Genomic DNA, 228300 nt, shown 5'->3' on the forward strand with positions numbered 1-228300 from the left:
GACTGCCATCGCTGGTGGTAGCGCCGGAGGCGGCGGTAGTAGTCGAACTGCCGTCGCTGGCGAGGAGGGGCGACAGCGCGGTCTTGCCATGACTGCCATCGCTGGTGGTAGCGCCGGAGGCGGCGGTAGTAGTCGAACTGCCGTCGCTGGCGAGGAGGGGCGACAGCGCGGTCTTACCATGACTGCCATCGCTGGCGGTAGCGCCGGAGGCGGCGGTAGTAATCGAACCGCCGTTGCCGGCGAGGAGATGCGAAAGCGTGGTCTTGCCATGATTGCTATCGCCGGTGGTGGCTTCGGAAGGGGCGGTGGCAGTCGAGGTGCTGCCGCCGGTGATGGTCTCGGCCGGGGCTGTGGCGGTCGAGGTGCCGCCGCTGGAGGTGGCTTCGGAAGGGGCGGTGGCGGTCGAGGTGCTGCCGCCGGTGGTGGCTTCGGAAGGAGCGGTGACAGTCGCGGTGCTATCGCCGGTGGTGGCCTCGGAAGGGACCGTCGCCGTAGAAATGGGATCGGTGGCCGCAGCTTCGGAAGGAGCAGTCCCGGCGGTGCTGAGATTGTGTTGCCGGAAAACGGCCTGCAGTTCCGGGGAGCTCTCAAGCGCGGTGTCGCCTCGCTGTGAACCCCAGGCGTACGCGTACTCGAAGGCGGGTGACGGAACCAGCTTGGCCCAGTGGTCCATCATGGTTTCCATCTGGGCGGCGGTGGGCACGACATATTTGCCACCCATGTCGGTGTTATAGTCGCCACCGCCAAACGTCTGGTAGCCTGGAATGATCTTGCTCGTCGGGATGCCCGATGCCTGAGCGGCGGCAACGAATTTATCGATCATGTTATAGTCGACCGCGCCATCCGTGCGGACAGGATAGACATCCACGCCGTAGTAATCGATACCGGTATTGGCGGGATTGTACGTGTTCGAAAAATCCGGATTCGCGGACGTCCCCAAGCTCATCATCGTGATGTAGGTCTTGGCGTCCGGCACATTGGCGTGAATCCAGTCGGATTCTGCCTTCAGATTCGCGGCGGAGGCGTAGGTGCCCCATTGGCCGGTGGGATCCGGCTCGTCGACAAGGAAGAATCCGAACAGCTTCGGATTGCCGATGAAAGGCGTGATCTTGTCGATAAAGGACGACGTCGCTCCGTCGGTTTCGTTGAGGTAGACCAAGCCCTTCATACCGTCCGGCAGCGCATTGAGTTGGTCAACAGATGAAACGTCGGCCAGATTGAATCCGGCTTGCGAAATTTCCGTGCCCGATCCACCTGACGTGTAATGCAGAGTTGTCATCCAATATTCCTTTTTCTGTTTCGACCGTGCCTACTTACAGACGGCGTATATTAGCGCCAAATCACATACCGACACCCTCTGACAGAAATATTGAGGTTTGAAGTAGGATTGAGCGTTGGAGGGGCGCTCCCTTCGAACTCGTTTCCGCAACGGTATCGACGACCAGCCAAGGATGGTTCTATTCGGGATAAGACTCGGCTAACTTGATCCGACCGTGTGGAGCTTGGCTCGAATGGCGCGGTCGAGAAGCCGTCCGACGCAGGACGGCCGGGAAATCTGAAAACCAGACCAAAAACAAAACCCGCCTAGCGGCGGGTCGTCAGTGCGAATCTGCACCGTACCCAAATTACTAGCATAGCTGCCGGCACAAAGCAAGAACAAAATGTGACACAATCGACGAAGCTGCCGATCTAGACGGCGCTTCTCCGAAATGCGAATGCGCCTCGCAGCCGGCATTGCCGCAACAGCGGTGCCGTGCAACATCGGCGGCTTGGAAGGAACCCCGGTGCTGTCTCGCCTGATCGCCGGCCTGCTGCTCGCCTGCGGATTGACCCACAGATCATGTATTCGCTTGTGCAGGCGTCGTGGGGCTACCCAGTTGCCTTTTCCGCGAGGCGACGGTTGGACTCAAACATCTTCTGCGGCATCCGCCGAAAGCTCCTGATCATGACGTTCGCGCGGAAGAGGTTGGCCGGATTGGCCGCGAGGCTGGTGCAAGGCGATATATCCCAGACACCAGGGCGCGGACGAGCGGCTTGCGTACCGGCGTCTCGATGAAGCGCCAGACGATAAAAGAGGCAAGGAGGACCCCGGCCAACACGACGAAGAATGCGGCGTTCTTGCCGACATGAGGCGCCAGCGCGTTAAGCGAAATGTAGCCGATATACTGGTGCAAAAGATACAGCGGATAAGTCAACCCTCCGAGCATCATGATAGCCTTGGATGGAGCAATCACGGAGCGGAGCAATATCGCGCCAGCGAAGACTCCGTAGACCACCATGTTGGCGGTGAAGAGAGCAGGATACGAAATGGCTGCGCCAAAGTGCTCCTGCATCCAGTTATGAGAGAACATTGCGGTCTGGCAAGACACCAGGAACGCGACGGCAAGAAACAGAAACGCAGCCGGTGAACGGCCCCTTGCAACGATGTCTTCCGCGAGGATGCCGGCGGCAAACAAAGGCGCATAGTTTGTAATGAAGAGAATGCGTATCACCGGGTTCCCAAAGAAGAACTCGTTGGTTGCCGAAATTGCGAGCCAGATGGCCGCGATGGGTATTTTCCAGCGCTGAAAGGCGCCGGCAAAGATCAGCACTGCAACCCAGCCGTAAAACAGGATCTCGAGCATGATCGACCAGTAGACGCCATCCATGGACGGCCTGCCGAAGAGGCGGGCGAACATGGAAAGATTGGCTACATAGGTTGGAACATCGGTCGGAAAACGCTGATCTTTGGCGACGACGAGAACAACAAACGTCGCGGTCATGCAGACGAGGAATCCGGGATAAAGCCGGGCGAAGCGGGCGACCGCGAATTCCTGCCAGGTTCGACCTTCGGCCGACCACGCGATGACGAAACCGCTGATCAGGAAAAACAGATTGACGCCGAGATAGCCGTAGATGGCGTAAGGTGCTGCGGCAGGATATTCCACGTCGAGATTGCCCGCGATCGCGCCGCCAAAAAGATAGTGAAAGAGCACGACCGCGAGGGCTGCAGCTAGGCGCAGCAGGTCGAGTGATGCCATGCGCGCCGGAATGGCCTTGCCTGCCGGTTCCACAGCTACCTCCCGCAGCCGTTTCAGCTTTTGACAACCATCAGCGGCCTGATCCGCAATACCAGTGCTAACGCGAAGACTGCAAACCGGCGGCAGGTCAAGCCTTTACCTTCTCAAGTACGAACAGCTGCTCGCAGGACAGGAACCGCAGGACGCTAAAAGAGCGTACCAGCTTGAGCCCCGCCGCCGCGAAATCCTGTCGTGCAACGGTGAGATTGACGGGATGAGGCGCCGACATCCTTCCGGTGATCAACTTCCGCAGCCTTAGCCGTATTCTCTGGAGGCGGGTGCCAAGGCCGTAGGATACGATCAGGCGACGGCTGGCAACGCGCGCGAGCTCAATGATAATGTCGCGCCTGAGATGTGGCGGGATAAGGTGAATGAGGCGAAGGCAGACCACCGTATCAAAGCTTTCGTCGGCGAACGGCAGCTGCGTCACGTCACATCGGATGAATCCCCGAAATCCGGATTGACCTTCATATGCTGATTTAGCCAAGGCCATCATTTCCATTGAAATGTCTGCAGCCAGCACCCGACAATTATGCTGGCCCAGCACGCCGGCCAGCTTCCCGGTTCCGCATGGGATATCGAGCACCTGAGATGGAGGCGGGCTGCACCTCTCCAGCGCCTTGGCGATGCAGCGTTGCTCCCGTCGCGCAATGACGTATGACGCAACGGTGGACAGCTTCAACCGGCCTGCATAGCCGTTCAGGTACCAGCTCGCAAAACTCGGATCTTGATATCTCTGTTTTGTCGGGAGCTCATAGGCCGCGACTGCCGCGACCTTGGCGTTGTAATTGGCAGGTATAGCCGTATTTGCCGCTGCCGTCTGATGTGGCTCGAGGTTCTCGCTCATATGCCTGCTTTCATACGATTTCTCCTGCAGATGAGATCGAAGATTTTTGTCCGACACGTTCATTGGATAGCCGACCAAGCTGCCCTATTGGCGATAGAGGGGATAAACGGCCAGTTGGCTGCGTCCATCACAGAGAAGGTTTCCAGAAGGCTGGGTGTCTCGCATCCCTCGAACGGATGAGACATGCCGAACTCATGACTGCCGCGCCCGCGCGGAAGTGTGCTGGGGAATAGGGCTACTGCACATCCCTTTCGGAGACGGAACGGTAAACGGACGGTAGGCAATCCGGAAGGATAGTCACCGAAACGCACTCCTTCCGTTCACGATTTTGGCGTCCGTCGATATCCTAACGTGACCACACCGTCATTCATACGGATGGCGCGGATTCCTGGCTCGTCGGCTAGACATCCCAGGAAGAGATGGGCGTTCGCTTCAGCAAATGGACATGACGTCACTGCCAGTAGGCTTCCCTCAGTCTGGATTGAAAGATGATCTTGGAGCTATTTGGGCCGTCCGGTGCTGGTAAGACGACGTTAGCGTCCGAGCTGGTGCACGTTTTGCGAGCTCAGGGCTACTGTGTTGTTTTGCAGACCGGTGACCGCCGACATCCGGTTAGAAGGGCCGCCTTCAAACTGGTCTCCGGCTTGCATTCAAAGTGGATCGGACAGCGTTCTCTCGGTGCAGAAGTGCTTAAGATTCTTCCACCCAAGAATGAGCTGTGGGCGGCTCGCCTGAACTGGCATCTTGAAGCTCTTCTTCAAGCTTGGCGCGCGGCAATAGCGTCCAATGACACGATCTCAATTTTTGACCAGGGTATGGTGCAATTCGTATGTTCACTGGTTTTGTTCAGCGGCGTAACGGATCGTGAAAGGGTGTCGCGCGCGCTCGAGCTTCTACCCAAACCGGATCTGCTTGTCCGATTGCAGGCGCCAAGGGAAATTCTAGAGGTCCGTCTGAAGGAACGCCGGCGTAACCTCGGTATCATTCAGAAGTTCCTCGAAGTCGATCTGCAGAGCAGTCTTGATCATATTGACCACGTTAATCTCATTGGGGAACAACTTGGATCGTTTCCCGTGCCAACAACTTGCGTCGAAAGTTTAGATTCGAACGGGCTCACAGCTGCCACAGAAATGATAGCGCGTGGAGTAATCGACAAGTTCGGCGCGGCGCGGGCGAAATTTAAAAGAGTTGAAGCTTAGAGAGATGCGGTTTTGAAGCGTCGACAAGAAGATATCCAATAATATGGAAAATCGAATTATTGAAAAGAAACCGCGCGAGTTGACATGACATGCGCTTTTCTCGCTACCAGACTGCCTTGGCGTTGACGTTAGCTGCTGTCAGCGCGATATCCATAGTTATCCACGGGGCGGTGAGTGGAGAGGACGTCGCATCGACAAAGTTCGTCGCGCCGGTAGCCATGGACCTGCCGGATTACCTGCACGCCGCGAAGGATGCGGCATTTGGCACAACTTTCACCCGAATAACCAAACCCGGAATCCTCGGCGCCGGCATCGCATGCGGGAGCAAATATTGCAGCCACCGCTATTCGAGCGCCCAGGCCTGGAATTCGGATCAGAGCCTTCTTGTCATCAGCAACGGCTGCGGCGGCTTATGCTTCCTGGATGGGCGCACCTACGCCCCGCTTTTTCGCCGTGATCGATCGACCGAATGCGAATGGCATCCTCACGATCCCGACCTGATGATCTGCGTCGGTGGTCGGAAAATCTCGACCTGGGCGCCACGCACCAATCATGAGGAGGTCCTGTTTGTTTCGACTGACAGTAGCAATCTCCAGTTCGGGCCATACAAAGGTAATCCAAGCCGTGATGGCAGCCGTATTGCCGTACGCGCGGTTCGCCGGGACGGCAAAGCGGTCGTCTTTGCCTACGATCTCAGACAGCGGCGGAAATTTCCGGAAATCGATCTCGCACAGCTTGTCGGAGCCAACGGCGCCTGCTCAATCTCGCCGCTGGGCGTCAACATCTTATGCATTCAGAACCTGAAAGACGACACTGAACAGACGCTCATCTTTTCTGTTGACGGCGTTCTGCGCCAGAAATGGACTGAGCATCATCGGCCTGGCCATGGCGACATGACCGTCGATGCCGACGGCAGCGAAATCTATGTGGGGATCAGTAAGTCCGATCCAGACATATACCAGGTGATCAAGCGAAGGCTGTCAGATGGGAAAGTCACCTCGCTCATGAGATATGGTGAAGCACAGCATGCATCGCTCAGGTCGCTGGACAGGCCCGGTTGGGTGTTCCTTACCTATTCGGGCAATCCGGACGAAGTATCGAAATATCCGGCTTGGGCGCCGTATGCGCGGGAAGTCATCGCGTTGCGCATCGACGGCAGCGGAGAGGTCCGGCGCATTGTGCAGACGAAGAACGTTCCATTCGACTACTGGAGTGAGACCCACGCCTCGCCGTCCCCGGACGGTTCACAGGTGATCTGGTCAAGCAATTGGGGAGTACCCGGCGGCCCGGTTTACGATTTCGTCGCCCGTATTGACTGGCCGGAAGGATCAGACACTGGCTCGAGAGCATTAGCCGCGAGCGGTCTTCAATAACAAAACCTTCCGGTCGCCTATGGCGATATGGCCGATCGTGCTTGCTCCATTCACGCTTTTAACGCCTCACGTTCAACTTCGCCGCCATACGGCTCCGTTCGATGTCGATTCATTCAAACGGACGACGACAGTGGCCAAGCCTGCACCTAGCGTGATTGTGCAGTTTGCAAGGCTTATGACACTTGCCGGAATCCTACGAATTACAGCGATGACGTCGGGTGACGGCTTGTATCGCCAAGGGCGCTCGCGCCGGAGCTCACTGTTGATGTCACGGCCGAGAAAGGAATAGCAGATGGATACGGATAAGCGAGCCGAAGAGAATGCCTCTTTCAACCCTGAGTTGTTAGAATGGTTGGTATGCCCAATGACCAAGGGCTCACTTGCCTGGGATTCGGATCGCGATGAACTCGTTTCGAAGAGCGCAGGACTTGCCTATCCGGTTCGCGACGGCATTCCAATCCTGCTAGCCTCGGAGGCACGGACGATCACCTCCCGCGTGGTCAAACTTCGCGCATCCAGACGATGATGGGAGCCGCGCTAAAGTAGGCGGCTTTCCGACGACAGCCAGCAATGACAGGAAAGTGTGCCGCGGAGCGCGAGCCGTTTGTCTGCGGACCACTCTGCGCTCGGCACCCGGGCAGTGCCGACCTCTTTGATGCAACGCGCGGCGACCTGAACCGGCTGGGTACGGCGGCCCGCTGCCGGGACAGGGTTTGCGTCATTTAAACAGACGAGGACAGTGGCAAGACCTGCCCCTACCGTGACCTGGGCGAGATGGGTAGCGAAACCAACACCATGAAAGCAAATTCAAGGGCCGGCCACTTCGCGCGATCGGGCTACAGCGAACGGTCAGGAGACGCAGGATGAATCCGCATCTGGTGTGTGTCGGAGGCGAGGATCATGCCCTGCGAATTCCGTTCTTGATGTCGCTGCGAGAGAAGGGATTCCGTGTTACTGCGGTGTCGAGCGGCGGTGAAGCCGCATTCCTGCGGCATGGCATTCCGCATCGCAGCTACGGTTTCGACCGATTTTCCAGCAGCAGCGGAGAATGGGCCGCCATCAGAACCATTCGAAAGCTGATGGCGGAACTCCGGCCGGACATTATCCAAAGCTTCGACACCAAGCCCAACCTGGTGACGCCACTTGCGGTGCGCGGAAGCGTTCCAGTCGTGCGCACTATCAACGGTCTGGGCTGGACGTTCTCGTCCCTGGAACCGCGCGCCCTTGCCCTGCGCCCAATCTTTTGCGGACTGCAATGGCTTTCGTCGTTATGGACGGCGGCTACGGTGTTCCAGAATCGGGACGATCAGGCATTCTTTGAACGCTACCGACTGATCGGACGCGGCAGCGGACGAGTGATCCGCAGTTCTGGAATCGACGTCGATGCGTTCGCCATGGCAAGGCATCTTGCCCCGTCGGCGATGAAAATGCGCGAAGAGCTTGGGCTCCAATCCGCCGAGATCGTAATTTTTGTCGGCCGGCTAACGCGCCAGAAAGGCATCCCGACACTCCTCAAGGCAGTCCCTCGCATCCTGTCGGAAAGGCCCAATGCCCGTTTCGTGCTTGTCGGCCCATTGGAATCCGAGGGCCCATTTGCAGTGGACAAGGCTGAGATCGATCGACATGTGCCGCATGTCATCGCCTTGGGTCCACGACGCGACGTTCCTGCCCTTCTTGGCATGGCCGATCTGTTCGCCTTTCCAACACAATACCGAGAAGGGATTCCGCGCGTCCTGCTGGAGGCAGGGCTCGCGGGATTGCCTATCGTCGCCTCGATGATGCCTGGTTGCAATGAGGTGGTCGAGGACGGATGGAACGGCCATCTCGTCCCCCCGCACGATGCGAACGGCCTTGCCTCTCGAATTATTGAGGTCCTGTCCGACCGCCGGAAAGGACGGACCATGGGCGCTCGCTCTGTCGAGCTCGTCCGGACGCAGTTCTCGCTGCCCTGGGTGGTCGAGCAATATTGCGATCTCTACGACAATGTCCTTAGTGCCAAATCCCAGGGCGGCTTCGCTCGACCGGCATCGCCGGTGTTGCTTGAAGAGCCTGCTGCAAACCGCGGATCGGGTGGAGCGCGCCGATGATCCGGGACGCGATCCTGGCCTGCGGCGTGGCCATGTCGTATGCGGCGCAGCTCTCGGTTCCGGGCTTGCCCTACGGCTATGGCGAATTGTTTCTCGCGCTTTGGATCATGCTGTCGATCGGGCGGGTGCTCGCCGGCGGTCACTTGGTAGTCAGGCCCGCCCTGATCCGTGTTGCGGGCTTCTGGCTGATCATCACGCTCGCTCTGGGTATTGGCACCATCGTTGGCTACCTGACCACGGTACTGTACCTGTCGGTGGTGATGCACGATATGGTAGCCTACCTGCTGCTGATCTGCGTCACCTGCCTGGCCGCCGCGGAGCCCGACGCGGATCGCCGTCTGCGCAGTGCTGCCTGGTGGGTGGTCGCGATTGCGAATGCATGCTTTATTGTTCAGCTGGCACTTGGATGGGGTTGGATCCACCAATCCGGCGTCGATCCCTGGTACTGGGATCGCTTCCGAGGCTGGTCCGAGAATCCCAACCAGCTCGCGCTCTATTGCGCACTCCTTGGTCCGCTCGCCTTGCATCTTGCGACGACTACAAGCAAGCCGTGGGCGAGGCTGGCCGGGCTCAGCAGCCTTATCCTGACCATCTATGTCGGAAGGCTGACGAAGAGTGATACCTATCTTTACACGACGGTCCTGGTCGGCCTGATATTTCTTGGGCTGCGGGTTCGGACATGGCTCGCAGCCGGTGACGGCAAGGTCAGCCTGTCCCGGCAAGTTACCCTCCTGCTGATGATTGGCTTCCTTCCGTTGGCCATGTCGATGACGCCTTACATCGTCACGGAGGTGGGCAGCGTCGAACAGTTCGCCTTGAGTCTTACCAAGGACAAGGGCGGCGAAGCGACCGCCGAAACCGCTGCACTTCGAATCCATCTCTGGGGAGATGCATTGGGCAAGGGCCTAACGTCAGGATCCCTGGGCCTTGGTCCTGGCCCGCATCTGGAGCGCCCGCCCATTTCCTACAGCCAATTTCTGCCCCGGCCTTTCGAGGCTCACAACACGATTCTCGATCTGTACACTCAAGGTGGTTTGGTTGCGGTCCTGGCCCTGGCCTGGATTGTCGGCGCGGCGGCTTTATGCGCATGGCGTGCGAAGCTCGATGCCCTGTTCGTGCTGGTGGTGTCGATCGTCATCTTCGGAATGCCACATCTGATCATCCGCCATCCAATCGTGTGGTTTGCGCTTACCATTTGCCTTGTTGCCGGAACGCCGCGAACGATTTCGGCAACCTCTAGCGACCTGAGGTGATGGCATGTGTGGGATTACCGGAATTCTCCTTGCACCCGATGCCGCCAACATCAAGCCGCTCAGGGCAATTGGCCAGATGACGACGGCCCTTCGTCATCGTGGGCCTGATGGCGAAGGCTTCTGGATCAATCGCGAAGCCGGCATTGCCTTCGGCCACCGACGTTTGGCTATAGTCGACCTATCGGAAGCAGGACGCCAGCCGATGCATTCGGCAAGTGGCCGATATGCCATTACCTTCAACGGCGAGATCTACAATTTCCGCGATCTGCGCCGCGAGCTTGAAGACGCTGGCCATCGGTTCCGTGGCGCCAGCGATACCGAAGTGATGCTGTGCGCAATCGAGAGCTGGGGTCTCGACACCGCACTCACGCGCTTCGCTGGCATGTTCGCATTTGGATTGTGGGATCTAAAGACCAGGACCCTCCATCTCGCCCGCGACCGAATGGGCAAGAAGCCGCTCTATGTTGCTGCAACGCGCGATGCGCTCGTTTTTGCCTCCGAGTTGAAGGCAATCCATCGTTTTCCAGGTTTCTGTCAGGAGCTCGATCTCGACGCGGCCGCGACAATGCTTTCGAAAGGATGGGTACCGGGAAACTGTTGCATCTGGCGAGGCGTGTTCAAGCTACCTCCGGGCTCGGTCCTGTCTGTGACGGCGGCGGATTTTGCCGAGGCGCGCAGCGCCGCATCCCTTTCGCAACGCGCCCGACACTGGTGGTCGCTGTCTGAAATCGCCGCGAACGGTCGACAGAATCCAATCGCCGGTACCGACGAAGAACTGACCGATGGACTCGACGATCTGCTTCGACTTGCCGTCCGGGAACGCATGATAGCCGATGTGCCGCTGGGTGCCTTTCTGTCTGGTGGCCTCGACAGCTCCACGGTTGTGGCGCTGATGCAGGCCCAATCGCCAAAACCGGTGCGCACATTCACGATCGCTTTCGGAGAAGGCGGGTTTGATGAGGCTCCCCACGCGGCGGAGGTCGCGCGGCACCTGGGCACCGATCATACTGAACTCCACCTTTCAGCAGCCGCTGCGCGTGAAGTCATTCCGGAACTGCCGCGGATCTGGGATGAGCCGTTCGCCGATGAATCGCAGATACCGACTTTGCTCGTGGCGCGGCTCGCTCGCCAGCACGTTACGGTGGCGCTATCAGGCGACGGTGGCGATGAATGCTTCGCCGGTTACGCTCGTCATTTCATGGCTGCGCGGTTGAAACGACAGCATGCGCTGCCGTCGCCGCTGCGTCACGCGCTTGCTGCAGGGGTCGGATTGCTGGCCCGTGCGGCGCGTCACGATTTCGTCGGCAAGCTGCCGCTTTCGGCGAGTGGACGGCACGCGCTGCGGAGCGACCGGCTGCATCGCCTCGCTCGGCTGCTCGCTGCGCCAGATGAGGACGAATTGCATCGACGGCTGACCGGAGCATCGACCGGGAGCCTCGCACTCCACACGCCGCCCACATCAATTCAAGGGTCCCCCCGGCTTGATGGCCTGCTGTCCCGTCTCTTGTACGACGACATGGCCGGTTACCTGCCCGACGATATATTGGTGAAGTTGGACCGCGCCAGCATGGCCAATAGCCTCGAAGGCCGGTGCCCGCTTCTCGACCATCGGGTTGTCGAATTCGCCTGGCGGCTGCCGGCACATGCGAAGGTCCGCAATGGCAAAGGCAAGTGGCTTCTTCGTCAGCTGCTTAGCCGCTATGTTCCGCAACGGCTGATCGACCGGCCGAAGCAGGGTTTCGATGTTCCCATAGCAGTCTGGCTGAGCGGCCCGTTGCGCATCTGGGCCAGCGATCTAGTCGCCGATATACGCCTCTCCGGAGATGGGATCTTCGACTTTGCGAAGGTCGAAACCTGCTGGCGCGACCATCTTGACGGAAGACAGGATCATTCTCGCGATTTGTGGCCCGCGTTGATGTTCCAGGCCTGGCGCAACGAGGCCGGGCGGTCCGCCGGGCCGGCAACGGGCATGTCCACAGCGCTCGAACTGACAGGAGTATGAGATGGAAGGTTCCATAGTCAGCCGAATTCACCTTCCGCGCGCCACTGAAATGCACGTGCCGACGCGCGAGATCAATCCGCGCATGAGGCCATTCCTGCGCGAACAGGTCGACGCGCAGACCCCCTTCCATCAACTCCTCATTACCATCGCGAGGAGAAAATGGTTCCTGCTTGCAATGGTGATTTTGGGCGGAGTGTTGGCTGGGCTTGCGGGTTTTGTGCGTCCTGTCCTGTTCGAGGCGACCGCACAGGTGATTGTCGATGCTCCTGGCAGGAACGCGGCTCCCGGAGGTGCGGATTCTGCTCAGGAGATGCTGGATGCGAGCATTGATGACCACTTAACCATGCTCTCTTCGCAGGGGCATCTGCGTCGCCTGGTGGCAGCCCTACGCGAGACAAAGATCGGCAACATTGCTGAGCAAGGTGATGTCGGAAATTCCCGCGCCGCCCCGGTAGGCGGCAACCTGCAGAACATACGCACCTTCGCAGCTGGTCTGCTAGAAAGGATTTGGCCGCAGGGCGGGCCGGAGGCGGCCGATGCAGCCGAACTCAAGGCATTGCGGAAGGGCATGAGGGTTGGACAGGAACTGAGATCAAGGGTGATCACCGTCGGCTTCACCGACGACGATCCGGCGCGAGCCGCCCTGGTGGCCAATACGTTCGTCCAAGTATACATCGACGATCTCGCACAGAAGCGCAGGGCGTCAGACAGGCTGGAACTCGCCTCGATCGTCGCCAGCCTGCCGGTCGTACAAAGCAACCTGGCGAAAGCGACCGACCGCCTGGAAAAGTATCGACTGAGCCACGGCGCGGTCGATCAAGGTGCGGCGGATAACGCTGCCAAGGAGACAGCCGAACTTAGTCAGCAGATATCCTTGTCGAAAGCGGATCTCTCAGCGACGGAATCTCGCCTTCAGCACATCGAGGCTTTGCGAGAGGGAGGAGCATCGGTGGCGGCGCTCGCCGAAGCGATCGGGTCTCCGGTATTGGCCGACATGGCGGCCCGCCAAGCCAACGACAATGCGGATGCGGGCCTTAGCACTGCGATCAACGGCGAGATCGAACAAGGCACTGCTCGCATTGCGGCGGAGGGGAACATCTACCGTGCCCAGATCGCTGCTCTGGAGGGCCGTAAGAATGTGCTCGATGCGGTGGTGGCCGACACAGCCGGCCGGCTTTCCGGCTTGCGTGCGCTCGAGCCGCAGGTCAGCATCCTGACGCAGCGATACAACCAGCTTCTCACCCAACAACAGGATCTGGTGCAGCGCATCGCAACTCCCTTGCCCGGGGTCTCGATCCTTTCAGCGGCATGGCCGCCAACGAATCCAAAAACACTGCCGCCCATCTTTCTTATTCCGCCCGGCATGATCGTGTTTGGCCTCATTGGCGGGGTCTTCGTCTTGGTCCGCAGCCGTCTCAATCAGACCTTGCGCGGCGGGGCCGAAGCTGAAGCCGCGCTCAGGGTTCCGTGCCTGGGGCTGATACCGGAAGCGCCCACGATACACGCGAAACGACTACAGCAGCTGGTTCTCGGCCAGCAAAACTGCAGCTACAGCCGAGCCGTCACTTCTCTCCTTGTCACCGTGGCTCTCAACAAAGCGAGAGGCCGTGCGTCGCACGTCATCCTCGTCACGTCCAGCGTCCGGCATGATGGCAAGACCGAGCTCGCATGGAGCCTCGCCTTGGCAGCTACCCGACTTGGGGGACGAGTGCTTTTTCTCGATCTTGACGGCACGGGCGCCCGCCTCACGAACGAGTTTCTGAACGAATTCGGTGCGTTCAAGCCGCATAAATCCTTTGGAGACTATATGAGCGACCGTTGTCCGCTGCACGACGCGGTCACGGGAATGCCTGAAATTGGAATCGACTTCATGGCACTCGCACCATCCGAGGATCTGCTGCCGCAACTGTCCATGATCGACGGGTCCCTGGTCACAGATGAGCTGCGCTCGATGTACAGCATCGTCATCATAAATGGACCGCTGGGACTTGGAGGACCTGAGGCCAGGCTACTGACGGGCTGGGCTGACGCGGTTCTTTTCGCTGTTCGCTGGGCCAGGACGCGTCGCAGCATCGCGCGTGGTGTTCTGCAGTTGCTGACGGAGGACGAGACGGCTCAGGTCCCCGTAGGCAGCGTTCTCACGCAGGTCAATCTTAGGAAACACGCCGGCTACCGGTTTGGGGACAGCGCGGATCTCTTGCTCGAGAGAACATCATGAGTGTCACATGCGGGATTCCGCGTAACGACCGCCACGGCATTCGGCCTGTCGAGCGGAAGATAATGTCGACGATCTCGCAGTCCGGAGCAGGGTCCGCGGCCAAAGGCGATCAAGGCGATGAAATGCGCGACGCCGGCGCAAAAGACATCGACGATTTCAGCGATCCGAAGCTCGCCCGCTTCCCTGCGGCCTCCGTTGCTCCAACGAATATGGTTTTGCCGCACAAGGAGGACACGGGCCGGGGTCTCGGCTATGCCAGCATCTTCGCTCTTTTGGTCTATATCGGGGGTGCGGGCTTGACCAGCTTGGCGCAGTTATTGATTGCGCGCATCGTTGGCTCCACCAGCTATGGCATCTACTCCTATGTTCTGGCCTGGACCTCGGTGCTTGCCTATCTTGCAACGCTTGGTTTCCATGTATCCTTGTTGCGTTTCGTCTCCGCCTACAGTGCCAAAGGGCGGCTTGACCTGGTACACGGCGTAATCAGGTTTGCTCTGCAGAGGTCGCTGGCGGCGGCGACACTATTCGGCATCGTTGGCGCCGCCTTGATCTTTTTCTTTTCAGATCCTTCTCACAAGGAGCTTCAAATCAGCCAGCTGCTAGGCATGGCAGCAGTGCCTTTGGTCACCGCCTACGCTTTGGGCGCAACACTTGTTCGTGCTTTCGGCGGCGGTGTCTCGGCCCTCCTGCCGGAACGCATAGTGCGCGACGGCCTCTTGTTGACGTTGCTGGGAATGGCGGGCTTATCCGGATCATGGACCCCCAACGCACCCTTGGTGATGCAGGCGGTGCTGGCAAGTTCAGCCATCACGGTCGGCCTGGTGTTCGTCATGGCGACAAAATTTCAGCCGCCTGGCTTGCGGCAGGTTCAGCCAGGCGACGAGTCGCGGGAATGGTGGTCCGCGGTTCCGCCAATGATGCTCATGGCTGGGCTCGATGTTTTCATCAGCCGGGCCGGAGTCATGGTGCTGGGCTGGACGCATCACATTCGCGAAGCAGGCATTTTCGCATTGGGATTGAACGTCGCCTTGCTTGTGAGCCTTTCCCTGGTTGCCGTCTCTACGATGTTTGCGCCGACAGCGGCTGCCCTTCATGCCCGAGGCGATCGGCTGGCTCTGCAGCAGCTGTTTTCACGGGCCGCCCTACTTTCCTCTGGTGGGGCTCTAACGATGGCCATCCCGATGCTTGCGATTATTGAACCTCTGTTGAACTGGTTCGGCGGGGATTTCAGTACCGCGGCACCCGTCGCGCGGATACTCATTCTCGGATATGTCTTTGTCGCGCTGTGCGGACCCCAGATGCTCCTCTTGATGATGACCGGAAACGAATGGGCGGCAGCCGCAACCATGATCGTCGGCGCTGCGGCCAGTATCACAGGCTGTGCCACAGGAATTGCGCTCTACGGCGCGCCGGGCGCCGCAGTGGGCCTCGCGCTTGCGTTGGCGATTTGGAATGTGGCGATGTCGATCTACATCAGCAAACGGCTGAAAATTATCCCTGGGCTGATCTTTGCGCTAACATCGTTCAGAACACACGCAGTCGAAGGCCAGCGGCGACATTGGTTCCTGCGCTGATTTGAGACCGTCGCGCCCCGATACGCGACGGCATCAGCGTTCAGGAATTTCGAGTCCAGGGTTGTGTCGGATAGAGGCTGGCGAGTGCGGCTTTGTGGCCGACGCGTTACGCGCCGAGAGGCAGATCATCGCCCGACAGGGCCCGCGGCCTACACGGTGGCCTCATTCACCAACGTCTGTTGCCGTACGCTGGCCGCGGCATCCGTTCCATGAAAGTCCCGGTACCATTCGACAAAGCGTCGCACTCCGTCCTCTAGCGGTGTTGCCGGGGCGAAGCCGACGGCCTGGCGAAGATCGCTGACGTCGGCGCGCGTCTCCAGAACGTCGCCAGGCGGCAACGGCACATCCACGCGAACTGCCCGGCTGCCAAGAGCGGTCTCGATGATCGAAATCAGCCGGTTGATCTCCTCGGGCCGGTCGTTGCCGATATTGTAGACGCGATACGGCGCGGAACTTGTGGCAGGGTCGGCGGTGCAAGGGTCCCAATTCGGATCCGGCTGCGGCGGTGTAGCAAGTGCTCGAACCACGCCCTCAGCGATATCGTCGATATAGGTGAAATCTCGCCACACGCGGCCGGCATTGGCTACTTCAATTGGTTTGCTCTCGACGATCGCGCGCGTGAACAAGTAGACGGCCATGTCGGGCCTGCCCCAAGGGCCATAAACGGTGAAGAAGCGCAGTCCGGTCACGGGCAGGCCGAACAAATGGCTGTATGAATGCGCCATGAATTCATTCGAACGCTTGGTGGCGGCGTAGAAGCTGACGGGATGATCGGCGCCGTGATTTTCGGAAAACGGTATGGTTCGATTCAAGCCGTAGACGGAGCTCGAAGAGGCGTAGACGAGATGACCGACGCCATGATGCCGGCAGCCCTCAAGGACGTTGAGAAACGCCACTATATTCGATTGCACATAGGCGTGCGGGTCAACAAGTGAATGACGCACGCCGGCCTGAGCCGCGAGATGGACAAGGTGTGAGGGGCGAACGTTTGAAAACAGCAACTGAACGCGCGCGGCATCCGCCAGATCCATTCGTACCGGCGTGAACTTCGCCTCGCTACAGAGGCGTGCAAACCGCGCTTCCTTGAGCCGCAGATCGTAATAGGGCGTGAAATTGTCGACGCCCACGACTTTGACACCAAGACGCAAAAGCCGTGAGGCCACGTGAAAACCAATGAAGCCTGCGGCGCCGGTGACGACGATCGGTCCTGTCCGTGCAAGTTTCTTCACCGCGCGGTCCGAACGGGATCGAGCGATTTCCATCTTCTCCGCTGCGGCAAGGACAGAATCGCTGCATAGATCGTTGTCCACTTGTCGCCTTTCGAAATCCGTTCGACAGTACCGAATAGCCGGTCCGGGATTGCGGCTTCCGATATTTACGCTGGCGCATCGAACCTAGTGGAGTGCGCAATGCGGTGCACGACCTGCCAAGTCATGACACACCAGCTTGCGCAGTTTGAATCCCGGGCGGCTGCCGACGTCCGGCGATTGGATCTAAGTGGCCGGCCTTACGGCAGGACCGAAATACGCCCAAGAAGGGCCACCAGTTCCGCCTGGCGTTTTGTTTCGGTCTTGGCGAACAGCGAGGCAAGCTGGGAACGGATCGTGGTGCGGCTGAGACGCCAGCTGCGAGCGATCTCCAAAGGTGCGTCGCCCTGGGCCAAGCGCAAGGCGAGGTGCGTTTCTGCGCTCGTCAAGCCAAACATTCTTTGCAGCGTCCGAGGATTTGGCCCCGACCTGTTGTCGCGATCCAGCAGCGCCACAATGCTCGTTCCGTCGGGAGCGATAACGCCGTTCTCGTTCAGTATCACCGGTCGGTCGCCCCTGCTGCGGATCACCACCCAAGACAACGAGCCCGGCAGGAATTGGCCCGGAACATTCGCGATCAGCCGCCTTAGGGCGGCCGTAAGTCCGCTCGCCGTGTCGGCCGCTTCGCCCTGGCGCTCAAGCGTGGTTTGGGCGGCTGCGTTCCACTCGACTACTTTTCTTTCGCGATTCAGCACGAGATAGCCACAGCCAATGCGATCAAGCACGCCGGTTATGGATTCCAGACTGCGGCCTTTTGGTTCGGCGAACCTTGCGTCCAATGGATCCGATGCGCGATCGGGAAGGTGACCAGAAGAGGGCCGCGTATTCCGCGCTTCAAAATCATACTTGGTCCTCGTAACAATGTACCGATTGCTCGAAGAAGCATCGACCTGTCTATCGATCAGATTCATTTTCTACCCCTAACCCAAAGTTTCACACGCCCGAAATAAGTATTCGGGATTCATGTAGTCTTCTATGTGTAGCTGGATTCTAGTCTTCTATGCGCTGACGGATAATACGTTCATCACCACCTTGAAAACTTAATATGATCCGACAGTTCTAAGGCAGCTCTTAGGCCCCGCTGCGTCCGATAAAATGCGCGCTATGATAGCGGTATGGCAATCCGGCAGTGGTACTAAGCTGTACGTTTTTTGCTCTAGTCTCGACGGGCTAGTCAGAAGGTTGTAGTCTGTGTCCATGAGCTCGCAGTCGCGCAGGTCGAATTCGAACCCGTCGGGCAGATTGCTAACTCATATTGCCTCTGCATCGGTGTTAGCTGCCACACTGATATTTGAAATAAAATCGTCAGCCTATATTGGGCAAGGCGCCAGTTTTCTGGAATTTATTCCGGCTATTATTATTATCGCCTATCTCGAAGACCGCGTACCGGCGCTCGCTGCGACCATTCTGATGGTGGCTGTCGGGCTGTGGGCACGAGGACACGATCAGATTTCAAGTGGAGATTGGGCACGCGCAATCCTGCTTCTGGTTTCGGGTGGCGTGATTGCCATGACCTTCCATCGTCTGCGGCAGGACTTGCGTGAGTTGCTGGAAGTCGCGGAGGCCAGGCTCGCTGCCGTCGAGGCGACCGAAAGCCGCTATCGTTGGGCCTTCGAACGTGCTGCCATGGGATTCGCGAACACCAACAAGAAAGGTGAGTTGCTGCAGTCCAACAGACGCCTTTGTGAGATGACCGGGTACAAGGAGGAGGAGCTTGCCCAACTGCAGCTCGATACGCTCGCCCATCCGAACGACCGGGATACCTTGGCGCAATTGCTGGCGAGGCTGGGCAATGACATTTCTTCGTTCGTTTCGGAGGTGCGTCTGTCACGAAAGGACGGTACGGCATTCTGGGCCAGGCTAACGCTTTCTTCGTCCGTGCCCGAGGGTGGCCTCTCGGAGAGCATCTTCGTGGTGGTCGACGATATTTCGGAACGACGCGCTGTTCACGAAGCGCTTCGGGCCCAGAAGGAATGGCTGGACCTCGCTCTGTCTGCTGGACGCTTGGCCACGTGGCGCATAGACCTTAAAGGCGGGATAGTCACGGGCTCGGACACGTTCTGGGACATTCTCGGCCTGGCCCAGGCCAATAGCCGCAGTTTGGAGGAGCTGTCAGCTGTCGTTCATCCGGCGGACTGGCCAAAGCTGGCGGCATCGAGAAAGGCCGCACCATCGGTCACGAATTACGATGTTGAGATACGCGTCCGCCGACCGGACGGACATATCCGCTGGGTTGCGCTGCGCGGAAGGGAGGAAAGACATGATGATGGTGGACAGCGGCTTGGAGTGGCTGCCGACCTGAGCGAGAGACGACAAACCACGCTGCTGCGCGCCGCGGCAAAGAAGCGGGAGCGCATCATGCTCGAACAGCGTCACAGATTCGGCAACGTTTTCGCGGTGATCACGGCGCTCGTGAAAATGGTCGATGTTCCCGGAAACAACGTCGCCAAATACAAGGAAATGCTGATCGACCGGATACGCGCGCTCGAGGCAACCCATCTGCTTCTTTCACGCAACGGCAGCGTATCGGGGGCGATAAACGATCTCGTTGCGCAAGAATTGCACCCATATATTGGAACACGTGCGATATCGGTCAGCGGTCCTTCCGTGGCGATGTCGGGAGGCGCCGCCGAGAGTTTTGCAATGATCGTTCACGAGCTTGCCACCAATTCCATGAAATATGGAGCGCTTGCCGATCCAAAAGGCCGGATCGACGTAAGCTGGACGTTCGCACCTGAAGAAACAGGCAGCGATATCGTGTTCGAGTGGGTGGAATCGGGGCGGCGTAGGACCTCAAGCGTAGTCCGTCATGGCTTCGGTTCCATGATAATCGGAGTGGATGGAGCGCCGCTTGTCGGTCACTCTCCCAGGCTGGAAATATCGGACCAAGGGTTGCGGTATTCGCTGCGGCTGTCACGCAAGGAAATCGGATTGTAGTGCAGTGCTCCAATCGGAAAGCAGATATCTAAAGGCGGGTCGCGCTGAGCGGCCTTTGAGATGCGCAGGGTTCCTTCCAAGAATGTCGTCGGCCCAAAGCTGCGCCGCGGCTTTGGGATATGCAGTAAAATGCATGAGGAGTCTTGGGACGCCGTTTGCACGTCCAAAAGGACGCGCGGCGCTCTAGCTGGCATGTCTCGAAAGCCAAGTCTTCAGCATAACGGCAGCCTCGGTCCGATTGCGTACCCCCAATTCACGCAGAACCGCAGCAGCGTGGATTTTCGTGGTCGCCTCTGCGATTTCCAGATCGCGCGCAATTTCCTTGTTTGAATAGCCTTCCGCCATCAGCTTGAGGACTTCCTTTTGCCTCGAAGTCAGCCTGCCAAGGTTGACGCCAGCGGTACGCCTCTGTGGGCCTTTGTCGTCGGAATGGGTATGCGCGTGGGTTGTTTGCGTCGCTCCCGGGCGTGACAGAAGTGCAGGAACATAGATGCGGCCGGAGAGGATTTCATTGACGGCCAAAACAACCTCTTCGTCCGTCTGCGATTTTACGATGTAGCCGTGAAGCCCGATCGACAGAGCCGTGAGTATTTCCGAGCGTGAATCGTTTCCGGAAACGATCGCAAATCGCGTGTCCGGATAGGCAGACAGGATCCCGCCGAGCACTTCTTGATTGAACAGGCCCGGCATATTCAGATCCAGGATCGCAAGATCCACGAACGACTGCTCTGCCAGCAAACTGAGCACCGCGTCGAAACAGGACGCTTCAAAGATCTCCACACCTGGAATGCCTGCGGTCAGTGCCAATCGCAAGCCGCGACGATACAAGCCGTGATCGTCGGCGATGACGATTCGATACATTGAACTACCCCAACGCCTATCTGAATGGATTGAACGGTAATGGCCTGAAAGTCGTGGCCATCATCTCGTCGATTCATCCAGCCGACGCTGCGGCACCCCCAACACCGCAAACGCCAGATTTCTAATATAATCTTAAATGACGGGAAACGCTCCTCTTTTTTTGCCCCTTGTGAGCGAAACCCGCCGAACGTCGTCGAACATACGTTCTGACCTTTTGGACAGCTGACAGACCGGCCGGTCGTTCAGCAGTGCTATAGGTCTAAAGATATAGAACAGCAAAACGGCTGAATTGTTACCATTCGAATGCACGACGACATCCACCCTGACGGCCACATACCATCCAGATGCAATGTCCGGATCAGGGGACAGTGGAGAAATCTCACCGGTCTTCTACGGGAAATCTCACCGGTTCTTCTGAGGGGACAAGAACGCGTTTCCCGGGTGCTGACCAGGGCAGGATAGCCGGCCCGTGACGATAGCGTTCAGGCCGAATGAACAAGGGAGGACCAGGATGAAAGCGGTTATTCAATGTGGAGGAATGGGAACACGCCTCCGCCCCTTCACTTCGGTCTTGCCGAAGCCGCTCATGCCGATCGGCGCACGGCCGGTTCTCGAGATGCTTCTGAAATGGTTGCGACGCAACGGCATTCAGGAAGTTTATATTACAACCGGATATCTCGGCCACTTGATCCGCACCGTGTGTGGAGATGGCTCGCAGTGGAACCTGAAAATTCGATATACGCAGGAGATGGAGCCGCTTGGCACCATCGGGCCACTGTCTTTGATCAGGGATGAACTGACGGAGCCATTCATCGTTCTCAATGGCGATGTCCTCACGGATCTAAGCCTTAGTCGATTTGTAGCAGCGCACCGTAAGCACACCGATCCAGTGACGATCGCAACAGCCTGTCGCCTGATCAAGATGGATTTCGGCGTCATCGACGAAGTCGACAATACCGTGCAGGTCTTTCGCGAGAAGCCGACGCTTTCGCATCTGGTCAGCATGGGAATTTACTGCATGAACCCGGATGTTCTGCAGTTTATCCCATCCGGCATACCCTTTGGGTTCGACGACCTGATGCTGCAGATGATGCAGAACGGCACAACCGTGCACGTGTACAAACATGAGGGTCTCTGGCTCGATATCGGGCGCGTCGACGATTTTCAGAACGCACAGACCATTTCCTGGGAAGACCAGTCGGCCTCGATCGAGGTCACTGCGACGGCTGCATGATGAAGTCACGAGCCCGGTTCCCACAGTTATCAGTCTAGGAGGTTGTGATGCTCTTGGTCAGTGCCCCGATCTTGGGTGTGCCGGAGAAGACTGCTTTGACCAAGGTCATCGACAGCGGCTGGCTGACCATGGGGGAGCAGGTACGAGCCTTCGAACAAGCTTTTGCCGACGTTCATGATGCGGAGGATTGCGTCGCGGTCAGTTCTTGCACCGCAGCGCTTCATCTCATTTTGCACGCACTTGGCATCGGACCGGGCGACGAGGTGCTGGTGCCATCCTTGACGTTCGTGGCGACCGCAAATGCGGTCCTCTATGTCGGTGCGACGCCGGTTTTCGTCGACATCGAGTCAGCCGACGTGCCGCTGATGTCGATCGTGGAAGCCGAAGCGAAATGCACGGCCCGCACCAAGGCAATCATTCTCGTTCATTTCGCCGGCTACCTCGCCGATCGGGAACAATGGCAGAGGCTCGCCCGTGCCCGGGGGCTGCACATCGTCGAGGACGCGGCGCATGCGCCGGGCTTGAAGGAGGTGGGGACATTTGGTGCCGCAGCCGCCTTCAGCTTCTACGGCAACAAGAACATGACCACGGCGGAAGGCGGGGCTGTGATCGCCAGGGATGCCGGTCTGCTCGAGACAATCCGCCAGGCGCGTGGACATGGGATGACCACCGGGACGCGTCAAAGGCTGAACAGCCGCACCCCTCAGTATGATGTCACCATGCTCGGATTCAACTATCGCATGGATGAATTGCGGGCTGCGATCGGACTGGTCCAGCTGCAAAATCTGCAGGAGTGGAATGAGATCAGGCGTATCCTGGTCATGCTGTATCGCCGTCTCATAGCGAAGCATTGCCCGGCCGTGACCATCCCGTTCCACGAGCCGCGGACGTCGGCCTACCACATCATGCCTATCCTTTTGCCACGTTACGCCGACAGGCAAGACGTCATCGACGCACTGCGCGGGCAAGGGATACAAACCACTATCCACTACCCGCCGGTGCACCAGATGACGCTCTATCGTGAGCTCATTCCCGGTACTCACTTACCGCGCACTGAAGATTTCGCGCAGCGCGAACTGACTGTACCGCTGCATCCGCAGATCACCGCGCCATTGGTCGAATCGGTAGTCGTCGCTCTTGCCGCGGCGGTCAATAATTGCGCTCAGACAGGAACAGCCGCATGAATGCCCTGGACCTAGCCATTCACCGGTCTAACGTCTCGAGCGCCGCCCATGGGTCTGCGAGACGAGCAATCGATCTCGTCATTGCTGCAGCCGCGGCGATCGTCTTCGCCCCGCTGATGCTGCTGATTGCCGTGGCGCTGCTGCTGGAAGGCGGGCGGCCCATCTTCTTCACACAGACCCGCGTCGGGGCCGGTGCTCGCCCATTCCGCATGTACAAGTTCCGCAAGTTCAGCGTTCAATGCGACCCCGGTGGCTTGGCTCTGACCATGGCCGATGACAGCCGCATGACGCCGATAGGACGGTTCCTCGCCGTCACCAAGTTCGACGAACTGCCACAGCTTTGGAACGTCTTCAGAGGCGAGATGGCAATCATCGGGCCACGCCCGGAGAGCCTTGCCTTCGCCGATTGTTTTCGCGGGGGCTTCGAAGACGTTTTACAATACAAGCCAGGCTTGCTGGGTCCAGCCCAGGTTCTCTTCCGGCATGAAGCCCGTTTCTATCCGCGATCGGTGGACCCGCTACTGTTCTATCGCCAGGTTCTGTTTCCTGCCAAAGCCAGGCTCGACCTTTCCTATTATCCGCAGCGCACGATCGGCTCCGATGTTGTGTGGATGGTGCGCGGCTTGCTGGCGGTGCTTGGCGTGGTTTCGCCGCCGCCGATTGGACCTTGAGAGCAGGTGGGACATCCGCGCTCTCGTGGATTTGCAAAGTCAGTGCCTCACGTCATAGGGGGAACGCTTGGGTCATGGCATACAAGGGCAGGAAAGTTCTGGTTACGGGTGCCGACGGGTTCATCGGTTCTCATCTCACCGAAGCACTCGTCCGCGGCGGCGCCGACGTCACCGCGCTGGCACTCTACAATTCCTTCGACAGCCACGGCTGGCTGGACGATTTGCCCGACACCATACGACGCCAGTTGAATCTCGTCCGCGGCGATGTTCGCGACAGCGCGTTCCTTAACCGGATCGTGCGTGGCCAGGCGGTCGTGTTTCATCTCGCCGCACTGATAGCTATCCCGTATTCGTATGCCGCTGCCCAGTCCTATGTGGAGACCAACATCCTGGGCACGGTCAACGTTCTCGAAGCGGCGCGCCAATGGGAGACGGAGCGTGTAGTGCACACTTCGACAAGCGAGGTTTACGGCACCGCGCTGACAATGCCTATCAGCGAATCCCACCCGTTGCAGGGACAGTCACCATATTCGGCATCCAAGATCGGCGCGGACATGATGGCGGAGTCCTACGCCAGATCGTTCGACATCCCCGTGGTCATCATGCGGCCCTTCAATACGTACGGCCCGCGCCAGAGTGAGCGGGCCATCGTACCGACCATTATACGCCAGGCTCTCGACAAAAAATGCCCGGCGATCATGGTGGGAGACACAAGCCCGATCCGCGATCTTACTTTCGTGGAAGACACCGCGGCGGCGTTTTTGACCGCAGGTTCGGCCGAGCTCGAATTTGGCCATGCCTACAACGCCGGAAGCCAGCGCGCTGTGACGATCTCGGACATATTGGATCTGGTGATCGAGTTGAGTGGCTGCAAGAAACCAATTCACCGCGACGAGCGCCGCCTGCGGCCGCAGAATTCCGAGGTGCGTGCCTTGCTGGCCGATTCTTCGCTCCTCGAAAGCAAGACTGGATGGCGTGCCCAGACCAGCCTGCGCGAAGGCTTGGAGCGGACCATCGGATGGTGGCAAGGGCGCCTCAGCGAAGGCCGGGTGCGACACGAAATGGGTTACATGACATGAGCTTTCGCCCGGGAGGATTGGCTCCGCTGTTGATTGCGGCCGCGGTATCGCCGGATTCGAGCCAGAAGGAGATTGTCGCCCATGGTCCTCGTTGATCGAATCCTTATTGTCGTGCTCGGCATGCTGGCTGCCATGGATACGGCTGCTGCAGCGGAACCGCGGGTCGCCTATCGACTTTCTGCCGGCGACACCGTCGAGATTGGAATTGCCTCCATCCCGGAGCGAACGCAACGTGCGGTGGTCCAGATGGACGGCACGATCGCGCTTCCCGAAGTCGGTATGGTTTCGGTGGGCGGCTTAACTCCGGCTGAACTGCAAACGCGCATGCAGACGATCTTGCCGACCAAGATATTCCACCAGCGTCTGCCTGATGGGCGGGAGCAAATGATCGTCATCAAGCCGACAGACGTGACCGCTGTGGTTGCGGAGTACAGACCGATCTATGTGACCGGCGACGTGCTCACTCCCGGACAGCAGGCCTACCGCCCGCTGATGACCGTGCGGCAGGCGATTGCGGTGTCAGGCGGTTTCAGCCTTTTGCGGTCCCGGGCAAACCAGGTTGGCCCAGATCCGGTGGATCTGCGGCGCGATTACGAGTCGCTTTGGGGGGAATATACGAGAGATTATTTTCATAGCGCCCGCATCCGCGCCGAACTTCAGGACAAACCGACTTTCGACATGCAGCCACCACAAGGATCTCCCTTGCCGGCAAGTTTTGCGTCGGCGATCGCGCAGGCTGAAGCGGAAGGGCTGAAGCTCTCGTTGGACAACTTCCAGCAAGAGCAGGGCTTTCTGGATAAAAGCGGCAAGGATGCCGCCGCACAAACCGAGACCTTGCTCAAACGCGAGCAGGCCGAAGCGGATGGGGTGAAGGCGGACGAAGACGATCTGGCGCGCGTAAGGAAAGCGTTTGAGTCCGGAAATCTCACCAACAACCGGCTCGCCGACGTTCGGCGCGCTTTGGTTCTCTCTTCCAGCCGGGCACTCGAAACGTCGGTTGAGCTTATGAGAGCACGACGTCAGCAGGACGATTTTGCCAGACAGCACGAACGCAATGACAACCAAAGAAGGATGGGTCTGCTGATCGAGTTGAAGGATACCAACGTGCGCCTTGCCGACGTTAGCGCAAGGCTTCGCGCCGCCAGCCAAAAGTTGCAGCCCACGGGAGCTGCCGCACTGCCGTTGCCGGTTGCCGGCGAAAAGGTCCAGGCCGAGGTCACGATCATTCGCAAGGTCGGCGAAGAATGGCGAAAACAGCTTGCCCAAGAAGACACCGAGGTCATGCCGGGAGACACGATCGAGGTCAGATTCAGCAGCGCTCTCGAAAATGCGGCGACCCGATAGATCGGGGCGCGTTTCGCAACCGCTTTACTGCCTGAAGGCCCTGGAAAACTGGTCGGTAAGGGGCTTCATCAAGTAGGACCAGACACTGCGCTCGTCGGTTCTTATGTGGACTTCGGCGGGCATGCCCGGTTTGAGTATTTTCTCTCCTGTCAGGCACGTCGCTTCATTCTCGACGTCGATGCGCGCCGAAAAAAAGGAAAGCTGGCGTTGCTGATCCTTGATCAGATCCGCTGAGACGCGCTTGACCGAGCCTTCGCAAGCAGGTGTGGTGCCGGCGTCGAACGCTGGAAAGCGGATCGACACCTGCTGTCCGGGATGAATCTCATCGATACGCGACGGAGGAATGGAAGCGTCGACGACAAGGTTGTCGGAATCGGGCACAATCATCATGAGCACCTCTCCTGCGCCAATCACGCCTCCTACGGTATGGACCGAGGATTCTTGTACTGTGCCCGATTGCGGGGCACGAATGTCTGTCCTGCTGAGTTCGTCTTCGGCCACCACCTTGCGCTCACTGAGCTCGGTCTGCTTGGCTTCCGTTTCGCGAAGTTCGTTGGTCACGTCGCTCCGCATTTGTTCGTCGAGCTGAAGCACCTGCAGGTCCGTTTCACTGATGTGAGCTTGTACCTCTGCTATCGCTGCGACAAGGCGTCCCGATTCGCCGCGAGCCCGGGTCTTGTCCAGGCTGACATTGCTCAACCTCTCCTTGGACACCAACTTCTTTGCGTAGAGAGATGCGACATCCGCAAGGTTCTTGGTCAGCAGATCCAGAGACTCGTCCGTTGCAGACTGCTGCGATTTGAGGCCATCGATCTGACGTTCCAGCTGCTTCGCGCGGCTTTGTAATTGTGCCTTCTGGCCAGCCAGCGCCGCAGCACGGCTTTCAAACAAGGCACGCTCGCCACTGACAAGTGCCACCACTTGCGGGTCGCCCATTTGAGCGCGAAGGTCGGGCGGGATCTGCATTTCCGGCAGACCCTGGCGCTCGGCCTCCAGTCGGGCCAGACGAATGGTGGCGCGATTGAGGTCCTCGGTGATTATCTGCAGGTTTGCTCGGGTCAATGTGTTGTCCAGCCTGACCAACACATCGCCGGCCTTCACATGATCGCCGTCCTGCGCGAAGATTCCGCCGATGGTGCCGCCGGTTTGATGCTGGACTTTTTTAATGTTGCTTTCGACCACCACGGTTGCGGGCGCAATCACCGCGCCGGCAATCTTGGTCAATCCCAACCAGAGCCCTCCGCCAAAGATCAACAGCAAGCTGGTTGCCAGGCCCAAGAGCAGATTGGCCCGGATGCCATCCGGCTCTGGCTTCGTCTCCAACGAACGGCTTTCGCCACCGGCTGCGACGTATGACGACACGGCAACAGCAGAGCGATACCTCGCATATGTCCGGCTGCACCTTTGTGCGGCGGAACGACAATGTGCTGCTAGGCTCCGGACCAGAGTACCCCAGGGTAGATTGGCTCGAATCCCATCCGGCTCCGGCTTCTCCCCGGTCGGCTGGCCTTCGCCGCCAACCGCAGCATATGACGACATGGTCACGTTAGACACTAAGCAATACCTCACGCATGCCCGCTTGCACCGTGCTGCAGCGGAACGACAATGTTTGGCTTGTCCGGGCGCGGGAAGGGCCGGATCACATTTGCCAGAACGTCTTCGCGCGAGCCGAACGAATGGAGCATCCCGTTCGACAGGACGAGTACCTGATCGATGTTGACGAGAGCGGAGGGGCGATGCGCAACGACGATCACGATACCGCCGCGCTGACGCACTGCCAGGATTGCGCCGGCCAAAGCAGCATCACCGTCTGCATCCAGATTGGAATTTGGTTCGTCAAGAACGACGAGGAATGGATCGCCGTAAAGTGCCCTGGCAAGCCCGACGAGCTGCCTCTGCCCAGCCGAAAGGGCCGCGCCGCCTTCTCCGATGCGTGTTTGAAAACCCTGCGGAAGACGCATGATCATCTTGTCCACGCCCGCAGCCTTGGCAGCTGCCAGCACGCCTTTTGCGTCGCGCTTGCCGCCGAACCTCGAAATGTTGTCGGCGATCGTCCCGTCGAACAGCTCAACGTCCTGCGGAAGGTAGCCAATATGAATGCCGAGCAGTTCTGAATTCCACTGATCGAGCGAGGCGCCGTCCAATCTTACCGTGCCACGAAGCGGCTTCCATGCCCCGACCAAAGCGCGCACGAGCGTGGTCTTGCCGGAGCCGCTCGGGCCGACGACCGCCAACCCTGCGCCTCTCGCCAAGCGGAAGCTTACATTGAAGATGGTGGGCTTCTGCAGGCTTGGTGGCGCGACGGTCAATTCCTCGACCGCAAGCTCAGCCTTCGGGCCGGGCAGTTCCATTGGCTCTTGCTGGCTATCAAAAGCATCCAGGGCTGCCGACAGTTCGGTATAGCTTTTGCGGGTTGCCAGAAACCCTCTCCAGTTTGCGATCGCCACATCGACCGGCGCCAGCGAGCGGCCCAGCAATATGGACGATGCAATGATCACGCCAGGCGAGGCCTCGCCGCCGATCACAAGATAGGCACCAAGCCCTAGCACACATGATTGCAGGGCCATTCGGAGCGTCTTCGACAGTGAGCTTGCTGCGCCGACGACGTCGGAGAGCCGTTCCTGGTTCTTCAGATAAAGATGACTGATCTCGTTCCAGCGCCGGCTAAGCGGGGCGGAAAGGCCCATCGCCTGAACAACCTCTGCGTTGCGGCGGCCGGAGTCGGCCAGAAGCCGCTGCGCTACGAGTGTCTCAGATGCACGAGCCGCAGGTTTGCGGCCGATGATCTCGGCAACCACCGTCAAAAACACAACGGCACATGCGCCGAGCGTTGCCAGCACGCCAAGCGCGGGGTGCAGCAGATAGATGACCACCATATAAAATGGTATCCAGGGAGCGTCGAATAAGACTGTCGGCCCGAGCCCGGAAAGAAAGCCACGTAGCTGGTCCAGATCACGAAGCGGGTGTACCCGGTTCGCATCCGGCCCGGCGACGAGGGGCAGGGAAAGCGAGGCTGCGAACGCTTTTTGCTGCAGATTTCTATGCAGGCGGCTGCCGATGCGGACCAACAGGCGAAGCCTCACGAAATCGAGGAGCCCATAGGCCGCGTAAAGTCCCAGCATCCCGACTGTAAATCCGACAAGAGTCGGCACGCTCTGCGAAGGCAGCACGCGGTCATAGACCTGGAGCATGTAGACGGAGCCGGTCAAGGCGAGGATATTTATCAATGCCGAGAAAATGCCTACGCCGACGAGGCCGTGCACACAGCCGAACATTGCGGAGCGGAGATCGAGCGAGCGCCCTTTGGTCGACTTCATGATGTGCGCTCGTTGACGCGAAATTGCCGCGCAATCTCGTCGATTCTTTCGATGAGGGACAAACTTTAACCTTCCGGGAAGCAGCAGCCCCGCCCCGCTGCTGAACATTACGAATTGCTTACATACGTGCCTTCTTTGATTAAAATGTAGCAAAATCGTGACGCCAGGCTGAGAATTCGGCAACTGGCTCGCCAGGCTGGGGATAACCGGGTCGGGTAAGGAGATATTCCTAATCATGACACGGCGCAGAAGCTTATGGTCATCTTTGTAGCATCAAGGCTTCAAAGCGTCTGGGGAGGGATCGGTTTTGATTTTGTCGATCGAGAGTTAAACGGTTTTGAGATACACTTCATCGGTACGCAATTGTCGGCCACCAACGCCGGCTAAATCGGGAGGCGAGTGTCGTGAGCGAAGAGATCAACGTTGCCGATGCCTACGGCAGGGGGCGCAGCACCTTCATGGGATTGCAGTTGCTGGTCTCGCCCGGTGCGCTTGTTCCTCGGCCGGAAACGGAACTGCTCGGCAAGGCCGCTCTCGATGTCCTGAGCCAACTGAACCTGCCGGTGCCTCGCGTTGTCGACATGTGCTGTGGGGCGGGCAATCTGGCGTGCGCCATCGCGCACCACGCTCCCACCGCGCGCGTGTGGGCAAGCGATCTTACCGACGGATGCGTGGAGGTCGCGCGCCGCAACGTCACCCATCTTGAAATCGAGGACCGGGTAACGGTGCTTCAGGGCGACTTGTTCAGCGCCTTCTCAGGCTTGGAGCTCGATGGCACGATCGACGTGATCGTTTGCAACCCGCCCTACATTTCGGAAAAACGGCTCGAGGGCGACCGTTCGCATCTGGTCGAGCTCGAGCCGCGTGAAGCATTCGCAGCCGGCCCCTACGGCCTGAGCATCCACATGCGGGTGCTCAAGGAGGCGCCGCGCTATTTGCGGCGCGGAGGCATCCTGCTTTTCGAGGTGGGGCTTGGCCAGGACCGGCAGGTCATGAGTTTGCTCGAGCGTTCCAAGGCCTATTCGAGTATCCGGGCAGTCACCAACCAGGCCGGTGAGGGCAGGGTGGTTGTGGGACATACGAGGGCGCAGGCGTAAGCATCGCAGCCGCGGCAGGTAGACGCGCTGTCGCGGCTAGAAACGGCCGGGAAGTTGAAACAGAGTTGCGCGAGATTTCGGCGATCAGTTTCTCTTGCGTCAGTTTCTCTTGCGCATGACGTATTGCGCAATTCCCTCGATGGAATCGAGATTCTCCGGCAGCAGCTCGCTGTCTTCGACCGTGATGCCGAAGGTCTCCTCGATGAAGCCGATAACCTCGAGCACACCCGTCGAGTCCACGATGCCCTGGTCGAGTAGCGAGGTGTCGCTCTCCAGGCTCTCGGGATCGGCTATATAGAAATTCGAAGCCAGGAAAGCGCGAATTTGTTCGCTGCAGGTATCGGTTCTATCCTTGGTAGATAACATTGATTTCGCCTCCGGTACAAAAGATGAATGCTGATCAACTTCGCCCTGGTACCGACTCATGACAGGGCCGTTTTTTTGAGCTTACCCGTGTCGGTCATCGGCAGACTGGGTACGATGACGATGGACTTCGGAACCATGAAGTTTTCCAGCCGTCTCTGGCACTCTTTCTGCAACTGCTTTTCACCGATCATGCTTCCCTGCTCCATCACGACAAATGCCTTCACTGCTTGCCCGAGCAGCTCGTCCGGAACGCCGATGACCGCGGCTTCCCGTACGCCCGCAATGTTCATCAACACGTTTTCCACCTCCTTCGGCGCTATCTTCTCTCCGCGCGATTTTATGATCTCGTCGCCGCGACCGACGAAGTAGAGATAGCCCTCGGCGTCCATCCGGCAGTAGTCGCCGGTGTATAGGACCTGCTCACCCGGCAGCGGGCCAGGCTTGAGCTTCCTGGCTGTCGCCTCCGGCTTGCCCCAATAGCCCTTCATCACCGTCGCTCCGCGGATGACGAGCTGACCAACGATGCCGGGGCCGACCCGCCTGTCATGCTCGTCGACAATCCACATTTCCGTATTGGGGATGGCGATCCCGACGCTCGACGGCTTTCGCTCCAGATCCTCCGGCGGCAGGTAGGTGCAGCGCTTGCATTCGGTAAGGCCGTACATCGAATAGATGCGGGCGCCAGAAAACAGCTCCTGCAGCAGGAGAATGTGCTTGAGCGGCAGGGCGGCCGCAGTGTTCGTGACGTAGCGAATACTCGAAAAATCCTGATCCCTGAGAGACCTGAGCTCCCCGAGTGCGGCGAAGATGGTCGGTACGCCGGGAAAACCCGTCACCCCTTCTTGCTTGATCAGCCCAAGGATCTGCGCCGGGAAGGCGAACGAGCGCTCAAGCACCAGCCGGGCGCCCGCGCCGAATGCCATGATCATCTGGTAAAGACCGTAGTCGAAGGCGAGCGGCAGGACATTGAGGATCACCTCGTCTTCGGCAAGCGCCAGGTATGAGGAAATCGAGGCGCACGCGGCGATCATGTTTCGATGCGTCAGCATCACCCCCTTGGGCTCGCCCGTCGAGCCGGATGTATAAATGATCGCAGCGAGATCGATGTCGATGCAGCGGCGCGAGGGCGGCGTGCTGCGGGCTGCCGCGACCGCGGCGTCCCAGCGCACAGCATGCGGCAATTCTTGCAGGTCGCTGTGTTCGATCGGCCCGGAGACGATCATGCGGCGCAACGATGGGCAATTCCGCGCCGGCTCCCTGAAAATCGAGTGCAGGTGTTTGTCGGTGATCAGTGCCGTCGGGCGGCAATCGTTGAGCAGATAATCAAGCTTGTCGCTTTTGGTGAGCGGATTGACGATGCACACCACGGCGTTGGCCTTGAGCACCGCCCAGAACGCAATGACGGCCTCGACAGTGTTGTCGGCGAAGACCACCACGCGATCGCCACGCGCAATTCCGGCATCGGTCAAATGGTGCGCTATGGCGTTCGAACGCATATCGAGATCGCCATAAGTGACACGTTGATTGCCGCACACCAGGGCCACCTTCTCGCCGAGCCGGCTGGCAGAGTGGGTGAGATAGTCATGCAGGAGCGGTACGGCGCCATGCATCATGCGAGCACCTCTTCGCGGTGTTCGCGGTCGATATCGATGCTGAGCTTGAGCGTGCGAGCCCCACTTGGAAGGCTCGCGATAAATTGCCGATGAAGAAGCTGCGTCGACAGCACCCCGACAAGCGCCATATTGTCGGAGTTGGACAGGTCGCCGTCGCCGGCGCTGGCCTGGCACTTGTTCAGGAGCCGGGTAACCGACTTGGGATCGAAGACGTTCGCTTCGCGCAGCGCCGCCTCCGAAAGTGCTTCGCGAATGTAGGCCGGAGCGCCATCTGCGACAAAGCAGAGCGCGTTGGGGGCCCGGTAAGGCTGCTTCTTGCGGGTGACGATTTCCGACGGCACGATCGGTTGCGCTACGCGCTTCAGCACATGCTTTTCATCGAGCACGCGCAGCTTGTAGGCGGCAGGAAGCGAATTCGCGAGTCTCACGAGTTCATGATCGAGGAACGGGAAGCGCCCCTCGACGGAATGAGCCATCAGCATTCTGTCCCCTTGTGAGGAAAGCAGGTATCCCGACATCAGCGTCTGAATCTCTATATACTGGTCCTGCGCAAGAGAGCCCCATCGCGAAAACTCCGGCGGCAGGCGGGCAAGCAGCTCGGACACGGCGTTGCGGCGCTCCGTTTGGGCGCGCATGTCTGCCGAAAACAGCCGCTTGATGGCGCTTGTGGTACGCCAGCGCGTGCCATGCGCAAAACCAGGCGCGTCACAGGCGTGGATGTCGCGCCCGAAGAACTGGCGTGCCATCGCCTGCTGCTGCACCGGCGAGCGGCTGAGATAGGGATAGAGGCGCTCCAGCAGCCGCGAGCGTCGCGTCGAGGCGGGCTGGCGTCCCCAGAAGCGGCGGACCTTGCCCTCGCGGAACAAATCGTAGCCGGCGAACATTTCGTCGGCCCCTTCGCCGGTCAGCACGACCTTGATGCCGTGCTGGCGCACCAGTCTCGAGAGCAGGAACAGCGGCGCCGGCGCGGTCCTGAGGATTGGCCGCTCGGTGTGGTAGATCACCTCAGGGAAGATGCCAGCGATATCGCTGCGCGAAACAACCACCTCATGATGGTCACTGCCGGCCACGCCGGCAACCAGGCGCTGGAAATGCGTCTCATCATACTCGGCGTCGGCAAAACGCAGCGAGAAAGTCTGGAAGCGCTCGCCCGCGAAGCGTCTCCCCAGCGTGGCGACCAGCGAGCTGTCGAGCCCGCCGGACAAATAGCAGCCGACCGGCACGTCGGCGCGTACTATCCTGAGCGCCGTCGCGGCTTCCAGGGCGCTGCGCACTTCCTCCACCGCGTCATCAAGCGAGCCGGTGAATTCATCATCGCCGGGTCCGTCAACCTCTGGATAGTCAGGCTTCCAAAAAGCCCGCTCCCGGACGACGCCGCTGTCATAAATGCGGACATGCCCCGGCGTGAGTTCGCTTACTCCTCCAAACACGCCTTGTGGCGGCGCGACAGTCCAGAGTGTGAAAGTCTGATCGATGCCGGCTGGATCGAAGGCGCGGGGTATATCCGCATCGGCCGCGAAAATGGCCTTCACCTCGCTGGCGAAATAAAGCCGTCCGCCATGCTCGCAAAAGTGCAGCGGGCAGATGCCGAACCGATCCCGCGACAAGACGAGACGACCTGCCACGGAGTCCCAGATGGCGACTGCCCACTGCCCATTCATTCGCTCGAAGGCGGCCTCGCCCCAGGCATGATAGGCATGGACGATGACCTCGGTGTCGCTGCGTGTGCGAAAGCGATAACCGAGCGCGACCAGGTCTTGTCGCAGCTCGACGTAATTGAAGATTTCGCCGTTGAAGACGATCCACATTGTGTCGCCCGCGCCGGCGAGTGGCTGCTGGCCGCTTGCGAGATCGATGACGGACAGGCGGGCATGCGCCAATCCCGCACGTCTGTCCCGGTAAAGGCCGCGTTCGTCCGGGCCGCGATGCGCCAGCGCGCCCGCCATGCGTATCAGCGCATCGCGGGAAGGGGGCGCCGCTGCGGCGCTCAGCGACACAATTCCGGCGATGCCGCACATCGCCTAGCCCTCGCCCATTGAAGAGGACACCAACGGCCGCGCGTGAAGATAACGTGCGGCGCGCCGCTTGCTGTCGATATCCTTGAAAACCTTCTGGACCTGCATCACGGTGAGGCCGGTTGCCTCGGCGACGTCTTCGTCGGCGATCCCATGGTTCAAGCCGTAGAGGCACAGATCCATCAGATAATAAGGAAGCGCGAAGTAGAACTCCTCCTGACTCTGCGCCATCGAGAAGGTGTCTGTGGTGGGCGGTCTGCGCCGGACCTCTTCCTCCACCCCAAGATATTCGGCCAACTGGTAGACCTGGGTCTTGTAGAGGTGGACGATTGGCATCAGGTCGGCAATTCCGTCGCCCTGCTTGACGAAGAAGCCCTGGTCGTACTCCAGGCGGTTCGGCGTGCCCGCTACCGCGTAGTTGAGGCGGTCGGCATGGTAGTATTCGGTCATCTTGCGCAGGCGCTGCTTGTAGTTGGTTGCAGCGACGATCTGCAGATAGGCTGCCGACGGCAGGCGCACCGTGTCGGTCCTGCCCTCGGGGTCCTGAACCGTGAGGCGCGTGATGTTGAGACCGTTGCTCTCGAGAACCGAGGCGAGCACCAGCTTGCATTTCCAGCCGTCCCCATATTCGGGAACGACGGTCTGGATTGCTTCGGTCTGCCGTCTATAGGCGCCGATCGCTTCCAGGGCCGGCGTTATATCCTCCAGGATCGTTTCGATACCAAGGTGTGCGGCGACAATGCGGCCGAGCCTCAGTGAGTCGCCGGAGGAATGGCGCTCCGGCATGAATATCCCGAGGACCTTGCCTTTCCCAAAGGCGCGAACACACAACGCCGCAACGACGGAGCTGTCGATGCCGCCTGAGAGGCCGACAACCACCCCTCGACGTCGCAGCGTGCCGAGGACCTGCTGGCGCAAGATCTGGACGATGCGATCGACTTCCGCGCCAGCGTCGAGCACCAGGGCGTCTTTGCCGAATGTTGAGATCAGGTCGATGGCTTGTACTCCAGTTTGCGAGACTCGATTGGCGAATAGGTTTTCGCCACCGCTTTCTCGATAAGGGGACGATTGGTGGTAAGGTGAGGCTCTACAACCAGATCGATGTGGCTGCCGACGATCGGAATCACGTCCAGATGGGCGAAGACGCTATCCCAGCCGATTGCCAGAGGCATTCCGGGTCGAGCACAGCGGAACAGGGTGCCTGTGATCGGCAGAGCCGGCTTTGGCTCGGCCACCCACTGGAAGAAGGCTTGCGCGCGCAAAACCTCTTGCAGTTCCAGTTTGGTTCTAAAGCTCGTCGCGTTGAACTGTCCTTGAGCGAAGCGGTCGAGAAACTGGACCAGTTGTGCCTCGCGCTTCATTGCCACGGCGACTTTCGCGAGGGCGCGGCATGCCATCCGGTAAGCGGACACGCGGTTGGTTCGGATTCGATTGAATGTGCGCGTAAACGTCTCCCAGCGGGCGCTTCGCTCCCCGACGAGGCTGGTGTCGAGGATGCCGAGGAACTTTACGGTTCGCCCCGCTGCCAGCAGCCGCGCCGCAACTTCGAAGGCAACAGCGCCGCCGAGCGAATGGCCGAGAAGTCGTACATGGCCCGAGGGTTGGGCGCGGCGGATCTGGTCGACGGCGGCGTCGGCCATATCGGCGAGGCTGTCTTGTCCGCGCAGTATCATAGCCAGGGCCGGATACCTGATCGGGGCAACGCGGGTCACCTTGCCCATCGCTGCTGCAAAGGCTGCAAGGCTCGGGCCATAGCCGACGGACCCCGGGAACAGAAAAAGAATGGGAGGGTCGTGCTTCTGGGCGCGCGCGCTTTGATCGCCTGCCTGGGCGGACACGACCGCCTTGACCATTTGCTCCAGGCTCATCCCGACGGTGAAGGCCTCAAGGCCGAGTTCCTGCCCGATGGCGCTTTCGATTTCCATGACGCAGTGCAGCAGCTTCAGCGAATCTCCTCCGGCGTCATCCCAGCGTCCTGCCGCCACGCGCGTATTGAGAATGCTGGTCCATGCCCGCTGGACAACCTGCTGCGCGGTCAGCTTGCCTCGCGGCTCGAGCGGACGCGCGGTCGCCGCTGTCTCTCTGGCTGAAAGATCCATCTCTGCAAGTGTCGTGATGTCGACTTTGCCGCTCGGCAGACGCGGAATCTCGGCGATCGTGTGCAACCGCAAGGGACGCAGCGGCGGCGGCAGATTGGTCCTGACAAGCTGGCGAAGCTCGTCCGAAAAGGTCGCTTCGGCCGAGCGCCGAGGAACAGCAAAGGCGACAAGCTCATTCGCGGCCGTCACGATTGCCACGGCATCCGCGACAGAGGGTGCACAACGCAGCACCCGTTCGAGTTCGGCTGGCTCGACGCGTCGACCGTTGATTTTTACCTGGCGCCCCTTGCGACCGACGATGTGCAGTAGGCCTTGATCATCAAGTCGAACGAGGTCACCTGTCGCGAAAATCCGAAGGCCTGGATCGTGCGGGTCTGATGTTGCCGGCACAACCGCCCCGTCCTCCCAATGGCCAAGCAAGACATACGGGCTCCTGATCAGAAGCTCTCCGCTGCGGCCCGGTTGAACGCGGCGGCCCGCTTCGTCGACAATTGCGAAGGTGATTCCAGGCAGCAGCCAGCCAACTGGAACCGAATCTCCATGCTCTGGCCAGTCTCGCGGCAGGAACCATTGCGAGCCGGTGGTCTCGGTTGACGAGTAACCGATCTGGATAAGGCACGTATCGGAGACGGCCTTGCGCAGCAGGGCGATGTCGGTCCAGGGCACCTTCTCGCCACCGATCCGGGCGACTCTGAGTGAATGGAACGCTTCTGCAGGTCCGTCTGCCATAAGCGCGCGAAGCAGTGCCGGCACCAGATAGGTGATTGTCACGTCTTCGGATCGCACCAGGCGTTGAACGGCGCGCAGGCCGACCGCTTCGACTTCGACCAGATGCAAGGTGGCGCCGGTGAGAAGAGCAGCAAGAATCTCCCGGCACCCGGCGATTGTGGCGGGTCCGGTCAATGGCAGGAAAACATCATCCGAGTTGATGTGGCACGCATCGACATATTGCTGGACCCGGCACAGCAAGCTGCGCTGGCTGTTAACGATGCCTTTGGGCCGGCCCGTACTCCCTGACGTATAAAGCACGATGGCGGGCGCATCGACCGAGACGGAATAAGAACGAGGCACTTGCCCAGCCTGCGAGGCCGCACTGGTCGACACATCGATCCAACTGACCAGGTGGGGCAATCCATCGGGTCGGACATTGCCCTCGCCCAGGACAGCTGAGAGCCGCGCCCCGGCCACGATTTCAAGGATACGCGAGCTAGGATCTCGCGCGTTGAGTGGCACCGAAGGCCGCCCAGCCGTCATGCTTGCCAGCATGGCAATGGGATACCAGGCCGAGTTGGCCTGAAGAATCCCTATCGCCTGTCCGTCTGGGACGGTCGCCGCGATCTGGTGGGACAGCGTCTCGACTGACCGGAGGAGCTGGGAATAGGTCAGACGATTGGCGCCGTCGCTGATTGCAAGCTTGTCGGGGTACTGGCGGACGACATTTCTCAGGTGATCGAAGGCCGCAATGTTGGTAAAATCGACGCCCAATCTTTGAAATGGGCGCAGTACGGGACCACCCTGATCCAGTGCGTATTGTGGGACACTGGACCAATTATCGGAGGTCGTTGTCTGACAATCCACCGCTAGATCCTGATCCGCGACTTCTGATCCCAAATATGCCGAAGACATGAGTTGCCTACGCTAAGATTAGGGTCACTTATCGCCCCCCGCCCCAATCTTTTCATCGATCATTCTGATGATGCCCTGATCTTCCCTCAAGGGCGCTTGGTTAGTCACTTCGCCTGTTTCGCAAGCCGCCGGCCGAGCCAATCATGCCGGGCTCGCTGGCTGTTGTGGTGCGCATGACACGGACACATGCCAAGGCGGGCTCGAAGACCAAGGTGGGGTCGAAGATGGAATTGCCGCTATTCAGGCATATTGCCTATTCGGTGGTTCTTCCGGACGACACCGGCGATGCTTCGGTGTCGGAATAGCTGCCGGGGACGAAACAATAGGCATAGATCTGTCCCCGATTTTCGTCGGTCACGCGGATCCAATCCTTTTCCCACGTTCGGAAGGTAATACGCCCGCCCGTCATCATAGCTGCGGCTCTGAACGGACTCGGCGCGTTGACAACGCGCACCGAGATAACATCGTCGCCGTCCATACGCTCGACGAGATACGTCTGCATGAAAGCCTCCCCATGCCCCGCTAGATCACCCGCACTTTAACGCCGGCTAATGAATTCGGTTGCAACTGCTTGGCGAAACTTTGGGTCCGATACTTTCCGTACCCACCGGCAACTTGGTCCTCCGTATCCGTCAGGTTTTTCAGCGACGGGATGCCAGTTCAGGGGAGGGCAGGCTGATTGCGGCCATGCCGGCGACATGCCAATCTGCGCCGCAACGTTAGGCCCCTGCCTCCGCGGGCAATGGAAAAGGCGCTCGAATGGGCTCCTTTATGCTGTCCGTGATCTGGCATTCTGCCCGTGATTTGGCCTCATCGGACGACCCTGCAGGCCTTTGCGGGACATCCACATAGCGTGGCGTCGCCATCACCGAGGCATAGCAATGTGCGTCGGCAGAGAAATGGGACGGTTCGAGGTTTTCTGAACCTGCCTCACGACGACTGCGTCGTGTCGACGATCCGTTGGAACAGAAGACCTGGCGCTGGAACGTCAATCGTATTTGGCCAGGAAGCGCCCGACGGCGCTGAGGCAGTCGTACTTTTCCTCCACATGCGGCATGTGGCTGGAATTCGGGAAGACCAGGCCTTCAACGTACGGGATAAGATCCAGAAAGGGCTGGACGCAGGCCTCGGTCGCTTCGTCGTAGAAGCCGCGGAAAACCAGGGTCGGCGCCTCGATCCGATGCAGGCGGTCGACGATGGTCCAATTCCGCATCGTGCCGATGACGTGGAACTCATTGGGACCGTTCATGGTGTGATAGACGGTCGGATCTTCCTCGATTGCCGCAAATGTCCGGGCGACCTCTGGCGGCATCGGAACGACGCGACAGACATGACGGTCGTAGAAAGCCTTCGTCGCCGCAACATATTCGGGGTGATCGGTGGTTCCCGCCGCTTCGTGCCGGTCGAGCGCACTTTGCACATCGGCTGGCAACTCGGTGCGCAATTGCCGGGCTCCTTCCACCCACAGCGCCATCGAGGCCAGCGAATTGGCCAGGATCAATGCCTTGAGCCCCTCAGGGCGGCGCACGGCGTGCTCGGCCGAGAGTATGCCGCCCCAGGACTGGCCGAGCAGGGCATAATGGCCGGCAATGCTGAGATGGGCGAGCAACGCATCGAGTTCGCCCAGGAAGAAATCGACGGTCCAGAAGTCGCCGCCCTTGTCCGGCAGATGGGTCGATTTGCCGTTGCCGATCTGATCGTAGTGGATGACGGCTCGCCCGGTTCCGGCAAGCTCCTTGAATGAGTCCACATAGTCGTGGGTGCAGCCCGGTCCACCATGAGCGACGACCAGGGGCAGCTTGCCCGACCCGAGGTCCCCGGTCACACGGTACCAGGTGCGATAGCCCTTGTAGTCGCTAAATCCTTCGGTGATCGCATGTGCCGTCACAGTCCAAGCTCCGCATCATGGCGCGGCAGGAGCCACTTTGGTGCACCCCTCCCAAGCCTTGTGTGCGGCCGACGGTACTAAGCGGCCCAGCGCATTTACAGCTAGCACTATTTATAGGTTCGCCGGTTATGGGTTTGCCCGAGGCAAGGCCGATCCCCCGCAGGTCACGAGCCTCAATGCTCCGGTTCGAGCAGCCGGTAATGGGCGGCGAGCGCGATGGCATGGAAGCGGTTGCGCGCGCCAAGCTTTCGCGTCGCCGCGTTGAGGTGCAGCGTTGCGGTAGGCACCGCGCGGCCAATCTCACGCGCGACCTGCTTGGCCGTCAGTCCGGCAGCGGCCAGGCGCAGGCACTGACGTTCGCGCGACGTCAGATGGACATGTTGGCAGGTGCGGATTCCGGCGTCGAAACCGGTGTAGGCGGAGTCATGCAGCAGATGACCCAGATCTCCGATCTCGGCGATCAAGGGTCTGGCTTCGAGCTCGAACCCGGCCTCCGGATCGGCACGGATCGCGGTGAAGGTGGCGAGATCGCCGCCGGCAAGGCGAATGGGTACGGTGACGCCGCAGGTCATCCTCGTGTCAAGCAAATAGCTGACCACAGGATCGTGCTTGGACTGGAGCACGCGCTGCATGACGGTGCTCTGAACGCCGCTGTGCGACCAGAGAAACGGTCTCGATACGGTGAGCGCGGCCTCCTGCACCGGGTCAAGCTGATAATATCCGCCCTTGCACCAGAGATCCTGCATGTCGCGCGGCACGTTGCGCAGAGCCATCAGCGACGGCGTGATAAGCTCGCCCTTGTGACTGACCGGCACGGGCGTATAGTCGTAGATGAATGCGGTGAAACCGATGGGCTCCAGCACCTCCGTTGCCACCGCCATGGCAGCGTCGATGCTCATTCCGGTTTCGAACCGGCTCTCTAGATCGCCTGGAAGGCTTTGCATCGGGCAAGCTTACCCGCTGATGATTGCTTGTCAAATAGCCATGTCGGCCGGCTGCTCAACAAATAGGCGGGATAAGCCTGTCCGACCCTATCTATCTTAATAGCTATCCCGTCCGGCTTCGCTCGCCGTAGTCTTTTGCGATCGGGCCAAGTAGCGCACACCGTTCGCAAACCCAGACTGTTTCAGCCGCGCAATGGTCGATCGACCGGGTTCAGCGCGGCAAAAGCCGACACGCCTCCATGAGGGAACAAATATGCGACCCCAAAAAGCATTTGCAGCGTTGATACCCTGCCTGGCTCTGCTCGGCGTGACCATGATGTCGCCGGCAAGCAGTGCCTTGGCCACCGAGGGCAAGCCAGGCGGCACACTCCGACTGCTGGCCAATGCCGCGGCAGGCACCGCCGATCCGCACATCAACTACACGCTGCAGTATTTCCAGATCAATTATGTCCTCTACGATGGCCTGGTGACCTACAAGAAGGCCGGGGACAAGACCGGCTTCGAAGTCGTCGCGGACCTGGCGGAAAGCCTCCCGCAGGTCGAGAACGGCGGCAAGACCTACGTCTTCAAGCTGCGCAAGGGCATCAAATTCGCGGATGGCTCGGATGTCACCACGAAGGACGTGGTGGCTTCGTTCCAACGCATCTTCAAGATCAGCGGGCCGACGGCCGGGACCTTCTACAAAGGCATCGTCGGCGCGGATGCGTGCTTGAAGGCCCCCGCTGCATGCACCCTCGAAGGTGGCCTGTCGGTCGACGATGCGGCCGGAAGCATTACCTTCAACCTGGTCCAGCCGGATGCCGAGTTCCTGCAGAAGCTGGCCGTTCCACACGCGTCGATCCTGCCGGCGAGCGCGCCGCTGAAGGACGCCGGCACCGATCCGATCCCGGGTACCGGACCGTACATGATCGCCAGCTACGACCCCAACAAGCTAATGAAGATTGTGCGCAATCCTCACTTCAAGGAATGGAGCAAGGAAGCGCAGCCGGCCGGATATCCGGACGAGATCGACTATGAATTCGGCCTTACCGACGAGGCGGCGGTGACGGCGGTCGAGAATGGCCAGGCGGACTGGATGTTCGACCCACCGCCGTCCGACCGTCTCGCCGAACTCGGCACCAAATATGCCGCGCAGGTCACGGTTCACCCGCTGACGGCAATGTGGTATGCGCCGATGAACACCAATCTGGCGCCGTTCAACGACATCCGCGTTCGCCAAGCTGTGAACTTCGCGATCGACCGCGCCGCGATCGTCAAGCTGTTCGGCGGCAGCAATCTGGCGCAGCCGGCCTGTCAGATCCTGCCGCCGGGCTTCCCGTCATTCGCAGCCTATTGCCCGTTCACCGCCAATCCAGGTGAGAAGTGGTCGGCGCCGGATATGGACAAGGCCAAGCAATTGGTCGCGGAATCGGGAACCGCAGGTCAGGAGGTGACGATCATCACCGAGGACACCACGGTCTCCAAGGCGATCGGCGTCTACCTGCAGGATGTGCTCAACCAGCTTGGCTACAAGACGTCGGTCAAGCCGATCTCGCAGAACATACAGTTCACCTACATCCAGAACACCAATAACAAGGTGCAGATTTCGATCTCGCAATGGTTCCAGGATTACCCGGCGCCATCGAATTTCCTGCAGGTCTTGTTCAGCTGTGCCTCGTTCACGCCGGGCTCCGACGCCTCGGTCAATATTTCGGGGTTCTGCGACAAGTCGATCGACGCCTCGATGGACGAGGCAGAGGCAGCCACCATCGCCGATCCGGCCAAGGGCGCGACACTCTGGACCGCCATCGACAAGGCTGTGACGGACAAGGCTCCGGTCGCTGTCCTGTTCACGCCAAAGCGCGTCGATGTGATCTCTTCCAGGCTGAAGAACTTCACCTTCAGCCCGCAATTCTACTGGATTGTCAGCCAGTCCTGGGTGGAATAGCCGACCGGAGCCAATGCGACGGAGTGCCGCTGGCTCTCCGTCGCATTTCCTTTTCCGGCGGATCAGCGCATCTTCCAGGCCGCGATTTTTCCCAGGCAATCCTGTTCATGGTCAATGTCATTGCGGACCAGCCTGCCATCCCGGTTCGCCGGGCCACCGATGGCCCGTGGCGCACCGCTTGGCGCAAGCTGAAAGGCGATCGTTCGGCAATATCTGCCTTCGCCGTGCTCGTCGTCATCGTGATCGCCTCGCTCGCGGCGCCGCTTTATGCGCGATACGTCTCCGGCACCGATCCATTTGTGACCAATCTCAATGGCGAGATCGTCGTCGATGGGGTGACCCAGCCGGTGCTGCAGCCCTCCACCGAAGGCCTTGGCCTCGGCATGACGCCGGTCGGGCCGACCTGGCGCATCGGCCCCTATATGCTCGGTGCCGACAACCAGGGCCGTGACGTCGCGGCGCGGCTGCTTTACGGCGGACGGGATTCGCTGTTGATCTCGGGTGCTGCAGCCGTGCTGTGCCTTGTCCTCGCGACATTCCTGGGGGTCGTTTCCGGCTTCTTCGGCGGCATCGTCGACATCGGCCTGTCGCGCATTCTCGACGTGCTCTGGGCTTTTCCGATTTTCCTGTTGGCGATTTCGTTGTCGATCGTGCTGATTGCGCAGAGTATCCAGATCGGTCCGTTCGAAATCCGCTCCGGCAGCCTGTGGCTACCGGTCTTCATCATCGGCATCGTCTATGTGCCCTATGTGGCGCGGCCGATCCGCGGCCATGTCCTGACCTTAATGCATGCCGAATTCGTCACCGCTGCGATCGGCGTTGGCGCATCGCCCTGGCGCATCCTTTTGCGCGACATCATGCCCAATGTGGTGACCCGCATCATCGTTTTCGTGCCGTTGATCCTGGCGCTCAACATGATGACGGAATCCTCGCTGTCGTTCCTGTCGATCGGCGTGCAGCCGCCGGATGCCAGCTGGGGCACGATCATCCAGGACGGCCAGGGCCTGCTCTATTCGCGGCCGGTCGTGGCACTGGCGCCGGGGCTAGCCATTGTGATCACGGTGCTGGCCCTAAACATTCTGGGCGACGGCGTGCGCGACGCGCTCGATCCGAAATCCTCGCCGAGGGGCGTCTAGTGGTTGCCGCGCTCGGCTTCCGGCTTGGCCAGATGGTGCTGGTTATGTTCGGTATCAGCGTCGTCGCTTTCCTGATCTTCTTTGCGACGCCTGGCGCTGATCCATCGGCGCGCATTGCCGGCCGCAATGCTTCGCAAGAGACGCTGATCCAGGTGCGCCACGATTTCGGTCTCGACCGGCCATTGCCGGTGCAATATGGGCTGATGATGAACCGGCTTTTCGTCAGCCGCGATCTCACCTCCTTCGTCAATCGCGGGCAGCGCGTCATTCCGACCGTGATAAGCGCCATTCCCGTGACGCTGTCGCTGGTCGGCGGCGCGGCAGTGCTGTGGGTGCTCGGCGGATTGATCGTCGGTGTGATCGCAGGCGCAACGCGCGGTACATTCATTGATCGCGCGCTGATGATCCTGAGCCTGGTAGGCGTGTCGATCCCGGTCTTCTGGCTGGGCGAGGTCGCCAACCTGCTGACGCAAAGCCGCTGGCACGACAGCTGGCTGTTTTCCTGGGTTCCTCCGCTCGGCTACATCCCCCTGACCGAGAATCCCTGGGGCTGGTTCAAGGCGCTCGTCATTCCGTGGTTCACGCTGGCAACCCTTTATGTCGGCCTCTACGGCCGGGTGCTGCGGGCAAGCCTGATCGAGATGATGCAGGAGGATTTCATCCGCACCGCCCGAGCCAAGGGGATCGGCGAGCGGCGGGTGGTGCTGCATCATGGCCTCAGGACCTCGCTGGTCGCATTTGTTACCATGTTCGGCCTCGACTTCGGTGCCCTGGTCGGTGGCGGCGCGCTGCTGACCGAAGTGGTCTTCGGACTGCAGGGCGTCGGAAAACTGACCTACGAGGCGCTGCAGACGCTCGATCTGCCGATGATCCTTGCCACGGTGATCTACGCCGCCTTCTTCGTGGTGATGGCAAACTTCGTCGTCGACGTGGTCTTCGTCATAATCGACCCGAGGGCTCGCGATGTCGGCTGATGCTCCTCTTCTGGTGGTCAAGGACCTCACCGTCTCCTTCCGCAGCGACGAGGGCCTGGTGCGCGCGGTGGGAGGTGTTTCGTTCTCCGTCGAGCAGCGCGAGATCGTCGGTGTGGTCGGCGAATCCGGTTCGGGCAAAAGCCAGACCTTGCTCGCCATTATGGGGTTGATCGACAGCCCCAACGCTATCGTCTCCGGTTCCATCCGTTTCATGGGACGGGAGCTGATCGGGCTCAAGCGGCGTGCGCTCGATGCCATTCGCGGCCGCCAGATCGCGATGATCTTCCAGGATCCGATGTCTGCGCTCACCCCGGTGCATACGATCGGCAACCAGATCGGCGAGCAGGTCCGCGCGCATGAAAAAGTGTCGGCGAAAGCGGTACGGGCGAGGGCCGTGCAATTGCTGGATGCGGTCGGCATCGCAAATCCGGATCGGGTCATCGACAGCTACCCGCACCAGCTTTCCGGCGGTATGCGCCAGCGCGCGGTGATTGCCATGGCGCTCTCGTGCAACCCGGCGCTGCTCGTCGCGGATGAACCGACTACAGCCCTCGATGTTACCGTGCAGGCGCAGATCCTCGAACTGATCGGACGATTGCGCGACCAGTTCGGTTCCGCTGTGATCCTGGTCACGCACGATCTTGGCGTCGTCGCCGAAGTCGCGGACCGGGTACTGGTGATGTATGGCGGACGCTTTGTCGAGGAGGGCGGCAAGAGCAGCGTGTTCCGGGCGCCGCTGCATCCCTACACATGGGGCTTGTTCGGCTCGATCCCGCCGATGGAGGGACCACGTCCAGCCCGGCTCGCTGCCATTCCGGGAATTCCGCCATCGCTCTCCAACCTGCCGAAAGGCTGCGCCTTCAGCCCCCGCTGCGCCTTTCGCCACGACGCCTGTCTGGTTCAACTGCCGATCATGCAAGGCGAGAGCCATCGCGCCGCGTGCCTGTTGCCGGAGCCTACGCGCAGACAATTCGCTGCCCAGAGGCCTGGCGGCGTGGTGGAGATGCAACGATGAATGCCAGGCCACGCGAACGTCCGCTGCTTCGTGCCGGCGACCTGTCGAAGCGCTATAGCGTCGGCCGCTCGATCTTCCCGGCGCAGCGCCGGACCGTGCATGCGGTTGATACGGTGTCGCTCGACATCTGGCCCGGGGAGACCCTCGGCATCGTCGGCGAGTCCGGTTGCGGCAAATCCACGCTTGGCCGGTGTCTGGTGCGTCTGACCGAAATCAGCTCGGGGTCGCTGGAATTCGAGGGCCGCGACATCAGCGACGCCTCCCAGCGCCAGCTTCGTCCGTTGCGGCGGCAGATGCAGATGGTCTTTCAGGATCCCAGCGCTTCGCTCAATCCGCGCCGGCGGGTCGGCGATCTGCTGGCCGATCCGTTCCGCATGCATGAACGCCTCTCGGCATCGGAAATGGCGGACCGCGTGGCCGAGCTCCTGCGCCGGGTCGACTTGTCGCCCCAGCACGCATCGCGCTACCCGCACGAATTCTCCGGCGGCCAGCGCCAGCGTATCGGCATCGCCCGCGCGCTGGCGCTGCGGCCACGGCTGATCGTGGCCGACGAGCCGGTCTCGGCGCTCGACGTGTCGATCCAGGCGCAGATCGTCAATCTGCTCGCCGACCTGCGCGAGGAGTACAACCTGACCTATGTGTTCATCGCCCACGATCTTTCCGTGGTGCGTCAGATCTCGAGCCGTGTGGCGGTGATGTATCTGGGATCGATCGTGGAGAGCGGGCCGACCGACGAGGTCTTTGCGGCGCCCAGACACCATTACACCGCGGCGCTGCGTTCCGCCGTGCCGATACCCAGCATCGACCGGGCGCGGCGCGGCCGGCTGGTGCTCAAGGGTGATCTGCCCAGCCCGATGAACCCACCCTCGGGGTGCCGGTTCCACACCCGTTGCCCAGCTGCCACCCCGATCTGCCGCAGCGAGCGCCCGCTTCTCCAAAGCATTGGCGAGGGCCGCCTGGTCGCGTGCCATCATCCCGCCGACGGTTGACTAGGGGAATTCTCGTTCAACGATATCGGATCAGGACCGTTCAGCCGCAATCGTCGCTTCGGCGAGAATAGAGGCCGATCTGGACGCCGCACGATCCGACGCTATGTTGCGCTTCGGCGCTCAAGGCGATCGTTTTTCAGTTTGCCACGCTCACCGACGTCACCTGGCAGATGTCGGGCGAGGTGATCCTGATGACGCTCCTCGGCGGCATCGGCACCATGGTCGGGCCGATCATCGGCGCCAGTTTGGTCGTCGGCCTGGAAAACACGCTCGCCACCTCGAACTTTCCGGTGACCATCGCCACCGGCCTGACCTTCATGGTCTGCGTGCTGGTTTTCCGGCGCGGTATTGTCGGTGAGGTCTATGCGCGGTTTCTCGGGCCAAAGGGTGACGCGAAAGACTGAACGGCTCAGTTCCGCCTCGCTAGGCGATGCGTAAGCCTTGCGCGTCGAGAAGCACGCAGCCCAGCGGGTCGAAGCAGACATCGACCGCTTCGCCTTCACGCAGCGGCTGGCCGTCGATCAACGTGTTGGCGCGCACCAGCGTGCCGGCGCCGATGTCGATCTCGTAGACCGCATTGCCGCCGAGATAGGAGGTCGAGACGATCCGTCCCGCCAGCCTGTTGGCAGCACCGGCGGTACCGACGGTAAGCTTCTGCGGGCGAACGACAACGGTGACCGCGCTGCCGGTCGCGAGCGCCTTCGGCGCGGCCGCCTTTACGACATGGCCGGTGGCCAGCGCGATCGTCGCCATCTTGCCGTCCATCGCTGTCACGCTGCCGGGCAGCATGTTGGCCTTGCCCAGGAAATTGGCGACGAATGCGGTGGCCGGCTGGTCATAGACCTGCGCGGGGGAGCCGATCTGCTCGATCAGGCCGGCGTTCATCACGACGATGTGGTCGGACATCGACAAGGCTTCTTCCTGGTCGTGCGTCACGAAGATAGCGGTGATGCCCGTCTCCCTCTGGATTTTCTTGATCTCGACGCGCATGTCCTCGCGCATATTGGCGTCGAGCGCCGACAAGGGCTCGTCCAGCAGCAGCACTTCCGGCTCGAAGACGATGGCGCGGGCCAGTGCGATGCGTTGCTGCTGGCCGCCCGAGAGCTGCGACGGCAGCTTTGTCTCGCTGCCGGGCAGCCGCACCATATCCAGCGCCTTCTTGACCCGGCGCACGATTTCCGGTTTCGGCACGTTCCGGTATTTCAGGCCGAATGCGACGTTGTCGAAGACGTTCTTGTGCGGAAAGAGCGCGTAGTTCTGGAACACCAGACCAATGTTGCGCTTGTAGATCGGGATGTCGTCGACCCGCTTTCCGCCGATCGAGATCTGGCCACCGGAGATGTCGACCAGGCCCGCGATCGAGCGCAGGATCGTCGTCTTGCCGCACCCGGACGGCCCCAGCAAGGTGACGAAACTACCCTTGCGGATCGCCAGTGAAAAATCGCGCACAGCGGCGAACTTGCCGTAGAAAATATCGATGTCGCGAAACTCGACCGCAGGCTTTCCTATCGGCTGCCGCTCGCTCTGGGCGAGCGGGTCGCCATCAGCCCCGGCCGAAGCCGGCCGGGGCTGCTGGTCGTGGCTGTTGTCGTCATGCACCTTTCGACACCCTGTCCCATTGCTTGGTCCAGGCGTCTTCGTTCTTCGCCCAGTAGAGCGGATCGGCGAAGGTCAGCGATTTCATCGATCCAGTCGGGTCGAAGGCCGGAAGCGCCGCGATCTTGTCGGTCAGCTTCACCTTGGTCGGGTCAAGCGATGGCGGATAGTTCTGGCCCTCGGCGACGGCGATCGACGTGGCCGGATCCAGCATGAAATTGATCAGCTCCTCGCATTCGGCCATCGGCGATCCCTTGAGCACCAGCATGTCCTCCATCCATGCGTATGAGCCGGCAGGGTCGAGATAGCCGATCGGCTGGCCCTGCTGCTGCAGGGCGGCGACACGTCCTGACCAGGCGTCAGTGACGACGATCTCGTTTCGCGACAGGAGGTCCATGAGTTCCGCGCCGGAACTCCAGAACTTCTTGGCCAGGTCGCGGGTCTCGCGAACCTTGGCCCAGACCGCATCCATGTCCTGGATGTTGTTGGGGTCCTGTTTCGTCTGCAGTGCCGCATACCAGACGCGCGTCGTCATATCGGCGTAGCCGCCGATCTTGCCGGCATATTTCGTGTCGGTAAGCAGGTTGGCGCCCTTTTCCTTGGCTTCTTCCGGCGAGATGACCTTGTTGTTGTAGGCGATGCCGGTGGTGCCGTAATCATATGGCACCGCCGACAGCTTCGGCGTGATCTTACGGAACGGCTCGATCATGGCGGTCAGCACATTCGCCATGTTCGGAATGTTCGCCTCGTTGATCTCGGAATTGAAACCGCCATTGACGTATTTGATATAGTAGTTGACGCCGGAAGAATGGACGATCTGGAAGTCGCCTGGTTTCGACGTCTTGATCTTGGTGATGATCTCGTTCTCGTCGCCAAAGGTGCCCTGGACGACCTTGACCTTGGACTTGGCGGTGTAAGGCTGGAACGCGTACTTATCGATCGCCTCCTGCACCACGCCGCCCCATCCGTCGAAGCGCACTTCCGAAACCGCGGCGAGCGCCCGTCCCATCCAGGGCATGGAAAGCCCGGTGGCGGCGGCAGCGGCGGCCGTCAGCGTCAGGAACGATCGGCGGCTGATGTCGCCATTGGCATAGCGTTCGTTGAGCCGTTCCAGTCGTTTGGTGGTTGTCAGTTTCATTTCCATTCTCCCATTTTCATCTTCACTTGCCTGCCTTGAACCAGGTGAGGCTTTGCAGGACGAGCCCGCCAGCCAAGGGAATGCCGACCGTCAAAAGGATCATGACGGTTCCGAGCGCGTTCACCTCGGGGCTGATCGAGATCTTCAGCATCGAAAGGATTTGCGTCGGCATGGTCTCGACGCCCGCCGGCCGCCAGAACAGGCTGGCCGAGGTGTTGTCGAACGAAATGGTGAAAGCGAGCAGAACACTGGCAAGCACTGCGGGAATGAGCAGCGGCAGCGTGATTTCGCGGAATGTCGACACACGCGGCGCCCCGAGCGAAAGCGCCGCCTCCTCATAGGAACGTTTTATGCCGACCATGCGCGCCTGGACGATCAGCACCACGTAGGGGAGCGTGAGCAGAATGTGGCCGAGCACCAGCAGCGTCATGCTGCGCGGCTGGTCGACGGCTTTGATCATGACCAGCAGGCCGACGCCGAGTATCGTTTCGGGGACCAGCGCGGGAAGAATGACAAGCGTGTTGATCGCCTGCTTGCCACGGAACTCGAAGCGCACCAGCGCCAATGCCGCCATGATGCCGAGCAGCGTCGTCACCGTTGCCGTCACCAGGGCAATCCACATCGATGTCCGGAAGGCGTCGAGAACCGGCTCGTTGGTGAGCAGCTTTTCGTACCATCGCAGGCTGAAGCCGGTGAGGGGAAAGCCGCCGAACATCGAGGCGTTGAAGGAAAGCACGACCGTGGCGAGGATCGGCGCAAACATGAAGATGTAGACGCACACCGTGATCGCGCCGGTCAGCCGCCACGCCCATCTGCCTTCGCGATTGGGATGATCCGCTCTCATGCACTGAGGCCCTTCATGATCTGCGATAGGCCCATATAGCGGCTGTAGGCGGCCGCGGCCGCGCCGAGCAGGACGAACAGGACGATGGAAAGCGTGGCGCCCATCGGCCAATTGAGCTGCCCCATGATGGTGTCGTAGATCAAGTTGCCGAACAGCGCATCGCGGCTGCCGCCGAGCAGCTGCGGCGTCACATAGGAGCCGGCCGCCAGCACGAAGCAGAGCAGCAGCCCGGCGCCCAGCCCCGGCATCGATAGCGGCAGGGTCACTTCGCGAAACGCCTGCGCGCTGGTACAGCCCATCGAGCGGGCGGCGGCGATCAGCGTGCGGTCGATGCTTTCCAGGCTGACATAGACGTTCAGGATCATATAGGGCAGCAGAAAATGCAGCAGCCCCATGATGACGGCGCCCTCGGTGTAGAGCATCGGCAACGGCTCGTTGATAACCCCCAGCCTGATGAGCACGACGTTGATCAGCCCCTGTTCGCCGAGAATATGGATCCACGAGAATGTCCGGATGGTGAAGCTGATCCAGAACGGCACGATGAGCAGCAGCAACAGCAGCCATTTGTGCCTGAAGGTCGTGGCCCAGATGAAATAGGCGGGGAAATAGCCAAGGATCGCGCAGATCACAGCGGTGATGGCGCCGACGCGAACGGTCTTCCAAAGAAAACCGTGATAGTAGCTGTCGGTGAGGAATTCCTTCCAGTTGTCGAAGGTCAGCACCGCCGATTCCACCCCCGCGGTGACGAAGGTGAAAAACGTGTAGACCGTCATCATCGCGATCGGCAGCAGCAGAAGCAGGGTAAGCAGTAAAAGCACAGGCGCGACGAGGACCCAGGCCAGTCGCTGATCGTATAATTTCCACCCTTTGGTCACGACCCGTCCAACCACTCTATGTGCAAGCCGCCATCACCGGGCTCGGCTCCGGACTAGATTGGGCGATCGGCGTTCAGGTGTCCACTCTGCATATGGCTCCTGCACAAATTCTGTGCAGGGCCACCGCGCGACCCTCGCCCTGCCGGATTCAACAAATTGCCCGGCGTTCCGCCTGCACATTGATTAAATCAGATATCCCGATATACAGGGTAATTTCGGATATAGATTTTACATGGGCCGGGCAATTTCATGAGTCGCAATTTTCTGGTGATTGAACCTGAGGAAGGCATTGCCGTGCTCAAGGGGCTTGCCTCCTCGGCGCGGATCTCGATGCTGAAACTGCTGCATGAGAAGGGGCCGATGAATGTCAACGAAATCGCCGCCGTGCTGTCGCTTCCGCAGTCGACCGTCTCGACCAACATCCAGGTGCTGGAGGATGCGGGGCTGATCCGCACCGAGAACCTGAAAGCGAAGAAAGGCAGTCAAAAAATCTGTTATCCGACGGCCGAAGAAGTGCTCGTCGTGTTCAAGAGCGAATATCGTGCGGTCAAGAACGACGCGATCGAAGTGTCGATGCCGATCGGGCTTTATACCGGCTTCGAGGTTACCGCGCCCTGCGGCCTTTGTTCGCCGGACGGCATCATCGGCCTGCTCGATGTGCCGAACACTTTCCTTGATCCGGACCGCATGAAAGCCGGTCTGCTATGGTTCACGCGCGGTTTTGTCGAATACCAGTTCCCCAACAATGCCAAGCTCGCCAATGCCGAGATCACCGGACTCGAAGTTGCGATAGAGCTGTCTTCGGAAGTGCCGGGCACCAGCGCCGATTGGCCCTCGGACATCACGCTGACGATCAATGGCGTCGATGTCGGCACCTGGACGTCGCCGGGGGATTTCGGCGACAAGCGCGGCGTCTTCACGCCCTCCTGGTGGAAGCTCAAGGGCTCGCAATACGGTAAGCTGAAGAACTGGCGAATTGCCAATGACGGCACCTATGTCGACGGCCTCAGGATTTCCGAAACCGGCCTCGCCGCACTCGATCTGAAGAGCCATCATTCAATCCGCGTCCGTATCGGCGTCAAGGACGACGCCAAGCGCCCCGGCGGGATCAATATTTTCGGCAAGGGCTTTGGAAATTACGATCAGGACATCCTGCTCAGGATCAAAACTGGTTGATATCATGAAACCGGGTTCTGAGGATAACGCAGCAATTTCAACTATCTGGCTTTCTGCTGTGCCAAGGCGTTCGTCTAATTGTCCTACATTTGGGTATTTTGGCTTGACGAAGGGCTGCCAATTCCTCTTTGATATCGGGCAAGATGATTTAAATCATCGTTTGTGATATCGATGGGAGGAATGCATGAAGGCAGCCGTTACGGCTCATCCGCATTATGTTGTCTCGGAAATCGATCCGAGGCTCTACGGATCCTTCATCGAGCATCTGGGGCGGGCAGTTTACACCGGCATCTATGAGCCCGGCCATCCGACAGCGGATGCCAGCGGCATGCGTCAGGACGTCATCGATCTCGTCAGGGAACTCAATGTTCCGATCGTCCGCTATCCCGGCGGCAATTTCGTCTCGGCCTACAATTGGGAAGACGGCATTGGCCCCAAGGAACAGCGCCCAGTGCGCCTCGACCTCGCCTGGCACACATCGGAAAGCAACGAAGTCGGCCTGCATGAATTTGCCGATTGGTGCACCTCCGCCAACACCGAGATGATGCTTGCCGTCAATCTCGGCTCGCGCGGCCTCGATGAAGCCCGCAACCTGCTGGAGTACGCCAACCATCCCGGCGGCAGCAAATGGAGCGACAGGCGCATCGCCAACGGCCGCAAGGAGCCCTTCGACGTCAAGCTCTGGTGCCTCGGCAATGAAATGGATGGCCCCTGGCAGATCGGTCACAAGACCGCGGACGAGTATGGCCGGCTGGCGCATGAGACGGCCAAGGCCATGCGCGCCTTCTCCAAGTCACTCGAGCTGGTGGTCTGCGGCTCTTCGAATGCCAAGATGCCGACCTACCCTGAATGGGAAGCGACGGTTCTCGACCATACCTACAACGAGGTCGACTACATCTCACTGCACATGTATTTCGACAACGACGCCAACGACGCTCCGAACTATCTCGCCATGAGCGAAAAGCTCGACGACTACATTGTCTCGGTCGCCGGCGTCATCGAGTATATCAAGGCCAAGAAGCGCTCCAACAAGCAGGTCTACATCTCGTTCGACGAATGGAACGTCTGGTACCATTCCAAGGAGCAGGACAGGAAGATACTCGGCGGCAGCAACGGCTGGCCGTTCGCCCCGCCGTTGCTCGAAGACATCTATAATTTCGAGGATGTGCTGCAGGTCGGCCTGATCCTCAACACCTTCATCCGCCGTTCCGATGTCGTCAAGATCGCCTGCCTGGCACAACTGGTCAATGTCATCGCGCCGATCATGACCGTTCCGAATGGCCCGGCATGGCGGCAGACGATTTTTTATCCCTATCTGTTTGCTTCTAACTATGGTCGCGGCAATGCGCTGGATCTCAAGGTGGAAAGCCCGACCTACAAATCCAGCGTTGCGGGCGACGTCGCCTATGTCGATGTTGCCGGCGTGCACGACAGGCAAACCGGCCACGTCACCTTCTTCGCCGTCAACCGCCATTCGAGCGAGGCAATCGAAACAGTGGTCGACCTCACCGGCTTCGGCGCGGCGGAGATCGTCGATCACCAGGTGATGGCACACGCCGATCTGAAAGCCGTCAATTCGGCCGAAAACCCTGGCAATGTCGGCCCCAGGAAGGGTGAGGGCGCCTCGCTCGCCGGCGGCAAGCTGAGCCTGTCACTGCCGGCCTATTCCTACCAGGTCATACGCCTGAGGCTCTGAGTTCAGGCGGATCATCGAGAAAGCGCAAACGCTGAGGAGGAGCGTCGACGTGACGGCCGATATCGAGATCAGGAACGTGAGCAAGCAGTTCGGTGCCATGACGGTGCTGGATCATCTGTCGCTCTCCATAAGGGCACGCGAATTCATCGTGTTCCTGGGCCCGTCCGGCTGCGGAAAATCGACGCTTCTTCGAATGATTGCCGGGCTCGAAGCTGTCGACAGCGGCGAGATTGCCATCAACAACGAGCGCATCGATCATCTGCCACCGGGCAAGCGCGGCATTGCCATGGTGTTCCAGTCCTATGCGCTTTATCCGCATATGACGGTGCGCGACAACATGGCCTTCGGCCTTGCGAATATCGGCGTACCAGGCAAGGTCATCGAGGCGCGCATCAATGAAGCCGCCCGCATGCTGGAAATGCCGCATCTGCTCGATCGCAAGCCGGGCCAGCTCTCCGGCGGTCAGCGCCAGCGCGTCGCCATCGGCCGTGCGATCGTCAAGGAGCCGAAGGCCTTTCTGTTCGACGAGCCGCTCTCCAATCTCGATGCCGCGTTGCGCACCCGCACCCGCATCGAGCTTGCCCAGCTTCACCAGCGGCTGCAATCGACGATGATCTTCGTCACCCATGATCAGGTCGAGGCAATGACGCTGGCCGACCGCATCGTCGTCATGAACAATCGCAAGATCGACCAGATAGGTACCCCGATGGAGATCTACGAGCGCCCGGCGACCAAATTCGTCGCGGGTTTCGTCGGCGCGCCGGCGATGAACTTCGTCGATGCGACGCTTGACAGATACGGCAAGAACGCCACGGCCAGGTTTGCGGACGGCGTCTCGGTGCAGACCGAGATCGCCTCCAGCCAACTGACCGATGGCAAGTACACTTTCGGCATCCGTTCTGAAGACGTGCGCATCGTTGCCGCCGGACAGGGCAATGCCGGCGGCGTGGTCGATGTGCTCGAGCGGCTCGGCGAACGCACCCTGATCTACGCGCGGCTGGGCGATGGCCAGCAGATCGTCGGCTCGGATGCCGGCAACAGCCGCGTCGCCGTCGGCGACAGAATCGGGCTCGCCTTTGATGGCCAGAAATCGCATCTGTTCAACGAGACCGGCCGCGCCTGGCATGCGAGGGAGGCCTGAGATGGCTGACCGGCTGGCGATGTCCCCGACCGCGACGCTTGCTGTCGGCGTCAGAGCCCCTACCGCCGACATCTATGCGCCGCAATGGCGAAACGTCATTTTCGTTGCGCCATTCTTGTTCTTCTTCACCACGCTGCTGCTCTTCCCGCTGCTCTGGGGGATGTGGCTGAGTTTCCACAAGGCCGACACGTTTTCGTCCGGAAATTTTGTCGGTCTCGGCAATTACGCCAGGCTGTATCACGACAAGGTCTTCCTGCAATCGATCTGGAACACCTTCTATTTCGTGCTTCTGACGGTGCCGACGCTGGCGCTGATCGGCCTTTTCCTGGCGCTTTGCCTCAACCGCCGCACGCGCACTGCCGCGGTTTTGCGGACGCTGTTCTTTTCCTCGTCGGTGCTATCGGTCACCATCGTCACGCTGATCTGGCGCATCGTCTTCATTCCGAATGTCGGCCTGTTGTCGACGATCTACGGATGGTTCGGCGCAACGGCTCCGGCCTTCATTTCCGATCCCAGCCTGGCGATGGTCGGCATCGCCATTGCCACCATCTGGTGGTGTATCGGCCTGCCGATGATGCTCTTTCTCTCGGCGCTCCAGCAGATTCCACAGGATATTTACGAGGCGGCAGCGCTGGACAATGCCAATCGCTGGCAGACGCTACGCTCGATCACGCTGCCGTCGATCAAGCGGACCTTCATCCTGGTGATCATCATCCAGATCGTGCTGCAATTCCAGCTGTTCGGCCAGGCCTGGCTGATGACGCGCGGCGGTCCGAACAACCTGACCAAGCCGATCGTGCTCTACATCTACGATACCGCATTCCGTCGCTGGGATCTCGGCCTGGGCGCCGCTGCATCGGAAATCCTGTTCATCCTCATCCTGGTCGCGGCCATGGCCCAGTACCTGGTGACACGCAGCAGGGGAGACCAGGCATGAGCGCCACAGCAGCTTCCATCAAGGGCCGGGCATTTGGCGACCATTTGTTATTGGCCCTGGTCATCCTGCTTTCGATCGTCATGATCGCGCCGGTTCTGTGGGTCATCGGCCTGTCACTCAAGGACAATACGGAGCTGATGGCCGATCCGAATTCGGTGTTTCACGCGCCCTATACGCTGAAGAACTACATCAACACCGTCGGCACCTCGTCGGTGTTCATCTGGGTGCGCAACAGCATCATCGTCTCGGGCGGATTGACGCTCGGCACGTTGATCCTGTCGTCGCTCGCCGGCTACGGTTTTGCACGGCTGAATTTCCCCGGCCGAGACGTGCTGTTCGTGATCGTGCTGTTCGGTCTGGCGGTCCCGGAACAGGCCGTGCTTGTCGCCCGTCACCAGATCTTCAGCATGCTGAAGTTCCACAACACCTATCAAGGGCTCATTCTGCCGGGCCTTTCGGCTCCGTTCGGTGTCTTCCTGATGACCCAGTATTTCAAGGCCATCCCGAAGGAGCTGGACGAAGCCGCCATGCTCGATAACGCCAGCCGGCTCAGAATTTTCTGGAAGGTGCTTCTGCCGCTCACGCTGCCTGCGCAGGCGACGCTCGGCATCTTCACCTTTCTCGGCGCCTGGAACGACTACTTCTGGCCGCTGATTTCGGCGACGAAGAAGGACATGTTCACGCTGACGGTCGGCATGGCCTCGACCCAGACCAACTTCGCCCAGTCCGAAGGCATCGGCTTCCTGATGGCGCAGGCGGTGTTCGCCGGTGCACCGATCCTGATCGTCTACCTGTTCTTCCAGAAATACATCGTCACGGCGGTCTCCGGCGCTGCGGTGAGATAACGAAGATTGCCTGACGGCCGGGGGAATGCGCAGCGATTGAAGCACGAAAGCCAATCCAGGGTGGAGCGGCGGAAACTCAGTAGGAGGAACTGATATGAAACTGAAGAAAATACTGTTTGCAGCAGTCTCTGCGGGCGCAATGATGCTCGCAAGTCCAAGCTTCGCGGCCACGGAGCTGAGCGTGCAGCGCTTTTTCGGCGCCTGCGATGCCGATTTCGGCACCAACACCGATGCCACCAAGGCCGTTGGCGAATGCGGCATCATCACCTCGCTAATCAACAAGTTCAACGCCGACAATCCCGATGTCCATGTCAACGTCACCACCGTGGAATGGCCCGGCTATGATCAGCTGACCGCGCAGTTCGCTTCAGGCGACGCTCCGGACATCGTCACGATCCATGAATCCGTACTGTCGGATTATCAGTCGAAGGGCCTGTTGATGCCGCTCGACGATCTCTTGAAGTCGGTCGGCGTGACACCCGACGCCTTCACCGACGCGGCACGCAATGGCGCCACCAAAGACGGCAAGGTCTATGGCCTGCCGATCGACAGCTGGACGATGCTCTATCACGTCAACATGGATCTTTTCAAACAAGCCGGCCTGGTCAATGCCGACGGCACGCCGATTTTTCCAAAGTCGCCCGAGGAACTGCTCGCCCAGGCCGAACAGTTCAAGCAGAAGACGGGCAAGCCTTATTTCGTCCAGAACCTGACCAATGAGACTGCACTCTACACACGCAACCTCTACACCTATCTTTTCCAGCAGGATTCCGATTTCTTCGCCGATCCGAAGCATGTGAAGTTGAATACGCCGGAAGCCAAGAAGGTCGTCGAGATGTACAAGGCGATCTTCGAGAAGGGCTACACCACCAAGGATCTCGATTATGGCGGCTCGATCAACGCCTTCCTTGCCGGCGAGGGTGGCGTCCACCTTAACGGCACCTGGGTGGTCGGCGATTACAACGCCCAGTCCGAGACCAAGGGTACGGCGCTCAACAAGGGCGGCTATGCGGTCTATCCGTATCCGCAGCTGTTTGGCGGCGCCCACGCGCAATATGCCGACGGCCACACCTGGGCCGTTTCGCAGAAAGACCGCACGCCTGAACAGATCGCGGCCATCGGTAAATTCCTGAAGTTCTTCGCCGACAACGACTTCGAATGGTCACGCACCGGTCACCTGCCGGCCTATAAGGCCGTCATCACCTCGGACGCGTTCAAGGCCCTGCCGCATCGCAACACGATCTCTGCGGTCGCTGATCTCGGCAAGCCGCTGCCGTCCGCCGTACAGCGTCAGTTTGCGATCCAGGACATTATCGGCGAAGAGATGAGTGCAGCAATCAGTGGCCAGAAGGACGTCGACACCGCCCTTGCCGACATGGAAAGCCGCGTCAACGAATTGCTCGCCAACATCTGACCACGGTTTCGAAAGGCCCTCCCAAGGCCCCCGCGGCTGGAAACGGCCGCGGGGTTTTGGTGAGGGAGTGGTTATTGTCCTCGAATTGCGAGAACTTGCCGGTGGCGACCGGGTCAAACACGCCAACCACGGCGCCGCAACCTCGGCAGCAGCCGACGCAAGCCCTGGCCGGAGGATTCCGTTAGAACGCCGCGGCCATGGGCATTGCGACCTTGTTGGGGATCTGGATGTCGATCTCCAATCTCGACGTCGTTTCGCCGTGATCCATGCTCACCTGCAGGAAATCCTGGTCGACCTGAACATGCCGGGCGATCACCGCCATGATCTCCTCGCGCAACACCGAGACGAGATCGGGCTGGTTGCGGCTTCGACGCTCGTAAGCCAACAGCAGTTGCAAGCGTTCGCGCGCCACCGGCGCGCTGCCGCGGCGCTTGAAGATATCGAGCAGGTTCATGCTGCCCTCCTTCCCAACAGCCGGTCGAGGAGGCCCCTCCGCTCGAAAGGCAGAATGACCGGCAGGTCCTCGCCCTCGAGTCTTCTTGCCGCGTCGATATAGGCGCGTGCGGCGGGGTTGGTGTTTTCGCTGAGCGTAACCGGCGCGCCCACATTGGATGCGCGCAGCACGTCCTGGCTCTCGGGAATTATTCCCAGCAAGGGCGTCGACAGGATCTCGAGCACGTCATCGATGCTCAGCATCTCGCCGCGGGCAGCGCGCGCAGCATCGTAGCGCGTGACGAGGACGTGTTTGACAATCGATTCACCTTGCTCGGCTTTCATCGTTCTGGAGTCGAGCAGGCCGATGATGCGATCGGAATCGCGGACCGAGCTCACTTCCGGGTTGGTGACGATTACCGCCTCGTCGGCAAAGCGCATGGCAAGTTGCGCGCCCCGCTCTATGCCGGCTGGGCTGTCGCAGAAGACGTAGTCGAAAACCGATCGCAGCTTGTCGATGACATCGGCGACGCCTTCCTCGGTGAGAGCATCCTTGTCGCGCGTTTGCGAGGCCGGCAGCAGGAACAGCGTTTCGAGTCGCTTGTCACGGATCAGCGCCTGCGAAAGCTTGGCGGTTCCCTGAATGACGTTGACGATATCGAAAACAACGCGCCGCTCGGCACCCATGATCAGATCGAGGTTGCGCAGGCCGACGTCGAAATCGACGAGAGCCACCCGCTTGCCGGTTTTCGCGACCGCGGCGCCGAGAGCGGCCGTCGAGGTCGTCTTGCCGACACCCCCTTTGCCGGATGTGACAACCACTACCTTGCCCATATTTGTGCCTCCAATGTTGTTAGTTGAGCGGTGCGACGCAAAGTGCGCCGTCCTCGAGAAAGGCCTGTACCGGCCTTCCTCGCGAGGAGGCGTCCATCTCCTCGGCAGTGCGGTACCAGCCGTCCACCGCCAGAAGTTCGGCTTCGTTTTTCCGGCAAAAGATGCGAGCCGCGGAATTTCCCGTGGCGCCGGCGAACGCACGTCCACGCAGCGTGCCGTAGACGTGGATCGATCCTCCGGCGATGATCTCGGAACCGGAACTGACGGAGCCGACAATGACCACATCGCCATCGGGATGAAAGATCGACTGGCCGGAGCGGATCGGTGCCTTGATCATCAATGAGTTCGGCGCCTGCGGCTCTTCCGTCTTGGCCTCAGCTGCGGCCTTCGGGTGCGGCTGCACGTAAAGCGCGTCGGCGGTGGCCTCCTTGGCGCCAACGAGGAGCGGCGGCAGATCGGCATCGAGAGCTACATTGCCATCGGCCTCGATCGCGTAGATGCGAATCCCGCGCTCCGCGAGTTGTAAGACCAGATCCCGCATCTCGCCCACCTCGGGCTTGAGTATATTCAGATCGAGCACGACCGGGCGGCCGGCAAAGAAGCCGGGAGAGTTTTCGGTCCAGTGATCGAGGCTTTGCAGCCATTCCCCTAGCGGGGCCTCAGGGGTGAGGGTGAAGGCTACAAACGAGCGCGCTCGAAAGCGTATGGACTTGTTTTGGATGGGAGAGACGCAGGTCACAGAGGCGAGTCCTTACTGATTGGTTAAGGCTAGCCCGGCATGGTTAACGAAAAGTTAATGGCGGCTTCCCGAGGCGTTGGCGGAGGCATTCTTTTTGCCCCTGATCGCCCCGCCGGCGCCCTGCTTCCGATGCACGACGAGGTCCTCCTCGCGGCTGCCTGGAGGCGCCTCCAGTTCACGAGGTCGGCCGACCGGTATATTGTTGCCGGAATGCCGGGCCTATTAAGGAGTTATCGATTTGACAAGCGTTGCCAAGGGGCCTGTCGCGGATCGCGGTCGCGCTACCTATGACCTTGGCGCGACCGCCATCTTTGCTTCCAAATCAGACCCGCGCTTTCACTATTGCCTGTATGTGCCTCCCGCGGTTGGGGAAGGGGCCAAAGTCGATCTGATGGTCGCTGTCCATGGCACCGGCCGCACCTCTTTTCTTGGATTCCGCGATGCGTTTTCCGAGTTCGGACGCTGGAACGGCTGCGCCGTTTTGTGTCCGCTGTTCCCAATCGGCGTTCTCGGGGATGATGCCCGCAGCGGATACAAATATTTGCTCGAGGGCAACATACGCTACGATCAGGTGCTGCTCGCCATGGTTGAGGAGGTCAGCGCCAAATACAGTCAGGATTGGAGCCGCTTTGCCATGTTCGGATTTTCCGGCGGCGGGCATTTCACGCATCGTTTTGCTATCCTGCATCCCGACAGGCTCTGGGCGGCCTCAATCGGCGCGCCAGGCTCGGTGACCTTGCTCGATCCGACGCGTGACTGGTGGGTGGGCATTCGCGATCTGCCGGAGAAGTTCGGCATCACCTTCGATGCCGCAGCGCTGGCAAAAGTGCCTTTCCAGATGATCGTCGGCGACGCTGACCTGGAGACTTGGGAGATCACTCATGTCCAAGGCAGCACCCATTGGATGCCGGGCGCCAACGATGCGGGGCGAACACGGCCGGAACGCCTCATGGCATTGTGTCGATCGTTCGAGGAGGCGGGGGCGCGCGTGCGCTTCGATTTGCTGCCAGGCGTATCTCATGAACGGGATGCGGTTCTCGATTCGGTCAAGGATTTCCTCGCCCAACAACTCAAGGAACGAGGGAATGCCTCACGATAAATTCGTTGCGCCCCAGCCCGTGAAGAGATTATCGCAATCAAAGCCCGACCACGTCGACCGCATCCAACCGCGATCTGCTGGCAGTGCGTAACGACTAGAGCAACGCTTCGTATTGATCGCCAATCTTGTCGACTGTGAAATCCGCCGCCCTGTTTTTCAGCACGGCAGCAGGGGTGGGGTGGTCCAGCATCTCGGCCATCGCCTTCGCCAGGGCCGCGGCGTCACCGACCGGCACCAAGGTGCCGAAACGGCCGTCAGCGAGTATTTCGCGCGGGCCATGCGGAGCATCGGTGGAGATTACGGGGACACCGGCGGCCATGGCCTCGACCAAGACGTTGCCAAAGCCTTCGCTGGTCGATGACAGAACGAACAGATCGGCCGCGGCATAGCAAGCCGCGGGATCGTTGACATAGCCGGCAAAGAGCACGTCCCCGCCTATGCCTGTCTCTTCGGCATAGGCGTGCAATTCGGCAGCCAGCGGACCTTCGCCGAAGATAACAAGCCGGGCGGGGCGGCCGGCGCGCAGGGCAGCGAAGGCCCGCAGCAAAGTCCGGTGGTCCTTGACCGGCACCAGGCGCCCGGCGGTGGCAATGACCGGCGCATCGCCCATCGCCGCCAACGCTGCCTGCCAGGCATAGGAAGTCCCCGGCGGTGCTTCAGCCGGCGGCAGCGGGTTATTGATGACGACGACCTTGGATTCGGGGAAGCCGCGGGCGATGATGTCACGGCCGACACCCGCTGAAACGGCGATGGCTTTGGTTGCGCGCGCTGCAACCAGCGCGGAAAGCCAGATCGCCAGCCTCGCGCCGAGGCCGCTGGCAGGCAGCGAGGCGGCGGCATGGAAGCTTGGAAAGAATTTTGCCCGGCTTCTGGCCAACATGAGTGACAGCGCCATCACCAGATTGGCGAATTCCGGGGCGCTATAGACCGCATCAGGATCAAGGCGGCGGAACAAATTTGCGCTTCGCACGATGCCTTTCAGCGTCGCCGACTTGGCGTAACCCTCGCCGCGCAAGAGAAGGCCGAAGTCGACCAGATGCACGGCAGCTGAACGCAGCGCGGCGTTAGGGCCTTCCGCGTTCCAGGTAAAAAGCGTGACCTCGTGGCCACGCGACGCCAGTTCATTTGCCATCAGGACGAAAACACGTTCGGCGCCGCCGCCCCTCAGGCTGGCGATGTGGAAAACGATGCGCTTCACCATACCTTGCTTCAGGCTCGGCTGGCGGCAAGGCCTGATCGGTTCGGCGGCCGGCGCATGTCGCGGATGATGCCCATGCCGATGGCCAGCAGCATGCCCAGGGCAAAGCCTGCGAACGCTCCTGCGCCTGCCACCAGGGCAGTGCGCGGGGGCCATGAGCGCGCTGGCGGGGGCACCGCGGTCGAAATCACCTGTACGTTTGTGGTGTCGATCTGCTCGCGCTCGCTGATTTGGCGCGCACGTGACAGGAAGCTCTCATAGACCGCTCTCTTCGAGGCGGCATCGCGTTCAAGTTCACGCAGGGCGACTTCGGATTCGCTGTCGGTGAATACATTGCTCTTCAGATCGTTCATCCTGGCGTTGAGAGAAGCCAACGAGGCCCCGGCCTTGTCCAGGCTGGCCTTTGCCGTGCCGATGGTGCGGGAGAACTCGGCCCGGAGTTGCGAGTTGACGGTCTCGAGTTCCGTCCTGAGCCTGACAATCGTCGGGTGGCGCGGACCGAAGGTCATCGACTGTGAATCGATCTGCTGCCGCAGGCTGTTTGACCTGTCGCGCAGCGCCGCGAGCGCTTCCGAAACCGTGGGGTCGGGATTGGCCCCGTTGATACCGGAGGCAACCAGGGCGTCGTAGCTTGCCTGCGCGGCGATGACACGCGATTGCGCATCGACGATTTCGCCATTGAGCTGCGTCAGCGTCTGCGAACTGACGAGCTGGCCATTGCTGGACGACAGGTTGTGGCTGCGCCTGTAGCTCTCGACCTTCTCTTCGGCTGCCTGCACGTCGCTCTTGAGTTGGCCAAGCCGGCTGTCAAGGGCAGCCGCGGCACGGCTGGCGCCGGCAGCTTCCGCCTTAGCCAGTTCTTCCTGGAAGTTTTTGACTATGGCCTGCGAGATCAGGATCGCCTTGGCGGTGGTTTCCGCAGATACCGAGAGGGTTGTGACAAACGAGGTCGGATCCGCGATGGCGTCTACCCGGTCCGCCAGGTTCTTCAAGGCGATGAGCCCCGGGTCGGGCTTCGCCACGGCGCCGGACGAGGATGTGCTCCGGTCCGGATCGAAAAACTCCGGATCGTGAGTCAGATTCAGTTCGTCCACCACACGGGAAAGCACGTTGCCCGAGGTCAGGATGCGCTGCTTGCTGCGCGTGCTGAGCAGCTGGCTATCGACCTGGCCCGGTTGCGAGTAGAGGTCGTTTTCCACAACCTGCAAATTGGATGGGTTGATGAGGACCTCGGTCGTGACGGTGTAACGCTGCTTGCTCAGCAATGCATAGGCGCCGCCGACAATGCCGCCGATTACCGCCAGCATGAAGGCCAGGGCGAGGCCGGCCCGCAGCCAGACGAACAGGCGTCGAAAATCGAGCTCGAGGAAATCGCCGATCTTGTCCAGGGTCACCGTTGCGACAGGCTCTGGAGGTTGCGGCGTCACCGGCGCGGAGCTTAGCGCCGCGACTGGGCCATGCTGTTGCAGCAATGCCCTGCGCCGTGCATTGGCGATACGCTCGAATGCACTGTTATTGGAAGCCGTCGCGGAGATAGGGGGTGTGCCGGAACCGGCAGACATGGTGACAACCCTTGTTAAATCATTACGCTTGGCCTGCTCTACAGAAACATCGTTAACATCTTATTTTCCAAGTTGGCCCATTTTACCGCTCACGCTGTCCGTCCGGCGGACGTTGAAGGGATTTCGTTGCCCAGAATGCCGTTCGAATATCGCCATTTGGATGGGCCATGAGCTATCCCGCTGCCGCTTCGGAACGATTATCGTCCAGCCGAGCGCGCCGTCAGAACGCGCTGTCGCTGCTGTTTTTCCTATGCGCAGCGTTCGCGCTCCTGCTTCGCTTTACGGTATCACCGCAGGTGATGAACATGGTCGTCGACTATACGGCCCAGGGAGGCTCGTTCTACGAGAAGCTGCATTTCGGCACCTATGCGATCATCCTGCTGCTTCCTATCGTTCTTTTCAGCCGGCCGTTTCTGCTGCACGGCGACGAAATTGGAATATTCAAGGCGTTGATCCGCTATTCGGTGCTGATGTTCGCGCTGGTGCCCTATCTGTTCGTTACCGGCCGTGCGGGCTCCTCCGGGTTCATCATCGATACCTATCTGGTGGCCGGCGCCACAGGCCTGTTGATGCTGGCATTGAATGCAGAGGTGCGGCGGGCGCTGGGGGACGTCGTGCTTGGAATGGCGATCCTGAGCGCTGTCATCGGCACCATCGAGGCGGTGAGTCAACATCGGCTGTTGCCCTATGGGTTGAACGAACTGCAATTCAGGCCAACTGGCCTGTCGGCCCATCCGCTGGCACTGGGCGCGCTCTGCGCCACAACCATCGGATTCGTGCCGCTGACGCACTGGCGCATATGGGCGCGGGTGATGGCGATCTTCCTGTTGTTCATCGGTTGCGCTGCATCGGGCGCTCGCGCCGCGCTGATGCTCGCCACCGGCGAAATCCTCATTCTGCTGCTGTTCGTGCCTTGGCCGGGCCTGTCGCTCAAATATGAGCGGCAGGCCAAATTTGTCGTGCTGATGTTCACCGTGACGGGTGGCGCGGTGCTCGTAGCGGTACTGTTTGCGGGCGGTCTGCTGAATCGGTTCAGCAACACCATCTTCGACGAAAACTTCATGGCCCGGGTGACCATTTATCAGGTGTTCGGACTGGTCAGCTGGAACGACATCCTGTTCGGCATGAACGTTGACGACCTGCTGGCGATCGTCCGGCAGAAGCTGCATCTGCCCTACATCGAAAGCGCGCCGGTGGTAATTATCTTGCTCTTCGGCCTGCCCATAGCCCTGCTGTTTACAGCGCTGATATTCTGGTTCGTCTTCCGGCTGCTGCGCGGGGCGCCGCTGCCGGCATGGATCGGCACCATAACGTTCTTGCTTGCCGCGCTGTCAAACAACGCGCTTTCGTCAAAAACGCCGGACATGACGATCATCGTGGTGTTGCTGCTTGCCTACAGGAAGCAGCCCCATGGAGGCTCGCTCGAGAGCATGCCTTCGGCCGCTGCATCCAGCCCAAACCCGGCTGGATCTCGTTAAGCACGGACCTCGGATCCGGTCAGCCGGCGCTGTCCACGACCTCGACACCGCCCGCGCGATTGAGCGTGTGAATGCCGGACCGAGCCCATGCCGGCCCGGGATCGATTGAGCGGGGCAGTTCAAAACGGACGTCGAAATCATCAAGCCGATCCAGCCGCATCAATCCCAGGCCGCCGCCATAGGCTCTAGACCCGTTTTGCACCGGCAGCAGCAAAGCGTCGCCCTGGCGGATAAAGGCGCCGCCCGGCCGAGTGGCGGAGTGGTCGACTGCGACGGGATTGAGCGCGTGCGCAGCCCACGGCCCACGCAGCGCCGGGGCGGAATAGACGGCCATCGTGTCGGACGCGCTGCCGTGACCGAACCGCTCAGTCCCCAACAGCCAGAAGCGACCGTCGGATTCGAGCAGCGTGGCGTCGTTGAAATCCCTGTCCGTCATCAGCACCGTATCGCGTACCCAGCGATCAGGAAACTGCTCGGCACGGTAGAGCACCAGTTCTCGCGCCGTAGCGCTTTCAGGGATCATGAAAATCTCGCCGGAGTGAGCAAACACCTGCGGATATGACAGGTGATGCGCTTCCTCCAGCACCACTTTCGGCACGCCGAAAGTGCCGTCGGTGCCAAGTTCAGCGACAGAAATCACCCCGCGGCCGGTGGAGTAGGGAAACTCCTCGACAAACAGAAAATGACGGCCGTCGCGCTCGAGAACGAACGGATCGGCGTAGAAGCGCTGCCCGTCATCGGCAAGCACGGTGAACGGCTTACCATCCAGCTGTCCGGTTTCGGCGACGCCTGGACCGTCGATCAGCCGATAAGCAACCTGCCAATAGAAGGGGCGCCGACCACGTCGCAGTTTTTGCACGGCGCGGTCGACCAACCCCCTGCCGAAAAAGGGCAGATAGTGCCCGATAAATCCGCCTTTCTGCAGGGGCGGCGCCGGGCTCTCGGCAATCGGCGCAAGTTTGCCCGCGGAAAAGCGGGCGACACATTGGGCAATCAGGGAGATGGCGCCGGCGAGCAGGTCGTTGCTGGTTCGAGACAGCCACAACCTGTCGCTGATCATCGGCCGCGCTCTGGCGACGGCAACGCCGTCGAGCCGAGCGGTGAGTTCGGGCAGCCGCCCGCTCGCCAGCATCTCGGTCATGCCCGCGGCAAAGCTGCTTTGGCCGCAAAATTCGAGCGTCAGGACAGGCGTGCCCCGTCGTGCGGCGGTAGCGGTGAGATCGACCATAAGATCGACTGGGCCGGTGTCGCCGGACGGCAACGGCCGGGAACGGCTTGCCAGTGAGGGGCCGAAGCGCCGGCCCTCGAGCGCCAGCACGTTATCCATCGTGCGCGCATTGGGTTCAGGCGTCGGCGCGCGGCAACTCGAAACCGCATGTCCAGCTGCACTCAACCGCGCCAGAAGCTCATTTTCCCAGCGCCGGGATGTGTCGGCGTGGCCGATGATTAAAATATTAGTCAATCCAATATATTCTTTTTCAAGACTACTGTCATAGACTACTTGTCAGCCCAACCTTTCACAAGAGTTAAACCGGGAGAACGCGGCCTTGGTTGTTAATCATATATTAAGAATTGAGATCACGAAGGCGCTTTCCGGCGCTATTATGGCTCTTGCGGGCAATAGTCGGCATGTCCCGAAGGCTGCAGGCGACCAGGATCAGCGATGAACGTCCTTTCACGTCCAAAACTGCCATCCAGGCAGAAACTGCTGATCGTGTTCGGCACTAGGCCGGAGGCACTCAAATGCTTTCCAGTGGCGCGTGCCGCCCTTGCTCATCCAGGCTTCATCACCGAAATATGCATCACCGCCCAGCATCGTGAAATGGTCGACCAGGTTGTCGAGCTGACCGGCCTGCCGGTGCATCACGATCTCAACATCATGCAACCCGGCCAGTCGCTGTTCGACGTGACCTCGCGCGTGCTCCTGGGCATGGCCGAGGTGCTGGAAAAGTCGCAGCCCGATATCGTCATGGTACAGGGCGACACCACCACGGCGATGGCCGCGGCTCTGGCTGCCTTCTACAAACGCATCCCGGTCGCTCATGTCGAAGCAGGATTGCGCAGCCACAACATCAACTCGCCGTTTCCTGAAGAACTGAATCGCAAGATTGCCGGCGACATCGCCACCTGGCATTTTGCGCCGACCGTTCAGGCGCGCGACAACCTCATCGCCGAAGGAAAGGCCGAAAGCACCATCTTCGTGACCGGCAACACGGTGATCGACACGCTGTTGCATTTTTCAAGCGCGATCGATGCCGACAGGCTGATGAACGCGAAGCTCGCTGCCAGCTTCCCCTTCCTCGACCCTTCCAAGAAGATGATCCTCGTCACCGGACATCGCCGCGAGAATTTCGACGGCGGCATCCAGCGCATCTGTACGGCGTTGAAGGGATTGGCGGCGCGCGGAGACGTGCAGATCGTCTACCCTGTCCATCCAAACCCCAATGTGCGCTCGGTGGTCAACGCAGAGCTGGAAGGCGTGCCGAACATCCATCTGGTCGAGCCGCAGGACTATCTGCCGTTCCTGTACCTGCAGAAGCAGAGCTATCTGGTGCTTACTGATAGCGGCGGCGTGCAGGAAGAAGCGCCTTCGCTCGGCAAGCCGGTGCTGGTGATGCGCGAAAATACCGAGCGACCGGAGGGGATCGTGGCCGGCACCGCCCGTCTTGTCGGCACCGATGTCGAGAAAATCCTGTTCAACGCCAATCGCCTGCTCGACGATCAGGCTGCCTATCGCGGCATGGCGGAACGACACAACCCATATGGCGATGGCCGGGCCAGTAACCGGATTGTTGAGGAACTGCTGCATCATGGCTGAAATCAAAACCGTTTCCGTAATCGGCATGGGCTATATCGGCCTGCCGACCTGCGCCATTTTCGCCAGCCGCGGGCTCAACGTCATTGGCGTCGATGTCAACGGAGCGGTGGTCGAGAAGGTCAACCGCGGCGAAATCCACATCGTCGAGCCGGACCTTGACGGTCTAATCCAGAAGGTCGTGGCGAACGGCAAGCTCATGGCCTACAGCACGCCGCAGCCGGCGGACGCCTATATCATCGCCGTGCCGACCCCGATGACCCACGATCATAAGCCGGACGTGACCTACGTGCTCGCGGCGGCACGAAGCATCGCCCCCGTGCTGAAGCGGGGAGACCTTGTGGTATTGGAATCGACATCGCCGGTTGGAACCACGCGTATCATGACCGGGCTGCTTGCCGAGTTGCGGCCTGATCTCAAATTTCCTGTCCAGCATGGCGAAGACGCCGATGTGCTGGTCGCCTATTCGCCCGAGCGTGTGTTGCCGGGAAAGGTGCTGACCGAGCTGATCAACAACGATCGCTCGATCGGCGGATTGTCCCGCAAATCGTCGGAGCGGACCGCGGCACTCTATTCGACCTTCGTCACCGGCGACCTGTTCATGACAACGGCCGAAAGTGCTGAGCTGGTGAAACTGACCGAGAACGCGTTCCGCGACGTCAACATCGCCTTTGCCAACGAGCTTGCCGCCGTGTGTCAGGATCTGTCGCTCAATGTATGGGAAGTGATCGATCTCGCCAATCGACACCCTCGCGTGAACATCCTCCAGCCGAGCCCGGGCGTTGGCGGTCACTGCATTGCGGTCGATCCATATTTTATCATCGACGCCGCACCCAACAGCACGCGGCTGATGGCTTCGGCACGCCGGATCAATTCCGAACGGCCGATGTCGGTGGTCAGGGATATCGAGGCCTTGCTCGACCCCTCCCGCAAACAGACGATCGCCTGTCTTGGCCTCAGCTTCAAAGCCAACATCGACGATTTGCGCGAGAGCCCGGCCGTCAAGGTGGTGAAACTTCTGTCCGATATCCCCAATGTGAAGATCATTGCGGCTGAACCCAACACAAATGCGCTGCCGCATGAGCTCGAGGGCAGGGGCATCGTGTTCACCGACGCACTTTCGGCCATCGACAAGTCCGATATCGTCGTCCTCCTGGTCGACCATCGGCAGTTCAATCTGGTCGACCCCGAAGCGCTCAAGGACAAGAAGCTCGTCGATACGAGGGGTCTGTGGACGTGGCGCAAGGCACGCAAGCCCGACGCCCGCATCGAAGGCAAGAAACCAGAGGTCGCACAAGTGACGCTTGCAAGGGAGCAGGCCGCATGAACGCGCACGCCCCGGCATGGGCGCAGCATTCCCTGTTGGCATCACGGCGCCGGGAGTTCCTTGGTGCACCGATCCATGCGCTGACCATGGCCGAGACACTGGCCATCGCCGACGAGGCGATGACCCTGGGGCGGCCGCTGCATCATGTGGTCGTGAACGTCGCCAAGCTGGTGACCATGCGCCAGAATGCCGAGCTGCGCGAGGACGTGGCCGGGGCGGACGTGGTCAATGTCGACGGCATCGGCGTGCTTTGGGGTGCACGTCTGTGCGGCGTCGCGCTGCCCGAGCGGGTGGCGGGCGTCGACATCATGATCAATCTGCTGAGCCTCTGCGCGAAGCGTGGATTCAGGCCGTATCTGCTGGGGGCCGAACAGCACGTTCTCGACGCGGTTGTAGTGAGACTTGCCAAGGACCATCCGAGCCTCGTCATAGCGGGAATGCGCAACGGCTATTTCAAGCCGGAGGACGAGGCCGGGATCGTCGCGGCGATCAACGCCTCGGGCGCCGACTGCCTGCTGGTGGCCATGCCGACACCGCGCAAGGAACGCTTTCTCAAACGCTACCGCGATGAACTCGCCTCAAGCTTCGTGATGGGCGTGGGCGGCAGTTTCGACGTCTATGGGGGCAAGGTTGCCCGTGCGCCGAAGCTGATACAAGCGGCCGGCCTGGAGTGGCTGTTCCGCGTCGTCCAGGAGCCGCGACGCTTGTGGCGCCGCTACTACGACACCAACACTGCCTATGCGGGACTGCTGTGCCGGGAGTTCTGGGAGCGTCGCTGGCGCCGAAACGCCGGTTTATAGTTTCGCGTTCCCCCACAAAACAGGCGTTGACCCTGGACTTCGCTTTACGCGATCCGTAGCCGCGCCCGCAGCTGGGCGACGAATTGCGTCGCTGCCACAGGGTGGAACAACGAGGTCAGCCCGAAGAAAACCGCAGCACCGGCAGTGCCGCCGGCGACAAGCGAGAAGATTGCCGGCACGTCGCCGGGCACCATGCTGGCAAGCTTGGCGGCCACCCCCGTGCTGAGCGAGATGACCACCGAGACACCGATGTCGCGCCATGGCACCGGCACCGGTGTGAGCCGCTCGCTGATGATGATGCAGGTTATGGAGCCCACCACCGAGCCGCCCGCCAGCGCCAAAGCGGCGCCGATCTCCGCCATCGGGGGGATCAACAGCAGGGACAATGCGATTGTTGCCACCGAGCCGAAGAGATTGGCGATGATCAGCAGCCACGGCCGCTTGTGCGCGTGCACCACGACGCCATAGACGAAGCTGGTGAGGTTGGCGCACAGCACGCTGAAGGCAATGATCGGAAACAGCAGGCCGAAGCGGCCGTGATATTGCGAGGGCAGCATAAGCTCGGTGATATCGCTGCTGAGCGCGACCAGCATCGCTGCAATAGGCAGGCAAAGCCGCATCATCAGCGCCATCAGTTGCGACAGCAGCCGGCCCGACGCCGCGGGCCCATCCTCGTCGAACCGGCTGACCACCTCGGGAAAGGCGCCCATGTTGATGGCGTTGGCGACCATGTCGATCGGCTGGCGGGCCAGCGCATAGGCTGCGGCGAAGATCGCCACAGCGCTGGCATCGTAATAGATCTTGAGGAACAGACGCTCCGCGCTGTTGAGCCCGAAGCCTACCAGCGCCATGATGATCAGCGGCACACCGAGCGCAAAGAAGTCCCTGTGGGTGAAGCGCGGCGGACCGGCAACGAGCCGTCGCGATGCCATGATGCCCGCCACGATGCCGGCAATCAAGGCGCCGAAGCTCGAGCCGAGCGATACCGTCAGAAAGCTATCCTGGAAGATAAGGATAGCGCCGATCGGCAGCGCGAGTTGCAGCAGGGCACGCAGGGCTTCGAGCATCGAATAGACCGAATGGCGCTGCTGCATCTGCAGCACCGTCAACGCGAAGCGGCTGATGGACCCGGCGACCAGATAGCCGCAGACTGCGATCGCGAACTCGACCCAGCGTTCAGGCACGATCACCGCCGACGCGCCTACCGATATGACCAGCGCCAGTGCCGTGGTGGCAAGCAACACCTGCCCGGCCAGCATCAGGCTGCCGCGGCTGACTTCGCCCTTGCCGCCAAGCCTGAGCAAGGCGATGCGCAGCCAGTTGGTGACGGCAATGTCGGTCATTTCGCCGACGGTCACCACCAGGGTGAGCAGGCCATACTCGGTCTGGTCGATCAAACGCGTCACGACGACCAGCAGGAGCAGCGCCGAAATTCGCGTCAGCAGGATCGCCGGAGCATAAATGAGCGTGGAACGGAGCAGCAAGGGCGTGTCCCTGGAAAACTCACCTTCGACTAGCCGCCGACTGGCGGAAAATCCAGCCCGATGACGCCGAAGGGTGAACAGATTCAGTTTGAACTAAAAGATTTGCCGTAAACCTTATCGGGAACGTTTGCTTTGCAGTTACCCGGTCTGTGTTATTTAGAGTACCATCATGTTGCAGCGCCTCATATCCGATCGAAAAATACATGTCCTGGTCGCGACGCCCTCGGGCGTTTCGGGGCAGGGCGGCATCGACCGCATCATGGGGGCGCTGAAGCAGGAGTTCGAACGGCAAGAAATCGCCGACATCGATGTGTGCTTCCTTGCCAGTCGTGGCCCGGGGCATGTCGGACTTTCGATCTTCTATATGCTCGGTTTTTGCTTACGGATGCTTAAAGCGCGTCTGGCTGGACGCGCCGATGTCATTCATATCAACATCTCAGTTTCCGGCAGCACCTACCGCAAGATGGTGATCGCCGCCTGCGCACGGCTGCTGTCGATACCCTATGTCCTGCATTTGCACGGGGCGCAGTATCAGACATTCTGGAAAGCCGACCGCGGTTTCATAAGCCGCCTTATCAAAGCTCTGTTCGAGCATGCCGATCGGGTGATCGTTTTGGGCAGGCTTTGGCGCGATTTCGTCGCCAGCCGGGCGCCGGGCGCAGCCGGCAATATCGTGATCGTGCCCAATGCGACCGAAGTCCCGTCGCTGGCGCATGTCGGCGGCGGCGACCATGTGCATATCCTGTTCCTGGGCCGCATCGGCGACCGCAAGGGCGTACCGCAATTGCTCGAGGCACTGCACCGCATGAGCCCTGTCAAGAATTGGCGCGCCACGATTGCCGGCGATGGCGAAGTCGAGGCGGCACGGGCAAAATCGGCCGCGCTGGGGATTGCAGACCGGATCGCCTTTCCGGGTTGGGTGGGACCGGACGATGTCGCATCGCTGATTTCTTCGGCCGATATTCTGGTTCTTCCATCCTTCGCCGAAAATCTGCCGATGTCGGTGATCGAAGGCATGGCAGCCGGTTTGGCGGTGGTGGCGACCCCGGTTGGCGCCGTCGAAGACATAATCACCGACGGGCAATCCGGGCTGCTGGTGCCGCCAGGCGATGTTACAGCGTTGACCGAGGCGCTGAGCCGCCTCGTGGAGAACCCGGCACTGCGGGCAAAGCTTGGTGCCGGTGCCATGGCCGTGCATCGGGAACGGCTTGAGCTCGCCCCGTTTGTCGGCGCAATCTGCGATGTCTGGCGGTCGGCGGCGTCAAGCCGTCAACCGGTCAAGCGCTGACGCCGATGATGACGGCGGCGCTTCAAGCCTGAATTCGCGGTGGAATATCTCCAAATTCAACAGCGCCCATATCAGCTTTTCGTGATCTGCAGCACGCGTGGTGTGTTCCGAGACGATTTGATTTAGCTGTTTCGGACTCAGATAGCTGCGAATGACGGAGTGAGGCGAGCAAAGATGGTCATGCACGTAGTTCCTCATCGATCCGCGAAACCATTCGGCGACCGGTACCTTGAACCCGACCTTGCGGCGGCTGAGAATTTCCTCTGGGAGGATATTGGCCATGCTGTCGCGCAGGATCTGCTTGCTGTGCAACCAACCCAGCCTGTAGCGATCGGGCAATTTGCTGACGAATGAAACCAGGTCTCGATCGAGGAACGGCATTCTTCCTTCGATTGAACCGGCCATCATCATGTGGTCGCCTCGTTCCAGTAGATTGTCAGGCAGCCACGATGTCTGATCGAAAAACAGCACGCGGCGAAGATGGGAAGCCGCAGCGCTTGACGAGAACGGAAAGTCGTTGCGCTCATAACGGCGATTTGCGGACGCGCCGATCAGGCAAGCGCGCTGCTGCGCCGAAACGGCTCCAAACCAGGAGACCATCCGGGCGGCAAAGTCCCTTTCGCCGGCGGTGCGGGCAAACGTATCGACCTTGGCCGACGCGCCCGGCATGGCGCGTACCAAAGGGGAAAGGACGTTATCGTGCAGCGAGGCTGGAACAAGCGACTGGTAGATCCCGGCCAGTGATTCCGCGCGATGCTTGGGATAGCCGCCGAGAATCTCGTCGGCTCCTTCTCCGGTGAGCACCATCTTGACGTCCTGCGAGGCGCGCTCCGACATCAGGTAAATTGGAATATCGCTGCTTTGCGAAACAGGTCCCCCGCGTTGGCGAACCATCGCGGGCAGGTGATCCATCAGATCGCCTGGCTGAATGACAAGTTCGCAATGATCGGTCTTGAAATGATCGGCAACGCGCCGGGCGAATCCAAGTTCGCTATAGGCTGCGTCGTCGAACCCGACGGAAAACGTGCGAATGGGCGTGGCGCTATGCCTGGCCATCAGGGCGACGATAGCCGAGGAGTCGAGTCCTCCGGAGAGAAAGGCCCCAAAAGGTGCATCGCTGCGCATCCTGATCTCGACGGAATGGTCGAGCAGTTCCAGAAATCGCTTCTTGGCGGTTTTTCCGTCGATCCGCTCGGTCAGGGCCGCCTGATCCGGAGGCGTATAGTAGCGCGTTTCCTTGACCACCCCTTGCGACCAGACAGCATAGCTTCCGGGATTGAGCTTGCGGATCTGTTTAAAAAGCGTGCGTGGTCCCGGCACATAACGCCAGTTCAGATACTCGTCCACCGCATCCAGATCGAGTTGCTGCGCATCTTGCTGCGCCGACAACAATGCGTTGATCTCCGAGGCAAACAGCAGCAATCTTTCGCTTTGCATGAGGTAAAGCGGCTTTTCCCCGAAGGGATCCCGGCCGAGGATCAATTCCTGCCTCTGAGCATCCCAGAGTGCAAAGGCGAACATGCCGCTCAGCCGGTCGAACATGGACAAGCGCCATTGATCGTAGGCTCGGAGCAGCACCTCGGTATCGGAGCGCGTTCGAAAATGATGGCCAAGGCCGATCAGTTCCTGGCGCAACTCGATGTAGTTATATATCTCTCCGTTGAAAATTATTTTGAGACGGCCGTCCTCAATCTGCATCGGCTGATTTGACTCAGGCGCCAAGTCAATGATCGCCAGGCGGCGATGGACCAATGCCAATTGTTGCTCGCCGGTATTCAGGTCCAATATCTCGGTGCCTTCGGCATCGGGACCGCGATGCCGCAATGCGTTTGACATTCTGGCGGCCCGCTCTTGTGGATTTTTAGCCCTTCGACCGATCCATCCGGCAATTCCACACATTGTTCCCCCTAGGCGCGCGCATTCCTCAATTCAGTACAACAAATGTGTTAAACACTTCGTGCCAATACAACCCAACCGGGAGAAAGCTGCCACGGGCCGTTCCTCGATCGAGCCTGGCGGTCAGGGGTTGCCACCGGTTGTTCGCTGGTGAGGGCGAGTGACGGCACCTATGGCAGGCCCAATGCCTGCAGCATCTCCGGGTCGGGAACCGGGGGACCATCGGGCGGGATGAGGCTCATCCCATAGGGATTGGAGAATTCCCAGACAGACCATGGGATAGCGAAGCGTTCGGCCTCTCGGCGCACTGCCTTGAGATAGCGCGAACGGTCGGCCTCAAAGGCGCCCATGCGGCCGTCCGCGGACATGAGGATAGCGCCGAATTCGCCCATGAAGAGCCGCCGGCTGGGAATGCCATGGCCTTCAGCCCAGTCGACAGCCTGGCGAAAGCTCGCCTCCAGTTGGCTCTGGCCCCAGTTCTGCTCGAAATAGTTCGCGATTGCTTGGCGCGCGGTGGCCATGTTCATGACCTGCTCGACCCTGCTCAAGCCGGCAGCTTCCATCCGTGCTCTAAGGGTTTCGGTCACCACTTCGGGTGTACTGCTGTCGGCCGGCCAGGGAAGTCCCGAAGCAAAGCTGATCGTGTCATCGGGCCGCTGGTGGGTGAAGCTGTGCGGCTCATACATATGGAAGCTGTAATAGAGGTTTGGGTCATCAAAGCTGGGGCTGAGGTTGACCAATCCGGCAATGCTGCCGCCGCAGGCGCCGGTTGCAACGATGGTAAGTTCGCTGCTGACCGCTCGAATGTCGTGGACGGTCCCTGCCATGATCCGCTGCCAGTGATCGCTGCCGCTCGCATCGCAAGGGTAGTACGCGGGCTCGTTGTAAGGTTCGAGGGCGACTTTGTCGGTGCCTATCTTGACCAGCGTGGCGGCGACCGCCACAACCATTTGACGATAGCGGGCAACGCCCTCGCTGTCGGCGCCGCCATAGATCATCTCCATGCTGTAGTCGGGAATCTGAGTGACGCCATGCAGGTCGAAAACCACCTTGAGGCCGGTCGACGTGATCCGCTCGACGGCGGCGGCAAGTATGTCCAGCGCCTGCTGCCGCTTGGCGTCCCCGCTGGCAAGCAGCGGGCCGGGATCGACGCTCAGCCGGACGAAGTCGAAGCCCATCGATCGGATGTGGGCAAACACCTCCCCGGCCGGCCGGTCAGTGAGCGGCCTGCTTTCCGCAAGCCACTCCTTTTCGCTGCGATAGGGCGGCCAAACGTAGGTTCCGTCTTTCTCCACCGGCGACCAGTTGAGCCACTGATGCACGCCAACGCCGCGCTTGAGAGGGACGGGCTCTGCCTCGGCCGCCACAAGCAAGACGAGCACCCAGGCAACAACATACACCGCTTTTCGCATCGCTCCCTCCGCATGCTCGCGGGAGATATTAACCGCAACGAACGGGAAAGAAGATTGCCGGCCCGCAGCTTTTCGACGGCATGGTATACAAGGACCGAAACGTTGACGGGGCGTGCATGAGAATCGGCTGGTACATCAACCGATTGCGCAGCATGGGACCGGCCGAGGTGTTGCACCGGCTGGGCGAGCAACGTCGAAGGATCGCGTCGCGCCGCCGCGATGATGGGTGGGAGCGCTATCCATCGCCGCAGTTGCACCCAGTGCTGCCTGGATTTCGCCATGCTGCGCTGGCAGCGACCGACGCTCAACGGCAGTCCATAGCGGCGGCCGCGCAAGAGATGCTGCATGGCCGGTTTTCGGCACTCGGGCGGACATGGCCAAAGCGTGAGCCCGATCTTTTGTTTCCTGCTGAGCTTTGGCGTCTTGATCCGGTAACCGGCAGGCTTTGGCCTGGCGCCGAGGCTCATACGTTCGATATCGATTTTCGCGATGGCGGCGACCTTGGCGATATAAAATATGTCTGGGAGGTCAACCGGCTGCAGCAATTGCCAGTACTGGCTGCACACCTGCTCCTCAGCGAGGACAATCGATCCCGGAGTGCCATTGAGGCGGCAATCGGCAGTTGGCATTCCGCCAATCCGCCGTTCCGAGGCATTGGCTGGGCTTCCGGCATCGAAGTAGCGCTGCGAGCCATCAGCCTGATCGTCACCCTGGACCTTATCGGTGACCGGCTTGACCCGGCGACGCTGCGGAAAGCTGGTGAGATACTCGCGGCAAGCGCCTATTGGCTGCCGCGGTTTCCGTCGCGATATTCCTCCGCCAACAACCATCTCGTCGCAGAGTTGGCTGGCGAATATCTGGTTGGCCTGGCGCTCGGGGCCGAATCCGAAATTGCCCGCAGCGCCCTCTTAAATGAGACGCACAAGCAGATTCTTGCCGACGGCGCCGGTGCCGAGCAAACGCCGACCTATGCAGCCTTCAGCGCCGAACTCATCTTGCTGTGCGCCGCCGCGGCACGCCAGGCGGGAACGCCGTTTCCCTCGGCCGTCGAAGCGCGTCTGGGCGCCTTCGCCAATTTCGTCGGCTGGCTGCCACAGAAAGCCGCCCGCTTCGGCGACGACGATGAGGGCCATGTGCTGAAGCTGGGCGACGAGCCGAACTATATCCGATCCGTCGCGGCCGCCATCCACGGCTTACTGGGGACGCCGGGCAACGCGCCGGAGCCTGACGATTTTCGTTCGCTTTTCTTTGGTGCGCCGTCAGGCCCGGCGCCCGCGGTGCATGGCTTGCAGACATTCACGCAAGGCGGGCTCTCCGTCTGGCGCGGAGCAATGAATGGCCGCAATGTCGAACTGACGTTCGACCATGGACCGCTCGGCTATCTCTCGATAGCGGCGCACGGCCATGCCGACGCGCTGTCGCTCACCCTGTGCATCGACGATGAGCCGGTGCTGGTCGATCCCGGCACCTGGCTCTACGGTTCGGGAGGCGCATGGCGCGACTGGTTCCGCTCCACACCGGCGCACAACACGCTCAACATCGAGGGCAAGAGCCAAAGCACCATCGCTGGAAATTTCAACTGGTCGCACAAGGCAGTCGCAGCGCTGGTGGAGAGCGAGCCGGGACCGCACTGGAGGCTGAGCGCCCGGCATGACGGCTATAGAAGCCGCCTCGGCGTCGTGCATCAGCGCACTTTGGCGCGCCAGGCCGATGGCATCCTCATCACCGACCAACTGCTCGGCGGCAGGCGCCAGTCCGAGATCGTCTTCCAACTGGCCGCCGGCCTCCATGCCGACCGGCACGAAGATACGGTCACGGTATTGCGCGGCGACGAGGTACTGTTGGCCATCCGCTTTCCTGATGCTGCGCTCGATATCGGCGCCGGCGGTGACATGCCGGGCCAAGGCGGTTGGGTTTCACTGCGTTTTGGCACCAGGCAGCAAGCCGAACGCCTCGCCTGGCACGGTGAAGTGGGCGAAGCCGGGATCGATATCCATCTTGCCCCAATTCACCCGCCGCAACAGCAAAAACCGGTGCCAACGTAGAGTTGCCGGGCGAGTTCCAGCCGTATTCGACATTAATTACGTTTGGACATTTAGCGGTTTCGTTACCGTTGATCTGCTAGTCTCGCACCATCCAGCCTGCTTTGCCCGCTGCGCCCGCAACAGCCACTGGTTGCAGGCGGCGTAGCGAGTTTGGCGGGAATTTTGTGCTTTGCTATTCGCCAGATCGCCTTCTTACGACTTACGACCAGGAGCCGCTGCATCAATGTTTTCCGAATTTGCCAGAGCGATTGTGGAAAAGCTTTCGAACGTCAATCTGACCACGCTCGGCCTGCTTCTCCTCACCGCACTGGGCAGCGCGGTGATCGCCTACTGGCGAACTGCCGAACATAAGTCCCTCAGGGACTTTTTCGACTTCGCCTTCCCACAGGAAGTCATCCTGCACCCGTCGGCGCGAGCCGACGCCCTGTTCTGGATCACGAAACGGGCGATGATGCCTTTCCTGCTTATTCCTGCCGGCGTCACCTTCGTCGTCGCGGTGGGCTATGGCACACGTGAGGCAATTGGCTGGCTCCTTAACATCCACGCGCCGCTTCTCGGCGGCCCGGCGGGACCGGTGACGATCGTCATCTTCACCGCAACCATGCTGGTCGCCTATGATATTTCATACTACCTCTACCACGTCGCCCAGCACCGTTTCCCGTTCCTGTGGGAATTGCACAAGGTACATCATTCGGCCGAAGTGATGGTGGGGATCACCAAGGACCGGGTTCATCCGCTGGACGATCTGATGAACCGTATGTGGGATGGCGTCATCCCGGGCATCTGCTTCGGTGTCTGGAGCCTGATCGCACTCGATCCGGTAGAGGTCGCTATCTTCGGCATCAACGTCTACGTCATCCGCAACATCCTGATGATGGACTTTGTTCGCCATACGCATCTCAAGATATCGTTCGGCCCGTTGAACAACATCATCCTGTGTCCGCACTGGCACCAGGTGCATCACAGCATCGACCCGCGTCACTACGATAAGAATTTCGGCCTGCTTTTTTCGTTCTGGGATCGTCTGTTCGGAACGCAATTTGTCCCGGAGCCGGATGAAGACCTGAAATTTGGCCTGGTCGATCGCGATGTGCGCGATTACCAGTCGCTCTTTGGGCTCTACATCCTGCCGCTCAAGAAGATGGCAAGGCATGTCATGCGACTGTTTCACAGACGGCCCAATGTGGTCGCGCAGCCACAGGACAGTTCTCCTTCATGAACACCGCTGTTTCCATCGACGTCCTAGGCGCGGAGCGCCTGGAAATCGTCCGTTCGGCGGATCGCCTGGCTGCGATCGAAGCCGCTTGGATGGAGCTTTGGCATCGTACCGACGGGCTGATCTTTCAAAGCCATGCCTGGATTTCGGCATGGTGGAGTACCGTACAACGCCGTGACCAGCGCGCGTTGCGGATCGGCCTGGTCTGGAAGGGCGAGAGACTCGTTGCTGTCGTTCCGCTGGCGATCGGCAGGCGCAGGGGGCTGCGGTTTCTCGAATGGGCGGCCGGCAGCTATACCGACTATGGGGATATTCTCGTCGCTCCGGAATGCTCGTTATCGGCGCTGCAGGAGCTATGGACCCAACTCTGCGATGCAGGTGGCTTCGATCTTGCCTTGATCAGTCGTCTCTCGCCGGATGCGGCGGCCCGCAAAATTTTCACGCCGGGAGCTTCCGACGGCATCAGGCTTCGTCACTTTCACCGAACGGAAGTCAGCTATCGCGTTGCCGGACAATGGGAAAGCGGAGCGGCATGGTTGGCGGACCAGTCGAAAAAGACGCGCCAGAACTATCGGCGCGGCATCAAGGCGCTGGAAGAAACCGGAGAGGTGAGATTTCGCCTGCTTGCGCCCGACGAGCCGCTGCAACCGGTACTGGAGCGCCTCGCGGCCTTGAAGCGGAAATGGCTGACCGAGCGCATGCGTGAATCAGACCTCTTCGAAGAGGGCGTGCCGGTACTCGCCGCGCTCGTCGATGCGTTGGCGCGCGCCGGCGTGCTGCATATCTTCGTCCTCGAATGCAATGGCGTGATGGTCGCGGTGTCGATCAACTTCGTCCAGCACGACATGATGATGGCCTTCGTGACGACGTTCGATCCGGATTTCGGCCGGGCGTCGCCAGGTGTGATCCTGTTGATGGATTACGTGCAGTGGTCGATCGATCACGGCTTGAGCATGGTCGATTTCCTCTGTGGCGCAGAGTCGTTCAAACACAAATTCTCAACGCAGTCGGTTACGCTGGAATCCGTCATCGGGACGCGCACGGCACAGGGTGCGCTTGCATCTCTTGCCGATCGTGTCCTCCAGACCGTCAGGCATATGCGCGAGCGGTCATCGGCACCACCAGAGGGACGCGATACGCCCGCTCAAGCCGAAGCAGCCTTGGACTAAAGCGCGTCGCGTTCGATCGGCCTCATGCGACGCGCTTTAGATTCTTGTTTTATACATGTCGTTATCGCAAAACCGCTGCACTTTTGCGCGACATGCTTTAGAATGGTTCATCGTTTCACGGAAACGCCGAACAGCTCCATCTTTTGTTTTGACGCAATTCCGGATGAAAACCGTTCACACTTTTCCTGGAATTGCTGTAGCGGCCCGCTCGCAAAAAGCTCAAATGAAGCGCGGTATCGGACCGTTTTGCGGCGTGGTGCGGTCGCCGAGGTCGAGGAAGATTTCGTCGATGTAGCACCATCCCCAACCTTCCGGCGGATCGTAGCCTTCGATGACAGGATGGCCGGTTGCCCGAAAATGCTTGGTGGCATGACGGTTGGGCGAGTCGTCGCAGCAGCCGACATGGCCGCATGTGCGGCAGAGCCGCAGATGCACCCACTGCGAACCGCTCTTCAGGCATTCCTCGCAGCCGAGCGCGCTCGGTGTCACGTCGCGAATGTCCCCGGCGTGCCTGCATTCGTCTGCCATCATACGCTCCTGACCAGTTGTGGCGCCACGGCGAGACTGCCGTTTCGCGCGAGATATGCATGCAGCGCTGCAACCACCTGGGCGCCTTCGCCGACGGCAGCGGCGACGCGCTTGATCGAGCCGGAGCGCACGTCGCCGATGGCGAACACCCCGCCGCGGTTCGTCTCCAGTGCACCACGTTCCTGGCCAATGTCAGGCCCGGTGCGAACGAAGCCCTTCGCGTCCAACGCCACGCCGCATTGCGCCAGCCAGTCGGTGTTCGGATCGGCGCCGATGAACAGGAAGAGGTGGCGGATCGGACGTGCTGTCTCGGTGTCGCGGTTGCGCCAGCGCACTTTGCCAAGATTGCCGTCGTCGCCTTCCAGTGCCGCAATCTGCGTCTCAGCCAGCACTTCGATGTTCGGCTGTGCCCTGACGCGCTCCACCAGATAGCGCGACATGCTCGCATCGAGGCTGCTGCCGCGCGCCAGCAGCCATACCTTCTTCACATGCGCCGCCAGGTAGACGGCAGCCTGACCAGCCGAATTGCCGGCGCCGACAAGGGCTACCTCTTGCCCGGCGCAAAGCCGCGCTTCGATCGGCGAAGCCCAGTAATGCACGGAGGTTCCCTCGAATTGCGCCAGGTTTGCCATGTCGAGGCGGCGATAGCGCGCTCCGCTGGCGATCACCACCGACCGTGCCCGCACGGTCTCCCCGCCGCCGACGGCGAGCGTGTAGTGGGCACCGGACGTGTCGCTTGCGCTGCCCAGCAGCTTCGCCTCGTCCGGTATCACCATCTCGACGCCGAATTTCTGCGCCTGGTTGTAAGCGCGCGCCATCAGCGCCATTCCCGAAATGCCGGTCGGAAAACCGAGGTAGTTCTCGATGCGCGAGGAGGCACCCGCCTGTCCGCCGAAGGCACGGCAATCGAGCACGATCGTCGACAACCCTTCGGAAGCCGCGTAGACGGCCGCCGCGAGGCCGGCCGGTCCGGCGCCGACAATGGCCACGTCGTACAGCTTGCCGGCGTCGATCGGCCTCACCAGGCCGATGCAGCGGGCAAGCTCGTTCTCTCCGGGATTGAGCAGCAGCTTGCCGTTCGGACAGAGCACGATCGGCAAATGGTGGATATCGACATGGAAGCGTTCGATCAGGGTCCTGGCGCAGGGATCGGCAGCCGAATCGAGAACGCGATGCGGCTGACCGCTGCGAGCCAGAAAACCTTGCAGCCTCAAAACGTCGCCGCTGTCGACCGGTCCGACAATGATCGGGCCGGCTGTGCCGCTCTCGAGCAGGCCGACACGGCGCAGGATCAGCGCCCGCATGATGCGCTCGCCGAGGTTTGCTTCCTGCACCATCAGGTCCCTCAGCTTTTGCGAGGGGATGACGAGCGCCTCGACCGGCTCGACCGCCTCCACATCCACCAGTGAGGGTCGGGCTGAAAGCTGCGCCAACTCGCCGACGAAATTGCCTGCACCGTGCGTGACGATTGTTTCGCGCCGGCCGAAGCTGCCGCCCTGGATGATATCCACCTTGCCGGACAGGACCACGATCAGACCGGGCGCCAGCTCGCCGGCTTTGACGATCTGTTCGCCTGCAGCATAGGACACAGCTTCGCCGAAACGGCCCATGCGGTCCAGGTCCGCCTCAGCCAGCACTGGAAACATCTGATCGCGACGGGCAATGGAGATCGGATTGGCGGGTTGAGACATGGTTCGAACCTATCGCCGGTTTCCGACAGTTTGAAGCGGTTTTTGCGGCTTGCGGCCGGTAGGAACTAGCCCGCCTGTCGGCAAACGCTGTGTCCTGCGCTTCGCAGTTAACTGACGGCGGCGGTGCGAAGGTGTCGTCGCGACGTGCCTCACAATCCGTTGCATCTCCTTGATTTGTTTGATTTGCGCATCCCGGCAAACCCGGCGCATGCTGCTTCAGCCGGCACCTGCCTAAGCCGGCCAGGCCCGGCGGGCCGTCCTGTGTCAAACTCTCGGCCGCCGGGCTTCTGGACAGCAGAAAACGGCCTGTGTCCGAGCACTCCGCAAACTGGCCTGCGGCCTGTTGTTCGGCGAGTGCTCAGGCAGCTACCTGAAGCACAATCTTGCCGCGCGTATGCTGCTTCTCGAGCTGTTCCTCGGCCCTGGCGACTTCCTCAAGAGGATAGATTGCCTGCACGAATGGCCTGACCTTCCCGGCGTCGATGAGGCGGCTGATCTCGGCAAGCTGCGCCGCGTTCGGCTTGGTCAAATAGGAAACGCCGCGAGCCCGATGCAGGCGGGCCTTCTCCGCCGACGGTTCGGAAAGCGTTGAGACGAGCGTCCCGCCGGGCTTGAGCACGTCCCACGAGCGGTCCTGTGTTTCACCCGCTACCAGGTCGAAAACGAGGTCGACGTCCTCGACAAGCTCCTCGAAGCGCTGGTTCTTGTAATCGACCGCCTGGTCGGCGCCAAGCGCGCGGACGAAATCGAAATCCTGCGCGGAAACGGTCGTCGCGACAAACGCGCCCGCGGCCTTTGCGAACTGCACCGCCAGATGACCGACGCCGCCGGCGCCGCCATGGATAAGGACCCGCTGCCCGGATTTGAGGCCGCCGTGATCGAAAAGGCCTTGCCACGCGGTAAGGCCCGCAAGTGGCACGGCGGCGGCTTCGGCGTGGCTTAAGCGTTGCGGTTTCGCTGCCGCCTCCGTTGCCTTGACGACGACATATTCGGCGTTGCCGCCGCGGTCGTTGCCGAGCATGGCATATAGTGGATCGCCCTTCTTCAGCATATGGGCCCGCGTGCCGCACAGTTCCACCACGCCGGATACGTCGCGGCCGAGCGTGACGGGCAGATCCGCGCCCGAAGAGCCCTCGCGAACCTTGTAGTCGACGGGATTGACGCTTGCCGCGTAGACCTTGAGCGTGACCTCGTCGTCATGCGGCTGAGGCAACGGAACCGCGTCCAGCGAAAGAACCTCGGGTCCACCAAAATCGTGGATACGGACGGCCTTCATCGTAATCATGGCTTGCTCCTCGTCGGGTTGCAGTCCAGTTCGCTCTGAACAGTTTCGCCGGCAGGCCGGCGTCTATCCAGCCGGCGGTTCGATCGTAGCAAAGGCCGGCCGGTGGTGCGCCGTCAGTGTATCGTTTGCGAGTGCTCGCCGCCGGGTTGCGAGATGCCGCTCAGCGCTTCACCTGCTGTCGCCGTTTCGCTGTTGGTGGCGAGGTCGCCCAGCGAAACGATGCCGACCAGGCGCTTGTCGCGGTTCAGCACCGGCAAGCGGCGCACTTTCAGGTCAGCCATGTTACGCAGAACATCCTCCGCGTCTTCGTCTTCGAAGCAATACCTGACCTCGGTGCTCATCACTTCCCGTACCTTGGCGTCAGGTGTCTTGCCTTGGGCGACGCCGCGGATTGCGATGTCGCGATCCGTTACCATGCCGACAAGCCGATCGTTCTCGCCCACCGGCATTGCGCCGGCGTCGAGGCGACCCATCATTTCTGCCGCATCGCGCAGGGTTTGCTGCGGACTGGCGATCTCGACGTCCTTTGTCATGCAGTTGCTAACTTTCATTTTAACCTCCGTTGGTTGCAGGACCCGCCGCGGGTTTCCATGATGGAAGGGTGAATGAGCGCCAGCGCAAAACGTTCCATGGCAAGACCCGTTTCGAGCGCTTCGCCGAAATCACCCTTGCCATCCTCCACCCGACCGCCCTTCAGGCGGTCGGCCCGGGAAAGGTCGGTTCCGAAGGAATTTCGGAAGGCGTGCCGGGAGGAACTCCGATCGGCTCCTGGTCCGGCGTCGGAATTGGATCCGGCGAGGGCGGGGGTACGCCTGGAGGTTCTCCCGGCGGAGTCTCCGGCGGGGCAGGCGGCCGGGCCGGCTCCGGATTGGGATTGTCCGGCAGTGGATTCGGGTTATTCGGATCGGGATTGTTCATCGATCACTCCCCTGACAACTGTGACCTGATCTCCGCCAAGAGCGGGTTGCCGCAGCGGCGAGCAGGCTCTCTTGTCCTAAACCAAGGGGAAGCAAAAGCGTTCCCGCTTCCGACGCCACGCGCGGTGCCAATCTATCGGGCGGTTCCCAGGCTGGCATACATTCCGTTGGTGCGGAATTGCGTCGGGTTGATGCCGTAGAGGCGGCGGAAGACCTTCGAAAAGTAATTGGCATCCTCAAAGCCGCACATGATGGCGACTTCCTTGACCGGCAGGAAATCGGTCTTCGTCAGCAACTTCGCCGCGCGCTGCAGTCGCTGCTGCAGCACAAATTCGGCGGGCGGAAGTCCCTCGCTCTCGGCGAAGCAGCGCGAGAAATGCGCGCGGCTCAGGCCGCTGATCTCAGCGAGATCGGCAACGCGGAGCGGCCTGTCGAGATTGGCCCTGATGTGATCGATGACCGGCTGCATGGCGCTCTTGTCGTCGGTGACGGCATGCGAGCCGAAGACATCGTCGTAGAGCGCCATGGCTGCTTCATAGGCGACGGCCGAGGCGGCTCCCGGCGAGACCGCGCCCGTGATCAGGCGCACACTGCAATCAGCCAGATGATCGATCGTCGAGGGCTGCAGCCGCAGCACCGGACCGACGGCGGCAAGGATCGACTTGTGGATGCGCAGTGCCTCCTCGCCGTTCATCGATATCCAGAAGAACTCCCAGCGTTCGCCCTTGGCCAGCCAGTAACGGTGGTTGTGCGGCACGAGAACCAGCAAAGTGTCGCCCTTTTGCAGGCGGTAGTTCCGGTTCTCGTAGCGCAATCGGCCGGTGCCGCTGATCGTATGCTGGAGCACGGTAAACGGCGTCAGGCCGCGCTTGCGCCCATCCCAGTCGTAGACCTCGTTCTCGCGCACTTCATAGCCGGTGCTTGTCGGCATGGTGTGTAGGCGCTGGCGCCCGCGCGGCAGCGATACCGTCCTGCCCGCCGGCCCGATGTCGATCAAGTTCCGCAGCACAAAATTACCCCTAAAAGCATAATCCTTCTCTGGTCGCGTGCCGAATAAGGCGCATAATCCCTCGAGAAAAGCAAAAGAAACCGCGGTCAAAGAGCGGATGGGAGGAAGTGCCGGATTCCAGCCTGCATAGCGTGGCAGGCGGGCCAGGCCTCTTTTCTCCGCCTTTGCCCTAGCATTCGATCAGGTCGAGGTGAGGCTGATGAGTTTCAAGATCGCTATCATCGGTGCGGGAAGCGTCGGGTTCACCAAGAAGCTCTTCACCGACATTTTGTGCGTTCCTGAATTCAGGGATGTCGAATTCGCATTGACCGATCTCAGCGAGCGCAACCTCCAGATGATCAAGTCGATCCTCGACAGGGTCGTCGAATTCAACAGGCTGCCGACCAAGGTTACGGCAACGACAGACCGCCGTGCTGCCCTCGAGGGCGCCCGCTACATTATCAGCTGCGTTCGCGTCGGCGGTCTCGAAGCCTATGCGGACGATATCCGCATTCCCTTGAAGTATGGCATCGACCAGTGCGTCGGCGACACGATCTGCGCCGGCGGCATCCTCTATGGCCAGCGCAACATTCCGGTAATCCTCGATTTCTGCAAGGATATCCTCGAAGTCGCCGAGCCTGGGGCGAAATTCCTGAACTACGCCAATCCGATGGCTATGAACACCTGGGCGGCGATCGAATATGGCAGGGTCGATACCGTCGGCCTCTGCCACGGCGTCCAGCATGGCGCCGACCAGATCGCCGAAGTGCTCGGCGCCAAGTCGCGCACCGAGCTCGACTACGTCTGCTCCGGCATCAATCACCAGACCTGGTTCATCGACCTGCGTCTCAACGGCCGCAAGATCGGTAAGGACGAGCTGGTTGCCGCCTTCGAGGCGCATCCGGTCTATTCGCAGCAGGAAAAGCTGCGCATCGATGTCCTGAAGCGCTTCGGCGTCTATTCGACCGAAAGCAACGGCCATCTTTCCGAATACCTGCCCTGGTATCGCAAGCGGCCGGACGAAATCACCCGCTGGATCGACATGTCCGACTGGATCCACGGCGAGACCGGCGGCTACCTTCGTTATTCGACCGAAACACGCAACTGGTTCGAAACGGAGTTCCCGCAATTTCTGGAATCCGCCGCCAGGCCGATAGACCCCGCCAAGCGCTCCAACGAGCATGCCAGCCACATTCTCGAGGCGCTGGAGACGAACCGCGTTTATCGCGGCCATTTCAATGTCAAGAACAATGGCATCATCACCAACCTGCCGCAGGATGCGATCGTCGAGTCGCCCGGCTTTGTCGACCGCTTCGGCATCAACATGGCCGCCGGCATCGCGCTGCCGGAGGCCTGCGCCGCCACTTGCATTTCCTCGATCAACGTCCAGCGCATGTCGGTTCATGCGGCGATCTCCGGCGATATCGACCTGCTGAAGCTCGCCGTCCTGCACGATCCGCTGGTCGGCGCGGTTTCGACGCCGGAAGAGGTTTGGCAGATGGTGGACGAAATGGTCGTCGCCCAGGCCCGCTGGCTGCCTCAATATGCCGATGCGGTGCCGGCCGCGAGGGAGCGGCTTTCGAAATCCAGGGTCAAGACCCGCGAATGGGCCGGTGCGGCAAGGCGCGACGTCCGTTCGATCGAGGAATTGCGTGCGGAAAAAACGGCTCTCAAGCAGGCCGTCTGAATTTCGCCAGGACGGATCGCGGCGAGCTTTCGGAGGATTTTCCGCACCCGTCTGTACATTCGTTCGAGGAGAAATGGAGCGGCGTCAACGCGCTCCTGAACAACAGGGAGGAGAGACGATGAGGAATTTTCGAAACATTGGCATTCTCGCCGGGCTGGCGCTTAGCGTCTCGGCCTCGGCGCTGAACGCGTATGCATCCGAGCCGACCGTGCCGCCGGTGCCCGCGCAATTTCCCGCCGAGGGAAAGATCAAATACGTCGCGCGCGACTCCATCCTGGAGTTCAAGGCACTTCCGGAATACCACGAACCCGATTGGGTCACCGACAAATACGTCAAGGCAGGCAAGCTGCCGCCGGTCAAGGACCGGCTGCCGAAGGAGCCGCTGGTCTTCAAGACCGGCAATATGCCGGACGGCGTCGGTGTCTACGGTGATACGATGCGTCATGTCATCGGCGGCCGGCCGGAGGGCTGGAACTACGGCGCCGGCCAGACGCAAGGCTGGGGCGGTATCGACATCGGCCTTTCCGAATGCCTGACGCGCACCGCGCCGCTGTTCCAGGTCGAGGCCAAGGACACGGAGCCGCTGCCGAACCTCGCCAGGAGCTGGGACTGGTCCAAGGACGGCCACACGCTGACGATGCATCTGGTCGAGGGCGCGAAATGGTCGGACGGCGTTCCGTTCAACGCCGACGATGTGATGTTCTACTGGGACGACGAGGTGATCGACCCCAATGTGTCGCCGCTGAACGGCGCGACGCAGGAGACCTTCGGCGTCGGCACGACGTTGAAGAAAATCGACGACTACACCGTCGAGTGGACGTTCAAGGGCGCCTTTCCGAAACAATACCTTTACGCCATGGCTTACGGCACCTTCTGTCCGGGCCCGTCGCATATCCTCAAGCCGCAGCATCCGAAATATTCGAAGAACACCTACGAGCAGTTCAAGAACGCGTTCCCGCCGGAATATATGAACATGCCGGTGATGGGCGCCTGGGTGCCAGTGGCATACCGCCCCGACGACATCATCGTCATGCGTCGCAATCCGTACTATTGGAAGGTCGACGAGAAGGGCAACCAACTGCCGTATCTCAATGAACTGCACTACAAATTGTCGACCTGGGCCGACCGCGACGTTCAGGCCGTCGCGGGAGCCGGCGACTTCTCCAATCTGGAGCAGCCGGAGAACTTCGTCGCCTCGCTGAAGCGCGCGGCGCAAAAGGACGCACCGGCACGGCTTGCGTTCGGCGCGCGGCTGATCGGCTATAATCTGCGCATGAATTTCTCAGCCAATGGCTGGGGCAACCCCGACGAGCGCGGACAGGCGATACGCGAGCTGAACCGCAACGAGGACTTCCGCAAGGGCGTCACCATGGCGCTCAACCGCAAGGCGCTCGGCGACTCGCTGGTCAAGGGTCCGTTCACTGCCGTCTATCCGGGCGGCTTATCCTCGGGCACGAGCTTCTACGACCGGAAGTCGACGGTCTACTACCCCTTCGATCTCGAAGGCGCCAAGGCGGAACTCGCCAAGGCAGGCCTGAAGGACACGGACGGCGACGGCTTCGTCAATTTTCCTGCCGGTACCGCCGGCGGCAAGAATGTCGAGATCGTGATGCTCGTCAACAACGACTACACCACCGACAAGAGCCTTGCCGAAGGTGTCGTCGCCCAGATGGAAAAGCTAGGGCTGCGGATCGTGCTCAACGGACTCAACGGCACCCAGCGCGATGCCTCGCAATACTCCGGCCGCTTCGACTGGCTGGTCCGGCGCAACGATCAGGAGCTGACTTCCGTCGTCCAGAATACCGATCAACTGGCCCCGGTCGGTCCACGAACCAGCTGGGACCATCGTGCGCCGGAAAACGGCGAGGTCGATATGATGCCTTTCGAGAAGGACCTCGTCGACATCGTCAACAAATTTGTCTCGTCCGCGGACAATGACGAGCGCGCCAGCCTGATGAGAGAGTTCCAGAAGATCTCGACCGAGCACGTCTACAATGTCGGCCTGACGGAATATCCCGGCGCGCTGATCATCAACAAACGCTTCTCCAACATCCCGCAGGGCACGCCGATCTTCATGTTCAACTGGGCCGAGGATTCGATCGTCCGCGAGCGGGTCTTTGTCGCTGCCGACAAGCAGGCCAAATACGAGCTATTCCCCGAAGAGCTTCCCGGCAAGCCCGGAGACAAGGGCCCGATGAACTAGGTTTACCTCCCCTGACTGAGAACTCCGGCCGCGCCAGTTGGCGCGGCCGGACAAAGCAAACCTCCGTACGCTCAAAGAGAGCGACCGGCCAGACAAGGAAGCGGACCGACCGATGTTGCGATTCCTGCTCACGCGCATAGCGTCGGCGATCCCGGTCCTCGCCATTCTGAGCCTGGTCACCTTCGCCATCATCCAGGCGCCGCCGGGCGACTATGCCGACTACATCCGCTCGCAGTTGATCAATCAGGGCGGGGCCTCATTCGCCGAGGCCGACGCGCAGGCCAAGGCCTATCGGATAGAACATGGTCTCGATAAGCCGCTGCCCGTCCAGTATCTCAACTGGATCGGCGGCATCATCACCCGCGGCGATTTCGGCTACAGCCTCTATTACAATAAGCCGGTGGCCGATGTGGTGGGCGAGCGCCTGCCGCGCACGCTGCTCCTGGCGCTGGTGTGCCATCTGCTGGCCTCGGTCCTCGGTATCACCTTCGGCATATGGGCGGCGACCAGGCAGTACAGCTGGATCGACAGTACGCTGTCAGCGATTTCCTTCCTCGGCATGACGGTGCCGCGCTTCCTGATGGCGCTGATCATCGTCTATCTGCTGGTCTTCCAGTTCAACGTTTCCGAGATCGGCAGCTTCTTTTCGCCGCAATTTGGCGGGGCGCCGTGGTCCTGGGCGAAGTTCGTCGATCTCGTCCGGCATGTCTGGCCGGTTGTCGCCATCGCCACCTTCGGCGGGCTCGCCTACAACATGCGGGTGATGCGCGGCAATCTGCTCGACACGCTGAACGCGCAATATGTCGAAACCGCTCGCGCCAAGGGCCTTAGCGGCGGTGCGGTCGTGATGCGCCATGCGGTGCCCAATGCGCTGCATCCGCTGGTCATGTATCAGGGCGTGGTGCTGCCCTATATGCTGACCGGCGAGATCGAGACCGCGATCATCTTTGCCCTGCCGACCGTCGGCCCGGCGATCGTTGGCTCGATGGCGGTCGGCGACGTCTATGTCACGGCGACATTCATGATGGTGCTGTCGGCGACGCTGATCGTCGGCAACATCATCGCCGACATGCTGCTCGTCATGCTCGATCCGCGTGTGCGCCAATATGCAGGGTCCTGAGATGCTTGCTTTCGAGCCCTCGCTGCCGCCACTTGCCGAGGAACCGGCCAAGATCAAGCCGCGCGGCAATGAGAGTTACATCGCACTCGTCTGGCGCCGCCTGAAACGGTCCTGGACCGGCATGGCCGGGCTCATCCTGGTCGCGTTTCTGGTGCTGCTGGCGGTGTTTGCCGACTTCTTCGCACCGATGGATCCCAAGGTGACCGATGTCGGCTTCGCCCCGCCGCAGATGATGAGCTTCCATGACAAGGACGGCAACTTCGTCTTCCAGCCACGCGTCTATGCCCTGGCGGATTCGGAAGACCTCGACCCGGTTACCTTCCAACCCGTCGTCGGGCCGGACTACGACCATCCGCGGCTGCTCGGCTTCTTCGTCAAGGGAGCGGAGTACAGACTGCTCGGCCTGCTTCCCGCGAACCGGCACTTCTTCGGCTCGACCGACGGCCAGCCGGTGCACTTCCTTGGCACCGACAAATTCGGTCGCGATGTGCTGGCTCGTGCGATCTATGGTTCGCGCATCTCGTTGATGATCGCATTGACCGTGGTCTTCATCGTCACCGTGATCGGCACGACGGTCGGCATGGTGTCGGGCTATTTCGGCGGCACATTCGACGTCTGGGTCCAGCGCTTCGTCGAACTGGTGCTCGCGTTTCCGCAATTGCCGCTTTATCTGGCGCTGACCTCGCTGGTTCCGGTGACGGCGCCGACGAATGTCTTCCTGGCCTTCGTGATCGTCGTCATGTCGGCACTCGGCTGGGCGCAGATGTCGCGCGAAGTGCGCGGCAAGACCCTGGCACTGGCGCGGATCGACTACGTTCGTGCGGCGATGGCGGTCGGCGCCACAGATGGCCGCATCATCATGCAGCATATTTTTCCAAACGTGATGAGCCACGTCATCGTTGCGGTCACGTTGGCGATCCCCAGCGTCGTCCTGCTCGAATCCTTCCTCGGTTTTCTCGGCTTCGCGGTGAAGCCGCCGCTGATCTCCTGGGGCCTGATGCTGCAAGACACCGCGACCTATTCGGTCATCGGCACTTATCCCTGGATCCTTTCGCCGGTCGGCTTCGTGCTTGTCACCGTCTTCGCGTTCAACGCGCTTGGCGATGGACTGCGCGATGCGGTCGATCCTTATTGAGCATGACATGATGCAACACGCGCTCGTCAAATCCTTCGCACCGCCTGTCCGGCTCGACCATGACGGCCGTTCGGAAAACCCGGTCATTGATGCCCGCAACATCGCCGTCGATTTCAAGGTCGAACACGGCATGATCGAAGCCGTCAAGGACATCTCCTTCCAGCTCTATCGCGGCGAGACGATCGCCATTGTCGGCGAGTCGGGATCGGGCAAGTCGGTGACGGCGCGCACCGTCATGGGACTGTTGTCGAAGCGCGCAGTCGTGTCGCCGAAATCGACTGTCGAATACAACGGGGCGAACATCCTGAAATTTTCCGAGCGTGCGCGGCGCAAACTGCGCGGCGACCGCATTTCGATGATCTTTCAGGAGCCGATGAGTTCGCTTAACCCGATCTACACGATCGGCAGCCAGATCGTCGAGGCGATACGGGTGCATCGCAAGATGAGCCGCAGGCAGGCCGAAGCAAGAGCGCTCGAGCTGCTGCAGCAGGTACAGATTCCTGAGCCCCAGGCGCGGCTGAAACAATACCCGCACCAGCTTTCCGGCGGCCAACGCCAGCGTGTGATGATCGCCATGGCGCTGGCCAACGATCCCGATGTGCTGATCGCCGATGAGCCGACGACGGCGCTCGACGTCACGGTTCAGGCGCAGATCCTCAATCTCATCCGAAACCTGCAGAAGAAACTGCGCATGGCGGTGATCCTGATCACGCACGACCTGACCGTGGTGCGGCAGTTCTCCGACTATGTCTACGTCATGCAGCATGGGGAGATGCGCGAGCACAATGTGACGGAGAAGCTGTTCGCCAATCCGCAGCATCCCTACACCTGTCACCTGCTTGCCTCCGAGCCGCGCGGCCAGGCAAATCCGTTGCCGGAAGGCGCCGACATTATTCTTGAAGCTAGGAATGTGCGCGTCTCCTTCATGCTGCGGCATGGCACGTTCATGAGGCCGGACCTGCGCGAACTCGTCGCCGTCGACAGCCTCAGCCTGACCCTTCGGCGGCACGAGACGCTGGGTCTCGTTGGCGAATCCGGATCGGGCAAGACCACCTTCGGCGAGGCGTTGCTCAGGCTCAACACCACGGACAGCGGCGAGATCTATTTCGATGGCCAGCCGATCCATGGCTGTTCGCGCGCGCAGATGCGGCCGTTGCGGTCGCGCATGCAGGTCGTCTTCCAGGATCCGTTCTCGTCGCTCAACCCGCGCATGACGATCGGCCAGATCATCGAGGAAGGGCTGGTCGTCAACCGCATGGGCGCCACCAGGAACGATCGGATCGAGCGCGTGCGCGAGGCGCTGATCAGCGCCGGCATGCCCGGCGATATCCTCTCGCGCTTCCCGCACGAGTTTTCCGGCGGCCAGCGCCAGCGTATTGCGATTGCCCGCGCCGTCGCGCTCGAACCGGAATTCATCGTACTCGACGAGCCAACATCGGCGCTGGATCTCTCGGTCCAGGCGCAGATCATCGAATTGCTGCGCAAGCTGCAGCGCGAACGGGGCCTGAGCTACATCTTCATCTCGCACGACCTCAAGGTCGTGCGGGCGCTGTGCCACCGCGTCATCGTCATGCAGCACGGCAAGATCGTCGAAGAGGGGCCGGTCGACGAAGTCCTGTCCCATCCCAAGACCGCTTACACCGAACGGCTGGTCAAAGCCGCTTTCGAGGTAGCCTAATTGCTTATGCCGGAGGTTGTTGTGGCAAGAAATCCCAAGGTCGCTTTCATCGGAGCTGGCTCGACGGTGTTCATGAGGAACATCGTCGGCGACATATTGCAGCGTCCGGCTTTATCCGGCGCGACGATCGCGCTGATGGACATCAATCCGCAACGGCTCGAGGAAAGCGCAATCGTCGTCGGCAAGCTGATCTCGACGCTTGGCGTAAAGGCCAAAGCCGAAACCTATTCGGACCAGCGCAAGGCGCTGGCGGGCGCCGATTTCGTCGTCGTCGCCTTCCAGATCGGCGGCTACGAGCCCTGCACGGTAACTGATTTCGAAGTTCCGAAGAAATACGGGCTGCGCCAGACCATCGCCGATACGCTCGGTGTCGGCGGCATCATGCGAGGCTTGAGAACCGTGCCGCATCTCTGGAAGATCTGCGAGGACATGCTCGCGGTCTGCCCGCAGGCGATCATGCTGCAATATGTCAACCCGATGGCGATCAACACCTGGGCGATCGCGGAGAAATACCCTGACATCAACCAGGTCGGCCTCTGCCATTCGGTGCAAGGCACGGCGATGGAACTGGCGCATGATCTCGACATTCCCTACGAAGAGATTCGCTACCGCTCGGCCGGCATCAATCACATGGCCTTCTACCTGAAGTTCGAGCATCGCCAGCCGGACGGCTCCTACCGCAATCTCTATCCGGATCTGCTGCGCGCCTACAGCGAAGGGCGGGCGCCGAAGCCTGGATGGAATCCGCGCTGCCCGAACAAGGTGCGCTACGAGATGCTGAAGCGCCTCGGTTACTTCGTCACCGAGAGCTCCGAACATTTCGCGGAATACACGCCCTATTTCATCAAGGACGGGCGCGAGGATCTGATCGAGAAATTCGGTATCCCGCTCGACGAATACCCGAAGCGCTGCATCGAGCAGATCGAACGCTGGAAGGGGCAAGCGGAAGCCTATCGCTCGGCTGACAAGATCGAAGTGGAGCAGTCGAAGGAATATGCGTCCTCGATCATGAACTCGGTCTGGACCGGCGAGCCGTCGGTGATCTACGGCAACGTCCGCAACAATGGCTGCATCACGACATTGCCGTATAATTGCGCGGCCGAGGTGCCATGCCTCGTCGACGCCTCCGGCATTCAACCCACGTTCATTGGCGACCTGCCGGTGCAGCTCACCGCGCTGATCCGCACCAATATCAACGTCCAGGAGCTGACGGTCCAAGCGCTGATGACCGAGAACCGCGAGCACATCTATCACGCGGCGATGATGGACCCGCACACGGCGGCCGAGCTCGACCTCGACCAGATATGGTCGCTGGTCGATGATTTGCTGGTTGCGCATGGCGATTGGCTGCCGGCCTGGGCGCGTGGAGCGCGCAGCGTTCGGGCGGCCTGAGGCGCAGGGCTGTCTGTTTCACTCACCTATGCCGACCATAGGGCCGGCTTTGAAAGCGGAGCGGCGTTGCCGGCAGATGTTTCGAAATCAAAGAGTTTCTGCGTTACGAGAGCAGCCGCTCCCCTTGCCCAGGAATTGTCCTCCCAGTCCAGCAGCATTGGTGGTGCCGCGCGAAAGGTATTTTTCCCAAGCGTCAGCCGCATTGGGCCAAACAGCGCATCGCCAAACGACACGGCTTCACCGCCGACGACAATGACCTCCGGGTCGGTGATGTTGACAAGATTGGCGAGATGCCGGCCGATGCCATGTCCGGCTTCTTCGAGAATGGCGACGGCTCGCGGTTCGCGGTCTGCCAAGGCTGCCATAAGGCTGACTTTGCTATCCGTTTCGTTGTGCCCGGTGGCTTCGCGCCAGGTGCGCAGGATCGCCGGCTCGGCGTAATAGGCCATCAAGCAGCCGCGTTTTCCGCACTCGCAAAGGCGGCCGTTCTCCTCATAAGAGCTGTGGCCGAACTTGCCGGCGGCACCGTTCGCGCCGCGATAGAGTTTGCCATCGAAGACGAGCGCGCAGCCGATTCCGACGCCGATCGCCAGCACGGCCATATTGCGGTGCTGGCGTCCGAGGCCGAAGAGTTGCTGGGCAATGGCATAGGCATTGGTGTCGTCCTCAAGCCACACGGGGACGTCTACCAGTTCGGCCAGCATCGGGCCAAGGGGAACGTTGTCCCAGTTGTAGCGATTGCTGCGGATACACACAGCCTTCTGGTTGTCTATGACGCCAGGCATTGAAATGCCGATCCCGGCAAGCTTGGCAGCGGGCCGATCGACAATCGAAATCAGCTCCGGCACCGCCTTGGCCAAGGTCGCTATGATATGGTCGGGATCGCTGTCCGAGAGCTTGACGCGCAGAGAGCCCAGCGGATTGGTCGCAAGATCGGTGACCACGCATTCGACCGATCCGACCATCAGCTTGAAACCTATGGCAAGGCCGTTGGCATAGTTGATATCCACCGGGATAGGGCGGCGCCCAGCCGAGCCCACGACTGTCTTGCCTTCGATCAGCAGGCCATCCTCGATGAGGTCGGCCACGACGAAGGTGACCGCTGCCGGACTAAGGCCGGTAACTGACGCTATGTCGGCCCGGCTGCGCGCTCCTTCCTGCCGCAAGAGATTGAGGATCAGTCTGCGGTTCATCGCCCGAGTCGTGCTCGGGTCACCCTTGAGCTTCACGGATCCGCTTTCTTAATTTTGTAAATTAATTATTGCCTCTCGAGAAAACGTATGCATAAGTTTGCCCGACTGTTCAACACCCGAACCGGGGGTCAGCGAAATTAATCCGGTTAGCAATATCACCGCGCTCTGAAGGAGCGGGCAAGCATATTCCCTTGCCCGGGAGGTGAGCGGTGCCGGTGAGAAGAACAACCGCGCCGGCCGGTGTGCCAGTAGAGAAATTGACAACACGGGAGGAGTAACAATGACGTTCAAGTGGATTGAAAAGCCGTCGACGCGGCGCAATTTCCTGAAGGGAGCTGGGGGCATTTCCGCTGGAGCCCTCGCGGGCTTCCCGATGCCGGCACTCAGCCAGTCGAGCGAAGTCACCATCATTTCAGACGAAAACAATGCCGATGCCCTGCGGATCTTGCGGCGCATTGCGGCCGACTTCGAGAAGCAGTCCGGCACCAAGGTTGTGATCAACAATATGGATCACGAGGCCCACAAGACCGCGATCCGCAACTACCTTGTCGCCGGGGCGCCGGATGTCTGCTTCTGGTTCTCCGGAAACCGCATGCGCGCCTTCGTCACCCGCGGCCTGTTCGACGACATTTCGGATCTGTTCGAGAAGGAAAAGTACAAGGACGTGCTGGGTGCCATGACCGGTGCCGTCACTGTCGACGGCAAGCAGTATGGCCTGCCGACTGGCGGCACGATGTGGGGCATGTTCTATCGCAAGGACGTCTTTGCCGAGCACGGACTGACGGTGCCGGCGACCTGGGACGAATTCCTGGCTTACGGCCAGAAGTCCAAGGCTGCCGGCCTTATTCCCGTCAGCATCGGCACCAAGGAACTCTGGCCGGCGGCCGGATGGTTCGACCAGATGAACCTGCGGATCAACGGTCTCGACAAGCACTTTGCCTTGATGAACGGCAAGATGGCTTACACCGACCCGGCGCTGACGCCTGTTTTCGACCACTGGGAAGAGCTGATCAAGCAGGGTTTCTTCACACCGGATCAGACGTCGTTCGGCTGGCAGGAGGCCGGCGCCTTCCTCGCCCAGAAGAAGGCCGGCATGATGAACCTCGGTGCCTTCGTGAAGGCTACTTTCCCTGAGCAGGATCTCGAGCAGCTGACATTCGCTCCTTTCCCGAAGATTGACGGCGCCCTCGACCGCTACGAAGAATTCTCGGTCAATTCGGTCCACATCCCGGCCAACGCCAAGAACAAGGCGGGTGCCCGCGAGTTCCTCGCCTTCTTCTACCAGCCGGAAAATTTCGGCCCTTATCTGGAACCTGGCGGCAACGTTCCGCCGCGCAACGACCTTCCGGCCAGCAAGGATCCGCTGGTCAACGCAGCCGTGGAAAGCCTGAAGACGGTGGCCGGCACATCGCAATATTACGACCGCGATACCGATCCCGACATGGCCCAGGCCGGCCTGGTCGGCTTCCAGGAATTCATGGCCAAGCCGGAGCGCCGGGACGCCATTCTTCAGCGTCTCGAGGGAACCCGTCGCCGGATCTTCAAGATCTAGCGCCTCCCAGCGGAGGGGAGCGGGGTTCGTGCTCTGCTCCCCGATGCTTTCCGTGAATGAGGTCTCCCAAAATGACGAAGCTTTGGCGCCGCCATCGCTGGTGGCTGACACCGACACTTCTGATTCTGCCCGCCGCTGTGCTGTTTTCCGTCGTCATTCTGGCATCTGCGGTCGAGAGCCTATGGATCAGCCTGCACGAATGGGACGGCTTCAGCCCGATGGTCTGGATCGGCCTCGGCAACTACCGCGAACTGTTCGCCGACCCGCAGTTCTATGTTTCGCTGAAGAACAATCTGATCTGGTTGGTGATGTTCATGCTGGCGCCGCCGCTCGGCCTCGCCATCGCGCTGCTCGTCAACCAGAAAATCCGCGGCATGCGCCTGCTCAAATCGCTGTTCTTCATTCCGCTGGTGCTGGCTTCGGTTGCCGTCGGCGTGGTCTTCACCTGGGTCTATACGCCGGAATTCGGACTTCTCGCCCTGATCTTCCGCACCTTCGGCGCGACCGCCCCGGCAGTGCTGTCGGATGAAAATTTCGTCACCTTCGCCGTCGTGATCGCAGCGTTGTGGCCGCAGATCGCCTTCTGCATGGTGCTCTATCTCGCCGGCCTCAACAATCTCAGCGAGGACCTGATCGGCGCCGGGCGGGTCGACGGCGCCAGGGGCTGGAACATGCTGCGCCACATCGTGTTGCCGCAGCTGACGCAGGTCACCTTTATCGCCATCGCCGTCACTGTCGTCGGCGCACTGCGTTCCTTCGACATGGTCTCGGTGATGACCAGCGGCGGCCCCTTCGGTTCGTCCGAGGTGCTTGCCTATCAGATGTTCGAGCAGTCCATATTTTCCTACCGCTTCGGCTATGGCGCGGCCATTGCCTCGGTGCTGTTCGTGATCATGGCGGTCTTCATCGCCTGGTACCTGACGCGGATGATCCGCGCCGATGAAAGAGGCGGCTGATGTTTCCCCGCCCGATTCCCGAGATTGCTATTTGGCAGCGTGGCCTCTATGTCGTGCTGGTGGTCGGCATCCTGATTGTCTGGCTGGCGCCGCTCTTTGCCATCATCCTTACCTCGTTCCGCTCTACGCAGGATGTCATGGGCGGCAATCTGTGGGGCTGGCCGACCCAATTCGGCCTGGTCGACAACTACACGGCGGTCTTCACCCAGACGCCGATGGCCCGCTACTTCCTCAACAGCCTGACGATCACCATCCCCTCGGTGATCGGCGTTCTCATCTTGAGCACGCTCGCCGGGTTCGTGCTCGCCCGTTACCGTTTTCGCGGCAACATGCTCGTCTTCGCCCTGTTCGTCGGCGGAAACTTCCTGCCGCACCAGATCATGATGATCCCGGTGCGCGATCTCATGGTGCGGCTCAACCTCTACGACACGATGGCCGCCCTGATCATCTTCCACATCGCCTTCCAGACCGGGTTTGCGACACTGTTCATGCGCAACTTCATCGCCGCGTTGCCGGGAGAACTGTTTCAGGCCGCCAGGGCCGAGGGCGCGACACCGTTTCAGACATTGGTACATGTCGTGGTGCCGCTGGTGCGGCCGGCTCTTGCGGCGCTGGCGATCCTGCTCTTCACCTTCATCTGGAACGATTATTTCTGGGCGGTCGTGCTCACCATCAGCGATACCGTCAAACCGGTAACCGCCGGCCTGGCCAACCTGCGCGGCGAATGGGTTTCGGCCTGGAACTTGATCTCGGCCGGAACCATCGTTGTGGCTTTGCCGCCGGTTGCCATGTTCTTCCTAATGCAGAAGCACTTCATCACCGGCCTCACCATGGGAGCGGTCAAGGGATGAGCGACCATGGCTTCAAGGCGTCGCCCCGATCCGAAACTCATTTCGCAAGCAGGGCTCCATGACCAGTCTTGAACTCCGGCAGATACAAAAGAATTATGGCAGCTACCACGCGCTGCGCGGCATCGATCTCAGCGTCGAACAGGGCGAGTTCATTGTCACCGTCGGGCCGTCCGGCTGTGGCAAGTCAACGCTGTTGAAGATCATCGCCGGGCTTGAAACCGTCTCGACCGGTGAAATTCTCATCAACGGCCGTGATGTCACCACCACCGAGCCGGGTGAGCGCGGCATTGCCATGGTCTTCCAGTCCTATGCGCTTTACCCGCATATGACGGTCGCCGAGAACATGGGTTTCGGCCTGCGCATGGCGCATCGCCCCAAGGCCGAGATCGATGCCGCCGTGCTGCGAGCCGCCAAGATCCTTCGCATTACCGACCAGCTCGACAAGCGGCCGAAACAGCTTTCCGGCGGCCAGCGTCAGCGTGTGGCGATCGGCCGTGCCATAACCCGCTCGCCCGACGTGTTCCTGTTCGACGAACCGCTATCCAACCTTGACGCAGCGCTGCGCACGCAGATGCGCGTCGAGCTTTCCGATCTGCACGCCAGGCTCGGCGCCACCATGGTCTATGTCACGCACGACCAGACCGAGGCGATGACAATGGCGAGCCGTATCGTCGTGCTCAATCGCGGCTCGGTCGAGCAGGTGGGCGCTCCGCTCGAACTCTACCGCAATCCGGCCAATCTCTTCGTCGCGGGCTTCCTCGGCGCACCCCGAATGAATTTTTTCGAAGTGACCGTCGCCGCTGTCTCCGGCGGCGCCGCCACGCTGTCGACCGCCGGCCTTTCTCCTTTGACTGTCGAACTGACGGAAGCGGCATCCGTACAGGTCGGCGATAGGGTGACGATGGGGATTCGGCCGGAGAGCATCAGCTTGGCCGCGGAAGGGACGGCGAGTTTTGCCGGACGGGTACGGCTGGTCGAGCATCTCGGCCGCGAGACCATCCTCTATGCCGACGCCGGCCCGCTGCAATGCGTCAGTTCCGAAAGCGGCAGCGGCAACGTCACCGTCCAGATCGGCCATGCGAGTGCCGTCGCCGCCGATGCGACCGTCGGCTTCAAGGTCGAGCCGCGTGACGTCTATCTCTTTTCCTCTGTCGATGAGCGGACAATCAGTGCCCGCAAATCCACCATCACCGACTGACCTGCAGGAGTATCCTTCGTGAACAAGACTTCAAACGGCCGCGCCCTGTCGGTCTGGCGCACGATCCAGACCGACCGCTTTCTGGTCGGCGCGCCGCATTACCCCGAGCATGTGGACGAGAGTTACTGGGACAATGACGCCAGGCGCATGGCCGAGGCCGGCTTCAACGTCGCCCGCCTCGGCGAATTCGCCTGGCACATTTTCGAACCGCGTGAAGGCATCTTCGATTTCAGCCTGTTCGACCGGGCAATCGAGGGGCTGGCGCGTCACGGCGTCAACACGATCTTGTGCACGCCGACCGCCACTCCGCCGCGCTGGCTGACCGCAAAGCATCCGGAAATCCTGCGGCTTGATGGAAATGGCCGGTCGATGGGCCACGGCTCGCGCCAGTATGCCGACACCAGCAGCCCGGTGTTTCGCGACTATAGCCGCAAGATCACCAACGCGATGGCGGACCACTACCGCGACAATGCAAATGTCATAGGCTGGCAGACCGACAACGAACTCAACACCAGCATGCCGGAATCCTATTCGCCGTCGGCATTGAAGGAATTCCAGGCTTATCTCCAGGAAACCTACAAGACGATAGACAGGCTGAACTTCGCCTGGGGTGGCGATTTCTGGGCGACGGCTTACGGCGATTTCAGCGAAATTGTCTTCCCGCTGGATTTTTCCCCGTCCTTTCCCGGTCCCGGTCACCTCCAGGACTACCACCGTTTTCTCGGCTTTTCGACAGCACGGTTCCAGCACGACCAGGTCGAGATCCTGAGAAAAGCGAATGCCAGTTGGTTCATCTTCCACAATCTCGGCGGATTGCGTGACATCGACTTTCGCGGCCAATTCTCCACCGATCTCGACTTCGTCGGCTACGACATCTATCCGTTCCTCTATGACGAGTTCTTTCGCCTCGGCAATCACGCCAAGATCCAGGCGCTGCATCTCGACATCTGCCGGGGATTTTCCGGCAACTACATAGTGCCGGAACAACAGTCGGGTTTTGGCGCCCAGCCGGGCTTCTGCACGCTGACGCCGGAGCCGGGCGAAATGCGACGCATGGCGATGTCGTCGGTTGCGCGTGGCGCCGATGGGATCATGTTCTTCCGCTGGCGTCCCGCACATTTCGGCGCCGAGATATACTGGATGGGCATCATCGATCACGATGATGTCGCTCGCCGCCGCTATGACGAAGCCAGGCAGTTCGCCACCGAGATGACGGCGCTTAAAGACAAGATCCTAGGCACCCATGTGCGGATGGATGTCGGCATCGCCGGCTCGGACTTCGACAATCAGGAAGCCCACAAGACCTTCCCCATCGGCCTGCCAAGTCCGCAGGATGATGCAACCTTGCTGCATCAGTATTGCTATGACCGCGGCATCGCCTGCGGCTTCATCCACCCGGAAGACGATCTGTCGAAGCTCAAGGTGTTCTACGTGCCGCATTGGGTGATCTGGAAGGACAGCTGGACCGAGCGGCTGCAAGTCTTTGCCGAAAATGGCGGTACCGTCATCATCGGCGCGCGCACGGGAACCCGCGACGAAAACAACCACGTCATCCGCGACACAGCGCCGGGCCGGTCGCTGTCGAAGCTGACCGGCGTTCGCGTCGAGGATTTCGGGCGGCTGGCGGCACCTGGGGCCAATGGCCTGTTCAATACCATGTCGCGCTCCGGCGGGCTCGTCATTCCTCCCGACAGACCGGCCGAATCCAGCCGCCGTATCCGTCGTTTCACCGTCGGAAACCACGAGTTCGATGCCGGTTATTTCTATGAGAACCTTGCAGTCGAACCGGAAGTCGAAATTGTAGGGGTTTGGTCGAACCGCTACGCGGCAGGAACGCCTGCAATTACCTCCCGCGCCGTCGGCAAGGGCCGTGTGCTCTATGTCGGCACTTATCTAACCCCGGAGCTGACAGCTCAACTCGCTACGCGCACTTTCGTGGATGCGAATGTGGAGCCTCTGGTTCCGGATCTGCCGGACGGCGTCGAGGTCACGATGCGCGAGAATGACGAACGCCGGCTGCTGTTCGTGCAAAACGTCAAAGACACGCCCGTTGCGGTAACCGGCGTTCCCTTCGGCAGCAACCTGCTCGATAGCCAAGGACCTGTCTCCGGAGTGTTGACGCTGGACGGCTATGGCTGCGCTGTCCTCGAATTGATCTGAGCATTGTCGCGGACGTTAGCCATACGAAACCTGAGTACTCTTTGATCCTGGAATTCGACCGCCATCGGCAGCACGCCGGCATCGATCCATATCGAACCGGCGCTTTGACGTGCGCAGGGCTCCGTCAGCACACTGCTGTTGCTCGCATTCAATGACGGCAGTTACACTAGCGGCGCGACCATCGGAGCCGATGGCGGCATCTCGTTTCATCCTTGTGAGCGCCATGAATTTCGACATTTCCGTCCGAACCGAGGCCTTCCGCAGCCGGATCGCCGATTTCGTCGAGCGCGAAATCCTGCCGCTCGAGGCAGATAAGGCTTCCTACGACGGCCATGGCAATGTCGCGCTGCCGCTGCTCGAAACGCTGCGGGGCAAGGCGAAAGCAGCCGGCCTGTGGTGCCTGCAGCTCAAACCCGAGACCGGCGGGGCCGGCCTTTCCAAGGTGGATATGGCCGTCTGCTATGAAGAGATGAACCGCTCGATCTTCGGTCCGGTCGTGTTCAATTCCGCGGCCCCCGAGGATGGCAACATGATGGTGCTGGAGCGACTGGGAACGCCGGAGCAGAAGCAAAGATGGCTGAAGCCGATCGTCGAGGGCAAGGTGCGTTCGGCTTTCGCAATGACGGAACCGCATCCGGGCGGCGGCTCCGACCCGTCGATGATCATGACCAGAGCCGAACGGCGTGGCGACAGATATGTCGTCAAAGGCCGCAAATGGTTCATCACCGGCGCGCAAGAGGCGAGCCACTTCATTCTCATTGCGCGCACTTCGGACGATCCGCGTCACGGCCTTTCGGCCTTGCTGTTCCACAAGGACCAGCCGGGCTGGCGGATCGTGCGGCGCATCGAGATCATGGGACCGGAAGAACATGGCGGCCATTGCGAGTTGGAATTCGACGGCCTGGAAGTCCCGGTCGAGGACGTGCTTGCCGGCGAAGGCAGCGGCCTCCGGGTTACCCAGGTCCGGCTCGGTCCGGCGCGGCTCACCCATTGCATGCGTTGGCTCGGGCTTGCCAAGCGCTGCATCGAGATCGCGCGCGCCTATGCCGCCGAGCGTAGCGGTTTCGGGCAGCTTTTGGCCGACCGAGAGAGTATCCAGCTGATGCTCGGCGACCTTGCCATGCGCATCGAGATCGGGCGGCTGCTGGTGATGAAGGCGGCCTGGGAGCTCGATCGCGGCGGCTTTGCCCGCAAGGAGGTCTCCATGGCCAAGATCCAGGTCGCCAACGTGCTGCATGACGCCGCCGACGTGGCGATCCAGATCAACGGCGCCCGCGGCTATTCGAAAGACACTGTACTCGAATGGATCTACCGCTACGCCCGCCAGGCTCGCCTGGTCGACGGCGCCGACGAGGTCCACAAGATGGTGCTCAACCGCTTTCTCAACAAGGAAGGTGCGGGCTTCTGGCGCTGGCATGTCGAAGCCGGCAGACAAGACGAAACAGGTCGCGGCGGGAACCGCTGAGCCGGCAATGAGGATGGATTTCGATCCGGTACGCCTGGAGGATTTTCTGAGAGCGCATTTTGGCGATGGCCAAATGTCGCTTGAGCGGATCGTCGGCGGCCAATCCAACCCGACCTATTTCGTCGACTATGGCGGCCGCCGCATGGTTCTGCGCAAGAAACCCCCGGGACCGATCCTGCGCAGCGCTCATGCAGTCGATCGCGAGTACCGGGTGATCGAGGCGCTAGCATCGACAAAGGTGCCGGTGCCGCGGCCGGTGCTCTATCACGACGGCGACGAGCCGCTCGGCACGCCGTTCTATCTGATGCAGCGGCTCGACGGCCGGGTGTTCCACGATGGCGCGTTGCCGGGACTGGCGCCGGACGAGCGGCGCGGCATCTATTTCGGCATGGCCGAGGCGCTGGCAAAGCTGCACGCAGTCCGGCCGGAAGAGGTCGGGCTCGGCGACTATGGCCGTCCCGGGAACTATTTTGAGCGACAGATCGCGCGCTGGACCAGACAGTTGCGGGAATCGCCGAGCGAGCGCATTGCCGCGCTCGAAGCCGTCGCCGAATGGTTGCCGCGACATCTTCCGCCAGATGACGGCCGCGTCTCGATCGCGCATGGCGATTTCCGTCTCGGCAATCTCATCTTCCATCCCGAGCGGCCCGAGGTGATCGGCATTCTCGACTGGGAATTGTCGACGCTTGGTCATCCGCTTGCCGATGTCGGCTTCTGCTCGATGCCCTGGCATTCCTCATCGGACGAATATGGCGGCATCCTCGGCCTTGATCAGGCAGCCCTCGGGATTCCGACACAGCGCGAATTCCTCGATCATTACTTCGCCCACGCCGTGCCGACGGCGCCGCTGCAGCGGTTCCATCTGGTGTTTGCCATGTTCCGCTTTGCCGTGATCTTCGTCGGCATCGCCGACCGCGTGCTGGCCGGCAGCGCGGTTGCGGCCGATGCGGCGGATGTGGCACCGCTGGCCGGCCGTTTTGCTGCACGCGCCATGGAAGTCATCGACGGCGCGCGGCCCTGGTGACGCGAGGCTGGCAGTCGGCTGAGCGAGTTGCAGCGATACGCGTTCAGTTCATGCGAACTTCCGGTTCGGCAAGCAGTGGAATCTCCAAGCCACGCCGCAAGCCGGTCGCCACGACCGACACCCTGAATTTTCCGGCGAGTGCCTTGTCGAAGATGGCGCCGACGATGATGTCGGCATCGTTGTCGACCTCCTCGCGGATGCGGGTAGCGGCTTCGTCGACCTCGAACAGCGTCATGTCCATGCCGCCCGATATCGAGACAAGGACGCCCTTGGCGCCCATCATCGAAGCTTCGTCGAGCAGCGGGTTGGCGATTGCCGCTTCCGCTGCCTTCTTGGCGCGGCCTTCTCCGGCGGCTTCGCCGGTTCCCATCATGGCGCGGCCCATGTCGCGCATCACCGACTTCACATCGGCGAAGTCGAGATTGATCAGGCCTTCCTTGACGATCAGATCGGTGATGCAGCCGACACCCGCATAGAGGACCCGGTCGGCCATGGCGAAGGCGTCGGCGAACGTGGTTCTGGCGTCGGCGATCCTGAACAGGTTCTGGTTGGGAATGACGATGACGGTATCGGCGCTTTCGCGCAGGCGCTCGATGCCCTCATCGGCAGCGTACATGCGGCGCCTGCCTTCGAAGACGAATGGCTTGGTGACGACGGCAACGGTCAGTATTCCGGCTGCCCGCGCTGCCTGCGCTATCACAGGCGCGGCACCAGTGCCGGTTCCGCCTCCCATGCCGGCGGTCACGAAGCACATGTGCGTTCCAGCAAGGTGATCCATGATCTCGTCGATGGATTCCACGGCCGCAGCACGGCCGACCTCGGGCAGGGACCCGGCGCCGAGACCTTCGGTGATATGAGCGCCCAACTGGATCAGCCTCGTTGCCTTCGACATGGCAAGGGCCTGGGCATCGGTGTTGGCGACGATGAATTCCGCGCCCTGCAGGCCTTCGGCGATCATGTTGTTGACGGCGTTGCCGCCGCCGCCGCCGACCCCGACGACGGTGATCTTGGGCCTCATCTCCGAGATTACCGGCCTCGTCGCGGTGTTCATTGCCGTTCTCCCTGGATACGCCGAGTGGTCGCTGGAAGCTTGTCCCGGGCGCACTGCGAAAACTCTGAACCGGGCAGTGCGAATCAGGACAGCCCCAGAATGCAGGGAATCAGAGCGCGGAGCGGGCTGCAAGTGCGCGATGTGCCTCATAGGGGACTTGCGTCTGAAAGTTCACGCAATGCGCCTTGATACAGTGCAGATCGCGGCGCGGGGCGCCGCACGCTACAACTTCGGCGCGAGGCACTGCGCGACATGGTCGGCAATCGTCAGGCAGGAGGTCAGGCCGGGGCTTTCGATGCCGAACAGGTTGACCAGGCTATCCACGCCGTGCACCGCCACGTCCTGGACGACGAAGTCGGCATTGGCCTCACCGGGACCGGACAGTTTTGGCCGGATGCCGCTGTAAGCGGGTTGCAGGCTGCCATCGGCCAGGTCCGGCCAGTATTTGCGGATCTCGCTGTAGAAGCGCTCGCCACGAGCCGGGTCGACGCGATAGTCGAGTTGATCGGTCCATTCGACGTCCGGCCCGAAGCGGGCGACGCCATCAAGGTCGAGTGTCAGATGAACACCGAGCCCGCCGGGTTCGGGCACCGGATAGACCAATCGCGAGAACGGCGCCCGGCCGGCCACCGAAAAATAATTGCCCTTGGCATAATGGAGCTTTGGCACGAATTGCTGATTGAGCCCTTCAAGCGAACCGGCAAGTGCTGCGGCGCCAAGCCCGGCGGCATTGACGAAACGCGGAGTGGCGATCTCGAAGCGCTCGCCGCCGGCAGCGTCCACCGTCTCGAGCACGACGCGGCCTGCTTCGATGCGGCCGGAGGCGATGCGCGTGTTGAGACTAAGTGCCGCCCCGTGCTCCTCGGCGTCGCCCAACAGGGCGAGCATCAGGGCATGGCTGTCGATGATGCCGGTGGCGGGCGACAGCAGCGCCGCCGTGCACTTAAGGCTGGGCTCCAGCGTATGCGCCTCGGCTTCGCTCAAGCGCAACAGGTCGCCGGCGCCGCAAGCGCGTGCATTGGCCCGGATTGAGGCGAGCACCGGCTCCTGTTCGGCATTTGTGGCAACGATGAGCTTGCCGCAGCGCGCGTGCGGGATCGCCCGCTCCTCGCAATAGCGATAGAGTCTTTCCCGGCCGGCCACGCAGAACCGGGCTTTCAGCGATCCAACCGGATAGTGGAGGCCGGCATGGATGACCTCGGAATTGCGCGAACTTGTCCCGGTGCCGATAGCGCTCTCGGCTTCCAGGACCAGCGTATCGATGCCGCGCTGCGCCATCTCTCGCGCGATCGCCAGGCCAACAACGCCGGCGCCGGCGACAATGCAGTCGACATGGTCCACGGTCAGGTCAAGCCGAAGTTCTGCATGCGTCCATCCATCCGCTGGCCCTGTCGAAAGCGCTTGACACTATACCGTTCGAGAAAGATGCATCAAACGGCATAATGCACGGGGACCTGCCGAGCCGGACCGGCGGCAGGACTGTTTCCGCGTGCAGCACAGGAGCCATCATGGACGCACGACCGAATTCTCCCGAAGCCCGCGACATAAGCTTTCACATGCATGGCTATACGAATGCGCGCAAGCATCAGGAATCGGGGCCGCTCATTATCGAGAAGGGCGACGGCATCTATGTCGAGGACCTCGCCGGCAACCGTTATATCGAGGCGATGGCCGGGCTTTGGAGCGTCGCGGTCGGTTTTTCGGAGAAGCGGCTGGTCGATGCGGCAGTACGGCAAATGTCGAAGCTGCCTTACTATCACGATTTCGGCTCCAAATCGCATTCGCCGCTGATCGATCTCGCCGAGAGACTGGTGCAGATGGCGCCGGTGCCGATGAGCAAGGCGTATTTCACCAATTCCGGCTCCGAGGCCAACGATACGGCCATGAAGATGATCTGGTACCGGTCGAATGCGCTCGGCCAGCCGGCGCGCAAGAAGATCATCAGCCGCAAGAAGGGCTATCACGGCGTCACCATCGCCTCGGCAAGCCTGACCGGACTGCCCAACAACCACACTTCGTTCGATCTGCCGATCGCCAATGTGCTGCACACCTCGACGCCGCACCATTGGCGCGAGGCGCTGCCGGGTGAAAGCGAAGAGCTGTTTTCGAGCCGGCTTGCCGACGAGCTGGAAAAGCTGATCCTCGCCGAAGGACCGGAAACCATCGCCGCCTTTTTCGGCGAACCGATCATGGGCGCCGGCGGCGTCATCGTTCCGCCGGCCGGCTACTGGGAGAAGATTCAGGCGGTGCTGTCGAGATACGACATCCTGCTCATCGCCGACGAGGTGATCTGCGGCTTTGGCCGAACAGGTGAGATGTTCGGCTCGCAGACCTTCGGCATCAGGCCCGACATCATGGTGTTGTCGAAACAGATCTCTTCGTCCTACCTGCCGATCTCAGCCCTGCTGATCAACGACAAGGTATTCGAGCCGATCGCCGACGAAAGCAACCGTATCGGCACCTTCGGCCACGGTTTCACCGGCGGCGGCCATCCTGTTGCGGCAGCGGTCGCGCTCGAGAACCTGAAGCTGATCGAGGAGCGCGACCTTGTCGGCAATGCGCGTGCGGTCGGCGCGCATTTGCAGAAGCGGCTGCGCACGCTCGCTTCGCACCCGCTTGTCGGCGAGGTGCGCGGCATCGGCCTGGTCGCGGCGGTCGAGCTGGTCGGCGACAAGGCAAACAAGACGCCGTGGGGGAAGACCGGTGAACTGGGCGGGCTCGTCAACGGCTTCATGCAGCAGAACGGCGTCATCTCGCGCAATATGGGCGATGCGCTGGCTTTCTGCCCGCCGCTGATCATCACCGAGCCGCAGGTCGACCAGGTGATCGACGCGTTTGAACGGTCGCTCGAGGCTGCCGTCAAGCAGGTCCGATCGCAGAGCTGAATAGGCAAAGTCGATTTTGAAACCTGAAAACAAAAACGCCTCGGCGACGGCTGGCATAAGGTTACCCTCCACACCCGTTGCTGCCGTTTAGTCTCCGTGCTTTGTTTTCGCAGATGAGCCGCTGAATCCTTCCAGTTCCTCGCCGATTCCTGAAAGTGCGTTGACGATCGTCGCCTCGACGTCGCCACGCTGTTTCTGGGGAATCAAGCCAAGTCCTTTTTGTATCGCTTCACGCCAATGTTTCCCCCTGTCCCACGCTTCCGAAAACGCGATGGCGAGATCGTCCTGGCGACGGGTAGCTTCCAGTGCCTCGACCAGAAGTGCTACCTGGTGGACATCCTTTTCCCGCTTGCCTACGCCGTTTGCGTTGTTCTGTCGGCGCGAGGCAACGATCAGCTTGTGAACCGCATATCGTCCGGGCGACGGTACCACGACAGGCACTCCCGATCGATGCAGCAGCACAGTTCTGATTGGTTCGTGGATCAGGAAATCGAGAAACCGAAGAGGCTGCGCGGATGCACCGCCCAAAGACGGCATCGAGGTTGCATGATCGGCGTAGTCATCGCTGCCCGTGTTCGGTGTAAGGAACTCGACCTTGTATCGGACTGCGTTCTCGAATTGCGTCGCGTGTCCGGGATCTGATCTGTGAGGGATTTCCCTGAAGGTTGGGTCGATCTCCCTCAAGATTTCGAGGATGGGCGGCAGGCTGTCCTCGACCGCGGCCGACACGGAATGGAATAGGGCGAAGTCTGCATCGCCCGTCTGCAACGCTGCACCGGGCAGCTTCACGCCCAGATAGCCCGCGTAGGACTGAAAGGCGACTGTGCCGACCAGGACGCCGCGCAAGCGGAAGATGCCAGCCTTCCCCAGCGCCTCGACGACATCCCCGGTGAACCTTTCGGGTTCTGTCAGCCCTGCCTCGCGCACGAGCGTGGATACCAGCTTCCTGCGGGCGCGGAGGTCGTCCTTGATCTGACGGAAGGATTCAACGCGTTTTGCAATCTCGGGATCGCTGTCAGGCCCGACATATCGTCGCGTCTTCGTCGGCTGCGTTTCCTCGAAATACCAGTATACCTTGCCCTTGACGGGCACCTTGACGAGATTGCCCGTCGTAGGGAAATCCGTTTCGAAGGCTGCGTCCAAGGATCGCTGGACGAGTTCCGCATACATCGTGCGGTAAACGAGGTCGACCGTCTTCATGTCGGGCGGCTCCGGTTATAAGAAAAATGCGGTTCTCTTATAGCGCCATGACCTCAAGGGACGCAAGCGGGGGTTATAAGAAAATCGCGAAAACCTTATAACGCCGCAGGAGAGGTCAGGAATCCTTGTTGCCGGCGTGCAGCCAAATCAGAATGGGTTTTGCTCATTCCGCGTCGACGAACGGCCCGAGCCTGTCATAGGCGTTTGTGGTCGACGCGCTATTTTTGCGGCCGCATCCGGAACGACCACCAGCTTGCCGACGAAATCCTTGGCGATGAAATCCGCCTGGGCGCGATGGAAATCGGACAGCTTGTAGACGCCGCCGACCAGCGGCCGGATTTTCTTGTCCTCGATGTAGCGCACTATGCGGCGGAAATCCGCCCGCGTGCCCTGGCTCGAGCCATGCAGTTGCAGCTGTTTCAGATACATGGTGCGCAGATCCAGCTGCACGACCGGGCCGGCAATTGCACCAGCCGTGGTATAGCGGCCTTCCGGCCTCAAGATGCGCAGGAGGTCGTTGAAGATCGCGCCGCCGACCAGATCGGCCACCACGTCGATCGGCTGGCCCCCGGTCGCCGCGCTGACGGCGGCCGGCAGATCGGCAACGCCACGGGTGATCACCGCCTCGGCGCCGATGTCACGCACGGCCTGTTCCTTGCCCTTGCCGGCAACCGCATAGGGAATGGCGCCGCGCGCCCGCGCCAGCTGCACGATGCCCGAGCCGACGCCGCCCGAGGCGCCGGTGACCAGCACACGCTCGCCGGCTTTCAATGCGGCGCGTTCCAACATCTGCTCGCCGGTGAGATAGGCGCAGCAGAAAGTGGCAAGCTCGACATCGCTCAGATCGGTGTCGACGACATGGGCGTTTTCGGACGGTACTGCCTGGTATTCGGCATAGCCGCCGTCACGGCCATGGCCCATATAGTCGATGTCGGCGAGTGAATCGTCGTCGCGATTGTAGATGGAGAAATCGACCATCACCCGCTCGCCGATGCGGGCCGGCGACACGCCGTCGCCGACGGCAATGATGTTGCCGACCGTGTCGGTGCCCTGGATGCGCGGGAAGCTCAGCGTATTGCCCTGACGACGCCAGGTCGACACAGCGGCGGCATCCTCCTCCGTTCCATAGGCGCCCTGGCGCACCCAGACGTCGGTGTTGTTCATGCCGCAAGCGGTGACCTTGACCAGCACCTCGCCCCGGGCGGGCGAGGGCACTTTCACGTCGGTGCGGTAGACGAGCTTTTCCGGTCCGCCGTGCCCGATCAGCTGCACGGCGGCCATGGTGGCGGGGAGGGTTTTGGTCATGGCATTCATGTCGGCTCTTCAGATGTTTGCAAACACGCTCTTCACCGCGTCGGCCGTCTTCGACACGACGATATCGGCCTCTTCCCGCGTCAGGCAGAGCGGCGGCGCGAAACCGAGAATGTCGCCCTGCGGCATGGCCCGGCCGATGACGCCGCTTGCCGCAAGAGCGGTTGCGACCTGCGGCCCGATTTTTTGCGAGGCGTCGAAGAACACGCGATCGTTCTTGTCGGCGACGAACTCGATTGCCGCCAGCATGCCGTCGCCGCGTACCTCGCCGACATTTTTGTGACCACCGACGGCTTTCGTTAGCTCGGCGCGGAAATAGGCACCGGTCTCGCCGGCGTTCCGCACTAGGTCCATCTCGTCGATCAGTTCCAGGTTGGCGACGCCGGCGGCCACGCAGATCGGATGCGCCGAATAGGTCCAGCCATGGCCGAGCGAGCCGAGCTTGTCGGAACCCTGCACCAGCACCTGCCAGACCTTGTCTGAGACTATGACGCCCGACAGCGGCGCATAGGCCGAGGTCAGGCCCTTGGCGATGGTGATCAGGTCGGGCTTGATGCCGTAATGGTCGGAGCCGAACATTGTGCCCAGCCGGCCGAAGCCGGTGACCACCTCGTCGGCGACCAGCAGCACATCGTATTTCTTCAGCACCGCCTGGATCTTTCCCCAGTAGAGGGCAGGTGGCGGCACGATGCCGCCGGTGCCGAGGATCGGCTCGCCAATGAACGCGGCGACCGTCTCCGGCCCTTCGGCGAGAATCATCTCCTCGAGCTTGTCGGCACAGTATTGCGAAAACTGCTCCTCGCTCAGCGAGCGGTCGGCGCGGCGGAAGTAGTAGGGCGCCTCGGTGTGCAGGACCGGCGCGCGGGGCAGGTCGAAGGCGTTGTGGAACAGGTCGAGGCCGGTCAGCGATCCGGTCATGATGCCGGAGCCGTGATAGCCGCGCCAGCGCGAGATGATCTTCTTCTTCTCCGGCCGGCCGAGCACGTTGTTGTAGTACCAGATCAGCTTGATGTTGGTTTCGTTGGCATCGGAACCGGAGAGGCCGAAATAGACCCTCGACATGCCTTGCGGCGCGCGGTCGATGATCATCTTGGAAAGGGTGATGGACGCCTCGGTGCCGTGGCCGACATAGGCGTGGTAATAGGCGAGGTTCTTGGCCTGCGCGGCGATGGCGTCGGCGATCTTCTGGCGGCCATAGCCGACATTGACGCAATAGAGCCCGGCGAAGGCATCGATGCTCTTGCGCCCGTTGTTGTCCCAGATGGTGACGCCTTCGCCGCCGGCGATCACACGCGTCGGGCTCTCGCCACGCGCGTGCGTTCCCATATGGGTCGAGGGATGGAAGAAATGATTGCGATCCCAGGCGGCGAGTTCGTTGGACTGGTCGAGCATTTTTTACTCCTTGAAAGCAAAAGCCTGACGGGGCGTTACGCCACGTCGAGGCAGAGATATTTGAAGTCGGTAAAGGCTTCGAGCCCGTGACGCGAGCCCTCGCGACCGATGCCGGACTGCTTGACGCCGCCGAACGGGACCGGCGCGCCGGTGATCTTGACGCGGTTGATGGCGACCATGCCATAGTCGAGCGCGCGGCCGATGCGCAATTGCCTACCGCCATTCTCAGTCACGACATAGGCGACCAGGCCGTACTCTGTCGCATTGGCGCGGGCGACGACTTCGTCTTCGCTGTCGAAAGGCGTCACGGCCGCAACCGGACCGAAGGTCTCCTCGCGCATGATCAAAGCGTCGTCTCCAACGTCGGCGAGCAGGGTCGGCTGGTAGAACAGCGGCCCGGCAGGATGGCGCTTGCCGCCGGTCAGGCAACGCGCGCCTTTGGCGAGCGCATCGGCCACCTGCTCCTCGACCTTCTTGACCGCGCGTTCGTGCATCAAGGGTCCGATTTCGGTGTCGTCAGCGAGGCCATTGCCGGCCCGCAATGCCTCGACGCGTTTAGCGAAAGCAGCGCAGAACCGATCGTATATCGGACGCTGGACATAGATGCGGTTGGCGGCGAGGCAGTCCTGGCCGGAGGTCGCGAATTTAGCGTCGACGGCTATTCTCACCGCCTTGTCGATATCGGCATCCGCAAAGACGATCAGCGGCGCATGACCGCCGAGTTCCATCACAAGACGCTTCATCGTCGGCGCACTCTGCGCGGCGATCAACCTGCCGACCTCGGTCGAGCCGGTGAAGCTCATGGCGCGGACGCGCGGATCTTCGCACATCCGCCCGACGATGGTCGAAGCCTTGCCGGTGAGAACGTTGAACACGCCAGCCGGCAGGCCGGCGCGTTCGCCAAGCTCGGCCAACGCCAGTGCAGACAGCGGCGTTTCCGAGGAAGGATGCGCGACGATGGTGCAGCCGGCGGCGAGGGCGGCCGCCGCCTTGCGGGTCAGCATGGCCGCGGGAAAATTCCACGGCGTGACGACGCCGACGACACCAAGCGGTTCGCGTCGCACCACCATCTCGGCATTTGGCAGATGGCTGGTGACGCTTTCGGCGTTGAGACGTTTGGCCTCCTCAGCATACCATTCGACAAAAGAGGCGGCATAGTCGATCTCGCCGCGCGATTCCTTCAGCGGCTTGCCTTGTTCTAGCGTCATCAGAAGGGCCAGGTCATTTTTGGCGGCGACGATCAGATCGAACCATTTTCGCAAGATTTTCGACCGTTCCTGCGGCAGCAATGCGCGCCAGGCAGGAAAGGCGCGCGATGCCGCATCGATCGCCAATGTGGTCTGCCGGGCATCGAGCGCGGCAACGAAAGCGACGGTGGATCCGGTGGCCGGATCGGTCACCTCGAAATTCTCCGCGGTCTCGCTCGCCGTCCAGTGGCCAGCGACATAGGCGAGTTCGCGCAGCAGCCGCCGGTCGGCGAGGCGATCAAGTGCTTCATGGCGGTGCGAGCGGGCAAAATGTGCGGACATCATCGGGCTCCCGGTTCGGGTGATGCCGCAAGACTATCTCTGCCGCGCAAACAGAGAGGCTGTTTGCGTGCCTGCACGTAGAGAGATTGTCTCTATTGCCCTGCCCAGCCAGACGATCTCTCCGGTATCAGGAAGATGCCGGCAACAGGTCCGCCACCGGCAGCACACTCTCCTCCTTCACCGTCTTGGTGACGATATAGGTGAAATAGCGGTCGATGCCGATCTCGCGCTCGAGCAGATTGTCGACCAGCCGCTGATAGGCGTCGATGTCGCGCGCCATGACTTTCAGCAGGTAATCGACGCCGCCGCCGACAGACCAGCAGGCGATGATCTCGGGAATGTTGCGGATGACACGCTCGAAACGGTCGAAATCGGCCTGGCGGTGGTTGGCAAGCGTCACCTCCATCAGCACGGTGGCGACCGGCGCGATGGCGCGCATGGCGATCCTGGCATGGTAGCCCGAGACGATGCCGGCCTTTTCCAGCTTGCGCAGCCGCATCCAGCACGGCGTCGGCGACAGGCCGACTTTCTCGGCCAGCGCCAGCTTGGTGATGCGCCCGTCGCGCTGGATGGCGTCGAGGATTTTGAGATCGATCGGATCGAGTTTCGCTGCAGCCATGATCGCCCACTTCCAGTGCCCGACACCATGACGGCGCATTATTTCGATTGTCAATTGCACTGATTTCGATCTCTAATAAGTCATGACATTTTGGCGACCAGATCCCGCTCTTATCCGGCGGCCGGCGTATCAATCGCTCGCCGACCAGTTCGCGCGGGCCATCCATGACGGGCGTCTGGCCAATGGCGCGCGCTTGCCGACGCACCGGCAACTGGCCGATGATCTGCAACTTTCCGTGCAGACGGTCAGCCGCGCCTATGAGGAGCTGATCCGCCGCGGGCTGGTGTCCGGCGAGGTCGGCCGCGGCAGCTTTGTGCAGACGCAGCGCCGCGAGCCGGAGCCGCCCTATCTGCCGGAGCGGCTGGGCGAGGTCATCGATCTCTCCATCCTGAAGCCGGTCTGCGAACCGATGCATCTGGAGCGGCTGAGGCAGGCGCTGGGCTGGCTCGCCGAAAACCTGCCGTCGAGCTCGGCGCTGTCGTTCAGGCCGAACATGGTGTTCCCGCGCCACCGCGCGGTAGGTGTCGAGTGGCTACGCCTCTGCGGCCTCGACGCGTCGCCGCAGAACATCAGCCTGACCAACGGCGCCACCGCCGGTATGACGGTAGCGCTGATGAGCGTGGCGCCGCCCGGTTCGACCGTCGCCACCGAGGCGATCGGCCATCACACGCTGATCCCGCTGGCGCGCTATCTCGGCTTCAATCTCGAGGGTCTGCCCATCGACGACAATGGGCTGATCCCGGAAGCGCTCGACGAGGCCTGCCGGCTGTCCGACATCCGCGCCGTGTTCGTGCAGCCCTCGGTGATTAACCCGACGGCAACGCTAATGGATGCCGCCCGGCGCGAGCAGATCGCGACGGTGGCGCGCAGGCACGACATCGCCATCATCGAGAACGACGTGCTCGGCCCGCTGGTCGAGGACCGGCCGCCGCCCGTCGCGGCGTTTGCCCCCGAGCGCACGCTCTACGTCACCTCCTTCACCAAGATCGTGGTGCCGGGCCTGCGCATCGGCTATCTCGCGGCGCCCGATCGTTATGTCGCCGCGGTCGCCAATCGCCATCTCGTCTCGAACTGGATGGCGACGCCGTTGGTGGCCGAGATCGCCACCAAATGGGTGACCGACGGCACCGCGATGGAACTCGTGCGATGGCAGCGCCTGGCTTTGCGGCGGCGTCTGGACATAGCCGCCGAGGTGCTTGCCGGAGTGGACTATCGGGCTCATCGCGACGGGCTGCATGTCTGGCTGCAACTGCCCGATGACCGCGGTGAGGAAAGCTTTGTTTCCCAGGCCCGCCTGCAGGGCGTGGCGATCGCGCCCGGCACGTCGTTTCGCATTTCGCAGATGCCTTGGCATCCAGCCGTACGGATTTCGCTGGGCTCGACCACGGAGGGGGAACTGCGTGCCGGTCTCGGCGTTGTCACCAAGCTTCTGCTCGGCGATCCCGAGCATCTCCTGCTTGCGATCTAGACGGCGAATGGCGCGAAATTGTGCGGAATCCGAAATATTGTCATGATATTATTTTCTTGATTGACATGATTTGCCGCGATCCGCATCGTTAAAGGCAAGCTTCTCCAGCACGGGAAATTCATTGTCGGCTCCCATCATCAAGATCGACGGCATTTCAAAAAGCTTCGGCACCTTCAAGGTGCTGGACGGCCTCTCGATGCAAGTCATGCCCGGCGAGAAGCTGGCACTGATCGGTCCATCGGGTTCGGGCAAGACGACGATCCTGCGCATCCTGATGACGCTAGAGCGTATCGACAGCGGCCACATCCAAGTCGACGGCGAACAGTTGTACCACATGGAGCGTAACGGCCGGCTGCTGACGGCCGATGAACGGCATTTGGCAAAAATGCGCCAGAAGATCGGCATGGTCTTCCAACTGTTCAATCTGTTTCCGCACAAATGCGTCATCGACAATGTGACGCTGGCACCGATGCTGACCAAAGGCGTGCCGCGGGCCGCCGCCGAAAAGCGGGCGATGGAACTGCTCGACATGGTCGGCATGGTCGACAAGGCCAAAGCGATGCCGGCGCAGCTTTCAGGCGGCCAGAAGCAGCGCGTCGCGATTGCGCGGGCGCTGGCGCTGTCGCCGAAAATCATGCTGTTCGACGAGGTCACCTCGGCGCTCGACCCTGAGCTCGTCGACGAGGTGCTCAACGTCATGCGCAAGCTCGCCGCCGAGACCGACATGACCATGCTGCTGGTCACCCACGAGATGGGTTTCGCCCATGACTTCGCCGACCGGGTGCTGTTCTTCGATCGCGGCAGAATAGTCGAGGAGGGCAAGCCCGACGAGATTTTCCGCCATCCCAAACAGGAGCGTACGCAAGGTTTCCTGAAGAAGATCATTGCGGCCGGACATCGGGTCTGACTGCCATGCGAGGCGGCGACGCCTCAAGCAAGCCAAGAAGACAGACAAACAAGGAGTTGGGAACAATGAAGAAATTTGCCATTTTGGCCGGCGTCGCCGGTATTGCGCTGACGGCGGTGCTGGCCGCCTCGACGGCCGGCTCGGCCGACGACAGCAAGCTCGAAGAGCTCAAGGCGCAAGGCTTTGCCCGCGTCGCCATCGCCAACGAGCCGCCCTATACGGCGGTCGCTGCCGACGGCAAGGTTTCGGGTGCGGCGCCTGACGTTGCCCGTGAAATCTTCAAGCGCCTTGGCGTCAACGATATCGTCGCCTCGATCTCGGAATATGGCGCCATGATTCCCGGCCTGCAGGCCGGCCGTTTCGACGTCGTCACTGCCGGCCTGTTCATGAAGCCGGAACGTTGTGCTGCGGTCGCCTATTCGGAACCGGTGCTGTGCGACGCCGAGGCGATGCTGGTGAAGAAGGGCAACCCGAAGGGTTTCAAGAGCTACGAGGACGTCGCGAAGGACGCGAGCGCCACGATCGGCGCGCCGGGTGGCGGCACTGAAGAGAAGCTGGCGCTCACCGCAGGTGTGCCGCGCGAGCGCGTCATCGTCGTGCCGGACGGCCAGAGCGGCCTGAAGATGCTGCAGGACGGCCGCATCGATGCTTATTCGCTGCCCGTGCTGTCGATCAACGACCTGGTCAAGAAAGCCAATGATCCGAACCTCGAAGTCATCGCGCCGGTGGTCGGTGCGCCGGTCTATTGCGACGGCGCGGCCTTCAAGAAGGGCGACGAAGCGCTGCGCGACGCCTATGATGTCGAGCTGGCGAAACTGAAGAAGTCCGGCGAGTTCGCCAAGATCATCGAGCCTTACGGCTTCTCGGCGGCGGCGGCAATGTCGACGAGCCGCGACAAGCTCTGCTCGGCGAAGTAAAAAGTGCCGCTCACCCTAGCCTCTCCCCGTCAAAAACGGGGAGAGGGGGGCGTCAACGCTGGAGCTTCACCCTTCTCCCCGTCCCTATAACGGGGAGAAGGTGCCGGCAGGCGGATGAGGGGCGGCGCCGGCGTTCTGCAATGATCACCAAGCGAGGAAACGCTTAGCCCCAATGACCCAATGGTCCGGCTATTTCGGCCTGATATTGCAAGGAGCGCTTGTCACCATCGAGCTGACGCTGATGGGGTCGGTGCTGGCCTTGGTCATGGCCTTTCTTGCCGGGCTGGGGCGGCTGTCGCGGTTTTTCGTGCTACGCGCGCTGGCCACCGCCTATATCGAGTTCTTCCGCGGCACCTCGATTTTCGTGCAGCTGTTCTGGGCTTATTTCGTGCTGCCTTTTGCCGGCATTTCGTTGACGCCGCTGCAGGCCGGGGTGCTGGCGCTGGGCCTCAATGTCGGCGCCTATGCGGCGGAAGTGGTGCGTGGCGCCATCAAGTCTATCGGCCGCGAACAATATGAGGCCTGCACCGCCCTCAATCTCGGCCGCTGGCAAGCCATGCGCCATATCATCCTGCCGCAGGCGCTTCTGGTGATGCTGCCAACCTTCGGCAACAACGCCATTGAATTGCTCAAGGCCACCGCCGTCGTTTCGCTAATCTCGCTCGCCGACCTGACCTTCCAGGCGCAGGTGGTGCGCTCGCAGACCGGCAATACTCTGGTGCCGTTCAGCACCATCCTCGTCATCTATTTCGTCCTGGCGCTGCTCATCTCATGGGGCGTGCGGTCGCTGGAACGCCGTATGGCTCGTGGCCTCGACGGGGTGCGCGTATGATGGATCGGGCCTGATAATGGAATGGGATTGGGATTTTGTTCGGCAGATCCTGCCGACGCTGATCGAGGGGGTGAAGATCACCATCCTGGCGACGCTGCTCGGCTCGGTACTGGCGGCCATCATTGGACTGGGCATCGCGTTGGCGCGCCGGTCGCCGAACAGGGCTCTGTCGCGCACCGTCGGTTTCCTTGCCGAGTTCATCCGTGGCACGCCGCTGTTGGTGCAGCTCTATTTCATCTTCTACGTGCTGCCGGATTTCGGCATCCTGTTGCCGCCGCTGGTGGCGGGCGTCATCGGTCTCGGGCTGCATTACGGAACTTACACGGCCGAGGTCTACCGCGCCGGCATAGACAATGTGCCCCGCGGCCAGTGGGAAGCGGCCAAGGCCTGCAATCTAAACGCCACCCAGACCTGGACGCACATCATCATTCCGCAGGCGATCCCGCCGATGATCCCGGCGCTTGCCAATTATTTCATCGCCATGTTCAAAGAGACGCCGCTGCTATCGGCGATCACCGTGCTGGAACTGATGAACCAGGCCAAGAGCGTCGCCAATACCTATTATCGGTATATCGAACCGATCACCTTGGTCGGCGCCTTCTTCCTCGCCATCAGCCTGTTCTCGGTGGTGCTGCTGCGCTGGCTGGAACACCGTTATGGGCGGATCGAACGATGAGCGCTGCACCCGATATCCGCCTGCACTCGGCCCGGCCGCCGCTCGATGCGCGTCCGCTGGAAAAGCGGGTCGGCCTGATCATCCTTGCCACCGACCATACGAGCGAACCGGATTTTCACCGCATGGTGGCAAGCGACCGCATCGGCGTCTATGTCGCGCGCATCCCCTACGCCAACCCGACGACGCCGGACAATTTGCGCAAGATGCAGCCGTCACTGACGGCGGCCGCGGCCCTGATCCTGCCCGACGAGCCGCTCGATGCGATCTGCTATTCCTGCACCTCGGCTTCCGTCGTGATCGGCGATGCCGAAATCGAGGCGGCGGTGCAGGCCGCCAAGCCCGGCGTGCCGGTGGTCACGCCGCCGATGGCCGGGGTGCGCGGCCTCAAGGCGCTGGGCGCCAGGACGATCAGCATTCTCACTCCCTATACGGTCGAGACCAGCCGGCCGATGGCGGCCTATTTCATCGAACATGGATTCGAGATCGCCGGCTTCACTTGCCTCGGCTTCGAGGACGACCGCGAGATGGCACGGATTGCGCCGAAATCCTTGGTCGATCTGGCCCGCGAAGCGACCGATATGCAAGCCGACGCGCTGTTCGTGTCCTGCACGGCGCTGCGGTCGGCGCTGGCAGTGGTCGGCATGGAAGAGGCCATCGGCCGCGCCGTCGTCACCAGCAACCAGGCGACGGCCTGGAATTGCCTGCGCCTTTGCGGCGACGACGAGCCGCGTCCTGAATTCGGCCGTCTGATGACGCTGCCGTTGAACTGATTGCAGAGCCATGACCACGTCCAGGATAAGCCTCTCCGATATCCGCGCCGCGCGCGAGCGCATCGCAGGCAAGATCGAGCGTACGCCGACCGTTCCTTCCCGGAGTCTTTCCCAGCACTTGGACGCTCCTGTTTATCTCAAGCTCGAACATCGGCAGACCACCGGCGCCTTCAAGCTGCGCGGTGCCTCGAACGCTATCGCTTCGCTGACAGACGAGGAGAGGGCGCGTGGCGTCGTCGCTGCCTCGACTGGCAACCACGGCCGGGCGCTTGCCTATGCTGCTCGACTGCAAGGCATCCACGCGACGATCTGCATGTCGCGGCTGGTGCCGCAGAACAAGCTGGACGAGATCCGTCGGCTCGGCGCCGAGATCCGCATCGTCGGCAACAGCCAGGACGATGCGCAGCGGGAGGTCGAACGGCTGGTCGCGGAAGAGGGGCTGATCATGCTGCCGCCCTTCGACCATCCTGCCATTGTCGCCGGGCAAGGCACGCTCGGGCTGGAGATCATCGAACAGGTTCCGGACGCCGCCTTGGTGCTGGTGCCGCTTTCCGGCGGTGGGCTGGCGGCTGGCGTCGCCGCTGCCGTGAAGGGCGTCAGCCCGGCGACGAAGGTGATGGGCATTTCAATGGCGCGCGGTGCGGCGATGAAGGCGAGCCTCGACGCCGGACATCCGGTTTTGGTCGAGGAACTGCCGACGCTGGCCGATTCCCTCGGCGGCGGCATAGGCCTCGACAACCGGCTGACCTTTTCCATGTGCCGCGACCTGCTCGACGATGTGATCCTGCTCAGCGAGGACGAGATCGCCACCGGCATCCGCCATGCCTATGAACAGGAGCGCGAGATCGTCGAAGGCGCCGGCGCGGTCGGCATCGCGGCCGTGCTTGCCGGCAAGGTCAGGGCGAGCGGCCCGACGGTGCTCGTGCTGTCCGGCCGCAACATCGATATGACACTGCACCGCAAGATCATCTGCGGCGAAGCAATTGCGGAGAGCGCAGCATGAGCCGGATGACGATCCTCACCGAAGCTGAATTGCGCAAGATCGTGAAGCTCGATCTTGATGCCATGGCCTGCGTCGAGAACGCGTTCCGGGCGCTCGCCACCTTGCCGGTGGCGATGCCGCCGATCCTGCGGCTGGACATTCCAGAGCATCGCGGCGAGGTCGACGTCAAGACCGCCTATGTACCGGGTATCGACGGTTTTGCGATCAAGATCAGCCCCGGCTTTTTCGACAATCCCAAGCTCGGCCTGCCCAGCGTCAACGGCATGATGGTGCTGCTGTCGGCGAAAACCGGATTGGTCGAGGCGCTGCTGCTCGACAATGGCTATCTCACCGACATCCGCACGGCGGCGGCCGGCGCGGTTGCCGCCAAGCATCTGTCGCGGCCGGGTTCCTCCGTTGCCGCGATCTTCGGCGCCGGTGTTCAGGCCGGACTGCAGCTCGAAGCGCTGATGCTGGTGCGGCCGATCACCGAGGCTCGCATCTGGGCAAGGGATGCCGCCAAGGCCGAGGCCGCGGCCGACGCATTGTCCGAAAGACTGGGCATCGCCGTTCACGCCGAGCCCGACGCGGCAAAGGCTGCGGCCGATGCCGACATCATCGTCACCACGACGCCGTCGACCGAGCCGCTGATCAAGGCCGGCTTCGTCTCCGCCGGCCAGCATATCACTGCCATGGGCTCGGATGCCGAGCACAAGAACGAGATCGCGCCGGCGATCCTGCGCATGGCAGATCTCTACGTCGCCGATAGCGCCAAACAGACGCGCCGGCTGGGCGAACTGCACCATGCTATCGCGGCGGGCGTGATGGCGGCCGATGCCGAGATCACCGAGCTTGGCCACATCATCGCCGGCGAAAGGCATGGCCGGCGTTCGGACAGCGACATCACAATCGCCGACCTGACCGGCACCGGCGTGCAGGACACGGCAATCGCCACGCTCGCCCGCGACCGCGCGCGTGCAGCCAAGACCGGTACGATTTTCGAAAGCTGATACCGGCCGCAAGGCCCAACAAACGAGGACCAAGAACAATGCAGCCCAATTTGAAATTCTCGCGCGGCGAATATGCGGAGCGCCTCGCCAAGACGCGGAAGGCCATGGCGGCCAAGGGCGTTGATCTATTGATCGTCAGCGATCCGTCCAACATGGCCTGGCTGACCGGCTATGACGGCTGGTCGTTCTATGTGCATCAGGCTGTCATCGTGCCGCCGTCGGGCGAGCCGGTGTGGTACGGGCGCGGCCAGGACGCCAACGGCGCCAAGCGCACCGCCTATCTCGCGCACGACAACATCGTCGGCTATGCCGACCATTATGTGCAGTCGACCGAGCGCCATCCGATGGATTTTCTGTCCAGCGTGCTCTCCGATCGCGGCTGGGGGAAGCTCAGCATCGGCGTCGAGATGGACAATTACTGGTTCTCGGCCGCTGCCTTCGCATCGCTGCAGAAGCATCTACCCAATGCCCGCTTCGTCGATGCCACGGCATTGGTCAACTGGCAGCGCGCGGTGAAGAGCCCGACCGAAATCGACTATATGCGCAAAGCCGCGCGGATCGTGGAGGCCATGCACCAGCGTATCGTCGACAAGATCGAGGTTGGCATGCGCAAATGCGACCTGGTCGCCGAGATCTACGATGCCGGCACGCGCGGCGTTGACGGTATCGGCGGCGACTATCCGGCGATCGTGCCGCTGCTGCCGTCGGGCGCCGACGCATCGGCGCCGCATCTGACCTGGGACGACCGGCCGATGAAATCGGGCGAGGGCACCTTCTTCGAGATCGCCGGCTGCTACAACCGCTATCACTGCCCGCTATCGCGGACTGTGTTCCTTGGCAAACCGACGCAGGAATTCCTCGATGCCGAAAAGGCGACGCTGGAAGGCATGGAGGCGGGACTTGCCGCCGCCAAGCCCGGCAACACATGCGAGGACATCGCCAACGCCTTCTTCGCGGTGCTGAAGCGGTACGGCATCGTCAAGGACAATCGCACCGGGTACCCGATCGGGCTTTCCTATCCGCCTGACTGGGGCGAGCGCACGATGAGCCTGCGTCCAGGCGACCGCACCGAGTTGAAGCCCGGTATGACCTTCCATTTCATGACCGGCTTGTGGCTTGAGACGATGGGGCTTGAAATCACCGAATCCATCTTGATCACCGAGACGGGCGTCGAGTGCCTGGCGAATGTGCCGCGCAAACTGGTGGTGAAGAATTGAGCCCGATGTCCAGCCTTCGTCCGTCACCGATCACGCCGACCGTCGATTTCGAGCGCGACGGCGTGCAGCACGGTTTCCTGCGCCTGCCTTACAGCCGCGATGATTCCGCCTGGGGATCGGTGATGATCCCGATCTGCGTCATCCGCAACGGCAAGGGGCCGAGCGCGTTGCTCACCGGCGGCAATCATGGCGACGAGTATGAGGGGCCGCTGGCGCTCTTCGATCTCGCCCGTACGCTCGATCCGAAGCAAGTCAGCGGCACGATCATCATCGTGCCGGCGATGAACTATCCGGCGTTCCGCGCCGGCACGCGCACCTCGCCGATCGACAAGGGCAATCTCAACCGCAGCTTTCCCGGCCGGCCCGACGGCACGGTGACCGAGAAGATCGCCGATTATTTCCAGCGCGAGCTTCTGCCCCGTACAGACATCGCGCTCGACTTCCACTCCGGCGGCAAGACGCTCGACTTCGTGCCGTTCTGCGCCGCCCACATCCGGCCCGACAAGGTGCTGGAAGCGAAGGGTTTCGCTGCGGTTGAAGCCTTCTCCGCACCATGGTCGATGAAAATGCTGGAGATCGACGCGGTCGGCATGTTCGACACTGCCGCCGAAGAGATGGGCAAGCTGTTCATCACCACAGAGCTTGGCGGCGGCGGGACTTCGCGCGCCGAAACGGTGCGGATCGCACGTCGCGGCGTGCTCAATGTGCTGCGCCATGCCGGCATCGTCGCCGGCGCAGTCGAGATGCAGCCAACCCGCTGGCTCGACATGCCGTCCGGCGATTGCTTCTCGTTCGCCGAGGACGACGGGATGGTCGAAACGATGATCGATCTCGGCGAGCCGGTGGCAGAGAACCAGGTGCTGGCACGTATCCATTCCATAGGCCGCACCGGCGGCGCTCCGCAGGAGATCCGGGCCAAAATGTCCGGTCTGTTGGCGGCGCGGCATTTTCCGGGGCTGGTCAAGGCCGGCGACTGCGCTGCCGTGATCGCCATGCTGGTCGATTGAGGGCTAGAGCGGGATGCGTTCAACGCCCATCCCGCTCTATCTGTTTGTTTAGCCGCATTTCTGCGACGCCAAGTGATTCACTTGGCTGCAAAATGCTCTAGGAAGCCGATGTCGGGAACGGCTCGGTCCTGCCTTTGGGGCGATCGCCGATCGCAAAGACGGCGCTCGCCTCGCTGACGATCGAGACATGATCCTTGGCGGCTGTTCCGGCCGCCGCACTGTCGCCGCGCATGATTGCGGTGACGATGGCGTCATGTTCTTGCCAGGACTGGGCCAGCCGCCCGGGCAGCATGAATTGCGCGCGCCGGAACGGCGCCAGGCGGCCGCGGGTCATGACGGTCAGTTCATAAATGTGCTTGCTGTGGGCGCCGCGATAGAGCCGGGTGTGGAATTCGGTGTTGAAAAGCTCATACTCTTCTTCGGCACCGAGCTGCACGAAGCGCGCCGAGGCCTGGTGCTCGGCCTCCAGCGTGCGGCGCTCGCCAGCGGTCATGCGCTCGGCCGAGAACCGCGCGCAGATCGCTTCAAGCTCGGCCATGCTTTCGAACATCGAGGCGAGGTGCTCCTGCGTCACCACGGCGACGGTGGCGCCGCGGTTCGGCCGCCTTTCGACCAGCCCCATGGCGCTGAGCCGGCTGAGCGCTTCCCTGATCGGCGTGCGTGAGATGTCGAAGCGGGCGGCGAGCGAGGCTTCGTCGAGCTTTTCGCCCGGGCGCAGGAAACCGGTGACGATCCGGTCGCTGATCGCCCTCACCATCTGATCGACGGTCGTGCCCGACCTGATCAAATTGCGCTTTCCCGACACGTCTCCTCCGTCCAGTCTTTTCGCGCAGCCGTAAGCCACTCACCGGCTTCGATTCCTCCGCATCTCTGTATGCCTACGTTTTAGCCTTCATGTCAAATTGGCGATTTTGGAGGCAAAAAGTGTATGCAATTGCTCCGGCTTTGTGCAGGCCACATCGGCACATTCATTGATATTGCTGAATAAATTCAATTTCTAAAAATGGCACGCTGATTGCATACACTTCTCTCATTGAGGTGTTAACCGGCCCCAAAGGCCCCACAGAGGGAGCATTCAATGTCCGAGAGATTCATGCTTAGCCGTCGCGAGCTGCTCAAGACCTCCGCCGTCGGAGCGGCGCTCGGCCTTGCGTCCGCATCGTTTCCGATCAGCAGGGCCTTCGCCGCGACGGCCACCGTCGGCTTCATCTATGTCGGGCCAAAGGACGATTACGGCTACAACCAGGCGCATGCCGAAGGCGCCGCCACGCTGAAGGGGATCGAAGGCATTTCCGTCGTCGAGGAGGAGAACGTGCCGGAGACGGTCGACGTGCAGAAGACGATGGAATCGATGATCAACCTCGACGGCGCGTCGCTGATCTTCCCGACCTCGTTCGGCTATTTCGATCCGCACATGCTCGCCATGTGCGCGAAATTCCCCGACGTGCAGTTCCGCCATTGCGGTGGCATGTGGAACAAGGACAAGCATCCGATGAATGCCGGTTCCTATTTCGGCTATATCGGCATGGGCCAGTATCTGAACGGCGTCGTCGCCGGTCACACCAGCAAGACCAAGAAGCTCGGCTTCGTCGCGGCAAAGCCGATCCCGCAGGTGTTGCTCAACATCAATTCCTTCCTGCTCGGCGCGCGCTCGGTCGACCCGACCATCACCTGCCAGGTGATTTTCACCGGCGAGTGGTCGCTAGCGGTCAAGGAGGCCGAGGCCACCAATGCGCTGGTCGACCAGGGTGCCGACGTCATCACCTGCCATGTCGACAGCCCCAAGGTGGTGGTCGAGACGGCGGCCGGGCGTGGCGCCTTCGTCTGCGGCTATCATGCCAACCAGAGCCCGCTGGCGCCGGAAAAATACCTGACCGGCGCGGAATGGAACTGGGCCAAGGTCTACAAGATGTTCGTCGACGATCTGGTGGCCGGCACACCACTGCCCAATTTCACGCGCGGCGGCCTGGCCGACGGCTTCGTCAAGATGAGCCCGCTCGGCCCCGCCGTCGGCGATGCCGCCCGCAAGCAGTTCGACGGCACGCTGGCCGAAATGATGAAAGGCGGGTTTTCCGTCATCAAGGGTCCGCTGAAGAGCAACAAGGGCGTTGTCGTGGCGACCGAAGGCCAGGCCTTCGCCGAGACCGCGCTCGAGCTCGAAAGCATGGATTACCTGGTCGAGGGCGTCGTCGGTTCGACCGCCTGAACCGGATCGGAGACGGGCCATGGCAGACACGGTCGGCACAGCGGGCGCACCGGCGCTGTTTGGCGCCAGGAATTATCCGGCGGCGCTCGAATGGGCGGCGCGGCGGGCGGAAGCCTTCGTCATACCGCTCGCGGCGCTGATCGTCGGCATGGTGCTGTTCAGCCTATTCATCGCGCTGGTCGGCAAGTCGCCGGTGCAACTCTACGAGACGACGTGGCGCGGCGGCTTCGGTTCGTGGTTCTCGATCCAGAACTCGCTGTCGCGGGCAGCACCGCTTTTGCTGGCAGCGCTCTGCGTGGCGCTGCCGGCCCGGCTCGGCCTTGTCGTCATCGGCGGCGAAGGCGCGATCGTGCTGGGCGGCGTTGCAGCCGCCGCCATCGGCGTCGCGGCGAATGGCGCGCCGGCTTTTATGGTCATCCTGCTGATGGGCGTGGCGGGCGTGGTCGCCGGCGGGATCTGGATCGGTGCCGTCGGCGCACTCCGCCACTACCGCGCCGTCAACGAAACCATATCCAGCCTGCTGATGGCCTATATCGCCATCGCGCTGATGAACCATCTGGTCGAAGGGCCGCTGCGCGATCCGGCCTCACTCAACAAACCCTCGACCGAGCCGCTGGCGGATGCCTACCGCATCGGCAACATTCCAGGCATGGACGTGCACTGGGGCCTCGTCGTCGGCATCGTCGCCTGCGTCCTGTCCTGGCTGTTGATCGAAAAGACGCGCTGGGGGTTTGCCGCCCGCATCGCCGGCGGCAATGTCAGGGCAGCCCAGGTACAAGGGCTTGCCGTCGGGCCGCTGATCGTCGGCTTCACCGGGCTCGCCGGCGGCTTTGCCGGGCTAGCCGGCATGCTGGAGGTCGGCGCCGTGCAAGGCAGCGCCAACGCCTCGCTCGCCGCCGGCTATGGCTATACCGGCATCCTCGTCGCCTTCCTCGCCCGCCACAATCCGCTCGCCATCATCCCGGTCGCTTTCCTGCTCGGCGGTATTGGCGCTTCCGGCGGGCTGATCCAGCGCCGCATGGACCTGCCCGACGCCACCGTGCTGGTGCTGCAAGGCATGCTCTTCGTGGTCATCCTGTTCAGCGAAACTTTTTACGGCCGCTTCAAGATCTTCAATCCCGATCTGTGGAAGAGGCCCGATCCCTTGAAGAGAGGCTCCTGATGGACGCGACCGAGATCGGCCTGTGGGGCGTGCCGCTCGCCATCCTCGGCGGCGCCATCCGCGTTTCGACGCCGTTCATCTTCGTCTCGCTCGGCGAAGCCATTACGGAGCGCTCAGGCCGCATCAATCTCGGCCTCGAAGGCACGCTGGTCTTCGGCGCAATGACCGCCTATGCGGTCGCAGTGATGACCGGCTCGCCATGGCTCGGCCTGCTGGCTGCCGCAGGTGCCGGTCTTTGCTTCGGGCTGTTCCACGGCTGGATCTGCAAATTCCGCGGGGTGAACGACATCGCCATCGGCATCGCGCTTATGCTGTTCGGCTCCGGTCTCGCCTTCTTCTTCGGCAAGCCGTTCATCCAGCCCTCGGCACCAGACCTGCCGGCCATCGCCTTCGGTGGCTGGTCGGATATCCCGCAGGTGCAGGCGGCGCTCAACGTCAACATCCTGTTCCTGATTGGTGCCGCACTTGCCGTGTTCCTATGGTGGGCCTTCCGCAATACGCGCGCCGGCCTGATCGTGCGCGTCGTCGGCGACAGCTCCGATGCGGCGCGCGCCATGGGCCTCAATCCCAACACCGTGCGCCTGCTTGCGACAGGTGTCGGCGGTGCGCTCGCCGGCATCGGCGGCGCCTATCTGTCGCTCTATTATCCCGGCAGCTGGACCGAACGCATCTCGTCGGGGCAGGGCCTGATGGCGGTGGCGCTGGTTATCTTCGCGCGCTGGAACCCGCTCGGCTGCTTTGCCGCGGCACTGTTGTTCGGCGGCGCCGGCGCGCTGGGCCCCGCGTTGCAGTCGGTCGGGGTGACGCAGGGCTACTATCTCTTCTACGCCGCACCTTACATCCTCACGCTCATTATCATGATCGCCACCTCGTCGCCGAACCGCTCGCTTGCCGGCGCGCCGGGCGAGTTGTCGATCACCAAATGACTGGAGTTTTTCCGATGAACGCCAGAGCCGAGATCACCCAGCGCTACATCGATGCCGACCCCTATCCATGGCCCTATAATGGCGAGCTGCGGCCGGACAATACGGCATTGATCATCATCGACATGCAGACCGATTTCTGCGGGCCGGGCGGCTATGTCGATCATATGGGCTACGATCTTTCGCTGGTGCGGGCGCCGATCGGTCCGATCAAGTCGGTGCTCGCAGCCATGCGGGCCAAGGGCTACACCATCATCCACACGCGCGAGGGCCACCGGCCCGATCTCGCCGACCTGCCGGCCAACAAGCGCTGGCGCTCGCGCCGCATCAATGCCGGCATCGGCGACCCCGGGCCTTGCGGGCGCATCCTGGTGCGCGGCGAAGCCGGCTGGGACATCATCCCCGACCTCTATCCGGCGGCTGGCGAGCCGATCATCGACAAGCCGGGCAAGGGCTCGTTCTGCGCCACCGACCTCGAACTGATCCTGCACCAGCGCGGAATCGAAAACATCGTGCTGACCGGCATCACCACCGATGTCTGCGTCCACACGACGATGCGCGAGGCCAATGATCGCGGCTTCGAATGCGTCATGCTGGAGGATTGCTGCGGCGCAACCGACTACGGCAACCATCTCGCTGCGATCAAGATGATCAAGATGCAGGGCGGGGTGTTCGGCGCGGTGTCGAACTCGGCATCCTTAGTCGCGCAACTGCCGTGAGGAGACGATCTTGAACGGAACCACCGGCAAAAAGGCCGTCGGCGTCGAGACCATCGGCATGACCATGCGCTTCGGCGCGTTCACCGCGCTGGACGACGTCTCGATCAAGGTGCCGGCGGGATCGTTCCATGCGCTGCTCGGCGAAAACGGCGCCGGCAAGTCGACGCTGGTCAAATGCATGATGGGTTTTTACCATCCGACCGCCGGCGACATGCTGGTTGATAGCCGCGAGGTCGCGATCGCCAGTCCGAAGGATGCCTCGGCATTGGGGCTCGGCATGGTCTACCAGCATTTCACGCTCGTCCCGTCGCTGACCGGCGCGGAGAACCTGGTCATTTCGCGCGAGAAGGTGCCCGGCGTCATCGACTGGCGCAAGGAGCGCGCCGCACTTGCGCAATTCATGCAGCGTATGCCGTTCAAGCTGCCGCTCGACGTCAAGGTGGCGGAACTTGCGGCCGGCGAGAAGCAGAAGCTCGAAATCATCAAGCAGCTCTATCTCGGCCGCAGTTTCCTGGTGCTCGACGAGCCGACTTCGGTGCTCACTCCCGGCGAGGCACACGAAGTGCTTGGCCTGGTGCGCGACATGACCAGGACCGGCGACCTCACCGTGCTGATGATCTCGCATAAATTCCACGAGGTGACGGCCTTTGCCGACGATATCACCGTGCTGCGCAAGGGCAGGCTGACCGGAACCGGAAAGGTCTCCGAACTTTCCCACAAGCAGATGGCGGCGATGATGATCGGCGACCAACCGATCGCCGCGCTCGACAGCCGCGCCCCGGTGCCGGCCGGCGCCAGGCAGGTGCTGACGGTAAAGTCGCTGAAGGCGCCCGACCGCACCGGCTTGAAAACCATCGACATCGGCGAACTCGATGTGAAGTCGGGTGAGATCGTCGGCATTGCCGGCATCTCCGGCAACGGCCAGAAGGAGTTTCTCGAAGTCCTTGCCGGACAGCGGGCGCGCAATTGCGGCGACGTTCTGGTGAAAGGCTCGCCCTATGGTGCCAGCCGCAGCGAGGCGCGCACGCTCAATGTCCGCTTCATTCCGGAGGAGCCGTTGCGCAATGCCTGCGCACCGAAGATGACGGTGGCGGAAAACATGGCCTTCCGGACCTTCGACCTCAACGAGGCCGGCAAGCCGGTCAACTGGATCAGGATGAGTGCGATCAGGGACTACGCGGCCCTTCTGGTCCAACAGTTCAAGGTCAAGACGGCATCCCTCGCTTCGCCGATTTCGTCGCTCTCGGGCGGCAATGTGCAGCGCGCGGTGCTGGCGCGGGAACTGACCGGCGAGGTCGATTTGCTCATCGTGTCGAACCCCTGCTTCGGCCTCGACTTCTCCGCCGTCGCCGAAATACGCGCCCGCATCATGAAGGCGCGCAACGCCGGTGCCGCCGTGCTCCTTATGTCGGAGGACCTTGATGAGCTGCTCGAGCTCTCGGACCGCATCTTCGTCATGTCGGACGGCGCGCTGGTCTACGAGACGCCGATCGCGCAGGCGAGCGTGCAGACGATCGGCGAGCACATGGCGGGACATCATTGATGGCGAAGATCGAGGCGCTGCCGTTTCCGTTCTCCTTCAAGCCCGAGGCGATGGCGCTGGTCGTCATCGACATGCAGCGCGACTTTGCCGAACCTGGCGGCTTCGGCGCCAGCCTCGGCAATGACGTCAGCCGGGTCACGGCGATCGTGCCGACGGTGAAGAGGCTGATCGAGGGGTTTCGCGCCGCCGGCCTGCCGGTGATCCACACGATGGAGTGCCACAAGGCAGACCTTTCGGATCTGCCGCCGGCCAAGCGCAATCGCGGCAATCCGTCGATCAGGATCGGCGATGTCGGGCCGATGGGTCGCGTGCTGATTGTCGGCGAGCCGGGAACGGCGATCCTCGATGAACTTGCGCCACTGCCTGGCGAGATCGTCATCGAAAAGCCGGGCAAGGGGGCGTTTTATGCCACCAGCTTCGGCGATGACCTGAAGCGGCTTGGCGCACAGCAATTGGTCTTTGCCGGGGTGACGACGGAGGTCTGCGTGCAGACGACGATGCGCGAGGCCAACGACCGCGGCTATGAATGCCTGCTCGCCGAGGATGCGACGGAGAGCTATTTTCCGGAGTTCAAGGCGGCAGCCCTTGCCATGATCAGGGCGCAGGGCGCCATCGTCGGCTGGACGGCAACGACGGACCAGGTGCTCGAGGGACTTTCCAATGCCTAACATTGCATACCAGGCTCTCATTCAAGGGGGCTGGCGTGATCTGCCATTCGAGCCTTTTCGCGAAGGCATCACGGTGCATTGGCTGCTCAAGGGTGGACCGATGGAACCGTCGGTGGCGATCCTGAACTACCGGCCGGGCGCCGGCGTGCCGCGTCATCGCCATGCCGGGCTGGAAACGATCATCGTGCTGGAAGGCACACAGAGCGACGAGAACGGCGATTATGCCGCGGGCAGCGTGATCCTGAACCCGGTCGGAACCGAACACTCGGTGTGGACGAAGGATGGCTGCGTCGTGCTCATCCAGTGGAACCTGCCGGTAGTCATTCTGGGCGAGGTTGCCTAATGAGCGACATCCGCTTCGACATAGCGAGCCTGCACGCTGCCTTTCAGGCCGGCGTCAGCATCGGCGAGATGATCGATACGGTCCATGCGCGGCTCGCGGCGGCCGATGACCCCGGCATCTTCATCCATCTGGCGAGCAGGGCGGAGTTGCTTGCCGAGGCGGAAAAGCTCGGCCCGTTCGATCCCGCGGCAAAGCCGCTGTGGGGCGTGCCGTTCGCGGTCAAGGACAACATCGATGTTGCCGGCATGCCGACCACGGCGGCTTGTGCGGAATATGCCTACTTGCCGGCGAAAGACGCCACCGTCGTCGCGCGGCTCAAGGCCGTCGGCGCGCTGGTCGTCGGCAAGACCAACCTCGACCAGTTCGCCACCGGCCTGGTCGGTGTGCGCACGCCCTATCCGATCCCGAGGAATGCGATCGACCCGAAACTGGTGCCGGGCGGCTCCTCATGCGGCTCGGCCGTCGCAACCGCGCGCGGCATCGTCTCGTTCGCGCTCGGCACCGACACCGCCGGTTCTGGGCGCATTCCCGCCGGCCTCAACAACATCGTCGGGCTGAAGCCGAGCGTCGGCGCGCTGTCGGCCGCCGGCGTCGTGCCGGCCTGCCGCACGCTCGACTGCATCTCGGTCTTCGCGTTCACCGTCGATGACGCCTACCGCGTGTTCGAGGCGGCGGCGGCAAAGGACGACGCCGACCCCTATTCGCGAGACCTCGGCGTCCAGGGCCTTGCCGCGCGCCCGCCGGTGCTGACTGTCGGCGTGCCGGCTAGGGCGGACTGGACCTTCTTCGGCGACGAGGCGATGCAGGCGGGTTTCGAGGCCGCTCTTGCCTCGCTGGAGACGCTGGGCTGCCGGCTGGTCGAAATCCCGTTCGGTGATTTCTACGCCACCGCCAACCTGCTCTACGAAGGCGCCTGGGTGGCCGAGCGTTATGCCGCGATCAAGGGCTTCATGGAAGCCAACGAGGCCGCCATGCATCCGGTGACGCGAACGATCATCGGCGGCGCGCGAAAACTTTCAGCCGCGGACGCTTTCAACGGGCTCTATGCCTTGCAAGGCTATAAGGCCAGGCTTGCGCCGGTCATCGCCTCGGTCGATCTTTTCTGTGTGCCGACCGCGCCGACGCATTACACGGTTGAAGCGGTGTTGGCAGACCCCATCGTCACCAACAGCCGGCTTGGCACTTACACCAACTTCGTCAATCTGCTCGACATGTGCGGCATAGCCGTGCCGGCCGGAATTCGTAGCGACGGTTTGCCGATGAGCGTCACCTTGCTTGCCGCGGCGGGCAAGGACCATCTGACGGCGTCGCTTGCGCAGGATGTCCATGCGGCAAGCGGCCTTGCGCTGGGCGCTACAGGCTGGCCGCTGCCGCCGCGTGGCGATGTTCGCGTGGACGTGGACGAGGGCACGATCGAGCTGGCCGTGGTCGGCGCGCATCTATCGGGGATGGCGCTGAACGGCCAGTTGCAGCAGCTCGGCGCGATTTTCGCCCGGGCGGCAAGAACGGCGCCGCTCTACCGGCTTTATGCGCTCGCCGGCCAGTCGGTGTCGCGACCGGGGCTCGAGCGCAGCTGCAATGGCAAGGGGGCAGCGATCGAGGTCGAAGTCTGGCGGCTCTCGCCACAAGCGTTCGGGCGCTTTGTTGCCGCGATCCCGCCGCCGCTCGGCATCGGGACGCTTCTGCTTGATGACGGAACGTCGCCGAAGGGCTTTCTCGTCGAAAGTGCCGGCCTCACCGATGCAAAGGAGATCTCGCATTTCGGCGGCTGGCGCAATTTCATGGCGGGTCAGCTGCAGCGGAGCTGACGCTATCACTCGACCTTTTGCCTGAACTTCGAATGGCAGCTCGAGCAATCCTGCAAGATGAGATGCAGGAGGTGCTCCGCCGGCAATTTAGTGGGATCGGCTTCCGCGAGTGATGGTCGCTTGCCAAGCAGGCTGCCACCGCCCATTGCCAGGCCGGAACCCATTCTCATGTCGTCGGTGATATGCGGTGGTGCCCGCTCGGCGTCGGAGGCCAGGGCGCTGGCCAGCGTTCCGATGTGGCGTGCCAGCCCTTCGAACTCCGCGCGGGCGGGGTCGATATCCGCCTTGGCGCCTGAAGGCGCTCCCAATGTCGCGCTGGGGAATTCGGCAATCAGGGCAGGGCCGGTGCGGGCGCGGATGGTCTCGGCCGCCGCCCTGAAGGCTGCGGCGTCGTACGCCTGCTTGCCGTCGAACATCCCAGCGATCGCCTTTGCCGCCGCGGCCATTTCCTTCATCGAGGCCTGGCGAGCCTCGATGATCGCATCACGGCTCGAATGGGCGGCAGCGAGCACGACAGAGACGCAGGCAAGCGACAGCACCGTTACAGCGGCTGCGAGCCTCACTGGGCCACGCCTTGTCCTGCCAGCTCGTCGATGATCGGGCAATCCGGCCGCTCGTCGCCGTGGCAGTGACTGACCAGATGGTGGAGCAAGCCGCGCAATCCGACCAGTTCAGCGATCTTCCTGTCGATCTCCACCAGCTTGGCTTTCGCGATCTCCTTCACGTCGGCGCTATCACGTTCCCTGTCTTGATACAGCGAGAGCAACTGGCGGCATTCGTCGACCGAAAACCCCAGGCTTCGCGAGCGCTGCAGGAAGCGCAGCCGGTGAATATCGGCCGTCGAGTAATCGCGATAGCCATTGTCTGTCCGAGCCGGATGCAAGAGCCCGATATCCTCGTAGTAACGGATCGTCTTGGCCGGCAGGCCGGATTTTTCGGATGCGATACCGATGTTCATGGTGGAAATCTCCTTTGTCGGAGGAAATAGACCTTCCAGTAGATGGAAGGTCAACATGATGTGGCGATTTTGGATGCCCGACGCAACCGCCCGCCCGCTCCAACCGTTTGCCTGCCAACAGCGCAGACTAAACCTTCGGGAAGAAATCAGTTTTCGGAAACGTTTATCGAACAGCGCTCAAAACCCGGTGTTCGACACCGGGTGCCGATGAGCAAGGACCCTCCGGCGGCACGTTACACCGTGCACACGCCGAGGAGACAGAATATGCCCGTCAACGCCTATATCAACCGGATCGCGACGGCGGTGCCGGAGCACGAGGTTCATCAATTCTACCTGCGTTTCGCGGCCTCCATGCTCGCAGCCGATCGCCGGAGGATCTTCGAACGCATGGCCGATCTTGCCGGCATCGAGCACCGCTATTCCTGCTTTGCGCCGGCGTCCGACCCCGAAGGACAAACTGCCGACCTGGCCGGGACCTTCATCCGGGGCGCGTTTCCCGGAACGGCCATGAGAATGGCGATGTTCGACGATGCCGCACCTGTTCTGGCGCAAAAGGGCATCGACGGATTGCAGCTTGGCGACGACGCTTCCCGCATCACCCATTTGATCGTCACCACCTGCACCGGCTTTTCGGCGCCGGGCATCGATCTGGAGCTGATTGCGCGTTGCGGGCTGCCCGATAGTGTCGAACGCACGATGATCGGGTTCATGGGGTGCTACGCGGCGATCAACGGCCTCAAGCTGGCCCGTCACATCGTCCGCTCGGACCCGCAGGCCAAGATCCTGCTGGTCAATATCGAGCTCTGCACGATGCATCTGCGCGAAACCACCGAACTGGAAAAACTGCTGTCGTTCTGCCTCTGGGGCGACGGCTGCGCGGCCACGCTCATTACCGCCGAGCCGGCCGGCATCGAGCTCGATAGCTTTCACTGTCTGGTGGCGAGGGAGCGGCGGGATCTGATGCGCTGGAATATTCGCGACCACGGCTTCGAAATGGTTCTTTCCGGCCAGGTGCCGGCAGCGATTCATGAGGCGTTGCGGAACAGCCAGGCCGCCATGCTCGGCGGCCGGCCGACCGAGGCAATCGACCTTTGGGCCGTGCATCCGGGTGGACGTTCGGTGCTCGACGCCGTCGAAAGGGCCCTGGAACTGGAGCCCACCGCGCTGGAACCATCGCGCGAGGTGTTGCGCCAGTATGGGAACATGTCGTCGGCGACCGTCATGTTCGTGATGAAGGAGATGTTGAAGGCGCCACCCGGCCTGCTCGGCTGCGGCATGTCGTTCGGACCCGGGCTGACGGCCGAAACCATGCTCTTTCGAACGGTGTCATGAGCGGCCTGGAGCACCGGCAGCTCGCGCCGGAAATCCTCGACGGACTTGCGGCCGAAGATCCGCGAGCGCTGGCCGCGCGCCGCGACCTTCGGCGCATCAATATGCTGATGTTTCAGGTGCCGATCATGACGTCGTTGCTCAGGAGGTTCGTGCCAACGCCGCCACGCCGCATCCTGGAGATCGGCGCCGGCGACGGCTCCTTCATGCTGGCGGTGGCGCGGCGCATGGCCACGCATTGGCCCGGGGTCGAACTGGTAATGCTCGACCGCGTCGGCCTCGTCACCGCGCAATTGCGCGGTGATTTTGACAGGCTGGGATGGAAGGCCGAAGGCGTCACCGCCGATGTCTTCGACTGGGCAGGAAAGATCGAGGGTGCGCCGTTCGACGCCGTCACCGTCAATCTGTTCCTGCATCACCTCGACAATGCGCAGCTCGTGCGTCTGTTTTCGCTGATCAGGCCGAAAGCCCCGTTGCTCATCGCGACAGAGCCGCTGCGGGCGAAACTGCCGCTGGCCGCGACCCGTCTTCTGCCGGCAATCGGCGCCAACGACGTCACACGAAACGACGCGGCGCAAAGCGTGCGTGCCGGCTTTCGCGGCAGCGAGCTTTCCCGTCTCTGGCTTGCGGCCAACGGCAAACCGGTCGAGGAGCGGCGCGCCGGCCTGTTTTCCCACATCTTCGTCGGCGCCAGTGCCAGTGTCGAGTCATGACGCGATTGTCGACTCATGACGCGATTGTCATTGGTGCCGGCCCGGCGGGCACCTCCGTCGCGCTCACGCTGGCCCGGCGCGGATGGGCCGTGGCAATTGTGGAAAAAAGCGCATTTCCGCGCCGCAAGGTCTGCGGCGAATACATCTCGGCAAGCAATCTTGCGCTTCTCGACCGGCTCGAGATCGGCGATGCCTGGCGTACCAATGCCGGCCCCGAAATCCGCCGCGTCGGCTTGTTTTCCGGCGAGACCTGCGTCGAGGCGGCAATGCCACGTGCAGGAGCTGGGCCTCGTGGGAAAGACAGCTTCGGCCGGGCGCTCGGCCGGGACATTCTCGACTCTCTGCTTTTGCAAGCGGCGCGATCGGCGGGTGTCGAAATCTTTCAACCCTGCCGCGCCGTCGCCATCGAGCCGGACGGTGAGATGCAAAGGGTGCGAATTCAGGCCGGGGATGAAGCGGCGATGTTGCGTGCGCCGGTGATTGTCGCCGCTCACGGCTCCTGGGAACCGGGACCATTGCCCAGCCAGCTCGGAAAGGCCAATCGCCCGTCGGACCTACTCGGCTTCAAGGCGCATTTCACCGGGTCGTCGCTGGCGCCGGATTTGATGCCTCTGCTGGCCTTCCCCGGCGGCTATGGCGGCATGGTTTCGGCGGATCATGGCCGGTTGTCGATCTCGTGCTGCATCCGGCGCGATATGCTCGCGCGGCTGCGTAAACAATATGGCCCCAAACAACGGAGCCACGTGTCGGCCGCCGATGCGGTCTCCCGGCATCTCCTGAATTCATGCCGGGGCGTGCGGGACGCCCTGGAACCGGCTCTCCTCGACGGTCCGTGGCTTGCCGCAGGTCCGATCCGGCCGGGAATTCGCTCGTGCTACGAAGGGGACATCTTCCGCGTCGGCAATGCAGCCGGAGAGTCTCATCCTGTCATCGCCGAGGGCATCTCGATGGCGCTTCAGTCCGGCTGGCTGCTGGCTTGCGAACTCGAATGCGCGCCAAGTGGCCGAGCAGGGCGCGAGGCTGCCGCCAGACGCTACGAGGCGGCCTGGAATAGACTGTTTTCGACCCGGGTCTACGCCGCCGCGGCCGTTGCCGGAATTGCCCTTCGCCCCGGCAGCGCCACCTTGATGGCGGCGATCGTCCGGAATTTCCCGCAGGCACTGACGCTGGGCGCGCAACTGAGCGGCAAGACCAAGCCGGTTCCAGGCTTCGTCTAGGCGACATAGCGGTCCCATGAGCCGTAGTGCTCCTTGCTTCGGCGCCCCCGAGGCAGGCTGAGGCCGATCACAACTAGCCCTGCAACGGCATTGTTCAATGTCGAACCTCTGGTCGCGCCGTCGAGCAGCCAGGGCGCTGCGATCAGCCATAACCCGAACGGCAGGTTGAGGAAACGCAACGGCCGTGCCACCTCGGCCATGGCGCAGACCGCGATCGTGATGATCATGGCGCCCGAGAGGTGATCGCTGTTTGCAATGGCGCCGGCTGTGCCGAAGACCAGCCGCGAGACCATCAGCCAACCGCCGACGATACAGCATGCGACCAGCGTCCATGGAAACGTGACACCGCGAATGGCTGCGGCGGACTGTGCGGCAAGCGCGGCGGAAAAGCCGGGATCGTTCTTGTCCGCCTCGCCGTTCGGCTCCGGCCCGCCTTGGAAAAAGGTGCGCCAGAACGGACGGTCTGCCCGCACGCTGCGCAGCATGTACTGGCCCATGGCGACCACCTCGTCCAGCGTCAGCGGGATCATGACCAGCATGGCCGCCGCCGCGATGAGGCACAGTGTGCAATAGGTGCCGATCATGATCGGCTGGATGATGATGAAGAAGATCGAGACGCCGCCGAGCGGCACCACCAGGATGAAGAAGAAGGTCACCATCCAGGGCATGGTGCGCCAGCGGGTCGCCGTGCCCATCGCGCCCATCAGGGTTTCGATCATATAGGCCACGGCGCCAAGCCCGGCATCAGCGACTGGCCAGGCTTGAGAAACGTCGGATGTGATGATGAATTCCGTGCCGTTCCTGCCGTCTCCGCCGGAGAAGAACGGCTCCCAGACAGCACCCACATGGCCGAGCTGGTAGGCAGTGAGATAGCGGGCGATGAGGAAACCGAAGAAACCGAGCGCGATGATCGGCAGGCGCTGCAGCCAGGATGACGGCGAGTAGGTCCAGCCAGGCGGAACGGTGCTCTCGTCCATCATCCCTTCGTGGCTCATGCCCGGCATCATCGGGACGAGCACCGAGAAAGCGATGGCCAGCGCGCCGACGATCGTGTCGTTCATGGTGGCGGCGGCGCTCGGCGTCCAGAAGAACAGCGGCGCGAAGAGCAGCCACAGGCCGGCGATCGTCGTGCCCCATTGCGCCCAGGAAAAACGCGGCGACAGTGCGAGCCCGCCAAACAGCATCAGCAGCAAGCCCGAGACAATGTCGCTCCAGCCGGTGAGCGCGTTGCGCAGCACCGGTTCCCACAGTCCACGCTCTTGCGTGACGTCACGCACAGTGCCGGCCGCCGCCGGATCGAACAGCGCGAACTGAAGCGGGCTGGTGAGGAGCCACACGCCAAGCGTGATGACCAGGAAATGAGCCCAGAGCATCTGCTTGCCCATCCCCGCCATCTCGGCCATGTGTCCGGGTTTCATCTTGTCGTGTTTGGCCTCGAACGCCTTGTCTTTCTCTCGCGCTTTTGTTCCGCTGCCGGCCACCTTGGCGGCGTTGAGCTTGTTGGCCCGATACCAGCCGGCGGGATCTGCCTTGAGCGCGTCGACGATCCGCGGCAACGTCTCGCGCAGGGAATGCCGGGGCTGCCAGCCGAGGACATTGCGGGCACGGCTGATATCGATCGCGTAGTGGTCGTCGGCGATATCGACCATCCAGGGACGAACGAATGATTCTTCGCCCAGCACGTCCTGTTGGACCCAGGCACCCGCCTTGGCGAGCGCCTTCGGCACCTCCCGTGTCTCCCAGTTCTCGCCACGGATCAACCGACCAATCTCGGCTTGAAGTTCGCCGTAGCCCATGACCTCAGGCTCGCCGAGAAGCAGCGCCAGCTCCGTGGGAAGTTTCTTCCGCCGATCTATAAGGCGCGCCACCGCATCGGTGAGGTCTTCCAGATGCAGAAACGACTGCCCTGTGCGCAGGTCACCCGGATATACATGCCCGGTCGGATCCTCTTCGTAGATACGCGCAATCTGATTGGCGAGGAATGCGTTACGGCCGAGATCATCATAGACGCCGGCCGGCCTGGCATAGACGACAGGGATCGCCCCGTGCTGCTCATGGATCAGGCGCTCGGTCTCGATCTTCGAGGTGCGGTAGGGTAGGTTCGATTCGAGCGGCCAATCCTCATCGATGATGTCGCCCGGTCGGCCACCCTTGTGCGCCAGCATCGAACTCATGAAGACAAACTGCTCGACCTCAAATTGTTTCAGGGCGCGCAGGAGCTTCTCGGTGCCGCCAACCGTAATCTCTTCGTAGAGCGGGTTCCGTTCGCCTGTGAGATCGAAATAGGCCGCAAGATGGATCACCGAGGCGAGGCGGGCGCCATAGGCCGTCCGCACGCGCGCCAAACCGGCTGCCACGGCGTCCTCCGATGTCAGGTCGATGCAGACGCACTCCGCGGCCGGCGGCGGCTGACGCGTCGCCGCCCGGTCGAGGCCGACGAGAGCAAACCGGTCGGCGAAGCTGTTGACCAGAGCCGAGCCGATGAAGCCGGTGCTGCCGGTAACAATAACCGTGTCTTTGCGCTTCGCCATCCAGACCTCATAGCCGGCGATTTGCCACTCCTGAGAGGGCCGAAGGCGACAGACGTTAAGAGCCGAGGGGCCGGACCAGTTCCGACGCCGACCCGATGACGCTGCTGCTTCCGATGACGACTACAACTTTCCGCCCTTTTTGCTCTTTTGACCCCGACTGCCTATGCCGTCAGGTTCGCAAATATTTGACCAGCGCCGCGATCGCGAGCACGAGGGTGACAAGCACCAGGACCCAAATGAGCGCCATGCCGCCCATCATCCACATTGAACCGTCCATCATCATCACAATCATCCCTCCCGCCGCCGCTGCCACCGGCGATTGCGAGGGGAACTAGTTCGCCATGTACGCCCGTCAAGGCGAACTCGATCAGCCCACGAAGGCAGTGGCTTGCCGGTCAATCAAGGCACGTTCAACGCTATCGACGAACGAGTTCATAATAGGCTTCTGTCAGAACATGCTGACCGCGCGGTAACTCCGAAAGGGCAAGGCTTTAATCCAGCGCCTCCAGCGCCCGCAGCAAGTGTTCCGCGACATCTGATCTGCCTTGCGATATGCCTCTCTAACAGGGCCAGTAGCTGCCTTTCGAAATTCATGGTTCGGTCCGCAATTGGACGACCTCCGGAAGTTAGCAATGAGCCTAACGGTTCCAGCCACCGGAAGGTCAAGCGCTCCTTTCAAGAAGGTAGAACAGGTTGAGAGCGCTTGTTGAACCGCAGCCGAGTTGTCGCCGGCTCTACTCTCCTCCGCCGCAACCGTCTGAGAGATCCCAGACGTCGACGACCTGCTTGCCGGTGAAACCGTGCTCGCGGATCAGGAACTTCGCCAGCCCGCCATACACTTTCCAGCGCCAGCATTGGCAGCAGCATGGGCCTTTCTCGTTGGAATTGGCCATCGCATAGTCGTAGGCCTGCTGCTCTTCGCCGGAGAGTTTCACATCGTAGTAGGGCATCATCTTCTGTGCGATGCCGGCCGGAATATCGTACGGATCGCTTGGGATCATCGCGATCTCGCGGTACCTGGCCAGGCCGCTCACCTGCTCGGCATAGCGCTTCGTCTCCATTGGGCTGCAGCACGAGCCCGTGATCCGCGACATCGCCGGCATGGTCGCGATCGATTCCGTGAACTTGGTCGAACACGTGCTGTTGCCGTTCTGGCTGAGATATCTGAAACGGCGTGCCAGATCGGGATCCTCAGCGGCGATCGCCAAATCCGGCCCCTTGAGCAGGCTCACGACCGCAGCGGCGCCAAAGGCGCTCCCCAGAACAACCGTCCGTCGGTTTGGGCAAAATATTCGGCTCATTTGCTGGTCCTCGCCTGCTCGATCAGTTTCTTCATCGTTGCGAGGTCGGTCGCGCCGGGGAAAATCTGCTCGCCAACGACGAAGCTTGGCGTTCCGCTGATCTTCAGCGCCTGGGCCAGTTGCGTATTCCGGTCGATCGACGCCTGGATATCCGGCTGCTGCATGTCGGTCTTCAGTTTAGCCACATCGAGACCGACGTCGGCAGCCACCTTCAGCACGACCGCTTCGGTCACCCGCGTCTTCACCGCATACAAGGCCTTGTGGAACGCCATGTATTTGCCCTGGCGCACTGCGGCGAGAGCCGCCTTGGAAGCAAATACGGAATCCGTGCTGAGAATCGGGAATTCCTTGTAGACGATCTTGAGCTGCGGATCGTCGGCCATTGCTTGCGCCATGATCGGCGCAACCTGCCGGCAATAGGGGCAGTTGTAGTCGAAGAACTCGACCATGGTGACGTCGCCTTCGGCGTTGCCGCCGACCGGGCTCGCCGGGTCCCGGAAAATCTCGTCCGCCTTGTCCGTCAAAGCGGCTTTCGCCTCTTTTGCGGCAGCCTCGCGCTGGCGGGCGTCGAGTCTCTGCAGCGACTGCACGAGCACCTCGGGATGCGCAAGAATGTAGTCGTGAATGCGCTGGTCGAACTGGTCCTGGGACATCTCGCCCGCGGCGATCGCCTGATTGTGGAGACCGAGCGCGAGCCAGATCGTCGCGCCGGCCAGCATGACGGCACGGGCCATTTTGCCGACGGCTCCGCTCAATGGATTGGACTTGTGGGTCACAGGGTTCTCCTTCCCTCTGTTTCGCCGGACCGCCGGCACGCGCGAATGATGCCTCAGAACATGCCCTTGATTTTCGCCCACCATCCCGTTTCCTGCTCATGGTGCGGGCGCTCGACATTGTTGGTAAGCGCATTGACGAATGTGACGAGATTGACCGACGCGAAATCCAGGCCATGGAAATTCGCCCGCCAGCGGCCCTCCTTGTCGATCACATGGGTGATGGTGCCGTGCATCTGATAGCCATCATCCGTCAGCGTGAACTTGTGGCCGAAGGCCTCCGCCAGTCTGCGGGTCGCATCCTCCGGCTGATCCTCCATCGTGGTCAGGAACAGCCAATTGACGGGATCGAGCCCGTGCGCCGGCCCGTATTTGCTGAGCACGTCCGGCGTGTCCCTGGTCGGGTCGGTGGTGATGGTCACAAAGCTGACCCGGTCCTTCATCGGCGTGCCGTTCACCATTTTCTGGATCTCGGCGATCTTCTCGGCATGAAGGGGGCACACATCCGGGCACGACGTGTAGATGAAGTGGAGGACGACCACCTTGCCGCGCAGATCGGCCGTCCGCACGACACGCCCGTCGGCGGTGCGCAGCGTGAAATCAGGCGCCGGCTTGTCGATCGGCTGGAAATATTTCTCGTCGGCCTCAAGCGTGGCGTCGATTTCGTCGAGCGAGTGGGCTTGCGCCTGATACGAAAAGCCCGCGGTCAGCGCCGCAATGGCAATTACGTTTAGCAGCAAGCACCTCCATTCGTTCAAAGCCGATGCAACGCAGCGAGCCTTTAGCCCGAACATATCTGTCCCTTTCTCACTTGGCGGCGATGCGGCTGCGGATGAAGTCGACCATGTCGGGGGCGTCCCATTCGGCCGGCCCAATCAGCCGGCCGATCTCCTTGCCGTCGCGGTCGACCAGCAGGGTTGCCGGAAGGCCGACGGTTCCGATGGCGAACATGGCCCTGCCCGAGACGTCGATGTTGAGGGCGAGGTGCTTGATGCCGATGTCGGCGAAGAACTTCTTCACAATCTCAGGACCGGCGCGGTCCATGGACAGCGCGACGACCTCGAAATCCGGACCGCCGAGTTTGGCCTGTAGGCGATCGAGCGTCGGCATCTCCTTGCGGCAGGGCGCGCACCATGTCGCCCAGACGTTAAGCAGCACGACCTTGCCGTGGAAATCCGCAAGCATTTTCGGCTTGCCATTGCCATCCTCGAAGCTGATTTCCGGCACGGGGACGGGCGCCTCGTGAACGGCAAAGTTCTGCGGCGGCTCAGCGGCTGATACCGGCCACGAAAACGCCAGCAGCATGCCAACCAGGACCATGGCTAGTTTGCTCACAATGTCCTCACTCGGTCGCGTAGACGGTGGGCGCCTTGCCGTCCTTGGTGAAGGCGTAGACGACGAAGGGGCCTTGCTTCTCGCCACCCATGCCTGGGGCGCCAGCCGGCATGCCGGCGAGCGTTATGCCGGTGATGGCAGGGCGCTCGGTCAAAAGCTTCTTGACGATCTCGACCGGCACCAGGCCATCGACGATATAGCCGTCGACCATCAGCGTGTGGCAGCCTTCGAGGTCGGCCGGCACGCCGGCATCGCTGCTGATCTGGGAGAGATTGTTGACCGGCTTGATGTCGACCTTGAAGCCGTTGTGCTCGAGATAGTTGGCGTAGGACTCGCAGCAGCTGCATTGCGGGTTCTTGTACATGACGGCGTTGATCGTTGCGGCGAAGGCAGGCAGCGGCGTTGCGATCAGCAGGGACAGTGCGGCAAGGCGGTAGGTCAGTTTCATTGCAGTTCTCCTTGGTTGGATAAAAGTTTCAGGTCACGCGGAACGTCGTCATCAGGCCGGCCATCTGGTGATCGGCGACATGGCAGTGCAGCATCCAGTCGCCTGGATTGTCGGCGACGAAGGCGCATTCGATCGTATCCTTGGGGGCGAGCAGCACCGTGTCCTGCCATTGCCGGTGCGGCACCGGCGAGCCGTTGCGCGAGATGACCGACAGGCTGAAGCCGTGGACATGCATCGGGTGCCACCAGGCGGTTTCGTTGCGCATGGTGAGATGGCAGGTCACACCGCGTTTCAGCGTGAACTGCGGCGCCATGCCGGCATGGCCGTCGCCGGTCATCGACATGCCGTTGATCGCCCAGGCCGCACCGCCGTTCATGCCCATCATCCCCATGCCCATCATGCCGCCGACGCCCTTGAGCTTGCCGCCGCCCATCATGCCGCCCTGCAAGACGATCTCCTGGCGCTCGGCGCCAGCGAGGTCGGGCTGGGGCAAGGGGTTGCGCGGCAGGCCGACAGGCGTGTCGAGCGGATGGGTTCTCAGCGGCGGCGCTGCGTCATAGGCCAGCGTGGTCAGCGTATAGGCGAGGCCGTCGTAGAAATCGTCGATCACCGCGTGGCGGCTACCGGGGTGGCCCTGCATGTCGAGCACGATGTCGATGCGCATGGCGGGCGCCAGCACCAGGCGACCGCCCTCCGGTTCATGCGGATCGCAGGGCTGGCCGTCGATGGCGACGACGACCGGACGGTGGCCTTCGAAGCGCAGCGCCATCATGCGGGCAAGCGAGGCATTGGCGAGCCGCAGCCTGACGCGCTCGCCGGCCTTCACGCTCCGATCGCCTGGCCCCGTGCCGTTGACGGTGACGACATTGCCGACGCGGCCCGACATCGACGCATCCATGGCACTGCCGAAGCCGCCGGCGATCTGCCCATCGGCCGCAAGCCGCCAGTCCTGCAGCAGCCACAGAATGTCACGGTCGACGGCGACCGGCTCGACCTCCTCGACGACCAGAGCGCCGGCAAGGCCACGGCCGAGCTGGACCAGGCTGTTGGCGTGCGGGTGATACCAGAAGGTGCCGGCATCGGGCGGGGTGAATTCATAGATGAAATTTTCACCTGGCCTGATCGGCTTCTGCGTCAGGCCGGGCACGCCATCCATGGCGTTCGGCAGCCGGATGCCATGCCAGTGAACCGTGGTGTCTTCGTCCAGTCCGTTCTCGACGATGATCCGAGCGGGCTGCCCCTGGCGTAAGCGCAGTGTCGGGCCGGGGACCGTGCCATCATAGGCCCATACCGGAGTGCGCGGACCATCAGGGCCGGCGAACCGTGCCTGGCTCGGCGCCACCCTGATCCGGTATTCGCCGGTGGCCATCGCCAGCGCAGGGCGGATCGGCACTGCGGCGGCAATGCTCGCTGCCGCAAGCAGGAATTTGCGGCGCGTTATGAACGGATTTGAAACGGAATTCACTTTTGTGACCCCTGCGGTAACCGACGGCGAACGTCGCGACGTCGATTGAATTGCTACCGCGCCCGCTGCGCAGTTACGCGCAACCGGGCGATCAAACGCCGCTAATCAGCCGTGGAACGGCAGAAACGGCGTCAGACGAGAGCGCTGGGTCTTGGAGGGAATGGCTCGGGCAGCAGACTTCGCCCGTGCAGGAACGGGGCGGGAAGCGCCGACGGCAGCTCGGCTTGCGGCAGTCCCGTCACGGGGAGAGCCTCCGGCAGCACCGCCAGAACCGGTGCGACACAGGTCGGCGCACATTGCATCGGTTTGTCATTGCCGGCCGAGCCCTTGAGGCAAGCGTTGCAGTCACCGTCCCTGGCATCGGCCATCTTGGCCATGTCGGCGTCGGTGGTGCCGGTATCCGCGGCCATGGTCAGGCGGCCGTCGACTGCCATCCTGGCCGACATGACGGCAGCCTGAGCGGCGGACAGGCTGAACCCGGCGGTCACGATGACCGCGAGAAGCATGACCAGGAGGTGTTTTGGTGACAGGCGTGCCATCATCCGCTCAGGTTGACCGTAAAATGCGGCTTTTGCAAGCTCCGGATGCCGCGACATCGGGGCTGACGCGAGCTCTGCTCTGGCAAATCAATGGTGAGGATGCTCGCATTTATCGTGATCCGCCAGCACCTCGATGACACGGCATTCGCAGACTTTTCCGTGCCGGCAGCCTTCGACCATATGCTCCAGCTCGGCTTTCAACGCTGTAAGGCTGCGTATCCGCTGAACCACGTCGGCAAGACGCGCCTGGGCAATGGCGTCGGCGGTCGCACAAGGCTGGCTGGGATTATCCTGCAGCGTCAGCAGCGCCCTGATGGCTTCGATCCCGAACCCCAACTCGCGCGCGTGCCTGATGAAGGCGAGCCGGCGCAAGTCTGCCGCTTCATAATGCCGGCGATTGGTTTCGCTGCGGGCAGGGGCAGGAAGCAACTCGATCTGCTCATAGTAGCGGATGGTTGGAACCTTCACGCCACTGTGTCGGGCCGCTTCACCGATGGTCATACCTGCTGGCATTTTCGCTTGCTCCTCTAGTCGCTAGAGGATGTAGCGTCGCGCTCGAAGATACAAGAGGTTCACCATGGCTGCGACCAAACAACAGACCCGCTACCGCGTGGAAGGCATGGATTGCGCCGGTTGCGCCAGCAAAATCGATACGGCCGTGCGGCGGATGCCTGGTGTTCAGGACATCAACGTATCCGTTTCGGCGGGCACTCTGACGGTCACTCATACTCCCGAAAGCAATCTCGGCGCGATCGAGAGGAAGGTCACCGGCCTCGGCTACGCCGTCGCTCCGCTGACCTCCAAGTCTGGGACGCCGGCGTCCGATCAATCCGCCGACAACCATGCCGACGGAAGGCGCAATCACGACGAGAACGTAGCGGGGTTACATGATAACGATGATGCGCCGGCGTCGGAGCTATGGTGGGACAGCGCCAAGGGCCGCCTGGCCATCGCCAGCGGGGTCGCCTTGGCCGTGGCTTTCGCGATTGATTACGCCTGGCCCGCGACCGGCCCGTGGGCCTTCATCGCCGCAATGCTGCTCGGCCTGGCGCCGATCGCGCGCCGAGCGGCCATGGCCGCAGCGGCAGGCATTCCGTTTACAATCGAAATGCTGATGACTGTGGCGGCGGCTGGGGCCGTCATCATCGGTGCCGGCGAGGAAGCGGCGACGGTGGTCTTCTTGTTCCTGATCGGCGAGTTGCTCGAAGGGGTTGCGGCCGGCAACGCACGGTCCAGTATTCAAGCGCTCACGACCCTCGTTCCCAAAACCGCGTTCGTCGAGAAAGACGGCCAGACCCGCGAGGTGCCGGCCGAAAGCCTGGCTGTGGGCGCCATCATCCTCGTGCGGCCGGGCGACCGGATTCCGGCTGACGGCGAGATCACCGAAGGCGGGAGCGCCATCGATGAATCACCCGTCTCCGGTGAAAGCGTGCCGGTGCGCAAGGACGTCGGCGACACGGTCTTTGCCGGCACTATCAACGGCGACGGCGTGCTGCGCGTCAAGGTGACGGCGACCGCCGCAGACAACACGATTGCACGCGTGATCAAGCTGGTCGAGGAGGCGCAGGAAAACAAGGCGCCGACCGAGCGCTTCATCGATCGCTTTTCGCGCTGGTACATGCCCGGCGTTGTCGCCGTCGCGGCGCTCGTGGCCACCACACCGCCGCTGCTCTTGGGCGGCGATTGGAACGAATGGATATACAAGGGGCTGGCGCTGCTGCTCATCGGCTGCCCGTGCGCGCTGGTCATTTCAGTTCCGGCGGCGATCGCGGCGTCGCTTTCGGCCGGAGCCCGGCGCGGCCTGCTGATGAAAGGTGGGGCGGTGCTGGAAGGGCTCGCGACCATCAACGCCGTGGCGCTCGACAAGACCGGCACGCTGACGCTCGGCAAGCCGCAGGTCACCGATCTCGTTGCGGTGGGCGCCGGTGAACGCGACATCCTTTCGCTGGCGGCAGCGCTTGAGATCGGCTCGAGCCATCCCTTCGCTTTGGCCATCCTCCAAAGGGCCAAAGCCGGCAACATTCCCGTGCCGCCTGCCGCCGAAGCCAAAGCGATCGGCGGTAAAGGGGTTATCGGTCGTGTCGGCGGCAAGAACCTGTTTCTGGGATCGCCAGTCGCGGCGGGCGAGATAAACCTGCTGCCAGCAGACCAGGCGGCACGCATCGTGGCATTGAACGATGAAGGCAAGTCAGTGGCGGTGCTGCTTGTAGACAACGCGTTGGCCGGCTTCATTGCCATGCGCGACGAACCCCGGCCGGATGCTTTCGCCGGGCTAAAGGCGCTGACCAATGCAGGCATCAGGACAGTCATGCTAACCGGCGACAATAAGCGCACGGCGGCTGCCATCGGCAAACAGCTCGGCATCGAGGTGCGCGCCGAACTGCTCCCGGAGGACAAGCAGCGCATCGTCGGCGAGTTGAAGGGGCAGGGGCTTAGGGTAGCCAAGGTCGGCGACGGCATCAACGATGCGCCGGCACTTGCCGCGGCCGATGTCGGCATTGCGATGGGCGGCGGCACCGATGTGGCTCTTGAAACGGCTGACGCAGCGGTGCTGCATGGACGCGTCGGCGACGTTGCGGCCATGATCAGGCTGTCCCAAGCAACCATGGCCAACATCAAGCAGAACGTCACCATTGCGTTGGGCCTGAAGGCAGTGTTCCTGGTGACGACGATCGCCGGCATCACCGGCCTCTGGCCCGCCATCCTCGCGGACACCGGGGCGACGGTGCTGGTGACGGCCAATGCCATGCGGCTGTTGCGTTGGAAGAGCAGCTGGTAAGAGCGACAACGGCATCGTGTTAGGGCAGACCATGCAGCAAGCCATTGCGTCGGACGGCCTTCGCCGGGTGGTGCTTGTCGTCGCACTGCTGAACCTGGGTTATTTCGGCATTGAATTCGCCGTCGCGCTGGCGATCGGCTCGGTGTCGCTGTTCGCCGACAGCGTCGATTTTCTGGAAGATGCCTCGGTCAATCTCCTCATACTGCTCGCCATGGGATGGTCGCTGCGTGCCCGCTCGCGGGTCGGCATGGCGCTGGCGCTTATCCTGCTGGTGCCGGGCCTGGCGACTCTGTGGACCGCGTGGGAAAAGTTCAACATGCCGGTGCCGCCGCAGCCAACGGCGCTGACACTGGCGGGATTGGGCGCTCTGGCGGTCAATCTGTCATGCGCCTACATGCTGGCGCGCTACCGCCATCACAGCGGCAGTCTTACCAGGGCGGCATTCCTCTCGGCCCGCAACGATGCGGTCGCCAATATTGCGATCATACTGGCCGGATTGGTGACGGCCTTCCTGTGGCGCTCGGCGTGGCCGGATCTGATCGTCGGCCTGGGAATCGCGGCAGTGAATGCAGATGCGGCGCGCGAGGTCTGGGAGGCAGCTCGGGAAGAGCACCGGGCCGTTTCGTGAACTCCAAAACGCTCAGCGCGCTGCCGGATTGCCAATCCGCCAATGCAGGCCCCTATACCGGCCAGCAGTCAGCCAGAAACTTGCGCGATCTCTAATATAATCGCACCCTTTCAAAGCGGGCGGAGGGAGAACCGCTCATAAATAAAAATCGGGAGGAAAACCATGAACAGCATGAGCCTCACCACACTTGGACGAAGTCGACCGGGTCGAAGCGGTGAAACGATGAACCGCTCAAGGCCACGCACGTCATCAAAAGGCCCGCGTCTCCGAAGAGGACGCGGGCCGGTTTTCGTCGGCAGGCGCTAGGCAGGTATCAAGACGGCGATGCGGTGGATGCCGACCACCTTGCTGGTGTTGGCTGCCTCGTCGGTCTTGCCCTTGGAGCAGGTGTACACGTCACCTTCCTTGAGCTTGAATTCCTTGTCCGCCTTCTTGATCGTGAATTCACCGGCAGCAATGGTGCAGACCATGTCGTTGTCCATCACCATTTGAGGGGCGGCTGCTCCGGGCTGAAAGACTATATCGACAATTGAGATGCTCTTGTAAGCGGGGATATCGGAATTGCCGGTGCCGACCTCGACCAATCTGACGCCGGGGGCTATCTCCTTGCCTTCCTTCGGGCCGTATTTCTTGACCTTTGCAGCAGCCGCCAGCGTGAACAAAGGCGTTACCGCTGCCGCCGTCACGCCAAGCGCGATTGCAGACCTGCGATTTATGGTTTTCATCGCATCCTCCCATTTTATGTTTGGCCACGCACCAATGCGCATGACCACAATATATTAACACATATGCAGATAATTGCAGCACGGCGTTTCGGAGCTTCCGGGAGCGAACCGCCTCCCGGTCGAATGCGACCGAATAGCAAACAATTCCATGCTATGCTGACGAGCCATCAAACGGACGGCGGGGGATAGCAATGTTGGAAACGGACAAGGTATTCGCCGGCTCAATTCCGGAAAACTACGACCGCTATATGGTGCCGTTGATTTTCGAGCCGTTCGCCGCAGATCTTGCACGACGGGCAGCGTCCTTGTCGCCAAGCGCCGTTTTGGAAACCGCCGCCGGCACCGGGGTTGTCACCCGCGCATTGGCGCCAAAACTGTCGCCCGGTGCAAGCTATGTCGTAACCGACCTCAACCAGCCGATGCTCGACTACGCCGCTTCGCGGCAAGCTCCCGACGATCGCATCAAATGGCGTCAGGCGGATGCTCTGGCGCTACCGTTTGAAAATGCGGCCTTCGATCTCGTTTGTTGTCAGTTCGGCGCGATGTTCTTTCCCAACCGCTCATCTGCCTATCGCGAAGCCCGGCGAGTCCTGAAGCCCGGAGGACATTTTCTATTCAGCGTATGGGATCGCATCGAAGAGAATGTATTTGCGGACGATGTGACGAATGCCCTGGCGAGGATTTTTCCGAACGATCCGCCGCGCTTTCTGGCACGCACGCCGCATGGCTACCACGATACGGCACTGATCCGTAGCGAGCTGGAGGACGCAGGTTTTTCCGGTGTGGTGATCGAGACGAGAGCCGAACAAAGCCGTGCCTCCTCGCCGCGCCTTCCGGCCGTTGCTTATTGCCAGGGCACTCTCCTTCGCAATGAAATCGAGGCCAGAGAGGCGGGAAAACTGGACGCTGCAACCGACTACGCCGCAGCCGCGATTGCAGACAGGCATGGCAGCGGCGAAGTTGCTGCCAAAATCCAGGCTCACATAGTGGTGGCTGTGGCCTAGGTGTTGGATATCCCGCTCCGGCACTTGGCGACATTCAGCTGCTGTGCGGCAAACATCTTGCCGCTATCCCGAATTCTCAGACGTTAACGTTCATTCGCCCGAGTGGCAGGTCGACAAGTGCCAGGTCGATAATCGCCGGTTTGACCGAACGCCGGGGCTTGATGGCGGCGGCTGCCGGCCGCAAGATTCTGGTCGGCCCGGCTTCACTTTCGCAGCCATGGCCGACTCCGCCCAGCAAGGTCTAGTCATTTCGCTTTCTTGACTCGGCCGACAAAAACGGGCAGCAAAGTCATCATTGGAGGGCAGTTTTGCCAACTATGCAGGTTTTGGAGGGCGTTTTTCGGTGTGACCGTCGCCCAATCGGCGGTCGGTAGAGGGATTGGTTAACCAACTTTGTCCATCTTTTGAATCAATCGGCAACAGACGCAAAGCGTGCTGGGGGCACCAGGCGAACTGTGAATGTCACGGCTGCGAAATCCGCTAGCCGGCATCGGCCGATTGAGAGTGGTTGAATGGCGTTTGTAAGTGCGAAAACCCGGGGTGACAGTCCTGCAACTGGATTGACTTCGATGAGGCCCGGCCTACGCTGGGTCGCGGTTCCGGCCGTCGGCGCAGCCATTGCTTTATGGTCGGTGGCGACTTTGGCCGGCCTTTATTCAGTGGGAACCTCGCTCAGCGCCGCTTCCAACGGTCTCCCGCAAAGCCTGCTCGCGCCGCGCACCATCGCGCTTGCCGATCCTCGCCGCAGCCTTGCAAAGGCGCAGGCCCCGACATGGGCCGCGGCCAACGCGGCGCTGTCGGCCAAGCTGCTGCAGCACGGGTGCGATGCCAACTGCCTGCGGTCGGCGTCGAACTTCGTCCACCAGGGAAAATCGGCCCGCCTCAAGCGCAACACCGTGCCGCTTGTCGCCGATGCGTCGCGGCAATCGAGCTTCGACGACGTGGTCGCCAAGGCCGCGCTGTCGCCGCAAAAGCTTGCCGCCGCCTTTGCCCGTGCCTCAGCCCGCTCTCCCGTCATGCTCGCCAGCCTGCCGGCCCACGCCCGGTTCGCCGAGCCGGTACGCATACCCGACCCGAACGGCCCGGCACCGGTGCGCTTCGGGCCGGAGGTGGCGGAGATCGAACGCTCGTCGCGCCTGGCGCTGGCGCTGGCGAATACATTGCCGGAGCAGATGATCGATGTGCTCCCGGCAGCCATCGCGGCAAGCGAGCCCGCGGCTTCGCAAGAGCCGCAAGAACCTGAGGTCCAGCTAGCCTCGCTGCCGCCGCAAGACGACATGCCCGACAGCATTCCGCTGCCGACGCTGCGTCCGCGGGCGGACATCGATAAGCCGGCCGAGGCGCCGCGGGCTCAAGCGTCAAGAGATCAGGCGCCAAAAGACCAGGCGCCAAGGGCCCAGGCGCAAAAGGATCAAGCATCGAAAACGGAGCCGCCCAAGGCGCAGACCTCTAGGACCGCCAGGGCGAGCAAGGTGCAGACGGCCGACGCTCCGCCGGCCGAGACGCTACCCGGCAGCCTGTCGCCTCGCAATTCGTCACAAGCGGCAGTGCCGGCCGTGTCGGGCAAGCCGGGCAAACGGTCGAAGACGCAGGGCGGCGACATGCTGGCCTATGCCAAGCCCGACATGCCTTCCGGCGGTCTCGGCGGAGCCTTCAGGAACCTGTTCACCACGCCCAACATGGGTACTGGCGTCGCCGTCTACGACATCTCGGCCAAGACCGTCTATATGCCCGACGGCTCGCGGCTGGAGGCACATTCGGGACTGGGCGCGATGGTCGACCAGCCACGCTACGTCCACAAGAAGAATGTCGGCCCGACGCCGCCGGATACCTACAATCTGACGATGCGGGAATCGCGCTTTCACGGTGTCGAGGCGATCCGTCTGACGCCGGCCAGCGGCAGCAACAAATATGGCCGCGACGGCCTGCTCGCCCACACCTACATGCTGCGCGGCGGGCGCGCCGAATCCAATGGCTGCGTCGTCTTCAAGGACTATGCCCGCTTCCTCGCCGCCTACAAGAAGGGCAAGATCAAGCGGCTTGTAGTCGTGCCGCGGCTGTCGAAGCCGCTGACACGCGTCGCCCAAGAGGGGCGAGGCGCTTAGATTGCTCGCGGGCGGCGGAGAATGAAAGCCGCTCTGTAGCGTTCCTTCGCGCCCCCCTCTGTCCTGCCGGACATCTCCCCCACGAGGGGGGAGATCGGACTTCGCGTTTGTCTGCTGCCATCCTGCAACGTTGGCGATTGGCGAAATCGCCGATGACAGCCATCTCCCCACAAGTGGGGGAGATGTCCGGCAGGACAGAGGGGCCGCTGTCCAGGGCGCTGTCCCGCCGGCATCGCTGGTTTTGCCGCGTGGACTTTCCCGCCCGCTTTCCAACAGATTGTCAGCAGCCGGCCGCGAAACGGTTTTCATTCCCGGCCGAGGATATTATGACTGACCCGTAGGGGCGGCTCCAGCTTCAAACAATCACGAGGACATCATGACAATACGCGCTGTCGTCTGGGGCGAGAATATTCATGAGCGGACCAACGAGGTGGTCGCGGGCATCTATCCCGAGGGCATGCATGCGACGATCGCCAATGCACTGAAGCTCGACCCGGAGATATCAGTGTCGTGGGCGACGCTGGAGCAGCCGGAGCATGGGCTGCCGGCCGACCGTCTGGCCGAGACCGATGTCTTGCTGTGGTGGGGGCACAAGGACCATGGCGCCGTCGCCGACGAAGTGGTCGAGCGCGTGACGCGCCGCGTCTGGGAAGGCATGGGGCTGATCGTTCTCCATTCCGGCCACTTCTCGAAAATCTTCAAGAAGCTGATGGGCACGCCCTGCACGCTGAAATGGCGCGAGGCGGGCGAGCGCGAACGGCTTTGGGTGACCAGCCCCAACCACCCGATCGCTGCCGGGATCGGCGAGTATTTCGAGCTCGAGAACGAGGAGATGTATGGCGAGCAGTTCGCCGTGCCGGAGCCGCTCGAGACCGTCTTCATCTCGTGGTTCCAGGGCGGCGAAGTGTTCCGGTCGGGGCTGACCTATCGCCGCGGCGCCGGCAACATCTTCTATTTCAGGCCCGGCCACGAGACCTATCCGACCTATCACGACGCCAACGTCCACAAGGTGCTGCGCAATGCGGTGAGATGGGCGCACAACCCCCAAGGCTCCAATCCAGCCATCCTCGATGCGCCGAACGTGCCGGTGGAAAAGGCACTTGAGCCGATCGTCGAGCGCGGCGGAAAACTTCATTCCGCCGGCGAAGCCGGCTTTCGCTAGACCAAATCCATGATCGAACAAGAAGATAAAGCCCTGTCCTAAGGATAAGAATCATGCGCCTCTTGATACTCGGCACCGGTTGGATGGCGGAGGAGCACGCCAGGCAGTTCGGCAAGATCGAGGGCGTCGAACTGATCGGCGCCGTCGATCTCGACCGTACGCGTGTCGACAAGTTTTCGGACATCTACGGTATCCCCAACCGGTTCGCGTCGCTGGACGAGGCGCTGGCGTGGGGCAAGTTCGACGCGGTGGCGAACGTGACGCCCGATCGCATCCACCATCCGACCACCATGATGCTGATCGCGGCGGGCAAGCCGGTGCTGTGCGAGAAACCGCTGGCCGAAAATTACCAGAAAGCCAGTGAGATGGCCGCTGCCGCCGAGCGGGCCGGCATCATCAACATGGTCAACCTGACCTATCGCAACGTCGCGCCGCTGCAGAGGGCGCGCGCCATGGTGCTGGCCGGCGAGATCGGCACCGTCAGGCATGTCGAGGCGTCCTATCTGCAGAGCTGGCTGATATCCAAATTCTGGGGCGACTGGCGCACCGATCCGAAATGGCTGTGGCGGCTGTCGCGCGGCCACGGCTCCAACGGCGTGCTGGGCGACGTCGGCATCCACATCCTCGATTTCGCCAGCTATGGCGCGGCGCTCGACATCGACCATGTGTTCTGCCGGCTGAGATCCTTCGACAAGGCGCCCGGCAACCGCATCGGCGAATACGAGCTCGACGCCAACGACAGCTTCACTATGGCGCTCGATTTCAGCAATGGCGCTTTCGGCGTCGTCCATGCCAGCCGCTGGGCAACCGGCCATTTGAACGAACTCCGCCTGCGCATCTACGGCGACAAGGGCGGCATCGAAGTCGTGCACAATCTGACCGGCTCGGAGCTGAAAGCCTGCATCGGCAAGGATGTCGAGAACGCCAAATGGCAAGTTCTGGGCGCCGGAACGGTGCAGACCAACTACCAGCGCTTCGTCGATGCCGTGCGCAGCGGTGTCCAGGCCGAACCGTCGTTCCGGCATGCTGCCGAATTGCAGAAGGTCCTGGACCTCGCCGTCGTCTCGGATGAGAAGCGGGCCGAATTGAGCACCGATACGCAGCGATATCGTTCAGGGAATCGTGAGAGGAGCCAGCCATGATCACGCGGCGCGCCGAATGTTCCTGCGCTCAGCTGTCAGCCACCTGCTCGGGCGAGCCGGTACGCGTCTCGTCTGCCATTGCCTGGCCTGCAAGCGACGCACCGGCAGCGCGTTCAGCTTCAACACGTGGTTTGAGGAAGGTGACGTTTTTGTCCAGGGCCGCTCGGCGGAGTTCACGCGCATTGGCGACGAGGGCGGCCGCGTCATCTACAGCTTCTGCCCGGATTGCGGCACCACCGTCCACTACCGGATCGACACCCAGCCCGGTCTGACCGCCACCCCGGTGGGCGCTTTCGCGGACCCTGCGTTCCCGCCGCCCTTCCTGTCCTTCTACCACGAGAGCCGGCGCTGCCAGTGGGTCGAGGTCCGAACCGAACCTTTGGCGACGTTCGGCTGAAGCCGCCGGCCACAGCCGGCTGACGTTTTAGGTCAAAACCCAATCATTCTGAACGACCGAGTTCGACCCGGTCCGACCGTACAAGGCATTTCAGGCGACGAAGTCGATCCATCACCGTGCGTGGCTCGATCGCGCCAAAACAAGGCATTGTGCGTCGGCTGAGCACGCTCCATCACACTTGCGCTCAACGGGGCACGACAAGTGCCGACGGTCCAATTGATCGCTGATAGTTACTACGTGCTGGCCATGCTAGAATTCAGCGTCCCCGACGCGGTTAAAATCGGGGAATTGCGACCGGTTGACGGCGCGGGAGGTCGACGGACAAACCACGAACAGACCACAGGGAGGAAGCAATGTTTCGGACACCAGTTCATCTTGCATTCTTGACAGCGTCGATTGTTGCCCTGCCATCTTACGCGGCCATGGCCGATGACACACAGATCGCGCGCGGCGAATATCTGGTTACGATTGCCGGCTGCAGCGACTGTCACACATCCGGTTACTTCTTCGGGAAGCCCGACATGTCGCACTTCCTTGGCGGTTCAGATGTGGGCTTCGAGATTCCTGGCCTTGGTGTCTTTGTCGGCCGTAATATCACGCCTGACAAGGAGACCGGTATCGGAAGCTGGACCCCGGAGCAGATCGTCACCGCGATCCAGACCGGCGAACGGCCGGACGGCCGCATCCTGGCGCCGATCATGCCTTGGCGCGATTTTGCGCATCTCACCGCGGATGACGCCATGGCGATCGTGGCATTCCTCCAAAGTGTGAAGCCGGTCAGCCACCAGGTTCCCGGCCCGTTCAAACCCGGGGAAGCGGTGTCGACCTTCATGATGCGGATTATGCCGCCGGGGGAAACCGCAGCCGCTGCAACGAAGTAGGGCGGCTTTGATCGGAACGAGATTTTTCGCCGAATTTTTCGCCGAATAATGTGTGAATGTCCGCCTTGGAGGTGGTGAGGCCGATATCGGAACGGCAGAAATGGGTCGATCGAGCCGTTGCGCGAGGGGAGCTTTGAGAAGCGCCATGAATGTCGCGATATTGGCGCTACCTACTCGTTCCCGTCGACGAGACGAATGGCAGCATTCCACCACCGTTCCCGGTCCTCGGCGGCGGACGCGATGAACGGCTCGATTGAGCCCGAAACGAACTTCTGTCACGTTGGTAACCTGGCGCCACCTCCTCAGCAAGATATGTGCTATTCTGAGGCTATGCCCGCGCCCTCCGACCGATCACCCGACAAGTCGCCGGAAGACGGTGCAGTTGCATCGGATCCGTATGCGGAGCTAGCCAATCGCGGCGATTGGTCCAGGCTTCACCGCGAACTGTCAGACAGAGACCGCTGCAGTGAACTTGGCGGCGCCGAGCTCCAGCGCCTCGGGGAAGCCGCCTACATGCTTGGGCGCGAGGAGGAATTCGTTCGGGACTACGAAAGGGCCTTCGAAGAGCATCTCCGGAACGGACGCGAACGATCCGCAGCGCGTTGCGGCTTCTGGATCGGGCTCACCCTGATGTTTCGCGGTGAATTCGCCCAAGGCAGCGGATGGCTGACGCGCGCCAACCGGCTGGTCGAGGATCATACGCAGGAATGTGCAGAACACGGTTACCTTCAGCTCCCAATGGTCGAACAAAGCCTCGCCGCCGACAGTCCGGACGAAGCATTCGCGCACGCAACACGTGCCGCGGAGATCGGACAGCGCTGCGAAGATCCGGACCTCTTGGCTATCGCGCGCCACCTTCAGGGGCGGATATTGATCCTGCGCGGCGACTATGTGCGCGGTTTCGAACTGCTGGACGAGGTGATGGTTTCGGTCACCTCGGGCCGGCTCTCACCAATCGTCACCGGGCTGGTCTACTGCAGCGTGATCGAGATCTGTCAGAAATTTCATGCCACGGGCCGGGCGAGGGAATGGACATCGGCGCTGGTCGGATGGTGCGCGGGACAGCCCGACATCGTTGCCTTCACCGGCAGATGCCTGATCCACCGGGCCGAAATCCTGATCCTCGACGGCCACTGGGACGAGGCCGGCCGCGAGGCCGGTGTCGCCAGCATCCGCCTTCAGCAGGGGCCCTCGAAGCACCACGCCGGTCCGGCATTCTACCAGAAGGGCGAGGTATTTCGCCTCCGCGGCCAATGGGACGAGGCCGATGCCGCCTATCGCGCAGCGAGCAGGCTCGGGTTCGATCCGCAGCCGGGGCTGGCGCTTATGCGATTTCAGCAGGGGCACGAGCAGCCGGCCCTTTCGGCGATCCGCCGCGCACTGCAGTCCGTCGACGACATGCCGGGCAAACTCCGCCTCTTGCCGGCTGCGGTGGAAATCACTCTCGCTATCGGTTCGGCCGATGACGCTTGGGAGCTGTGCGAAACACTGCACGACTGCGCGCGCCAATATTCCGCGGATGCAGTCCGCGCCGCAGCCGCTGAGGCTACCGCGCGGGTGCTGATCCATGCTGGTCGAGCCGCGGAGGCATTGGCCCATATCCGGCGCGCGGTAGCGATCCTCTGGGAGCTTCGGGCGCCCTATCATCTTGCCCGGATGCGGGTGCTGACAGCGCGGGCCTGTCTCGCAACCGGCGATACTGAAGCGGCGCGGACCGAACTGGACGAAGCGATAAGACTTTTCCGCGAGCTCGGCGCGCGCCCCGACGAAGCCGTTGCCGGCAAGCTGCGGGTCACTATGACGGCGACAGGCAGCGAAGTTCTCACCCCCAGACAGACGCAGGTTCTGCGCCTGATCGCGTCAGGCCTGACCAACCCGGAAGTTGCCGGCGAGCTCGGTCTGAGCCAGCGGACGGTAGATCGTCACGTTAGCGATATCCTGACGCGGCTGAACGTGCGCACGCGCGCGGCAGCCACGGCCTATGCGGTCGAGCACGCCCTGATCGGCATGGACGTGTTTGGGTAATCCTACCCAAGCCAAAATTTCTCGTTGCGTGGGTACTTACGCCGAAGCGGGCAACCGTGGCGCGGGTCTAAACCTCATGGCGTGGTAAAGGCCGCAGGAGGTTTTCCCGATGCAAACGAATAATAACAACATGAGCGGGCCGGGCGGTGTCTGGCTCGCCACCGGAACGCTGCTGCTGGCGGCTGCGCTCGTCTTTCACGGGCCACCGGACGCGGATTTGTCTGTTCAGATGCAGAATATCGCCGAGGGCCATGGGCGATGGGCTACGGTCCATTGGACGGCGGCAGCGGCGCTGTTCCTGATCGCCGGCGCTTCGTTCCTGAACCTGGCACTCAACCCCCGGGTCCGGCGTTCGCCGATGCTGAGTTCTGCCTGGATAGTGATGGCTCTCGGCGCCCTGACCACGTTCTCCACCGCAGTCGCCGAGGCATCGGTGGTCGCGGTCGCGGCCGACCGGGGTGACACCAACGCCTTCATGACCTGGTGGGCGTTTTCCGGCGGCATGGGTAACGGATTCTGGGCGCTCGCCCTGGCGACAGCGCTTGTCGCGTATCACGACGCCCGCGATGACGTCGGGATACTGCCCCGATGGGCCGCGATCGTCGGCTCGGCGTTCGGTATCCTTTCGGCAACCGGGTGGACACTCGGTGAGCAGCTCGGGATCGGCATCGGAGGTCCGATCTGGCTGATTTCCTCGCTTCTCATGTGCCTGTGGCTCGCGTGGTACGGGCTGTCCTCAAGGAGCCTCCGGTCGGGCAAGCCACAGCGCAAAGCGCCTGATCCAGCATCATCTTAAGACAGGAGGAAAACATGTCCCTTCAAACGAAGGAAATCGAAGCGACGATCCACGACGTCCACGAATTCTTCACCGACTGGGTGACGGGCCGATGCCGTGGCGACGATGCGACGTTCAAGAAGAATGCGCTCGACCGGATCAGCGATGATCTGGTCGCCATCATGCCAGGCGGCAGGGCGTTCGGGAAAAAGGACTTCGCAGGTTACATGAAGAGCATCTACGGATCGAATCCGGCCTTCCGTATCAAGATACGCGACATCCGGATCAGCCATCAAAGCGCCGACCTGGCGGTCGTGAACTACCACGAATGGCAACGCGACGCGAAGGACTCCGATCAACCGAACAATGGCCGGGTCACGACGATGGTGGTCCGCGATCGCGGCTACAGCCGGGGGCCCGAGATCTTGCAAGTTCATGAAACCTGGCTCGCAGCCGATGTCGTTCAGTCCGCGGATTTCGCGTTCTGAGAAGCGTCGGTCCGAAACGGGCAGAGAAAGGAATTGCGCTGGCGGGACCATCGGCTCTGCCGGCGTCATGGAGCCAGAACTGTGCTTCTTTTCAGCCCGTCGGCTGGGTCGAGATCAGCGCCGACCCTCTGGCGACGTTTGGCTGAAGACGCCGGCCACGGCCGGCTGACGTTTTAGGTCAAAACCCAATCATTCTGAACGACCGAGTTGAACCTTCTGCAGACCTCTCGGCATGCTGTGTAAACCACGTCCGTTAGTTGACATTGAGGGCCAGGGACTCGGCCGCTATATTGAAAGCGTGATGCGCTTTCTAATTCGCAAGTTTCTTCTTCCGCCTTCTTGCTCGCTATTAACATTTTCTTGTCCGATTTTTTCGTTTGGGAGGCCGGCATGTCAGGATTGTATATCAATCAATTAGAGTGCCTAAAGACGGCGAAAGCGGAAAAGCTTTTGACTGCGGATCGGTTAGAGGACGGAAAGATTGCTAGCGTAGCTCCGCCGCCTGTCCCGAGTGACGAGCGCATTAAGATTGAGCGTGGCGACAGAGGTGTGACCAAGGTCACGGTGCACGAGTCCTAAGGTCGATTTCCACTCATCTCGGTCGCAGCCGGCAGTCAGCTGATTGAGTTGTTAGCCCTAATGCCGCAGGATCTTGCTCAGGAAGGCGCGGCTGCGGTCGGTCTTCGGGTTGGAGAAGAACTCGTCCGGCGTGCCGCTCTCGACGATGGCGCCGGCGTCCATGAACACGACGCGCTGGGCGACCTTGCGGGCAAAGCCCATTTCGTGCGTCACCACCATCATGGTCATGCCTTCCTCGGCCACCGCGACCATGACGTCGAGCACTTCGGAGATCATCTCGGGATCGAGGGCCGAGGTCGGCTCGTCGAACAGCATGATCTTGGGGCGCATGCCGAGGCAGCGGGCGATCGCCACGCGCTGCTGCTGGCCACCAGACAGCTGCGCCGGATAGGCGTTCACCTTGTCGGCGAGGCCGACCTTGGCGAGCAATTCGCGCCCGGCCTTCTCGGCTTCAGCGCGCGGGATCTTGCGGACATGGATCGGCGCCAGGGTGACGTTCTCGAGCGCCGTCTTGTGCGGGTAGAGGTTGAACGACTGGAAGACGAAGCCGATCTCGGTGCGCAGCCGCGTCATGTTGGTGGCGGGGTCGCCGAGGCGCTGGCCGTCGACCGTCAGGTCGCCGTCGCGGATCGTCTCCAGCCCATTGATGCAGCGGATCAAGGTGCTCTTGCCCGAGCCGCTCGGGCCGCAGACGACGACCACTTCGCGCGGCTCGACGCTCAGCGTGATATCCCTGAGCACGTTGAGCTGGCCGAACCATTTGTTGACGCCGCGAAATTCGATCATGCCGGTGCCATTTTTGCTGGGGTTCGACATCACAATTGCACCTCGCCATGCGCCGCGCCCATGCGTTGCTCCAGCCGGCGGGCCAGCATGATCAGGGGGTAGCAGACGATGAAGTAACCGAGGCCGACGAGGAAGAAGACCAGCAGCCCATTGGGTACACGCTGCACCACCAGCCAGCCGACGCGGGTGAGGTCGGTGAGGCCGATGGCCGAGACGACCGAGGAATCCTTGATCAGCAGCACATATTGCCCGACCAGCGGCGGCAGCACGATGCGCATCGCCTGCGGCAGCACCACCTGGCGCATGCGCTGCCAGCGCGACAGGCCGGACGCAAGTGCTGCCTCGACCTGGCCGGTCGGCACCGAGCGGATGCCGGCGACGACGATCTCGCAGATGAAGCAGGCGGCCAGGTTGGTCAGCGCGATGATGCCGGCGGTGAAGGCGTCGAGCTCGATGCCGAGTTCCGGCAGGATGAAGAAGATCAGGAAGATCTGCACCAGGAACGGCGTGCCGCGGATCAGGTCGACCCAGGCACCGATCGCGCCGCTGATCAGCCGGTTGCCGCCGGTGCGCAGGATGCCGAGGCCGAAGCCGAGCAGCGTGCCCAGCACCAGGCTGATCAGCGACAGCACCACGGTCATGCCGAGGCCGCGCAGCGCCAGGGGATAGCTGCCGGCGACGCTTTGCAGCTGCTGCCAGATCATGTCCGTGCCCCCGCCAGGCCGAGCCAGCGCCCGGAGAGCGCCGCCAGACCCTTCAGCCCGTAATAGAGCAGCAGGTAGAAGGCGGCGATGGTGATGAAACCCTCGGCCGGCATGAAGCGGTCGGAGGCGAGCAATTGTCCGGCGCGCGTCAATTCGGCGACCGAGATCAGCGACAGTAGGGCGGAATCCTTGACCAGCACGATCGCCTGGCCGAGCAGCGGCGGGATCGTCACCTTGAACGCCTGCGGCAGGATGACGAGGCGCATGCGCTGGACATAGGTCATGCCCGAAGCGACGCCGGCCTCCACCTGGCCGCGCGGGATCGACAGGATGCCGGCGCGGATGATCTCGGCGACGTAGGCGCCGCTGTTCAGCGACAGGGCTAAGATGCCGACGACGAGCTCGGGCAGGACGAAGCCGAGCCGCGGCAGGCCGAAATAGAGGAAATAAAGCTGCGCCAGCAGCGGCGTGGCGCGCACCGCGTCGATATAGGCCTTGGCCGGGACGCGGAACAGCCGGCCGCGCTGCAGGTTCATGGCGGCGAGCACGATGCCGACGGCGAGTGCGCCGGCAAAGGAGAGGACAGACAGCCACACGGTCGTGACGAGGCCCTGCCCGAACAGGGGCAGATATTCGACGATGGTGCGGAAGCTGAATTTTTCGAGCATTTTGGACGGTGAATGGTGAATGGTGAATAGTGAATAGTGAATAGTGAGTAGTGAGTAGGGCGTACGCGAGTAGCGAGTAGCTCTTCTCTACTCCCTACTCCCTACTCCCTACTCCCTACTCCCTACTTACTATTCACTATTCACCATTCACTCTACTCAGTGATCCTTCTTCCAGGCGTCGGAATTGACCCAGTAATCGAGGTTCTTCTGCAGGCGGCCGTCGAGGCTGACCTGGTCGAGGAACAGGTTCATCCAGACCAGCAGGTCCTGCTCGTCATAGCGCGTGGCGAAGGCCAGCGGCTCCTTCGACAGCATGTCCGGCATGATGATGAAGCTGCCGGCCGGGTAAGCGGTTGACTGGCCCTTGACCGCCGAGACGTCGTTGACGCCGCAATCGGCCTGGCCGTTGTTGACGGCGTCGAGCAACAGCGGGCCGCCGCCCTTGTAGCTCTTGATATCGGCATCGGGGAAGGCGGCCTTGGCTTCCTTCTCGCCGGTGGCGCCGAGCAGCACCGCGATCTTGGTGCCCTTGGCCTTGCAGTCCTCGGTGGACTTGAAGGCGGTCCCAGCCTTGGTGAAGACTGTGCTGCCCGTGTACATGTAAGGCTTGGTGAAGGCGACCTTCATGCCACGCGCCAGTGTCGGGGTCATGTCGGCGACCAGAAGATCGGCCTTGCCCGACAGCAGCGCCGGGATCAGGCCGTCCCAGTCGAAGTCGAGGAAGGTGATCTTGACGCCCATTTCCTTGGCCATCAGTTCGGCGAGTTCGACCGAACTGCCGGTGCGTTCGCCGGCAGCACCCACCAGCGAGAAGGGCGGGCCTTGCGTCTGCACGGCGACACGCAACTCACCGCGCTTGGTGATCTCGTCGAGCGTTCCCGCACTGGCGGCAGCGGTAAGGCCAGCGAGCGCAAGGCCGGCGATGAAAAGCTTGGCAATCTTCATTTGGGCATTCCTCCTTGTTGTCGTTTGTTGTTCCACTTGTTGTTTCACCCCTTTGATTTCCGTTGGGGGGCGCTTTTGAGCGGCGGCGCCGTTGCCGGCGGCAACCACCGTTCGAAAATCTTCAATCCCAGCTCACCGTTTCGGCGACATTGATGGCGCGCCTGGCGAGCTCATCGAGGAAGCGGCCATCCGGCACATGCAGCAGCGGGTTGAGCAGGCCGGGCGTGGCGATCTCGCGCCTTGCCAGCATCTGCGCCACGATGCTGGCGGGATAGCCGACGCCGAGGCTCATGCCGAACAGGCCGGAGGCGAGGTCGCGTTCGATGACCAGCTCCGAGGTCACCGTCTTGCGGCGGCCGCCTTCGCTGCCGACAAAGACGTTGCGCATCACGCAAAGGTCCTTTTCGTCCGCGCCATATTGCAGTTGCGGGCCAAGCAGCCGGCCGAGGAATTCGCGTGGGCTGACGCCGGTGCCAGGCACCTTGTCCTCGGACAGGAAGCCGAGCTGCTTCAGCGGCGCCCAGAACGCCGACCAGCCGGGCCAGCGCAGCGAATAGCGGCCGGAGCGCTGCAGCTCCTTGGCGGCGGCGAGCATGCCGGCGTAATGCGGCGCGTCGCCATTGGGGAAGGCTTCCAGCCTGCCTAGCCCCGCCACCTCGATCTCGTGGATGAAACGATTGTCGTGCTGGCGGGCGGCCGGCACATCGACCCGTTTGCCGTCCTCGACCAGCACACTGTCGCGGTTCTGGCTGACCAGAACCATGTCGAAATTCCAGCTCACCTTGTAGCGCAGCGGCTCGACCACCGCTTTCGGCTCGGGAATGCCGCCGCAGTAGGAATCGATCGCGGTGATGGTGTCGAACTGGCTTGCGGCGCGCGCGTAGAGCACAAGGTCGATGCCGGGGTCGAGCCCGCATTCGGTGACGATCGAAACGCCGGCCTTTTCGGCCTCGGGCGCGAGGTCGCCGATGGCCTTGCCGTAATTGGTGGTGACCAGCGGCGTGCGCGTGGCGATCGCCGCCTGCACCGCCTCGCGCATCAGCGGCTGCGGCAACAGGTCGATGACCGCGTCGACGTCCTTCATCACATCGGCCAATGCTGGGCCGATCGCGCCCTCCGGCACGACGAAACGCACCCGGGCAAGGTCGGTCAGGCCGCCAAGCCGCGCAGCGCCGTCGGTTGCGGTGTCGAGGCAGACCACTTGCTCGACGCCGTCGCTGGCAACGAGGTCGGCGATCGCCGCCCGGCCTTGCAGGCCGAGGCCGCCGAGAACCGCGATCTTCATGCCATTTCCTTCCGCGTCTCGTCCGACCAGCAGCCTTCCGGCAGGCTGACCCATTTGTTGCAGGACGCCATGACGACGAAGGTTTCGCTGCGCACGACCTCGCCCGGCTCGCCGGCGCCGGGGATCAACTCGCTGGTGACGCGGTAGAGATCGGCGACATCGCCGGCCACGGTTACGTCGACGATGATGTCGAAGCGCCCGGTGACGACGGCGGCCGAGTTCACGAAAGGCAGTTCGGAGATGCGCTGCGCCAGTTCTCGCGCCCGGCCGCGCCCTTGCGCATTGATGCCGACGATCGCCGAGATCAGCTCGGGGCGTTCGGTCAGGTTGAGCAGCCCGACAATCTTGAGCAGGTTGCGGTCGAGCAGGTTGCGCAGCCGCATGCGCACCGTCGGCACCGAGATCGCCATCTTCTCGGCGAGGCGGTTGACGCCAAGCTGCGCATCTTGCGACAGCAGCTTGACCAGTCGCCGGTCGGTCTGATCCAGATGTTCCCGCAAACGCTCAGGCTTTCATAAAAGGAAAGAAACTATCGTATTTTCTTTCTGATATGAAAATACCTTATGAGAGATTTTTAATAACGGCAAGAGCCATGTCATCCGCCGTGCCGCTGTGCCTATCGGCAGTTTCGTCGATGTCGCCACATTTTGTTCTTGCTTTGTGCCGGCAGCTATGCTACTAATTTGGGTATGGTGCTGATTCACACCGACGACCCGCCCGCCGAGGCGGTTTTTTTGTGTTCAGGACACCTTTGGAGGTTCAGCGCCGCCGGTTTGAGGCTGGCGGGACAGCGCCGTTCGGGACGCGCTGTGTTCGAGGGTGCGCAAGAGGTGCAACGCACCTCCATAGCACGCCGACCAAGTTGGTGGGGGCGCAGCAGCAACTCATTGCGCCTTCACCTGATGGGCGGAACGGCTCATCCGCGATATGGCCAAAAGCGGCTTTTCAATAAAACTGTAGCTGGCCAGGCAGACGGCAATGCAGGCGGTGACAATAACCACGCCTGCAAGCCATGGTGACAGATTGGCGCTTGCAACGACAGGAGCGGTCGCAAGCAGCACGATAGGGTGCGTTAGATAGAGAGAGTAGGAAGCATCGCCCAATATTGCCAGCACGCGAGGAGCAAAAAGCCGGAAGTAGCTTTCCAGGCTGATGCAAGCCGCGACAAGGATCAACGCCGGGATTCCCTGAGCAAGGGTTCGCGGCAAGTTGAAGCCAAGTACCATCACCAGCACGGACATGATGGCGAACACGATTGCCGAGGCACCCAGGAAAACAGGCAAACGCGTCAGCCCGCGGACCAGGTGGCCGAGAGCCATGCCGGCAAGGAACTCAAACAGGATTGGCGTGGTGTAGAAAAACAGCACAGTGTCGGCGGCGGGTTTGAAGATGATGCGTGCAGCAACGGCGATTGCAAAGACAACGCCGACCGCGGCCATTTGCGTCAACCTGCCAAAACCCATAGTCGCCGCGAACAGAATGTAAAACAGGATTTCCAGATTGAGCGTCCAACCCACGCCAAGCACCGGTTGGACATAGCCTGTGACCGTATCGAGATAGGGTATGAAAAGCAGGCTATTGGTGGTCTGCTCAAGAGACACTGCACGACCGGCAAACAACCAAAGTGCGGCGACCATGAGGAAGGTCATAACCCAATAGAACGGAACGACGCGCGTGAACCGCTGCATCAAAAAAGCACGGTGGTCACGACGTCTGTTCTCCGTCGAGAGAACCATGACAAAACCGCTGATGACGAAAAACAGGTCAACGCCACTGTTTAGACAGGTCAACGCCACTGTTTAGAATGGGAATACGCAGATCGAGCATGCCCAGTGCGGCCGGAAGATGATAGACAACAACCATGAGAGCTGCCAGCCCGCGCAAGACCTGTATCGATGTATACTGTTGAACCCGACGCGGCGCAGCGTGATCATTCTCTGGAATGATGTTCATTAAAAAATGGTCCCCGAAGCAGGAGAACATTAACATACGGGATCGTTGATGTGCTGATTAATCGCCGGTTTAATTAATACATAAAGTTTTATATAAGATTTACTGACATTATCGTGCGGCCGCACTCTAGATCCGCCTGACTTCGGCCGGGGCTTTTCGGGTTTGGTCCGGAGCGTCAACGGGCAGGCCCCTCGTGCTGCCCTCCTTGCCAAAACTTGGCATCTCCCCTGTGAAGAGGAGAATGGCCGTCATCAACGCTTTCCTCGCGTTACCGGCTGGTCTCGAAGATCGCGACGGCTGCCGCTGTCAGCGCGGCGTTACCGGACGCCACCGTTCCATCAGGAAGCTCCTTGCCGTCTTCCAGTCCGACGCGCGTCGACCAGTTGCGCTCCGCCGCCCGGTGCACGAAAGGCCAGACCGTGGCGTCGGCGCCGTGCAGTAGGATCGCCCGGCGCATCCCGGCGCCGTCGAGCACCGCGGCGATGCCGTCGCAGACCTCCAGCGCCGCGTCCGGCTCCTGCTCGGAGATTTCGATCAGGATGCGCAGCACCTGGCTGCTGTGGTCGAGGCGGACCAGGCGCTGGGCATCGGCGACCGAGGCGAGGCCGGCCTCGATGCCTATACCGCGCCGTCGCAGGCTTTCCATGACGGCGGGCGCTGCATTCTCGCTGAGATTGACCGAGGCATAGTCGGGCAGCTCGCTCCAGGCGGCGATCGCGGCCAGCGTCCGCTGGTCGTCGTTCTCGATCCAGGCACCCGTCGACACGCCAATCAGCGTCCCCGGGCAGGCGCGGCGGAGCGCCAGCACCGTCCGGTCCATCGCCGCCGGAGCCAGGCTTTCGCGACCGTCCAGCCCGCGGGCATGAACATGCAGTTCGGCGGCGCCGGCGGCGATGCAGGCCGCGCCGTCACGCGCCATGGCCTCCGCCGTCAGCGGCAGTTGCGGATGATAATCGGCGCTGCGCGCGCCATTGATGCAGGTCTGGACGATCATGGGGGTGGCGGCCCGTTGAAGTGGAACAAGTTTAGCGCACAACAACGAAATGGGAAATTGGATGGTGTCCCATCCCGCGAGGCTCACCCGGCAAGAAACGGGTGGTCCGCGCGCGCCGTTTCACCCATCTCAATGACCAGAAGCCACAGGAGGCGAAGCCATGACCATCCATTCGACAGGCGCGAAAGCGGCGGTGAAATCGGCGGAGCTGCGCGTTGCCGGATATGATTGGCGGACGCTGGCCGATGAGCTGAGCGGCTATGGCTGCGCGGTGATGGAAAAGCTGCTGACGCCGCAGGAGTGCCGGCAGATTGCCGAACTTTATTCGGACGAGAGCCATTTCCGCAGCCATGTCCATATGGCGCGGCATGGCTTCGGCAAGGGCGAGTACCGCTATTTCCGCTATCCCTTGCCCGACTTGATCGGCGGCTTGCGCACCGCGCTCTATCCGCGCCTGGCCGCGGTCGCCAATGACTGGAACGAGCGCATGGGTATCGCGCAGCGCTATCCCGACGAACACGCCGCGTTCCTCGAGCAATGCCACGAGCAGGGCCAGACGCGGCCGACGCCGCTCCTGCTGCAATATGTTCCCGGCGACTTCAACTGCCTGCACCAGGATCTCTACGGCGATCTTGCCTTCCCGCTGCAGGTGGCGATCCTGTTGTCGGAACCAGGCAAGGATTTCACCGGCGGCGAGTTCGTGCTGACCGAGCAGCGTCCGCGCATGCAGAGCCGCGCCGAGGTGGTGCCGCTGCGCCAGGGCGATGCGGTCGCTTTCGCGGTCCACAATCGACCGGTCCAGGGCACACGAGGTAATTACCGGGTCAATCTCAGGCACGGCGTCAGCCGGCTTCGCTCCGGCATGCGCCACACCGTCGGCATCATCTTCCACGACGCCAAGTAACCGAGCCGCCCGGTCGAGGCCCGGCGGCGGTTACCGGGAAAAATCGCTGCGCACGATGCCGTGGCGCTGGAGTTTGTCGTAGAAGGTCTTGCGCGGAATCCCCAGCGCTTCGATCGTGCGCCTGACGTCGCCCTCGTTGCGGCCAAGCGTCTCGCGGATGATGTCGGCCTCGTAGCGCTCCAGCCGCTCCGGCAGCTTCATGGCGGTGTTCGATTGGGTCGGGGCAGGGGGTTGTGCTCCGGCGCCTTCCTCCAATCCAAGCACGAACCGCTCGGCGAAATGCGCCAGTTCGCGCACATTGCCCGGCCAGTCATGGTCGCTCAGATGGCGATGCACCGAAGCCGGCACTGCCGGCACCTGGCGGTGGAAACGGGCGGCAGCGCGCTCGGCGAAATAGAAGAACAGCAGGGCGACGTCGTCGCGGCGTTCGCGCAGCGGCGGGATCGAGATCGTCACCACGTTGAGCCGGTAGTAGAGGTCCTCGCGGAAGGCGCCGCGCTGGCGCGGATCACCGAGGTCGACCTTGGCGGCGGCGACGACGCGCAGGTCGACCGGCCGTACCTCGTTGGTGCCGAGCGGCGTGACCTCGCGCATCTCCAGCACGCGCAGCATCTGCACCTGTGTCGAGACCGGCATGCTTTCGATCTCGTCGAGGAACAGCGTGCCGCCGCTGGCGTGCTCGATGCGGCCGATCCGTTTCTTCTGCGCGCCGGTGAAGGCGCCGGCCTCATGGCCGAACAACTCGCTTTCGATGACGGTCTCCGGCAGCGTGCCGCAATTCAGCGCAACGAAGTTGCCCTTGGCGCGGCGGCTCCAGCGATGCAGAAGGCTTGCCACCACCTCCTTGCCGGAGCCGGTCTCGCCGGTCACCAGCACGTCGACGTCGGTGTCGGCGATCTGGCGTAGCGTGCGGCGCAGCCTGTCCATCGCCGGCGTCTGGCCGATCAGCGGCAGGCCGTCCTGCGCCTCTCCGGCCGCCTCGCGCAAGGCGCGGTTCTCCATCACCAGGCGGCGCTTTTCCGCTGCGCGGCGCACGCTCTGTACCAGCCGGTCGGCGGCGAAGGGCTTTGTGATGAAGTCGTAGGCGCCGTCCTTGATCGCCTTGACGGCCATGGCGATGTCGCCGTGGCCGGTGACGAGGATGACGGGAATGTCGGTATCCAGCCGCAGGATGCGATTGAAAAGCTGCAAGCCGTCGATCTGAGGCATGCGGATATCCGACACCACGACGCCGGTAAAACCGGCGTCGAGCCCGGCCAGCGCCTCAGCCGCCACCGCAAAGGCGGAGACCGAGAAGCCGGCAAGCTCCAGCGTCTGCACGGTGGCCTTGAGGAGATCGCGGTCGTCGTCGATCAGGATCACCGGCGCGGCATTGTCGTTCGTCATGATGGCTTACGCTGCTGTCTGGAGATGAATGGTGAAGCGGGTGCCGCTGTCGTCGCTCGAAACTTCGATGCGGCCGCCATAATCGGCGACAATGTCCTTCGAGATGACGAGGCCAAGGCCAAGGCCTTTTTCCTTGGAGGTGTTGAACGGCGTGAACAGCGATTTGAGGATCGCGGGTGGAATGCCCGGTCCGTTATCGGACACGCCGACCGTCACGCCGTCCGCGGTCTCCTCGACCGACACCTGCACATGAGCGTCGTCGCGGCCGTCGAGTGCTTCGAGCGCGTTCTGGAAGAGGTTGATCAGCACCTGTTCGAGCCGCACCCGATTGCCCATGACCTTGAGGCTCGGCGGCGGCAGGTCGATGGCCAATGCGTCGAGCCGGCCGGCAAAGCGGCTTCTCAACAGCATGACGGCGCCTTCGATAACACCACGTAATTCGACAGGCTCGGCGGCGGTGCGGCCCTTGCGGGCAAATGCCTTCAACTCCTCGGTGATTGAGCCGATGCGTTCGGTAAGGGCTGCGATAGCGCCGAGGTTTTCCTCGGCCGGCCCGGTCTGCTTGCGGTCGAGGAAGGTGCGGGCATTGTCGGCATAGGCGCGTATGGTGGCGACCGGCTGGTTGATCTCATGGGCGACACCGGCCGCGACCTGGCCGAGGATGGCGAGGCGGTTGGCCTGGACCAGATCCTGCTGCACGATTTGGAGCTTGGCTTCCGTGCTGCGGTGGCCTGTTATCTCGGCCTGCAACCGGTCGCGGGCGCGGCTCAAATCCTCGGTCCGTTCGACGACGCGGCGTTCGAGTTCGGTGCGGGCCGCCTGTTCGGCGGCAATCTGCATCTGCGCCGACTGCCGGCGCCACAACAGATACGCGGCAAGGCCGAGCAGCGGGACGACGACGCCGAGCGCAAGAAGCCGCATTTCGCGGACGGCAGCGGCGATCGGCGCTTCGACCGGGACAAGATAGTCGAGCCGCCAGGGGGTCGAAGGAACCGTCGTGGAAAGGCTGAGATACTCCGCGTCGCTGCCGCCGGGCGTCACCGCGTGGACGATCGACACATCCGGGCTGAGCGCCCGCGGGTGCGTGATCGGCAACGGCACAAGCGGCGCGTCGCCGAACTGTTGGCTGTCGCGGATCGCGGCTTGCTTGGGTGCGGCCAGCGGTGCGGTTGTCATGAAGCGCCAGGACGGCACGCTGGTGATCAGCACGACGCCATTCTCGTCGCTGACATAAGCCGGGCGGTTCGCCTCGCGCCAGTCGGCTTCGAGCTGGTCGAACTCCATCTTGACGACGACGACGCCGAGCGGTGCGGCTGCATCGCCGACGCGCCGCGAAATGTAGAGGCCGGGGCGCTTGCTGACATTGCCGAGCGCAAAATACTCGGCGGTTCCGGCCCGCATCGCACCGGAGAAATAATCGCGGAAACGGTAGTCATTGCCGACGAAACTGATCGGCTCGCGCCAGTTGCTGGAGGCGATCGCCAGTCCATCGGTGCCGACGACATAGAGTACCGACGCCTTGGTGCCGGAGACCAGCCCCTCGAGCTTGCGGTTCAGCACATCGATTGCCGCGGCATTCTTCTGCGACAGCGCGTCACGCACTTGCTGGTCTGCGGACAAAAGCAGCGGCAGGGCGCGCGGGCTTTCGAGCACCGCGCGCAGCAGCGCGACCTTCAGGTTGGCGTCGGTACGCCCCTGCGCCGCCAGGGTCCCGACCTCGGCGGTGCGGCCATAGAGGCCGGCGCCGTAGAGCGCTGCCGTGACGATCAAAAGCGCGATGGCCGCAAACAGCAGCCAGGCTCGGCGCGCCCGCCTGGCGAGTTGCTCGGGCGTCGAAGACAAGGCACCAGCGGGGCGTTGCAGCATCGCCCATTTGTGCATGAATTCGCACAAAACACAATTCGACCTATGCGGAGAGTCGCACTTGACCATGCGTCCGGCAGTACGGACGTTTGCGAATGCTCAATAAAATCAATGCTGAAGCACTCTTCTGCGTATCTGGCACGGCTGTTGCAAACACGAATTCAGCAGTCGCGAGGCTGCTGGTCTCAAAACAACTGCCCCGGGGAGTCGAGCTTTCGATCGGGGCGCCATGGAGGACGTCATGCAGACAGCAATCGCTGCCGCCGAGCCGCGCGGCAAACTTCCCTTATACCGGCATCTTTATGTGCAGGTGCTGGCGGCGATCGCCGCCGGCGTGCTGCTCGGCCATTTCTATCCCGAAACCGGCGAGGCGATGAAGCCGTTCGGCGACGCCTTCATCAAGCTGGTCAAGATGGTGATCGCGCCGGTGATCTTCCTGACGGTGGCGACCGGCATCGCCGGCGTTTCCGACCTGCAGAAGGTCGGCCGCGTCGCCGGCAAGGCGATGATCTATTTCCTGGTGTTCTCGACACTGGCGCTGGTCGTCGGCCTGGTCGTCTCCAATGTCGTCCAGCCCGGCGCCGGCATGCACATCAATCCAGCGACGCTCGATACCGCCAAGGTGGCGGCGTATGCCGAGAAGGCGCACGACACAACCATCGTCGGCTTCCTGATGAACATCATCCCTGACACCATCACCGGCGCCTTCGCGCAGGGCGACATTTTGCAGGTGCTGTTCTTCTCGGTGCTGTTCGGTGTCGCCCTGGCGCTGGTCGGCGATCGCGGCCGTCCCGTCGTCGATTTCCTGCAAGCGCTGACCACGCCGATCTTCCGCCTCGTCGCCATCCTGATGAAGGCCGCGCCGATCGGCGCGTTTGGCGCCATGGCCTTCACGATCGGCAAATACGGCATCGGCTCGATCGCCAATCTCGCCATGCTGATCGGCACGTTCTACTTGACCGCGCTGCTGTTCGTGCTGGTGGTGCTCGGCGCGGTTGCCCGCTACAACGGCTTCTCGATCCTGGCGCTGATCCGCTACATCAAGGAAGAGCTGCTGCTGGTGCTCGGCACCTCGTCCTCGGAAGCGGCATTGCCGGGCCTCATGGCCAAGATGGAGCGCGCCGGCTGCAACCGCTCGGTGGTCGGCCTGGTCATCCCGACCGGCTATTCCTTCAACCTCGACGGCACCAACATCTATATGACGCTTGCCGCGCTGTTCATCGCGCAGGCGACCGACACGCCGCTCACCTATGGCGACCAGATCCTGCTGCTCGCCGTCGCCATGCTGAGCTCCAAGGGTGCCGCCGGCATCACCGGCGCCGGCTTCATCACCCTGGCGGCAACGCTTTCAGTCGTCCCCACCGTGCCGGTCGCCGGCATGGCGCTGATCCTCGGTGTCGACCGCTTCATGTCGGAATGCCGAGCGCTGACCAACTTCATCGGCAACGCGGTGGCGACAGTGGTGGTGGCGCGCTGGGAGGGAGAACTCGACCAGACGAAGTTTGCCGCCGCTATGGCCGGTGACTTGCCGGAGGAAGTCGACCTGTCGCAGCCGGGTTTGCAGGCCGCCTGACTGTTTAGGCCACACGACTATAAGGCCCGGAGGCGGTTCGCCGGCTCCGGGGCAAAAGCGCCGGCGGTCGCAGTATGCCGCCTGAAACGCAACCTGAAGTGACCCTGTTTTCGACGCGGGGCTTGTTCCAGCCGCATTTGAAGGCCAGTATCCGCCATGCCTTCATGGCACCGTCCGCTTCGGTCCCGACCTGATCGCGAGGCGAGACATTTCGTCGGGCTCGGTTGCGACTCACCTTGGCCGAACCGTCGGAGCTTTTGCTGCCGCCAACCCTGACCATGGCAGCAGCCTCGAAGGCAATGGCGGCCTCAATACGAAGTCGCAAAGCGAAACGTGACCCGTCTCCTGATGGAAAGCGCAGGCTTTCTCCCAGGGAACTCGTTGCGCGCCAAGAGGGCGCTTGAAGAGGGGGGCAGGCCCATGAGGGCCTTTGCCGAACCAAAGCAAGATGCGAGGTCAAACGCGATGCAGCCTGTCCCGAGAATTCCGGTATCCATCATCATCCCGAATTACAACTACGCGCGTTTCCTCAAACGCAGCATCGACAGTGCCCTCGAGCAGGACTACGCGGATGTCGAAGTCATCGTCGTCGACGATGCATCGCAGGACAATTCCACGACAATCATGGAATCCTATCGCGACGAGATCCTTGCATGCCCGCGGGCGCAAAATGGCGGACACGCGGCGGCGTTCAACACCGGCTTTGCGGCGAGCTCGGGCAAGATCGTCCTGTTCCTCGACGCCGACGATTACCTTTATCCAACCGCCGTCTCCACCATTGTCGAAACCTGGGATGATGCAACCGCCCAGGTCCAGTCCAGACTGCATATCGTCGACGAGGGGCAACGCATCAAGGATGTCTTTCCGCCGCCCGAATTGCCTTTCGACAGCGGTGACGTCATGCCGAAACTCCTGCACAAGGGCCGCTATCAGACGACAGTGACCAGCGGGCTGGCCTTTGACCGCGCAACGCTCGAATCGATCATGCCGATACCGGAGCCGGAATTCCGCCAGGGCGCCGACGGCTATCTGGCAACGCTGGCGCCGATGTACGGGCATGTCCAATCGATCGACGAATGCCTCGGCGCCTACCGGATCCACGGCGCCAACCATTCAGTCTTCGGTGAAAAGCTCGCCGAGCGGGCACGCTGGCGGGTAACCCACGATTTCCGCCGCATGCAGGCGCTGTCGGACCAGGCCTCGGGGATCGGCCTGACCATCGTGCCGTCGGATGCTGTCCGCCACGATCCGGTCCACCTGGAAGAGCGGCTGGCGTCGCTCTGCGCCGACAGCGGCCGACACCCCGTGGCCGATGATTCCCGGCTGGCGCTCGGGGCGGCCGGCGCCGTCGCCAGCCTCGAAATGACCGCATCCTTGCGGCGGCGCGCCATCCTTGCCGCCTGGTTCCTGTCGGTCGGGCTGTTGCCGCGGAAAATGGCGACGGCAGTGCTGTCGTGGAAGCTCGACGCATCGTCGAGGCCGGCATTTTTGAGCCGCCTGTCCAAGACTATTCGCCACGCCATGGGATAGCGGATAATGCCGTGACATAGGTCCGCCAGGTATTCGGCTGGCCCGGCCCAGCATCCAGCGGGCGTAGCTATTGCCTCCGATTGGCTCGGACCATTCTGTAAATCATTTGCTTACACCTGCTTGACCCGCGTCAGCAATATGCTTACATGTTGCATGATCAAGTCGTTCAAGCACAAGGCGCTGGCGGGACCTCTTTCAAACCGGAAAGACCGGAAAGATCGACGCCAAGATGCATAAGCGCATCCTTGTCCGTCTTGACCGCTTGGAAGTCTCGGAAAGGCCTGATGACATGGACCTGCCCGGCGTCGACTTCCACGCTTTGAAGGGCTTTAACCCGACCCGCTACACGGTGCATGTCAACGGGCCGTGGTGCATCACATTCGAATTCGACGCCAATGATGCTGCCCGCGTCGATTTCGAACAGTACCATTGAGACGGCTTAGATTGGAGAATCGATTATGAGCGTGTATGAGCCGATGCGTCCGATGGAGCGCTGCCCATCCCACCCTGGGGCGCTGCTCGACGACATTATCCCGGCAACCGGAAAGACCAAGGTGGAAATCGCCAATCTGCTCGGAATCTCGCGCCAGCAGCTTTATGACATCATCCGCGAAAAGAAGCCGGTGTCGCCGGCTGTCGCTGCCCGTCTTGGAAAGATGTTCGGCGACGGCGCCGCGATCTGGCTCAGGATGCAGGCTGCCTATGATGCCTGGCATGCGGAGCGCGAGGTCGACGTCAGCGCCGTTCCAAGGTTGCATGCTGCCTGAGATGCAATAAATCCGCCGGACCACCGAGCTCTCAAAAATCGATCACGGTCCTGCCTGCCTGGACCGGTTCTCCGGTTCGACGGCGCGCTCGACCAGGACATGCGCCTCCCGCGCGGCCTCGACGAATGCGTTCCTGGCGGCTTCGGTCCAGCGGTCGTCGCTCATGGCGCGGCGGCATGTGCGCAGTGCCACCCCGTGTTTGGCGCTGCCGGTGTCACGCCAGTGGGCTTCCAGCAACGCGACAGCCTGCCGTGCGTTGGAAATGTTGCGGATATCTCCCACGATGCCGACCGCAACCGCAACCGGCTTGGCAAACCATCCTTGGTTCATGGCGGGGCCTTCGACCTGTTGAACCATCTATAACGAAAATCGTAGCCCAAGGTTTCATTCGCGCCAGTCACCACGGCGTGAGGCGGCGTCTACTGCGCCGCGCGCAGCCTGACCACGACGCTTCGCGCCACAAGCACCAGCACGGTGATGACGATCAGGATCACCGAGAGCGCTGCGATCGCCGGGTCGATGTTGTCGCGCAGGCCCATCCACATTAGCCGCGGCAGCGTGATGGCGTTGACCGAGGTGATGAACAGGGTGACGCCGATCTCTTCCCAGGACAGCACGAAGGACAGCAGTGCTGCGGTGACGATGCCGAACTTGATGTTGGGCATGATGATGCGGGTGGCGCGCTCCCACACGGTCGCGCCGAGGCCGCGGGCTGCGAGGTCGATGCGGCGGTCGAGCTGGCTAAGCGACACCAGGATCAGCACCGTGGCGAAGGGCACCGTCATCACCGCATGCGCCATGGCGACACCCAGCCAGGTGTCATAGCCGAAGAACGACGAGAACCCCGAGATCGAGGTCAGCAGGAAATAGAGCGTGATTGCCGAGACCACCGGCGGCACCACCATTGGCAGCAGCACGAAGCCGACGAGAGCGGCGGTGAAGCGCGGCTGGAACATCCAGACGCCGAGGCTGAAGCACAGTGCCAGCACCGTGGAAAAGGCGCTGCTGACTATGCCGATCCTGATCGAGAGCAGGATCGAATTGATCCAGCGCGGATCCTCGATCAGCGCCTGGTAATGGCGCAGCGACAGTTCGCCCGACGGCATCGCCAGCATGCGGCTCGGCGTCAGCGATACCGGGATGACGGCGAGCAGCGGCAACAGCAGGAATAGCGCGACCAGGGCGGCGAGGATCAGCGAGACGGGACCGGGGCGGTAGGTCGGCATCGCGCTACACCAACTGCTTCGGCCTGATATAGCGGAAAAGCAGCGCCATCAGCGCGCCGACGAATAACACCAGCACCACGCTGATCGCCGCGCCCAGGCCCCAGTCTGGGCTCTGGAAGATGCGGAGATAGATCAGCTCAGCGATCATCACGCTGCGGCCGCCGCCGAGAATCGCCGGCGTGACGAAGAAGCCGAGCGAAAAGACGAAGACGATCAGCGCCGAGCCGATGATGCCGGAGCGGGTCATCGGCACGAACACCGACCAGAAGGTGCGCATGCGGCTGGAGCCGAGGCCGCGCGCCGCCAGCAGCACACGGTCGTCGAGGCTTCGCATCGAAGAGGCCAGTGGAAACACCGCGAAGGGGATGAGGAAATGCGTCATGCCGACGATAACGCCGAACTCGTTGCGCACCAGCGCCAGCGGCTCCGAGATGAAGCCGACCGCCTGCAGCCAGGTGTTGATCAGGCCGCGATTGGACAAAAGCGCCACCCAGCCGAAGGCGCGCGTCAGCACCGAGATCCAGAACGGCACCAGGATGCAGAACTCGGCCACGACGCGCTGCACCGGCGTGCCGCGTACCCAGACAACGGTGATGGCGTAGGCGGCGGCAACCGAAACGATCGTCACGATCGCGGCGATACGCAGCGTGCGGATGAAGACCGACTGCACCAACTGATCCGTGAGCAGCGCATTGTACTGCCCCAGCCCCGGCGTGGGCAGGGTGAAGCTCCATTTAACCACGCCAAGGAATGGCCAGGCGTAGGCCAGCACAAGAAAGAGGAGCAGCGGCGCCATCAACAGCGCCGCGCCCATCCTGTCGGAGAGGTATGCTCTCATCCGGTTATCCCGGCTTGTCAGGCGGAGATGATCTTCGTGTATTCGTCGAGTGCTGCCCCGTAGTTCTTGGCGTACCAATCCATGTCGAGCGGAATCTGCTTCTTCATGTTCTCGGGATCGACCGGGTTGATGCGCTTCTTGTCGGCGGGGATCAGCGCGTCGGCGGCCGGGTTGGCCGGACCCTGACCGAGCTTGTCGAACATGATGAGTTCCTTCTCCGGGTCCTGGGTGCTGGCGATGAACTTCATCGCCGCGTCCTTGCCGCCGGGATTGCCCTTGAGCACGGCGAGCGCGCCGGGCGAGATCAGGCCCTGGTCCCAGATGAACTTGATCTTGCCCCCGGAATCCTGCTCGATGAGCGAAGCCCGCGTCGACCAGACGATCGCCATCGAGGCCTCGCCATTGAGCAGCACGCTCTGGCTTTCGGCGCCGCCACCCCAATAGGCGACGACGTTTTCCTTGAAGGCGGCGATCTTGTCATGCGCGCGCTTGAGGTCGAGCGGGTAGAGCGAGGCCGGCGCGATGCCGTCGGCGAGCAGTGCCGCTTCCCAGCTCGACACGCCCCATTTGTAGAGCGAGCGCTTGCCGGGGAATTTTGCCACGTCGAAGAAGTCGGCCATGCCGGTCGGTGCCTGGCTGCCGTATTTCTCGGCATCGTAGGCGATGACATAGGAGAAGAAATAGGTCGAGGCGGCGTATTCCCAGCCGAAGCCCTCGCGCATCTTCTTCTTGTCGACGATCGCATAGTCGATCGGCTCGAGCATGCCTTGGGCGCCGAGCGTGATCGCTGAGAACGGGTCGACGTCGACCAGGTCCCAGGTCGGGGCGCCGCTCTTGAACTGCGCCGCGATCGCGCCTTCGGTCGGGCCGGAGCCATCCATCTTGACGACAATGCCGGTCTCCTTGGTGAAGGCCTGACCGTAAGCGGCGTCATAGGCGGTGATGGCGTCGCCGCCCCAGTTGACCAGCACCAGTTCCTTAGCCGCGGCAAAGGCGCCGGTCGAGCGCAGCAGCATCGGCGTGCCGGCCAGCACCAGCCCTGCCAGCTGCGTGAACTGCCGGCGCGAGATCTCGCCGCGCACTGCCCTGGCGGATAGCGCCTCGATGGAATTTTTCTTGGTTTGGTTTGTCATGTCAGTTCCCCTTTTTTGTCGTTGATATTTCCCGAAAGTCAGCGTGGCGAATTCGCCACGCTGATCGTCATTGTCCTCCGTCCGGAAGGAGGAAACCCTTTTCCGCCGGCCAGGTCAGCCAGACGGAATTGCCCTTGCTGAGGGCAGAGGCGGCGACCTCGTTCGGCACCGAGACCGTCACCTTGGCGCCCTGGCGCGTCGTCAGATCAAGCCGCGTCGCAGCGCCAAGATAGGTCGAGGCGACGGCAGTTGCGGCAATGCCGTTCTCGCCCGCTGCCGCTTCCGGCGCGATCGACATGTATTCGGGCCGGATCGCCAGGATGGCGTCGCCACGGACCTTCTCGGCCTTGCAGCGCATGCTGATGGCGCGGTCTTCGCAGACGCCCGTCGAGCCATTGTCGGCCGGGCGCACGCCCTTCAGCGGCAGCATGTTGATCTCGCCGAGGAACTCGGCGACGAAGCGGTTGTCCGGCCGGTCGTAGACCTCGTCCGGTGCGCCGACCTGCAGCAATTTGCCATGGTTGAAGATCGCGACGCGCGACGACAACGCCAGCGCCTCGCTCTGGTCATGGGTGACGAAGACGAAGGTGGTGCCGGTCTCCTGGTGCAGCCGCTTCATCTCGGCCTGCATCTGGCCGCGCAGGCCCTTGTCGAGCGCCGAAAACGGCTCGTCGAGCAAAAGCACACCAGGCTCGAACACCAGCGCCCGCGCCAGCGCGACCCGCTGCTGCTGGCCACCGGACAATTGCGACGGCAGTTTCTTCTCGTGGCCCTTGAGCCCGACGCGCTCGATCATTTCGCCGACGCGGCGCTTGATCTCGGCCGCCGATTTCTTGCGCACCTTGAGTGGGAAGGCAATGTTGGCCTCGACGCTCATATGCGGGAACAGCGCGTAGCCCTGGAACACCATGCCGGCGGCGCGCTGCTCGGCCGGCCGCTCGGTGATATCGACGCCGTCGCTGTAAAGGCGACCGTCGGTCGGCTGAATGAAGCCGGCAAGGATCATCAGGAAGGTGGTCTTGCCGGAACCGGAGGGGCCGAGCAAGGTGAGGAACTCGCCACGGCCGATTTCGAGCGTCAGATCGTCCAACGCACGGAACGAGCCGAAGCTCTTGCCGATCCCGATTGCCTTGATCTCTGCGGCCCGGCCGGGTTGCTGCATCCTGCCCTTTCCTTAGCGTAGGCGAAATCGTAGGCAGGGCGGCGGCTCACCGCAACCGAATAGTTTTCGCCTGACCGGCAAATTTGATTCATCTATGCGCCAATCTCCCCCCTCGAGGGGGAGATGTCGCCGAAGGCGACAGAGGGGGTCGCTTCGCTTGAAGTGCCAACCTCCTCTGCAGCAGCAGGCCGAGCCCAGTTGGACCGACCCCCTCTGGCCGCTTCGCGGCCATCTCCCCCTCGAGGGGGGAGATTAACGCTGGTTCTCCGACAGCTTCGACCTCAGCCACCGCCCAAACGCCTCCAGCACCGGATGCGCCGCCTTGGCGTGCTCGGAAACCAGAAAATACGAGCGCGGTGAATTGATCGCTATGTCGAAGGGGCGGACCAGCCGGCCTTCGCTCAGTGCCCGGCCGCTGGTCAGCTCGTCGCCCATAGCGATGCCTTGGCCGGCGATCGCCGCCGAAAAGACCAGGTTCATGTCGGAAAAGAAGATGCCGCCTTCCGGGTCGGGGTTCTCGACCTTGGACAGCGCCAGCCAGCGCGCCCAGTCCTCGGTGTCACCGAGATGCAGGAGATTGGCGCGCAGCACGTCTGCCGGCTTGGAGAAGCCGCCGATCTTGTTGAGCAGCGTCGGGCTGCACAGCGGCGTAAAGGAGATCCCGCACAACAGCTCGACCGCGCGGTTCGGCCAATTGCCGACGCCGAAGGCGATGAAGGCATCGGCCTCGGCATTGCTGACGTCGTCGAGACGGCGCGGCGTCAGGATGCGCAGCGCGACATCGGGGTACATCTGCCGGAACTCGCCGATATGGGTGCACAGGAACAGCGAGGCGAAACCCGGCGTACAACTGACGCTGAACGAGCCGCCGATGCCGGTGCCGGCATGGCGCGTCACCGCGTCGCCCAGCACCGTCAGCGCCTTGCGCACGTCGCTGGCATAGCGCTGGCCGCGCGGCGTCAGTGCCACGCCCTTGCCGATTCGCTCGAGCAGGTCGAAGCCGAGATCGCGTTCGAGCAGGCGAAGCTGATGGCTGACTGCGCTGCGGGTCAGATGCAGTTCGTCGGCGGCGCGCCAGACGCTGCCGTGGCGGGCAAAACTGTCGAGGGCGCGCAGCGCCTGCGTCGAGGGAATTCTCAAGAGGTGAACCGAATTTGCATGAGCCGGAAAAACATATCACTTTTTGGCGAGGCGCTTCACTGCTTTCTTTGACGGATGAAAATACCGGTGACCTCGGCGCAAGCGACCGCGCTTGCCTGTCTGGACGACATCCAGCCGTCGCTGTCGGCGTGGACGCGGACCATCTTCGATTTCGGCGAGACCGCCTGGCGCGAATACCAGTCGGCGGCCTGGTATGTGGAGCAGTTGAAGCACGAAGGGTTTTCGGTCGAGGAAGGATCGGGCGGCATGCCGACCGCCTTCTGCGCCCACTGGACCAACGGGACCGGCCCGACCATCGGCATGTATGCCGAGTACGACGCGGTGCCTGGCAATTGCCAGGATGCGGCGACGGTGAAGCGACCGCGCCCTGGCCTCGGCGAACAGGCCGGCGGCCACACCGATCCGCATTCCGGCCTCGGCATTGCCAGCCTCGGCGGGCTGCTGGCGACCAAGGCGGCGATGCAGCGCCACGGCATATCAGGCACGCTGCGCTTCACCGGCGAGCCGGCGGAGAAGGTGCGCGGGTCGAAGCCGATCCATGCCGCGAAGGGCTATTACGATGGGCTGGCGGGCATGATCTCGTTCCATCCTTTTTATATGCTGCCGCTCTGCAATACCGCGCGCTGGGACACGCATTGCGGTGCGGCCTATGCGATGATCTACCGCTTTGTGTGCGACGAACCCGAAAATTGGGTTCGCGCAAGCGATGCAGCACCCATCCCGCAGGCGCATTCGGCGGTCAGGGCGCCCGGCGCTAACGACGCGCTGATGATGATGTACATGGCGTCCAAGGCGCTGCGCGATTCCATGCTGCCGCATCAGGGCGGCTGGTCGATCAGCGAGGCGATCCTGACGGCGGGCCAGGCGACCGCCGACAATCTGCCGGCCGGGCTGGCCGAGATCCAGTACATGATCCGCGTGCCGACGCTTGCCATGGCCGAGCAGGTGACAGCCTTGCTCGACCGCAATGCGGAGGCCGCAGCCAGGATGAGCGGCTGCCGCCATGAGCGGCACTGGGTGTCGAAGTCGCGGCCGGGGCTGGCCAATCATGTCATGGCCGGCATTGCCTTCGACGCGCTGGCGGCGGTCGGGCCGCCGTATTGGGACGAGACGGCCAAGGCGATCGCCCGCGAAATCCAGGTCAATGCCGGCGGGGCGGCGACCGACGAGCCGTTCATCGCCGAGCTGGAGCAGCTCATTGCGCCGCAGGATGCAGAGGCGATCCTGCGCCGCGACCTGCCGCCGTCGCAGCTCAATTCGACCTCCGACGATTACACCGACATGTCGTGGCACACGCCGACGGCACGATTCTACGTCGCCCGGCCGGCGCTGCGATCCGAGAACGGCCACGCGTTTCCGTCCTGGGCGATGAATGCGCTGGGCGGCATTTCTGCCACCATCGATCCGATGGTCATCTGCGCCGCAAAGACGGTCGCGCTGGCAGCACTTCGCCTGTTGGAAGACAAGGCCGCCCGCGACGCTGCGATGGATGAATTCGTCACCCGCACCGGCGGCGGCATCGGTGGCTCGAACTGGATCGCGCCGCTCTGCGACTACGATCCGCCAATCGGATTTCGCTGGCCGGAATACATCACCACCCCGCGCGGACGGGATTGGTGGATACCAGGCAACCAAGCCGCATGATCAACCAAGCCGCCCTTCACGAGGAGAAACCCCATGACCGTCCATGACCGCATCGTCACCGAGCCGTTTTCGCTGCAGCGCCGCAACCCGGCCGGCGGAACCAAGCCGCTGACCGCCTGGGGCTTCGCCAACGAGACCGACGTGCTGACCGACGTGCTGCTCGGCTCGCCGAATTTCCTGCGCCATCTCTCGACCAGCTCGCTGTCGCGCAAGCATCTGCGCGAAGCGCCATGCAACGTCCAGATCGCGCAAGCGCAGCACAAGGATCTGGTCGCCGCCTATGAGCATTTCGGTGTCAACATCCACTGGCACGAGCCGACGCCGGAACTGCCGATGCAGGTCTACTCGCGCGATTCCAGCGTCATGACGCCGTATGGCGCCATCATCACCGCCATGGCCCAGTGGTGGCGGCGCGGCGAGAACTACGCGGCGATCCGCACCTATGAGAAGCTCGGCATTCCGATCTACGACATGGTCACCGCGGGCACGTTCGAGGGCGGCGACTTCAATGTCATCGAGGACGGCGTGGTGCTGATCGGCTGCGGCGGCGCCCGCACGCAGGAAGAGGGCGCGCGCCAGGTGCAGGCCTGGTTCGACAAGGAGGGCTGGGAGACCCGCATCGCCTTCATCGACGAATATTACGTCCATATCGACCTGATGGTGGTGCCGATCGCCGAAAAGCTGACCGCCGTTTGCCTCGCCTGCACGGAACCGGGCATCGTCGACTGGCTGAAGGGCAAGGGCCACGAGATCATCGACGTGCCTTTCCAGGACACGATGGCGCTCGGCTGTAACTTCATGTCGCTGGGCAAGGACCGGGTGATCGCCCCGACCTCGAGCCAGACGCTGATCGGCCAGCTCAAGGCGCGCGGCTTCGAGGTGGCGGCCATCGACATGAGCGAGATATCGAAGACCGGCGGCGGCATCCACTGCATGGCGCAGGCATTGAAGCGCGAGCCGGCCTGAGGGGCCGGCCTTTAGCCCCAACGCTCCCACGAAAGCGCCATTGTCAGCACCGTCGATCCCGCCTGGCTCGCGGCGCGCGCCTACAGCACGATGAGCTTTCCCTTGCGCAGACGCTTGGCGCAACGATAGGCGAGGTCGGCGGCGACCATGTCTTCCATCGCAATGCCCATCGCCTTGTAGGTGGTGATCTGTTGATTCGAAACGCGACCCGGCGCGCGGTCGAGCAGCATGGCGCCAAGCTCGGTGCCGAAAGCCGGGTCGAAGCCGGCAAGCTCGCAAGAACCGACCGGGGTCGGTTTGAACGCATCCTTGGTTTCGACAAAAAGACTGGATTTGCCGATGAGCTCGATCGGCATTTCTCCGCCAGGCGGCGCCACCCCGACCGACGAGACATGCGTGCCCGGCTGAACCCAGCCTGCGTCGATCACCGGCTGGTAGGAGTGGGTCGCCAGGCACACCACGTCGGAACTGCGCACTGCCGCCTCGAGGTTGGCGACCGCCACCACCGACGGATGCAGCCGGGCAAGCGCTGCCGCATCATCGAAGCTCTTCGAAACGACCCGGATTTCGGCAAAGTCGCGCACCAGCGGCAACAGATGCAGGTGCTGGTTGGCCTGCACGCCGGCGCCGATCACTGTCGCTATCCTGGCATCCCGGCGGGCAAGCGCGCGCACCGACAGCACGGCGGAGCCGGAGGTTCGCACCGCGGTTATGAAAGTGCCGTCCATGATGCAGACCGGCAGGCCGGACAGCGGATCGAACAGGCTGATGGTGGCGAGATGGCTGGGCAGGTTCTTGGCCAGGTTGCCTTCGAAGACATTGACGATCTTGACGGTCAGGTTCATGTCATCCATCCAGGCCGGCATGGCGAGGCTGTAGCCGGCTCCGGGAATGTCGAGCTGTGGTCGGGGTGGATTGACGACCTTACCTTGTGACAGCGCCTTGAAGCCGTCTTCCAGAACATCGAGAAGCTGGCTGAGGTCGATGCACGCCATCACGTCGGCTTCGCTCAGCACCAGGATCTCGGTCGCTCCCTTGCTGATTTCCGCCGCACTCTTGCCGGCTGGGCTGAACGCTTCCTTGGTCATCCTGCACTCCTGTGTTCGTCGAAATCGGCTCACCACACCTGCTTTGAGTGGGTGAGGGAAGCGCAGGCTATTGCGAGGTTTTATGTGATGAAATACGTTGATTTTGGCATCTCTGCGTGAAATCAGCACACATATCCCTGAGATAGAGTGGATTGTGAAATGGACGACCTCGACCAGATAGACCGCAGCCTGCTCCGGCTGCTGCAGGAGGATGGGCGCCGGACGACGCTTGATCTTGCCGGGCGTGTCGGGCTGTCGCCGACCGGAACCAGCCAGCGGGTGAAGCGCCTGTTCCGCGACGGGTTCATCACCGCGGTCAGGGCTATGCTCGATCCGCGCAAGGTCGGCAGGGGAACGCTGGTGTTCATCGAGGTCAGGCTTGACCACACGGCGCCGCATGTCTTTGACCGCTTCGCCGAAGCCGTGGCGAAAGCCCCGGAGGTTCTGGAGTGCCATATGGTGGTTGGCGGTTTCGATTATCTGGTCAAGGCGCGGATCGCTGAAATGGCGGTGTTCCAGGATTTCCTGCAGCGGGTTATTCTGCCGCTGCCCGGCGTGCGCGAAACACACACTTTCGCCTCCATCGCCGATGTCAAACCGAATGCCCTCTTGCCGGTGTGATCAGATGGAGGAGGAGAATGCTGTTCAGGGCGACCTTGAACGCATCTTCGCCATCTAATCGCTCCCCCTGGCGCGCCTTCCGGTGCAGAGATGCCGGAGACCGGCTCTAGCCTTGCGCGGTCAGCAAGTTTGCGTCGCGCGCGAGCCGCCACGCACCATCGGCCTCCTTGCGCAGGAGCGTCAGCGCATATCCCGATCGATGGACCGGCTCGCCATTCGGCGGGGTCGCGGTCATGTCGATGCGGCTGCGGATGAAAGCCCAATTGCCGAGAAGCTGTAGTTCCACGATATCGCTCGTGCCGTCGATATGAACGCCGGCCGTCTCCTGCGCGGCCGCCGCGAAGATCTCCTTGTCGAAGGGTTCCCGGCCGGGAACCATGAAGATCGCGTCGTCCGTCATTAAACTGAGGACGGTCGCGATGTCTCCACGCTTGCTTGCATCCATCCACGTCCCGACCAGCTTTCGGATTGCTTTTTCGTCGTCCGTCATCCGTTACCTCCCTGGCATTGCGCCATCATCGATAGCGCACGGCGCTCCTCCCTCGCCGAAACATAGGGCTTAGATCGCTGTCGTCATCGATTGCGGTGCGTCGCGCCGCGGGTAGCACGGTCCGCGAGCCGGCAGGTTCGCGCCCTCCATGCCTATCGCCAGCCACCGGAGGCGGTGATGCGCTCGCCGGTCAGCCAGGACGCTTCGTCGGAGGCGAGGAACACCGCGACGCGGGCGACGTCGTCGGGCAGGCCGAAGCGACCGAGCGGCGTCATGGCTATAATCTGCTTCTCGAATTCGCTGCCGATGATGCCGATGCGCGCGAGGCCCTCGGTATCGATGCCGCCGGGCGCGATGGCGTTGACGCGGATGTTGCGTGCGCCGAGCTCCCGCGACATCGACAGCGTGATCGTGTCCACCGCACCTTTGGTCGCGGCGTAGACGAGCGAGTTCGGCTGCGGATTGCGGCTGGCGACCGAGCTTATGTTGATGATGCTGCCGCCGCCCGCGCCAAAATGGTTCACTGCTGCTTGCGTGGTCAGAATGATGCCCAACACATTGGTGTCGAACTCGCGGTGAAACTCGGCCTCGGTAATCGCTTCCAGCGGCTCGAATGCGAAGACTCCGGCATTGTTGACCAGTATGTCGAGCCCGCCAAGCTCCAATTTCGCCGCCTCGAACAGGCGGCGCACATCAGCCGCTTGCGACACGTCGCCCTGGACGGCGACGGCGCGGCCGCCACGGTCCTCGATCTCGGCGACGACGCGGTCGGCGCCTTCCCGTGACGAGGCGTAGTTGACGACCACTGCGGCGCCGGCCGTGGCAAGACTCTTGGCGATGGCGGCGCCGATACCCTTGGAGGCGCCGGTGACGATGGCGACCTTGCCGTTCAGCTTGCTCATCAAATCTCTCCTTTGTTGACGATGAGCGGTATTTAATCATGATCGAAACGCGTATTATGGTGCCCACAATCCGTTCTTTCGTGCCTGGAATTCCGGAATGACCACCATCCTCGAAAAGACCGCCGGTCTCGTCGCCTTCGTCCGCACGGTCGATGCCGGCTCGTTCCATGCCGCCAGCCGGCTGGTCGGCTCCAGCCCGTCGGCGGTGTCGAAAAGCGTGGCGCGGCTCGAGCGCCGGCTCGGCGTCAGGCTGATCCAGCGCTCGACGCGTCGGCTCGGGCTCACCAGCGAAGGCCTCGCCTACTACGAGCGCGTGGCGCCGCTGCTAAGGGCGCTGGACGATGCCGAAGACATCGTCCAGATGGCCGATACGGCGCGCGGCCTGCTGCGCGTTACAGCGCCGGTCGAACTCGGTCGCGGCCTGATCGCCGCATGGTCGCAAGCGTTCCTTGCGCAGCATGGCGAAGTGAAGGTCGAGCTCAGCGTCACCGACCGCCACGCCGACCTGATCCGCGAAGGCTATGACGTTGCGGTGCGCATGGGGCCGCTCTCAGACACTGGGCTCGTCGCGCGCAAGATCGCCAATCTGCCGATCATGCTGGTGGCCTCACCAGCCTATGTCGAGCGGCGCGGCCGTCCGGCATCGGTCGAGGATTTACGGGACCATGAATTCGTCCGCCACCAGATGGCTGGCCGGCCTTATCCGGTCACGTTTGCCGACGGTACGATGATCGTGCCGGATGGGCGGTTAGACACCGACGACGGCGGCGCCATCCGCAATGCGGCACTTGCCGGCGCCGGCATCGCGCATCTGATGCGGTTTGCCGTGCAGAACGATCTCGACACGGGTCGCCTGGTCCGCATCCTGCCCGAGGTGGCGATGCCAACCATGCCGGTGCACATCGTCCATGCGTACGGGCGACAGCTGCCGGTCCGGGCGCGGCTGTTCGTCGATTTCCTTGCAGGCCAAATGGCTGCGCTGACGCGATAGGACAGACGCATGGTCTATGACGCAAACACCCAGCTTTTGCCAGAGACCAACCGTGCCGGCCGTTTGCGCAAGCGAACCACCCTTACCGGAAGCTAGAAGGTGATCTTCACTGAATCGGCGCTGCGGCTGGCCGGGCCGTGGTGGACGGCCTCGATATTGTTGCCGTCGGGGTCGAGCAGGAAGGCGGCGTAATAGCCGGGATGGTAGGATCGTTCGCCGGGCGCGCCATTGTCGGTGCCGCCGCCGTCGAGGCCGGCCTTGTAGAAGGCATCGACCATCGCGCGGTCCTTTGCCTGGAAGGCCAGGTGGTGGCGCCCGGTCAGCTTTCCCAGGGCCGCCGGGCTGTCGGGGCTGGAGATGAACAGCTCGTCGGCCCAGAAATAATCATTGCCGGCGCCACCGATCGGTATGCCGAGCACGTTGAGAACCGCCTCGTAGAAACGACGGCTGGCCTTGAGATCCCTGACCACCAACTGGAGGTGGTCGATGAGACGGCCGCGATGAAGTTCCTGATTTGCCATGCTTGACAGCTCCTGATCGCCGGTTGGAAATCTAGCTTCGAATGGTGCGCGGTCAATCCAGAAAGCCGTGGAACGGCGCCATCGCGCCGACTGGATAAAAAATGCAACCGGATTGTCGGATTCAAGACATGTCCAACGTCCTTCGGACGCAAGCGGCTCGGCGGAGCTCGAAAAGGTCGTGCCGTATCAACGCTTCCGGCATGGGAGAAAAGTGAAATGAGCCTTCCCTATCGTTGGGTTATCGTCGCGGCTGGCGCGCTGATGACCTGTGTCGCCCTCGGGGCGATGTTCTCGCTGGCGATCTTTCTCGAACCGATGGCGCTCGACACACAATGGTCGCGCGCCGGCATATCGAGTGCGATGACGCTGAACTTCCTGGTAATGGGCCTCGGCGGCTTCGCCTGGGGCGCCATTTACGACCGCTTTGGCGCCCGCATCGTCGTCATGACCGGCGCCGTGCTGCTTGGCCTGGCGCTGGTCCTGGCCAGCCGCACCGGTTCGCTGCTCGTTTTCCAGTTGGCCTACGGCGTGCTCGTCGGCCTCGCGGCAAGTGCCTTCTTCGCGCCGATGATTGCGCTGACCTCCGCCTGGTTCGACACGAACCGCAGCCTTGCCGTCTCGCTGGTCTCGGCCGGCATGGGCGTGGCGCCAATGACCATCTCGCCGTTCGCCCGCTGGCTGATTTCGGCCTACGACTGGCGCACCGCGATGTTCGACATCGGCATAACCGCGTGGGTGCTGCTACTGCCGGCCGCGCTTCTGGTGCGCCAGCCGCCCAAGCCCGCTGCCGACGGCGCTGCCCCAAACGTTGCCGCCGAGGGTGCCGGCATGACGGTTCCGCAGGCGCTGCGCTCGCCGCAATTCATCGTGTTGGGACTGACCTTCTTTGCCTGCTGCGCGGCGCATTCCGGGCCGATCTTCCACATGGTGAGCTATGCCATGCTGTGCGGCATAGCGCCGATGGCGGCGGTCAGCATCTACAGCATCGAGGGCCTGGCAGGGCTGGGTGGCCGGCTGCTTTACGGCGTGCTTGCCGATCGGCTGGGCGTCAAGCCGGTGCTGATCACCGGGCTGGCCATACAGGCCGTGGTCATCGCAGCCTATCTTGCGGTCAGCGAGCTTGGTCAATTCTACACGCTCGCCGTCATCTTCGGCGCCACCTATGGCGGCGTCATGCCGCTCTATGCGGTGCTGGCGCGGGAATATTTCGGCCAGCGCATCCTCGGTACGGTGTTCGGTGCAGTAACCATGCTGTCCAGCCTCGGCATGGCTTTCGGCCCGCTCGCCGGCGGCATGGTGTTCGATGCCTATGCCAGCTATTCTTGGCTGTTCATCGGCTCGGCCCTTGTCGGGCTTGGCGCGATGGCGATTGCGATCGCCTTCCCGCCGCTGCCGCGCAGGGAGTTGCAACCGGCTTAAAGCAGGATCGGCGGAAAAGGGGCGGCCGCTTGGATGGCAAGCGGCCGCGATCCAAAAATAGCTGGCAGTGTTTGTTCGGCATTATGAAACGCGAATTGCTATGCCCGCAGAGGCACCACCTCGGCGCCATCAAGCGTGTAGCGCGCATAGCGGAAATCGCGAATTCTCGCCAATCTGTCGCCGGCCCATTCCAGCAGGATAAAGTATTTTAGCCCTCCGGCCGAGTCGTCCGGATCAATCACAAGAATGGCTGGCTGCCGATCCACCAGGCCTGGAAGCAGCCGCCAATCGTGGATACCCGCGTAATTGTGGAAGTACCGGCCCACTTTCGTGCGACCACTCGTCCGGAGCCGGTTGACGAGGTCAAGCCGGACGTCCTCGGCCAGCATGTCGCGGATCGCATCGAAGTCGCGGGCGTTGAACCGCTCCACGTAGGCTGCCAGACGCGCCCGCTCGGGCTCGGCCAACACCGGCACAGGCCGATCGTCAGGCTCGCCGGAGACTTCGCGCAGGCGCAAACGGCCGCGATGCAGTGCGGCTTTCACCGCCGGAACGCTGCTGTCGATAATGTTGCCGATCTCTTCGATCGTATAGCCGAGCACATCCATGAGGATGACGCTGCTACGCTGCGTCGCGGGCAGGCGCATGAAGGTCTGCAGGCTTGCGGCTGCGGTGTGTCGACCCTCGGCCGACATACCGGGGTCAGGGATCATATCGATATCCTCAACGATATGCGCGGCATCCAACCTGGCACGACGGCGTAGGTGGTCGAGCGCGGCATTGTGCGCGATGCGAAACAGCCAGCCCTCGACATTGGCTATCGGCCCGGTCCCGGGGAACGCCTCGAGCGCCTTGACGGTAGCTTCCTGGACGACATCCTCGGCATCGATCACCGAACCGGTCATGCGGGCGCAATAACGGTGCAGTTTCGGCCGTAATTCGCCGAGCAGCCGGTCAAATGGCTCCCGTCCTTCTGGCGTGCCGATTGCGGATCCGGTCATCGCACAAGGGTCGATTTCATGCGTATCTCCCAGGCAGAGGCGCCCGCCATCGGGCGCAGCGTCCTATAGACGCTCGACGATGGCAAAAGGATTCGGTCGAAAAAACTTTCTCTAGCTGGAATCCTTTCATGATCCCTACGCGTCTCTGGATCATGGGCTCGTGAACTTGGCTAGCCCTTTGTTCAAGCCGGAGGCGCCATAGTCATGAGCAAGCAAAGTGCGGGATCAACGAAGGTCTGGGTTCTCGCCCTCACGTCGATAGGCTCCTTGATGGTCGTTCTCGATGCGATGGTTGTGGCGACCGCATTGAGCACGATGCGGGTCGAGCTCGATGCCTCGCTGGAGACGCTGCAATGGACGATGAACGCCTATAATTTGAGTTTTGCCGTCCTGCTCATGACCGGGGCTGCGCTCGGTGACCGGTTCGGCCGCCGCCGTACGCTCGTTGCCGGATTGGCGTTGTTCGTCGCAGCGTCGGTTGCCTGCGCGCTCGCTGGCAATGCCGGATTGCTGATTGCGGCCCGTGCGGTCCAGGGCGCAGGTGCCGCAATGGTCATGCCGCTGGCCATGGCGCTGCTGAGCGTCGCTTTTCCCCCGGAGGAGCGAGGCAAGGCGCTGGGTATCTTCAGCAGCATCACCGGCCTGGCCCTGATCATCGGCCCGATGGCGGGCGGTGCGATTTCCGAAGGGCTCTCCTGGCACTGGATCTTCTGGCTCAATGTCCCGGTCGGCATCGTTCTCATCCCGCTGGTGATGCGTCGGATTCCGGAGAGTTACGGGCCGGGCACGGCAATCGATGTCCTCGGCGTCGTGCTGGTAACTGCGGCGGCATTCGGAGTGGTCTGGGGCCTGATGCGCGGCAACATCGTGGGCTGGAGCAGCTCTGAAGTGCTGTCGGCGCTGACGGCCGGGCTGCTTCTGGCCATCGCATTCGTCCTTTGGCAGCTGCGTACCCGTGAGCCCATGCTGCCTTTGCGGTTCTTTCAGGCGCGCGCATTCTCCTCGGGCGTAGGGGCGAACTTCCTGCTCTGCGCCGCCATGTACGGGCTCGTGTTCCTGTTGCCGCAGTTTCTGCAGTTTGCCCAGAGCCGTGGGCCGCTCGGCGCCGGCATGGGATTGCTGCCTTGGACCGCCACGCTTTTCGTGGTCGCACCGATCGCCGGCAGCCTGATCAACCGCGTTGGCGAGCGCTGGCTTGTCGTGGCCGGATTGATCCTGCAAGCGGCTGGAATGGCCTGGCTGGCGCAGATCGCAGCACCTGATCTGCCCTATATCCAGCTAGTCGCCCCGCTGATCATTACCGGTGCCGGCGTGTCGATGCCCATGCCTGCCGCGCAGAACGCGGTTCTCAATGCGGTCGCCCGGCCGGAGGTCGGCAAGGCTGCCGGCACGTTCAACACATTCCGCTTCCTCGGTGGCGTATCCGGGATCGCGATCGCCGGTGCGGTGTTCGCCGGCACTGGAAGCTTCTCGTCCACCGACGCGTTCAGCGATGGCTTCACCTCGGCAATCGACGTCTCCGCTCTGCTCTCGCTCGCCGGCGCGCTCGTCGGATTGGGGCTCCCGGAGCGTCGCGCAGTGGTGCTCGCGAATGCCAGCAAGGAGGCGTAACTCGGAGGCGGGAAGCTTGCGCTTGCTCCCACTGTTGTCGCGTTAACAGCAGGCCGCGCCAGCGCAGCAAAAAGGTCGCCGAGCGTCGGTTGCCGGCCGGTCCCGTGGGGGGCATCTGTGTCCAGACCCAGATCTTGCGCGCCCGTGATGGCGGCGAACATGCTGCATCGCAGCACCCTGCCGCCGATATCGGCGGGCCAAGGGAGTGCGAGAAAATCGTCAAAAATGGACAATTCGGGCTGGTTCCTGCTGTTTTTGGCTTTTATTAGCCGTGCCTCACGTTCCTGTTTCAAATGTGTCAACTTTTTGTGTTGCGTTGCACAATGGTGGTCCTATTCTGCGCAAGGGGGGCGCTTCCGATTGGAATGCGCCGTGAACGAAGCCGCTATATTGACCGATTGGCAGTTTCGCCGTCCCGCCGGCGTACGTCACTAATGGGAAATGCGCGCGACACCCAATTGGACGCGCTGAGGGCCATCGCCGTGACGATGGTGCTGTACTCCCATTTCTTCGCGGCTGGAGGGTCCTCGTTCTGGGGCCATATCGGCGTGCGTCTGTTCTTCGTGCTGAGCGGCTTTCTGATCACCCGCCTGCTGCTCGAAGCCCGCTCGGCCGCCGAATTCGAAGCCGGACCGGCGCTGAGATCCTTCTATATCAGGCGGGCGCTGCGGATATTCCCGCCCTATTTCGCCGTGCTGGGTTTCGTCTGGTTGGTGGACCTGGAGCAGTCTAGAGGATCACTGGTCTGGCATGCGTTCTATCTGTCGAATTTCTGGTACGCGGCGCAGAATGAATGGACGCCCTGGCTGCTCTGCCATTTCTGGAGCCTGAGCATCGAGGAGCAGTTCTATATCGTCTGGCCGCTGATCGTCCTGCTGGCGCCGCGCCGGCGCCTGGAATCGATCTGCATCGGCGTTATCGTGCTGTCGCTGGCCTATCGGTTTTATTGGCCGATCGCTGGAACGCCGGGTTTGGCACGCGACCTGCTGCCGCCGGCGTCGATGGACGCATTGGCGTCAGGCGCGCTGCTCGCCGCCTACCGGTCAAGAACAGCCGGCTTGCCGCAATGGCTTCGAAATGGCTGGCCGGGGCTCGCGGTGGCGTTTTTCGTTCTGCAGTGGTTTGCGCCGGCGCCGGCAAATCCGGTGCAGGAATGGGGCCTCTGGCTGCTGTTGCAGATCCTGCCTCTCGTACCGCTGGTGGTCATCGTTGCAAGCTGTTCGACAGGGGTTGGCGGCTATATCGGAAAACTTCTCGAACTGCCGCCGCTGCTTGGCCTTGGCCGCATCAGCTACGGCGTCTATCTCTGCCATCCGATAGTGCTGGCGTTGGTCGTCAAATCGCAGCCGTGGATCCCGCTCAACGTCTCGGAACAAGGGCCGGGACGGTTCCTGGTCGCGGGAACTGCGACGCTCATGCTGGCCTCGGTCTCGTGGCTGCTTTTCGAGAAGCCGCTCAACAGCCTCAAACGCCACTTCCCCTATGTTGCTCGAAAGGGCCGCGGCGCCATCCCGGCAGGCATCGACGTGGGCAATGCCGGATGGCTCGCAGCGGGAGCATATCCGGGCAGGCCGCTCGATGGCGCATCACGCTTCCCCCGCAAGCTGCAGCGAACCGATCGGAGCTGATCATGGCTGCTCCCTTGGTGTCCGTCGTGCTGCCGATCTACAATGCCGGACCTTATCTCGCCGCTGCGCTGGGCAGCATCCTGCGGCAGGATTACGAGTGTCTGGAGGTCATCGCCATCGATGACGGCTCGACCGACAACTCGCTGCAGATCCTGCAGAAATACCGCCAGGCCGACAATCGCATCTCGATCATCTCACGCGAAAACCGCGGCCTGATCGCAACTTTGAACGAAGGCCTGGCCGTGGCGCGCGGCGATCTGGTCGCCAGGATGGACGCCGACGACATCGCCTATCCCCAGCGCCTGTCGCGGCAGGTCGCGCTGTTCAACCAGCAGCCTGACCTCGCTCTATGCGGCGCGGGTTTCGATACCTTGCTCGGCAACCGCGTCGTCAGGGGTTCGCCCGATCCGATATTCCAGGACAATCCGCTGCGTATATTGTCGATGTTCTTCACGATCTTCATGCATTCCACCGTGGTATACAACAGGAATGTCATAGAAGAAGATGTTCTATATTACGATACCAGCTACAAGCATGCCGAGGATTTCGACCTGTTCAGGCGGCTGACCGACCGCTACCCGGCGGCCATGAGCCCCGAAAGCCTGATCGCCTATCGTATCCATGACGACAGCGTGACCAACAGGCACAAGCGCGAAATGCGCAGGACGCATTTGAAGATCGTCGCCGAGAACCTCGAGCGCGAAGGGCTCGTACAAGAGACGCAGGACCTCCGCGGCATCGGTGAAGTCCTGTCGATGGACACGGTTCGCCGTGCCGCCGAATGGATCCTTTCGCTTGAAGAAAGGATTGCCGCGCTGCCGGCCGAGACGAGGCCGAGCTACCAGGCTGGCACGCTGAACCTGTTCTATTTCCTCTACCAGCTGATATCGGGGGAAAGACAGCCGCTGCTGATGCACGAATTCCTTACACGGACTGCGAAATGGAAACTCATCCGGCGCCGCGAGCAGTACGTGTTTCGCACCGGTGCCTTCGCGCCGCGTTTCAGTCTCGCCTCGATGTCGGTCACCAGGCAGGTGGATGCCCTGTCGCGGTATCTGCAATCCGTGCCGGCCGCGGCGGTTTTGCCTTCGAACCAGTTGAGCTAGCAGCGCATGTTCGTCAAATCCCATCAGCTCCAGCAGCGCGGCCGCTCGACGGTGCCGGCGGCCATGTCGCCCCGGCCGCAGCACGGGCCGGCATCGGAGGTCAGCTTCATTGTCTGCACACGCGACCGCGTCAACGTGCTCGAGCCTTGCATAAAGTCGATCCAGGCCGCGTGCCGCGCCTACGCTGCCTTCTCTGCCGAACTGGTGGTTGTCGACAACGGTTCGACCGACTGCACAGCAGAGCGGCTGGCCGGCATAGCCGAACTTTCGGACATTCCGTTCACGGCCATTCGCGAACCACGACCTGGACTGGCGGCCGCGCGCAATGCCGGGCTGGAGCGGGCGCGGGGCCGCGTGCTGGTTTTCGTCGATGATGATTGCGCAGTCCACCGGGATTATTTGCGCGATCTGCAGCGGCACTATGCGGCAGGCGAACGGGTCATCCGCGGCGGCCGCGTCGAGATCGGCGATCCCCGCGACCTGCCGTTCACCATCAAGCGGTCGCCGGTACGCGCGCGGCTTACCCCAGACGTCCATCCCGGCGGCTTCGTGCTTGGCTGCAACATGACGATGCACCGCGATGTTGCAGCCCGCATCGGCCGTTTCGACGAACGGTTCGGCGCCGGCGGCCCGCTGCGCTCCGCAGAGGATACGGACTATCTAGTGCGGGCGGTGCTACTTGGGATCCCGGTCGAATATGTGCCCGACATGACTATCTATCACCATCACGGCCGGCGCGACCGCAAGGCCATCGAAAAGCTGCACCGCGACTACAGCATGGGCAATGGCGGGCTTTGCCTGAAACATATCCGCCACGCGCCGTGGCTGCTTCGGCATTGCTACTGGTCGATGAGGGCGGCCATGCGCGAACTGGTGAAAGGCCCTCTGTTCGACCGTGAACTCAAGCTGTCGCACTGGCCGATCGTCGGCATGAATTTGCTCGGCGCGGCCAAGTTCGCGGTGCTTTTGCTGGCGAAATCGCCGCAGCCGGCGCAAATGCGACAGGAGCAACAGGCAAATGCCGAGGCGAGGTGATCCGCCACCATGCGATTGATGCCGCCCAGCCTGCCGATGCTGCGCCGCGCGCTCGGAAGAAAGCAGTTGCGCCTGCTTCCTGCCGTGGTGGTGCTCGGGCTGCTCAGCGCCGCGCTTGAAGGCTTCGGCATCGGCCTGATCATCCCGTTGCTGAACATAATCATGGGGCAGCAGGGGCAGACCGGCATGGCCGGCTTTTCCGCCGTCTTCCAGCATGTCGGATCGAGCCTGAGCGAGCGCGACCGCCTGATCGTCATATCCGTCGCGATTCTCGGCTCGATCGTGCTGAAGAACCTGTTCGCTTTCGCCAACACGCTGCTGACCACCTTCATCTACGGCAAGGCGAGCCATTCGATCCGCAGCGAGCTATCGGAGCAGCTGCTGCGGGTGGGCTACCCGTTCTTCCTGCAGCAAAGCCCCGGACGGCTGCTCAACATCATCTCCAACGAATCCTGGCGGGCCTCGGATGCCATCCAGATCACGTTGGGGGCAATCGTCAATGCATCGGCCGCAATCATCCTATTGGCCTTCCTGCTGCTTCTGTCGTGGCAAATGACGCTGCTGGTCACGCTGGGGCTGGCCCTCGTCCAGGTCGCGCACGCCATGCTGTCGGCCAATCTGAAGGCGCCGAGCCGCAGCGTCGCCTCCCGCAACAGCCAGCTCGCATCGCAGATGCTGCATCTGGTGCATGCCGGGCGGCTGATCCGCATTTTTGGCCAGGAGCAACGCGAGAAAGCGGCTTTCGACCAGGCATCCGACGCGGTGCGCCGGGCGGCCTTCGTGCTTTTAACCCGCCAGGGAGCGTTGCCGCCGCTGACCGAGGTTCTGCACGCCATGCTGTTCCTGGCGGTGGTGATCGGCGCCTGGTTCGCCAATGTTTCCTTCCCGCTGATCGTCGCCTTCGTCATCCTGCTCTACCGGCTGCAGCCCTACATGCGGTCGCTGCAAATGGCCTGGAGCCAGCTGCAGGGCCTGAGCGGATCGCTGGAAGAGGTGACGTGGATGCTGGACCCGTCCGGCAAGCCCGCGCCGCCGCAAGGCAGCGCAGCGTTCCCCGGGCTCAGCCAAGGCATCAAGTTCGAGGACGTCACCTTTACCTATTCCGGCTCGGAGCAGCGCGCGGTGGTGCTGCATGCGGCGAGTTTCGACCTCCGCAGCGGCCGCTCGACCGCGCTGATCGGCCGGTCGGGCGCCGGCAAGACGACGATCGTCAATCTTTTGTGCCGCTTCGTCGAACCGGATAGCGGCAGGATTCTCGTTGATGGATCGCCTCTGGACCGCATCGACCCCAGCCAATGGCGAAAGCACATCGCGCTCGCCAGCCAGGAGCTGGAGCTGGTCGACGGCACGATTTTCGACAACATCATCTACGGCCAGGACGCGGCCTCGGCCGATGACGCCGAGCGCGCGGCAAAACTGGCCGAAGCGCATGGCTTCATCGAGCAACTGCCGCAAGGCTACCGGACGGTCGTCGGCTACCGTGGCGTCAATCTCTCGGCGGGACAGCGGCAGCGGATCGCGCTGGCCAGGGCCCTGGTGCGCGATCCCGATATCCTCATCCTCGACGAAGCCACCAATGCGGTGGACGGCCTGTCGGAAGCGGCAATCGTCGAGACGCTCAAGTCGCGCGCCGGCCGTCGCACCACCATCGTCATCAGCCATCATCGCAGCACCATCTCGTTCTGCGACGACGTCGTGATCCTGAGCCACGGCCGCGTGAAAAAGCAGGCACCCTTCGCCGCCCTGGCGACGCTCAGCATGGACGAGCTTTACCAGCACGAGGCGCTGGAAGGCTGAGGGCGACCCCGCTGCATGCGCGCGCTGGGAGGTCGTCTCGGATGTCAAGCCAGGTCAAGCATCTCAGGGGCGAGGAAGACCTCCGCCATACGTCTCTACGGGATTTCTGGGATGATGAGTGATCCCGAGCTTACCCGCTTTCCATCTGGAGCGTACCGAACCAAGGGTCCGCCTGCCAAATCCAGCAATGGCAGGCGGACCCTAATCAGCGCATGAAGGGACTGATTCTGCGCCGATGTCTCCTCGAGGAGGTGACGCCATCAACTGAAGACGGGCGCAGTTGTTCCCGACGCCGGCCGTACACAAGACCATTGCGCAGGCAGGTCAGACTTAGGTCCCTGTAAACGCGCATCGCTGGCTGGAGTGAACATCGGATCGGCTCGGTGGTAGCGAAACTTCGGCCGGAGATAGATGCAGCCATTGGGTTCCGGGGCATGACCGGCTCGGCGCTGATGATGGGCGGCGATCGATCCCCGCACGACTGATGCCGAGGGGCGCTTGCAGTCCTGCGGAATACGCATCCACCGGCGCCAGTGAAGTTGTCCAAGCGGTACGGGCTCAGCGGTCGTCAAGCTGTTGCTAATATGCAGCACAGGCAGCGCTCTATGAACGGGGTCGCTTGGAACCGCTACCTCCGACCAACCGTTAGTGTCACAATGACAAACCAAAAAGTGAGGCTGATGATGGACCCGATGCAAAACAACACGTTGGAGATCTGGTGTCTTGCGGCCGTTCCGCTATCACTACTCCTTACGGTATTATTAGCCGGATTTATCCTTTAGCTGGACCCAACGAGGCCGGCTGCGGACCGGGGCCCGGAAGATGAAAATGCCGGCCATTTAGGCACGCTAGGCGTCGCGGACACCTCGTAGCACCAGGCCGTGGCAGCCTTTCCAACATTGCCATCATAATCGGCTCTTTCGACCGGTCCGGTCGGCGGCGATTGCTCGCAGGCCCGTTGCGAGGGCGAGCATGCGAGCTCGTACGTTTTTTACACAATCTGTGATTGGTGGACTCGCCCGCCGCCATCGACGTTAATTTTGCGTTAGCGACAGGAGGGGGGAGATCGCTAACGGGAGGAAGAAAATGAAAGAAAACTACGATCTGACGATCGATTACGACGAACCTTACGACAACAAGCCTTACGATCTAGCCACATTCGCAAGGAAGCACGGGCTCAACATTCGAGCCGCCGAGCTTCTTCTTTTCGCCAAAGGCCCGTCTCGAGCGGCCTGCGATGCCGCGGCGAGGGCTTTTCTCGCGGCGGTAGCCGCACAAGCTATGAGACAATCGGCGCGGTAGGTCTCACAAAGCCATTGCTGACACGGCCTGCCGTGTCAGCAACTCAACGGACAGCGCTGGAAATTCCGGGCCGTTTCCAACAAGATGCCTGAGCATCCGGGAACGGCCTGAAAATGTGCAATCTCTACAACATCACGACCAGCCAGGAGGCTATCCGCCAGTGGACCCGCGCCTTGCGCGACATCCTCGGCAATCTCGAACCCTCCATCGACATCTATCCCAACCAGCCCGGCCCGGTGGTGCGCAACGCGCCGGACGGCGAACGCGAATTGGCCAATCTGCTGTGGGGCATGCCGACGCCACTGGAGCGGGTCAAGGGCAAGGCCGACTATGGCACCACCAATATCCGCAATCCGCAATATGGCCATTGGCAGCAATATCTCGGCATCGAGAACCGCTGCGTGGTGCCTGTCACCAGCTTCGCCGAGCCCAGCCCGACGCCCGGCGACAAGGACCCCGAGACCGGCATTCAGCGCAACTACTGGTTTGCACTCGGCGAGGACCGCCCGCTATTCTTCTTTGCCGGCCTGTGGACGCGCTGGCAGGGCATTCGCAAGATCAAGGACGGCCCCGCCGATCACCAGGTCTATGGCTTCATGACGACCCAGCCCAACGCGCTGATCGCGCCGATCCACGAGAAGGCGATGCCGGTGATCCTGACCACGCCGGAAGAAACCGAGGCCTGGCTCACCGCGCCGTGGTCGGAGGCAAGGCACCTGCAGCGCACGGCGCCCGATGACGCGCTGGTGATCGTCGACAAGCCGGCGACACAGATCAAGTTTCCGCAGCAGGCGCCGGTGCAAGGCTCGTTGTTTTAGCGCTTGAACTTCTGCAGCACCCAGATGTAGCCCTTGGGTGGATGGTCCTGGTCGATGAACTGCGTCTTCACCGTCGTGTCCTTGCGGCTGCATCGTTTGCACCTGAACCTGATCGCTTCCAGCGGCTTGTTCCAGCCCACCACCTGGGCCACGTCATTCGCCCTGAAGCGTCCGACATGGTAGCAATGGCCGCACTCCACGATGAGCAGCATGTTGGCCTTGGCGGCACGCCCAACGCTGTCCATCGGCCCGGCCATGGCTCATTTCCGGGTCGAGTAATCCTCGGGGAGGGGAAGCAGGCCAAGCTCCGCCATCCGGTAATCGGGCTCCTTCTCCGCGACGCTGGCCAGCACCTCGTGCAATTTCTCGACAAGCCCGCAAAGCTGCCAGAACAGCTCGCCATGCGCCTTCAGATGCAGCTGCGACGACAGCACCGTCTTGCGCAGGCTCAAAGTGTCCCTGATGATCGCCTCCGCATCCCTCGCCGACAGCCTGTCAAACCGGCTTTTTCGTCTGCCCATCGCGGCTCTCCTCGATTTGTGAGCAACCGCCCCGCCTACTGACAAATAGGAAGGCATTCCTCGCAGAGTCAATTCGCTCTTGACATTTTTGTTCCCGTTTTGTTCAATTTCAACAGGAACGCTGGAGGCACCGCCAAGGACCACATCGTGACGCTGGACAGCCTAGGAGGCTGCCCTCCGGCGCGGCTGCCTGGGAAGCGACAGCACGCCCCTCAATGCCTCTTGAAATACTGCACCTCGCGTTCGTGCTTTTCGGCGGCCTCGCGGGTATCGAAGGTGCCGAGATTGCGGCGCTTGCCGGTCTTTTCGTCCTTCTTGCGCGAATAGAGGCGGTATTTTCCGTCCTTGAGTTTTCTGATCATCTGTCACTCCCCGAGCCGCTGCTTCCCCTTAAGGTTGCGCGCGGCTTGTTCGATAGCCGCCCTGTCGTTTCCCAGCCTGTCGATCAGCTCCTGCGCCTGTTCGCCCGATATGCCGGTGCGCACCGCCAGGGCCTCCACCGTCAAAACGTCGGAGCTCGCGACCTCGCGGGTTTCCGGCAGGGCATCGCCTGCCGTCAGTGGCAGGGCTGCCTCCCTGTCGATCTCGGCCTCGGCCTGGTGCCAGTGCCGCTTGGGATCGCCATGGATCCCGCCTTCGCGTTCCCAGATCTGGTATGCGCGCTCACGAATCTTGTCTTCCCGGTCGTCGCCCATGTTGACTTCTCCTTTGGGTATCGGATGAACGCCGCGCCAACCCGAACGATCCAAGAAATCTGCTTGATCGTTGGGTGGGTCGCACAAGGCGCCATGCACTGCGGCCGCCAGCCACCCCCCGGCCTGCCTACTCGCACTGCCTGCGCGGCCCCCCGGAATACGGCTGATAGCTGTTGTCCTCCGGTCGATATGACCGGTAGCGGCTGAAGCAGTATTGCACGTGATCGGATGAGAGCTCGGCGGCGCCGGTTTCGTCCGATGGCGGGTAGCCCTCCAGTGACGACCTATCGCTCGCCTCGACGTAGCTGCCGTCATCGGTGATGTCGAGATAGGGCGAGATGCAGGGGCGCTGTTGTCCGCTGTAGGACGTGTAGCGGTTGTCGTCCGGCCGGTAGGAGCGGTAGCGGCTGGCGCACCATTCGACATGGGCGGCGGGTAGCGTCTGCTGCTCTTCCGCTGGTGGCTGGGTAGAGCCGGTCGCGGTGATGTCGGTTGTCGACGCTGCGGCATCGGCGGGTTTCGAGCTGCGATCAACTTCCGAGGTGCGAACGGGGACCGGGCGGGCCGGGAGGCGCTCGAGGCGCTGCGAGGCCGGGTTCACCGGTCGCGGGTCCTTGGCCCACAGTTCGGCGACGCTGGAGACCGGGGCGGCCGGCCGTACCGGCTTGGCTATTAGAAGCCAGGTGGCGAAGGCGAGGCCGCTGGCGAATACGGCAAGCGTCAGCACGAAGCCGCCAAAGATTGCGAACAAGGCTTTCATGCCGCGCTCCTTCGCCTCCCGGTTAAGGAAATGCGGGGGCGGGGAATCCGGTTCCAGGAAAGCGCGGGGCACTCAAAGAGGGGCCCCTCTCCGTCTCGGCTTCGCCGAGACACCTCTCCCCGCTTCGCGGGGCGAGGAACCAAGGCCTCTTAGGCGGCTTTCAGTGCAGGCCGAATTCGCGCAGCAGTTCCTCGCGGTAGCGTACGAAACGGCTTTCGCTGCGCTCGCGCGGGCGGGGCAGGTCGATGTCGATCAGCCGCGCCGCGCCGCCTTTCTCCTTGGGCAGGATCAGCACCCGGTCGGCAAGGTAGATCGCTTCCTCGAGGTCGTGCGTCACCATCACCATGGTGACGTTCTCCTCGCTCCAGATGCGCGCCAGTTCCTCCTGCATGCCGATCTTGGTCATCGCGTCGAGCGCGCCCAGCGGCTCGTCAAGCAGCAGGATTTCGGGCTGCACGGTCAAGGCGCGGGCGATGCCGACGCGCTGTGCCATGCCGCCCGATAGCTGCCGGGGAAAGGCATCGCTGAATTCGGCGAGGCCGACCAGCGCGATATAGAAGTGCGCCCTTTCCTCGGCCTCCGCCTTCGGCACGCCGCGCACTTCGAGACCGAAGGCGACATTGCCGAGCACGGTCAGCCAGGGCAGCAGGCGCGGCTCCTGGAAAATCACCGCACGCTCGGCGCCGACGCCGTGCACCGGCATGCCGTCGATGGCGACGCCGCCGCTGTCGGCAGCCTCCAGCCCGGCTAGGATGCGCAGCAGCGTGGTCTTGCCCGATCCGCTGGCGCCGACGATGACAAGGCATTCACCCGAGTGGATGTCGAGGTTGAGGGTCCTCAACACGGCGAGCGAGCGCCCGCCGATGCTGAACGATTTGGACAGGTCGCGTATGCTGACCTGACCGCCGCTTGTGCTGCTCATCGCGCGCGTCTCCCAACTGGTTGGTCGGTTGCCTTTGTCAGTTGGTCTTGGTTTCGCCCGGCCGGTAGAGGATGTCCGCTGCCCTCAGCTTACCCTTTGGCAGGCGGCCGTCGCGCTCGAGCACGCTGACCCAGAAGTCGATGTCGCGATCCGTCGCCTTTGCCCCCTGGCGCAGCCCGAAGCCGGTCCAGTAACGCGCCAGCTCGCCGTTTTCGCCGCGCTTGTCGAGGATGTTTGCCAGCACCTTGCGCGCTTCGTCGGGGTTCTGCAGCGACCAGTCTGAGGCGCGCGCCGATTGCTCGACGAAATTGCGGGCGGCGTCGGGATGCGCGGCGATGAAGTCGCGCCTGAGCACGACGAAGCCGCCCGCCAGCTCGCCCAGCACGTCGGTGTCGTTGAACACGCCACGCACACCGCCATTGTCGACCAGCGCCCCGGCAAATGTCGCCTGCCAATAGCCCAGCGCCGCGATGTCGACCTGGCGGGACCGCAAGGTCTGTTCGAGCTGCGGTCCGGGCACGACGACGAGATTGGCGGCGTCCGGCGACAGGCCGACGCTGTGCAGCGCCTCGCGCACGGTATAGTCGAGATGGGCGCCGAGCGTGTTGACGGCGATGGTCTTGCCGGCAATGTCGGCGATCGATTTGATCGGGCTGTCATCGAGCACGTAGAAGACGCTGCGCACCTTGCTGTTGATGCCGTTGCTCGGATAGACGGCGACGAAGTCGTTGCCGCCGGAGATCGAGTTGATCACGGCTGCGGTTGCAGCCGAGCCGATATCGACGCTGCCGGAGGCGAGCGCAAACAATGATTCCGGGCCGCCGCCGGAATAGCCGACATTCTCGACCTCGATACCGAGGCCTTTGAAATAGCCGAGCTCGCCGGCCAGCTCATGCGGAGAGATGCTGCCACGGCTGGCGAGGGAGCGGAACTTGACGGGTGCCGCTTCGGCAAAGGCGAAGCGCGGCAGGCCGGCGGCGAGAAGGCCGGCGGCGAAGGGCGCGCCGGCAAGCAGGGAACGGCGGGAGATTTTCATGGTCCGGGTCTTTCCTGATTTGAGTTCTGGCCTGGTTGAGATTGGTAAGCGCGGGTGGTCAGTCGACGGCATTGCTCCAGCGGCAGAGCCGCCGCTGCAGGCTGACCAGCGCCTGGTTGGCGATCAGGCCGAGGCCGGCGAGGATGACGATTGCCGCAAACATCAGCGGGATCTGGAAGTTGTACTGCGCGTTCATCACCTGAAAGCCGATGCCCTTGTTGGCGCCGATCATTTCGGAGGCGATCAGAAGGAGCAGCGCCGTGGTGGCGCTGAGCCTAAGCCCAACGAAGATCGACGGCACGGCGCCGGGCAGCACGACGCGACGGAAGACGGTGAGCTGCCTGGCACCATAGACGCGGGCCATCTCCAGCAGTTTCGGATCGACCTGCTTGACGCCGCCGATGGTGTTGAGCAGCAACGGGAACAGCGTCGCCCAGAAGATGACGAACACCTTGGAGGCTTCGCCGAGCCCAAGCAGCAGGATGAAGACGGGATAGAGCGCCAGCGCCGAGGTCTGGCGGAAGACCTGCAGGATGGGATCGAGCGCGGTCTCGACCGCCCGCACCTGGCCCATGAACAGGCCGAGCGGGATGGCGACCAGCACGGCGGCCGCGAAAGCGAGACCGGCGCGCTGCAGGCTGATGGCGATGTCGCCGAGCAGAGTGCCGCCGGCCAGCCCCTTCCAAAGTGCTGCGACAATCATGTCGATCGGCGGCAGCACGGCCGCGTTGACCCAGCCCGCGCTGCTCGACACTTGCCAGATTGCGAGGAAAGCGATGAGGACGCCGTAGCGCGACAGGAAGCGGATGCCCGCCCGGCCACCGAGGCGCAGGAAGTCCGTGCCGAGGCTTGTCGTGCTGTCAGGCGTGCCGAGGCTGGCGGCCTGTTCGATGTGCTGCAAGGTCATCGTGTTGCCTCCTGCTTGGAAAATATCGGGCTTCTCGGGATTATTCGGCGGCCAGCACCGCCGAGCGGGCGGCGGTCCAGGGGTTTTCCGGCCGCCTGAGGCCGAGGTTCTCGCGCAGTGTCCTGCCTTCATAGGCGGTGCGGAACAGACCGCGGCGCTGCAGTTCGGGGATCACCAGCTCGACGAAGTCGTCGAGCCCGCCGGGCAGCCAGGGCGGCAGGATGTTGAAGCCGTCGGCGGCTTCGTTGCCAAACCATTCCTCCAGCTGATCGGCGACCTGCGTGGCGCTGCCGATGACGGTATAATGGCCGCGGGCCGTTGCCACCCATTGGTAGAGCTGTCGGATGGTGAAGTTGTGCTCGTCGGCAATCTGGCGGATCAGCGCCTGGCGGCTCTTCATGCCTTCGGTCTCCTTGCTCGGCGGCAGCGGTCCATCGAGCGGATAGCCGGTGATGTCGAGCGTCTGGCCGGCCAGCCCATTGAGCAGGGCGACGCCGTCTTCGGGCAGGATGAGATCGTTCAGCTGCTGGTACTTGGCACGCGCTTCTTCTTCGGTGCGGCCGACGAAGGGTGCCACGCCCGGCATGATCAGCACCTGCTCGGGATCGCGGCCGGCGGCCGTCACGCGCGCCTTGATATCGCGATAGAATTCCTGCGCCGACGCCAGGTTCTGATGGGCGGTGAAGATGACTTCCGCCGAGTGGGCGGCGAGCTTGCGACCGTCTTCCGATTGCCCCGCCTGCACCAGGACCGGATGCCCCTGCACCGGGCGCGGCACGTTGAGCGGCCCTTTCACGCTGAAATGCGCGCCCTTGTGGTCGATGTCGTGGAGCTTGTCCTTGTCGTAGAAGCGCCCCGATTTCTTGTCGCGGATGAAGGCATCGTCCTCCCAGCTGTCCCACAGCGCCTTGACCGTCTCGACATGTTCATGCGCGCGGGCATAGCGCTCGGCGTGGGCAGGCTGCGTCTCGCGATTGAAGTTGCGCGCGGTTTCGTCGCCGGCCGAGGTGACGACGTTCCAGCCGGCGCGGCCATTCGACAGATGATCGAGCGAGGCGAATTTGCGGGCGAGCGTGTAGGGCTCCTCGTAGGTGGTCGAGGCGGTAGCGATGAAGCCGAGATGCGTGGTGAGCGGCGACAGCGCTGCAAACAGCGTCACCGGCTCGAAGCCGGCGATCTTGGCATTGCCGCCTTCGCGGGCGCCGAGCCCGACCGTCAGATTGTCGGCGAGGAAATAGGCATCGAACAGGCCGCGCTCGGCGGTCAGGGCGAGCTGCTTGTGGAACTCGAAATTGGTGGCGCCGTCGGCCGGCGCCTCGGGGTGGCGCCAGGCGGCGATATGCTGTCCGCCGCCGGGCAGGAAAGCGCCCAGTTTGATTTGCCTGGATTTGGTGGATCTGGTCATCGCGGCGTGCTCCTGGACGGATCGGAAAGGGGATCTCGGGTCAGCGGTGCGTTCAGGCGGCAAGGCCGACGCCGTAGGGCACCCCGGTTACACGGCATGCCTCGGCGACCGCCTGCCGGGCGCGGGCGTGGATGGCTTCCGACACCAGCACGCCATTGGCAAAATCCTTGTCGGAGGCGTAGATCGCGGTCGGCACGGTCAGCGCCTCGAAGAAGCCGAACAGCGGCCGCAACTGGTGCTCGACGATCAGCGAATGGCGCTCGCCGCCGCCGGTCGCGGCGAGGATGACGGGCTTGCCCCTCAGCGATGACGGATCGAGCAGGTCGAAGAAATGCTTGAAAAGCCCGGTATAGCTGCCTTTGAAAGTCGGCGAGCCGGCCACCAGGATGTCGGCGCCCAGCAGCCGTTCGACGATGTTGCGCGCCGCCGGGTCGAGGTCGCCGAGGCGCCTTGCCTGCGGCAGGGACGCGCCGAGATCCTCGATGTCGAAGACGGCCGAGGCCGCGCCGATGCTTTCGGCGGCCTGCCCGACAATGTGGCTGACGAACGCCTTGGTCTTCGATGGCCGGGTCAAGTTGCCCGACAGCCCCACCACGAGCTTTTTCGACATTCCTGGCTCCCTCTCAAGCGCTCTATTTCAAGATCTTGGGTCTAGCGATCTATTTTAAGTCTAGAGAGTTTGTAGAATTAAAAGAGCGAGAAAATTTCAAAAGCTGGGTGATGAGCGAACTGAGTTTGCGGCACATCGCCCGCAATTGGTTCATTCAACGCGCCGCAGCGCGTTGCAAGATCCGCCGCAGCGCCTTCAGCCGCGATGGCGCAGCGCGTCGGATAGAGCGCATAAACAGCCGGCCGGACATATCAGGCAAGTCGCCCTCGGGCGCTCCCGGCGAGACGTCGGGGAACCATGTGCCTGTGGTACAATCCCTCGACGGCCTAGCGGTCCTCGGGGAGGATGCAAGCAAGGCACAGGCCACGGCGCTGGAGTGGCTCCGCGGCTGCGGTGAATCAGGTCAATTTGATTTAAATCCGGCTGTGGATATTTGCTTTTGGCTAAATCGAGGCGGTCATCTTGCCGGCGGGCGGGCAACAGGGAGATGCCTATGACAAGCGACTTTGCCGCCGCACACCTGCACCTTGAACGAGCCTGCCACTATTTGAGCGGCGAGGACGAGACGAGCCGCACGGCTCGTGCGGCTCTGGATCTCCTGATCGATGCAATTGTCGCAGCGCAATACAAGCGGCCGGTGGGAGATGTTGTGGAGTTTCCAAGGTCGGCAAAGCTGGGGCAATCCGCAAGCGGGAACGGGTAATCCAACTAGCGGCGTCCCTTGTCCTGCCGGATTTACATGAACCAGGTGGCCACCAGGCCGATCGTCGCCGAGAAGATGGCGGCGGTCGTTGCCCAACCGAGTATGTTGGTGCTGCGGCTGTTCACCTGCTCCCCCATGATCCTGCGGCTGTTCGTCATCAGCATGATGAGCAGCAGCAAGGGCGGCGTCGAGAAGCCCTGAACGATGCCGGACCAGACCAGCGCCTTCATCGGATTGAAGCCGAGGAAGTTGAGGCCGGCGGCGATCGCCGTAAAAAATCCGATGGCGAGATAAAATTTTGGCGCTTCTCGAGCCCGGGCGTGCAGGCTGTTTTTCCAGCCGATGGCTTGTGCCACGTCATAGGCAGCGCCGGTGGTCATGACAGGAACCGCTAGGAAACCGACGCCGATCACGCCTGCGGCGAACAGAACGCTTGCGGCCTGGCCGGCGAGTGGGCGCAGCGCCTCCGCGGCTTGCGCGGCCGTGTCGATATCGTGATGCCCCGCCTTGTAGAGCGTCGCCCCGGTCGACAGGATGATGAAATACATGATGAGATTTGAAAACGTCATGCCGATGAGGATGTCCCGGCGCGAGCGGCGGAGTTCGCCGGCGGTGGCGCCCTTCCTTTGCCTGAGCGTCGTTCGCCCTTGGGCAATCTCCTCCTCGACCTCCTCATTGGACTGCCACGTATAGAGATAGGCGGACAGCGTCGTACCGATGATGGCGACCAGGATCGACAGGAACTCCCGGTTGAATTCGATCCTGGGAAGCAGCGTTCCGCGCAGCACCGCCGCGGCATCCGGCTTGGCCAGAATGGCGGCACCGACATAAGCGAGCAGCGCCAGCGCCAGCCAGCGAAAGATGTTGCGGATCAAAGTATAGGAGCCGAAGACCTGGAGGGCGAAGATGAGGGCGGCGACGAACAGCACGATCAGCGGAATGGGAAGCGGCACGAATATGTTGATCGCCGCCGCCATTCCACCAAGATCGGCCGCTGCCTCGATGGTGTTGCCGACGAGCACACCCAACAGCACCGACCAGAGCAGCCACCGCGGGTAGAAGTCCTTGATGACGTGGAACAATCCGCGCCCCGACACCTGGCCGAGCTTCGACGACAGGTAGACGACCGCGTACATCATCGGCAACGTCACCGGAGCCGTCCAGAGCAGGTCGGGTCCGAAACGGGCGCCGGCACTGGCATAGGTGCCTATTGCGGAACAATCGTCGTCGGCCGCCCCTGTTATCAGTCCGAGGCCGAGCGCTCGTCCTATGCCACCTTTGCCCTCCTTCGGTGGGATGGAATGATCGGAACCGGCCTGCCTCATTGCGACCGGACCGGGTTGCGAACGAAAGACGCGGCCTGCCATGCAATAATGGTAAGGATCGGTCGCGGCGCTGGTCTCATTTTGCTTCCTTCACAACTTGCCCAAACCCGGCGTGCCATGACTTGTTCCGCGACGACGGGACAGGGGTTTTGTCTCAGGCAAAAAAGTTCGGGTTGACCGCTTCCGAACGCGAAGCGACTATTCGTTCGAGGCGAAGATCGCAGGAGGAAATGCAATGGACGAGCCCGGTCAGTGGCGCCACATGTCGAGCGCGCCAAGGGACGGCAGCAGAATCCTTGTCACGGTTCGGCCGTCCGAACAGGGTCCGGCCGAGGTCGACATGGCTTACTGGGCCCGCGCCGATCAGTTCGGCAGCGAAGGCTGGCGCGCCTCCGACTCGTCTCCAGGACGCATCGTCGAATATGCCGAACCCGAACTGAAGTGCTGGATGCCGCTGCCGTCGGCCAATCTCAGCAAGGGATCGATGCCGAGCCCCTGGGAGGGCGAAGATGTGCCGCTGGTGGATGGCTCCGGGATATGAGCTAGCGGGAAGGGTAGTTTTGATCGCTGCCGGGACAGCGCCCCCCTCTGTCCTGCCGGACATCTCCCCCACAAGGGGGAGATTGGCCCTCATCGCGGCCTTCGCTAATCTCCGACGCTGCAAGAAGGGCGCGGCTATTGAAGCTGCCGATCTCCCCCCTTGAGGAGATGTCCGGCGGGGCAGAGGGGGGTGTGAAGGAATGCCAACGTCCGGGTTGGCCCGCCTCGTTAGAACAGGAATGCGGCCGTGGCGGGGTTCGGGCCGGTGCGGCCGTCGGGCGAATCCATGCCCCGGATAAGCTCGAGGTCCTTCGCTTCCAACTCGAAATCGAAGACCTCGAAATTGGCGGCGATGCGGTCCTGGTGGATCGACTTTGGAATGACGATCAGCCCTTCCTGAAGGTGCCACCTGACGATCGTCTGCGCCACCGACTTGCCGTGTTTCCTGGCGATGGTTTCAAGCGTCGGATTGCTCAACAGCCGGCCGCTGCCCAGCGGGCTCCAGCTCTCAATGCGGATGTTGTGCCTGTCGTGGAATTCACGTTTGTCACGCTGCTGGAAGCGGGGGTGGAGCTCGATCTGGTTGACGGTCGGCGTGACGCCGGTCTCGCCGATGATCCGTTCGAGGTGGTTCTGGTTGAAGTTCGAAACGCCGATCGACTTGATCCGGCCTGATTGCCTGAGTTCGATCAGCGTCTTCCAGGCCTCGACATATCTGTCCTGGCTGGGCACCGGCCAATGGATCAGGAACAGGTCGATCTGTTCGATGCCGAGCTTGCTCATCGTCTCGTCGAAGGCGCGCAAGGCGGCGTCGCGCTGATGTGCGCCGTTGCGCAGTTTCGAGGTGATGAACAACTCGCTTCTCGGCACGCCGGCCGAGCGGATCGCCTGCCCGACACCTTCCTCGTTCTGATAGCCTTCGGCGGTGTCGATCAGCCTGTAGCCGGCCTCGATTCCCCAGCGCACCACCTTGGCGGTGATGGCTGGATCGACCTGCCATACGCCGAGGCCGATTTGCGGAATGGCGGAGCCGTCGTTCAATCTGATCTGTTCAGGTCTATTCAGGGTAATCTGTTCAGGCATGTTCAGGTCCTTCTGCATCGTTCCGCCCGGCGCAGGCTCTATCTAGTCTGAATGGCCGCCAAAGCCAGTCGATATCAGGAGAATGTGAGGAGACGGACGTGAAGCGCTGATCCTCCGCTTCGGGCCGACAGCTCTCTGTGACCCACGGGCTCCAGGGAACTCAATGCAGGACGACCCCACTATCGCGGATTCTGTGGTATTCTGTGAACTATCCGAGGAGGCGACTGCGTTGACCAACAGCTTGGAAGCCGAAGGGGCAAGAGACTGGTCGCCCCTGCTGGTCGCGGCAGAACAAGGCGATGCGGAGGCGGTTCGATCGGAATTGGCGGCTGGCGCCGACATCAATCAGTCGGACGACGGCGGCTGGTCTGCACTTCACCTTTCAGCCCTCAATGACCGCACAGCTGTGGTGGAGGCGCTGATCGAAGACCCGGAAATCGACGTGAATTCCAGAAACAAGTGGAAGAGCACGCCCTTGAGCCTTGCGTCGGCCAAGGGACATTACGCGTGTATCTCTGTCCTCGTGAGACACCCCCAAATAGAGATCAACGCGCGAGCTGACTACTACGGCAGAACGGCTCTTATCGAGGCGGCGAAGAACGGGCATCTCGAAGTCGTCAAGTTGCTCGTGGTGAATGGCGCGGAAGTAAATCTGACCGACAAGACGGGGAGAAACAACGCGCTCATCGAGGCTATCAAGGGGCGGCACTACGAGATCGCGGAATACCTGCTGGATTCTGGGAAAGTGAGCTTTATCAACAAAGAGATGAGGCTAAACGCCCTGATCTGGGCTGGCAGCTGCCACAACCCTCAGCTTATCGAAAAGCTGGAAGCCGCGATCCACAGTTTCTTCGACGGCAAATAAGGGCCTCGCCCTTGCTGTCGCGGGGCGCGTCCGTATCTCCCGTCACGTCGACACGCTCGATGGCGCAAACGGCCCCGCGGCGCTTCACAAAAATTATTCAACCAAACGGTTGACTATCTCAAAGCGTGCGTCTATATTCAACTACATGGTTGAATTAGAGACACCCCAGATGGACGCGGTTTTTCACGCCCTTGGCGACGCCACCCGGCGGCACATGCTTCGCGATCTCGCCGATGGCGAGAAAACGGTAAGCCAGCTGGCGGAACCCTTCGTGATGTCGCTCGCGGCGGCCTCCAAGCACATCAAGGCGCTGGAGAACGCAGGGCTTATTCGTCGAGAGGTGAGGGGCCGCACGCATCTGTGCCGACTAGCCCCTGGACCGCTGGCCAGCGCCCATCAGTGGCTCAGCTTCTACGAGCGCTTCTGGACCGGTCGTCTCGATGTTCTCGAACGCCTTCTTCGCGAAGAGGACGCACGCAAAGCCCAGGATGAGTCCAGGAAATCGCCCAACCCGAAAGAAGGAGACGAGCAATGAACCAGATGAGAACCATCGACGCCTATGGCGAGCTGAGCGAGCCCGCCACGTTCACCATCCAGCGCCTCTTGCCCGGCCCCATCGAGCGCGTCTGGGCCTATCTCACCGAGAGTGACTTGCGCCGGCAATGGATGGCCGCGGGCCAGATGGAAATGAAGGCCGGCAGCTCGTTCGAGTTGGTCTGGCGTAACGACGAGCTGACGGACCCGCCTGGCCAGCGACCCGCGGGCTTTCCCGAAGAGCATCGGATGGCGGGCCGGATCACCGAACTCGATCCGCCGCGCAAGCTTTCCATCACCTGGGGAAACACCGGCGGCGTCTCCTTCTTGCTGGAGGCGAAGGGTAGCGATGTGCTGCTCACCGTCGTTCATCGCCGCCTGCCGGAACGTGCAATCCAGCTCAACATCACGGCCGGCTGGCACATACACCTCGACCTGCTGGCCGCCCGCCTGGCGGGCAAGACGCCGACCTCGTTCTGGGACGGCTGGAGCCGCCTGCGGGAAGAATACGACCGCCGCCTGCCGGCCTGATGTAACTCGCGGCGGCCATCCCTGAGGTCGCCGCCAGCAACACGAAGCAACGCTGAAACGATGAAACGTGCTTGCATCCCGCAAGCCTGATGGAGGAAGTCATGCGCAAATTGATCGCTGGAATGAAGATTTCCATCGACGGCAAGATGGAGGGGCCCGAGGGTTATGCCGATTGGGTCGACGCGTGGTCGGACGAATACGGCCTGACGCCGCAAATCGACGCTTGCCTGCTTGGCAGCGTCATGTATGCCGGCTACGAGCGCTACTGGAGCGCCATCCAGAACGAGCCCGACAAGCCGCTGCCGATGACCGGCAAATTGCCGAAGCCGGCCGAGCTCGAATGGGCCCGCTTCGCCGCGCAGACGCCGCATTATGTGCTGTCGAACACAATGACTTCGGCGGCCTGGCCAAAGACGCGCTTCGTGCGGAATTTCGAGGATATCGCTGCGCTGAAACAGCAGCCCGGCAAGGACATCTACCTTATGGGCGGCGCCCGAATTACCGCGAGCCTTATCGATGCCGGGCTGGTCGATGAACTCAGGCTGATCGTCTATCCGCTGCTCGCCGGTGACGGAAAGGCGCTGTTTGGAACGGCGAAGAATCGTCGTGGGCTCGAACTGCGCAAGGTCGAGCAGCTTTCGGACGGCCGCGTCGGGCTGGTCTACGGGATCGGCTAAAGCGCGTCGCGTTCGATCGGCCTCATGCGACGCGCTTTTTGCGCGGCATGCATTAGCGCCAAGGTCAGGCAACGACGCCGCGGCAGGCCCAGGCGACATTGGCAAAGGACCTCGGGCCGTCGGGCCGGCCGGCCTCGTAGGCGTCGCGCATGGCGGCGTCGGTGCGCGCCCGCTCTTCCGGGTCGAGCGTGGCCACATACTTACCGAGCGGCCCTTCGCCGGCGGCAATCGGCGCCCAGTAATCATCGAAATTTTGGTAGTCCATGCGGATCATCAACTGGGTTTCCGTAATGTCGCGGAGACCCTGTTCAACAAAGGTCCGTTTCATTTCACCCGGCTGCATCATCGGCTGCGTGCAATAGCGGGCACGCAGCTGGCGTCCGCCTTCACTGAGCACCGCCACCGTGTCGATCATCATGCGCATCCCCGGCATGCCGCCGAGATGGTCCCATACCGTCGCCGCGACGACGCCGCCCGGCCGCACGACGCGGCGCATCTCGGCGACTGCCTTGCCGGCTTCGGGCACGAAATGGAGCACGAGCAGGGCCAGGGCACGGTCGAACGCGCCATCCTCAAAGGGCAGGGCGCAGGCATCCGCCTGACGGATTTTTATCCGCGGATCGGTGTTGCGCCGGATTGCCTCTTCGACGAAAACGGCCGAAAAGTCGATCGCCGCGACCTCACCGAGGTCAGCGGCCTTGACGAGCGCGAAGGTCAGGCTGCCGGTACCGCAACCGACGTCGAGGATCTTTTCGCCGTCGGCAAGCCCCACGAAGTCGATGAACAGCGGCGCGAGTCTTTGGCTCCAGCGGCCCATGAGCTGCTCATAGCCGGCAGCATGATGAACGTTGAAACTTGAAGTCATCGAAGCCTCCTCCCAAAGCCATATGCTAGACTTCGGCGGCCGCTGACGAAAGCCACTTTTGGCGCGTGTTGGTTCGGCAGCCCGGAGCGCGCGAAGACATCGCCGGCCGGATTTGATGGCGCCGGCCAGCCAGCCTCCGTCGCCTCGACCACCTATTCGGCGGGCAACCCGCGGCGCTTCCATTCGCTGCGCGGCACCGGATTTCCAACACGAAAGGCAAACGACACGACTCTCGTCGCGTCCGGGTCGACCTCGCAGCGAAAGCTCAGATCGTACCACTGCCCGTTTGCAGGGAACGGCGCACTGGCGACGTTCATGACCGTGCCGGCCTTCAGCCGATACTCAAGCAGGCTGTTTGGGAAATAGGGGGGCGACGCGTGCACCAATTGCTGTGCGAGTTCCGTGTTGCAGAGCTGACCGATCCGCACGGCGCGCGGCACATTTTTCATCGCGGTTGTCGCTACCGGATCACCGGTTGCTGATTTCGAGAACAATCTCTTCGCTTCCTGAAGCTTCAAGGGCCTTTGCACTTTGGCGACATCCGCTGGCTTGGGCTTCGGCGGCGGTGAAGCGCCAGGCGACGGAGCCGAGACTTTGCCGCCGACCGCGGTCACGTCCGGCGCCTGTGCAAGGTCCTGTTTATTGGGATCTTGCGGCGCTGGCGGTTGTTCCGAACCATCCTCCGCACTGTTGCCGTCCAGAGACTTGCGAGGACCGGCGTCCTTCTCACCGAATTGGAAGACAGGTCTCTGCGCGGCGACCTCACGGCTCGCCGAGGTCTCGACCTTGGCTTCCGGCTGCTTTTCCGGCTTGGGCGGTTCAGCGGGGGACGGAGGTTTGGTTTTTTCCGGCGGTTTAGGCGGCGGCACGATATCCACTGCGATGGGCTGCTCCTTCCCTGGCTGCGAGAGCGTTGCCGGCAGTCCGAACAACAAAAGCGCGACGATGAGCAGATGCAGCGCAATCGAGGTGGGCAAGGCCCACCCGAGTACCCGGCGCTGATCCCGTATGTCGTTTATCATCGTGACCGGTGTGTGGAATGAAATATTGGCGGCATCAAGCATCGATGCCGCCGGACGTCGAAATAACCCGTTGCGAATCGAAAGTCGGCGGCTGCAATACGGCGCGTCATCCAATCGTCTGGCGTCGGCGTCCGTGCAGGGGACCGGGCCAGCAGCGGATGCAGCAAGTCGTCATTTCAGGCGGCTAGCACGCACGCCCTGCCGGCACGGTGTCACCGGTTGAAATTACAGGGAAACCGATAGCCCGCCGTCAACCGCCAGCACGTGCCCGTTGACGTAAGCGGCAGCGTCGGAGGCGAGAAACACCACGGCTCCGCCGAGCTCCTCAGGCTGGGCCCAGCGGCCCGCGGGGGTTCGTGCCTCGACCCATTTGGTGAAGGCCTCGTCGCGCATAAGTGCGGTGTTGAGCTCGGTGGCGAAATAGCCGGGGGCGATCGCGTTGACGGTGATGCCGTGACGGCCCAGCTCAGCGGCAGTGGAGCGTGTCAGCCCGTGCAGGCCCGCCTTTGCCGCCACATAGGCGTGAATGGTGGGACGGCCAAGGATCGCTGCGACCGATCCGGTGTTTATTATGCGCCCGAACTTGTTTGGCAGCATCAGGCGCACCGCGTCGCGCATCATGCGGAAGCAAGCCGACAGATTGACGGCAACCACATGGTTGAAATCCTCGTCCTGCCATTCGACTAACGGTTTCCGATGCTGGATGCCGGCGTTGTTGACCAGAATATCGAGGCGGCCGTGGCGTTCGACGATTCCTTCGAGCGACGCCCTTGAGATCGCCGCGTCGGTGACATCGAACGGCAGGGCTTCTGCACCGATCCTTTCGGCGGCCGCGGAAAGGGCGGCCATGTCGCGCGCATTGACGATCACCGTCGCGCCGTTTTCCGCAAGTGCCTTGGCCATGGCAAAACCAAGACCACGCGAGGCACCCGTGACCAATGCGACACGGCCCTTGAGCGAGAACAATTCCGGCATTGAGATCCCCTATGAAAAGGGCGGGAGTTTCCTCCCGCCCAAAAGCACTATTTGGCGACGCAAGTGTCGGCTGTCTCCGGAGTGCAGACATCGAGGCCCGTGTAGGTCGGGTCGGCCGGCGGAGCCTTGCCCTCCTTCATTTCCTTCAGCGCCATCATCGTCTTGTAGCCCATCTCGAACGGCCGCTGGCCGACCTGGCCAAGGGAGAAACCTTCCTTCATCTGGTCGATCTGTACCGGAAGCGTGTCGGCAACGACAAGGGCCAGGGCTTTCGAGGCGATCTTGTCCTTGTACGGTGCGACCGCGGCGCGGTTGGCATCGGGAATGAACTGCGGGAAGCCACCGGTTGGGACGAATGCGTCGAGGTTCGGGTTTTTCGCCATGATATCCTCGAACTGTTGCACCGAAAGCGGGAAATCATCGTTGGTGTAGAGCGGACAGCCTTCGATTTCGGTCCAGCCGTTCTGGCCCGTCAGCCGATCCCCGGGCGAGGCCGCCGATTTGGTGCCCGAAAGTGTATCGCGAATGCCCTGCATGCGCTCGTTGTGGTTGGCCGCCGCGGCGCCGCCGGACTGGATGCAGATCGTGCCGCCTTTGGGCTTGATCTGCATGACAAGCTTGGCGAGGTTCTCGCCGATCTCGTAATTGTGCGTGCCGATATAGGCAACGCGCAGATCTTTGTTCTCGGGCAGGAGGTCGGAGTCCCAGGTGAGGACCGGGATGCCGGCTTCCTTGGCGGCCTGCAGCGCAACCGCCATCGCCGCGGCGTTCGATGGCGACACGGCGATGCCGTCCACCTTCTTGGCCACGAGGTCCTGCACGATCTGCACCTGCTCGTCGCCACCACCATGTTCGCCGGGGCCGATATACATGCACTCCACGGCGCCATTGGATTCGGCTTCGGCCTTCTTGCAGCCGTCGCGTGCCTGGTCGAAGAAAGGATTGTTCATGTTCTTCGGCACCAGGGCGAAGGTGTATTTCGCCTGGGCGCCGGAAACGGCGAGCACCATTGCGCCAAGCGCCACGGCGGCCGTCAGCAGATGTTTTTTCATGTGACGTTCTCCTCCTGGGTGTGATCCCGCAAGCCTCCCGCCGGCGGGTTTCTAGCGGCGTTTTTTGGGCATCAAGACTGCCAGCGACGCGGCGAGAATCGATTTGCCGCCGGTTTGCATGCCCAAAAGAACCGCAAGAACGATGAAGGCGCCGACGAAGGCACCCTGCCAATTTGAATCGATACCGGCCATCAGCAGCGCATTCCTGATCACCTCGAGGAAGGCCGAACCGATGATCGCACCGAAGGCCGTGCCGGCGCCGCCCATGAGGCTGGCGCCGCCAATGACTGTCGCGGCGATAACGCGCAGCTCATAGCCCTGGCCCATGGCATTGATGGCCGAGCCGTTATAGCCGAGGAGCAGGAGCGAGGCGAGCGCGGCGGTGAAAGCCGAGAAGACATAGGCCTGGAATTTAATCCAGTTGACCGGAACGCCGGTGAGCCGTGCCGCCTCCTCATTGCCGCCGATGGCGAAGAGATGCCGGGCCCAGGCTGTGAAGTTGAATACGAAGCCGACAATCAGGGCCAAGATCACCATGGTCCAGAATTGTGACGACAGTTCTGGTATCCAATGCGGTGCCCAGTCGTTCGGACCATGCCGCGGCCATTTCCACTGACCGATTGCCTTCACGATCGGAGCATCGGGCCCGAACTGGTAGAGCATCTGGTTGGCCGAGAATACGACCGCCAGCGAGCGCGCGACGGACAGCATGCCGAGGGTGACCACAAAGGACGGCATCCCGACATAGGCGACAAAGAATCCGTTGACCGCGCCGCAGGCCAGACCGGAGAAAAGGCCCATGGCGAAGGCGACGTACCAGGGATAATGCCAGGTGAGGAACAGGCCGGCGACGATGACCACGAGACCCATGACGGAGCCGACCGACAGATCGATGCCGCCGGTGATGATGACGATCGTCATGCCAAGTGCCATGATGCCGAAAGGTGCGAAGTTGCGCGTCACATTGGCGACGTTTTCAGAGGTGCCGAAGCTCGGCTCCATCGCAGTCATCAACATGACGAGCGCGATGAGCGCGATCGTCACCCAGAAGGGCTGACTTGAAATCACACGTTGGAGAACTGTTTTTTCCTTGGTCGGAACGAAATCCGACATGGCCGGCCGGCCATGTTCTTCGACTGAGCCCTGAACGCCAACTGACTCCTGAACACTATTCGCCACGGATGGCCCCCGTTATCAGTCCAGTGATTTCCTCGGGCGATGTTTTGTCGGCTGGCTTGTCGGCAACTTTCGAGCCCCGCCTGAGGACGATAATGCGATCTGCCACGGCGAACACGTCAGGCATTCGGTGACTGATCAGCATGACGCCGACTCCTTGTGCTTTGAGGCGTCGGATCAGTTCGAGTACTTCCGCCACCTGGCGCACGGAGATGGCGGCCGTTGGTTCGTCCATCAGCACCAGCTTAGCATTTGAAAGCCGGGTCCGCGCGATGGCGACCGCCTGGCGCTGCCCACCCGACATCTTCCTGACGAGGTCGCGCGGCCGGGTTTCCGATTTGAGTTCCTTGAACAGCGCTGCCGAGCGATCGATCATCGCCTGCTTGTCAAGAATCCTGATCGGCCAGAAGCCTTTCTTGATCTCGCGCCCCAGAAAGACGTTCTGCGCGGCCGTCAGATTATCGGCGAGCGCCAGGTCCTGATAAACAACTTCGATCCCCTTGGCGCGGGCCTGCACGGGCTGGTGGAAGTGGCACACCTCGCCCTCGACTACAATTTCGCCGTCGCTCGGAGGAAAATTCCCGGCCACAGTCTTGACTATCGTCGACTTGCCGGCCCCGTTGTCCCCCATCAGACCAACGACTTCGCCTCGCTCCACCTGGAAGCTGACGTCAGTCAGGGCCTGGATAGCCCCGAAATTCTTGGAGACGTGGCGAACCTCAAGCACCGGCATCGCGGTCCTCCCGGGACAACATTTATCGGTCTTGTCCCTGGTCAATGCACAGCAGCTAATCAGCGAAACGTATTCAACACAATCATTTATTAGGTCAGGCCTCCCGGCCGTAACGCGCCTCGTCCGAGTGTGACTTGTAGCTGCTGCAGAGCACCGAGGCGCTCGGCCGATCCTTACAACAGTCACCAGGCGATCCTCATGCTTGCGCCGGTTCATATCCGTTTCGGGTGAAATGAGTGGGCATTTTTCGAGCGGTGCCAACGCCTCGGGCATGGAGCGCGGCAGAACACGTCATTCAAACACACGAGGACAGTGGCCAAGCCTGTCCCTAGCGTGCGTCGGCCAGAGCGCACGTCAGGAGATGAACCCGCATTCGGGGGAGGCGAGGGTCAAGTGTTGAAAGTCCGCTCCTTAACGGCGCTGCACGAGAGGGATATTCGGTCATGAATTTCAAAGGTTTGATCAAGCGTGCCGAGACTGTGGAGAGAGCGTTCAAGGAGCTCGAAACCGATTTGGCGGATGCGTTTAGCGAATGTCTCAACGTGGACGATCAGTCGCCGTTGAACGACGTCACTGTTCCGGATGAGACTGTGTCGGATGAGAATCTCGCGGCAACGGATGACAGCTCGCAGCTCGAGGCCAATGCGGACGCCTTCGAGACCGCACGACGGCTGTCCCCCCATACGCAAACCCGGCTGGCTGCCTTAAGTGCGGTCGATGGGCTCTTTCACGACGCGCAGGAGTATCTGGGGGAGATCAATGCGAAACTGTCGGAGATCGCGACCTCGCATCATCTGACAGGCGAATTCCTAAAACTCCTCCACGGCGACATTCTTCGCGCCAACGAATTGGAGCTGGCAAATACCGGCCTGACCGCGCAGCAAAGAGTGCTGTCCGAACAGCTCCACGAAGCGACCAGAAAGCAGCGCGAGCGCGACAGCGCTATCGAGGCCCTGCAGCAGCACGAGGCGAGCCTGGTCGAGGACAAGGAAGCACTTCGCGGCGCGCTGGCGGCGGCAAGGCTGGAACTCGTCGTGGCAGGCAATGCGAGCGCAAAACGCGAAGCCGAGTTCGGCGAGCTTGTCAAAACGCTCTCGGCCAGAGCGGTCGAGGCCAACAGACGCTCGCGCGAGAACGAGATGCTGCGGGAAAAACATGTCAGCCTGTCGATCGACCTCGACAAGGCGCTGAAACGGGAGGCCGAGGCCCGGCACAGGCTGGACGAACTCTCGACTGTCCATGCCAATGACGCCGCGCAGGTTTCGGAACTGCTGGCCGCACTTGGCAAGAGCGAGAAAGAGGAGATGCGGCTGCAGAAATCGCTCGATATGGCGCAGGCAAAGCTATCGGAAATAACGGAAGCGGCCCGCCTCAGGGACGGTGACAGGGAAGCCGAGCTTTCACGCAGTGTCGCGGAGATGACCGGCTTGCGTTCTGAAATCGAGGACCTTCGATCGCGGCTGGAGGCCGCCTCCAACCAGAACAGCGAAGCCGCCAGCGAGATCGCCAGGCTCAAGGCCCAAGCGAGCGACGCGGTGGCCGAAAAGCAAATTGTCGAGCAAAAATTGTCCGCTCTCACGAAGGAGAGCGAAAACGACAAGATGAACCTTTCCGCAATCAGCGCGAATTTTTCGCAGCTTTCCCTGCAGCAGGCTTCCGAACAGATACAGTTCGACGTCCAGAGGCAGGAATGCGAGGATCTGCGAGCCGAAGTCGCGTCGCTTCAAGCCCGGGTCAAGGAACTGTTACCCTATGAGCGGCTCCACAAGGTCACCAACGCCAGACCGCGTGAAGACGGCGTGGTCGAGATCACCGCCGCGGTGGCGGAGAAGGCCCGCGCCAGCAGACGGCGCCTCCGCCTGCGTGCTGCATCCTAGCTCAGGCGGCGGCTGTCTGAATTTCGACTGGTGTGAAGCGGACATCCGTCAATGGATGGTGGGTCGAGCGTGAGGCTGGCCTTCCCGGCGCCGGCCTGCGATAGTGCACGCCGGGGAGGCGGAGGGGGCTGAGCATGCGGCTATTCACAAACCGGAACCACCTCCGTTGGAGGTTGGCCTTCATCGCAATCATGGTGCTTTTGCCGAAAGCGGCGTCGGCCGATACCATCCCACTAGACAGGATCGCCGCGGCCCTTGCGAAGCTCGAATTGCTTGCCGAAGGCGTCGTCGCGGATGGTAGCGTGCCCGGTCTGGCCATCGGCGTCGTGCACGGCGACGAGGTGATCTTCCTCAAGGGATTCGGACATCGCGAGGCCGGTAAGCCGGAGGCCGTCGACGCCGACACGGTCTTCCAGATCGCCTCGCTCTCCAAGCCGGTCTCCGCCACCGTCGTGGCGGCGCTGGTCAGCGACGGGATCGCTTCGTGGGATTCCAAGATCGCCGACCTCGATCCGGCTTTCCGGCTCGCCCAGCCCTATCCGACCAGCGAACTCACGGTCCGCGACCTGTTTGCGCACCGCAGCGGGCTTCCCGGCACCGCCGGCGACGACCTCGAGGACATCGGCTATGACCGCGCGGAGATCCTGCGCCGGCTGCGGTTCGTGTTGCCGTCATCGAGCTTTCGTGCCGGCTATTCCTACAGCAATTTCGGACTGACCGAGGGTGCCGTCGCGGCCGCGAAGCCGACGGGCAAATCATGGGAAGAGGTCGCCGAAGAGAAGCTCTACCGTCCGCTTGGAATGGCCTCGACCAGCTCCCGTCATTCGGACTTCATCAAGCACGCCAACCGCGCCGAGCTTCACGCCAAAATCGATGGCGCCTGGACCGCGAAAGTCCAGCGCTATCCGGATGCGCAGGCGCCAGCAGGCGGCGTCAGTTCCACCGCACGCGACCTCTCGCAATGGATGCGCCTTGTGCTCGGCAACGGGGTCTATGCCGGCAAGAGACTCATTGCCGCCGATGCGCTGGACCAGACACATATTCCCTTGACGGCTCGCGGCAAGAATCCCGTCTCCGGAGGCGAGGCCTTCTACGGCCTCGGCTGGAATATCGAATTCGGCCGGCACGGGCCGATCTGGGGTCACGCGGGCGCCTTCAGCGCCGGCGCACGCAGCCTGGTGATGCTCTTCCCCGAGGAGAAGCTTGGCATCGTCGTCGTCGCCAACGCCTTTCCGACAGGCGTGCCGGAGGGGCTGTCCGACAGCTTCGCCGATCTCGTTTTCGACGGAACGCTGGGGAAGGATAAGGTAAAGGCATGGAATAATATCTATGCGAGCATGTTCGGCCCGGTGATTGCGGCGGCCAAGGCCACCTATGCCGCGCCGCCCTCTCCAGCAAGTCCCGTCGAGCCGGCCAGGGCCTATGCAGGCCGTTACTTCAACGACTTCTTCGGCGAAGCTATTGTATCGGGCGAAGGAGACACTCTTGTCCTCAAGGTCGGGCCTGCCGGTGCGCGGTCCTATTCCCTGAAGCATTTCGACCGCGAGCTCTTCGTGACCTTCCCTGATGCCGAGATGCCGGACAGGCCCTCGGCCGTCAGCTTTGCGGTCGGCCCCGACGGCAAGGCGTCGGCCATGACCGTCGAATTTCTCGACGACAATCATCTCGGCACGCTGCGGCGCGTGGGAGATTAGAGCAATTCCAGGAAAGTGCGGAGCGGCTTTCCGTCCATAATTGCGTAAAAACAGATATTTGGAGCGGGTCAGCGACTATCAAAAGCTGAACCGCTTTAGGTCAAAATTCAATCAGCTGGCTGCCGCCAACAGCCGAGATGGTCAAAAAGCAGTCAAGCTTATTATGGTAGGAATCGCCGATAGCGGATTCGACAAATCATGCAAAGACCGACTAACGAGACCAGTCGGCTTTCGTCCCAAATTGGAGACCAGCAGGTGGCCTGGGTGCAGAATTGGGTCTGGCTAGTTAATTGGAACCCGCTGATCGATGAACTCGGTCACATGGCTGGCGAGGCCCTTGATGTCGGATTGCGTAGGATTCTCGAAGACGAGCTCAAAGAAACCGATACAGATGCATCTCCACAGCGATGGGCATCGTGCCATTTCGATGGTCCCCGACCGATTGCCGCTTTGTTCGGAATTGATCAAGGAACAGACATTTTACTCGTTCGGATCGAGGTGCCAGACAACCTTTCTGTACGCGCCGAGACAACACTTGATCTGATGAAGTCATACGCGTTTGTGGCGCCTGACTGATCGTCCGCAATGGGTCGAACCTGGTCGTTGAGTGTTTGGCTCGTTCTCAACTCAAAGACGCCGGGCCGTACTGAAGCAATTTGAAGCAATCGCCGCTGCCCGATGTCGCCTTCGTCAGGAAGGGTTTCGACCGGTCGAGCCATTCCTGGTGCGATCTGGCATCGGCTTCGATTTCATTGGCCGGTGCAAGCTTGACGAAGCCGCGCCCGTTGCTGAAAAGCCAGCACGCGCGGCCGAGAAACCGCCTGCTGCGCTGGCGCAGCAGATCGGCATCATAAAAGACGTCGAGCACCTCCCGCTTGATCTTCCGCTCCTTTTCGGGATTGGCGATCGCAACCTCGATCGGCTCGCCGCCGATCGCATCCTGCAGGTCCTTGTAATCCAGGGCGATCTGGGTAGTGGCATATTTGATGTCGCTCTCGTCCCGGACGATGTTGAACCATAGCATTGGGTTGAGCTCGTTGACGACGAACGATGCTTCGAAATCGCGTGACAGATTGAGAATATCGAACCCCTGAACATCGACGTCGCGCTCGACCAGAAGGATCTGCGAAACCTGCTTGGCGAGCGCCGTTCCGTGGGCGCTGACGGCGGCATTGTTTCCGCCGTGTTCCGGACTGACATAGGCGCCGCCATCATCCAGCAGCGCGTCGAATTCGCCGAGGGCCTCCACGACAGCGCTGCCGCGGGCAACACGCGCCGCCAGTTTGGCGAGAACCTGCTGGAGCTCCGTTTCGCGTTTGCGCTGGTCCTGATAATTCTGCTGAAAAAAGAAGATGAACAGGGACACGCCAATCCCGATCAGGATCACGCCCAGCTGCGAAAAGATATTGCGATAATATTCCAGCAGCTTTTCACGATGGCGTACGTCGTCACGCACACTGTGCGCCACGCGAAGATTGACGATCAGCGAAACGACCAGGAGCCCGGCACCGACCAGGATCAGGCCACCGATCAGCAGGTAGCCATGTCGTGAGTTGAAGTCCATTCCTTTGCCGCGCTCCCGAAACCCCAGACAGCGCAGACTAATACCATTCCGCCTCAACACCTACGATCATCCCCACCATTCGGCCACTGTTCTTACAGCCAGGACTATGCTCGCCATCCGCCTCGTTTCGTGGCGGTCTTCTCGCAGCCGGATTCAGGCCGCGTGCTTGGAACCAATGACGGGCGAGACTGTTCAGCTATGACTTTGATACGACGCCGACGTGCCCGGCCGGCTGGGCATGCGGCGATCTTGAGGAGTTCTCATCATGAAGATTTCGTCCAGATTTCGTTCAGTCGCAGTTGCCGTCATCGCTGCGGCGGCAGTTAGCTTTGCCAGCGTCGCGCATGCCGACAGCGGTACGATCCGCTTCGCCGTCTACAAGGCGGCCTTTTTCATCGGCGGCTCCGGAGGCGAGGGCACACTGACCTTCCATGGTCGCCGATATCCCATCTCGGTCGGCGGCATCTCGGGCGGCCTCGCCTTCGGCGCCTCCAAGACCTATTTCAAAGGTACCGTGCGCCACATACGCCGCGCCCGGGATGTGACGGGGGTGTACGGTGCAGCGGGCGGTGGCGGCGCGCTCGGCAAAGGAGCCCAGGTGATCGTCATGACCAATGACAAGGGTGCCCAACTCGAACTCACGGGCAGGCAGGTAGGCCTGCAAGTCAATGCCGATCTCAGCGGTATGAGCATCTCGCTGAAATAAGGACAGTCACTGCATTCGTTATTCCTTGGATGGGCCGGATTTGGCCGCTCCAAACCGCAGCCCATCCATCAGCAGCGACACCAATCGGCGCGAGCGGTCGCGCCAGTCCTTGGTGTCCGGGGCCGAATAGATGCCGCCCAGCGCATGCAGCACGTCGGAGGCATCGACATCGCCGCGGATCGAGCCGTCGGCGACCGCGGCATCGATCAGCCGCCGCAAGGCGAGCGTCACCCTGCCGGAAACGTCGGAGAACAGGGTTGAGTTGGTCGTGAGCAGGATGCGCAGGCTTGTCGACAGCCCGCGCTTGGTGGCGATGTAGTCGACGAAGCGCTGCATCCATTGTTCGAGCGCCATGTCGGGCGCATGATCGCGGGCGAGTTCGTCGGCCGCCTGGCACAGTCCTTCCACTTCGCGCCGATAAACCACCTCGACCAGGTGCTCGCGGGTTGGGAAATGCCGGTAGAGCGTGCCGATGCCGACGCCGGCCTGGCGCGCAATCTCCTCCAGCGAGGCATCGACACCTTGCGCGGCAAAGGCTTTTGCCGC

General features: G+C 62.0%; 203 protein-coding genes and 3 pseudogenes (1 of these 206 only partly in view). 108 read left to right on the plus strand and 98 right to left on the minus strand.

All coding sequences use genetic code 11. The features are described from left to right. From NKJ28_RS13095 to NKJ28_RS13105, 3 genes are all read right to left on the minus strand, one after another. Nucleotides 1–1279: calcium-binding protein (locus NKJ28_RS13095; RefSeq protein WP_352635868.1), on the minus strand; the 1279-nt coding region annotated here is incomplete at its 3' end. A gap of 664 nt (nucleotides 1280–1943) precedes the next feature. Further along, nucleotides 1944–3053, minus strand: a complete 1110-nt coding sequence (locus NKJ28_RS13100) for an acyltransferase family protein (RefSeq protein WP_352455315.1) — start codon at nucleotides 3051–3053, stop codon at nucleotides 1944–1946. A 94-nt stretch (nucleotides 3054–3147) separates the two neighbouring features. Further along, nucleotides 3148–3969 carry a class I SAM-dependent methyltransferase gene (locus tag NKJ28_RS13105; protein ID WP_084640985.1) on the minus strand — a complete coding sequence of 274 codons (822 nt, stop codon included), beginning with the start codon at nucleotides 3967–3969 and terminating at the stop codon, nucleotides 3148–3150. Between the two features lie 425 nt (nucleotides 3970–4394). Here NKJ28_RS13105 and NKJ28_RS13110 point away from each other — a divergent pair, with 425 nt between their 5' ends. The 8 genes from NKJ28_RS13110 (at nucleotide 4395) to NKJ28_RS13145 (ending at nucleotide 15612) form a co-directional block, all read left to right on the plus strand. Continuing rightward, nucleotides 4395–5105 carry an AAA family ATPase gene (locus NKJ28_RS13110; RefSeq protein WP_023675607.1) on the plus strand — a complete coding sequence of 237 codons (711 nt, stop codon included), beginning with the start codon at nucleotides 4395–4397 and terminating at the stop codon, nucleotides 5103–5105. 89 nt (nucleotides 5106–5194) lie between these two features. Next, nucleotides 5195–6478 carry a hypothetical protein gene (locus tag NKJ28_RS13115; protein ID WP_352635871.1) on the plus strand — a complete coding sequence of 428 codons (1284 nt, stop codon included), beginning with the start codon at nucleotides 5195–5197 and terminating at the stop codon, nucleotides 6476–6478. A 292-nt stretch (nucleotides 6479–6770) separates the two neighbouring features. After that, nucleotides 6771–7004 carry a Trm112 family protein gene (locus tag NKJ28_RS13120; protein ID WP_023675609.1) on the plus strand — a complete coding sequence of 78 codons (234 nt, stop codon included), beginning with the start codon at nucleotides 6771–6773 and terminating at the stop codon, nucleotides 7002–7004. 337 nt (nucleotides 7005–7341) lie between these two features. Next, nucleotides 7342–8565 carry a glycosyltransferase family 4 protein gene (locus NKJ28_RS13125; RefSeq protein ID WP_023675610.1) on the plus strand — a complete coding sequence of 408 codons (1224 nt, stop codon included), beginning with the start codon at nucleotides 7342–7344 and terminating at the stop codon, nucleotides 8563–8565. Beyond that, nucleotides 8562–9818 (plus strand): O-antigen ligase family protein, encoded by a 1257-nt coding sequence (locus NKJ28_RS13130; RefSeq protein WP_352449683.1) that lies wholly within the window; start codon nucleotides 8562–8564, stop codon nucleotides 9816–9818. Before NKJ28_RS13125 ends, NKJ28_RS13130 begins: the two co-directional genes overlap by 4 nt. 4 nt (nucleotides 9819–9822) lie before the next feature. Continuing rightward, on the plus strand, nucleotides 9823–11820 hold the full coding sequence (asnB, locus tag NKJ28_RS13135; RefSeq protein WP_023675612.1) for an asparagine synthase (glutamine-hydrolyzing): 1998 nt from the start codon (nucleotides 9823–9825) through the stop codon (nucleotides 11818–11820). A gap of 1 nt (nucleotide 11821) precedes the next feature. Next, nucleotides 11822–14038, plus strand: a complete 2217-nt coding sequence (locus tag NKJ28_RS13140) for a GumC family protein (RefSeq protein ID WP_352635874.1) — start codon at nucleotides 11822–11824, stop codon at nucleotides 14036–14038. 62 nt (nucleotides 14039–14100) lie between these two features. Further along, on the plus strand, nucleotides 14101–15612 hold the full coding sequence (locus tag NKJ28_RS13145; RefSeq protein WP_352635876.1) for a lipopolysaccharide biosynthesis protein: 1512 nt from the start codon (nucleotides 14101–14103) through the stop codon (nucleotides 15610–15612). A gap of 149 nt (nucleotides 15613–15761) precedes the next feature. Here the strand turns inward: NKJ28_RS13145 and NKJ28_RS13150 are convergent, their stop codons facing one another. Further along, on the minus strand, nucleotides 15762–16874 hold the full coding sequence (locus NKJ28_RS13150) for an NAD-dependent epimerase (protein ID WP_352576395.1): 1113 nt from the start codon (nucleotides 16872–16874) through the stop codon (nucleotides 15762–15764). Nucleotides 16875–17119: 245 nt separating this feature from the next. Next, on the minus strand, nucleotides 17120–17830 hold the full coding sequence (locus NKJ28_RS13155; RefSeq protein ID WP_023675616.1) for a helix-turn-helix transcriptional regulator: 711 nt from the start codon (nucleotides 17828–17830) through the stop codon (nucleotides 17120–17122). Between the two features lie 286 nt (nucleotides 17831–18116). Here NKJ28_RS13155 and NKJ28_RS13160 point away from each other — a divergent pair, with 286 nt between their 5' ends. After that, nucleotides 18117–19856 carry a PAS domain S-box protein gene (locus NKJ28_RS13160; protein ID WP_023675617.1) on the plus strand — a complete coding sequence of 580 codons (1740 nt, stop codon included), beginning with the start codon at nucleotides 18117–18119 and terminating at the stop codon, nucleotides 19854–19856. A 183-nt stretch (nucleotides 19857–20039) separates the two neighbouring features. On the opposite strand, the gene NKJ28_RS13165 is transcribed toward NKJ28_RS13160, so the two are convergent. Next, a complete protein-coding gene (locus NKJ28_RS13165; protein WP_023675618.1) occupies nucleotides 20040–20717 on the minus strand; it encodes a LuxR C-terminal-related transcriptional regulator in 678 nt (225 codons plus the stop codon). 511 nt (nucleotides 20718–21228) lie between these two features. Here NKJ28_RS13165 and NKJ28_RS13170 point away from each other — a divergent pair. The 5 genes from NKJ28_RS13170 to NKJ28_RS13190 all read left to right on the plus strand — a co-directional run bounded on the left by NKJ28_RS13170 (nucleotide 21229) and on the right by NKJ28_RS13190 (nucleotide 26229). Continuing rightward, on the plus strand, nucleotides 21229–21951 hold the full coding sequence (locus tag NKJ28_RS13170; protein WP_023675619.1) for a nucleotidyltransferase family protein: 723 nt from the start codon (nucleotides 21229–21231) through the stop codon (nucleotides 21949–21951). Nucleotides 21952–21998: 47 nt separating this feature from the next. Continuing rightward, nucleotides 21999–23135: a DegT/DnrJ/EryC1/StrS family aminotransferase gene (locus NKJ28_RS13175; RefSeq protein WP_023675620.1), complete on the plus strand. Its 1137-nt coding sequence runs from the start codon at nucleotides 21999–22001 to the stop codon at nucleotides 23133–23135. Then, entirely contained in the window at nucleotides 23132–23806 is a 675-nt protein-coding gene (locus tag NKJ28_RS13180) for a sugar transferase (RefSeq protein WP_023675621.1), read from the plus strand. Before NKJ28_RS13175 ends, NKJ28_RS13180 begins: the two co-directional genes overlap by 4 nt. A gap of 74 nt (nucleotides 23807–23880) precedes the next feature. After that, nucleotides 23881–24885 carry an SDR family NAD(P)-dependent oxidoreductase gene (locus tag NKJ28_RS13185; RefSeq protein ID WP_352635879.1) on the plus strand — a complete coding sequence of 335 codons (1005 nt, stop codon included), beginning with the start codon at nucleotides 23881–23883 and terminating at the stop codon, nucleotides 24883–24885. An 81-nt stretch (nucleotides 24886–24966) separates the two neighbouring features. Next, the gene (locus NKJ28_RS13190; RefSeq protein WP_352455325.1) at nucleotides 24967–26229 is read left to right on the plus strand and encodes a polysaccharide biosynthesis/export family protein; all 1263 of its coding nucleotides are present in this window, start codon (nucleotides 24967–24969) and stop codon (nucleotides 26227–26229) included. Between the two features lie 24 nt (nucleotides 26230–26253). Here the strand turns inward: NKJ28_RS13190 and NKJ28_RS13195 are convergent, their stop codons facing one another. Beyond that, complete coding sequence (locus NKJ28_RS13195) at nucleotides 26254–27552, minus strand: HlyD family type I secretion periplasmic adaptor subunit (RefSeq protein ID WP_352455326.1); 1299 nt, start codon at nucleotides 27550–27552, stop codon at nucleotides 26254–26256. Between the two features lie 242 nt (nucleotides 27553–27794). After that, complete coding sequence (locus NKJ28_RS13200; RefSeq protein WP_352635881.1) at nucleotides 27795–29546, minus strand: type I secretion system permease/ATPase; 1752 nt, start codon at nucleotides 29544–29546, stop codon at nucleotides 27795–27797. 404 nt (nucleotides 29547–29950) lie between these two features. Between NKJ28_RS13200 and NKJ28_RS13205 the strand changes: the two genes are divergently transcribed. Beyond that, a complete protein-coding gene (locus NKJ28_RS13205) occupies nucleotides 29951–30643 on the plus strand; it encodes a N5-glutamine methyltransferase family protein (protein WP_023675627.1) in 693 nt (230 codons plus the stop codon). Between the two features lie 99 nt (nucleotides 30644–30742). Here the strand turns inward: NKJ28_RS13205 and NKJ28_RS13210 are convergent, their stop codons facing one another. From NKJ28_RS13210 to NKJ28_RS13245, 8 genes are all read right to left on the minus strand, one after another. Further along, nucleotides 30743–31009 carry an acyl carrier protein gene (locus tag NKJ28_RS13210; RefSeq protein ID WP_023675628.1) on the minus strand — a complete coding sequence of 89 codons (267 nt, stop codon included), beginning with the start codon at nucleotides 31007–31009 and terminating at the stop codon, nucleotides 30743–30745. A 56-nt stretch (nucleotides 31010–31065) separates the two neighbouring features. After that, nucleotides 31066–32622, minus strand: a complete 1557-nt coding sequence (locus NKJ28_RS13215; RefSeq protein ID WP_352635883.1) for a class I adenylate-forming enzyme family protein — start codon at nucleotides 32620–32622, stop codon at nucleotides 31066–31068. Further along, nucleotides 32619–34640: an asparagine synthase (glutamine-hydrolyzing) gene (gene asnB, locus NKJ28_RS13220; protein ID WP_023675630.1), complete on the minus strand. Its 2022-nt coding sequence runs from the start codon at nucleotides 34638–34640 to the stop codon at nucleotides 32619–32621. Before asnB (NKJ28_RS13220) ends, NKJ28_RS13215 begins: the two co-directional genes overlap by 4 nt. Before the next feature lie 3 nt (nucleotides 34641–34643). Continuing rightward, the gene (gene nadE / locus NKJ28_RS13225) at nucleotides 34644–35627 is read right to left on the minus strand and encodes an NAD(+) synthase (protein ID WP_023675631.1); all 984 of its coding nucleotides are present in this window, start codon (nucleotides 35625–35627) and stop codon (nucleotides 34644–34646) included. Then, nucleotides 35624–38362, minus strand: coding sequence for a non-ribosomal peptide synthetase (locus NKJ28_RS13230; RefSeq protein WP_023675632.1), 2739 nt, complete (start codon nucleotides 38360–38362; stop codon nucleotides 35624–35626). The genes nadE and NKJ28_RS13230 overlap by 4 nt, the downstream gene beginning before the upstream one ends. 253 nt (nucleotides 38363–38615) lie before the next feature. Beyond that, complete coding sequence (locus NKJ28_RS13235) at nucleotides 38616–38864, minus strand: hypothetical protein (RefSeq protein ID WP_156937305.1); 249 nt, start codon at nucleotides 38862–38864, stop codon at nucleotides 38616–38618. A gap of 486 nt (nucleotides 38865–39350) precedes the next feature. Further along, nucleotides 39351–40250: a proline iminopeptidase-family hydrolase gene (locus tag NKJ28_RS13240; RefSeq protein WP_023675634.1), complete on the minus strand. Its 900-nt coding sequence runs from the start codon at nucleotides 40248–40250 to the stop codon at nucleotides 39351–39353. A gap of 173 nt (nucleotides 40251–40423) precedes the next feature. Then, on the minus strand, nucleotides 40424–41149 hold the full coding sequence (locus tag NKJ28_RS13245) for a LuxR family transcriptional regulator (RefSeq protein WP_352455332.1): 726 nt from the start codon (nucleotides 41147–41149) through the stop codon (nucleotides 40424–40426). Between the two features lie 298 nt (nucleotides 41150–41447). Here NKJ28_RS13245 and NKJ28_RS13250 point away from each other — a divergent pair, with 298 nt between their 5' ends. The 6 genes and pseudogenes from NKJ28_RS13250 to NKJ28_RS13275 all read left to right on the plus strand — a co-directional run. Continuing rightward, nucleotides 41448–43121: an ABC transporter substrate-binding protein gene (locus NKJ28_RS13250; RefSeq protein WP_352635886.1), complete on the plus strand. Its 1674-nt coding sequence runs from the start codon at nucleotides 41448–41450 to the stop codon at nucleotides 43119–43121. A gap of 107 nt (nucleotides 43122–43228) precedes the next feature. Then, nucleotides 43229–44257, plus strand: a complete 1029-nt coding sequence (locus NKJ28_RS13255) for an ABC transporter permease (protein ID WP_352635888.1) — start codon at nucleotides 43229–43231, stop codon at nucleotides 44255–44257. Next, on the plus strand, nucleotides 44257–45231 hold the full coding sequence (locus NKJ28_RS13260) for an ABC transporter permease (RefSeq protein ID WP_352576406.1): 975 nt from the start codon (nucleotides 44257–44259) through the stop codon (nucleotides 45229–45231). The genes NKJ28_RS13255 and NKJ28_RS13260 overlap by 1 nt, the downstream gene beginning before the upstream one ends. Beyond that, nucleotides 45221–46246: an ABC transporter ATP-binding protein gene (locus tag NKJ28_RS13265; RefSeq protein ID WP_352576408.1), complete on the plus strand. Its 1026-nt coding sequence runs from the start codon at nucleotides 45221–45223 to the stop codon at nucleotides 46244–46246. Before NKJ28_RS13260 ends, NKJ28_RS13265 begins: the two co-directional genes overlap by 11 nt. Next, the gene (locus tag NKJ28_RS13270; RefSeq protein WP_352576410.1) at nucleotides 46243–47235 is read left to right on the plus strand and encodes an ABC transporter ATP-binding protein; all 993 of its coding nucleotides are present in this window, start codon (nucleotides 46243–46245) and stop codon (nucleotides 47233–47235) included. The genes NKJ28_RS13265 and NKJ28_RS13270 overlap by 4 nt, the downstream gene beginning before the upstream one ends. Nucleotides 47236–47345: 110 nt before the next feature. Continuing rightward, nucleotides 47346–47639, plus strand: a pseudogene (locus NKJ28_RS13275) (branched-chain amino acid ABC transporter permease); the annotation flags it as partial. Between the two features lie 19 nt (nucleotides 47640–47658). On the opposite strand, the gene NKJ28_RS13280 reads toward NKJ28_RS13275, so the two are convergent. The 4 genes from NKJ28_RS13280 to NKJ28_RS13295 are packed head-to-tail and all read right to left on the minus strand — an operon-like array spanning nucleotide 47659 to nucleotide 51688. Then, a complete protein-coding gene (locus NKJ28_RS13280; protein ID WP_023675642.1) occupies nucleotides 47659–48834 on the minus strand; it encodes an ABC transporter ATP-binding protein in 1176 nt (391 codons plus the stop codon). Continuing rightward, nucleotides 48827–49969, minus strand: coding sequence for an extracellular solute-binding protein (locus NKJ28_RS13285; RefSeq protein ID WP_023675643.1), 1143 nt, complete (start codon nucleotides 49967–49969; stop codon nucleotides 48827–48829). The genes NKJ28_RS13280 and NKJ28_RS13285 overlap by 8 nt, the downstream gene beginning before the upstream one ends. Before the next feature lie 22 nt (nucleotides 49970–49991). Continuing rightward, the gene (locus NKJ28_RS13290) at nucleotides 49992–50813 is read right to left on the minus strand and encodes an ABC transporter permease (RefSeq protein WP_023675644.1); all 822 of its coding nucleotides are present in this window, start codon (nucleotides 50811–50813) and stop codon (nucleotides 49992–49994) included. After that, entirely contained in the window at nucleotides 50810–51688 is an 879-nt protein-coding gene (locus tag NKJ28_RS13295) for an ABC transporter permease (RefSeq protein ID WP_023675645.1), read from the minus strand. Before NKJ28_RS13295 ends, NKJ28_RS13290 begins: the two co-directional genes overlap by 4 nt. 249 nt (nucleotides 51689–51937) lie before the next feature. On the opposite strand from NKJ28_RS13295, the gene NKJ28_RS13300 reads away from it, so the two are divergent. The 6 genes from NKJ28_RS13300 to NKJ28_RS13325 all read left to right on the plus strand — a co-directional run bounded on the left by NKJ28_RS13300 (nucleotide 51938) and on the right by NKJ28_RS13325 (nucleotide 58897). Beyond that, on the plus strand, nucleotides 51938–52864 hold the full coding sequence (locus tag NKJ28_RS13300) for an ArsR/SmtB family transcription factor (protein ID WP_352455343.1): 927 nt from the start codon (nucleotides 51938–51940) through the stop codon (nucleotides 52862–52864). Nucleotides 52865–53048: 184 nt separating this feature from the next. After that, nucleotides 53049–54560 (plus strand): arabinosylfuranosidase ArfA, encoded by a 1512-nt coding sequence (gene arfA / locus NKJ28_RS13305; RefSeq protein WP_352635893.1) that lies wholly within the window; start codon nucleotides 53049–53051, stop codon nucleotides 54558–54560. Between the two features lie 49 nt (nucleotides 54561–54609). Further along, nucleotides 54610–55701 carry an ABC transporter ATP-binding protein gene (locus tag NKJ28_RS13310; RefSeq protein ID WP_023677147.1) on the plus strand — a complete coding sequence of 364 codons (1092 nt, stop codon included), beginning with the start codon at nucleotides 54610–54612 and terminating at the stop codon, nucleotides 55699–55701. 19 nt (nucleotides 55702–55720) lie between these two features. Next, nucleotides 55721–56638 carry a carbohydrate ABC transporter permease gene (locus NKJ28_RS13315; protein WP_051406145.1) on the plus strand — a complete coding sequence of 306 codons (918 nt, stop codon included), beginning with the start codon at nucleotides 55721–55723 and terminating at the stop codon, nucleotides 56636–56638. Further along, on the plus strand, nucleotides 56635–57483 hold the full coding sequence (locus NKJ28_RS13320; protein WP_031211878.1) for a carbohydrate ABC transporter permease: 849 nt from the start codon (nucleotides 56635–56637) through the stop codon (nucleotides 57481–57483). Before NKJ28_RS13315 ends, NKJ28_RS13320 begins: the two co-directional genes overlap by 4 nt. A gap of 94 nt (nucleotides 57484–57577) precedes the next feature. Continuing rightward, the gene (locus tag NKJ28_RS13325) at nucleotides 57578–58897 is read left to right on the plus strand and encodes an ABC transporter substrate-binding protein (protein WP_352449655.1); all 1320 of its coding nucleotides are present in this window, start codon (nucleotides 57578–57580) and stop codon (nucleotides 58895–58897) included. A gap of 181 nt (nucleotides 58898–59078) precedes the next feature. On the opposite strand, the gene minE is transcribed toward NKJ28_RS13325, so the two are convergent. The 3 genes from minE to minC are packed head-to-tail and all read right to left on the minus strand — an operon-like array spanning nucleotide 59079 to nucleotide 60902. Further along, nucleotides 59079–59351, minus strand: a complete 273-nt coding sequence (gene minE / locus NKJ28_RS13330; protein WP_023677151.1) for a cell division topological specificity factor MinE — start codon at nucleotides 59349–59351, stop codon at nucleotides 59079–59081. Further along, nucleotides 59348–60163: a septum site-determining protein MinD gene (minD, locus tag NKJ28_RS13335; protein WP_023677152.1), complete on the minus strand. Its 816-nt coding sequence runs from the start codon at nucleotides 60161–60163 to the stop codon at nucleotides 59348–59350. The genes minE and minD overlap by 4 nt, the downstream gene beginning before the upstream one ends. Before the next feature lie 19 nt (nucleotides 60164–60182). Further along, a complete protein-coding gene (minC, locus tag NKJ28_RS13340) occupies nucleotides 60183–60902 on the minus strand; it encodes a septum site-determining protein MinC (RefSeq protein WP_352587357.1) in 720 nt (239 codons plus the stop codon). Between the two features lie 238 nt (nucleotides 60903–61140). On the opposite strand from minC, the gene NKJ28_RS13345 reads away from it, so the two are divergent. After that, complete coding sequence (locus tag NKJ28_RS13345) at nucleotides 61141–62001, plus strand: hydrolase (RefSeq protein WP_023677154.1); 861 nt, start codon at nucleotides 61141–61143, stop codon at nucleotides 61999–62001. A gap of 94 nt (nucleotides 62002–62095) precedes the next feature. On the opposite strand, the gene NKJ28_RS13350 is transcribed toward NKJ28_RS13345, so the two are convergent. Beyond that, on the minus strand, nucleotides 62096–63202 hold the full coding sequence (locus NKJ28_RS13350) for a glycosyltransferase (protein WP_352455346.1): 1107 nt from the start codon (nucleotides 63200–63202) through the stop codon (nucleotides 62096–62098). Nucleotides 63203–63210: 8 nt separating this feature from the next. Next, a complete protein-coding gene (locus NKJ28_RS13355; protein ID WP_352635897.1) occupies nucleotides 63211–64761 on the minus strand; it encodes a GumC family protein in 1551 nt (516 codons plus the stop codon). 167 nt (nucleotides 64762–64928) lie between these two features. On the opposite strand from NKJ28_RS13355, the gene NKJ28_RS13360 reads away from it, so the two are divergent. Beyond that, nucleotides 64929–66239: a VpsF family polysaccharide biosynthesis protein gene (locus NKJ28_RS13360; protein WP_352635899.1), complete on the plus strand. Its 1311-nt coding sequence runs from the start codon at nucleotides 64929–64931 to the stop codon at nucleotides 66237–66239. Nucleotides 66240–66258: 19 nt separating this feature from the next. On the opposite strand, the gene NKJ28_RS13365 is transcribed toward NKJ28_RS13360, so the two are convergent. Then, entirely contained in the window at nucleotides 66259–67701 is a 1443-nt protein-coding gene (locus tag NKJ28_RS13365) for a glucosamine inositolphosphorylceramide transferase family protein (protein ID WP_245274719.1), read from the minus strand. A 201-nt stretch (nucleotides 67702–67902) separates the two neighbouring features. On the opposite strand from NKJ28_RS13365, the gene wecB reads away from it, so the two are divergent. The 3 genes from wecB to NKJ28_RS13380 are packed head-to-tail and all read left to right on the plus strand — an operon-like array spanning nucleotide 67903 to nucleotide 71181. After that, entirely contained in the window at nucleotides 67903–69057 is a 1155-nt protein-coding gene (gene wecB / locus NKJ28_RS13370) for a non-hydrolyzing UDP-N-acetylglucosamine 2-epimerase (protein ID WP_352635901.1), read from the plus strand. After that, nucleotides 69050–70381: a UDP-N-acetyl-D-mannosamine dehydrogenase gene (gene wecC, locus NKJ28_RS13375; protein ID WP_352635903.1), complete on the plus strand. Its 1332-nt coding sequence runs from the start codon at nucleotides 69050–69052 to the stop codon at nucleotides 70379–70381. The genes wecB and wecC overlap by 8 nt, the downstream gene beginning before the upstream one ends. Continuing rightward, entirely contained in the window at nucleotides 70378–71181 is an 804-nt protein-coding gene (locus NKJ28_RS13380) for a WecB/TagA/CpsF family glycosyltransferase (RefSeq protein ID WP_031211886.1), read from the plus strand. The genes wecC and NKJ28_RS13380 overlap by 4 nt, the downstream gene beginning before the upstream one ends. Before the next feature lie 44 nt (nucleotides 71182–71225). Here NKJ28_RS13380 and NKJ28_RS13385 read toward each other — a convergent pair whose 3' ends face one another. Beyond that, nucleotides 71226–72665, minus strand: coding sequence for a lipopolysaccharide biosynthesis protein (locus tag NKJ28_RS13385; protein WP_352569041.1), 1440 nt, complete (start codon nucleotides 72663–72665; stop codon nucleotides 71226–71228). Between the two features lie 169 nt (nucleotides 72666–72834). Here NKJ28_RS13385 and NKJ28_RS13390 point away from each other — a divergent pair, with 169 nt between their 5' ends. Next, entirely contained in the window at nucleotides 72835–73953 is a 1119-nt protein-coding gene (locus NKJ28_RS13390) for a glycosyltransferase family 4 protein (RefSeq protein WP_352635906.1), read from the plus strand. Here the strand turns inward: NKJ28_RS13390 and asnB (NKJ28_RS13395) are convergent. Continuing rightward, a complete protein-coding gene (gene asnB, locus NKJ28_RS13395) occupies nucleotides 73927–75852 on the minus strand; it encodes an asparagine synthase (glutamine-hydrolyzing) (protein ID WP_352635908.1) in 1926 nt (641 codons plus the stop codon). The genes NKJ28_RS13390 and asnB (NKJ28_RS13395) overlap by 27 nt on opposite strands. A 167-nt stretch (nucleotides 75853–76019) precedes the next feature. After that, nucleotides 76020–77261: a glycoside hydrolase family 5 protein gene (locus tag NKJ28_RS13400; protein ID WP_352569044.1), complete on the minus strand. Its 1242-nt coding sequence runs from the start codon at nucleotides 77259–77261 to the stop codon at nucleotides 76020–76022. Nucleotides 77262–77377: 116 nt separating this feature from the next. Between NKJ28_RS13400 and NKJ28_RS13405 the strand changes: the two genes are divergently transcribed. The 3 genes from NKJ28_RS13405 (at nucleotide 77378) to NKJ28_RS13415 (ending at nucleotide 81691) form a co-directional block, all read left to right on the plus strand. After that, the gene (locus tag NKJ28_RS13405) at nucleotides 77378–79306 is read left to right on the plus strand and encodes a heparinase II/III family protein (protein ID WP_352635910.1); all 1929 of its coding nucleotides are present in this window, start codon (nucleotides 77378–77380) and stop codon (nucleotides 79304–79306) included. 223 nt (nucleotides 79307–79529) lie between these two features. Beyond that, nucleotides 79530–80525: a sterol desaturase family protein gene (locus tag NKJ28_RS13410; protein WP_023677167.1), complete on the plus strand. Its 996-nt coding sequence runs from the start codon at nucleotides 79530–79532 to the stop codon at nucleotides 80523–80525. Then, the gene (locus NKJ28_RS13415; RefSeq protein WP_352635913.1) at nucleotides 80522–81691 is read left to right on the plus strand and encodes a GNAT family N-acetyltransferase; all 1170 of its coding nucleotides are present in this window, start codon (nucleotides 80522–80524) and stop codon (nucleotides 81689–81691) included. Before NKJ28_RS13410 ends, NKJ28_RS13415 begins: the two co-directional genes overlap by 4 nt. A gap of 219 nt (nucleotides 81692–81910) precedes the next feature. Here NKJ28_RS13415 and NKJ28_RS13420 read toward each other — a convergent pair whose 3' ends face one another. The 5 genes and pseudogenes from NKJ28_RS13420 to NKJ28_RS13440 form a co-directional block, all read right to left on the minus strand. Next, nucleotides 81911–82222 carry a UBP-type zinc finger domain-containing protein gene (locus NKJ28_RS13420; protein WP_036238601.1) on the minus strand — a complete coding sequence of 104 codons (312 nt, stop codon included), beginning with the start codon at nucleotides 82220–82222 and terminating at the stop codon, nucleotides 81911–81913. After that, a complete protein-coding gene (locus NKJ28_RS13425) occupies nucleotides 82219–83910 on the minus strand; it encodes an FAD-dependent oxidoreductase (RefSeq protein ID WP_352635915.1) in 1692 nt (563 codons plus the stop codon). Before NKJ28_RS13425 ends, NKJ28_RS13420 begins: the two co-directional genes overlap by 4 nt. Nucleotides 83911–84268: 358 nt before the next feature. Further along, a complete protein-coding gene (locus NKJ28_RS13430) occupies nucleotides 84269–85195 on the minus strand; it encodes an NADP-dependent oxidoreductase (RefSeq protein ID WP_352635917.1) in 927 nt (308 codons plus the stop codon). Between the two features lie 113 nt (nucleotides 85196–85308). Next, nucleotides 85309–85746, minus strand: coding sequence for a CBS domain-containing protein (locus NKJ28_RS13435; protein WP_031211895.1), 438 nt, complete (start codon nucleotides 85744–85746; stop codon nucleotides 85309–85311). Nucleotides 85747–86245: 499 nt separating this feature from the next. Beyond that, nucleotides 86246–87249: pseudogene (locus tag NKJ28_RS13440) on the minus strand (AraC family ligand binding domain-containing protein). Nucleotides 87250–87320: 71 nt separating this feature from the next. Here NKJ28_RS13440 and NKJ28_RS13445 point away from each other — a divergent pair. From NKJ28_RS13445 to NKJ28_RS13470, 6 genes are all read left to right on the plus strand, one after another. Further along, a complete protein-coding gene (locus NKJ28_RS13445; RefSeq protein WP_023677174.1) occupies nucleotides 87321–88787 on the plus strand; it encodes an alpha-glucosidase/alpha-galactosidase in 1467 nt (488 codons plus the stop codon). 118 nt (nucleotides 88788–88905) lie between these two features. After that, the gene (locus NKJ28_RS13450) at nucleotides 88906–90990 is read left to right on the plus strand and encodes an ABC transporter substrate-binding protein (RefSeq protein WP_352635919.1); all 2085 of its coding nucleotides are present in this window, start codon (nucleotides 88906–88908) and stop codon (nucleotides 90988–90990) included. Nucleotides 90991–91102: 112 nt separating this feature from the next. Beyond that, complete coding sequence (locus tag NKJ28_RS13455; protein ID WP_031211897.1) at nucleotides 91103–92110, plus strand: ABC transporter permease; 1008 nt, start codon at nucleotides 91103–91105, stop codon at nucleotides 92108–92110. A 1-nt stretch (nucleotide 92111) separates the two neighbouring features. Then, the gene (locus NKJ28_RS13460; RefSeq protein ID WP_352467677.1) at nucleotides 92112–93245 is read left to right on the plus strand and encodes an ABC transporter permease; all 1134 of its coding nucleotides are present in this window, start codon (nucleotides 92112–92114) and stop codon (nucleotides 93243–93245) included. A 10-nt stretch (nucleotides 93246–93255) separates the two neighbouring features. After that, on the plus strand, nucleotides 93256–94923 hold the full coding sequence (locus tag NKJ28_RS13465; RefSeq protein WP_352636082.1) for an ABC transporter ATP-binding protein: 1668 nt from the start codon (nucleotides 93256–93258) through the stop codon (nucleotides 94921–94923). A gap of 21 nt (nucleotides 94924–94944) precedes the next feature. Further along, a complete protein-coding gene (locus NKJ28_RS13470) occupies nucleotides 94945–96315 on the plus strand; it encodes an alpha-glucosidase/alpha-galactosidase (RefSeq protein WP_352635921.1) in 1371 nt (456 codons plus the stop codon). A 26-nt stretch (nucleotides 96316–96341) separates the two neighbouring features. Here NKJ28_RS13470 and NKJ28_RS13475 read toward each other — a convergent pair whose 3' ends face one another. Next, nucleotides 96342–97544 (minus strand): ROK family transcriptional regulator, encoded by a 1203-nt coding sequence (locus NKJ28_RS13475; RefSeq protein ID WP_352569054.1) that lies wholly within the window; start codon nucleotides 97542–97544, stop codon nucleotides 96342–96344. A gap of 244 nt (nucleotides 97545–97788) precedes the next feature. On the opposite strand from NKJ28_RS13475, the gene NKJ28_RS13480 reads away from it, so the two are divergent. From NKJ28_RS13480 to NKJ28_RS13510, 7 genes are all read left to right on the plus strand, one after another. Continuing rightward, complete coding sequence (locus NKJ28_RS13480) at nucleotides 97789–99060, plus strand: ABC transporter substrate-binding protein (RefSeq protein WP_352576428.1); 1272 nt, start codon at nucleotides 97789–97791, stop codon at nucleotides 99058–99060. A 71-nt stretch (nucleotides 99061–99131) separates the two neighbouring features. After that, a complete protein-coding gene (locus NKJ28_RS13485) occupies nucleotides 99132–100016 on the plus strand; it encodes a carbohydrate ABC transporter permease (protein WP_023677182.1) in 885 nt (294 codons plus the stop codon). Beyond that, nucleotides 100016–100867, plus strand: a complete 852-nt coding sequence (locus NKJ28_RS13490) for a carbohydrate ABC transporter permease (RefSeq protein WP_352576430.1) — start codon at nucleotides 100016–100018, stop codon at nucleotides 100865–100867. Before NKJ28_RS13485 ends, NKJ28_RS13490 begins: the two co-directional genes overlap by 1 nt. Before the next feature lie 58 nt (nucleotides 100868–100925). Then, on the plus strand, nucleotides 100926–102065 hold the full coding sequence (locus tag NKJ28_RS13495; RefSeq protein WP_352455369.1) for an ABC transporter ATP-binding protein: 1140 nt from the start codon (nucleotides 100926–100928) through the stop codon (nucleotides 102063–102065). An 18-nt stretch (nucleotides 102066–102083) separates the two neighbouring features. Beyond that, nucleotides 102084–104225: a beta-galactosidase gene (locus tag NKJ28_RS13500; protein ID WP_352635924.1), complete on the plus strand. Its 2142-nt coding sequence runs from the start codon at nucleotides 102084–102086 to the stop codon at nucleotides 104223–104225. Nucleotides 104226–104448: 223 nt separating this feature from the next. Beyond that, entirely contained in the window at nucleotides 104449–105690 is a 1242-nt protein-coding gene (locus NKJ28_RS13505; RefSeq protein ID WP_352636084.1) for an acyl-CoA dehydrogenase family protein, read from the plus strand. Between the two features lie 7 nt (nucleotides 105691–105697). Then, on the plus strand, nucleotides 105698–106714 hold the full coding sequence (locus NKJ28_RS13510) for a phosphotransferase family protein (protein ID WP_352636086.1): 1017 nt from the start codon (nucleotides 105698–105700) through the stop codon (nucleotides 106712–106714). 43 nt (nucleotides 106715–106757) lie between these two features. Here NKJ28_RS13510 and ftsZ read toward each other — a convergent pair whose 3' ends face one another. Both ftsZ and NKJ28_RS13520 read right to left on the minus strand, forming a co-directional pair. Then, on the minus strand, nucleotides 106758–107765 hold the full coding sequence (gene ftsZ / locus NKJ28_RS13515) for a cell division protein FtsZ (RefSeq protein WP_023677189.1): 1008 nt from the start codon (nucleotides 107763–107765) through the stop codon (nucleotides 106758–106760). Nucleotides 107766–107987: 222 nt separating this feature from the next. After that, nucleotides 107988–109106: an NAD(P)/FAD-dependent oxidoreductase gene (locus tag NKJ28_RS13520; protein ID WP_352622238.1), complete on the minus strand. Its 1119-nt coding sequence runs from the start codon at nucleotides 109104–109106 to the stop codon at nucleotides 107988–107990. 167 nt (nucleotides 109107–109273) lie between these two features. On the opposite strand from NKJ28_RS13520, the gene NKJ28_RS13525 reads away from it, so the two are divergent. Beyond that, complete coding sequence (locus NKJ28_RS13525) at nucleotides 109274–110650, plus strand: aspartate aminotransferase family protein (protein ID WP_352635926.1); 1377 nt, start codon at nucleotides 109274–109276, stop codon at nucleotides 110648–110650. Between the two features lie 87 nt (nucleotides 110651–110737). On the opposite strand, the gene NKJ28_RS13530 is transcribed toward NKJ28_RS13525, so the two are convergent. The 5 genes from NKJ28_RS13530 to NKJ28_RS13550 form a co-directional block, all read right to left on the minus strand. Then, entirely contained in the window at nucleotides 110738–111850 is a 1113-nt protein-coding gene (locus NKJ28_RS13530) for a nucleotidyltransferase family protein (RefSeq protein WP_352635928.1), read from the minus strand. A 147-nt stretch (nucleotides 111851–111997) separates the two neighbouring features. Next, entirely contained in the window at nucleotides 111998–113164 is a 1167-nt protein-coding gene (locus NKJ28_RS13535; RefSeq protein WP_352635930.1) for an alcohol dehydrogenase family protein, read from the minus strand. A 9-nt stretch (nucleotides 113165–113173) separates the two neighbouring features. Then, nucleotides 113174–114553 (minus strand): aspartate aminotransferase family protein, encoded by a 1380-nt coding sequence (locus NKJ28_RS13540; RefSeq protein WP_352635932.1) that lies wholly within the window; start codon nucleotides 114551–114553, stop codon nucleotides 113174–113176. Between the two features lie 35 nt (nucleotides 114554–114588). Further along, entirely contained in the window at nucleotides 114589–116082 is a 1494-nt protein-coding gene (locus NKJ28_RS13545) for an NAD-dependent succinate-semialdehyde dehydrogenase (RefSeq protein WP_352635934.1), read from the minus strand. Between the two features lie 127 nt (nucleotides 116083–116209). Then, on the minus strand, nucleotides 116210–116701 hold the full coding sequence (locus tag NKJ28_RS13550; protein ID WP_352635936.1) for an Lrp/AsnC family transcriptional regulator: 492 nt from the start codon (nucleotides 116699–116701) through the stop codon (nucleotides 116210–116212). Nucleotides 116702–116783: 82 nt separating this feature from the next. On the opposite strand from NKJ28_RS13550, the gene ehuR reads away from it, so the two are divergent. The 10 genes from ehuR to doeB all read left to right on the plus strand — a co-directional run bounded on the left by ehuR (nucleotide 116784) and on the right by doeB (nucleotide 126487). After that, entirely contained in the window at nucleotides 116784–118169 is a 1386-nt protein-coding gene (gene ehuR / locus NKJ28_RS13555) for a MocR-like ectoine utilization transcription factor EhuR (protein WP_352635938.1), read from the plus strand. 121 nt (nucleotides 118170–118290) lie between these two features. After that, a complete protein-coding gene (gene ehuA, locus NKJ28_RS13560) occupies nucleotides 118291–119076 on the plus strand; it encodes an ectoine/hydroxyectoine ABC transporter ATP-binding protein EhuA (protein ID WP_023677199.1) in 786 nt (261 codons plus the stop codon). A 65-nt stretch (nucleotides 119077–119141) separates the two neighbouring features. Continuing rightward, nucleotides 119142–119993, plus strand: a complete 852-nt coding sequence (ehuB, locus tag NKJ28_RS13565; RefSeq protein ID WP_023677200.1) for an ectoine/hydroxyectoine ABC transporter substrate-binding protein EhuB — start codon at nucleotides 119142–119144, stop codon at nucleotides 119991–119993. A gap of 172 nt (nucleotides 119994–120165) precedes the next feature. Next, the gene (ehuC, locus tag NKJ28_RS13570) at nucleotides 120166–120825 is read left to right on the plus strand and encodes an ectoine/hydroxyectoine ABC transporter permease subunit EhuC (protein WP_254819481.1); all 660 of its coding nucleotides are present in this window, start codon (nucleotides 120166–120168) and stop codon (nucleotides 120823–120825) included. Nucleotides 120826–120841: 16 nt separating this feature from the next. Next, nucleotides 120842–121501 carry an ectoine/hydroxyectoine ABC transporter permease subunit EhuD gene (gene ehuD / locus NKJ28_RS13575; protein ID WP_352635941.1) on the plus strand — a complete coding sequence of 220 codons (660 nt, stop codon included), beginning with the start codon at nucleotides 120842–120844 and terminating at the stop codon, nucleotides 121499–121501. After that, the gene (gene eutA / locus NKJ28_RS13580) at nucleotides 121498–122271 is read left to right on the plus strand and encodes an ectoine utilization protein EutA (protein WP_352635943.1); all 774 of its coding nucleotides are present in this window, start codon (nucleotides 121498–121500) and stop codon (nucleotides 122269–122271) included. The genes ehuD and eutA overlap by 4 nt, the downstream gene beginning before the upstream one ends. Nucleotides 122272–122281: 10 nt before the next feature. After that, a complete protein-coding gene (eutB, locus tag NKJ28_RS13585; RefSeq protein WP_352635945.1) occupies nucleotides 122282–123274 on the plus strand; it encodes a hydroxyectoine utilization dehydratase EutB in 993 nt (330 codons plus the stop codon). Next, nucleotides 123271–124263: a cyclodeaminase gene (locus NKJ28_RS13590; RefSeq protein WP_352635947.1), complete on the plus strand. Its 993-nt coding sequence runs from the start codon at nucleotides 123271–123273 to the stop codon at nucleotides 124261–124263. The genes eutB and NKJ28_RS13590 overlap by 4 nt, the downstream gene beginning before the upstream one ends. A gap of 38 nt (nucleotides 124264–124301) precedes the next feature. Next, nucleotides 124302–125480: an ectoine hydrolase DoeA gene (gene doeA, locus NKJ28_RS13595; protein WP_352635949.1), complete on the plus strand. Its 1179-nt coding sequence runs from the start codon at nucleotides 124302–124304 to the stop codon at nucleotides 125478–125480. 5 nt (nucleotides 125481–125485) lie between these two features. Beyond that, on the plus strand, nucleotides 125486–126487 hold the full coding sequence (gene doeB, locus NKJ28_RS13600) for a N(2)-acetyl-L-2,4-diaminobutanoate deacetylase DoeB (RefSeq protein WP_352635951.1): 1002 nt from the start codon (nucleotides 125486–125488) through the stop codon (nucleotides 126485–126487). 97 nt (nucleotides 126488–126584) lie between these two features. Here the strand turns inward: doeB and NKJ28_RS13605 are convergent, their stop codons facing one another. Continuing rightward, nucleotides 126585–127244 carry a GntR family transcriptional regulator gene (locus tag NKJ28_RS13605; RefSeq protein WP_352636088.1) on the minus strand — a complete coding sequence of 220 codons (660 nt, stop codon included), beginning with the start codon at nucleotides 127242–127244 and terminating at the stop codon, nucleotides 126585–126587. A gap of 321 nt (nucleotides 127245–127565) precedes the next feature. On the opposite strand from NKJ28_RS13605, the gene NKJ28_RS13610 reads away from it, so the two are divergent. From NKJ28_RS13610 to atzF, 8 genes are read left to right on the plus strand one after another with little or no spacing between them, the layout of a single operon-like run. Beyond that, entirely contained in the window at nucleotides 127566–128693 is a 1128-nt protein-coding gene (locus NKJ28_RS13610; RefSeq protein WP_352635953.1) for a BMP family ABC transporter substrate-binding protein, read from the plus strand. Between the two features lie 19 nt (nucleotides 128694–128712). After that, nucleotides 128713–129855, plus strand: a complete 1143-nt coding sequence (locus tag NKJ28_RS13615; protein ID WP_352635955.1) for an ABC transporter permease — start codon at nucleotides 128713–128715, stop codon at nucleotides 129853–129855. Beyond that, on the plus strand, nucleotides 129855–130781 hold the full coding sequence (locus NKJ28_RS13620; protein ID WP_023677211.1) for an ABC transporter permease: 927 nt from the start codon (nucleotides 129855–129857) through the stop codon (nucleotides 130779–130781). The genes NKJ28_RS13615 and NKJ28_RS13620 overlap by 1 nt, the downstream gene beginning before the upstream one ends. 14 nt (nucleotides 130782–130795) lie before the next feature. Further along, complete coding sequence (gene biuH, locus NKJ28_RS13625) at nucleotides 130796–131497, plus strand: biuret amidohydrolase (protein WP_352635958.1); 702 nt, start codon at nucleotides 130796–130798, stop codon at nucleotides 131495–131497. A gap of 58 nt (nucleotides 131498–131555) precedes the next feature. Continuing rightward, a complete protein-coding gene (locus NKJ28_RS13630; RefSeq protein ID WP_502902186.1) occupies nucleotides 131556–133040 on the plus strand; it encodes an ABC transporter ATP-binding protein in 1485 nt (494 codons plus the stop codon). Beyond that, a complete protein-coding gene (locus NKJ28_RS13635) occupies nucleotides 133040–133708 on the plus strand; it encodes a cysteine hydrolase family protein (RefSeq protein ID WP_352635962.1) in 669 nt (222 codons plus the stop codon). Before NKJ28_RS13630 ends, NKJ28_RS13635 begins: the two co-directional genes overlap by 1 nt. Continuing rightward, a complete protein-coding gene (locus NKJ28_RS13640) occupies nucleotides 133701–134051 on the plus strand; it encodes a cupin domain-containing protein (RefSeq protein ID WP_352635964.1) in 351 nt (116 codons plus the stop codon). The genes NKJ28_RS13635 and NKJ28_RS13640 overlap by 8 nt, the downstream gene beginning before the upstream one ends. After that, on the plus strand, nucleotides 134051–135859 hold the full coding sequence (gene atzF, locus NKJ28_RS13645; protein WP_352635966.1) for an allophanate hydrolase: 1809 nt from the start codon (nucleotides 134051–134053) through the stop codon (nucleotides 135857–135859). Before NKJ28_RS13640 ends, atzF begins: the two co-directional genes overlap by 1 nt. 5 nt (nucleotides 135860–135864) lie before the next feature. Here the strand turns inward: atzF and NKJ28_RS13650 are convergent, their stop codons facing one another. Next, nucleotides 135865–136422, minus strand: a complete 558-nt coding sequence (locus NKJ28_RS13650; protein WP_023677217.1) for a cytochrome c — start codon at nucleotides 136420–136422, stop codon at nucleotides 135865–135867. Beyond that, nucleotides 136419–136817, minus strand: a complete 399-nt coding sequence (gene cueR, locus NKJ28_RS13655; protein ID WP_031211920.1) for a Cu(I)-responsive transcriptional regulator — start codon at nucleotides 136815–136817, stop codon at nucleotides 136419–136421. Before cueR ends, NKJ28_RS13650 begins: the two co-directional genes overlap by 4 nt. Before the next feature lie 264 nt (nucleotides 136818–137081). On the opposite strand from cueR, the gene NKJ28_RS13660 reads away from it, so the two are divergent. Genes NKJ28_RS13660 through NKJ28_RS13670 form a run of 3 tightly spaced genes read left to right on the plus strand, consistent with a single transcriptional unit; the run spans nucleotide 137082 to nucleotide 140076 of the window. Further along, nucleotides 137082–138149, plus strand: a complete 1068-nt coding sequence (locus tag NKJ28_RS13660; RefSeq protein WP_023677219.1) for a type III polyketide synthase — start codon at nucleotides 137082–137084, stop codon at nucleotides 138147–138149. Further along, nucleotides 138146–138859, plus strand: coding sequence for a methyltransferase domain-containing protein (locus NKJ28_RS13665; RefSeq protein ID WP_352635969.1), 714 nt, complete (start codon nucleotides 138146–138148; stop codon nucleotides 138857–138859). Before NKJ28_RS13660 ends, NKJ28_RS13665 begins: the two co-directional genes overlap by 4 nt. Next, entirely contained in the window at nucleotides 138856–140076 is a 1221-nt protein-coding gene (locus NKJ28_RS13670) for an NAD(P)/FAD-dependent oxidoreductase (RefSeq protein ID WP_352635971.1), read from the plus strand. Before NKJ28_RS13665 ends, NKJ28_RS13670 begins: the two co-directional genes overlap by 4 nt. Here the strand turns inward: NKJ28_RS13670 and NKJ28_RS13675 are convergent. From NKJ28_RS13675 to NKJ28_RS13715, 9 genes are all read right to left on the minus strand, one after another. Beyond that, nucleotides 140073–142607, minus strand: a complete 2535-nt coding sequence (locus tag NKJ28_RS13675; protein WP_352635973.1) for an NAD-dependent epimerase/dehydratase family protein — start codon at nucleotides 142605–142607, stop codon at nucleotides 140073–140075. The two genes, NKJ28_RS13670 and NKJ28_RS13675, sit on opposite strands and share 4 nt — an antisense overlap. A gap of 734 nt (nucleotides 142608–143341) precedes the next feature. Continuing rightward, nucleotides 143342–143908, minus strand: a complete 567-nt coding sequence (locus tag NKJ28_RS13680) for a hypothetical protein (protein ID WP_352569087.1) — start codon at nucleotides 143906–143908, stop codon at nucleotides 143342–143344. Continuing rightward, nucleotides 143905–144684: a DsbA family protein gene (locus NKJ28_RS13685; RefSeq protein ID WP_352587248.1), complete on the minus strand. Its 780-nt coding sequence runs from the start codon at nucleotides 144682–144684 to the stop codon at nucleotides 143905–143907. Before NKJ28_RS13685 ends, NKJ28_RS13680 begins: the two co-directional genes overlap by 4 nt. 53 nt (nucleotides 144685–144737) lie before the next feature. Further along, a complete protein-coding gene (locus NKJ28_RS13690; protein WP_502902184.1) occupies nucleotides 144738–145421 on the minus strand; it encodes an SCO family protein in 684 nt (227 codons plus the stop codon). 67 nt (nucleotides 145422–145488) lie between these two features. Further along, nucleotides 145489–146016 (minus strand): TlpA family protein disulfide reductase, encoded by a 528-nt coding sequence (locus NKJ28_RS13695; RefSeq protein ID WP_352621413.1) that lies wholly within the window; start codon nucleotides 146014–146016, stop codon nucleotides 145489–145491. Nucleotides 146017–146023: 7 nt separating this feature from the next. Further along, entirely contained in the window at nucleotides 146024–146464 is a 441-nt protein-coding gene (locus NKJ28_RS13700) for a DUF411 domain-containing protein (RefSeq protein WP_352452325.1), read from the minus strand. A gap of 28 nt (nucleotides 146465–146492) precedes the next feature. Next, nucleotides 146493–147929: a multicopper oxidase family protein gene (locus NKJ28_RS13705; RefSeq protein ID WP_352569090.1), complete on the minus strand. Its 1437-nt coding sequence runs from the start codon at nucleotides 147927–147929 to the stop codon at nucleotides 146493–146495. A gap of 131 nt (nucleotides 147930–148060) precedes the next feature. Continuing rightward, the gene (locus NKJ28_RS13710; protein ID WP_352635977.1) at nucleotides 148061–148468 is read right to left on the minus strand and encodes a hypothetical protein; all 408 of its coding nucleotides are present in this window, start codon (nucleotides 148466–148468) and stop codon (nucleotides 148061–148063) included. Between the two features lie 87 nt (nucleotides 148469–148555). After that, complete coding sequence (locus tag NKJ28_RS13715) at nucleotides 148556–148969, minus strand: MerR family transcriptional regulator (RefSeq protein ID WP_023677233.1); 414 nt, start codon at nucleotides 148967–148969, stop codon at nucleotides 148556–148558. 76 nt (nucleotides 148970–149045) lie between these two features. Here NKJ28_RS13715 and NKJ28_RS13720 point away from each other — a divergent pair, with 76 nt between their 5' ends. Next, the gene (locus NKJ28_RS13720; protein WP_352635979.1) at nucleotides 149046–151247 is read left to right on the plus strand and encodes a heavy metal translocating P-type ATPase; all 2202 of its coding nucleotides are present in this window, start codon (nucleotides 149046–149048) and stop codon (nucleotides 151245–151247) included. Nucleotides 151248–151278: 31 nt separating this feature from the next. Then, on the plus strand, nucleotides 151279–151875 hold the full coding sequence (locus NKJ28_RS13725) for a cation efflux transmembrane domain-containing protein (protein WP_023677235.1): 597 nt from the start codon (nucleotides 151279–151281) through the stop codon (nucleotides 151873–151875). A 302-nt stretch (nucleotides 151876–152177) separates the two neighbouring features. On the opposite strand, the gene NKJ28_RS13730 is transcribed toward NKJ28_RS13725, so the two are convergent. After that, on the minus strand, nucleotides 152178–152600 hold the full coding sequence (locus NKJ28_RS13730; protein ID WP_031211929.1) for a cupin domain-containing protein: 423 nt from the start codon (nucleotides 152598–152600) through the stop codon (nucleotides 152178–152180). Between the two features lie 191 nt (nucleotides 152601–152791). Here NKJ28_RS13730 and NKJ28_RS13735 point away from each other — a divergent pair, with 191 nt between their 5' ends. From NKJ28_RS13735 to NKJ28_RS13760, 6 genes are all read left to right on the plus strand, one after another. Then, the gene (locus NKJ28_RS13735; RefSeq protein WP_023677237.1) at nucleotides 152792–153604 is read left to right on the plus strand and encodes a class I SAM-dependent methyltransferase; all 813 of its coding nucleotides are present in this window, start codon (nucleotides 152792–152794) and stop codon (nucleotides 153602–153604) included. Between the two features lie 569 nt (nucleotides 153605–154173). Then, a complete protein-coding gene (locus tag NKJ28_RS13740; RefSeq protein ID WP_023677239.1) occupies nucleotides 154174–155709 on the plus strand; it encodes a DUF2778 domain-containing protein in 1536 nt (511 codons plus the stop codon). Between the two features lie 376 nt (nucleotides 155710–156085). Further along, nucleotides 156086–156871: a ThuA domain-containing protein gene (locus NKJ28_RS13745; RefSeq protein ID WP_352455411.1), complete on the plus strand. Its 786-nt coding sequence runs from the start codon at nucleotides 156086–156088 to the stop codon at nucleotides 156869–156871. 53 nt (nucleotides 156872–156924) lie between these two features. Further along, on the plus strand, nucleotides 156925–158013 hold the full coding sequence (locus NKJ28_RS13750; protein WP_023677242.1) for a Gfo/Idh/MocA family protein: 1089 nt from the start codon (nucleotides 156925–156927) through the stop codon (nucleotides 158011–158013). A 16-nt stretch (nucleotides 158014–158029) separates the two neighbouring features. Beyond that, nucleotides 158030–158410: a GFA family protein gene (locus tag NKJ28_RS13755; protein ID WP_023677243.1), complete on the plus strand. Its 381-nt coding sequence runs from the start codon at nucleotides 158030–158032 to the stop codon at nucleotides 158408–158410. 353 nt (nucleotides 158411–158763) lie between these two features. Beyond that, nucleotides 158764–159291 carry a c-type cytochrome gene (locus NKJ28_RS13760; RefSeq protein WP_502901102.1) on the plus strand — a complete coding sequence of 176 codons (528 nt, stop codon included), beginning with the start codon at nucleotides 158764–158766 and terminating at the stop codon, nucleotides 159289–159291. Between the two features lie 447 nt (nucleotides 159292–159738). Here the strand turns inward: NKJ28_RS13760 and NKJ28_RS13765 are convergent, their stop codons facing one another. Then, nucleotides 159739–160041, minus strand: a complete 303-nt coding sequence (locus NKJ28_RS13765) for a hypothetical protein (RefSeq protein ID WP_198023562.1) — start codon at nucleotides 160039–160041, stop codon at nucleotides 159739–159741. Here NKJ28_RS13765 and NKJ28_RS13770 point away from each other — a divergent pair. From NKJ28_RS13770 to NKJ28_RS13780, 3 genes are all read left to right on the plus strand, one after another. After that, nucleotides 160030–161316: a LuxR C-terminal-related transcriptional regulator gene (locus NKJ28_RS13770; protein WP_352635985.1), complete on the plus strand. Its 1287-nt coding sequence runs from the start codon at nucleotides 160030–160032 to the stop codon at nucleotides 161314–161316. The two genes, NKJ28_RS13765 and NKJ28_RS13770, sit on opposite strands and share 12 nt — an antisense overlap. A gap of 109 nt (nucleotides 161317–161425) precedes the next feature. Continuing rightward, entirely contained in the window at nucleotides 161426–162112 is a 687-nt protein-coding gene (locus tag NKJ28_RS13775; protein WP_352635987.1) for a hypothetical protein, read from the plus strand. Nucleotides 162113–162126: 14 nt separating this feature from the next. Next, the gene (locus NKJ28_RS13780) at nucleotides 162127–162579 is read left to right on the plus strand and encodes a nuclear transport factor 2 family protein (RefSeq protein WP_352635989.1); all 453 of its coding nucleotides are present in this window, start codon (nucleotides 162127–162129) and stop codon (nucleotides 162577–162579) included. Nucleotides 162580–163215: 636 nt separating this feature from the next. Here the strand turns inward: NKJ28_RS13780 and NKJ28_RS13785 are convergent. From NKJ28_RS13785 to NKJ28_RS13825, 9 genes are all read right to left on the minus strand, one after another. After that, nucleotides 163216–163944, minus strand: a complete 729-nt coding sequence (locus tag NKJ28_RS13785; protein ID WP_352744094.1) for an amino acid ABC transporter ATP-binding protein — start codon at nucleotides 163942–163944, stop codon at nucleotides 163216–163218. Nucleotides 163945–163973: 29 nt separating this feature from the next. After that, the gene (locus tag NKJ28_RS13790) at nucleotides 163974–164648 is read right to left on the minus strand and encodes an amino acid ABC transporter permease (RefSeq protein WP_352455417.1); all 675 of its coding nucleotides are present in this window, start codon (nucleotides 164646–164648) and stop codon (nucleotides 163974–163976) included. Next, on the minus strand, nucleotides 164645–165316 hold the full coding sequence (locus tag NKJ28_RS13795; RefSeq protein ID WP_352635992.1) for an amino acid ABC transporter permease: 672 nt from the start codon (nucleotides 165314–165316) through the stop codon (nucleotides 164645–164647). Before NKJ28_RS13795 ends, NKJ28_RS13790 begins: the two co-directional genes overlap by 4 nt. A gap of 156 nt (nucleotides 165317–165472) precedes the next feature. After that, nucleotides 165473–166261 (minus strand): ABC transporter substrate-binding protein, encoded by a 789-nt coding sequence (locus NKJ28_RS13800; RefSeq protein ID WP_352541231.1) that lies wholly within the window; start codon nucleotides 166259–166261, stop codon nucleotides 165473–165475. A gap of 121 nt (nucleotides 166262–166382) precedes the next feature. Then, on the minus strand, nucleotides 166383–167546 hold the full coding sequence (locus NKJ28_RS13805; protein ID WP_352635994.1) for a saccharopine dehydrogenase family protein: 1164 nt from the start codon (nucleotides 167544–167546) through the stop codon (nucleotides 166383–166385). After that, nucleotides 167543–168046 carry an Lrp/AsnC family transcriptional regulator gene (locus tag NKJ28_RS13810; protein WP_023677254.1) on the minus strand — a complete coding sequence of 168 codons (504 nt, stop codon included), beginning with the start codon at nucleotides 168044–168046 and terminating at the stop codon, nucleotides 167543–167545. Before NKJ28_RS13810 ends, NKJ28_RS13805 begins: the two co-directional genes overlap by 4 nt. A gap of 384 nt (nucleotides 168047–168430) precedes the next feature. Continuing rightward, on the minus strand, nucleotides 168431–169336 hold the full coding sequence (locus NKJ28_RS13815; protein ID WP_352635997.1) for an acyltransferase family protein: 906 nt from the start codon (nucleotides 169334–169336) through the stop codon (nucleotides 168431–168433). Next, complete coding sequence (locus tag NKJ28_RS13820; RefSeq protein ID WP_352635999.1) at nucleotides 169311–169499, minus strand: hypothetical protein; 189 nt, start codon at nucleotides 169497–169499, stop codon at nucleotides 169311–169313. The genes NKJ28_RS13815 and NKJ28_RS13820 overlap by 26 nt, the downstream gene beginning before the upstream one ends. 268 nt (nucleotides 169500–169767) lie before the next feature. Then, nucleotides 169768–170493: a 3-keto-5-aminohexanoate cleavage protein gene (locus tag NKJ28_RS13825; protein WP_023677257.1), complete on the minus strand. Its 726-nt coding sequence runs from the start codon at nucleotides 170491–170493 to the stop codon at nucleotides 169768–169770. 160 nt (nucleotides 170494–170653) lie between these two features. Between NKJ28_RS13825 and NKJ28_RS13830 the strand changes: the two genes are divergently transcribed. Continuing rightward, nucleotides 170654–171397 carry a 2OG-Fe(II) oxygenase gene (locus NKJ28_RS13830; protein ID WP_352587198.1) on the plus strand — a complete coding sequence of 248 codons (744 nt, stop codon included), beginning with the start codon at nucleotides 170654–170656 and terminating at the stop codon, nucleotides 171395–171397. Nucleotides 171398–171427: 30 nt separating this feature from the next. On the opposite strand, the gene NKJ28_RS13835 is transcribed toward NKJ28_RS13830, so the two are convergent. After that, nucleotides 171428–172783: a sigma-54-dependent transcriptional regulator gene (locus NKJ28_RS13835; RefSeq protein ID WP_352636002.1), complete on the minus strand. Its 1356-nt coding sequence runs from the start codon at nucleotides 172781–172783 to the stop codon at nucleotides 171428–171430. A gap of 6 nt (nucleotides 172784–172789) precedes the next feature. Continuing rightward, entirely contained in the window at nucleotides 172790–174649 is a 1860-nt protein-coding gene (locus tag NKJ28_RS13840; protein ID WP_352636004.1) for a sensor histidine kinase, read from the minus strand. Between the two features lie 238 nt (nucleotides 174650–174887). Between NKJ28_RS13840 and NKJ28_RS13845 the strand changes: the two genes are divergently transcribed. The 4 genes and pseudogenes from NKJ28_RS13845 (at nucleotide 174888) to NKJ28_RS13860 (ending at nucleotide 178516) form a co-directional block, all read left to right on the plus strand. Continuing rightward, the gene (locus NKJ28_RS13845; RefSeq protein ID WP_352578468.1) at nucleotides 174888–176219 is read left to right on the plus strand and encodes a dicarboxylate/amino acid:cation symporter; all 1332 of its coding nucleotides are present in this window, start codon (nucleotides 174888–174890) and stop codon (nucleotides 176217–176219) included. A gap of 465 nt (nucleotides 176220–176684) precedes the next feature. After that, complete coding sequence (locus tag NKJ28_RS13850; RefSeq protein ID WP_352621392.1) at nucleotides 176685–177749, plus strand: glycosyltransferase family 2 protein; 1065 nt, start codon at nucleotides 176685–176687, stop codon at nucleotides 177747–177749. A 153-nt stretch (nucleotides 177750–177902) separates the two neighbouring features. Continuing rightward, a pseudogene (locus NKJ28_RS13855) lies at nucleotides 177903–178182 on the plus strand (type II toxin-antitoxin system RelE/ParE family toxin). Between the two features lie 25 nt (nucleotides 178183–178207). Next, on the plus strand, nucleotides 178208–178516 hold the full coding sequence (locus NKJ28_RS13860; RefSeq protein ID WP_023677265.1) for a HigA family addiction module antitoxin: 309 nt from the start codon (nucleotides 178208–178210) through the stop codon (nucleotides 178514–178516). Between the two features lie 42 nt (nucleotides 178517–178558). Here NKJ28_RS13860 and NKJ28_RS13865 read toward each other — a convergent pair whose 3' ends face one another. The 6 genes from NKJ28_RS13865 to NKJ28_RS13890 form a co-directional block, all read right to left on the minus strand. Next, a complete protein-coding gene (locus tag NKJ28_RS13865) occupies nucleotides 178559–178846 on the minus strand; it encodes a DUF982 domain-containing protein (RefSeq protein ID WP_031211945.1) in 288 nt (95 codons plus the stop codon). Between the two features lie 89 nt (nucleotides 178847–178935). Next, complete coding sequence (locus tag NKJ28_RS13870) at nucleotides 178936–179742, minus strand: ABC transporter permease (protein WP_352569115.1); 807 nt, start codon at nucleotides 179740–179742, stop codon at nucleotides 178936–178938. Nucleotides 179743–179746: 4 nt separating this feature from the next. After that, nucleotides 179747–180580, minus strand: a complete 834-nt coding sequence (locus NKJ28_RS13875; RefSeq protein WP_031194462.1) for an ABC transporter permease — start codon at nucleotides 180578–180580, stop codon at nucleotides 179747–179749. Between the two features lie 17 nt (nucleotides 180581–180597). Then, the gene (locus NKJ28_RS13880; protein ID WP_352636007.1) at nucleotides 180598–181713 is read right to left on the minus strand and encodes an ABC transporter substrate-binding protein; all 1116 of its coding nucleotides are present in this window, start codon (nucleotides 181711–181713) and stop codon (nucleotides 180598–180600) included. A gap of 67 nt (nucleotides 181714–181780) precedes the next feature. Beyond that, complete coding sequence (locus NKJ28_RS13885) at nucleotides 181781–182875, minus strand: ABC transporter ATP-binding protein (protein ID WP_352636009.1); 1095 nt, start codon at nucleotides 182873–182875, stop codon at nucleotides 181781–181783. A 252-nt stretch (nucleotides 182876–183127) separates the two neighbouring features. Next, the gene (locus NKJ28_RS13890) at nucleotides 183128–184015 is read right to left on the minus strand and encodes a LysR substrate-binding domain-containing protein (RefSeq protein ID WP_023677271.1); all 888 of its coding nucleotides are present in this window, start codon (nucleotides 184013–184015) and stop codon (nucleotides 183128–183130) included. 75 nt (nucleotides 184016–184090) lie between these two features. Between NKJ28_RS13890 and NKJ28_RS13895 the strand changes: the two genes are divergently transcribed. Beyond that, nucleotides 184091–185680 (plus strand): zinc-binding metallopeptidase family protein, encoded by a 1590-nt coding sequence (locus NKJ28_RS13895; RefSeq protein ID WP_352636011.1) that lies wholly within the window; start codon nucleotides 184091–184093, stop codon nucleotides 185678–185680. Between the two features lie 33 nt (nucleotides 185681–185713). Continuing rightward, the gene (locus NKJ28_RS13900) at nucleotides 185714–186646 is read left to right on the plus strand and encodes a dimethylarginine dimethylaminohydrolase family protein (RefSeq protein ID WP_352578476.1); all 933 of its coding nucleotides are present in this window, start codon (nucleotides 185714–185716) and stop codon (nucleotides 186644–186646) included. Nucleotides 186647–186726: 80 nt separating this feature from the next. On the opposite strand, the gene NKJ28_RS13905 is transcribed toward NKJ28_RS13900, so the two are convergent. Next, nucleotides 186727–187734: an ornithine cyclodeaminase family protein gene (locus NKJ28_RS13905; RefSeq protein ID WP_352636013.1), complete on the minus strand. Its 1008-nt coding sequence runs from the start codon at nucleotides 187732–187734 to the stop codon at nucleotides 186727–186729. A gap of 159 nt (nucleotides 187735–187893) precedes the next feature. On the opposite strand from NKJ28_RS13905, the gene NKJ28_RS13910 reads away from it, so the two are divergent. After that, nucleotides 187894–188355: an Lrp/AsnC family transcriptional regulator gene (locus NKJ28_RS13910; RefSeq protein ID WP_023720584.1), complete on the plus strand. Its 462-nt coding sequence runs from the start codon at nucleotides 187894–187896 to the stop codon at nucleotides 188353–188355. A 106-nt stretch (nucleotides 188356–188461) separates the two neighbouring features. Here the strand turns inward: NKJ28_RS13910 and NKJ28_RS13915 are convergent, their stop codons facing one another. Next, nucleotides 188462–188845: a YybH family protein gene (locus NKJ28_RS13915; protein ID WP_352636015.1), complete on the minus strand. Its 384-nt coding sequence runs from the start codon at nucleotides 188843–188845 to the stop codon at nucleotides 188462–188464. A gap of 152 nt (nucleotides 188846–188997) precedes the next feature. Beyond that, nucleotides 188998–189747, minus strand: a complete 750-nt coding sequence (locus NKJ28_RS13920; protein WP_352636017.1) for an SDR family NAD(P)-dependent oxidoreductase — start codon at nucleotides 189745–189747, stop codon at nucleotides 188998–189000. A 97-nt stretch (nucleotides 189748–189844) separates the two neighbouring features. On the opposite strand from NKJ28_RS13920, the gene NKJ28_RS13925 reads away from it, so the two are divergent. Beyond that, nucleotides 189845–190738 carry a LysR family transcriptional regulator gene (locus NKJ28_RS13925; RefSeq protein WP_352636019.1) on the plus strand — a complete coding sequence of 298 codons (894 nt, stop codon included), beginning with the start codon at nucleotides 189845–189847 and terminating at the stop codon, nucleotides 190736–190738. 92 nt (nucleotides 190739–190830) lie between these two features. Here NKJ28_RS13925 and NKJ28_RS13930 read toward each other — a convergent pair whose 3' ends face one another. Next, nucleotides 190831–191259, minus strand: coding sequence for a VOC family protein (locus NKJ28_RS13930; RefSeq protein WP_352636021.1), 429 nt, complete (start codon nucleotides 191257–191259; stop codon nucleotides 190831–190833). Between the two features lie 216 nt (nucleotides 191260–191475). On the opposite strand from NKJ28_RS13930, the gene NKJ28_RS13935 reads away from it, so the two are divergent. Next, a complete protein-coding gene (locus NKJ28_RS13935) occupies nucleotides 191476–192678 on the plus strand; it encodes an MFS transporter (protein ID WP_023677280.1) in 1203 nt (400 codons plus the stop codon). 98 nt (nucleotides 192679–192776) lie between these two features. Here NKJ28_RS13935 and NKJ28_RS13940 read toward each other — a convergent pair whose 3' ends face one another. After that, nucleotides 192777–193679 carry a sigma-70 family RNA polymerase sigma factor gene (locus tag NKJ28_RS13940; protein WP_352636024.1) on the minus strand — a complete coding sequence of 301 codons (903 nt, stop codon included), beginning with the start codon at nucleotides 193677–193679 and terminating at the stop codon, nucleotides 192777–192779. 204 nt (nucleotides 193680–193883) lie between these two features. Between NKJ28_RS13940 and NKJ28_RS13945 the strand changes: the two genes are divergently transcribed. The 7 genes from NKJ28_RS13945 to NKJ28_RS13975 all read left to right on the plus strand — a co-directional run bounded on the left by NKJ28_RS13945 (nucleotide 193884) and on the right by NKJ28_RS13975 (nucleotide 202976). Beyond that, nucleotides 193884–195290, plus strand: coding sequence for an MFS transporter (locus NKJ28_RS13945; RefSeq protein ID WP_352636026.1), 1407 nt, complete (start codon nucleotides 193884–193886; stop codon nucleotides 195288–195290). 434 nt (nucleotides 195291–195724) lie between these two features. Next, on the plus strand, nucleotides 195725–196918 hold the full coding sequence (locus NKJ28_RS13950) for an acyltransferase family protein (RefSeq protein WP_352636028.1): 1194 nt from the start codon (nucleotides 195725–195727) through the stop codon (nucleotides 196916–196918). Nucleotides 196919–196920: 2 nt separating this feature from the next. Next, nucleotides 196921–198024: a glycosyltransferase family 2 protein gene (locus NKJ28_RS13955; protein ID WP_352636030.1), complete on the plus strand. Its 1104-nt coding sequence runs from the start codon at nucleotides 196921–196923 to the stop codon at nucleotides 198022–198024. Nucleotides 198025–198030: 6 nt separating this feature from the next. After that, entirely contained in the window at nucleotides 198031–199059 is a 1029-nt protein-coding gene (locus NKJ28_RS13960; protein ID WP_502898197.1) for a glycosyltransferase family 2 protein, read from the plus strand. A 9-nt stretch (nucleotides 199060–199068) separates the two neighbouring features. Continuing rightward, nucleotides 199069–200856: an ABC transporter ATP-binding protein gene (locus NKJ28_RS13965; RefSeq protein ID WP_352636032.1), complete on the plus strand. Its 1788-nt coding sequence runs from the start codon at nucleotides 199069–199071 to the stop codon at nucleotides 200854–200856. A 1086-nt stretch (nucleotides 200857–201942) separates the two neighbouring features. Then, nucleotides 201943–202158 carry a hypothetical protein gene (locus tag NKJ28_RS13970; protein WP_023677289.1) on the plus strand — a complete coding sequence of 72 codons (216 nt, stop codon included), beginning with the start codon at nucleotides 201943–201945 and terminating at the stop codon, nucleotides 202156–202158. Nucleotides 202159–202271: 113 nt separating this feature from the next. After that, a complete protein-coding gene (locus NKJ28_RS13975; RefSeq protein ID WP_352587144.1) occupies nucleotides 202272–202976 on the plus strand; it encodes an SOS response-associated peptidase in 705 nt (234 codons plus the stop codon). On the opposite strand, the gene NKJ28_RS13980 is transcribed toward NKJ28_RS13975, so the two are convergent. From NKJ28_RS13980 to NKJ28_RS14030, 11 genes are all read right to left on the minus strand, one after another. Continuing rightward, nucleotides 202973–203233, minus strand: a complete 261-nt coding sequence (locus tag NKJ28_RS13980; protein WP_023677293.1) for a hypothetical protein — start codon at nucleotides 203231–203233, stop codon at nucleotides 202973–202975. The two genes, NKJ28_RS13975 and NKJ28_RS13980, sit on opposite strands and share 4 nt — an antisense overlap. A gap of 3 nt (nucleotides 203234–203236) precedes the next feature. Continuing rightward, nucleotides 203237–203497, minus strand: a complete 261-nt coding sequence (locus NKJ28_RS13985; RefSeq protein ID WP_352621365.1) for a hypothetical protein — start codon at nucleotides 203495–203497, stop codon at nucleotides 203237–203239. A gap of 212 nt (nucleotides 203498–203709) precedes the next feature. After that, entirely contained in the window at nucleotides 203710–203859 is a 150-nt protein-coding gene (locus tag NKJ28_RS13990) for a hypothetical protein (protein WP_023677295.1), read from the minus strand. Nucleotides 203860–203862: 3 nt separating this feature from the next. Further along, complete coding sequence (locus NKJ28_RS13995; RefSeq protein WP_352621363.1) at nucleotides 203863–204192, minus strand: DUF2934 domain-containing protein; 330 nt, start codon at nucleotides 204190–204192, stop codon at nucleotides 203863–203865. A gap of 127 nt (nucleotides 204193–204319) precedes the next feature. Beyond that, on the minus strand, nucleotides 204320–204952 hold the full coding sequence (locus NKJ28_RS14000) for a BA14K family protein (RefSeq protein WP_352621361.1): 633 nt from the start codon (nucleotides 204950–204952) through the stop codon (nucleotides 204320–204322). Nucleotides 204953–205112: 160 nt separating this feature from the next. Then, nucleotides 205113–205874: an ABC transporter ATP-binding protein gene (locus tag NKJ28_RS14005; protein ID WP_352636036.1), complete on the minus strand. Its 762-nt coding sequence runs from the start codon at nucleotides 205872–205874 to the stop codon at nucleotides 205113–205115. A 37-nt stretch (nucleotides 205875–205911) separates the two neighbouring features. Then, nucleotides 205912–206910: an ABC transporter substrate-binding protein gene (locus NKJ28_RS14010; RefSeq protein WP_352587126.1), complete on the minus strand. Its 999-nt coding sequence runs from the start codon at nucleotides 206908–206910 to the stop codon at nucleotides 205912–205914. Between the two features lie 58 nt (nucleotides 206911–206968). Further along, entirely contained in the window at nucleotides 206969–207817 is an 849-nt protein-coding gene (locus NKJ28_RS14015) for an ABC transporter permease (RefSeq protein WP_023677300.1), read from the minus strand. Nucleotides 207818–207857: 40 nt separating this feature from the next. Beyond that, the gene (locus tag NKJ28_RS14020) at nucleotides 207858–209222 is read right to left on the minus strand and encodes an LLM class flavin-dependent oxidoreductase (RefSeq protein WP_352621356.1); all 1365 of its coding nucleotides are present in this window, start codon (nucleotides 209220–209222) and stop codon (nucleotides 207858–207860) included. 52 nt (nucleotides 209223–209274) lie between these two features. Then, nucleotides 209275–209832 carry an FMN reductase gene (gene msuE, locus NKJ28_RS14025; RefSeq protein ID WP_023677302.1) on the minus strand — a complete coding sequence of 186 codons (558 nt, stop codon included), beginning with the start codon at nucleotides 209830–209832 and terminating at the stop codon, nucleotides 209275–209277. Nucleotides 209833–210567: 735 nt separating this feature from the next. Next, nucleotides 210568–211860, minus strand: coding sequence for an Nramp family divalent metal transporter (locus tag NKJ28_RS14030; RefSeq protein WP_031211955.1), 1293 nt, complete (start codon nucleotides 211858–211860; stop codon nucleotides 210568–210570). Nucleotides 211861–212095: 235 nt separating this feature from the next. Between NKJ28_RS14030 and NKJ28_RS14035 the strand changes: the two genes are divergently transcribed. Then, nucleotides 212096–212401 carry a hypothetical protein gene (locus NKJ28_RS14035; protein ID WP_023677305.1) on the plus strand — a complete coding sequence of 102 codons (306 nt, stop codon included), beginning with the start codon at nucleotides 212096–212098 and terminating at the stop codon, nucleotides 212399–212401. 227 nt (nucleotides 212402–212628) lie between these two features. Here NKJ28_RS14035 and NKJ28_RS14040 read toward each other — a convergent pair whose 3' ends face one another. Continuing rightward, nucleotides 212629–213483 carry an aldo/keto reductase gene (locus NKJ28_RS14040; protein WP_031211956.1) on the minus strand — a complete coding sequence of 285 codons (855 nt, stop codon included), beginning with the start codon at nucleotides 213481–213483 and terminating at the stop codon, nucleotides 212629–212631. 163 nt (nucleotides 213484–213646) lie between these two features. Here NKJ28_RS14040 and NKJ28_RS14045 point away from each other — a divergent pair, with 163 nt between their 5' ends. The 4 genes from NKJ28_RS14045 (at nucleotide 213647) to NKJ28_RS14060 (ending at nucleotide 216090) form a co-directional block, all read left to right on the plus strand. After that, nucleotides 213647–214348 (plus strand): ankyrin repeat domain-containing protein, encoded by a 702-nt coding sequence (locus NKJ28_RS14045; protein ID WP_352636039.1) that lies wholly within the window; start codon nucleotides 213647–213649, stop codon nucleotides 214346–214348. Between the two features lie 145 nt (nucleotides 214349–214493). After that, nucleotides 214494–214883: an ArsR/SmtB family transcription factor gene (locus NKJ28_RS14050; protein WP_023677309.1), complete on the plus strand. Its 390-nt coding sequence runs from the start codon at nucleotides 214494–214496 to the stop codon at nucleotides 214881–214883. Beyond that, nucleotides 214880–215413, plus strand: a complete 534-nt coding sequence (locus NKJ28_RS14055; RefSeq protein WP_352587117.1) for an SRPBCC family protein — start codon at nucleotides 214880–214882, stop codon at nucleotides 215411–215413. Before NKJ28_RS14050 ends, NKJ28_RS14055 begins: the two co-directional genes overlap by 4 nt. A gap of 101 nt (nucleotides 215414–215514) precedes the next feature. Next, complete coding sequence (locus NKJ28_RS14060; RefSeq protein ID WP_031211957.1) at nucleotides 215515–216090, plus strand: dihydrofolate reductase family protein; 576 nt, start codon at nucleotides 215515–215517, stop codon at nucleotides 216088–216090. Between the two features lie 64 nt (nucleotides 216091–216154). On the opposite strand, the gene NKJ28_RS14065 is transcribed toward NKJ28_RS14060, so the two are convergent. The 6 genes from NKJ28_RS14065 to NKJ28_RS14090 form a co-directional block, all read right to left on the minus strand. After that, entirely contained in the window at nucleotides 216155–216955 is an 801-nt protein-coding gene (locus tag NKJ28_RS14065; protein WP_352636042.1) for a class I SAM-dependent methyltransferase, read from the minus strand. Nucleotides 216956–217107: 152 nt separating this feature from the next. Further along, on the minus strand, nucleotides 217108–218019 hold the full coding sequence (locus NKJ28_RS14070) for a DUF930 domain-containing protein (protein WP_352636044.1): 912 nt from the start codon (nucleotides 218017–218019) through the stop codon (nucleotides 217108–217110). Nucleotides 218020–218202: 183 nt separating this feature from the next. Continuing rightward, on the minus strand, nucleotides 218203–218952 hold the full coding sequence (locus NKJ28_RS14075) for a glucose 1-dehydrogenase (protein ID WP_352451446.1): 750 nt from the start codon (nucleotides 218950–218952) through the stop codon (nucleotides 218203–218205). Nucleotides 218953–218999: 47 nt separating this feature from the next. After that, the gene (locus NKJ28_RS14080) at nucleotides 219000–220004 is read right to left on the minus strand and encodes a sugar-binding protein (RefSeq protein ID WP_023677316.1); all 1005 of its coding nucleotides are present in this window, start codon (nucleotides 220002–220004) and stop codon (nucleotides 219000–219002) included. A 51-nt stretch (nucleotides 220005–220055) separates the two neighbouring features. After that, nucleotides 220056–221117, minus strand: a complete 1062-nt coding sequence (locus NKJ28_RS14085; RefSeq protein WP_023677317.1) for an ABC transporter permease — start codon at nucleotides 221115–221117, stop codon at nucleotides 220056–220058. Between the two features lie 55 nt (nucleotides 221118–221172). Next, the gene (locus tag NKJ28_RS14090) at nucleotides 221173–221913 is read right to left on the minus strand and encodes an ATP-binding cassette domain-containing protein (protein ID WP_254819718.1); all 741 of its coding nucleotides are present in this window, start codon (nucleotides 221911–221913) and stop codon (nucleotides 221173–221175) included. A gap of 443 nt (nucleotides 221914–222356) precedes the next feature. Here NKJ28_RS14090 and NKJ28_RS14095 point away from each other — a divergent pair, with 443 nt between their 5' ends. From NKJ28_RS14095 to NKJ28_RS14105, 3 genes are all read left to right on the plus strand, one after another. Then, on the plus strand, nucleotides 222357–223790 hold the full coding sequence (locus NKJ28_RS14095; RefSeq protein WP_352587111.1) for a coiled-coil domain-containing protein: 1434 nt from the start codon (nucleotides 222357–222359) through the stop codon (nucleotides 223788–223790). 134 nt (nucleotides 223791–223924) lie between these two features. Next, nucleotides 223925–225484 carry a serine hydrolase gene (locus tag NKJ28_RS14100; RefSeq protein ID WP_352587108.1) on the plus strand — a complete coding sequence of 520 codons (1560 nt, stop codon included), beginning with the start codon at nucleotides 223925–223927 and terminating at the stop codon, nucleotides 225482–225484. A 255-nt stretch (nucleotides 225485–225739) separates the two neighbouring features. Continuing rightward, nucleotides 225740–226060 carry a hypothetical protein gene (locus NKJ28_RS14105; protein ID WP_352569150.1) on the plus strand — a complete coding sequence of 107 codons (321 nt, stop codon included), beginning with the start codon at nucleotides 225740–225742 and terminating at the stop codon, nucleotides 226058–226060. Between the two features lie 46 nt (nucleotides 226061–226106). Here NKJ28_RS14105 and NKJ28_RS14110 read toward each other — a convergent pair whose 3' ends face one another. Beyond that, nucleotides 226107–227048, minus strand: a complete 942-nt coding sequence (locus tag NKJ28_RS14110) for a hypothetical protein (protein WP_352569151.1) — start codon at nucleotides 227046–227048, stop codon at nucleotides 226107–226109. Between the two features lie 265 nt (nucleotides 227049–227313). Between NKJ28_RS14110 and NKJ28_RS14115 the strand changes: the two genes are divergently transcribed. Next, complete coding sequence (locus tag NKJ28_RS14115; RefSeq protein ID WP_352451439.1) at nucleotides 227314–227754, plus strand: lipid-binding SYLF domain-containing protein; 441 nt, start codon at nucleotides 227314–227316, stop codon at nucleotides 227752–227754. An 18-nt stretch (nucleotides 227755–227772) separates the two neighbouring features. On the opposite strand, the gene NKJ28_RS14120 is transcribed toward NKJ28_RS14115, so the two are convergent. Then, a protein-coding gene (locus tag NKJ28_RS14120) for a TetR/AcrR family transcriptional regulator (protein WP_023677324.1) crosses the window boundary here: on the minus strand, nucleotides 227773–228300 show its 3' portion. The gene runs 105 nt beyond the window's last position; only the last 528 of its 633 coding nucleotides appear in the window; its start codon lies off the right edge, out of view; it ends in the stop codon at nucleotides 227773–227775.

This window comes from Mesorhizobium sp. M0145 (assembly GCF_040322355.1).
In the GTDB taxonomy this organism is placed as follows: Bacteria; Pseudomonadota; Alphaproteobacteria; order Rhizobiales; family Rhizobiaceae; genus Mesorhizobium.

What these genes read in the sequence shown, in the direction of transcription:
- NKJ28_RS13105 (WP_084640985.1), bottom strand. Translation starts at nt 3,969, where the DNA reads ATGAACGTGTCGGACAAAAATCTTCGATCTCATCTGCAGGAGAAATCG.
- NKJ28_RS13110 (WP_023675607.1), top strand. Translation starts at nt 4,395, where the DNA reads ATGATCTTGGAGCTATTTGGGCCGTCCGGTGCTGGTAAGACGACGTTA.
- NKJ28_RS13115 (WP_352635871.1), top strand. Translation starts at nt 5,195, where the DNA reads ATGCGCTTTTCTCGCTACCAGACTGCCTTGGCGTTGACGTTAGCTGCT.
- NKJ28_RS13120 (WP_023675609.1), top strand. Translation starts at nt 6,771, where the DNA reads ATGGATACGGATAAGCGAGCCGAAGAGAATGCCTCTTTCAACCCTGAG.
- NKJ28_RS13125 (WP_023675610.1), top strand. Translation starts at nt 7,342, where the DNA reads ATGAATCCGCATCTGGTGTGTGTCGGAGGCGAGGATCATGCCCTGCGA.
- NKJ28_RS13130 (WP_352449683.1), top strand. Translation starts at nt 8,562, where the DNA reads ATGATCCGGGACGCGATCCTGGCCTGCGGCGTGGCCATGTCGTATGCG.
- asnB (WP_023675612.1), top strand. Translation starts at nt 9,823, where the DNA reads ATGTGTGGGATTACCGGAATTCTCCTTGCACCCGATGCCGCCAACATC.
- NKJ28_RS13140 (WP_352635874.1), top strand. Translation starts at nt 11,822, where the DNA reads ATGGAAGGTTCCATAGTCAGCCGAATTCACCTTCCGCGCGCCACTGAA.
- NKJ28_RS13145 (WP_352635876.1), top strand. Translation starts at nt 14,101, where the DNA reads ATGTCGACGATCTCGCAGTCCGGAGCAGGGTCCGCGGCCAAAGGCGAT.
- NKJ28_RS13150 (WP_352576395.1), bottom strand. Translation starts at nt 16,874, where the DNA reads ATGGAAATCGCTCGATCCCGTTCGGACCGCGCGGTGAAGAAACTTGCA.
- NKJ28_RS13155 (WP_023675616.1), bottom strand. Translation starts at nt 17,830, where the DNA reads ATGAATCTGATCGATAGACAGGTCGATGCTTCTTCGAGCAATCGGTAC.
- NKJ28_RS13160 (WP_023675617.1), top strand. Translation starts at nt 18,117, where the DNA reads ATGAGCTCGCAGTCGCGCAGGTCGAATTCGAACCCGTCGGGCAGATTG.
- NKJ28_RS13165 (WP_023675618.1), bottom strand. Translation starts at nt 20,717, where the DNA reads ATGTATCGAATCGTCATCGCCGACGATCACGGCTTGTATCGTCGCGGC.
- NKJ28_RS13170 (WP_023675619.1), top strand. Translation starts at nt 21,229, where the DNA reads ATGAAAGCGGTTATTCAATGTGGAGGAATGGGAACACGCCTCCGCCCC.
- NKJ28_RS13175 (WP_023675620.1), top strand. Translation starts at nt 21,999, where the DNA reads ATGCTCTTGGTCAGTGCCCCGATCTTGGGTGTGCCGGAGAAGACTGCT.
- NKJ28_RS13180 (WP_023675621.1), top strand. Translation starts at nt 23,132, where the DNA reads ATGAATGCCCTGGACCTAGCCATTCACCGGTCTAACGTCTCGAGCGCC.
- NKJ28_RS13185 (WP_352635879.1), top strand. Translation starts at nt 23,881, where the DNA reads ATGGCATACAAGGGCAGGAAAGTTCTGGTTACGGGTGCCGACGGGTTC.
- NKJ28_RS13190 (WP_352455325.1), top strand. Translation starts at nt 24,967, where the DNA reads ATGGTCCTCGTTGATCGAATCCTTATTGTCGTGCTCGGCATGCTGGCT.
- NKJ28_RS13200 (WP_352635881.1), bottom strand. Translation starts at nt 29,546, where the DNA reads ATGAAGTCGACCAAAGGGCGCTCGCTCGATCTCCGCTCCGCAATGTTC.
- NKJ28_RS13210 (WP_023675628.1), bottom strand. Translation starts at nt 31,009, where the DNA reads ATGTTATCTACCAAGGATAGAACCGATACCTGCAGCGAACAAATTCGC.
- NKJ28_RS13215 (WP_352635883.1), bottom strand. Translation starts at nt 32,622, where the DNA reads ATGATGCATGGCGCCGTACCGCTCCTGCATGACTATCTCACCCACTCT.
- asnB (WP_023675630.1), bottom strand. Translation starts at nt 34,640, where the DNA reads ATGTGCGGCATCGCCGGAATTGTGTCGCTGAGCGCCGCAGCGGCGCCC.
- NKJ28_RS13230 (WP_023675632.1), bottom strand. Translation starts at nt 38,362, where the DNA reads ATGTCTTCGGCATATTTGGGATCAGAAGTCGCGGATCAGGATCTAGCG.
- NKJ28_RS13235 (WP_156937305.1), bottom strand. Translation starts at nt 38,864, where the DNA reads ATGCAGACGTATCTCGTCGAGCGTATGGACGGCGACGATGTTATCTCG.
- NKJ28_RS13245 (WP_352455332.1), bottom strand. Translation starts at nt 41,149, where the DNA reads ATGAGCATCGACGCTGCCATGGCGGTGGCAACGGAGGTGCTGGAGCCC.
- NKJ28_RS13250 (WP_352635886.1), top strand. Translation starts at nt 41,448, where the DNA reads ATGCGACCCCAAAAAGCATTTGCAGCGTTGATACCCTGCCTGGCTCTG.
- NKJ28_RS13255 (WP_352635888.1), top strand. Translation starts at nt 43,229, where the DNA reads ATGGTCAATGTCATTGCGGACCAGCCTGCCATCCCGGTTCGCCGGGCC.
- NKJ28_RS13265 (WP_352576408.1), top strand. Translation starts at nt 45,221, where the DNA reads ATGTCGGCTGATGCTCCTCTTCTGGTGGTCAAGGACCTCACCGTCTCC.
- NKJ28_RS13270 (WP_352576410.1), top strand. Translation starts at nt 46,243, where the DNA reads ATGAATGCCAGGCCACGCGAACGTCCGCTGCTTCGTGCCGGCGACCTG.
- NKJ28_RS13285 (WP_023675643.1), bottom strand. Translation starts at nt 49,969, where the DNA reads ATGAAACTGACAACCACCAAACGACTGGAACGGCTCAACGAACGCTAT.
- NKJ28_RS13290 (WP_023675644.1), bottom strand. Translation starts at nt 50,813, where the DNA reads ATGAGAGCGGATCATCCCAATCGCGAAGGCAGATGGGCGTGGCGGCTG.
- NKJ28_RS13300 (WP_352455343.1), top strand. Translation starts at nt 51,938, where the DNA reads ATGAGTCGCAATTTTCTGGTGATTGAACCTGAGGAAGGCATTGCCGTG.
- arfA (WP_352635893.1), top strand. Translation starts at nt 53,049, where the DNA reads ATGAAGGCAGCCGTTACGGCTCATCCGCATTATGTTGTCTCGGAAATC.
- NKJ28_RS13315 (WP_051406145.1), top strand. Translation starts at nt 55,721, where the DNA reads ATGTCCCCGACCGCGACGCTTGCTGTCGGCGTCAGAGCCCCTACCGCC.
- NKJ28_RS13320 (WP_031211878.1), top strand. Translation starts at nt 56,635, where the DNA reads ATGAGCGCCACAGCAGCTTCCATCAAGGGCCGGGCATTTGGCGACCAT.
- NKJ28_RS13325 (WP_352449655.1), top strand. Translation starts at nt 57,578, where the DNA reads ATGAAACTGAAGAAAATACTGTTTGCAGCAGTCTCTGCGGGCGCAATG.
- minE (WP_023677151.1), bottom strand. Translation starts at nt 59,351, where the DNA reads ATGAACCTGCTCGATATCTTCAAGCGCCGCGGCAGCGCGCCGGTGGCG.
- minD (WP_023677152.1), bottom strand. Translation starts at nt 60,163, where the DNA reads ATGGGCAAGGTAGTGGTTGTCACATCCGGCAAAGGGGGTGTCGGCAAG.
- NKJ28_RS13350 (WP_352455346.1), bottom strand. Translation starts at nt 63,202, where the DNA reads ATGGTGAAGCGCATCGTTTTCCACATCGCCAGCCTGAGGGGCGGCGGC.
- NKJ28_RS13355 (WP_352635897.1), bottom strand. Translation starts at nt 64,761, where the DNA reads ATGTCTGCCGGTTCCGGCACACCCCCTATCTCCGCGACGGCTTCCAAT.
- NKJ28_RS13360 (WP_352635899.1), top strand. Translation starts at nt 64,929, where the DNA reads ATGAGCTATCCCGCTGCCGCTTCGGAACGATTATCGTCCAGCCGAGCG.
- wecB (WP_352635901.1), top strand. Translation starts at nt 67,903, where the DNA reads ATGAACGTCCTTTCACGTCCAAAACTGCCATCCAGGCAGAAACTGCTG.
- wecC (WP_352635903.1), top strand. Translation starts at nt 69,050, where the DNA reads ATGGCTGAAATCAAAACCGTTTCCGTAATCGGCATGGGCTATATCGGC.
- NKJ28_RS13380 (WP_031211886.1), top strand. Translation starts at nt 70,378, where the DNA reads ATGAACGCGCACGCCCCGGCATGGGCGCAGCATTCCCTGTTGGCATCA.
- NKJ28_RS13390 (WP_352635906.1), top strand. Translation starts at nt 72,835, where the DNA reads ATGTTGCAGCGCCTCATATCCGATCGAAAAATACATGTCCTGGTCGCG.
- asnB (WP_352635908.1), bottom strand. Translation starts at nt 75,852, where the DNA reads ATGTGTGGAATTGCCGGATGGATCGGTCGAAGGGCTAAAAATCCACAA.
- NKJ28_RS13400 (WP_352569044.1), bottom strand. Translation starts at nt 77,261, where the DNA reads ATGCGAAAAGCGGTGTATGTTGTTGCCTGGGTGCTCGTCTTGCTTGTG.
- NKJ28_RS13405 (WP_352635910.1), top strand. Translation starts at nt 77,378, where the DNA reads ATGAGAATCGGCTGGTACATCAACCGATTGCGCAGCATGGGACCGGCC.
- NKJ28_RS13410 (WP_023677167.1), top strand. Translation starts at nt 79,530, where the DNA reads ATGTTTTCCGAATTTGCCAGAGCGATTGTGGAAAAGCTTTCGAACGTC.
- NKJ28_RS13415 (WP_352635913.1), top strand. Translation starts at nt 80,522, where the DNA reads ATGAACACCGCTGTTTCCATCGACGTCCTAGGCGCGGAGCGCCTGGAA.
- NKJ28_RS13420 (WP_036238601.1), bottom strand. Translation starts at nt 82,222, where the DNA reads ATGATGGCAGACGAATGCAGGCACGCCGGGGACATTCGCGACGTGACA.
- NKJ28_RS13425 (WP_352635915.1), bottom strand. Translation starts at nt 83,910, where the DNA reads ATGTCTCAACCCGCCAATCCGATCTCCATTGCCCGTCGCGATCAGATG.
- NKJ28_RS13430 (WP_352635917.1), bottom strand. Translation starts at nt 85,195, where the DNA reads ATGATTACGATGAAGGCCGTCCGTATCCACGATTTTGGTGGACCCGAG.
- NKJ28_RS13435 (WP_031211895.1), bottom strand. Translation starts at nt 85,746, where the DNA reads ATGAAAGTTAGCAACTGCATGACAAAGGACGTCGAGATCGCCAGTCCG.
- NKJ28_RS13445 (WP_023677174.1), top strand. Translation starts at nt 87,321, where the DNA reads ATGAGTTTCAAGATCGCTATCATCGGTGCGGGAAGCGTCGGGTTCACC.
- NKJ28_RS13450 (WP_352635919.1), top strand. Translation starts at nt 88,906, where the DNA reads ATGAGGAATTTTCGAAACATTGGCATTCTCGCCGGGCTGGCGCTTAGC.
- NKJ28_RS13455 (WP_031211897.1), top strand. Translation starts at nt 91,103, where the DNA reads ATGTTGCGATTCCTGCTCACGCGCATAGCGTCGGCGATCCCGGTCCTC.
- NKJ28_RS13460 (WP_352467677.1), top strand. Translation starts at nt 92,112, where the DNA reads ATGCTTGCTTTCGAGCCCTCGCTGCCGCCACTTGCCGAGGAACCGGCC.
- NKJ28_RS13465 (WP_352636082.1), top strand. Translation starts at nt 93,256, where the DNA reads ATGCAACACGCGCTCGTCAAATCCTTCGCACCGCCTGTCCGGCTCGAC.
- NKJ28_RS13480 (WP_352576428.1), top strand. Translation starts at nt 97,789, where the DNA reads ATGACGTTCAAGTGGATTGAAAAGCCGTCGACGCGGCGCAATTTCCTG.
- NKJ28_RS13485 (WP_023677182.1), top strand. Translation starts at nt 99,132, where the DNA reads ATGACGAAGCTTTGGCGCCGCCATCGCTGGTGGCTGACACCGACACTT.
- NKJ28_RS13490 (WP_352576430.1), top strand. Translation starts at nt 100,016, where the DNA reads ATGTTTCCCCGCCCGATTCCCGAGATTGCTATTTGGCAGCGTGGCCTC.
- NKJ28_RS13495 (WP_352455369.1), top strand. Translation starts at nt 100,926, where the DNA reads ATGACCAGTCTTGAACTCCGGCAGATACAAAAGAATTATGGCAGCTAC.
- NKJ28_RS13505 (WP_352636084.1), top strand. Translation starts at nt 104,449, where the DNA reads ATGAATTTCGACATTTCCGTCCGAACCGAGGCCTTCCGCAGCCGGATC.
- NKJ28_RS13510 (WP_352636086.1), top strand. Translation starts at nt 105,698, where the DNA reads ATGAGGATGGATTTCGATCCGGTACGCCTGGAGGATTTTCTGAGAGCG.
- ftsZ (WP_023677189.1), bottom strand. Translation starts at nt 107,765, where the DNA reads ATGAACACCGCGACGAGGCCGGTAATCTCGGAGATGAGGCCCAAGATC.
- NKJ28_RS13525 (WP_352635926.1), top strand. Translation starts at nt 109,274, where the DNA reads ATGGACGCACGACCGAATTCTCCCGAAGCCCGCGACATAAGCTTTCAC.
- NKJ28_RS13530 (WP_352635928.1), bottom strand. Translation starts at nt 111,850, where the DNA reads ATGAAGACGGTCGACCTCGTTTACCGCACGATGTATGCGGAACTCGTC.
- NKJ28_RS13535 (WP_352635930.1), bottom strand. Translation starts at nt 113,164, where the DNA reads ATGAATGCCATGACCAAAACCCTCCCCGCCACCATGGCCGCCGTGCAG.
- NKJ28_RS13540 (WP_352635932.1), bottom strand. Translation starts at nt 114,553, where the DNA reads ATGCTCGACCAGTCCAACGAACTCGCCGCCTGGGATCGCAATCATTTC.
- NKJ28_RS13545 (WP_352635934.1), bottom strand. Translation starts at nt 116,082, where the DNA reads ATGTCCGCACATTTTGCCCGCTCGCACCGCCATGAAGCACTTGATCGC.
- NKJ28_RS13550 (WP_352635936.1), bottom strand. Translation starts at nt 116,701, where the DNA reads ATGGCTGCAGCGAAACTCGATCCGATCGATCTCAAAATCCTCGACGCC.
- ehuR (WP_352635938.1), top strand. Translation starts at nt 116,784, where the DNA reads ATGACATTTTGGCGACCAGATCCCGCTCTTATCCGGCGGCCGGCGTAT.
- ehuB (WP_023677200.1), top strand. Translation starts at nt 119,142, where the DNA reads ATGAAGAAATTTGCCATTTTGGCCGGCGTCGCCGGTATTGCGCTGACG.
- ehuC (WP_254819481.1), top strand. Translation starts at nt 120,166, where the DNA reads ATGACCCAATGGTCCGGCTATTTCGGCCTGATATTGCAAGGAGCGCTT.
- ehuD (WP_352635941.1), top strand. Translation starts at nt 120,842, where the DNA reads ATGGAATGGGATTGGGATTTTGTTCGGCAGATCCTGCCGACGCTGATC.
- eutA (WP_352635943.1), top strand. Translation starts at nt 121,498, where the DNA reads ATGAGCGCTGCACCCGATATCCGCCTGCACTCGGCCCGGCCGCCGCTC.
- eutB (WP_352635945.1), top strand. Translation starts at nt 122,282, where the DNA reads ATGACCACGTCCAGGATAAGCCTCTCCGATATCCGCGCCGCGCGCGAG.
- NKJ28_RS13590 (WP_352635947.1), top strand. Translation starts at nt 123,271, where the DNA reads ATGAGCCGGATGACGATCCTCACCGAAGCTGAATTGCGCAAGATCGTG.
- doeA (WP_352635949.1), top strand. Translation starts at nt 124,302, where the DNA reads ATGCAGCCCAATTTGAAATTCTCGCGCGGCGAATATGCGGAGCGCCTC.
- doeB (WP_352635951.1), top strand. Translation starts at nt 125,486, where the DNA reads ATGTCCAGCCTTCGTCCGTCACCGATCACGCCGACCGTCGATTTCGAG.
- NKJ28_RS13605 (WP_352636088.1), bottom strand. Translation starts at nt 127,244, where the DNA reads ATGGTGAGGGCGATCAGCGACCGGATCGTCACCGGTTTCCTGCGCCCG.
- NKJ28_RS13610 (WP_352635953.1), top strand. Translation starts at nt 127,566, where the DNA reads ATGTCCGAGAGATTCATGCTTAGCCGTCGCGAGCTGCTCAAGACCTCC.
- NKJ28_RS13615 (WP_352635955.1), top strand. Translation starts at nt 128,713, where the DNA reads ATGGCAGACACGGTCGGCACAGCGGGCGCACCGGCGCTGTTTGGCGCC.
- NKJ28_RS13620 (WP_023677211.1), top strand. Translation starts at nt 129,855, where the DNA reads ATGGACGCGACCGAGATCGGCCTGTGGGGCGTGCCGCTCGCCATCCTC.
- biuH (WP_352635958.1), top strand. Translation starts at nt 130,796, where the DNA reads ATGAACGCCAGAGCCGAGATCACCCAGCGCTACATCGATGCCGACCCC.
- NKJ28_RS13630 (WP_502902186.1), top strand. Translation starts at nt 131,556, where the DNA reads ATGACCATGCGCTTCGGCGCGTTCACCGCGCTGGACGACGTCTCGATC.
- NKJ28_RS13635 (WP_352635962.1), top strand. Translation starts at nt 133,040, where the DNA reads ATGGCGAAGATCGAGGCGCTGCCGTTTCCGTTCTCCTTCAAGCCCGAG.
- NKJ28_RS13640 (WP_352635964.1), top strand. Translation starts at nt 133,701, where the DNA reads ATGCCTAACATTGCATACCAGGCTCTCATTCAAGGGGGCTGGCGTGAT.
- atzF (WP_352635966.1), top strand. Translation starts at nt 134,051, where the DNA reads ATGAGCGACATCCGCTTCGACATAGCGAGCCTGCACGCTGCCTTTCAG.
- cueR (WP_031211920.1), bottom strand. Translation starts at nt 136,817, where the DNA reads ATGAACATCGGTATCGCATCCGAAAAATCCGGCCTGCCGGCCAAGACG.
- NKJ28_RS13660 (WP_023677219.1), top strand. Translation starts at nt 137,082, where the DNA reads ATGCCCGTCAACGCCTATATCAACCGGATCGCGACGGCGGTGCCGGAG.
- NKJ28_RS13665 (WP_352635969.1), top strand. Translation starts at nt 138,146, where the DNA reads ATGAGCGGCCTGGAGCACCGGCAGCTCGCGCCGGAAATCCTCGACGGA.
- NKJ28_RS13670 (WP_352635971.1), top strand. Translation starts at nt 138,856, where the DNA reads ATGACGCGATTGTCGACTCATGACGCGATTGTCATTGGTGCCGGCCCG.
- NKJ28_RS13675 (WP_352635973.1), bottom strand. Translation starts at nt 142,607, where the DNA reads ATGGCGAAGCGCAAAGACACGGTTATTGTTACCGGCAGCACCGGCTTC.
- NKJ28_RS13680 (WP_352569087.1), bottom strand. Translation starts at nt 143,908, where the DNA reads ATGAGCCGAATATTTTGCCCAAACCGACGGACGGTTGTTCTGGGGAGC.
- NKJ28_RS13700 (WP_352452325.1), bottom strand. Translation starts at nt 146,464, where the DNA reads ATGAAACTGACCTACCGCCTTGCCGCACTGTCCCTGCTGATCGCAACG.
- NKJ28_RS13710 (WP_352635977.1), bottom strand. Translation starts at nt 148,468, where the DNA reads ATGGCACGCCTGTCACCAAAACACCTCCTGGTCATGCTTCTCGCGGTC.
- NKJ28_RS13715 (WP_023677233.1), bottom strand. Translation starts at nt 148,969, where the DNA reads ATGACCATCGGTGAAGCGGCCCGACACAGTGGCGTGAAGGTTCCAACC.
- NKJ28_RS13720 (WP_352635979.1), top strand. Translation starts at nt 149,046, where the DNA reads ATGGCTGCGACCAAACAACAGACCCGCTACCGCGTGGAAGGCATGGAT.
- NKJ28_RS13725 (WP_023677235.1), top strand. Translation starts at nt 151,279, where the DNA reads ATGCAGCAAGCCATTGCGTCGGACGGCCTTCGCCGGGTGGTGCTTGTC.
- NKJ28_RS13730 (WP_031211929.1), bottom strand. Translation starts at nt 152,600, where the DNA reads ATGAAAACCATAAATCGCAGGTCTGCAATCGCGCTTGGCGTGACGGCG.
- NKJ28_RS13735 (WP_023677237.1), top strand. Translation starts at nt 152,792, where the DNA reads ATGTTGGAAACGGACAAGGTATTCGCCGGCTCAATTCCGGAAAACTAC.
- NKJ28_RS13740 (WP_023677239.1), top strand. Translation starts at nt 154,174, where the DNA reads ATGAGGCCCGGCCTACGCTGGGTCGCGGTTCCGGCCGTCGGCGCAGCC.
- NKJ28_RS13745 (WP_352455411.1), top strand. Translation starts at nt 156,086, where the DNA reads ATGACAATACGCGCTGTCGTCTGGGGCGAGAATATTCATGAGCGGACC.
- NKJ28_RS13750 (WP_023677242.1), top strand. Translation starts at nt 156,925, where the DNA reads ATGCGCCTCTTGATACTCGGCACCGGTTGGATGGCGGAGGAGCACGCC.
- NKJ28_RS13755 (WP_023677243.1), top strand. Translation starts at nt 158,030, where the DNA reads ATGTTCCTGCGCTCAGCTGTCAGCCACCTGCTCGGGCGAGCCGGTACG.
- NKJ28_RS13760 (WP_502901102.1), top strand. Translation starts at nt 158,764, where the DNA reads ATGTTTCGGACACCAGTTCATCTTGCATTCTTGACAGCGTCGATTGTT.
- NKJ28_RS13770 (WP_352635985.1), top strand. Translation starts at nt 160,030, where the DNA reads ATGGTCGAACAAAGCCTCGCCGCCGACAGTCCGGACGAAGCATTCGCG.
- NKJ28_RS13775 (WP_352635987.1), top strand. Translation starts at nt 161,426, where the DNA reads ATGCAAACGAATAATAACAACATGAGCGGGCCGGGCGGTGTCTGGCTC.
- NKJ28_RS13780 (WP_352635989.1), top strand. Translation starts at nt 162,127, where the DNA reads ATGTCCCTTCAAACGAAGGAAATCGAAGCGACGATCCACGACGTCCAC.
- NKJ28_RS13785 (WP_352744094.1), bottom strand. Translation starts at nt 163,944, where the DNA reads ATGATCGAATTTCGCGGCGTCAACAAATGGTTCGGCCAGCTCAACGTG.
- NKJ28_RS13790 (WP_352455417.1), bottom strand. Translation starts at nt 164,648, where the DNA reads ATGATCTGGCAGCAGCTGCAAAGCGTCGCCGGCAGCTATCCCCTGGCG.
- NKJ28_RS13795 (WP_352635992.1), bottom strand. Translation starts at nt 165,316, where the DNA reads ATGCTCGAAAAATTCAGCTTCCGCACCATCGTCGAATATCTGCCCCTG.
- NKJ28_RS13800 (WP_352541231.1), bottom strand. Translation starts at nt 166,261, where the DNA reads ATGAAGATTGCCAAGCTTTTCATCGCCGGCCTTGCGCTCGCTGGCCTT.
- NKJ28_RS13805 (WP_352635994.1), bottom strand. Translation starts at nt 167,546, where the DNA reads ATGAAGATCGCGGTTCTCGGCGGCCTCGGCCTGCAAGGCCGGGCGGCG.
- NKJ28_RS13820 (WP_352635999.1), bottom strand. Translation starts at nt 169,499, where the DNA reads ATGAACATCATTCCAGAGAATGATCACGCTGCGCCGCGTCGGGTTCAA.
- NKJ28_RS13825 (WP_023677257.1), bottom strand. Translation starts at nt 170,493, where the DNA reads ATGATCGTCCAGACCTGCATCAATGGCGCGCGCAGCGCCGATTATCAT.
- NKJ28_RS13830 (WP_352587198.1), top strand. Translation starts at nt 170,654, where the DNA reads ATGACCATCCATTCGACAGGCGCGAAAGCGGCGGTGAAATCGGCGGAG.
- NKJ28_RS13835 (WP_352636002.1), bottom strand. Translation starts at nt 172,783, where the DNA reads ATGACGAACGACAATGCCGCGCCGGTGATCCTGATCGACGACGACCGC.
- NKJ28_RS13840 (WP_352636004.1), bottom strand. Translation starts at nt 174,649, where the DNA reads ATGCTGCAACGCCCCGCTGGTGCCTTGTCTTCGACGCCCGAGCAACTC.
- NKJ28_RS13845 (WP_352578468.1), top strand. Translation starts at nt 174,888, where the DNA reads ATGCAGACAGCAATCGCTGCCGCCGAGCCGCGCGGCAAACTTCCCTTA.
- NKJ28_RS13850 (WP_352621392.1), top strand. Translation starts at nt 176,685, where the DNA reads ATGCAGCCTGTCCCGAGAATTCCGGTATCCATCATCATCCCGAATTAC.
- NKJ28_RS13860 (WP_023677265.1), top strand. Translation starts at nt 178,208, where the DNA reads ATGAGCGTGTATGAGCCGATGCGTCCGATGGAGCGCTGCCCATCCCAC.
- NKJ28_RS13865 (WP_031211945.1), bottom strand. Translation starts at nt 178,846, where the DNA reads ATGAACCAAGGATGGTTTGCCAAGCCGGTTGCGGTTGCGGTCGGCATC.
- NKJ28_RS13870 (WP_352569115.1), bottom strand. Translation starts at nt 179,742, where the DNA reads ATGCCGACCTACCGCCCCGGTCCCGTCTCGCTGATCCTCGCCGCCCTG.
- NKJ28_RS13875 (WP_031194462.1), bottom strand. Translation starts at nt 180,580, where the DNA reads ATGAGAGCATACCTCTCCGACAGGATGGGCGCGGCGCTGTTGATGGCG.
- NKJ28_RS13880 (WP_352636007.1), bottom strand. Translation starts at nt 181,713, where the DNA reads ATGACAAACCAAACCAAGAAAAATTCCATCGAGGCGCTATCCGCCAGG.
- NKJ28_RS13885 (WP_352636009.1), bottom strand. Translation starts at nt 182,875, where the DNA reads ATGCAGCAACCCGGCCGGGCCGCAGAGATCAAGGCAATCGGGATCGGC.
- NKJ28_RS13895 (WP_352636011.1), top strand. Translation starts at nt 184,091, where the DNA reads ATGAAAATACCGGTGACCTCGGCGCAAGCGACCGCGCTTGCCTGTCTG.
- NKJ28_RS13900 (WP_352578476.1), top strand. Translation starts at nt 185,714, where the DNA reads ATGACCGTCCATGACCGCATCGTCACCGAGCCGTTTTCGCTGCAGCGC.
- NKJ28_RS13905 (WP_352636013.1), bottom strand. Translation starts at nt 187,734, where the DNA reads ATGACCAAGGAAGCGTTCAGCCCAGCCGGCAAGAGTGCGGCGGAAATC.
- NKJ28_RS13910 (WP_023720584.1), top strand. Translation starts at nt 187,894, where the DNA reads ATGGACGACCTCGACCAGATAGACCGCAGCCTGCTCCGGCTGCTGCAG.
- NKJ28_RS13915 (WP_352636015.1), bottom strand. Translation starts at nt 188,845, where the DNA reads ATGACGGACGACGAAAAAGCAATCCGAAAGCTGGTCGGGACGTGGATG.
- NKJ28_RS13920 (WP_352636017.1), bottom strand. Translation starts at nt 189,747, where the DNA reads ATGAGCAAGCTGAACGGCAAGGTCGCCATCGTCACCGGCGCCTCCAAG.
- NKJ28_RS13925 (WP_352636019.1), top strand. Translation starts at nt 189,845, where the DNA reads ATGACCACCATCCTCGAAAAGACCGCCGGTCTCGTCGCCTTCGTCCGC.
- NKJ28_RS13930 (WP_352636021.1), bottom strand. Translation starts at nt 191,259, where the DNA reads ATGGCAAATCAGGAACTTCATCGCGGCCGTCTCATCGACCACCTCCAG.
- NKJ28_RS13935 (WP_023677280.1), top strand. Translation starts at nt 191,476, where the DNA reads ATGAGCCTTCCCTATCGTTGGGTTATCGTCGCGGCTGGCGCGCTGATG.
- NKJ28_RS13940 (WP_352636024.1), bottom strand. Translation starts at nt 193,679, where the DNA reads ATGACCGGATCCGCAATCGGCACGCCAGAAGGACGGGAGCCATTTGAC.
- NKJ28_RS13945 (WP_352636026.1), top strand. Translation starts at nt 193,884, where the DNA reads ATGAGCAAGCAAAGTGCGGGATCAACGAAGGTCTGGGTTCTCGCCCTC.
- NKJ28_RS13950 (WP_352636028.1), top strand. Translation starts at nt 195,725, where the DNA reads ATGGGAAATGCGCGCGACACCCAATTGGACGCGCTGAGGGCCATCGCC.
- NKJ28_RS13955 (WP_352636030.1), top strand. Translation starts at nt 196,921, where the DNA reads ATGGCTGCTCCCTTGGTGTCCGTCGTGCTGCCGATCTACAATGCCGGA.
- NKJ28_RS13960 (WP_502898197.1), top strand. Translation starts at nt 198,031, where the DNA reads ATGTTCGTCAAATCCCATCAGCTCCAGCAGCGCGGCCGCTCGACGGTG.
- NKJ28_RS13965 (WP_352636032.1), top strand. Translation starts at nt 199,069, where the DNA reads ATGCGATTGATGCCGCCCAGCCTGCCGATGCTGCGCCGCGCGCTCGGA.
- NKJ28_RS13970 (WP_023677289.1), top strand. Translation starts at nt 201,943, where the DNA reads ATGAAAGAAAACTACGATCTGACGATCGATTACGACGAACCTTACGAC.
- NKJ28_RS13975 (WP_352587144.1), top strand. Translation starts at nt 202,272, where the DNA reads ATGTGCAATCTCTACAACATCACGACCAGCCAGGAGGCTATCCGCCAG.
- NKJ28_RS13980 (WP_023677293.1), bottom strand. Translation starts at nt 203,233, where the DNA reads ATGGCCGGGCCGATGGACAGCGTTGGGCGTGCCGCCAAGGCCAACATG.
- NKJ28_RS13985 (WP_352621365.1), bottom strand. Translation starts at nt 203,497, where the DNA reads ATGGGCAGACGAAAAAGCCGGTTTGACAGGCTGTCGGCGAGGGATGCG.
- NKJ28_RS13990 (WP_023677295.1), bottom strand. Translation starts at nt 203,859, where the DNA reads ATGATCAGAAAACTCAAGGACGGAAAATACCGCCTCTATTCGCGCAAG.
- NKJ28_RS13995 (WP_352621363.1), bottom strand. Translation starts at nt 204,192, where the DNA reads ATGGGCGACGACCGGGAAGACAAGATTCGTGAGCGCGCATACCAGATC.
- NKJ28_RS14000 (WP_352621361.1), bottom strand. Translation starts at nt 204,952, where the DNA reads ATGAAAGCCTTGTTCGCAATCTTTGGCGGCTTCGTGCTGACGCTTGCC.
- NKJ28_RS14005 (WP_352636036.1), bottom strand. Translation starts at nt 205,874, where the DNA reads ATGAGCAGCACAAGCGGCGGTCAGGTCAGCATACGCGACCTGTCCAAA.
- NKJ28_RS14010 (WP_352587126.1), bottom strand. Translation starts at nt 206,910, where the DNA reads ATGAAAATCTCCCGCCGTTCCCTGCTTGCCGGCGCGCCCTTCGCCGCC.
- NKJ28_RS14015 (WP_023677300.1), bottom strand. Translation starts at nt 207,817, where the DNA reads ATGACCTTGCAGCACATCGAACAGGCCGCCAGCCTCGGCACGCCTGAC.
- NKJ28_RS14020 (WP_352621356.1), bottom strand. Translation starts at nt 209,222, where the DNA reads ATGACCAGATCCACCAAATCCAGGCAAATCAAACTGGGCGCTTTCCTG.
- msuE (WP_023677302.1), bottom strand. Translation starts at nt 209,832, where the DNA reads ATGTCGAAAAAGCTCGTGGTGGGGCTGTCGGGCAACTTGACCCGGCCA.
- NKJ28_RS14030 (WP_031211955.1), bottom strand. Translation starts at nt 211,860, where the DNA reads ATGAGGCAGGCCGGTTCCGATCATTCCATCCCACCGAAGGAGGGCAAA.
- NKJ28_RS14035 (WP_023677305.1), top strand. Translation starts at nt 212,096, where the DNA reads ATGGACGAGCCCGGTCAGTGGCGCCACATGTCGAGCGCGCCAAGGGAC.
- NKJ28_RS14040 (WP_031211956.1), bottom strand. Translation starts at nt 213,483, where the DNA reads ATGCCTGAACAGATTACCCTGAATAGACCTGAACAGATCAGATTGAAC.
- NKJ28_RS14045 (WP_352636039.1), top strand. Translation starts at nt 213,647, where the DNA reads ATGCAGGACGACCCCACTATCGCGGATTCTGTGGTATTCTGTGAACTA.
- NKJ28_RS14050 (WP_023677309.1), top strand. Translation starts at nt 214,494, where the DNA reads ATGGTTGAATTAGAGACACCCCAGATGGACGCGGTTTTTCACGCCCTT.
- NKJ28_RS14055 (WP_352587117.1), top strand. Translation starts at nt 214,880, where the DNA reads ATGAACCAGATGAGAACCATCGACGCCTATGGCGAGCTGAGCGAGCCC.
- NKJ28_RS14060 (WP_031211957.1), top strand. Translation starts at nt 215,515, where the DNA reads ATGCGCAAATTGATCGCTGGAATGAAGATTTCCATCGACGGCAAGATG.
- NKJ28_RS14065 (WP_352636042.1), bottom strand. Translation starts at nt 216,955, where the DNA reads ATGACTTCAAGTTTCAACGTTCATCATGCTGCCGGCTATGAGCAGCTC.
- NKJ28_RS14070 (WP_352636044.1), bottom strand. Translation starts at nt 218,019, where the DNA reads ATGCTTGATGCCGCCAATATTTCATTCCACACACCGGTCACGATGATA.
- NKJ28_RS14075 (WP_352451446.1), bottom strand. Translation starts at nt 218,952, where the DNA reads ATGCCGGAATTGTTCTCGCTCAAGGGCCGTGTCGCATTGGTCACGGGT.
- NKJ28_RS14080 (WP_023677316.1), bottom strand. Translation starts at nt 220,004, where the DNA reads ATGAAAAAACATCTGCTGACGGCCGCCGTGGCGCTTGGCGCAATGGTG.
- NKJ28_RS14085 (WP_023677317.1), bottom strand. Translation starts at nt 221,117, where the DNA reads ATGTCGGATTTCGTTCCGACCAAGGAAAAAACAGTTCTCCAACGTGTG.
- NKJ28_RS14090 (WP_254819718.1), bottom strand. Translation starts at nt 221,913, where the DNA reads ATGCCGGTGCTTGAGGTTCGCCACGTCTCCAAGAATTTCGGGGCTATC.
- NKJ28_RS14095 (WP_352587111.1), top strand. Translation starts at nt 222,357, where the DNA reads ATGAATTTCAAAGGTTTGATCAAGCGTGCCGAGACTGTGGAGAGAGCG.
- NKJ28_RS14100 (WP_352587108.1), top strand. Translation starts at nt 223,925, where the DNA reads ATGCGGCTATTCACAAACCGGAACCACCTCCGTTGGAGGTTGGCCTTC.
- NKJ28_RS14110 (WP_352569151.1), bottom strand. Translation starts at nt 227,048, where the DNA reads ATGGACTTCAACTCACGACATGGCTACCTGCTGATCGGTGGCCTGATC.
- NKJ28_RS14115 (WP_352451439.1), top strand. Translation starts at nt 227,314, where the DNA reads ATGAAGATTTCGTCCAGATTTCGTTCAGTCGCAGTTGCCGTCATCGCT.